The sequence below is a fragment of the Paenibacillus sp. FSL H3-0333 genome, assembly GCF_038002805.1.
In the GTDB taxonomy this organism is placed as follows: Bacteria; Bacillota; Bacilli; order Paenibacillales; family Paenibacillaceae; genus Paenibacillus_AQ; species Paenibacillus_AQ silagei.
On sequence record NZ_JBBODG010000001.1, the window covers coordinates 3,401,784 to 3,632,469 of the forward strand.

218 protein-coding genes and 1 tRNA gene (2 of these 219 only partly in view) are annotated in these 230,686 nt (G+C 48.0%); 171 read left to right on the forward strand and 48 right to left on the reverse strand.

What is annotated here, in order from left to right; translation table 11 throughout:
* Positions 1-250, forward strand: the end of a protein-coding gene (locus MHH78_RS14880; protein ID WP_341167834.1) for a CPBP family intramembrane glutamic endopeptidase. The gene continues 509 nt to the left of window position 1, outside the view; 250 of the gene's 759 nt are visible here — the last part of the coding sequence; its start codon lies beyond the left edge, outside the window; its stop codon occupies positions 248-250.
* A 203-nt stretch (positions 251-453) separates the two neighbouring features.
* Here the strand turns inward: MHH78_RS14880 and MHH78_RS14885 are convergent, their stop codons facing one another.
* The 4 genes from MHH78_RS14885 to MHH78_RS14900 all read right to left on the reverse strand — a co-directional run bounded on the left by MHH78_RS14885 (position 454) and on the right by MHH78_RS14900 (position 3,876).
* A complete protein-coding gene (locus MHH78_RS14885; RefSeq protein WP_143803883.1) occupies positions 454-729 on the reverse strand; it encodes a hypothetical protein in 276 nt (91 codons plus the stop codon).
* Between the two features lie 502 nt (positions 730-1,231).
* The gene (locus MHH78_RS14890; RefSeq protein WP_341167835.1) at positions 1,232-2,179 is read right to left on the reverse strand and encodes a serine hydrolase domain-containing protein; all 948 of its coding nucleotides are present in this window, start codon (positions 2,177-2,179) and stop codon (positions 1,232-1,234) included.
* Positions 2,180-2,385: 206 nt separating this feature from the next.
* Complete coding sequence (locus MHH78_RS14895; RefSeq protein WP_341167836.1) at positions 2,386-3,381, reverse strand: anti sigma factor C-terminal domain-containing protein; 996 nt, start codon at positions 3,379-3,381, stop codon at positions 2,386-2,388.
* The gene (locus tag MHH78_RS14900; RefSeq protein WP_076084879.1) at positions 3,382-3,876 is read right to left on the reverse strand and encodes an RNA polymerase sigma factor; all 495 of its coding nucleotides are present in this window, start codon (positions 3,874-3,876) and stop codon (positions 3,382-3,384) included.
* A 162-nt stretch (positions 3,877-4,038) separates the two neighbouring features.
* On the opposite strand from MHH78_RS14900, the gene MHH78_RS14905 reads away from it, so the two are divergent.
* From MHH78_RS14905 to MHH78_RS14920, 4 genes are all read left to right on the forward strand, one after another.
* Positions 4,039-4,581 carry a GNAT family N-acetyltransferase gene (locus MHH78_RS14905; protein WP_341167837.1) on the forward strand — a complete coding sequence of 181 codons (543 nt, stop codon included), beginning with the start codon at positions 4,039-4,041 and terminating at the stop codon, positions 4,579-4,581.
* A gap of 107 nt (positions 4,582-4,688) precedes the next feature.
* On the forward strand, positions 4,689-5,243 hold the full coding sequence (locus MHH78_RS14910; RefSeq protein ID WP_341167838.1) for a hypothetical protein: 555 nt from the start codon (positions 4,689-4,691) through the stop codon (positions 5,241-5,243).
* Between the two features lie 182 nt (positions 5,244-5,425).
* Positions 5,426-6,106, forward strand: a complete 681-nt coding sequence (locus MHH78_RS14915; protein ID WP_341167839.1) for a hypothetical protein — start codon at positions 5,426-5,428, stop codon at positions 6,104-6,106.
* 656 nt (positions 6,107-6,762) lie between these two features.
* A complete protein-coding gene (locus MHH78_RS14920) occupies positions 6,763-12,726 on the forward strand; it encodes an S-layer homology domain-containing protein (RefSeq protein ID WP_341167840.1) in 5,964 nt (1,987 codons plus the stop codon).
* Between the two features lie 502 nt (positions 12,727-13,228).
* Here MHH78_RS14920 and MHH78_RS14925 read toward each other — a convergent pair.
* From MHH78_RS14925 to MHH78_RS14945, 5 genes are all read right to left on the reverse strand, one after another.
* Positions 13,229-15,070, reverse strand: a complete 1,842-nt coding sequence (locus MHH78_RS14925; RefSeq protein WP_341167841.1) for an ABC transporter ATP-binding protein — start codon at positions 15,068-15,070, stop codon at positions 13,229-13,231.
* A complete protein-coding gene (locus MHH78_RS14930) occupies positions 15,067-16,908 on the reverse strand; it encodes an ABC transporter ATP-binding protein (RefSeq protein ID WP_341167842.1) in 1,842 nt (613 codons plus the stop codon). The genes MHH78_RS14925 and MHH78_RS14930 overlap by 4 nt, the downstream gene beginning before the upstream one ends.
* A gap of 29 nt (positions 16,909-16,937) precedes the next feature.
* Positions 16,938-18,044 (reverse strand): ArsR family transcriptional regulator, encoded by a 1,107-nt coding sequence (locus MHH78_RS14935; RefSeq protein ID WP_341167843.1) that lies wholly within the window; start codon positions 18,042-18,044, stop codon positions 16,938-16,940.
* A gap of 277 nt (positions 18,045-18,321) precedes the next feature.
* Positions 18,322-18,834 (reverse strand): helix-turn-helix domain-containing protein, encoded by a 513-nt coding sequence (locus MHH78_RS14940; protein WP_341167844.1) that lies wholly within the window; start codon positions 18,832-18,834, stop codon positions 18,322-18,324.
* A 78-nt stretch (positions 18,835-18,912) separates the two neighbouring features.
* A complete protein-coding gene (locus MHH78_RS14945) occupies positions 18,913-19,149 on the reverse strand; it encodes a DUF6199 family natural product biosynthesis protein (protein ID WP_076081715.1) in 237 nt (78 codons plus the stop codon).
* A gap of 155 nt (positions 19,150-19,304) precedes the next feature.
* On the opposite strand from MHH78_RS14945, the gene MHH78_RS14950 reads away from it, so the two are divergent.
* From MHH78_RS14950 to MHH78_RS14990, 9 genes are all read left to right on the forward strand, one after another.
* Positions 19,305-20,417 (forward strand): isochorismatase family protein, encoded by a 1,113-nt coding sequence (locus MHH78_RS14950; RefSeq protein WP_341167845.1) that lies wholly within the window; start codon positions 19,305-19,307, stop codon positions 20,415-20,417.
* 249 nt (positions 20,418-20,666) lie between these two features.
* Positions 20,667-21,356: a response regulator transcription factor gene (locus tag MHH78_RS14955; protein WP_036733129.1), complete on the forward strand. Its 690-nt coding sequence runs from the start codon at positions 20,667-20,669 to the stop codon at positions 21,354-21,356.
* The gene (locus tag MHH78_RS14960; protein WP_341167846.1) at positions 21,353-22,357 is read left to right on the forward strand and encodes a sensor histidine kinase; all 1,005 of its coding nucleotides are present in this window, start codon (positions 21,353-21,355) and stop codon (positions 22,355-22,357) included. The genes MHH78_RS14955 and MHH78_RS14960 overlap by 4 nt, the downstream gene beginning before the upstream one ends.
* 98 nt (positions 22,358-22,455) lie before the next feature.
* A complete protein-coding gene (locus MHH78_RS14965) occupies positions 22,456-23,211 on the forward strand; it encodes an ABC transporter ATP-binding protein (RefSeq protein WP_036733135.1) in 756 nt (251 codons plus the stop codon).
* Positions 23,208-25,151 (forward strand): ABC transporter permease, encoded by a 1,944-nt coding sequence (locus MHH78_RS14970; RefSeq protein WP_341167847.1) that lies wholly within the window; start codon positions 23,208-23,210, stop codon positions 25,149-25,151. The genes MHH78_RS14965 and MHH78_RS14970 overlap by 4 nt, the downstream gene beginning before the upstream one ends.
* A 153-nt stretch (positions 25,152-25,304) precedes the next feature.
* Positions 25,305-26,234, forward strand: a complete 930-nt coding sequence (locus tag MHH78_RS14975) for an Rpn family recombination-promoting nuclease/putative transposase (RefSeq protein WP_341167848.1) — start codon at positions 25,305-25,307, stop codon at positions 26,232-26,234.
* A gap of 42 nt (positions 26,235-26,276) precedes the next feature.
* Positions 26,277-27,002 carry an MOSC domain-containing protein gene (locus MHH78_RS14980; protein WP_076081711.1) on the forward strand — a complete coding sequence of 242 codons (726 nt, stop codon included), beginning with the start codon at positions 26,277-26,279 and terminating at the stop codon, positions 27,000-27,002.
* Positions 27,003-27,022: 20 nt separating this feature from the next.
* On the forward strand, positions 27,023-27,961 hold the full coding sequence (locus tag MHH78_RS14985; protein WP_076081710.1) for an ArsR/SmtB family transcription factor: 939 nt from the start codon (positions 27,023-27,025) through the stop codon (positions 27,959-27,961).
* Positions 27,962-28,120: 159 nt separating this feature from the next.
* Positions 28,121-29,878: a glycoside hydrolase family 2 protein gene (locus tag MHH78_RS14990; protein ID WP_341167849.1), complete on the forward strand. Its 1,758-nt coding sequence runs from the start codon at positions 28,121-28,123 to the stop codon at positions 29,876-29,878.
* Between the two features lie 24 nt (positions 29,879-29,902).
* Here MHH78_RS14990 and MHH78_RS14995 read toward each other — a convergent pair whose 3' ends face one another.
* Entirely contained in the window at positions 29,903-30,700 is a 798-nt protein-coding gene (locus MHH78_RS14995) for a lipase family protein (RefSeq protein WP_341167850.1), read from the reverse strand.
* Positions 30,701-30,868: 168 nt separating this feature from the next.
* Between MHH78_RS14995 and MHH78_RS15000 the strand changes: the two genes are divergently transcribed.
* The gene (locus MHH78_RS15000) at positions 30,869-31,744 is read left to right on the forward strand and encodes an alpha/beta fold hydrolase (protein ID WP_341167851.1); all 876 of its coding nucleotides are present in this window, start codon (positions 30,869-30,871) and stop codon (positions 31,742-31,744) included.
* An 88-nt stretch (positions 31,745-31,832) separates the two neighbouring features.
* Here the strand turns inward: MHH78_RS15000 and MHH78_RS15005 are convergent, their stop codons facing one another.
* A complete protein-coding gene (locus MHH78_RS15005) occupies positions 31,833-33,713 on the reverse strand; it encodes an LTA synthase family protein (protein WP_341167852.1) in 1,881 nt (626 codons plus the stop codon).
* Positions 33,714-33,891: 178 nt separating this feature from the next.
* Between MHH78_RS15005 and MHH78_RS15010 the strand changes: the two genes are divergently transcribed.
* The 11 genes from MHH78_RS15010 (at position 33,892) to MHH78_RS15060 (ending at position 41,267) form a co-directional block, all read left to right on the forward strand.
* Positions 33,892-34,149, forward strand: a complete 258-nt coding sequence (locus MHH78_RS15010) for a hypothetical protein (protein ID WP_341167853.1) — start codon at positions 33,892-33,894, stop codon at positions 34,147-34,149.
* Entirely contained in the window at positions 34,146-35,282 is a 1,137-nt protein-coding gene (locus MHH78_RS15015) for an SGNH/GDSL hydrolase family protein (protein WP_341167854.1), read from the forward strand. The genes MHH78_RS15010 and MHH78_RS15015 overlap by 4 nt, the downstream gene beginning before the upstream one ends.
* 127 nt (positions 35,283-35,409) lie before the next feature.
* The gene (locus MHH78_RS15020) at positions 35,410-35,943 is read left to right on the forward strand and encodes a TetR/AcrR family transcriptional regulator (protein WP_341167855.1); all 534 of its coding nucleotides are present in this window, start codon (positions 35,410-35,412) and stop codon (positions 35,941-35,943) included.
* A 13-nt stretch (positions 35,944-35,956) separates the two neighbouring features.
* Positions 35,957-36,280, forward strand: a complete 324-nt coding sequence (locus MHH78_RS15025; RefSeq protein ID WP_036733186.1) for a DMT family transporter — start codon at positions 35,957-35,959, stop codon at positions 36,278-36,280.
* 2 nt (positions 36,281-36,282) lie between these two features.
* A complete protein-coding gene (locus tag MHH78_RS15030; RefSeq protein ID WP_341167856.1) occupies positions 36,283-36,639 on the forward strand; it encodes a DMT family transporter in 357 nt (118 codons plus the stop codon).
* Positions 36,640-36,717: 78 nt separating this feature from the next.
* Positions 36,718-37,461: an N-acetylmuramoyl-L-alanine amidase family protein gene (locus MHH78_RS15035; protein ID WP_341167857.1), complete on the forward strand. Its 744-nt coding sequence runs from the start codon at positions 36,718-36,720 to the stop codon at positions 37,459-37,461.
* 38 nt (positions 37,462-37,499) lie between these two features.
* Complete coding sequence (locus MHH78_RS15040) at positions 37,500-38,030, forward strand: DNA topology modulation protein (protein ID WP_341167858.1); 531 nt, start codon at positions 37,500-37,502, stop codon at positions 38,028-38,030.
* Positions 38,031-38,115: 85 nt separating this feature from the next.
* Complete coding sequence (locus MHH78_RS15045) at positions 38,116-38,997, forward strand: AraC family transcriptional regulator (protein WP_076081698.1); 882 nt, start codon at positions 38,116-38,118, stop codon at positions 38,995-38,997.
* A 107-nt stretch (positions 38,998-39,104) separates the two neighbouring features.
* The gene (locus tag MHH78_RS15050; protein WP_341167859.1) at positions 39,105-39,725 is read left to right on the forward strand and encodes an immunity protein Imm33 domain-containing protein; all 621 of its coding nucleotides are present in this window, start codon (positions 39,105-39,107) and stop codon (positions 39,723-39,725) included.
* A 115-nt stretch (positions 39,726-39,840) separates the two neighbouring features.
* On the forward strand, positions 39,841-40,683 hold the full coding sequence (locus tag MHH78_RS15055; RefSeq protein ID WP_341167860.1) for a GNAT family N-acetyltransferase: 843 nt from the start codon (positions 39,841-39,843) through the stop codon (positions 40,681-40,683).
* Between the two features lie 152 nt (positions 40,684-40,835).
* Positions 40,836-41,267, forward strand: coding sequence for a hypothetical protein (locus MHH78_RS15060; protein WP_341167861.1), 432 nt, complete (start codon positions 40,836-40,838; stop codon positions 41,265-41,267).
* Positions 41,268-41,352: 85 nt separating this feature from the next.
* Here MHH78_RS15060 and MHH78_RS15065 read toward each other — a convergent pair whose 3' ends face one another.
* Together MHH78_RS15065 and MHH78_RS15070 are read right to left on the reverse strand one after the other, a co-directional pair.
* Positions 41,353-41,700, reverse strand: coding sequence for a DUF4260 domain-containing protein (locus MHH78_RS15065; protein WP_341167862.1), 348 nt, complete (start codon positions 41,698-41,700; stop codon positions 41,353-41,355).
* A gap of 13 nt (positions 41,701-41,713) precedes the next feature.
* Positions 41,714-42,325 (reverse strand): TetR/AcrR family transcriptional regulator, encoded by a 612-nt coding sequence (locus MHH78_RS15070; RefSeq protein ID WP_340827326.1) that lies wholly within the window; start codon positions 42,323-42,325, stop codon positions 41,714-41,716.
* A 318-nt stretch (positions 42,326-42,643) separates the two neighbouring features.
* On the opposite strand from MHH78_RS15070, the gene MHH78_RS15075 reads away from it, so the two are divergent.
* Together MHH78_RS15075 and MHH78_RS15080 are read left to right on the forward strand one after the other, a co-directional pair.
* Entirely contained in the window at positions 42,644-43,666 is a 1,023-nt protein-coding gene (locus tag MHH78_RS15075) for an ATP-binding cassette domain-containing protein (protein ID WP_051478741.1), read from the forward strand.
* Positions 43,663-44,475 carry an ABC transporter permease gene (locus tag MHH78_RS15080; RefSeq protein WP_036733200.1) on the forward strand — a complete coding sequence of 271 codons (813 nt, stop codon included), beginning with the start codon at positions 43,663-43,665 and terminating at the stop codon, positions 44,473-44,475. Before MHH78_RS15075 ends, MHH78_RS15080 begins: the two co-directional genes overlap by 4 nt.
* Before the next feature lie 92 nt (positions 44,476-44,567).
* On the opposite strand, the gene MHH78_RS15085 is transcribed toward MHH78_RS15080, so the two are convergent.
* Positions 44,568-45,098, reverse strand: coding sequence for a GNAT family N-acetyltransferase (locus MHH78_RS15085; RefSeq protein ID WP_341167863.1), 531 nt, complete (start codon positions 45,096-45,098; stop codon positions 44,568-44,570).
* Between the two features lie 377 nt (positions 45,099-45,475).
* On the reverse strand, positions 45,476-45,697 hold the full coding sequence (locus MHH78_RS15090; protein ID WP_341167864.1) for a hypothetical protein: 222 nt from the start codon (positions 45,695-45,697) through the stop codon (positions 45,476-45,478).
* A 372-nt stretch (positions 45,698-46,069) separates the two neighbouring features.
* Here MHH78_RS15090 and MHH78_RS15095 point away from each other — a divergent pair, with 372 nt between their 5' ends.
* The 4 genes from MHH78_RS15095 to MHH78_RS15110 all read left to right on the forward strand — a co-directional run bounded on the left by MHH78_RS15095 (position 46,070) and on the right by MHH78_RS15110 (position 50,379).
* Positions 46,070-47,626, forward strand: coding sequence for an ABC-F family ATP-binding cassette domain-containing protein (locus MHH78_RS15095; protein WP_036733209.1), 1,557 nt, complete (start codon positions 46,070-46,072; stop codon positions 47,624-47,626).
* Between the two features lie 116 nt (positions 47,627-47,742).
* On the forward strand, positions 47,743-48,867 hold the full coding sequence (locus MHH78_RS15100) for a PTS transporter subunit EIIC (RefSeq protein WP_341167865.1): 1,125 nt from the start codon (positions 47,743-47,745) through the stop codon (positions 48,865-48,867).
* A gap of 16 nt (positions 48,868-48,883) precedes the next feature.
* Positions 48,884-49,807, forward strand: coding sequence for a DUF7638 domain-containing protein (locus MHH78_RS15105; RefSeq protein WP_341167866.1), 924 nt, complete (start codon positions 48,884-48,886; stop codon positions 49,805-49,807).
* A gap of 74 nt (positions 49,808-49,881) precedes the next feature.
* Positions 49,882-50,379, forward strand: coding sequence for a YcxB family protein (locus tag MHH78_RS15110; protein WP_076086062.1), 498 nt, complete (start codon positions 49,882-49,884; stop codon positions 50,377-50,379).
* 67 nt (positions 50,380-50,446) lie between these two features.
* On the opposite strand, the gene MHH78_RS15115 is transcribed toward MHH78_RS15110, so the two are convergent.
* On the reverse strand, positions 50,447-50,818 hold the full coding sequence (locus tag MHH78_RS15115) for an iron chaperone (RefSeq protein WP_341167867.1): 372 nt from the start codon (positions 50,816-50,818) through the stop codon (positions 50,447-50,449).
* A gap of 213 nt (positions 50,819-51,031) precedes the next feature.
* On the opposite strand from MHH78_RS15115, the gene MHH78_RS15120 reads away from it, so the two are divergent.
* The 5 genes from MHH78_RS15120 (at position 51,032) to MHH78_RS15140 (ending at position 54,019) form a co-directional block, all read left to right on the forward strand.
* Positions 51,032-51,496: a hypothetical protein gene (locus MHH78_RS15120; RefSeq protein WP_341167868.1), complete on the forward strand. Its 465-nt coding sequence runs from the start codon at positions 51,032-51,034 to the stop codon at positions 51,494-51,496.
* A gap of 36 nt (positions 51,497-51,532) precedes the next feature.
* Positions 51,533-51,925 (forward strand): VOC family protein, encoded by a 393-nt coding sequence (locus tag MHH78_RS15125; RefSeq protein WP_341167869.1) that lies wholly within the window; start codon positions 51,533-51,535, stop codon positions 51,923-51,925.
* Positions 51,926-51,966: 41 nt separating this feature from the next.
* On the forward strand, positions 51,967-52,599 hold the full coding sequence (locus MHH78_RS15130; protein WP_341167870.1) for a pyridoxamine 5'-phosphate oxidase family protein: 633 nt from the start codon (positions 51,967-51,969) through the stop codon (positions 52,597-52,599).
* Between the two features lie 21 nt (positions 52,600-52,620).
* Positions 52,621-53,235, forward strand: coding sequence for a class I SAM-dependent methyltransferase (locus MHH78_RS15135; RefSeq protein WP_341167871.1), 615 nt, complete (start codon positions 52,621-52,623; stop codon positions 53,233-53,235).
* 403 nt (positions 53,236-53,638) lie between these two features.
* A complete protein-coding gene (locus MHH78_RS15140) occupies positions 53,639-54,019 on the forward strand; it encodes a hypothetical protein (RefSeq protein WP_076086080.1) in 381 nt (126 codons plus the stop codon).
* Between the two features lie 52 nt (positions 54,020-54,071).
* Here MHH78_RS15140 and MHH78_RS15145 read toward each other — a convergent pair whose 3' ends face one another.
* Positions 54,072-55,205, reverse strand: a complete 1,134-nt coding sequence (locus MHH78_RS15145) for an amidase domain-containing protein (protein WP_083685787.1) — start codon at positions 55,203-55,205, stop codon at positions 54,072-54,074.
* 529 nt (positions 55,206-55,734) lie between these two features.
* Between MHH78_RS15145 and MHH78_RS15150 the strand changes: the two genes are divergently transcribed.
* A complete protein-coding gene (locus MHH78_RS15150; RefSeq protein ID WP_341167872.1) occupies positions 55,735-56,352 on the forward strand; it encodes an HAD family hydrolase in 618 nt (205 codons plus the stop codon).
* Between the two features lie 147 nt (positions 56,353-56,499).
* Here MHH78_RS15150 and MHH78_RS15155 read toward each other — a convergent pair whose 3' ends face one another.
* Positions 56,500-57,264, reverse strand: coding sequence for an SDR family NAD(P)-dependent oxidoreductase (locus MHH78_RS15155; protein ID WP_341167873.1), 765 nt, complete (start codon positions 57,262-57,264; stop codon positions 56,500-56,502).
* Positions 57,265-57,277: 13 nt separating this feature from the next.
* On the reverse strand, positions 57,278-58,063 hold the full coding sequence (locus MHH78_RS15160; RefSeq protein WP_341167874.1) for an acetoacetate decarboxylase family protein: 786 nt from the start codon (positions 58,061-58,063) through the stop codon (positions 57,278-57,280).
* Between the two features lie 133 nt (positions 58,064-58,196).
* Between MHH78_RS15160 and MHH78_RS15165 the strand changes: the two genes are divergently transcribed.
* Positions 58,197-59,783, forward strand: coding sequence for a PucR family transcriptional regulator (locus MHH78_RS15165; RefSeq protein ID WP_341167875.1), 1,587 nt, complete (start codon positions 58,197-58,199; stop codon positions 59,781-59,783).
* Positions 59,784-59,827: 44 nt separating this feature from the next.
* On the opposite strand, the gene MHH78_RS15170 is transcribed toward MHH78_RS15165, so the two are convergent.
* Positions 59,828-60,358 carry a GNAT family N-acetyltransferase gene (locus MHH78_RS15170; protein WP_076086092.1) on the reverse strand — a complete coding sequence of 177 codons (531 nt, stop codon included), beginning with the start codon at positions 60,356-60,358 and terminating at the stop codon, positions 59,828-59,830.
* A gap of 139 nt (positions 60,359-60,497) precedes the next feature.
* Here MHH78_RS15170 and MHH78_RS15175 point away from each other — a divergent pair, with 139 nt between their 5' ends.
* Both MHH78_RS15175 and MHH78_RS15180 read left to right on the forward strand, forming a co-directional pair.
* Positions 60,498-61,412: a hypothetical protein gene (locus MHH78_RS15175; protein ID WP_341167876.1), complete on the forward strand. Its 915-nt coding sequence runs from the start codon at positions 60,498-60,500 to the stop codon at positions 61,410-61,412.
* A 218-nt stretch (positions 61,413-61,630) separates the two neighbouring features.
* The gene (locus MHH78_RS15180) at positions 61,631-61,990 is read left to right on the forward strand and encodes a hypothetical protein (RefSeq protein ID WP_341167877.1); all 360 of its coding nucleotides are present in this window, start codon (positions 61,631-61,633) and stop codon (positions 61,988-61,990) included.
* Between the two features lie 113 nt (positions 61,991-62,103).
* Here MHH78_RS15180 and MHH78_RS15185 read toward each other — a convergent pair whose 3' ends face one another.
* Entirely contained in the window at positions 62,104-62,232 is a 129-nt protein-coding gene (locus MHH78_RS15185; RefSeq protein WP_235192101.1) for a hypothetical protein, read from the reverse strand.
* 29 nt (positions 62,233-62,261) lie between these two features.
* Positions 62,262-62,621, reverse strand: a complete 360-nt coding sequence (locus MHH78_RS15190; RefSeq protein WP_076086101.1) for a sigma-70 family RNA polymerase sigma factor — start codon at positions 62,619-62,621, stop codon at positions 62,262-62,264.
* A gap of 258 nt (positions 62,622-62,879) precedes the next feature.
* Here MHH78_RS15190 and MHH78_RS15195 point away from each other — a divergent pair, with 258 nt between their 5' ends.
* The 25 genes from MHH78_RS15195 to MHH78_RS15315 all read left to right on the forward strand — a co-directional run bounded on the left by MHH78_RS15195 (position 62,880) and on the right by MHH78_RS15315 (position 102,150).
* On the forward strand, positions 62,880-63,284 hold the full coding sequence (locus MHH78_RS15195) for a hypothetical protein (protein WP_076086104.1): 405 nt from the start codon (positions 62,880-62,882) through the stop codon (positions 63,282-63,284).
* 91 nt (positions 63,285-63,375) lie between these two features.
* Positions 63,376-70,641, forward strand: a complete 7,266-nt coding sequence (locus MHH78_RS15200; RefSeq protein ID WP_341167878.1) for an HYR domain-containing protein — start codon at positions 63,376-63,378, stop codon at positions 70,639-70,641.
* Between the two features lie 109 nt (positions 70,642-70,750).
* Positions 70,751-71,017: a hypothetical protein gene (locus MHH78_RS15205; protein ID WP_036700963.1), complete on the forward strand. Its 267-nt coding sequence runs from the start codon at positions 70,751-70,753 to the stop codon at positions 71,015-71,017.
* A gap of 25 nt (positions 71,018-71,042) precedes the next feature.
* Positions 71,043-71,840, forward strand: coding sequence for a DUF1906 domain-containing protein (locus MHH78_RS15210; RefSeq protein WP_341167879.1), 798 nt, complete (start codon positions 71,043-71,045; stop codon positions 71,838-71,840).
* A gap of 159 nt (positions 71,841-71,999) precedes the next feature.
* Positions 72,000-76,073: an HNH endonuclease gene (locus MHH78_RS15215; RefSeq protein WP_341167880.1), complete on the forward strand. Its 4,074-nt coding sequence runs from the start codon at positions 72,000-72,002 to the stop codon at positions 76,071-76,073.
* An 80-nt stretch (positions 76,074-76,153) separates the two neighbouring features.
* Positions 76,154-76,450 carry a hypothetical protein gene (locus tag MHH78_RS15220; protein ID WP_076086847.1) on the forward strand — a complete coding sequence of 99 codons (297 nt, stop codon included), beginning with the start codon at positions 76,154-76,156 and terminating at the stop codon, positions 76,448-76,450.
* A gap of 299 nt (positions 76,451-76,749) precedes the next feature.
* A complete protein-coding gene (locus tag MHH78_RS15225) occupies positions 76,750-79,200 on the forward strand; it encodes an ATP-binding protein (RefSeq protein ID WP_341167881.1) in 2,451 nt (816 codons plus the stop codon).
* 2 nt (positions 79,201-79,202) lie between these two features.
* Positions 79,203-79,775, forward strand: coding sequence for a DUF4255 domain-containing protein (locus MHH78_RS15230; RefSeq protein WP_341167882.1), 573 nt, complete (start codon positions 79,203-79,205; stop codon positions 79,773-79,775).
* 215 nt (positions 79,776-79,990) lie between these two features.
* On the forward strand, positions 79,991-81,529 hold the full coding sequence (locus MHH78_RS15235; RefSeq protein ID WP_341167883.1) for a phage tail sheath family protein: 1,539 nt from the start codon (positions 79,991-79,993) through the stop codon (positions 81,527-81,529).
* A gap of 23 nt (positions 81,530-81,552) precedes the next feature.
* Complete coding sequence (locus tag MHH78_RS15240; protein ID WP_019910188.1) at positions 81,553-81,996, forward strand: phage tail protein; 444 nt, start codon at positions 81,553-81,555, stop codon at positions 81,994-81,996.
* Between the two features lie 145 nt (positions 81,997-82,141).
* Positions 82,142-82,510, forward strand: a complete 369-nt coding sequence (locus MHH78_RS15245; protein ID WP_036701224.1) for a hypothetical protein — start codon at positions 82,142-82,144, stop codon at positions 82,508-82,510.
* Complete coding sequence (locus tag MHH78_RS15250) at positions 82,507-82,692, forward strand: DUF6760 family protein (RefSeq protein WP_076083189.1); 186 nt, start codon at positions 82,507-82,509, stop codon at positions 82,690-82,692. The genes MHH78_RS15245 and MHH78_RS15250 overlap by 4 nt, the downstream gene beginning before the upstream one ends.
* 11 nt (positions 82,693-82,703) lie before the next feature.
* On the forward strand, positions 82,704-83,180 hold the full coding sequence (locus MHH78_RS15255) for a phage tail protein (RefSeq protein WP_036733355.1): 477 nt from the start codon (positions 82,704-82,706) through the stop codon (positions 83,178-83,180).
* Positions 83,180-84,733 (forward strand): hypothetical protein, encoded by a 1,554-nt coding sequence (locus tag MHH78_RS15260; protein ID WP_341167884.1) that lies wholly within the window; start codon positions 83,180-83,182, stop codon positions 84,731-84,733. Before MHH78_RS15255 ends, MHH78_RS15260 begins: the two co-directional genes overlap by 1 nt.
* On the forward strand, positions 84,733-85,344 hold the full coding sequence (locus tag MHH78_RS15265) for a CIS tube protein (RefSeq protein ID WP_036733360.1): 612 nt from the start codon (positions 84,733-84,735) through the stop codon (positions 85,342-85,344). The genes MHH78_RS15260 and MHH78_RS15265 overlap by 1 nt, the downstream gene beginning before the upstream one ends.
* Positions 85,345-85,356: 12 nt before the next feature.
* Entirely contained in the window at positions 85,357-86,400 is a 1,044-nt protein-coding gene (locus MHH78_RS15270; RefSeq protein WP_341167885.1) for a phage late control D family protein, read from the forward strand.
* Positions 86,397-87,116 (forward strand): phage baseplate assembly protein V, encoded by a 720-nt coding sequence (locus MHH78_RS15275; protein ID WP_076083198.1) that lies wholly within the window; start codon positions 86,397-86,399, stop codon positions 87,114-87,116. The genes MHH78_RS15270 and MHH78_RS15275 overlap by 4 nt, the downstream gene beginning before the upstream one ends.
* A gap of 16 nt (positions 87,117-87,132) precedes the next feature.
* On the forward strand, positions 87,133-87,528 hold the full coding sequence (locus tag MHH78_RS15280; RefSeq protein ID WP_076083201.1) for a PAAR domain-containing protein: 396 nt from the start codon (positions 87,133-87,135) through the stop codon (positions 87,526-87,528).
* A 3-nt stretch (positions 87,529-87,531) separates the two neighbouring features.
* Positions 87,532-87,927, forward strand: coding sequence for a GPW/gp25 family protein (locus tag MHH78_RS15285; protein ID WP_036733369.1), 396 nt, complete (start codon positions 87,532-87,534; stop codon positions 87,925-87,927).
* A complete protein-coding gene (locus MHH78_RS15290) occupies positions 87,927-91,580 on the forward strand; it encodes a putative baseplate assembly protein (protein WP_341167886.1) in 3,654 nt (1,217 codons plus the stop codon). Before MHH78_RS15285 ends, MHH78_RS15290 begins: the two co-directional genes overlap by 1 nt.
* A 22-nt stretch (positions 91,581-91,602) precedes the next feature.
* On the forward strand, positions 91,603-92,475 hold the full coding sequence (locus tag MHH78_RS15295; RefSeq protein WP_340951953.1) for a hypothetical protein: 873 nt from the start codon (positions 91,603-91,605) through the stop codon (positions 92,473-92,475).
* On the forward strand, positions 92,472-93,221 hold the full coding sequence (locus tag MHH78_RS15300) for a phage tail protein (RefSeq protein WP_341167887.1): 750 nt from the start codon (positions 92,472-92,474) through the stop codon (positions 93,219-93,221). The genes MHH78_RS15295 and MHH78_RS15300 overlap by 4 nt, the downstream gene beginning before the upstream one ends.
* A gap of 28 nt (positions 93,222-93,249) precedes the next feature.
* The gene (locus tag MHH78_RS15305; RefSeq protein WP_341167888.1) at positions 93,250-96,090 is read left to right on the forward strand and encodes a tail fiber domain-containing protein; all 2,841 of its coding nucleotides are present in this window, start codon (positions 93,250-93,252) and stop codon (positions 96,088-96,090) included.
* Positions 96,091-96,109: 19 nt separating this feature from the next.
* The gene (locus MHH78_RS15310; RefSeq protein WP_036733381.1) at positions 96,110-96,292 is read left to right on the forward strand and encodes a hypothetical protein; all 183 of its coding nucleotides are present in this window, start codon (positions 96,110-96,112) and stop codon (positions 96,290-96,292) included.
* Between the two features lie 38 nt (positions 96,293-96,330).
* Positions 96,331-102,150 (forward strand): tail fiber domain-containing protein, encoded by a 5,820-nt coding sequence (locus tag MHH78_RS15315; RefSeq protein WP_341167889.1) that lies wholly within the window; start codon positions 96,331-96,333, stop codon positions 102,148-102,150.
* A 122-nt stretch (positions 102,151-102,272) separates the two neighbouring features.
* On the opposite strand, the gene MHH78_RS15320 is transcribed toward MHH78_RS15315, so the two are convergent.
* Positions 102,273-103,244, reverse strand: coding sequence for a helix-turn-helix transcriptional regulator (locus tag MHH78_RS15320; RefSeq protein ID WP_341167890.1), 972 nt, complete (start codon positions 103,242-103,244; stop codon positions 102,273-102,275).
* Between the two features lie 147 nt (positions 103,245-103,391).
* Here MHH78_RS15320 and MHH78_RS15325 point away from each other — a divergent pair, with 147 nt between their 5' ends.
* The 5 genes from MHH78_RS15325 (at position 103,392) to MHH78_RS15345 (ending at position 108,435) form a co-directional block, all read left to right on the forward strand.
* Positions 103,392-103,877 carry a copper amine oxidase N-terminal domain-containing protein gene (locus tag MHH78_RS15325; RefSeq protein ID WP_340951971.1) on the forward strand — a complete coding sequence of 162 codons (486 nt, stop codon included), beginning with the start codon at positions 103,392-103,394 and terminating at the stop codon, positions 103,875-103,877.
* 231 nt (positions 103,878-104,108) lie between these two features.
* Complete coding sequence (gene murQ / locus MHH78_RS15330; RefSeq protein ID WP_341167891.1) at positions 104,109-104,996, forward strand: N-acetylmuramic acid 6-phosphate etherase; 888 nt, start codon at positions 104,109-104,111, stop codon at positions 104,994-104,996.
* A 26-nt stretch (positions 104,997-105,022) separates the two neighbouring features.
* Entirely contained in the window at positions 105,023-106,441 is a 1,419-nt protein-coding gene (locus MHH78_RS15335; protein WP_341167892.1) for a PTS transporter subunit EIIC, read from the forward strand.
* Positions 106,442-106,460: 19 nt separating this feature from the next.
* Positions 106,461-107,522, forward strand: a complete 1,062-nt coding sequence (locus MHH78_RS15340) for a DUF871 domain-containing protein (protein ID WP_341167893.1) — start codon at positions 106,461-106,463, stop codon at positions 107,520-107,522.
* Positions 107,523-107,583: 61 nt separating this feature from the next.
* Positions 107,584-108,435: a MurR/RpiR family transcriptional regulator gene (locus MHH78_RS15345; RefSeq protein WP_173132956.1), complete on the forward strand. Its 852-nt coding sequence runs from the start codon at positions 107,584-107,586 to the stop codon at positions 108,433-108,435.
* A gap of 73 nt (positions 108,436-108,508) precedes the next feature.
* On the opposite strand, the gene MHH78_RS15350 is transcribed toward MHH78_RS15345, so the two are convergent.
* A complete protein-coding gene (locus MHH78_RS15350; protein ID WP_341167894.1) occupies positions 108,509-109,348 on the reverse strand; it encodes an Rpn family recombination-promoting nuclease/putative transposase in 840 nt (279 codons plus the stop codon).
* 37 nt (positions 109,349-109,385) lie between these two features.
* The gene (locus tag MHH78_RS15355) at positions 109,386-110,297 is read right to left on the reverse strand and encodes a LysR family transcriptional regulator (RefSeq protein ID WP_076083340.1); all 912 of its coding nucleotides are present in this window, start codon (positions 110,295-110,297) and stop codon (positions 109,386-109,388) included.
* A 130-nt stretch (positions 110,298-110,427) separates the two neighbouring features.
* Between MHH78_RS15355 and MHH78_RS15360 the strand changes: the two genes are divergently transcribed.
* The 6 genes from MHH78_RS15360 to MHH78_RS15385 all read left to right on the forward strand — a co-directional run bounded on the left by MHH78_RS15360 (position 110,428) and on the right by MHH78_RS15385 (position 118,156).
* Positions 110,428-111,603, forward strand: a complete 1,176-nt coding sequence (locus tag MHH78_RS15360) for an MFS transporter (protein ID WP_341167895.1) — start codon at positions 110,428-110,430, stop codon at positions 111,601-111,603.
* A 174-nt stretch (positions 111,604-111,777) separates the two neighbouring features.
* Positions 111,778-112,353 carry a hypothetical protein gene (locus MHH78_RS15365; RefSeq protein ID WP_341167896.1) on the forward strand — a complete coding sequence of 192 codons (576 nt, stop codon included), beginning with the start codon at positions 111,778-111,780 and terminating at the stop codon, positions 112,351-112,353.
* Between the two features lie 476 nt (positions 112,354-112,829).
* A complete protein-coding gene (locus MHH78_RS15370) occupies positions 112,830-115,133 on the forward strand; it encodes a glycosyl hydrolase (protein ID WP_341167897.1) in 2,304 nt (767 codons plus the stop codon).
* 577 nt (positions 115,134-115,710) lie between these two features.
* The gene (locus tag MHH78_RS15375; RefSeq protein WP_341167898.1) at positions 115,711-116,937 is read left to right on the forward strand and encodes a glycoside hydrolase family 5 protein; all 1,227 of its coding nucleotides are present in this window, start codon (positions 115,711-115,713) and stop codon (positions 116,935-116,937) included.
* Between the two features lie 229 nt (positions 116,938-117,166).
* Positions 117,167-117,784, forward strand: coding sequence for a CPBP family intramembrane glutamic endopeptidase (locus MHH78_RS15380; RefSeq protein ID WP_076083289.1), 618 nt, complete (start codon positions 117,167-117,169; stop codon positions 117,782-117,784).
* 60 nt (positions 117,785-117,844) lie between these two features.
* Positions 117,845-118,156, forward strand: coding sequence for a DUF6756 family protein (locus MHH78_RS15385; protein WP_341167899.1), 312 nt, complete (start codon positions 117,845-117,847; stop codon positions 118,154-118,156).
* A 214-nt stretch (positions 118,157-118,370) separates the two neighbouring features.
* Here the strand turns inward: MHH78_RS15385 and MHH78_RS15390 are convergent, their stop codons facing one another.
* Positions 118,371-119,702, reverse strand: coding sequence for a hypothetical protein (locus MHH78_RS15390; RefSeq protein WP_341167900.1), 1,332 nt, complete (start codon positions 119,700-119,702; stop codon positions 118,371-118,373).
* Between the two features lie 172 nt (positions 119,703-119,874).
* On the opposite strand from MHH78_RS15390, the gene MHH78_RS15395 reads away from it, so the two are divergent.
* Positions 119,875-120,171 carry a hypothetical protein gene (locus tag MHH78_RS15395; RefSeq protein ID WP_341167901.1) on the forward strand — a complete coding sequence of 99 codons (297 nt, stop codon included), beginning with the start codon at positions 119,875-119,877 and terminating at the stop codon, positions 120,169-120,171.
* Positions 120,172-120,272: 101 nt separating this feature from the next.
* Complete coding sequence (locus MHH78_RS15400) at positions 120,273-120,620, forward strand: hypothetical protein (protein WP_341167902.1); 348 nt, start codon at positions 120,273-120,275, stop codon at positions 120,618-120,620.
* A gap of 89 nt (positions 120,621-120,709) precedes the next feature.
* Here MHH78_RS15400 and MHH78_RS15405 read toward each other — a convergent pair whose 3' ends face one another.
* The gene (locus tag MHH78_RS15405; RefSeq protein WP_341167903.1) at positions 120,710-121,615 is read right to left on the reverse strand and encodes a serine protease; all 906 of its coding nucleotides are present in this window, start codon (positions 121,613-121,615) and stop codon (positions 120,710-120,712) included.
* A 253-nt stretch (positions 121,616-121,868) separates the two neighbouring features.
* Positions 121,869-122,222: a hypothetical protein gene (locus MHH78_RS15410; protein ID WP_341167904.1), complete on the reverse strand. Its 354-nt coding sequence runs from the start codon at positions 122,220-122,222 to the stop codon at positions 121,869-121,871.
* Between the two features lie 291 nt (positions 122,223-122,513).
* Between MHH78_RS15410 and MHH78_RS15415 the strand changes: the two genes are divergently transcribed.
* Positions 122,514-123,416: an AraC family transcriptional regulator gene (locus MHH78_RS15415; RefSeq protein ID WP_341167905.1), complete on the forward strand. Its 903-nt coding sequence runs from the start codon at positions 122,514-122,516 to the stop codon at positions 123,414-123,416.
* A 112-nt stretch (positions 123,417-123,528) separates the two neighbouring features.
* Positions 123,529-124,257 carry an SDR family oxidoreductase gene (locus MHH78_RS15420; RefSeq protein ID WP_341167906.1) on the forward strand — a complete coding sequence of 243 codons (729 nt, stop codon included), beginning with the start codon at positions 123,529-123,531 and terminating at the stop codon, positions 124,255-124,257.
* Positions 124,258-124,319: 62 nt separating this feature from the next.
* On the opposite strand, the gene MHH78_RS15425 is transcribed toward MHH78_RS15420, so the two are convergent.
* The gene (locus MHH78_RS15425) at positions 124,320-125,315 is read right to left on the reverse strand and encodes a MerR family transcriptional regulator (protein WP_341167907.1); all 996 of its coding nucleotides are present in this window, start codon (positions 125,313-125,315) and stop codon (positions 124,320-124,322) included.
* Between the two features lie 78 nt (positions 125,316-125,393).
* On the opposite strand from MHH78_RS15425, the gene MHH78_RS15430 reads away from it, so the two are divergent.
* The 3 genes from MHH78_RS15430 to MHH78_RS15440 all read left to right on the forward strand — a co-directional run bounded on the left by MHH78_RS15430 (position 125,394) and on the right by MHH78_RS15440 (position 127,640).
* Complete coding sequence (locus MHH78_RS15430; protein ID WP_341167908.1) at positions 125,394-126,680, forward strand: amidohydrolase; 1,287 nt, start codon at positions 125,394-125,396, stop codon at positions 126,678-126,680.
* Between the two features lie 275 nt (positions 126,681-126,955).
* Positions 126,956-127,225, forward strand: coding sequence for a DUF6809 family protein (locus MHH78_RS15435; protein ID WP_341167909.1), 270 nt, complete (start codon positions 126,956-126,958; stop codon positions 127,223-127,225).
* 22 nt (positions 127,226-127,247) lie between these two features.
* Positions 127,248-127,640, forward strand: a complete 393-nt coding sequence (locus MHH78_RS15440; RefSeq protein WP_341167910.1) for a VOC family protein — start codon at positions 127,248-127,250, stop codon at positions 127,638-127,640.
* 2 nt (positions 127,641-127,642) lie between these two features.
* Here the strand turns inward: MHH78_RS15440 and MHH78_RS15445 are convergent, their stop codons facing one another.
* The 3 genes from MHH78_RS15445 to MHH78_RS15455 all read right to left on the reverse strand — a co-directional run bounded on the left by MHH78_RS15445 (position 127,643) and on the right by MHH78_RS15455 (position 130,306).
* Complete coding sequence (locus tag MHH78_RS15445) at positions 127,643-127,996, reverse strand: VOC family protein (protein WP_341167911.1); 354 nt, start codon at positions 127,994-127,996, stop codon at positions 127,643-127,645.
* Between the two features lie 32 nt (positions 127,997-128,028).
* Complete coding sequence (locus tag MHH78_RS15450; protein ID WP_036733455.1) at positions 128,029-128,349, reverse strand: MazG nucleotide pyrophosphohydrolase domain-containing protein; 321 nt, start codon at positions 128,347-128,349, stop codon at positions 128,029-128,031.
* A 106-nt stretch (positions 128,350-128,455) separates the two neighbouring features.
* On the reverse strand, positions 128,456-130,306 hold the full coding sequence (locus MHH78_RS15455; RefSeq protein ID WP_341167912.1) for a hypothetical protein: 1,851 nt from the start codon (positions 130,304-130,306) through the stop codon (positions 128,456-128,458).
* Between the two features lie 241 nt (positions 130,307-130,547).
* On the opposite strand from MHH78_RS15455, the gene MHH78_RS15460 reads away from it, so the two are divergent.
* The 4 genes from MHH78_RS15460 (at position 130,548) to MHH78_RS15475 (ending at position 134,704) form a co-directional block, all read left to right on the forward strand.
* Entirely contained in the window at positions 130,548-132,026 is a 1,479-nt protein-coding gene (locus MHH78_RS15460) for a serine hydrolase domain-containing protein (RefSeq protein ID WP_341167913.1), read from the forward strand.
* 54 nt (positions 132,027-132,080) lie between these two features.
* The gene (locus MHH78_RS15465; protein WP_341167914.1) at positions 132,081-132,776 is read left to right on the forward strand and encodes a metallophosphoesterase family protein; all 696 of its coding nucleotides are present in this window, start codon (positions 132,081-132,083) and stop codon (positions 132,774-132,776) included.
* A gap of 204 nt (positions 132,777-132,980) precedes the next feature.
* Complete coding sequence (locus MHH78_RS15470) at positions 132,981-133,673, forward strand: SAM-dependent methyltransferase (RefSeq protein ID WP_341167915.1); 693 nt, start codon at positions 132,981-132,983, stop codon at positions 133,671-133,673.
* Between the two features lie 104 nt (positions 133,674-133,777).
* Complete coding sequence (locus MHH78_RS15475) at positions 133,778-134,704, forward strand: hypothetical protein (protein ID WP_341167916.1); 927 nt, start codon at positions 133,778-133,780, stop codon at positions 134,702-134,704.
* 298 nt (positions 134,705-135,002) lie between these two features.
* On the opposite strand, the gene MHH78_RS15480 is transcribed toward MHH78_RS15475, so the two are convergent.
* From MHH78_RS15480 to MHH78_RS15490, 3 genes are all read right to left on the reverse strand, one after another.
* Positions 135,003-135,698, reverse strand: a complete 696-nt coding sequence (locus MHH78_RS15480; protein ID WP_341167917.1) for a CPBP family intramembrane glutamic endopeptidase — start codon at positions 135,696-135,698, stop codon at positions 135,003-135,005.
* Between the two features lie 83 nt (positions 135,699-135,781).
* Positions 135,782-136,549 carry a MerR family transcriptional regulator gene (locus MHH78_RS15485; RefSeq protein ID WP_341167918.1) on the reverse strand — a complete coding sequence of 256 codons (768 nt, stop codon included), beginning with the start codon at positions 136,547-136,549 and terminating at the stop codon, positions 135,782-135,784.
* Positions 136,550-136,629: 80 nt separating this feature from the next.
* Positions 136,630-137,370, reverse strand: coding sequence for an SDR family NAD(P)-dependent oxidoreductase (locus MHH78_RS15490; protein ID WP_341167919.1), 741 nt, complete (start codon positions 137,368-137,370; stop codon positions 136,630-136,632).
* 124 nt (positions 137,371-137,494) lie between these two features.
* On the opposite strand from MHH78_RS15490, the gene MHH78_RS15495 reads away from it, so the two are divergent.
* Both MHH78_RS15495 and MHH78_RS15500 read left to right on the forward strand, forming a co-directional pair.
* Positions 137,495-138,400: a LysR family transcriptional regulator gene (locus MHH78_RS15495; RefSeq protein ID WP_341167920.1), complete on the forward strand. Its 906-nt coding sequence runs from the start codon at positions 137,495-137,497 to the stop codon at positions 138,398-138,400.
* Between the two features lie 541 nt (positions 138,401-138,941).
* Entirely contained in the window at positions 138,942-139,802 is an 861-nt protein-coding gene (locus tag MHH78_RS15500; protein ID WP_341167921.1) for a DUF1648 domain-containing protein, read from the forward strand.
* Between the two features lie 119 nt (positions 139,803-139,921).
* On the opposite strand, the gene MHH78_RS15505 is transcribed toward MHH78_RS15500, so the two are convergent.
* Positions 139,922-140,269, reverse strand: a complete 348-nt coding sequence (locus tag MHH78_RS15505) for a GyrI-like domain-containing protein (protein ID WP_341167922.1) — start codon at positions 140,267-140,269, stop codon at positions 139,922-139,924.
* Positions 140,270-140,344: 75 nt separating this feature from the next.
* On the opposite strand from MHH78_RS15505, the gene MHH78_RS15510 reads away from it, so the two are divergent.
* From MHH78_RS15510 to MHH78_RS15555, 10 genes are all read left to right on the forward strand, one after another.
* Complete coding sequence (locus MHH78_RS15510; protein ID WP_341167923.1) at positions 140,345-141,265, forward strand: helix-turn-helix transcriptional regulator; 921 nt, start codon at positions 140,345-140,347, stop codon at positions 141,263-141,265.
* A 93-nt stretch (positions 141,266-141,358) separates the two neighbouring features.
* On the forward strand, positions 141,359-142,006 hold the full coding sequence (locus MHH78_RS15515; protein ID WP_341167924.1) for a hypothetical protein: 648 nt from the start codon (positions 141,359-141,361) through the stop codon (positions 142,004-142,006).
* Positions 142,007-142,106: 100 nt separating this feature from the next.
* A complete protein-coding gene (locus MHH78_RS15520; protein ID WP_341167925.1) occupies positions 142,107-142,823 on the forward strand; it encodes a HEAT repeat domain-containing protein in 717 nt (238 codons plus the stop codon).
* Positions 142,824-143,018: 195 nt separating this feature from the next.
* A complete protein-coding gene (locus MHH78_RS15525; protein ID WP_341167926.1) occupies positions 143,019-144,413 on the forward strand; it encodes an ADP-ribosylglycohydrolase family protein in 1,395 nt (464 codons plus the stop codon).
* Between the two features lie 36 nt (positions 144,414-144,449).
* Positions 144,450-145,196 carry a GNAT family N-acetyltransferase gene (locus MHH78_RS15530; RefSeq protein ID WP_341167927.1) on the forward strand — a complete coding sequence of 249 codons (747 nt, stop codon included), beginning with the start codon at positions 144,450-144,452 and terminating at the stop codon, positions 145,194-145,196.
* Between the two features lie 331 nt (positions 145,197-145,527).
* Entirely contained in the window at positions 145,528-146,757 is a 1,230-nt protein-coding gene (locus tag MHH78_RS15535) for a hypothetical protein (RefSeq protein WP_341167928.1), read from the forward strand.
* A 21-nt stretch (positions 146,758-146,778) separates the two neighbouring features.
* Positions 146,779-147,372 (forward strand): hypothetical protein, encoded by a 594-nt coding sequence (locus tag MHH78_RS15540; RefSeq protein ID WP_341167929.1) that lies wholly within the window; start codon positions 146,779-146,781, stop codon positions 147,370-147,372.
* Positions 147,373-147,392: 20 nt separating this feature from the next.
* The gene (locus tag MHH78_RS15545; RefSeq protein ID WP_341167930.1) at positions 147,393-150,272 is read left to right on the forward strand and encodes an ATP-binding protein; all 2,880 of its coding nucleotides are present in this window, start codon (positions 147,393-147,395) and stop codon (positions 150,270-150,272) included.
* A 2-nt stretch (positions 150,273-150,274) separates the two neighbouring features.
* Positions 150,275-152,149: a serine/threonine-protein kinase gene (locus MHH78_RS15550; protein WP_341167931.1), complete on the forward strand. Its 1,875-nt coding sequence runs from the start codon at positions 150,275-150,277 to the stop codon at positions 152,147-152,149.
* 146 nt (positions 152,150-152,295) lie between these two features.
* Positions 152,296-154,401, forward strand: a complete 2,106-nt coding sequence (locus MHH78_RS15555) for a thioredoxin domain-containing protein (RefSeq protein WP_341167932.1) — start codon at positions 152,296-152,298, stop codon at positions 154,399-154,401.
* Positions 154,402-154,449: 48 nt separating this feature from the next.
* On the opposite strand, the gene MHH78_RS15560 is transcribed toward MHH78_RS15555, so the two are convergent.
* The gene (locus tag MHH78_RS15560) at positions 154,450-155,238 is read right to left on the reverse strand and encodes a PaaX family transcriptional regulator C-terminal domain-containing protein (protein WP_341167933.1); all 789 of its coding nucleotides are present in this window, start codon (positions 155,236-155,238) and stop codon (positions 154,450-154,452) included.
* Between the two features lie 204 nt (positions 155,239-155,442).
* On the opposite strand from MHH78_RS15560, the gene MHH78_RS15565 reads away from it, so the two are divergent.
* Complete coding sequence (locus MHH78_RS15565) at positions 155,443-156,132, forward strand: metal-dependent hydrolase (RefSeq protein WP_209869408.1); 690 nt, start codon at positions 155,443-155,445, stop codon at positions 156,130-156,132.
* Positions 156,133-156,233: 101 nt separating this feature from the next.
* On the opposite strand, the gene MHH78_RS15570 is transcribed toward MHH78_RS15565, so the two are convergent.
* The gene (locus MHH78_RS15570) at positions 156,234-157,043 is read right to left on the reverse strand and encodes an alpha/beta fold hydrolase (RefSeq protein ID WP_341167934.1); all 810 of its coding nucleotides are present in this window, start codon (positions 157,041-157,043) and stop codon (positions 156,234-156,236) included.
* A 143-nt stretch (positions 157,044-157,186) separates the two neighbouring features.
* Between MHH78_RS15570 and MHH78_RS15575 the strand changes: the two genes are divergently transcribed.
* Entirely contained in the window at positions 157,187-158,056 is an 870-nt protein-coding gene (locus MHH78_RS15575; RefSeq protein ID WP_341167935.1) for a phosphotransferase family protein, read from the forward strand.
* A gap of 195 nt (positions 158,057-158,251) precedes the next feature.
* Here MHH78_RS15575 and MHH78_RS15580 read toward each other — a convergent pair whose 3' ends face one another.
* On the reverse strand, positions 158,252-158,482 hold the full coding sequence (locus MHH78_RS15580) for a hypothetical protein (RefSeq protein WP_339249076.1): 231 nt from the start codon (positions 158,480-158,482) through the stop codon (positions 158,252-158,254).
* Positions 158,483-158,633: 151 nt separating this feature from the next.
* On the opposite strand from MHH78_RS15580, the gene MHH78_RS15585 reads away from it, so the two are divergent.
* From MHH78_RS15585 to MHH78_RS15595, 3 genes are all read left to right on the forward strand, one after another.
* Positions 158,634-159,473 (forward strand): DegV family protein, encoded by an 840-nt coding sequence (locus MHH78_RS15585; RefSeq protein ID WP_341167936.1) that lies wholly within the window; start codon positions 158,634-158,636, stop codon positions 159,471-159,473.
* 178 nt (positions 159,474-159,651) lie between these two features.
* Complete coding sequence (locus MHH78_RS15590) at positions 159,652-160,020, forward strand: hypothetical protein (protein WP_341167937.1); 369 nt, start codon at positions 159,652-159,654, stop codon at positions 160,018-160,020.
* Between the two features lie 201 nt (positions 160,021-160,221).
* Positions 160,222-162,477, forward strand: a complete 2,256-nt coding sequence (locus MHH78_RS15595) for an AraC family transcriptional regulator (protein ID WP_341167938.1) — start codon at positions 160,222-160,224, stop codon at positions 162,475-162,477.
* Between the two features lie 132 nt (positions 162,478-162,609).
* On the opposite strand, the gene MHH78_RS15600 is transcribed toward MHH78_RS15595, so the two are convergent.
* On the reverse strand, positions 162,610-163,494 hold the full coding sequence (locus MHH78_RS15600; RefSeq protein WP_341167939.1) for a carbohydrate ABC transporter permease: 885 nt from the start codon (positions 163,492-163,494) through the stop codon (positions 162,610-162,612).
* A 380-nt stretch (positions 163,495-163,874) separates the two neighbouring features.
* Here MHH78_RS15600 and MHH78_RS15605 point away from each other — a divergent pair, with 380 nt between their 5' ends.
* The 3 genes from MHH78_RS15605 to MHH78_RS15615 are packed head-to-tail and all read left to right on the forward strand — an operon-like array spanning position 163,875 to position 167,282.
* A complete protein-coding gene (locus MHH78_RS15605; RefSeq protein WP_445668096.1) occupies positions 163,875-164,732 on the forward strand; it encodes an ABC transporter permease in 858 nt (285 codons plus the stop codon).
* A gap of 40 nt (positions 164,733-164,772) precedes the next feature.
* Entirely contained in the window at positions 164,773-166,275 is a 1,503-nt protein-coding gene (locus tag MHH78_RS15610) for an extracellular solute-binding protein (RefSeq protein WP_340952097.1), read from the forward strand.
* Between the two features lie 47 nt (positions 166,276-166,322).
* Positions 166,323-167,282 (forward strand): pectinesterase family protein, encoded by a 960-nt coding sequence (locus tag MHH78_RS15615; protein WP_341167940.1) that lies wholly within the window; start codon positions 166,323-166,325, stop codon positions 167,280-167,282.
* Positions 167,283-167,386: 104 nt separating this feature from the next.
* On the opposite strand, the gene MHH78_RS15620 is transcribed toward MHH78_RS15615, so the two are convergent.
* The 3 genes from MHH78_RS15620 to MHH78_RS15630 all read right to left on the reverse strand — a co-directional run bounded on the left by MHH78_RS15620 (position 167,387) and on the right by MHH78_RS15630 (position 168,879).
* A complete protein-coding gene (locus MHH78_RS15620) occupies positions 167,387-167,653 on the reverse strand; it encodes a YxcD family protein (protein WP_340940036.1) in 267 nt (88 codons plus the stop codon).
* 20 nt (positions 167,654-167,673) lie between these two features.
* Positions 167,674-168,108 carry a hypothetical protein gene (locus MHH78_RS15625; RefSeq protein ID WP_200869617.1) on the reverse strand — a complete coding sequence of 145 codons (435 nt, stop codon included), beginning with the start codon at positions 168,106-168,108 and terminating at the stop codon, positions 167,674-167,676.
* Positions 168,109-168,315: 207 nt separating this feature from the next.
* On the reverse strand, positions 168,316-168,879 hold the full coding sequence (locus MHH78_RS15630) for a beta-class carbonic anhydrase (RefSeq protein WP_036733547.1): 564 nt from the start codon (positions 168,877-168,879) through the stop codon (positions 168,316-168,318).
* A gap of 231 nt (positions 168,880-169,110) precedes the next feature.
* On the opposite strand from MHH78_RS15630, the gene MHH78_RS15635 reads away from it, so the two are divergent.
* The 9 genes from MHH78_RS15635 to MHH78_RS15675 all read left to right on the forward strand — a co-directional run bounded on the left by MHH78_RS15635 (position 169,111) and on the right by MHH78_RS15675 (position 176,658).
* Complete coding sequence (locus MHH78_RS15635; RefSeq protein ID WP_209869382.1) at positions 169,111-170,628, forward strand: carboxypeptidase M32; 1,518 nt, start codon at positions 169,111-169,113, stop codon at positions 170,626-170,628.
* 142 nt (positions 170,629-170,770) lie between these two features.
* Positions 170,771-171,418 (forward strand): PAQR family membrane homeostasis protein TrhA, encoded by a 648-nt coding sequence (gene trhA, locus MHH78_RS15640; RefSeq protein ID WP_036733553.1) that lies wholly within the window; start codon positions 170,771-170,773, stop codon positions 171,416-171,418.
* A 170-nt stretch (positions 171,419-171,588) separates the two neighbouring features.
* Positions 171,589-171,945, forward strand: a complete 357-nt coding sequence (locus MHH78_RS15645) for a putative DNA-binding protein (RefSeq protein ID WP_036733556.1) — start codon at positions 171,589-171,591, stop codon at positions 171,943-171,945.
* A 21-nt stretch (positions 171,946-171,966) separates the two neighbouring features.
* Positions 171,967-173,358, forward strand: coding sequence for a signal recognition particle protein (gene ffh / locus MHH78_RS15650; protein WP_036701200.1), 1,392 nt, complete (start codon positions 171,967-171,969; stop codon positions 173,356-173,358).
* A gap of 351 nt (positions 173,359-173,709) precedes the next feature.
* Positions 173,710-173,982, forward strand: a complete 273-nt coding sequence (rpsP, locus tag MHH78_RS15655) for a 30S ribosomal protein S16 (protein WP_036701203.1) — start codon at positions 173,710-173,712, stop codon at positions 173,980-173,982.
* A 22-nt stretch (positions 173,983-174,004) separates the two neighbouring features.
* Positions 174,005-174,235, forward strand: a complete 231-nt coding sequence (locus MHH78_RS15660; RefSeq protein WP_020432321.1) for a KH domain-containing protein — start codon at positions 174,005-174,007, stop codon at positions 174,233-174,235.
* A 104-nt stretch (positions 174,236-174,339) separates the two neighbouring features.
* Positions 174,340-174,864 carry a ribosome maturation factor RimM gene (rimM, locus tag MHH78_RS15665; protein WP_076078589.1) on the forward strand — a complete coding sequence of 175 codons (525 nt, stop codon included), beginning with the start codon at positions 174,340-174,342 and terminating at the stop codon, positions 174,862-174,864.
* Positions 174,864-175,664, forward strand: a complete 801-nt coding sequence (gene trmD / locus MHH78_RS15670) for a tRNA (guanosine(37)-N1)-methyltransferase TrmD (protein WP_340944511.1) — start codon at positions 174,864-174,866, stop codon at positions 175,662-175,664. The genes rimM and trmD overlap by 1 nt, the downstream gene beginning before the upstream one ends.
* Positions 175,665-176,584: 920 nt before the next feature.
* Positions 176,585-176,658, forward strand: a tRNA-Pro gene (locus MHH78_RS15675).
* 102 nt (positions 176,659-176,760) lie between these two features.
* Here the strand turns inward: MHH78_RS15675 and MHH78_RS15680 are convergent.
* Positions 176,761-176,955, reverse strand: a complete 195-nt coding sequence (locus tag MHH78_RS15680; protein ID WP_340940043.1) for a hypothetical protein — start codon at positions 176,953-176,955, stop codon at positions 176,761-176,763.
* A 228-nt stretch (positions 176,956-177,183) separates the two neighbouring features.
* Here MHH78_RS15680 and MHH78_RS15685 point away from each other — a divergent pair, with 228 nt between their 5' ends.
* Complete coding sequence (locus MHH78_RS15685) at positions 177,184-177,441, forward strand: hypothetical protein (protein WP_076078592.1); 258 nt, start codon at positions 177,184-177,186, stop codon at positions 177,439-177,441.
* A gap of 74 nt (positions 177,442-177,515) precedes the next feature.
* On the opposite strand, the gene MHH78_RS15690 is transcribed toward MHH78_RS15685, so the two are convergent.
* A complete protein-coding gene (locus tag MHH78_RS15690; RefSeq protein ID WP_341167941.1) occupies positions 177,516-178,463 on the reverse strand; it encodes a hypothetical protein in 948 nt (315 codons plus the stop codon).
* A gap of 189 nt (positions 178,464-178,652) precedes the next feature.
* On the opposite strand from MHH78_RS15690, the gene MHH78_RS15695 reads away from it, so the two are divergent.
* The 12 genes from MHH78_RS15695 (at position 178,653) to MHH78_RS15750 (ending at position 188,333) form a co-directional block, all read left to right on the forward strand.
* Positions 178,653-179,036: a hypothetical protein gene (locus MHH78_RS15695; RefSeq protein ID WP_341167942.1), complete on the forward strand. Its 384-nt coding sequence runs from the start codon at positions 178,653-178,655 to the stop codon at positions 179,034-179,036.
* A 146-nt stretch (positions 179,037-179,182) separates the two neighbouring features.
* Positions 179,183-179,527 (forward strand): 50S ribosomal protein L19, encoded by a 345-nt coding sequence (gene rplS / locus MHH78_RS15700; protein WP_036701215.1) that lies wholly within the window; start codon positions 179,183-179,185, stop codon positions 179,525-179,527.
* A gap of 256 nt (positions 179,528-179,783) precedes the next feature.
* On the forward strand, positions 179,784-180,404 hold the full coding sequence (gene lepB / locus MHH78_RS15705) for a signal peptidase I (RefSeq protein ID WP_036733573.1): 621 nt from the start codon (positions 179,784-179,786) through the stop codon (positions 180,402-180,404).
* Positions 180,405-180,442: 38 nt separating this feature from the next.
* Positions 180,443-181,306: a ribosome biogenesis GTPase YlqF gene (gene ylqF / locus MHH78_RS15710; protein WP_036733575.1), complete on the forward strand. Its 864-nt coding sequence runs from the start codon at positions 180,443-180,445 to the stop codon at positions 181,304-181,306.
* A 252-nt stretch (positions 181,307-181,558) separates the two neighbouring features.
* Positions 181,559-182,689 (forward strand): IS4 family transposase, encoded by a 1,131-nt coding sequence (locus MHH78_RS15715; RefSeq protein ID WP_341167943.1) that lies wholly within the window; start codon positions 181,559-181,561, stop codon positions 182,687-182,689.
* A gap of 238 nt (positions 182,690-182,927) precedes the next feature.
* Positions 182,928-183,545 carry a ribonuclease HII gene (locus MHH78_RS15720; RefSeq protein ID WP_081751445.1) on the forward strand — a complete coding sequence of 206 codons (618 nt, stop codon included), beginning with the start codon at positions 182,928-182,930 and terminating at the stop codon, positions 183,543-183,545.
* A gap of 167 nt (positions 183,546-183,712) precedes the next feature.
* Positions 183,713-185,956 carry a hypothetical protein gene (locus tag MHH78_RS15725; protein ID WP_341167944.1) on the forward strand — a complete coding sequence of 748 codons (2,244 nt, stop codon included), beginning with the start codon at positions 183,713-183,715 and terminating at the stop codon, positions 185,954-185,956.
* Positions 185,953-186,255 (forward strand): EscU/YscU/HrcU family type III secretion system export apparatus switch protein, encoded by a 303-nt coding sequence (locus MHH78_RS15730; protein WP_036724639.1) that lies wholly within the window; start codon positions 185,953-185,955, stop codon positions 186,253-186,255. The genes MHH78_RS15725 and MHH78_RS15730 overlap by 4 nt, the downstream gene beginning before the upstream one ends.
* Entirely contained in the window at positions 186,252-186,638 is a 387-nt protein-coding gene (locus tag MHH78_RS15735) for a YraN family protein (RefSeq protein WP_036724640.1), read from the forward strand. Before MHH78_RS15730 ends, MHH78_RS15735 begins: the two co-directional genes overlap by 4 nt.
* 268 nt (positions 186,639-186,906) lie before the next feature.
* Positions 186,907-187,188: a hypothetical protein gene (locus tag MHH78_RS15740; protein ID WP_083677976.1), complete on the forward strand. Its 282-nt coding sequence runs from the start codon at positions 186,907-186,909 to the stop codon at positions 187,186-187,188.
* A 34-nt stretch (positions 187,189-187,222) separates the two neighbouring features.
* Positions 187,223-187,732: a phosphoesterase gene (locus MHH78_RS15745; RefSeq protein WP_341167945.1), complete on the forward strand. Its 510-nt coding sequence runs from the start codon at positions 187,223-187,225 to the stop codon at positions 187,730-187,732.
* A gap of 355 nt (positions 187,733-188,087) precedes the next feature.
* Entirely contained in the window at positions 188,088-188,333 is a 246-nt protein-coding gene (locus MHH78_RS15750) for a hypothetical protein (protein WP_341167946.1), read from the forward strand.
* 228 nt (positions 188,334-188,561) lie between these two features.
* On the opposite strand, the gene MHH78_RS15755 is transcribed toward MHH78_RS15750, so the two are convergent.
* Positions 188,562-188,834: a helix-turn-helix domain-containing protein gene (locus MHH78_RS15755; protein ID WP_341167947.1), complete on the reverse strand. Its 273-nt coding sequence runs from the start codon at positions 188,832-188,834 to the stop codon at positions 188,562-188,564.
* A gap of 193 nt (positions 188,835-189,027) precedes the next feature.
* On the opposite strand from MHH78_RS15755, the gene MHH78_RS15760 reads away from it, so the two are divergent.
* Complete coding sequence (locus MHH78_RS15760; protein ID WP_341167948.1) at positions 189,028-189,441, forward strand: hypothetical protein; 414 nt, start codon at positions 189,028-189,030, stop codon at positions 189,439-189,441.
* A gap of 329 nt (positions 189,442-189,770) precedes the next feature.
* Positions 189,771-191,150: a hypothetical protein gene (locus tag MHH78_RS15765; RefSeq protein WP_341167949.1), complete on the forward strand. Its 1,380-nt coding sequence runs from the start codon at positions 189,771-189,773 to the stop codon at positions 191,148-191,150.
* A 325-nt stretch (positions 191,151-191,475) separates the two neighbouring features.
* On the opposite strand, the gene MHH78_RS15770 is transcribed toward MHH78_RS15765, so the two are convergent.
* A complete protein-coding gene (locus tag MHH78_RS15770) occupies positions 191,476-191,688 on the reverse strand; it encodes a helix-turn-helix domain-containing protein (RefSeq protein WP_341167950.1) in 213 nt (70 codons plus the stop codon).
* A 936-nt stretch (positions 191,689-192,624) separates the two neighbouring features.
* Here MHH78_RS15770 and MHH78_RS15775 point away from each other — a divergent pair.
* The 33 genes from MHH78_RS15775 (at position 192,625) to MHH78_RS15935 (ending at position 225,674) form a co-directional block, all read left to right on the forward strand.
* A complete protein-coding gene (locus tag MHH78_RS15775; RefSeq protein ID WP_341167951.1) occupies positions 192,625-193,563 on the forward strand; it encodes a hypothetical protein in 939 nt (312 codons plus the stop codon).
* The gene (locus tag MHH78_RS15780) at positions 193,550-194,920 is read left to right on the forward strand and encodes an AlbA family DNA-binding domain-containing protein (protein ID WP_341167952.1); all 1,371 of its coding nucleotides are present in this window, start codon (positions 193,550-193,552) and stop codon (positions 194,918-194,920) included. The genes MHH78_RS15775 and MHH78_RS15780 overlap by 14 nt, the downstream gene beginning before the upstream one ends.
* Positions 194,921-196,383: 1,463 nt before the next feature.
* Positions 196,384-197,784 carry a hypothetical protein gene (locus MHH78_RS15785; RefSeq protein ID WP_341167953.1) on the forward strand — a complete coding sequence of 467 codons (1,401 nt, stop codon included), beginning with the start codon at positions 196,384-196,386 and terminating at the stop codon, positions 197,782-197,784.
* A 574-nt stretch (positions 197,785-198,358) separates the two neighbouring features.
* On the forward strand, positions 198,359-201,046 hold the full coding sequence (locus MHH78_RS15790) for a hypothetical protein (RefSeq protein WP_341167954.1): 2,688 nt from the start codon (positions 198,359-198,361) through the stop codon (positions 201,044-201,046).
* Between the two features lie 473 nt (positions 201,047-201,519).
* Positions 201,520-201,744 carry a hypothetical protein gene (locus tag MHH78_RS15795; RefSeq protein ID WP_341167955.1) on the forward strand — a complete coding sequence of 75 codons (225 nt, stop codon included), beginning with the start codon at positions 201,520-201,522 and terminating at the stop codon, positions 201,742-201,744.
* Positions 201,745-201,766: 22 nt separating this feature from the next.
* On the forward strand, positions 201,767-202,153 hold the full coding sequence (locus MHH78_RS15800) for a terminase small subunit (protein ID WP_341167956.1): 387 nt from the start codon (positions 201,767-201,769) through the stop codon (positions 202,151-202,153).
* Positions 202,143-203,402, forward strand: a complete 1,260-nt coding sequence (locus tag MHH78_RS15805) for a PBSX family phage terminase large subunit (RefSeq protein ID WP_341167957.1) — start codon at positions 202,143-202,145, stop codon at positions 203,400-203,402. The genes MHH78_RS15800 and MHH78_RS15805 overlap by 11 nt, the downstream gene beginning before the upstream one ends.
* Before the next feature lie 13 nt (positions 203,403-203,415).
* On the forward strand, positions 203,416-204,852 hold the full coding sequence (locus MHH78_RS15810; protein ID WP_341167958.1) for a phage portal protein: 1,437 nt from the start codon (positions 203,416-203,418) through the stop codon (positions 204,850-204,852).
* Between the two features lie 11 nt (positions 204,853-204,863).
* Complete coding sequence (locus tag MHH78_RS15815) at positions 204,864-206,411, forward strand: minor capsid protein (RefSeq protein ID WP_341167959.1); 1,548 nt, start codon at positions 204,864-204,866, stop codon at positions 206,409-206,411.
* A gap of 2 nt (positions 206,412-206,413) precedes the next feature.
* Positions 206,414-206,725: a hypothetical protein gene (locus MHH78_RS15820; protein WP_341167960.1), complete on the forward strand. Its 312-nt coding sequence runs from the start codon at positions 206,414-206,416 to the stop codon at positions 206,723-206,725.
* A 168-nt stretch (positions 206,726-206,893) separates the two neighbouring features.
* Positions 206,894-207,448 carry a DUF4355 domain-containing protein gene (locus MHH78_RS15825; protein ID WP_341167961.1) on the forward strand — a complete coding sequence of 185 codons (555 nt, stop codon included), beginning with the start codon at positions 206,894-206,896 and terminating at the stop codon, positions 207,446-207,448.
* A 32-nt stretch (positions 207,449-207,480) separates the two neighbouring features.
* A complete protein-coding gene (locus MHH78_RS15830; protein ID WP_341167962.1) occupies positions 207,481-208,398 on the forward strand; it encodes a hypothetical protein in 918 nt (305 codons plus the stop codon).
* A 2-nt stretch (positions 208,399-208,400) separates the two neighbouring features.
* Positions 208,401-208,553, forward strand: coding sequence for a hypothetical protein (locus MHH78_RS15835; protein WP_341167963.1), 153 nt, complete (start codon positions 208,401-208,403; stop codon positions 208,551-208,553).
* A gap of 11 nt (positions 208,554-208,564) precedes the next feature.
* Positions 208,565-208,876: a phage head-tail connector protein gene (locus MHH78_RS15840; RefSeq protein WP_341167964.1), complete on the forward strand. Its 312-nt coding sequence runs from the start codon at positions 208,565-208,567 to the stop codon at positions 208,874-208,876.
* Positions 208,873-209,202: a hypothetical protein gene (locus MHH78_RS15845; protein ID WP_341167965.1), complete on the forward strand. Its 330-nt coding sequence runs from the start codon at positions 208,873-208,875 to the stop codon at positions 209,200-209,202. The genes MHH78_RS15840 and MHH78_RS15845 overlap by 4 nt, the downstream gene beginning before the upstream one ends.
* Positions 209,192-209,635, forward strand: a complete 444-nt coding sequence (locus MHH78_RS15850) for an HK97-gp10 family putative phage morphogenesis protein (RefSeq protein WP_341167966.1) — start codon at positions 209,192-209,194, stop codon at positions 209,633-209,635. The genes MHH78_RS15845 and MHH78_RS15850 overlap by 11 nt, the downstream gene beginning before the upstream one ends.
* Positions 209,635-209,985, forward strand: a complete 351-nt coding sequence (locus MHH78_RS15855) for a hypothetical protein (RefSeq protein ID WP_341167967.1) — start codon at positions 209,635-209,637, stop codon at positions 209,983-209,985. Before MHH78_RS15850 ends, MHH78_RS15855 begins: the two co-directional genes overlap by 1 nt.
* 16 nt (positions 209,986-210,001) lie before the next feature.
* Positions 210,002-210,418, forward strand: coding sequence for a phage tail tube protein (locus MHH78_RS15860; RefSeq protein WP_341167968.1), 417 nt, complete (start codon positions 210,002-210,004; stop codon positions 210,416-210,418).
* 72 nt (positions 210,419-210,490) lie between these two features.
* Positions 210,491-210,682, forward strand: coding sequence for a YqaE/Pmp3 family membrane protein (locus MHH78_RS15865; RefSeq protein WP_341167969.1), 192 nt, complete (start codon positions 210,491-210,493; stop codon positions 210,680-210,682).
* 116 nt (positions 210,683-210,798) lie between these two features.
* On the forward strand, positions 210,799-211,158 hold the full coding sequence (locus MHH78_RS15870) for a DUF6096 family protein (protein ID WP_341167970.1): 360 nt from the start codon (positions 210,799-210,801) through the stop codon (positions 211,156-211,158).
* An 86-nt stretch (positions 211,159-211,244) separates the two neighbouring features.
* Positions 211,245-211,583, forward strand: a complete 339-nt coding sequence (locus MHH78_RS15875) for a hypothetical protein (RefSeq protein ID WP_341167971.1) — start codon at positions 211,245-211,247, stop codon at positions 211,581-211,583.
* Entirely contained in the window at positions 211,567-214,830 is a 3,264-nt protein-coding gene (locus MHH78_RS15880; RefSeq protein ID WP_341167972.1) for a phage tail protein, read from the forward strand. Before MHH78_RS15875 ends, MHH78_RS15880 begins: the two co-directional genes overlap by 17 nt.
* A 10-nt stretch (positions 214,831-214,840) precedes the next feature.
* Positions 214,841-215,185 carry a DUF6711 family protein gene (locus MHH78_RS15885; protein WP_341167973.1) on the forward strand — a complete coding sequence of 115 codons (345 nt, stop codon included), beginning with the start codon at positions 214,841-214,843 and terminating at the stop codon, positions 215,183-215,185.
* Positions 215,186-215,202: 17 nt separating this feature from the next.
* Positions 215,203-217,065: a hypothetical protein gene (locus MHH78_RS15890; protein WP_341167974.1), complete on the forward strand. Its 1,863-nt coding sequence runs from the start codon at positions 215,203-215,205 to the stop codon at positions 217,063-217,065.
* Positions 217,065-218,468 carry a hypothetical protein gene (locus tag MHH78_RS15895; RefSeq protein WP_341167975.1) on the forward strand — a complete coding sequence of 468 codons (1,404 nt, stop codon included), beginning with the start codon at positions 217,065-217,067 and terminating at the stop codon, positions 218,466-218,468. Before MHH78_RS15890 ends, MHH78_RS15895 begins: the two co-directional genes overlap by 1 nt.
* Before the next feature lie 12 nt (positions 218,469-218,480).
* Complete coding sequence (locus tag MHH78_RS15900) at positions 218,481-219,938, forward strand: hypothetical protein (protein WP_341167976.1); 1,458 nt, start codon at positions 218,481-218,483, stop codon at positions 219,936-219,938.
* A gap of 26 nt (positions 219,939-219,964) precedes the next feature.
* Positions 219,965-220,378: a hypothetical protein gene (locus tag MHH78_RS15905; RefSeq protein ID WP_341167977.1), complete on the forward strand. Its 414-nt coding sequence runs from the start codon at positions 219,965-219,967 to the stop codon at positions 220,376-220,378.
* Entirely contained in the window at positions 220,379-221,014 is a 636-nt protein-coding gene (locus tag MHH78_RS15910; protein WP_341167978.1) for a C1q-like domain-containing protein, read from the forward strand. It abuts the gene before it with no gap.
* Between the two features lie 144 nt (positions 221,015-221,158).
* On the forward strand, positions 221,159-221,578 hold the full coding sequence (locus MHH78_RS15915) for a phage holin family protein (RefSeq protein ID WP_341167979.1): 420 nt from the start codon (positions 221,159-221,161) through the stop codon (positions 221,576-221,578).
* A gap of 8 nt (positions 221,579-221,586) precedes the next feature.
* Positions 221,587-221,943: a M15 family metallopeptidase gene (locus MHH78_RS15920; RefSeq protein ID WP_341167980.1), complete on the forward strand. Its 357-nt coding sequence runs from the start codon at positions 221,587-221,589 to the stop codon at positions 221,941-221,943.
* 80 nt (positions 221,944-222,023) lie between these two features.
* Entirely contained in the window at positions 222,024-222,221 is a 198-nt protein-coding gene (locus tag MHH78_RS15925; RefSeq protein WP_341167981.1) for a hypothetical protein, read from the forward strand.
* A 131-nt stretch (positions 222,222-222,352) separates the two neighbouring features.
* Entirely contained in the window at positions 222,353-224,026 is a 1,674-nt protein-coding gene (locus tag MHH78_RS15930; protein WP_341167982.1) for a recombinase family protein, read from the forward strand.
* Positions 224,027-224,054: 28 nt separating this feature from the next.
* Complete coding sequence (locus tag MHH78_RS15935; protein ID WP_341167983.1) at positions 224,055-225,674, forward strand: YifB family Mg chelatase-like AAA ATPase; 1,620 nt, start codon at positions 224,055-224,057, stop codon at positions 225,672-225,674.
* Positions 225,675-225,778: 104 nt separating this feature from the next.
* Here the strand turns inward: MHH78_RS15935 and MHH78_RS15940 are convergent, their stop codons facing one another.
* A complete protein-coding gene (locus tag MHH78_RS15940) occupies positions 225,779-226,207 on the reverse strand; it encodes an organic hydroperoxide resistance protein (protein ID WP_341167984.1) in 429 nt (142 codons plus the stop codon).
* A gap of 148 nt (positions 226,208-226,355) precedes the next feature.
* Between MHH78_RS15940 and MHH78_RS15945 the strand changes: the two genes are divergently transcribed.
* From MHH78_RS15945 to MHH78_RS33945, 6 genes are all read left to right on the forward strand, one after another.
* Complete coding sequence (locus MHH78_RS15945) at positions 226,356-226,826, forward strand: MarR family winged helix-turn-helix transcriptional regulator (protein ID WP_036724645.1); 471 nt, start codon at positions 226,356-226,358, stop codon at positions 226,824-226,826.
* A gap of 240 nt (positions 226,827-227,066) precedes the next feature.
* Entirely contained in the window at positions 227,067-227,228 is a 162-nt protein-coding gene (locus tag MHH78_RS15950; protein WP_341167985.1) for a hypothetical protein, read from the forward strand.
* A 12-nt stretch (positions 227,229-227,240) separates the two neighbouring features.
* Positions 227,241-228,398 (forward strand): ADP-forming succinate--CoA ligase subunit beta, encoded by a 1,158-nt coding sequence (gene sucC, locus MHH78_RS15955; protein WP_036724647.1) that lies wholly within the window; start codon positions 227,241-227,243, stop codon positions 228,396-228,398.
* Positions 228,399-228,433: 35 nt separating this feature from the next.
* Positions 228,434-229,363 (forward strand): succinate--CoA ligase subunit alpha, encoded by a 930-nt coding sequence (sucD, locus tag MHH78_RS15960; RefSeq protein ID WP_036692470.1) that lies wholly within the window; start codon positions 228,434-228,436, stop codon positions 229,361-229,363.
* Positions 229,364-229,614: 251 nt separating this feature from the next.
* Positions 229,615-230,370, forward strand: a complete 756-nt coding sequence (locus MHH78_RS15965) for a DNA-processing protein DprA (protein ID WP_445668047.1) — start codon at positions 229,615-229,617, stop codon at positions 230,368-230,370.
* Positions 230,297-230,686 carry the 5' portion of a DNA-processing protein DprA gene (locus MHH78_RS33945; RefSeq protein WP_445668048.1) on the forward strand. 69 nt of this gene lie beyond the right edge of the window, so only the first 390 of its 459 coding nucleotides appear in the window; its start codon is at positions 230,297-230,299; its stop codon lies beyond the right edge, outside the window. The genes MHH78_RS15965 and MHH78_RS33945 overlap by 74 nt, the downstream gene beginning before the upstream one ends.

Below are 230,686 nucleotides of genomic sequence, written 5' to 3' on the forward strand. Positions count from 1 at the left end.
TACGATTCTCCAGGTTATCAATGCGCTGCTGCTGGGCTGTGTGCTCGCCTTGCTGATGGAGACAGGCCGGAATATTGTTCCGCTGATCGCGTTCCATTTTATATACGATGCACTGGCCATGGTCAGCAATGAGAATCTGGAGCATGAGGTACTCATCGTCTCCATTCTTAATATTCTGTATCTCCTTTATGGAATTTATCTGCTCGTGGTATTCAGCCGCAAGCATAGAGATCATAGTCTCACCCTGTAGACACACCGGCCAGTCCGGGGAAGGAATTCCTCAGGTTGGCCATTCATTTTCATATGAAATGATAGCGCATACATGAGAATGAGCAGCTAACGGGAGCAAATAATCCGTAAACGGAGCAATGTTTAGAGATGGGCATTTTATTTGCAATCCTACTGGAATATCGCAGATTCTGCGGGGATATGCAGGTTTTTGAAAGTTTAAATTTAAGCGTTTCTCAGGTATAATGTAGACATCACCACAGGAACCACAGCATCAAGAGCACCAAGCATTACAAGTGGTACCGCAGGTGATGGTCTCATTCCTAAATTTAGCAATGAATGAAGGAAAGGAGAGAGCCCCGATGTACTAGCGTTAGCGAAGCATGCCGGAATCGGCTGCTGATGAAGAAGGTGGATGATAACATCTTCTGGCAGATCGTGGGTATGCGGGAACCCAAGAAGCAAATCTTTTTTGGAAGAAGAACGAAGCTTATCATTCAAGCAGGAGAAGTCTCTTGCGGAAGAAAGAGCGTGATTCCAATGAAAAAGGTTAGCGAAGCGTACAACTGCGATTCCTCACAGTAGGGAAAACGTCCGTGAAAACGTTTTTCGTGAAATCGTGTACGCGGGAATCCACCCCATATGCAGGACATGGAGCAACACTCCGGAATGGAGCGAACGGGCAACACGGAAGCATGAAGTGAACATGAAATTGAGAACAATCACCATGTCAGGGATATGGCTTTTGTTACTTGGAGGAAATGATTGAATTGAATAGCGTTATCAACACATGAATCCCCGGGCCTTAAGCAATCAGGCAGCGGGGATTTGTGCGTCTGTACATAATAAGCTCTTTCTCTCTTGGCCAGGGGGAAGGGGCTTTTTCCTTTTATTTCTCGCTGAAACGGTACCGTCCTTTAAAAGAACGGCAATGCCTTTCCACTCTTTTTCAACCTGTTGTGTCCGCTGCTATGGTATGCTGCCAGTAAGCTAAGGAGCCAGCTTAAATAGATCCCAGTACAGGCACGATATAGTCACGGAACACATCCACCGGAGGATTATTCTTTCCGCGCTTGTTATCCTGGGTCAGCACAGTGACCAGATGAAGCTCCGGCACTACATATATGAATTGTCCGGCATACCCGCGGGCGTAATAGTAGTCGACCAGACTGGATTCTCCGGCTGCTGAGCTACAGGACAGGGCATCTGTCCACCAGTGCCAGCCGTAGCCGCCGTGGCGGGGAGGCTCCGTGTGCATGACAGGCTGTACCGAACGTGCAGCCCATCTGCCGGAGATGATCTGCGAGTCTTTCCATACTCCCTGCTGCAAATAGAGCTGTCCAAAATTAAGCAGGTCTGCCGGACGCAGCTTCAGCCCGAAGCCGCCGGTATGGATGCCCTGGGGGTCCGATTCCCAGTCATAGTCCCGGATGCCGAGCGGTCCGAAGAGCACCTGTTCGGCATAGCTTGCCGTGCTCAGTCCTGTGGCTTGTACCAGAATCGAAGACAGCAATTGCGAGATTCCTGAATTGTATTCCATCCGGGTGCCCGGCTCATCCGCCAGCGGTTGCTCCAGCACATAATTCACCCAGTGTGGGGTGCGGGTCATCTTCGGGAAGGAGTTGGCCCCGCCGAACTCCGTCCAGCGAAAGCCGGCGGACATGGTCAGCAGCTGTTCGAGCGTAATGTTCGGCTTCCGTGCATCTTTATCGCGCAGCACCTGCGGGAAGAAGCTGCTGAGCGGAGCCGAAGGGCCGGGCAGCACCCCCTGGTCCATAGCGATGCAGATCAGCGCGGAGAGGATGCTCTTGGTGCAGGAGTTGATCTTCGCCAGCTCGGAGGCTGTGCGCTGATCTCTATAATGCTCGAAGATCAGCCTGCCTTGCTGCTGAATCAGACAGCTCCGCAGATTCAGCGGCGCAAGCGCGGCTGATAGGGTGGACAGGTTCATAGGGATTATCCTTTCTATTATACGTAAATAGGCACGGCCACCGCGTGAATGATGTGCGTGCGGTTCTTATGCGGTTCTAATGAAGCATCAGCTCAATCTTGGTGAGCATCAAGGTCCTCCACAGATACAGTACACATTATCTCAATCAACTATACAGATGTCCAATTCATGCTGCACCTAGACTGAAGATCTCTATTAGCCGAAGGTTAGTTAGGAAGTGATATTGCATCTGAGACCACACCGAAGGTTGATCCTTGGATATAAGCCTGATTCTGCAGAGCTTCCAGCTGCTTAGCAGTACCGGTTACGACTACACCAATAATCGTAATATCATCCGGTTCCAGAATATCATTATCCCCGGCAAGGCTCTCATGTACCTGATCCGCTTCCCATGTGAAGTTTTTGCCCTGCTTCCGCAGCTGTTCGACACTGTTAATGAAGGAGTTCACACCGCCATAGGGGGCAAACTGCTCTCCGTGAAATCCGTAGATGATCATCGAATCGGCTGCGATGGTCTGGCGCGTTTCTTTCAGGTATTTTTTATAAGAGGGAGTATATGCATCCGTCCAGAACCAGACAGGCTGCAGCCCGGCAGGCAGAAGCTTCTGCGTCTCCTCCAGCGTGTAGGCATGGTCAAAAGACAAGGCCAGCTCCACCAATGTATCATCTCCGAGCTGCTTCAGCAGACTTATGCTGTCCTCATACGAATCATACTGGATCTCAGGATGATAAAAGACCATTTCCCGGTCACCGGTAGCAGAGTTGTAGCGGGGGTATGAGGAGGAAGAACGCAGCTTTTCCGGCGGCGAAATCGCTCCAAATGCGCCATATCTTCCGGTGGAGCGGCCCCATAAATTATAGGATTCCTCGACGGTCTCCCAAATATAAGGTTGGTTGCCCAGCCATTTGTAAGTCTGATTGTACGTTTCACCTCCAAAGCTATCCAATTTCAACGACTGGTTGCTGAGATGAACATTAGGGGCGCTGATCTCGTTTTTCCAGAGAATTTCAGCTTGAACCTTGCTGCCCTGATTCAGTCTTAAGTGGTAGAGGCCATACCAAATAACGGCAAGTATAACCGGGGTCACAACCATAATGATTCCAATGGTTTTCAGGGTGGAGCGGAGTCTGGCTTTTCTGATGAGCTGCTGAGTCTGTTTCCCTCCGAGAATAAACGGGTCCTGCTCCTGATTCTGTTCCATTTAAATACCCTCCTTATAATGTTTGATGAATTGGTTTTTGGCGCGTGTGACATGAGTCTTGAGCGTGTTCTCATTCATACCGTACAGGGACGAGAGATCCTTGTAAGTAAGGTTCAGCTCATATTTGAGAATCAGCAGCTCCTGATGTTGCTCAGAGAGTAAAGCAAGGGTGTCGCGGATATTCTGTGCGGTTTCCCGCCTCAGCAGCTGGATCTCCGGCAGATGGGTCAAGGAAAGAAGCTTAATATCGTCAACATCAACCGTAGGATGGCGTTTGTCTTTTCGCTTAAGGTCATAGAACTGATTCGTCGCGACACGGAACATCCAGCCCATAACCTGCTTGGAGCCAATTCCGTCCTGATAGACCAGATATTTATAACAGGTGTCCTGAACGATATCTTCAGCGTCCTCGCGGGCAAGCCCGCGTTTCCTCAAATACCGGTATAGCAAAGTACCGGCTTGCTGCAGAAAGTGATGAATGGTGTCTTCGGCCATGTCTTGCCCCCTTCCCCTATACAACGCCAAGCTTCGTGAAAAGTTTACAGCAGCCGGAACATCTGTATTCCTTAATTATAAATGTTCAATACCGGCAACAGCTTCAGCAGTTCAGTTAATATAATATAAGTATGTGAAATATTAGCTGAACGGAGGGATTCTATGATTCAGGATCATGAACTGCAGATTCGCCCAATAGCTGAAGGGGATCTGCCCAGGCTGTGGGAGCTTGTTTATAAAGAGGAAGCGCCAGAATGGAAAAAATGGGATGCGCCGTATTTTGAACATAAGTGTATCTCCTGGGAAGAGTATTACGGGAAGCGAGCCGAAATTATTGGCTGTGTGAACAATTGGGTAATAGAAGTAGAGGGCGTTGTTATAGGTGATGTAAGCTACTACTGGGAGCATGAGCCGTCATACTGGCTGGAAATGGGGATTGTCATCTATGATCCTGCCTATTGGAGCAGCGGTTATGGCACTAGAGCTCTCAAGCTGTGGATCGGTCATTTATTCACTACCCTTCCGCTAGTCCGTGTCGGCTACACCACCTGGTCCGGGAATGAGCGAATGATGAAAGCAGGAATGAAGCTGGGTATGACGATGGAGGCCAGGCTTAGAAAATGCCGATATTATAACGGAATATACTATGATTCTATCCGAATAGGCCTGCTTAGAGAGGAGTGGGAGGATATGTGGAGAGAGTAAATATGAATGTTTGTGAAAAAAGACACAAATTCGTGAAAATTATCACGTTGTATTCATAAAATTTTAATATATAATAAAGTTAACTTAAAGAAACAGGGGGAATTAAAATGAAATTATTTAAAGTATTAGTAGTAGCAGGGGTATCGGTAGCTTTGTTGTCGGGTTGTGGATCGGATAAAAACAATGCAGAAAAAGGGGCGGCAGCGACAACTGCACCAGCAACAGAACAGGTAGATGCAAAAACATCCGCTTCGATCGTGAACCAGGCTGATTCTTTCATTAATGCAGTAAGCGACAAGGGAACCTGGATCGTTGCTGTGCTGAATGATCTGACAGTGGATAAGGATGTAGTGGTAGCAGGCCAGTTCCATGACAAGAACGATGCCAGCAAGGAGATTTACCGCAAGCTGGCCCTGTACGCACAGGATGCAGACCACAAAGTTACAGCTACTTACACCCTTACAGCACCAAAAGTAACTGTACAGAGCGAGAACTTCCGCGTTCAAGGCGGTACGATCAAAGGTGATGTATATGTAGAAGCTAACGGCTTCAACCTGTATAAGGATGCTACAATCGACGGCAACCTGTACTTCTCCAGCGAAGATGTGAAGGCAACGGCTGTGCTTGAAGGTAAAGTTACCGGAGCTACTGAAGTAAAATAAAATAAGTATATTGGAATCCATTCAATACTATAATGAAATACAGCCTGTAGACAGGGTCCCGTAGGGGCTTGCGCTACAGGCTTTTTATATGTTATGGGGGGATTTTGTAATCTGGACCGAAATCATCTATAGTTAAATGGAAGCAGTTGTAAGCGCAAACAATCGGGACGGGAGATGCTCTCATGAAAACTACACGGAGATGGGGGATGGCTGCGGGAGTTATTCTGGCTTCTGTAGCGGTACTCTATTTATTGTTATATATGTATGAAAGACCCGGCGGGTGGTCGGACCAGCGGATGTCCCGCTCATTGGGAATGAAGCAGTCGCTCCAGATTCCCCTGGGCTCAAGTCCGGAGGAGGCCGTGCGGTTATTCCGTGAGTCTGATTCCATGACGGTGGTACATGAGGAGACTGTTGGCAGGGGGAAGCTTGTTTTTCTGACCCGTTCGGGCGATCAGGACCGCAGCAATCTTCAAGTCGAATATGTCCGCAAAACCTGGATCGGCTGGAAGTGGGTCTGGGGGGCGGGCTACGGGATGGACGGAGACCCTACCGTGTCGGCAATGAATTATATGAGGCTGCCTGAGCTGGAGCAAATCTCCACTCCGTTTCCTATGGTATTCGGAGAGGTGCTGGACCCATCCATTCAGCAGATTATCGTTCAGCAAAAGCAGACCGGGACCGATAAGTCCGAGGCAAAGCTGATTCAGACGGCGCAGGGCCGGACAATTTGGTTTGCTTTTCAAGCGGCGACGGCGGGCGTTCCGTTCGAAATCGAAGGACTGGATCAGGCGGGGAAGATTATTGTTACCAAGGTTATTACAGATATCCGGGGCAGCGGGACAATGGATTCAAGCAAGTGAACCATTCATGTATAGGATTGGCGTAGAGTGATTAGTCCTGGTATTTATGATAGGGAAGAATGACGAAGACTCCGGATCTGCATTTATGCGGACTGCCGGAGTTTTTGTCTGTAAAAATCATCATCAGCAGATGTGACAAAAATAAATGACAAAAATATAATTCGAATCATTTTCTAGTGTTTTAGCGCATATTTCATAGGGTGATATGAGATTTTGGTATAAAAAACCACCATTTTGTCGAAAATGTTCAGATTTTGTTCACATGCCCTTATTAACATGATTGGAGGCACAACTCTGTGTGCCAGGATAGCTTAGGTCCGGGAACTGGCGCCCGTTGAATGCAGGGATTGAACGTCAGTTTTCTCCCCTTGAGCAGTCTGACAGACTGTCAGCAGTTCTTACATGGCAAGCCAAAGGAGGGATTCAGAGAGCGATCTTGGAGTGCTGGTAGTGAAGAGGACAGCACTGTTGTTGACGGAAGATAGCATAGCTTGCATATGGATTCAGAAATTTGCAGATTTCGAATGGCCAGACTTGTATTTCTATTACAAAGAGTTCTGTTTGGAACTCGAGATGGTGATTTACCAAAAGGAACCGTCTGCCTTTTAGCTCCTCGAGTTGTAGACAAGGACTATAGAAGGGGCGGAAAGTTAACAATGGAATCTCATGCAAAACGAAAAGGCTGGTGGAGCAGGCCGGCAAAAGCCTTGCTGTCGCTGACACTGGTGGCCAGCGGTTTCTCGGCGGCAGGTGCACCGTCGAAGGCAGAAGCGGCCAGCGGTACTCCGGGCGGGAGCATTCAGGAGCCGGTCTTATGGCTGAAGGCCAATGATGGGGCGGCAGCTGCAAATGGAGGATTGACAGGCTGGCAGGATCGTTCTCCTAACCCTGTGGCGTTCACGCTCGACCTTCCTAATGGGGCAAAAGTTCCGCAGTACAATGAAAGCGGAGTAAATTTTAATCCGAGTGTGAAGTTTGCCAATCCTTTAAGCGCATATCATTATAATTCGTCGGCGAAGCTGCTGGGTGACAAAGCGATCACATTCCGCTCTGGGTACACGGTGTACAAATGGCCGGAGGATGGAAGTGCAGGGGCTCTCGTTGGCAGCTCAGACCAGAAGCCCTCTAACGGTGTAATTGTGATGGGCGGCTACGGTAATAGCGTAAGTACAGGTCCGGGTGAAGCAAATGTATACTCTTATGTCGCTTCGACGATACGGGACAGGCACCAGCTTGTAAATTATCAAATAGGAGCACCGGGCCATACCGCCAGTATTGACGGGAAGAATACAACTGTTACAAGGAGTGTTTTTCCAGCCTTCTCCTTTACCCCGTCTATTGGAGCTACAAATGCGTCCGCTCAGTATAACTGGTCCGGACTTAATGCGGAAGTAGCCGAAATTATTTTATATGACACGATCACAAGTGCTGATGCAGCGAAGATTGAAACGTATCTGGCTGTAAAATACGGCATCACCTTAGACCATGACTACATTGGTACGGATGGTACTCTTCTGTGGAGCAAGACGGCCAACGCGGCGTATCATCACAATGTGGCGGGCCTTGGCAAAGACATTCTGGAGAAGCTGGACCAGAAGCAGAGCCGAAGCATTAATAAAGACACACAGGTGGCGATCGGTCTGGGCGGGCTTGCTGAAGCCAACAGCGGAAATACGGCCTTGCTTGCGGACGGGCAATACCTGATCTGGGGAGATAACGGCAAGCTGCTTAAGTTCACTGAGCAGCGTGGCTCGACGGATTGGTATCAGGCCCAGCGGATCTGGAAGGTTCAGAATAATGGAGATGTGAGAGAGGTGGAGATCGCTATCCCTGCTGCGGCTGCACCGGAAAAGGTAAAGCTGTTGGTGAGTGACAGCGACACCGATTTCTCACAAGCTACTGAGTATGCTCTAAATCCGATCCAGCTTGGCAATGCAGCTCATTATGCTGTCAAATTGACGTTGAAGGATGGACAATACTTCACTTTTGCAGCAGAGGCTCCTGAGCTTCAGTATGCACTGCTGGAACAAATTGCGGAGGATGGGCATGAGATCGTGCTGGCCTTCGACCAGGAGATGACCACGGGCAATTTGGCAGGCTTCAGTGTTCAGATTGGAGGCACAGCCGTGCCTATAGGCAGCCTCACCTACAGAGTGGACTCTGCCGATTCCAAGAAGCTGATTTTGACACTGCCTGAGGGAACGGATGTTAAAGGGAAAACGGTTAACGTAGCCTATGATGGCACGGGTTCGCTCAAGAGCACTTACGGAGCTCCTGCTAAGCCGTTTACGGTGAGTCCAAGGGATCAATTCATTGATTCACTTAAGATCACCCAGCCTGCGGGAAGTCCGGTCAATGTACCTAAACCTGAGATTACAGGAGAGGCTGAAGAGGGTTCTGCGGTAGCAATTGTAATCAGGGATAAAGATGGACAGATCGTAACTGGCGCAGGCGGAAATGCTGTCGTTGAAGCGGACGGGACATGGTCGTTCACCCCGGGCAGCGACTTACACGATGGGGAGTACACCGTTGAGGCGACAGCAATCAAAGGTGTGAAATCTGCAGTTGCCACCAAGGGGATTACGGTTAATCTTCCGGTGCCCGCAATTGAGATCACAGCTCCGGGCGGAGAGACGGTAACCGATCCCAAGCCGGAGTTCCAGGGAACGACAGATCCTGGGGCTACAGTAACGGCAGTCATCAAAGATGAGGACGGTAAAACCATCGGGACTCCCGCAGTTACTGTGAAAGCGGATGGCACATGGAGCTTTAAGCCGGAAGCGGCACTGCCGTATGGCAAATACATGGTAGAAGTGACTTCGGCCAAAAACGGAAAAACCAACATGGCCTCCAAAACAATTACTCTGGTGGATAAGAGCAAGCTTCAAGCGGAAGTGGATTTGTCTTCCACATTGGATGAGGAAGACTACACACCTGGAAGCTGGACGAATTACGAGTCCAAGCTGACCACCGCGCAAGCGGTGCTTGTGAGTGCGACGGCCACGCAGGCCGAAGTGGACACGGCACTGGCGGAGCTGACCGCAGCGCGTGAAGCGCTCGTGCTGAAGCCAGTGGTGGATAAGAGCAAGCTGCAAGCGGAAGTGGATCTGTCTTCCACGCTGGATGAGGAAGACTACACACCTGGAAGCTGGACGAGTTACGAGTCCAAGCTGACTACCGCGCAAGCGGTGCTTGTGAGTGCGACGGCCACGCAGGCCGAAGTGGACACGGCACTGGCGGAGCTGACGGCAGCGCGTGAAGCACTGGTGCTGAAGCCAGTGGTGGACAAGAGCAAGCTGCAAGCGGAAGTGGATTTGTCTTCTACGTTGGATGAGGAAGACTACACACCTGGAAGCTGGACGAGTTACGAGTCCAAGCTGACTACCGCGCAAGCGGTGCTTACGAGTTCCACGGCTACACAAGCGGAAGTGGACACGGCACTGGCAGAACTGACCGCAGCGCGCGAAGCGCTCGTGCTGAAGCCAGTGGTGGATAAGAGCAAGCTGCAAGCGGAAGTGGATCTGTCTTCCACGCTGGATGAGGAAGACTACACACCTGGAAGCTGGACGGACTACGCGTCCAAGCTGACCACCGCGCAGGCAGTGCTGGGCAGTCCGACGGCTACGCAAGCCGAAGTGGACACGGCACTGGCGGAGCTGACCGCAGCGCGTGAAGCGCTGGTGCTGAAACCAGTGGTGGATAAGAGTAAGCTTCAAGCGGAAGTGGATGTGTCTTCCACATTGGATGAGGAAGACTACACCACTGGAAGCTGGACGAGTTACGCGTCCAAGCTGACGACTGCGCAAGCGGTGCTGGGTAACGCGACGGCCACGCAGGCGGAAGTAGACACGGCGCTGGCGGAGCTAACTGCAGCGCGTGAAGCACTGGTGCTGAAGCCAGTGGTGGACAAGAGCAAGCTTCAAGCGGAAGTGAATTTGTATTCCACGCTGGTTGAGGAAGACTACACACCTGGAAGCTGGACGAGCTACGAGTCCAAACTGACGACTGCGCAAGCGGTGCTTACGAGTTCCACGGCTACACAAGCGGAAGTGGACACGGCACTGGCGGAGCTGACCGCAGCGCGCGAAGCGCTCGTGCTGAAGCCAGTGGTGGATAAGAGCAAGCTGCAAGCGGAAGTGGATTTGTCTTCTACGTTGGATGAGGAAGACTACACACCTGGAAGCTGGACGAGTTACGAGTCCAAGCTGACTACCGCGCAAGCGGTGCTTACGAGTTCCACGGCTACACAAGCGGAAGTGGACACGGCACTGGCAGAACTGACTGCAGCGCGCGAAGCGCTGGTGCTGAAGCCAGTGGTGGATAAGAGCAAGCTGCAAGCGGAAGTGAACTTGTCTTCCACATTGGATGAGGAAGACTACACACCTGGAAGCTGGACGAGTTACGCGTCCAAGCTGACCACCGCGCAGGCAGTGCTGGGCAGTCCGACGGCTACGCAAGCCGAAGTGGACACAGCACTGACGGAGCTGACCGCAGCGCGTGAAGCGCTGGTGCTGAAGCAAGTGGTGGATAAGAGCAAGCTGCAAGCGGAAGTGGACTTGTCTTCCACATTGGAAGAGGAAGATTACACACCTGGAAGCTGGACGGATTATGCGTCCAAGCTGACTACCGCGCAGGCGGTGCTGGGCAGTCCGACGGCTACGCAAGCCGAAGTGGACACGGCACTGGCAGAGCTAAGCGCAGCGCGTGAAGCGCTGGTGCTGAAACCAGTGGTGCCAGTGGTGGATAAGAGCAAGCTGCAAGCAGAAGTGGACTTGTCCGCTATTCTGGACAAGGAGACCTACACGTCAGCAAGCTGGACGAGCTACGAGTCCATACTGACCGACGCGCAAGCAGTACTGGCAAGTGCTACTGCCACGCAGGCCGAAGTGGACGCAGCACTGGAAGCATTGCAGGCGGCTTACCGGGCATTGGTTCCGAAGAGCGGTCTGGCAAGCATTACGCCATCTGCAGGTGTGATTCAACCCAATGTGACGGCGAGTGTGTACGAATACAGTCTTAATGTGGAGTACAATGTCTCCGAGCTTCAACTGACATTGGCAGCCGCTCATCCGGACGCGGCCATTACGGTTAACGGCCAGGCTGCCGGGACAGGGCAAGCAAGTGCTGCGGTGACACTGAATGTAGGCGATAATACCGTAACCATCGTAGTTCGGGAAACGGACGGCAGCGAAAAAACGTACACGGTTACCGTGAGACGCCAATCCGCACCTTTTGAGCCTACTGAGCCTTCCCAGACGCCTTATGTCCCTTCTAACACACCTACTCCGGCCCTGCCGGTAATAGAGAGAATAACAGTAGATGTTGAGGCCATAGGCTATGGAATTGTTGTCAAAACAGAAATCGAAAGAACGAAAAACAACGATGGCAGCAAGAGCGATAAAGTGACGTTTACAACGGCCAAAGCTCTTGAAGCGGTTGAAAAGACCTTGGCTGCCCATTCGCCAAGCGTACGTATTGTTATTCCGGACAAACAGGATATCGTAAAAGATGTCCGTGTGGAGTTGCCGGATGCGGCAGTGAAGGCTGTACAAGAAGCTGGTCTAAACCTGGAAATCTATACTGACAACGGCATGATTACCATTCCGAATGCCTCGCTCAGCGGCCTGAACCCGAATCTGTATTTCCACCTGATTCCTGTCAAACAGGAAAGCGAGCGCAAGCAGGTAGAAGAACGGGCTAGAACAGAGGAGATTGTCCGGAAGGCACTGAACAACGGCAACGTCTACGTGGTGGATCGTCCAATTACGATTGAGACCAATATGACCAGCCGCCCGGTAACAATCACCCTGCCGCTCGACAGCAGTCATGTACCGGCAGAGGCAAGTGCAAGGGAAGCTTATCTGTCGAAGCTTGCTGTGTTCATTGAGCACAGTGACGGAGAACGGGAATTGGTGAAGCCCGCAGTTGTAACGTATGGAGACAACAAGCTGGGCCTGACCTTCACCATCGGGAAGTTCAGCACCTTCACCATTCTTAATCTGGATAACGGGGGTGCCGAAAGCCACCAAGCTTATATGGTGGGCATGCCGGACGGAACGTTTAAGCCGGAGAACGCGATGACCCGGGCGCAGGTAGCCATGATTCTGTACCGGGTGCTGGAGCTGCAGGGTACAGGGACAGCAGCCCGTTATTCGGATGTAGCAGGCAGCCACTGGGCCGCAGAAGCCATTCGTCAGGTTACTGCTGCCGGACTTATGAAGGGCATGACCGATGGAAGCTTCAGACCGGAGCAGAGCATTACCAGAGCGGAAATGGCAGTTGTCATTGCACGCTGGAAATCACTCACGGGCACAGGGAAACACAGCTATAACGACGCTCTTGGTCATTGGGCAGAGCAAGCAATCGGTCGGACGAAAGACGCTGGTTATATGGAAGGGATGCTGGATGGCAGCTTCCAGCCGAACAAAGCCTTGACCCGTGCTGAGGGAGTTACTGTGTTTAACCGTATCTTGGAAAGAGGACCGCTATACGGTGAGAGCATACCAGTATGGACGGATGTGCCGACGAGCCACTGGGCGTTCCATCAGATCGAGGAAGCTTCTCAGGATCATAGCTATACAAGCCGGCCGGAAGGCGGCGAGATGATTATCAAGCAGTAAGCTCATAAAGGAAGGGCTGTCCAAGTCATGAAGATGACGAGGGCTGCCCTCAATGTCATTAAGATAATTAAAGATAAGTTTGGAATTAAAAACGGAATCCAAAACGGTGTGGGGAAAAACCCATGCCGTTTTGTTTTTGGTATAAGGAAGAAAAAGCGGATGGAAGATCCACTTCAAAAAATGTTCATGCGAACAGATTGGTAATGAAGGTTTCATAAGCGCCACTGGGCAGGAGGAAACGAACTGCCCGAAAGGAAATCGGGTAAAATAGGTTCTCTTGCATGGCCAGAAAATCGATTCCAGCAATTCCTTATAGAGGCTGTTACCGCCCATGAAGATCAGGATCAGCATGACCGTTTCAAAGGGGAGTTTTTTCGTTCGGTTCAGCGAATTAGCATAAGTATCCGTTACCAAGATCATTACAGATGTCCGGAGGAGCGGGTCGATTATGTCCCGGGTAAATAGATAAATTTCCAAAGGAGGAATGTTGATAGACTTCGAGTCATTCTGCAGTAAGAGATTCTGTTAGTAGTGCCGAACCCATGGTCCCGGCCTCTGTAGAGCTGAATTGTTTATGGTAGAGGCTAGCATAGAGTCCGTTGTGCTCCAGAAGTGCATCATGTGTCCCTTCTTCGGCGATGGTCCCCTGGTCAAGAACTATAATCCGTGAGGCATCCCGTACCGTTGACAATCGGTGGGCTATCACGAGGGTGGTCCTGTCTGTCATTAGCCGTTCGAGTGATTGCTGCACCAGCCGTTCGGACTCATTATCAAGTGCTGATGTGGCTTCATCCAGCAGCAGGAGCGGTGCATTACGCAGGAATGCTCTGGCGATGGCCAGGCGTTGCCTTTGACCACCGGATAAGGAGGAGCCATGTTCACCAATCATCGTGTCATAGCCTTCCGGCAGTCGCATGATAAATTCATCTGCACCTGCCAAACGGGCGGCTTCTCGTATCTCCCCGTCACTTGCCTCAACCACGCTGAATGCAATATTCTCCCGGATACTGCCGGCGAATAAGTAGGGATTCTGCGGTACATAGGAGATCATCCGGCGGGCCTCTTCCAACTGACCGTTTACGGCATTACCGCACACGCTGATACTACCGGCTTGCGGTTCGTACAGTCCGCAGCATAAGCGCACTAGGGTTGTTTTACCCGAGCCGCTTGGTCCGACAATAGCGACGGTCTCGCCATGCTTTAGCTGGAGATTAATCTCTGATAAGCCGGCCCTCTCCTTGGACTGCGACCCAGCGAAGCTATAGCACAGCCCTTGTATACTTAATACACTCTCCTCAGCAATGGCAACTTCTCCAGGGGAAGAGAAGCGGTTACTGTATGTAGAGACTTCACCTTCCAGAGTAGCATCAAGAATTTCAAATACACGATCAGCTGCACCGAGTGATTCTTGTACCCCGCCCCAGGTCTGCGACATTTCGACGAACGGCCATTGAACTCGTCCCATCAGGAGGATGAAGGCAAGCACTTCACCTGCTGTGGTCTCTCCCCGCATCGCTGATCTTGCAATAAGTACAGCACAGCTGATCATTACAGCGTTGTTGATGAAAGCGGAAGAATGCCAGAGCAGGGCATTCAGCAGGGTTCTTTGCTTTTGAAGCTGGTTCAGCTTTCCGCGTTCAGTGGCATACCTGCTGAGCAGCATATTCTCCAGTGAAAATGAACGGACGACCTTCATCCCTTGGGTAGTCTCCTGCAGAATTCCCCGTAACAGGGCTTCCTGGGCATAGATCTGCGTGAACAGCTTGCGCAGTTTGCGGTCAAAGAAACGTCCTGACAGAAAGACCACGGGTCCCGTGCCAAGTGCAAGCAGTGCGAGCCATACATCCATATTGGCTAAGTACAGAAATGCTACCAAGCAGAGCAATAGATTATAACCCAGATCGTAAACCAGACTACTGATCATTCCCATGGCTGCACCCACATCCTTAGTATTACGAGAGGTCAGATCGCCGGAGTGCATAGCTTCCAGCTGGCTGTAAGGCAGCCGATGACTGGTATCAAAAAGCTTTGCCCGGAAATCCCAGGACATACGGCTGTGAACGGTGAAGCGGAGGTAATGCTGCAGCATAAGACAGATGATAGTCACTAGACAAGCCAGGGAACAAATTACGGTTATCCTTGTCAAGGACAGCATATCGGTATTGTTAATAGTATCAATGAAAACCTGCTGAATCGTGGCAAACCCGACATCCAGGGCAAGCTTGGCTGTGAGCAATACCACAGCTGTCAGAAATCCGAGCCGGTATGGCTTGACATAAGGGAATAGCCGCTTGAGCGCTTCCCGAAGCCGGATTCGGCTAGTTAAAGATGAATTATCATTCATTTTTGTAATCCTCCTCCGGCAATCGCCTCTGTCTGGACACCTGCCTGGGCCATGGCTTGGTACTTGCCTTGCATGGCCATCAGCTCCCCATGGGTTCCTTGTTCAGCAATCGCTCCTGCTTCCATGAAGTAAATATGATCCGCATGCCTGATGGTTGACAGCCGATGGGCAATCACCACCGTGGTCCGGTTCATCATCAGCACCTGCAAAGCCTGCTGAACAACCTCCTCATTATGGCTGTCAAGGGCAGCGGTAGGCTCATCAAGCAGCAACAGCCCTGGTTCACGGACGAAGGCCCGGGCAATGGATAGCCGCTGACGTTCACCCCCTGATAAAGTAAGCCCTCTTTCACCGATAGTCGTCTCATATTGCAGGGGGGTTCCCATAATGAACTTGTGGATACCCGCATTATTGGCAGCAGAGATAACCTCTTCACGTGACGCTTCGGGTCGCCCCCAGGCAATATTCTCGTATAGTGTACCGGAGAATAGATAAGGCTCCTGGGATACGTAGGCGATATGTCTGCGCCAGCTATGCGGTGGAATCGTATGTAAAGGCATGCCGCCATGATGAATGCTCCCTCCATCAGGCACATAAGCTGCAAGCATTAGCTGAAGAATGGTGCTCTTGCCGCTGCCGCTGGCACCTGCAAAGGCAGTTACCTTTCCGGGCTCAATCCGCAGATGGATGCCGGATAATACATTGTGTTGTCCGTACCCGAAGGTGACATTACGGAATATAAGGGGCAACTGACCGGCTACAGGCTGATTATCTTCAGTCCATGCTTCAGGGTGCTGGTCTGCAGCGTCTGTATTAGCCGGCCTCTCGCCTTCTAAGGGCAGATCCATAATCTCAAATAAACGTTTACCTTGTGCCAGTGAAGCTTGTAATTCAGTCCATAGATTGGCAAGCTTGGATATCGGGTTAGAAATTTGCTCAAAACAGATAAGAAAAGCGGCAACGGCCCCTACATCAAGCCGGCCTCCGACTACCAGGTAGCCACCATAAGAGAGGACATAGAGCAATCCGCCGAGGGTAACAGCCAGAGGCATATTGTAGCCTACGGCTTCAACTCGTGATACTGACAAGTGAACGGTGTTAAATTGTCGGACTCTATGGTTGAACTGCCCTAGCAGGCGGGAAGCAAGGGAGAAGGCACGCACGACCTCAGCGCCCTGTATCGAATCCTGAACGAATGCCTGTTGTTCGCTCTCGATACTCTGGCGCTGCTCATTCATCTTGCGAAGCCGGAAGGTAAAGGGAAGCATGACCAGCGGGACCAGCGAACAGATGAGTATAGTACCCAAGGTTAGAACAAACTGCAGAGACAGAAGATAAGTCAGCAGAAATGCGATTTGCAATAGATTGCTGATCAGTTCGATGGTCTTCCTGTTCATTCCTTGCTGGGCGGCTGGTACAGAATCGTTCATCCGGCTGATCAGATCGGCGGAATGATAACGGTCTAGCTCTTTCATCTGAACGTTCATCAATCTTGTCAGCAGTGAGACCTGAAGCCTGGAGGTGGATTTGATCTCCAGCAGTCCTGAGAGATATGTATTCAGAAAGTGGACTCCAGCATCAATAACTATAATGACAACGGCAAGAGTCATCGCGGCTGCAAGACCGGAAGTGTCATGGTGTGTAGCCGCATTAATAATACGCCGTAGAGTTTCAGCAAAACCTATGTTTGTAAGTGAGATGATGGCTGCAAAAAAACAAAGGATGATATACCAGCCAGTATAAGGCTTGCCTAGCTTCAGCAAACGGATAAAGATATTTTGGGCAGCGGCGGGCTGTTTATCTAGTGGTACTGCTCCGGTATTAGTGGTCCGATCCAAGGGGAACCCCTCCAGTTAATAATTGGGTCTTAATCCAGCATGACTTTTGTTGTTAAGGCAAGCAGATTGCGCAAAGTATCGGTTCTGAGCACATAATACAGGCGGTGATCTACCCGTTCGATGTCCAAAAGATCCAGGAAAAACAGGAAGTTGGCATGATAATTCACAGCTGCAGGTGTGATGCCAAGCGCAGTTGCGATTTCCTTACCATAGTGCGGCCGCTGTTTGAGCAGAAGAAGGAGATCCAGGCGTCGTTTATCCGAGAAGGCCTTGAGGAACAGCTCGGTCTTCTCCCGGTCGGCAACGGGTCCGTATACGCGGTCATTGTGTACGCCGAAGATGACCCAGCCTATCTGCCCGGTTTCCGTATGGAAATTGTAGAAGCTGTTGTTCACCTGTGAAACAAAGCTGACATGGAAGGTGGCAGGAAAGTCAAAGATTGCAGGCTCATTCTTATGAAGTTCACGAATAAAAACCTCCGGGTTACTACGGAACTGTGTCTCATAACGGAGTGAGGCCTGTTCAGAAATTGCTTGAATCCGGTCTTTCCATTGAATGAAAACATCCTGATGGAACTGACGCAGGAGCTGTATGTAACGCAGCTTGGTTTCTTGCGGACGCGCAAGGCATTCAAGCAGCGGACCATGGGCTTCTACCACCTCAGGCTGAGGTTGCGTGTCCGAAGCAAGTTCTAAGAGTTTATTGAGATCCTTTTTGACCACCTCCCAATCGTTGCCCTTCAGCAATGCCTCCAAATTATCGTGGTAGACGCCATATACCATCTCTGAAACGATATGCTCAGCGGGGCTATCCTCCAGTCGGTTGATCCATTCTTCGGCAGTCTGCGCTTCTGGATAGGAACAGGCGGATTCATATAGCGGGAAATCCAGAGCATTATGAAAAAAGTTGTGACGGAAAAAAAACATCAGCTCACGAGTGAAATGAGGTGACAATAACTTTCGGGCATCTTCAAAATAAGTCCCCAGCAGCTCATCAATTTCGATTTTATATTCCGCTGCCAGATCTGCCAGCTGATCCTCACAGGCCAACATTCCCATGGAAACAATAAACTCAATCGCCTCGTTGTACGCAAAACGGATATTTTTCAGTAGTGTCTCTTGCAAAGAATAGTTCATTTGTTCCTCCCGATTATATTTTATTTTTAAAAGAATTGAATATTAATTATTTGTAAGTAACATTCAATATTTACTTAATGTTAAAATAAGCTAAAAACTGGAGTTTGTAAAGTAGGAATTAGATGAGTTTCATTCAGCTAACGGGTGGAACGCCAAAAAACTGCCTCACCGGAAGTCCTACACAGGACTGGGATGAGTCAGTTCGACCGCCGAGTTGCGGCTTTGGAAGAGTTTTAATGAGGAGACAGGGAACAGTTATGTCAACTGCGACATATACTCATAAGCTGTAATTGCGGAAGACGCTTTTAAAATGCCGGTTCAGATGGGTCAGGTCCGTGAAGCCGAATTCGGCCACAGCGGCATAGATATCCTTATTCTTCTCGATGAACTGTCCGGCATGCTCGACCTTGCAGTTCAGGAAGAATTGATAGGGTGAGGTTCCGGTATGGGCTTTGAACTCGCGGATGAACTGGTATTTGGACCGGTTGAACTCCCGCGCAAGGTCGCCGAGCTTCAGTACGTGGTCCAGGCTGAAGTACATCATTTCTTTGGCTTTGGCGACAAAAGCATTGTCAATCCGCTGCGCGGTCTGTATTTCCGTATGGGACAAGAGGCTAACCAGCTGAATAAGCATTTCGCTGCCCAGTGACTCGTCGGCCCCGCTCTGGACAGCGTGACTGAGAGTACAGATACTCTGCGCCAGCTCCCTGTCATATACGATAGGAGCGGTGAAACGCAATTCCTGTTTGCCCAGAATTTCTGCCATCCGGGCAGGCTTGATATACAGCATGAGGTAGTCAATGCCGGAAACCGATCACCGTAATGACTATGACGAAGATGAAGGAAGCTGCTCCGTTATAAGGGAGTGCTACAACAGGTTCAATATCCCCATTACCATAACGAAGGATCCGATCCATAGGGCAACTGCCCCTCTGAAGCGCATGGAGCTGATATAGGCGTCACTGGGCTCCCCGTCGCCCTTCGTTTTCCAGCTCTCACTCGCCTGCCAGGTGAAGGTGGGATTCCGGCGGACATATAGTCCAAACGCATTGATTCCGATTCCGAACAGCAATATGATAATTCCATCAAAAGTTCCGATGATCATCAGCTCCCCTGTATGTTCAAAATTTCAGCCGTTAATAACTAATACGTCACTTGGCTTAGGAAAGTTTTATAATAAGCAAAAATGAATGACTGAACTAGCGAGTGAAGCGCATTGTTTATACTATATAGATTGAACTTGAATATACGGAGGGACAAATGAACATCAGCAATCTTTTTTTTCATATCCATTACTGCAACTTCAGAAGATTCAAGGATACACGGACCTATTCGAAGCGGATTGCCCGGACCCTTGATCATCATGAGCTGATCCTGGTCATTGGGGGACGGGGCAGTGTGATTGTGGACCATAAGAAGCATCCGTTCAGGGCAGGAATGCTGTTCTATATCCGCCCCGGTGTATTTCATTCGATAGAGTTCGATCTGGAGGACCCGATCTGCTTCCTGGCTGTACATTTCAGTTATGCACAGGTCCGGCTGATGGAGGGACAGTGGTCACTGGGAGAACAGCCGGAGACGCTCCCGCTGCACACCGCGCAGGATCTGAAGGATTATTATCAGATTGAAGAGAGCTTCAGCAGACTGGTTGAAGGCTGGAATGCCAAGCTGCCCGGATATGAATTTGCCGCGAAGACAACACTGCAGCAGCTCCTGATTGCCATTTACCAGAACAACAAGCGGAGTCATCAGAATTTCTCCACCTCCCTGAAGGTTGAGAAGCTCATCGGGTACATGCAGGAGCATGTCTGCACTACTGTAACCTTGCCGGAGCTGGCCGGGCTGGTACAACTGTGCATCGCCGCAAGCGGCCGTCAGGCTGCTCCTTATACAGCTGATCAGGTGATAGGGAATGCGGTAAAGCTGGTGGATGCTTTTACACAGAAAGGCGCCTTTGTGGTGCTTGTCAGGGTATCCAGCCTGGATGGCAGGGATATGGTCAGAGCTGTGACCGATTCCGTAGCAGCACCGGTGAATTATCCTGAAGGCTGGGATCAGATTGTACCGGATCTTGCCGGATTCAAGAATACGTACACGGTTACGAAACGGCAATGGGGAGCCTTCTTCGGCACCGATCTGGACCTGCAGCTGAGACGCCGCGGCATTCAGAGCCTGGTACTCTGCGGCATCTCCACCAGCATTGGCGTGGATAATACAGCCAGAGAAGCCTATCAGCTGGGCTATCAGCAAGTATTCGCAGAGGACGCGATGACAGCAGGCACAAGGGAAGAGCATGATTATGTCTGCCGGACGATCTTCCCGCGAATAGGCCGTATCCGGACTAGCGAAGTAATCGCAGCAGGAATGAAATAAGCCATAAGGTACAGCTTCCATAATAAGCCGGGCTTTGCAGTATTCAGGATGAACTCTTGAGCTGCCTGCCCGGTTTCCTCGTTGTACATCTTCAACTTAACGGATTGCGGCGGTTTGAGGTACACTTAAGATAAATCGAAGCTCCCTGCGGTTCCGGACCAGGAAAGATGGGACATGTCCCAACCTTTGTCAATTCAGCGATGTGAAGTATAATAGTCCGATAGTATTTCTTCTGAAGGAGAGTCCTTTGTGTTCAAAATAATGCTAATCGAAGATGATATCACCCTGTTCGGGGAGATCAGGGAGAGGCTTGCCCAATGGTCCTATGAGGTGTACGGGATTACAAATTTCGGTAAGGTACTGCAGGAGTTCTCGGAGGTAAAGCCCGACCTGGTAGTGATTGATATCCAGCTGCCGCAGTTCGACGGCTTCCACTGGTGCCGGATTCTGCGCAGCCACTCCAAGGTGCCGATTATTTTCCTCTCCTCCAGGGACCATCCTAGCGATATGGTGATGTCGATGCAGCTTGGGGCCGATGATTTCATTCAGAAGCCGTTCCATTTCGAGGTGCTGATTGCCAAGATTCAGGCTACCCTACGCCGGGTCTATAATTACGCCAAGGAAGGCACGGAGCTGAAGACCTGGCGCGGAGCGGCGATTGAGTTCGTGAAGAATACGGTCACGGGCAGCGGGGGAGCGGCTCTGCTGACCAAGAATGAGATGATGATTCTCAAAATCCTGCTGGAGCGCAAGAACAGTATTGTGGAACGTGAGGAGATCATCACCAGCCTGTGGGACAACGAGCATTTTGTCAGCGATAATACGCTGACTGTGAACGTGAACCGGCTGCGCAAGAAGCTGGAGCCGCTCGGTCTGGATGCCTACATAGAGACTAAGGTGGGGCAAGGGTATATGGCGACTGAAGAGGCGGCAGAATGATAAGGAAATACATCACCGAGAAGCGGAGCTGGCTGCTCCTGCTGGCCGCCCTCCAGCTGATTATTATCTTCGTGGCCTTTATTGACTCTGCCATACCGCTGCTGCCGATCCTGTACATTGTACTCCTCAATACGCTGCTCTGCCTGGCCTTCGTCTTTCTGCGCTATTCCCGGGAGACCCGGTTCTATAAGAGCCTTGCCTCCTGGGATCAGATCTATGAGCTGCAGGCGGTCCTCGATCCCGGTAGTCCGATGGAGCGGCTTGTCCATGAGGCGGTAAGCGCCCAGACGGACCGCTACAAGCGCGAATCCTTCATGAATGTCCAGCTGCTGGAATCGGAGAAGGACGAGCTGCTGGCCTGGATACATGAGGTCAAGACCCCGCTGACTGCCATGCAGCTCATGATAGAGCGCCTGCCGGACGAGACCCTGCAAAGACAGATGATGTACGAATGGCTGCGGATTCACCATCTGCTCGACCAGCAGCTGCATCAGAAGCGGATTCCCTTCATCCGTAATGATCTGTTCATTGAAAAGGTCAGTCTTGCCCCTATCCTTAATAAGGAGATCCGGGCACTGAAATCCTGGTGCATCTCCAAACGCATCGGGTTCGACGTAGAGCTTGAGGCCGATACCGTGCTGACAGACGGCAAATGGCTGGCCTTCATGCTCAGACAGCTCCTGACTAATGCCGTGAAATACAGCGAAGCCTCCGATATCCTCATCCGGAGCCGAGAAGAGGGTGGCCATGTCGTGCTTGTCATTGAAGACAGCGGACAGGGGATAGATCCCAGGGATCTGCCGCGCATCTATGATAGGGGCTTCACCTCATCGCGCTTTCGCCAGGAGGGGGCAGCCACCGGCATGGGGCTATATCTGACCCGGCAGGTTGCGGAGCCGCTGCAGATCAGACTTCACGCTGCTTCCGTGCTTGGGCAGGGGAGTGTGTTTACACTAACTTTTCCAAGGGAGAATGACTTTCAGCGGCTAACAGGCATGTGACAATAGTGTCACATGCCTGTTCCATTTGTTCGGCGAAGCGCAGGAAAATGATCATCCACCCGCTTATGATAGAGCTATAGAAAAGGAGTGGGGAACATATGCTTATCATGCAAGCAAACAAAATCTATAAAACCTATGGCAACAAATTCAATAAACAGGAAGTCCTGAGCGGTATTGATCTTCAGGTGGACAAGGGCGAGTTCGTCGGAATCATGGGTCCGTCCGGGTCCGGCAAAACGACGCTTCTGAACGTATTGTCCTCCATTGACCGGGTAAGCAAGGGCACGATCGAAATTGAGGGCAAGGAATTCACCGGGATGAAGGAGAAGCAGCTCGCCGAGTTCCGCAAGCATCATCTCGGGTTCATTTTCCAGGATTATAACCTGCTCGACACCTTGACGGTCAAGGAGAACATCATGCTGCCGCTATCGATTACAGGCATGTCCAAGAAGGAGGCGCACCAGAAATTCGACCAGGTAGCGGGCGAGCTGGGAATCTATGAGCTGAAGGATAAATATCCGGCGGAAATCTCAGGCGGGCAGAAGCAGCGTACGTCTGCGGCACGGGCGTTCGTGCATGATCCGAGTATTATTTTTGCCGATGAGCCGACGGGAGCCTTGGATTCCAAATCTGCGTCCGATCTGCTGAACAAGCTGGCTGCCATGAACAGCAAGCGTGAAGCTACCATTGTCATGGTTACGCATGATGCCGTGGCCGCCAGCTACTGCAGCCGCGTGGTGTTCATCCGGGACGGGCAAATCTACACCCAGCTGAACAAGGGGGAGGAATCGCGGCAATCCTTCTTGGGTGATATTATCAGCACCCAGGGCGTACTTGGTGGTGTCACGCAATGAGTCTGAATTATATTATCCTGCGGAACCTCAAAAAGAATATTAAGAACTATTATCTCTACGTTTTTGCTCTTATTTTCAGTGTGGCCCTGTATTTCTCCTTCGTGACGCTGCAGTTCGACCCGGCCATGCACGAGGTCAGCGGTTCAATCAAAGGCGGGGCAGCCATTGGCGCGTCCTCAGTGCTGCTGGTTGCGATTGTGGCCATCTTCCTGCTGTATGCGAACACCATCTTCATCAAGCGCCGCAGTAAGGAGATCGGGCTGTTTCAGCTGATTGGGCTGACCAAGAGCAGAATCTTCGTGCTGTTGAGCGCCGAGAATCTAATTCTATATTTCGGATCGATGTTCGCGGGGATCGGTGCAGGGTTCGTGATGTCACGGCTGATCCTGATGATTCTGTTCAAAATCCTGGAGGTCGAACAGCTGGCGGCCTTGCGCTTTTCCCCTGAGGCTTTGCAGCGGACGGTGCTGGTTTTTGCCGCCGTGTACGTGCTGATCATGATTATGAATTACACCTTCATCCGGGCCCAGAGCATTCTATCGCTATTCAAGGCTACGGCCACTTCCCAGACGCGCATTCAGAGAATGTCGCTGTGGGAGGTTGTGATCGGCGTGCTCGGGATGATCAGTATCTGTGGAGGATACTATATCTCCGGGGAGCTGTTCAGCGGCAAATTCACGGGCATGGGCGGATTGATGTATGCGATGATTGCTATCCTCGCACTGGTGATTATCGGGACGTATCTGTTCTACAAAGGCTCGGTCAGCTTCCTCTTCAATCTCATCCGCCGCAGGAAGAAGGGGTACCTGTCCATTCGGGAGGTATTATCGCTCTCTTCCATTATGTTCCGGATGAAATCGAATGCCCTGCTGCTGACGGTCATCACCACGGTATCCGCGCTGGCGATCGGCCTGCTCTCTCTGAGCTATATCTCATATTATTCGGTGGAGTCCTCCGCGCGCGAGAGCTCGCCGCATGATTACGGCTTCCTTCAGAAGGCGGATGAGGCGGGATTCCGGGAGGCGCTCGACAAGGCCGGCATAGGTTATACCACTCTGGAGATTCCAACGGTGCAGGTAGAGGTGGATCTTAAGGAGGTCCTGGATACTAAAAATTTCCCCAACAATGACACCAGTCTATTGGCTACCGTGATTAGTGAGAGCAGTCTGAAAAACATGGATTTGCAGCCGGGTGAGGTACGGATTATGGGGTATACGACTACGAAGCAAACCATGCATCAGCTCAAGAACAAGGGGGAACTCGACTTCTCCACCAAGGATGGTGTTATGAAGCAGCAGCTCGCAGGATTGTCAGAGGAGACTGTTCTGCCGTATTATTTTGGCGGAGGTGTTCTGGGGGTGTTCGTGGTGGATGATTCAGTGTTCCAGGAATTGCTTCAGCATAAAGATCCGGATGAGCAAAAAAGAGTGAGCGGCGAAGGAATCTATTACGGTATCAATCTTACCGGGTCCTCGCAGCCCAAGCAGGCTTATGAGATTTATAAGCAGCAGAAGCCGGAGCTGCAAAGCTTCTCGCAATATGAATTTGAGTTCAACCAGCGGACCAATATGGGCCTCATTATGTTCATTGTCGGCTTCCTGGGCCTGACGTTCCTGATCACCTCCGGCTGTATTCTCTATTTCAAGCAGATGGATGAGAGCGAGGAGGAGCGGGAGGGATATACGATCCTGCGCAAGCTGGGCTTCACCCAAGGGGATCTCCTGCGCGGCATCCAGTTCAAGCAGCTGTTCAATTTCGGTATTCCGCTGATTGTCGGGCTGTGCCACAGTTACTTTGCGGTGAAATCCGGCTGGTTCTTCTTCGGGACCGAAATGCTGACCCCGATGTTCGTCGTTATGGGAGTCTATACCGTGCTGTATTCGATCTTCGGCATCCTGTCCGTTCTGTATTACAAGCGGGTAATCCGGGAGTCGCTGTAAAGATATGTAATGAAGAGGATAGCCTTGGGGCTGTCCTTTTTCTTTTTAGAGGATTATACTACTGCTGATTTCATCCAAAAGTGTTAAGCTCTTGCCTTACGCAAAACAGGCAGCGATAATGGTATAATAAGACTGAAACGGAGGCTGGACTGGATGGAGCTGCTTGATCCCCGAAATGACTTTTTGTTTAAACGCATTTTTGGAAGTGAAGAGAACCGTGATGTGCTGTTGGCTTTTCTGAACCGAACCTTTGCTGAAGCGGGCAAGCCCCCGCTAAGTGATATTATTCTTCTGAATCCATACACTGACAAGGACTCACCCCGGGATAAGCAGTCCATTCTCGACATTCGGGCCAAGACGACTGAGGGCGAAATTATCAATGTAGAGATGCAGTTGTTCAACAAATATGACACGGAGAAACGGACTCTCTATTATTGGAGCAAACAGTATTCGACTCAGTTGCAGGAGAGCCAGCCGTATAACCAGTTAAAGCGATGCGTGACGATCAACATTATAAACTTTGCTCTGTTGCCGAATACTCTATACCATAACGTCTTTCACTTGCGGGAGGACCGCACGGGAATTCCTTTGCTTGACGACATTGAGATTCACTTCCTGGAGTTGCCGAAGCTGGATGAGCAAGCGGTCTCTCTGGAACAAGGCGGACTGGTGAATTGGCTGTTATTCCTTAAGGGCGTAGACCAAACCAAATGGGAGGTGCTTACGATGAACGAACCTGTGCTGAAAAAAGCCATGAACACGTTGGAGTTTTTGAGTCAGAACGAGGAAGCCCGTAGACAATACGAAGCACGTCAGCGCTATTTACATGACGAGGCGTCGATGTATGAAGCGGCTAAGGTGGCCGAGGCCAAGGGATGGGCTGAAGGTGAGGCTAAGGGGAAGGCCGAGGGAATGGCAAAGGGTAAAGCAGAGGGTAAAGCAGAGGGTAAAGCAGAGGGTAAGGCAGACGCTCAAAAAGAAACCGCTCATAAGCTGCTTGCTCTAGGTATAGAGCTATCTGTTATTGCCGAGGCAACAGGGCTTTCTCTAGAAGAGATTCAGAAGTTAAAGCCGCTACAGTAAGAGTAGCAGAGCTATCAGAGTATAGACAGAAGAGGTGGGGGCGTGTCAGTTACAGTTGGGGAGATTAAATCGATTAACCGTTATCCGGTAAAATCCTTTGCGGGGGAGGCACTGGAGGCTTGTAAGGTTGTATCTTACGGAGTGGAGGGGGACCGGTATTGTTCCTTTTATGATATGACCAAAAAAGACTGGTCCCAGTATATCACTGCCCGGAAGATTCCGAAGATGATGTCCTATAAGGCGGAGTATACGGGGGAAGATATCCGTGTAACGGCTGCGGATGGCCGGGTGTTCGGCTGGGACCAGGAGCTGCTGGACGAAATACAGAGTTTGACCTCTACCGAAATTACGATGTCTGCGTTCAAGGCACCACACCCGGAGGAGCAGTACCCGGAGCTATTATCGGTAGATGGGGCAAGTATTCTGCTGGTGACCGATAAAAGCTTGAAGAAGCTGGAGGCGATGTGGGGCAAGCCAATTGACCAGCGCCGCTTCCGCGGCAACTTTCTCGTGGAAGTGAGCGAGGACTCGCTCGGGGAGGAAGAGTGGCTCGGCCGCCGTCTGTCGATAGGCAGTACAGTGCTGCAAGTGGATAGCTATTGCGAGCGCTGCGTAATGATTACGACAGACCCGGATACCCTGGAACGGGACAGTTCGCTGCTGAAGCAAGTATATAAAGAGCTTAAGCAGCAGTTCGGCGTCTATGCCTCTGTAATCCGCACGGGAGAAGTTCGGCTGGGCGATCAGGTTCATATGCTGGATAACTAAGCTGGACAGGGGTGAACGATATGCTGGAGTTGTCCATGGAGCATGCGGATGAGCTGGTGAAGGTGACACATGCGCTCTCTACGGAGCTAAGACTCAGAATGCTGGCGCTGCTTAACACCCGGAGAATGAATGTAGCGGAGCTGGCTGAAGCGCTGGAAATTCCGGTATCTACGGCAGCCTCCAACGTGAAGGTGCTGGAGCAGGCAGGGCTGATTGAGACGGAACTGCTGCCTGCTTCACGCGGGGCGATGAAGGTATGCAGCCGGATCTATGATGATATTAAGATCACGATCAATGCTCCACAGCGCCGCCTGCAAGCCGGTCAAGGCGAATATTGCTATGAGATATCCATGCCGATCGGCAATTTCACAGCATGCGAAGTGGCGCCTACCTGCGGTATGGTCAGTGAGAATGGTCCGATTATTTCGGAGGATTCACCGGCGGGATTTTTTCATCCGGACCGGGTGCAAGCCCAGCTGCTCTGGCTGCGCAAAGGTTATCTCGAATACCGCTATCCGCTGGAAATTCCGCAAGGAGCGGTGCTTCACCGGATTCAATTCTCCATGGAGATCTGCTCGGAGGCACCGAATTACGAGAATGACTGGCCTTCGGATATCACACTGTGGATTAACCAGGTGGAGGTGGGGACCTGGACCTCGCCCGGCGACTTCGGCGGCAGACGCGGGAAGCTGAATCCCTCGTGGTGGATTGATACGGGAACCCAGTTCGGCGCACTCAAGACCTGGAGCGTAGATAATACCCGCAGCACTATCGACCATCAGGAGCTATCTGCTGTTAATCTGGAGCAGTTGGGCCTCACCGGCCAGAACCACGTGGATCTGCGGCTGGGCGTGAAGGAGAATGCGGTCTTCAAGGGCGGCATGAACCTGTTCGGCAAAAAATTCGGCGATTATGAGCAGGATCTGGTGATGAAGATTTTTTATAGTGTAAAGGCCTAGAAGGAACATGAGATGAGCTTATTGTGAAGAACCTGCTGCTTACGGCGGGTTCTTTTTTATGAGTATTGTGCATTGACATTTCAGCGGATTCTGCAATAATTAATACATATTTATTGTATTAAAACAAAAATATTGTTATTAAGGAGTGTGCGCATTATAATGACAACCCGGCACTATATCAAGGATTATCCGCGGCCGCAGTTCGTCCGTGACGCCTGGCAGAGCCTGAACGGGGAATGGGATTTCCGGTATGACGATGACAATACGGGGGAGCGGGAGAGATGGCATGAGGAGCTGCACGGCGATCTGAAGATTCAGGTTCCGTTCACGTATGAGACGGTGGCGAGTGGAATCGGCGAGACTACGTTCCATCCGTATGTATGGTATGAGCGGGAGGTACAACTACCTGACACCTTGGGCAACAAGCGGGTGCTGCTGAATTTCCAGGCGGTGGATCATATCGCGAAGGTGTGGGTGAACGGCAGCTATGCCGGGGGGCACCAAGGCGGGTACGCGGCTTTTACACTGGATATCACAGATTATCTGAACACAGGTGCCGGAGCGCTGAACCGTCTGACCGTCAAGGCAGAGGATAGCCAGAGCTGCACACAGCCCCGGGGCAAGCAGCGCTGGGTGGATGACAATTTCGAGTGCTTCTATGTGCAGACCACGGGAATCTGGCAGAGTGTGTGGCTGGAGTATGTATCCCCTTCGTATCTTAAGTCTGTCAAAATCACTCCGGATCTCGATAACCGCTCGGTCCGCTTCGAATACGAGGCTCAGGTGGCAGCCCCGAATCTCCGACTGGAGACCCGGATCAGCACGCAGGAGAAGACCTTCAAGCAGGTCTCGCTGCATATCGACCGGTCTTGGCAGCAGCTGGATGTAGAGCTGACCCATGAAGCGAATGGCCCGTGGAAGCTCCAGTCCTGGTCGCCCGCTTCGCCGGTGCTGTATGAGGTGGAGTTCGTTCTGTACGAAGGGGACAAGGTGATCGACCAGGTCTACTCCTACTTCGGACTCCGCAAAATCTCTATCGAACAAGGCAAGGTGCTGCTCAACAATACGCCAGTGTACCAGAAGCTGATTCTGGACCAGGGCTATTGGCCGGACAGCCATTTGACCCCGCCTTCGGAGGAGGCGCTAATTGCCGATATTGACGCAATTCTCGCGATGGGCTACAACGGTGTCCGCAAGCATATGAAGATTGAAGATGCGCGCTTCCTGTACTGGTGTGATGTGAAGGGGCTGCTGGTCTGGTCGGAGATGGCGGCCACCTATGAGTTCAATGATGAGGCCGTGGAGCAGTTCACGAAGGAATGGACCGAGATTGTCCGGCAGCAATATAATCATCCCTCGGTGATTACCTGGGTGCCTTTTAACGAATCCTGGGGCATTCCGCAGATCTACACGAACAAGCGTCAGCAGCAGTTCACTGAGGGCATCTATCATCTTACTAAGGCGATGGACCCGGATCGTCCGGTGATTGTCAATGACGGCTGGGAGCATACGATCAGCGATATTATTACCCTGCATGATTATGAAGAGAGCGGAGCTGTGTTACTGGAACGTTATGCAGACTCCGGCAGTGTGCTTGGCGGCAGCTCCTCGTTCAATAACTGGAAATACGCGATGGCCCAGGGCTACGAATACCGGGGTCAGCCTGTCATAGTCAGTGAATTCGGGGGCATTGCCTTCAACACCGGCGAGGGGTGGGGCTATGGGGAGCAGGTCAGCAGCACGGAAGCCTTCATTGAACGGTTCCGCAGCATCACGCAGGCGATCAAGGATACACCTTACATCTGCGGTTATTGCTACACTCAGGTTACGGATGTGCAGCAGGAAGTGAACGGACTGTTGAACGCGGACCGGACCCCGAAGATTCCGATGGACGAGATTCGTAAGATCAATCGGTAGAAGGGTCTATCCGCAGAGCGGAGATCAGGTGATCAGCTCCGGGACCGGACAGAACCCAGGATTCGCGGTGCACAGAGCTGTGGTGAAGTCGGGCCGTGTCTTCCTCAGCACAGCGAAATAACTACGGATGACATGATTCAGCTCAGGACTGCCATTCTGGAAGGATAGGGACTTAAGGGTCTGGACATGGGTGTAATAGTATTTGGTCTTCTGCTTAGGCAGCTTGTAGACGGTTGGCGGAACATACGTAGTGACGTCAAAAAGATTGGCATAGCGGTAGCTGCTGCGCACATACCGGCTGAAGGCCTTGGCAAAATCCGGATCCCCGACACGCGGAGAACCGTAGGTATACAGCCGCGGGGCGGTCAAGGCAGAATTGGCAGCAACATCCAGCGCACACAGAGTGGCCAGTGCCCCGCCAAGGCTATGGCCTGTTACATATAGCGTCTTTTCTGGAGACAGAGTGCCAAGCACGGAGAGAATGGCATCCCGAGCGGATGCATAGATATCGGTGAACCCCCGATGGGTCATGCAGGGTTCCTGGATGTATTTAAATTTCTTTTGCGCGGCATTCATGTTCGAGAGCCAGTCATTGGTGGAGATGCTTCCGCGCCAGGCAATAATGATCTCCTGCGGTGATTCCAGAATGAAGCCGAACAGCTCCCACACATTCCCCATCGATTTCGCCTGGAAGCTGTGCACGGCCGAGAAGTCCGCCGGTACCACGAACGCACCCTCTGCATTGGCAAATTGGGTATAGGTCTGTCCGCAGACAGCCGCCAGAAAAATCGCCCATTCCGCCTCACCTGTCATGGTACTCATTCTGCATCCCGCCTTTCTTTATATCTGTGTATGATGGGAAGGCGGGATTGGTGCCTATTCGTATGGTGACAGCATAGATGGACCGCGTATATAATTAATCCATTGTCTGCCAAATACATATAAGGTAAAGCAAACGTAAGGGATTGCGGGAATGGAGGAGGAAATGAAATGATTGAGGAACGTATCTCAATAGGAGAGATAAGCATTAACGCCAGGTATTCATTGAAAGACAAGCCTGTCATCCTGTTGCTTCATTTCAGCGGCGGAAACCTGCATATGTGGGATGGAGTTCTCCCGCAACTGGAGCAGGATTACAGCATCCTTGCACCGGATCTCCGGGGGCATGGCCGGTCGGACAAGCCGGAGACTGGCTATCATATTGACGAGATGGCAGAGGATATGTATCAGTTGCTGAGGCATTTGCAGGTGGACAAGTGCCATGTAGTAGGAAGCTCCATGGGGGCGCAGGTAGCGGTCAGTCTGGCAGCAGCTCATCCTGAGCTTGTAGCGTCCCTGGTGTGCGAAGGTGCGCTGAATAACGAATTTGGCGAATATGGTATATTTGACGGCACGGCGGAAGCCGTGGAGCAGAGGAAAGTGCAGCTTCGGGCAGAACTGGAGGAATGGAAGGAACCGTGCTATGACAGCGTTGAATCGTATGTAGCCCAGCAGCGGGCTGAGCTGACTGCGGAGGGCCTGTGGAATGAATATTTCTGTGCGTTCTATACGCATAGCCTGGAGCAGCATCCAGACGGCAAGTATACCTATTGTTATCCGAACCGTGTCAGAATTGAATACATAGTGAAGTATTGGGAGCTGTCTTTTGAACACTATTATCAGACAATACAATGCCCGGTCCTGTTCCTGCCCAGCGAAGCGGAATGGAACGATGAACGGGTCCGCAGCAGTCTGAATGACTTCGCAGAGCGGCTGGACAGCTACGAAATTGCGCGGATTCCGGATTCGCTTCATGCGTATGTCTGGATGCAGCTTCCGCTTCAGGCGGGTCAGGCTGTGCGGGATTTTCTGGACAAGCAGCTCTAACCCTACCAAGCATATAAAGAAGCCCGGTTCAGAGACAGGACTCCGAACCGGGCTTTGCTGTGTGAAGGGTGGTGCCTATTTTCAGTTTTTATTCGCCCTCCGGCGGATCTTCAACTACCCGGTCAGGCAGCTGAGTAACATAGCTGTCGGACATGCGGAGCAGCTCCAGCGCCCGGGTGAACTCATCTTCTGTCGATTGCAGCAGATCGGTTCCGTCACCGGACAGGGTGTAATGCTGGCCGTCCTCGAACCCGCTGCCTGACAGGAACAGCTCTTCATTATTAACGAAGGAACCCGTAGGCAGATAATAGCGCTGCGGCAGCAGGTTATACGCGGTCTGGTTAAGCAGATCCTGTCCGAAGTGGATATGATAGTCCAGCGGGACACCGAGCAGATTGGCAACGGTCGGCAGAATATCCACCTGGCCGCCTAACTGCTCCTTCAGTGCCGGCGTGGTAACGCCGGTGGCTGAGATGATCAGCGGTATATTAATCAGATCACGCTCATTATATTCATGGTCCAGAATCTCCTCCAGCAGGACCTTGTCGGCCTCTTTTAGCGAGAATATAGGAAGGCCCCGGTGATCGCCGTAAAGGACCACTATGCTGTTATCCCACACACCACTGCTCTTAAGCTCATCAATAAATTGGCCCAGCGCATAATCCGCATAGTTCTCAGCCCGGATATAGTCACCGACCAGCGTCCCTTCGTACCGTTCCGGCAAGGTCATCTTGTATTTGCTCTCCGGGATCGAGAACGGATTATGTGCCGACATCGAGATGACATGGGCATAGAAGGGCTGTTCACGCTGATCCATCCGTGCAAGCTCCGCAGAGGTCTTTTGGTATAGAACTTCATCCGATGAGCCGTAGAAGACGGCATCCTCTTCACCGAAGTAGGTTTTGTCGTAATATTGATTGAAGCCCAGCGCCTTATACAGCTCCCCGCGGTTCCAGAACTCTACATTATTAGTATGAAAAGTCGCGGTATCGTACCCCTGTGCCTCCAGCAGCTTCGGCAGACTCGGCAGCTCCTTCGGAGCATACTTATCGGTGGCCGGACCGTCCGGCGGCACATAATAGGAAGTGTTGACGATGAATTCGGCATCTGATGTATTGCCCTGGCCTACCTGCTGAAAGAACCTGGGGAAATAGTAGCTCCCGCCAGCCAGCCTATTCAGGTTCGGCGTGATTTCGGTTCCGTCCACCGACAGATTGATCAGGAAGTTCTGAAGCGACTCCATCTGCAGGATGATCAGATTCTTACCCTTGGCAGCCCCGAACAAGACCGGATTAGCCTTCTGCTGAATGCCCTTTGTCCTATCGATGCCAGCCTGGGAGATTTGCGCAGGGTCCATAGGCTCCTCTGCGGGTTCACGCAGCAGGGCGTAGGCTTCATAATTGAGAATGCCCATTTGCTCTGCCTTGACATTCTCATTCATACTGGCTTTATTGGGGAAGATATTCATCATGCACAGCGTAAGCGAGATGCAGAACAGGATAGCCACTGCCTTGCGGTTGCTGGGCCGGGACATGGAATGCTTCCAGGCCAGCGCTTTCTTTCGTCTGAGCATGATCAGGCTGATAATAATGATGTCTACGAAGATAAGCATATATTGCGGATGCACGACGGCGAATATACTTTTTTTGACGGCGCCTACCTGTTTGACCTGTCCGAAGACCTGTGACGTAGCAATCATACCAAAATGATTATGATAGACGATGAGAGAGAAGAACAGTACAGTAATGAGCAGATTGACGAGCAGATAGATCGCGACCTTGTGCTTGGTGGCGAACCATTCGATGAGGCAGAACAGCAGCAGCACGAACGGGATTTCCTTAAGCCAGGTGGTCCAGGTTGGACCGTCCTCGAATAAGTAATACCAGGCGAAATAACTCTTCACCAGCATGATCAGCGAGAAGAACAGAATCGACCTTTTTCGAAGCGAACGTGATTCCTTGTAAGGCATTGCGTATGCGCATCCTTTTCTATATAATCCATTAATTCTATTACAGGGCCGAGTTCAAAATCAACCGGTATTTAAGGGCAGTTTGGTGAAAAATAAAGGTGAAAGTTCGCCGCATATACGTTATTCTCTAAGAAGCATCCGGGAAGTTGAACCGTTGATAAACGAAGCAGGAGGAACAATGATGACCAAAGAATTCTCGCGCCAATATACAGACAGTGTGAAGCAGGAACTATTGAACAGACTCGGCCTGAAGCAGGTGTATTTCAAGGGACAGCAGGGTGAGGACCTGTTATATGAAGCAACGGGCTTTGACCGTGGTACCTCGCATAAGTTCTGTGTCAGAACGCGGAAGGGCACCGTCGACGAATGGGTAGGCGGGAAGTGGATGAAGGTCCGCAGCTTCTCGATTGCCGCCAAACAGGAGGGATTTGAATGAGCAGCAGTTCCCATTTGCAGTTACAGGTACAGCCTTTGACAGAGATCAAGCATCTGAAGATTCATGGCAGAACGACTGGAGCGCTTAACCCCCTGACGTTATTCTGGACGGGCAGTGCGATAGAGGTGAACCTCCGGGCCTCCGAGCTGTGGCTTGAAGTGGAATCCGGTTACGATCATCACGAATCCTGGATCAGTGTGCTGATCAACTCCGTTCCCGTCAGCAGACAGATGGTGAATGCCGGAAGGCACTGGATCTGCGTATTCAGAGGGATGAACCCTGAGACTGTGAAGAATATCCGGATTGTAAAAGAGGTCCAGGCGATGAGCGGCGACCCCGGCGCCTATCTTCAGTTCTATGCGGTCCGCACAGACGGCAGCTTCCTGCCTGTTGAAGCGAAGCCGTACCGGCTGGAGTTTATCGGTGACAGTATTACCTCAGGTGAGGGCGTCATTGGTGCCAAGAGCGAAGAGGACTGGATTCCCGCCTGGTTCAGCGGCGTTCATAATTATACAGCGATCACTGCCGAGGCCGTGCAGGCCGAATTCCGGGTGATCTCACAGAGCGGATGGGGTGTGCTCTCCAGCTGGGACAACAATCCGGGGGGCAATATTCCTGACATTTATGAGCAGGTCTGCGGTCTGCTGACCGGCCCGCATAATGAAGCGCTTGGAGCGCATAAGATGAATGATTTTGCGGCCTGGCAGCCGGATGTGGTGGTAGTCAACCTGGGTACCAATGATGACGGCGCGTTCAACTCCCCCGAATGGCTAGATGAGAGTACCGGACGTATCTATAAGCAGCGGCTGAATGAAGACGGAAGCTATCATGAGGAGGATCTGGCCGCCTTCGAGGCCGCAGTCACGAGGTTCCTGGCGAAGCTGAGAGGCTATAACCCCGTGGCGCATCTTCTCTGGGTGTATGGAATGCTTGGCCTCTCCCTGATGCCGGCGATCTACCGTGCGGTGGATGAATACATGAAGTCTACGGGCGACAAGAACGTGTCGGTGTTCCAGCTGCCGAATGTGACGAATGAAACGATGGGAGCACGGACCCATCCGGGCCTGCCGGCGCACGAGCAGACTGCCGGGGAGTTAAGCGGCTATATCCGGGGACTTTTGTCAGGGTCTTAACTGTAACGGCATATCCATTGAACAGTATAAGTTGCGGGAGCGCTCATCAGGTGATGGGCGCTTTGTGCTGCAATCTGCTTGACGAACAAACCGTCTGGACGGTATAGTAAATGACGAGGTGATGATTGTGAACAGTAATTCCAAACGCAGTCTGATTCTGGCTGCAGCTTCAACGATTGTTAGGAATAGCGGAATTGAGAAGCTTACACTTGAAGCGGTGGCTGCTGAAGCAGGAGTGAGCAAGGGCGGTCTGCTGCACCATTTTCCGAATAAGGACGCATTAATCTACAGTATGGTTTCGGGCATCACAAATGATTTTGTTGCGGATGTCCAGAAGAGGGCGGCCCAGGATACTCGGGAGCAAGGGAAGTGGAGCCGTGCTTATTTACAGTCTACCGTAGAAGCCGATCAGGATGGGCAGGACATGAATGTTGCGCTTAACGCAGCGCTTTTTACAAACGGTGAATTGCTGGATGAATTAAGGAAGCATTATACCGTCTGGCAAGAGAACATCGAGAATGACGGGCTGGATCCGGTAATAGGCTCCATTGTCCGGCTGGCTGTAGACGGCCTGTGGTTATCGGAGGTATTCGGGATCGGCGAGATCAGCGATGATATGCGTAATAAGGTCATCCGGAAATTAAATGAAATGATCCATTAAGGAGGTAGTCCCATTGAATGCTTATGTTTTACTATCCTTAGCCATTGTGAGTGAGGTCTTCGGCAGCTCTATGCTTAAGGCATCCAACGGGTTCAAAAAGCTCCTTCCCTCCATTGCGGTGGTCGCTGGCATGGGCCTGGCGTTCTTCAATCTGTCACTGGCGCTGAAAGAAATCCCTCTCGGGACAGCTTATGCCATCTGGTCTGGCGTGGGAACGGCGTTAACCGCATTGGTTGGCGTGCTGGTCTATAAGGAACGTCTGAATGTGCGGAAAATAGCAGGCTTAATCCTCATCATTGGCGGTGTGGTTCTGCTGAAGCTGTCAACGGGGGTGTAGAGATGAGAGGTTACTTAGCGCTAAGCATCGCTATTATTTCAGAAATCTTCGGTACGACTATGCTTAAGTTCTCCGATGGATTCAGCAGTGTGCTGCCGTCGATCGGAGTAGTGCTTGGAATGGGCCTGGCCTTTTACTGCTTATCAATCAGTCTTCGCACCATACCTCTGAGCCTGGCTTATGCTATCTGGTCTGGCGTGGGGACAGCGCTGACAGCACTGATCGGCATCCTGATCTGGAATGATCCGTTCAATCTGCTCACCGGCATTAGTCTGCTGATTATTATCGGGGGTCTGGTGCTGCTGAATTCACCGGATAAGGCTGGCGGGGAAAACGCCCCTGAAGCTACGGAGAATTAGGTCTTGCTTATCAAGCCTCCGGTATGCTGAAATGGAAGTAGGCAACGTGCAGGAAGTGAGCGAGAAGGAGCAACCCGAATGAGGAAAATGTACCTGATAGCCGCCATATGGCTCAGCCTATTACTGCTGGCGGCATGTAGCGATGGCACCGGCAGCGGTTCTGGCGGGAGGATTGCCGATACCAGCCTAAGTGCAGGTCCGGCTGAGGATGCAGTGCTCCATGTGCATGCTGCCAGATCGGATCAACCGCAGAGCAGCAGCCAGCCCTACCTGGGCAAGGTCTATAAGGTTGTGGTAGATCCGGGACACGGCGGTGAAGATCCCGGGGCAGTCTCCGTCAGTGGACGCCTGGAGAAGGATTTCAATCTTAGCCTGTCAGAGAAAATCGCAGCCCAGGTGGAGCAGGACCCGCAGCTTGAGATCCTGCTTACCCGGACCGGGGATGCTTTTATCTCCTCACAAGAGCTGTTCCGGCCCCAGTTCGCCAACAACCTGGCCGCAGACCTGTTCATCTCCATTCATGGCAATACCTATGAGGAGGCATCAGCATCGGGTACAGAAACCTTTTATTATCATGAAGAATCCTTGGCTTGGGCCGAGACTATACATAAGCATGTCATTCAAGCTACCGGTCTCAAAGACCGCGGCGTGAAGAAAGGGAATTACTTCGTTCTGCGCGATACGGTAATGCCGTCGGTGCTGCTGGAACTGGGCTATTTAACGAATCCCGGTGACGAGGCGAAGATGTGGACCTCCGGGTTCCAGGAGAGCGTGTCCTCTGCTGTTGTAGATGGGATAAGAGAGTATTTGGGGCTGGAGTGATGGATCACCACGATGTCAAAATGCACAAGGAGAAGCTTATGAACCGGATCTTAATTCTCGGATCAGGAGGATCAGGCAAGTCTACCCTGGCCCGTCAGCTTGGCGGCCTTCTTCATCTGCCGGTCGTACATCTGGATGCCCATTTCTGGAACCCGGACTGGGTTCCTAAGCCAAATGAAGAGTGGGACGAACTGGTGCGGCAATACACCGACCAGGAGCAATGGATTATAGATGGTAATTATTCAAGGACCATGGAGCTAAGGATTAAGCGTGCCGATGTCATTATTTTTCTGGATTTACCCCGGATATTGTGTATGTATCGGATTGTGAAGCGTCGTCTTATGTACCATAACCAGACTAGACCGGATATGAACGAAGGCTGCCCGGAGAAGCTCGATTGGACTTTTGTGAAATGGGTCTGGAACTATAAGGCACGAAGCCGTGCTGTCACCCTGGAGAGACTCAAGCAGACCGGAGCTCACCAGCAAGTGCTGATCGTAAATACAAGGCGGCAGGTCAAGGAATTAGTCAAGAGCTTCGCGGATGCAGGCATTCATAGCATTGCTTAGGAGGACCCGTTAATATGGTGCAGGAACTGTCGGATGCATTCCCTGCGTAGCTGTTACTCTGATGGGGAGGAAAGGGAGGGACACGATGAACCTGCTGGAAGATATGAATGCTGCACTCTTCTACATTGAAGAGCATCTGGACGACGAGATCGATGTAAAAGTAGCTGCGGGCTACGCGTTATGCTCGGAGTATCATTTTACACGGATGTTCTCCTTCCTGGCCGGTATCCCGCTCTCGGAATATATCCGTCGCAGGCGTCTTACGCTGGCTGCCTTCAAGCTGCAGGGGAGCCAGCACCGGATTATTGATGTTGCTCTGGAGTATGGATACACTTCGCCGGATGCATTCACAAAAGCCTTTCAGCAGCTTCATGGCGTAACGCCTTCAGAAGCAAGAACGGCAGGGACACCCCTGAAGGCCTTTCCTCGAATGACTTTTCAGTTAACCATCAGAGGAGGCAGTGAAATGAATTACCGTATTGAGGAGAAAGAGAGTTTCCGGATCGTTGGACTCAAGAAAAGGGTAGCTATCCAGTTCAGCGGGGTGAACCCGGAGATTGCTGCCATGTGGCAGAATCTGAGCATGGAGATGATAGGGGAGCTGAAGGGGCTGTCGGATATGGTCCCGTCAGGACTGATCAGCGCATCCGTGAATTTCTCGGAAGGACGGATGGATGAACGCGGGGAGCTGGATCATTATATTGGAGTGGCTACCACGCAGGAATGCCCGACGTCCTACGCCAAGCTGGAGGTTCAAGCGTCTGCATGGGCCGTGTTCGAAGTGGCGGGTCCCTTTCCGGGCACGCTCCAGAATGTCTGGGGCCGGATCTACTCCGAATGGTTCCCCTCTTCCAATTACGAGCAGGTCGAAGGGCCGGAGCTTCTGTGGAACGAAAGCAAGGATACCCACTCGCCAACTTTTAAAAGTGAAATATGGATTCCGGTGCGGGAAGCAGTGCGCCGTTAACGGTGCAGGTATTCAGCCAGAGCGGACAGGGCTTCCAGTCAGAATGAATAGTGCCTCCTACAATCGGGTAATGGTAGTCTAGTATAACTAACTAGGAGGCATACTTCATGGAGTGGACTTTGGAAGATGTGGAAGAGACGAGCCGGTTGCATCCGGAGTCGTTCTTTATTCCTGCAAGACAGGAACGGGAGACACAGGGTACGGGGAGAATGGTGCGGCTGCACTTCATGTTGACCCAACCGGCTGAAGGGCAGCCACGGGCTGAACGGATGTGGGTGGAGATCACCGGGAGAGATCCGGTTACCGGGCGGTACACGGGGCTATTGACCAATACACCGGGGGTTATCCAGTCGCTCCAGCTCGGAGATCCGGTGGAGTTCGAACCCAGACATATCGCCCAGACGATTCTTAGAGAAGGAGATCCGGCATGGGTCGAAGCTGGGGAGAAGGCGGGTATGGTCACCAGGCAATGCCTGACGCCAGGCAACGGTGTGCGCTGGATGTACCGGGAGGCCCCTACCCGTGAGGAGGACAGCGGCTGGCGGCTGTTCACCGGAGAAGAAGATAACCCTTATCTGAGCGACCCGAAGAATACGGCCATCATGAATGTGTATGATCTGATCGACCGGGACCCGAGCTTGCTGGAGCCTTTTAAAGGAGCTGTGGGTACAGCGTTTGAACGGAGCGGACCGGGTGCCGCGTGGGTAGAAGTGAAGAATTGGCGGTAGGCATGATATACTAGGCTGGCGGACACAGGTAACTGTGGCCCCGGCCTTTTTTACTAGGAGAAGGGGAGAAGGGCAGATATACATAACAGGTAATTAACTGAGAGGAAGGATTAGATTGATTGAATTACAGTCTAGTGAGTATAGTAGAATCAAGCATCTTCTAGCGCATAGAGAAGGAGAATTCATCTTTGTATTTGTTCATGGGGTTATAGATCTTAATCAGCCAGGCAGAATATTTGTGAATAAGTTAGATCAGCCGACTGCAGGGCTTGTCGCAAGCCGAGGCGGAAAATACTATCTGTTCGGGCAGGAAGATGACGAGCAGTTCAATCGAAGCATACTTGATTTCTTAGCCAATCCGGCCAATCACGCGAATTTCTATGATTTGTACTTTTCCTCCAGTCAATGGCTTGCGGTGCTTAAAGAACCTTTGAAAGACAACACAGTGGAGCTCAGTAGAACACATTATAAGATGAACAGTAACGCTAAAGCTCCTGCTGACATTCAGGAGGATTCTGGAGAATTTGTTTTAATTAGAATTGATGAGCAGTTGTTTGGACGCTACATTCAGGAGATGGACGATAGTTACCGATTACTGTGGACTTCGGCTGAGACCTATCTGGACAGGGCATTTGGTTATTGTTATTTGAATGAGAGCGGATTTGTAAGCGCTTGTAACACTTTTTATGTGGGTGGCGGCTATATTGAACCGGATATCATCACGCACAAGGAATACCGTAATCAAGGGTTGGCGTTCAGACAGTGTCAAGAATTCATAGCGCTTGGCCGTCAGCGGCAGCTAACAACATATTGGGATTGTGATACCGGCAATACTGGCTCCAATCATCTGGCCGCTAAGTTAGGTCTGGTGAAGGTTGGCGAAGTTCCTATTCTGTGGTGGCATGAGAGTAAGGAAGTCATTGCGAAATATTTAGCCGCCTACAACTATAATACCTAAGATTGGATGCTGTACTTTTGTAAAATTCACTTGTGGAGGGGACCGAACTGAAGCACATATATTACTTACTGCTGGTCGTACTGCTCATAGCTGGCTGTAACACGAATAAGGAGACACAACCTACCCCTGAGCGGCCGGAGGTATTGGGAGACATGCCTGAAGATATGCCTGAAGATTTCGACTTTCTCGTCCGGTACGGGTATGGAGAGGTCTCCAAGAATGAGATTAACACTTATCAGGATACCGTGGTAAAAGATCTGATCGTGAACGGAACGGCTACGGCGAATATTACACTGACCGGAGAGGAAATGCGCAGCATCTATGAGCGGATGAGAGGGATCAGCATCATGAGTAAGATGCAGCTTGTGCCCGCCAAGCAGAGCTGTTCGGTGGTCCCTTACCAGGAAGACAGCTGGAGGATCACTGTAAACGGATTCACACGGAATTGGTCCTGGTCCGGCGAGAATTGTGAGCTTACGGAAGATGCAGAGAAGCTGCTGGAGCTGCGGAACTTCATCGCGGACATCGTAGCGGGTAAGGAGGCGTACCAGGAATTGCCCGAAGCTGAAGGCGGCTATGACTAAGCAAACAGAATATAGAGCATATACCTGCAAGCTTACTCCGCAAGTCCGATCCCGGGGGACCTGGGCTTGCGAAAGTTCCGCTCTCTTACAGCCTTTGGATATGTGTTTCTTTGAAGTCCGTTTCATATTTCAACCCATAGCCGACCATTCGGTCCATACCAATATGCGCAGTCCAGATGAAGCCAATCATGATAAGCACATCAATGGAGTAAGCCAGGCCCGGCAGTAACAACAGCAGTGGTATAGGGAACGTATGGGCTAGATTATATACATATGCTCCCACCTTTTTATTAAACGCATACCCTAACATGAATATATCGGGAAACAGCAACAGTAACAGGAAGAGTCCCCAGCTGTATCCGCTGGATAAGTAAAAATAAGCGCTAAGAGCCAGAACAACAAAGCCTTCAATTCTAATTAGTATTTGATTCATCTTCTCACTCTCCTTATTGTTGGTCTGCAGAGCGAATTCCGTCAAGCATCCATCCGATTCCCCGTGACACGGTGGCCAGTGAGAGCGGCTCGGATGATATGGAGACAGGAGCTTGAAGAGTCAATCCGTCGAAGACAGCCTGAAAGAGAGAGGCCAGCATATCTTTCTCAGGCTGCTCCAATGGCAGCTCCATGCGATCAATGATTTCTAGAATGCCTAACCTCATTTCCTTGTAAAGTTCCTGCACTTGCCTGGCGAGCTTTTCGTTGCTCACACTCTCTGTCCAAAGGCTGATCAACAAGGTGAACCACTCCGGGTTTTCTTTTCGAAATTCAACCACATGGAGCAATCCCTGGTGAAGCAGCTCTGCAGGAGATACGTTCAAATCCAGCCTCGTGAAGGCTTCCTTCATTCCTTTGTTAATCATCCACTCCCGGACCACTTCGACCAGCAGCGTTTCTTTTGTACTGAAGTGGTACCCGATTAACCCTTGAGCCACACCAGCCTTGGCTGCAATGTCCTTCATGGTTGCCTTGGTATAACCCACCTGCCCGAATAATGTGAATGCCGCTTGCAGAATGGAGCTTCTACGCTCATCCTTATAGGGTGGTTGTGTTGAATTCATTGCGGGTTCCCTCCAATACTGTTTGAATGAACAGTCAATTAATATAGACCCATCATAATACTGTTTGTTCGAACAGTCAACGAACATTTTTTATGCGGCACACTAATATCGCTTTTGCTAAAGCCGAAAGCGGTTACTAATAAGGAATACACAGTGTACGACTGCAAGCGTACTCCGCAAGTCCGATCCCAAAGGATCGGATTTTTGGTTTAATGGGATAGGGAAACAGCAACCGGACAGAGTAGAAGGAGGTTTAAATTCAGTTTAAATATGTCGGTTACTATCCTTTTAGAATCAGCAATCAAGGAGGAATAAAGCATGAAGCAGACACAATCAGCAGGGCAGGGCGGCAGCTATGCCATTGAGGCGCAAGGATTGGTCAAAATCTACGGGAGCAACCGGGCCGTGGATGGTGTAGATCTCAAAGTAGGCACAGGAATGATCTATGGGGTGCTGGGTCCCAATGGTGCCGGGAAGACAACCGTAATTCGCATGCTGGCGACCCTACTTCGGCCTGACGCAGGTTCGGCGCGTATCTTCGGACATGATGTGGCAAAAGAACCGCAGATCGTGCGTCAGTTAATCGGAGTGACGGGTCAATATGCGTCAGTGGATGAGTCGCTTAGCGCGACTGAGAATCTGATCATCTTCTCCAGGCTGCATGGCCTGGGGCGTGCGGAGTCTCGCAGCAAGGCCTCTGACCTGCTGGAGGAATTCGGCTTGACGGAAGCAGCGAAGCGCCCTTTGAAGAATTTCTCCGGCGGGATGCGCCGGCGGCTGGATCTGGCGGCCAGTCTAATTGCGCAGCCTCCGCTCATTTTCTTGGATGAGCCGACAACGGGGCTTGATCCCCGGACGCGCAATCAGATGTGGGAGACGATCCGCAAGCTGGTGAATACGGGATCAACGGTCCTGCTGACGACCCAATATCTTGAAGAAGCGGATCAACTGGCGGACCGGATTGCCGTGATTGATACCGGTAAGGTGGTAGCAGAGGGAACAGTTGATGAACTCAAGAGCTCGGTTGGCAACTCCTCGCTTCACCTGAAGGTGGTCCATCCGCAGCAGTTACTGAAGGCGCGGCAGATTGTGGAGCAGGTGCTTCAGGTACGCTCTAACCTGTCGGCAGAAGCAGCCAAAATTATCGCACCGATGGGGAACGTGGACCGGGTAACCGATCTCTTGATCGCACTTCGTGAAGCAAGCATACCGCTGCTTGAGATGAGTGTGCAGAAGCCAACGCTGGATGAAGTATTCCTGACCCTAACCGGTCATGGCGTCAAGGAAGATGCGGGGCTTGTCCCGGATAGTACACAGAAGAAGGAGGGAGTATTAGCATGAGTACTTTAATTAAGCCGGGTGTAGACCGTAATTTGAAAAACCATACCAGCTTTGGCCAAGTGGTACGTAATTCCTTTACGATGGCCTACAGAGGACTGCTCAAGATCCGGCGTACACCGGAGCAATTGTTTGACGTCACGTTTCAGCCGATTATTTTCACCTTGATGTTCACGTATATTTTCGGCGGGGCGATTGCCGGGGATGTGGCAAGTTATCTGCCGGTAATTATTCCAGGAATCTTGGTACAAACCGTAATCACGACCTCGGTCGTTACCGGTGTCCAGCTACGGGAGGATATGGAAAAAGGGGTGTTCGACCGCTTCAAATCGCTGCCGATTGCCCGGATTGCCCCTCTCGCAGGGGCACTGTTAGCAGATACTATACGTTACACGATTGCTACGGTACTCACCTTCGTAATGGGCTACATTATGGGCTTGCGGCCGGAAGGCGGCATCGGAGGGGTTGCCCTGGCGGCGGTTCTGGTCATCGGATGCTCCTGGGCCATCAGCTGGATCTTTGCCTTTTTCGGTGTGATCGCCCGCACGGCTTCCAGTGTACAGGGGATTTCAATGATCGTGTTATTCCCGCTAACCTTCCTCTCGAATGCCTTCGTGCCGGTTGATACGATGCCGAAATGGCTTCAGTGGTTCGTGAATAACAATCCGATCTCGCATCTGGTCACTGCTGTCCGTGAACTGGTCAACCATGGAACGGTAGGCAGTGATCTGGTCTACTCCCTGATCGGAGCCGCTGTGATTGTGGCGGTCTTCGCTCCGATTACCGTACGTGCGTATATGCGCCGGACATAAGTCTGGTTCAGTAAGACGTCAACGAATGCAGGGATGCATCTGTTGGCGTTTTTTTGTATGCGAAAAACCGAACACAACATGACCAGTCAGGCTCAGGAACTTTGAGTCCATTCCGTTAGGGATAGCTCATAGTCAACAAAAGTCTGTAATTCCCCATGCTGATCTGCCCAGGCATTCTTTCGTACCGCTATTTTACGGAAGCCGAGTTTCTCATACACATGCTGTGCTCTGGTGTTCTTAAGATTCGTATCCAGTATGATCTTGTGAAACCCCTGTGTTTCAAACAAATAACGGACCAACATACCTAAACATTCTGTGCCTGCCCCTTTGTTTTGTTGATTGTAATCACAGATTTTAATCCCCATCTCCGCCACATGTCCAGAAACCGCACTGTAGCTCATTTCACCTGCGGGAGTACCATCAATTTCAAGAATCAGACGTCCTTTCCGTTCAGAGTCTGTCCCGGTCTGCAATTGGGTTAACACCTCTTGTTCAGTGATTCCTAAGCCCTCAGGAAATCCGGCATGCGCCATGACATCTCCGTCGTTCCACCAGTTGCATAACAGCTCTGCATCGGCCACAGTTGCATCCCGGATAACCAAGTTTCCTTGTTCCATATACATTTTGTACACCTCCATGACTCCAGATCAGCATAGCTTCATCGTAACATGCCATGATTTCCACGAGAATGGAGAGTATTATTTTATACAAATTGTATTAGGTTTAAGAGTATTAGCAGCGATAGATTCAGCAGCAGCCCCAGTACAGATAATTTGTTTCTCTTAAGAATTCCAAGCACACTGATGCAAACAGCAAAGAGCAGAAGGAAGAATACCAGATACAGGGAAATGTCGGCGTAGAGGGCCAAGACCTTCGACCCTTTGTCATTTAAGAGAGCACCGTCATACAGGTTCTTGTACCTACGGTTAGCATAAATTAATACACTGGTGATAAAAACTGAGGATAATAACACAGGAATAGCAGTTAGACCTCTTGTTTTTTACTCATATCTACCTGCTGTAATGGACCATACCCCATAGATGGCAAATCCCGCAATCAGGCAGATCAAGTACATCTGATAGAACATCAGCCCTTCCTCCCGGTCCCCGGTTCCGCCCCCATCTGGTCCTGAAGCATATAACAATAAGTTTGTTATGACCAGCATGAAATTTAGGAGTGCGTATTTAATGGCGCTGATTCCTATTCCTGTAATCTCCCGCATCCTTACCTCCGCATAATGATGTGATTCTCATGTGTCGTCTTTTTGTTCTACAGTCACAACTATACTATTCAAAAATAAAATCTGGAGATATCTCTCTAACCAATATAATACAAAAGATAAGTAGGTAGTAAGGTTTTCTTCCGCATTTACAGAATCCGCAAACTGATTCCAGAGAGCTGTAACTGCAGGACATTGAGCTTGTAGAGTATAAGCATATAAAGGGACCGGAGGTATACGATTTTCCGCCAAATTACCTGGATATGTTGAGAAAGATGTAATTGAAGCCGCTTTTTTCATAAACCTTCTGGAGTTGTGGCGCGTTAGCCTTTATAATATGACGAGAATATAGAATAAAGGAAAAGGTGTAACTTCATGAGCATATTAAATGTAGAAAAGCTAAGTCACGGCTTCGGGGACCGGGCCATCTTCACGGATGTCTCCTTCCGCCTGCTGAAGGGTGAGCATATCGGTCTGATCGGCGCCAACGGTGAAGGTAAATCGACCTTCATGAATATCATTACCGGTAAGCTGCAGCCGGACGAAGGCAAGGTGGAATGGGCGAAACGGATGCGTGCCGGTTATCTGGATCAGCATGCGGTGCTTCAGCAAGGGCAATCCATCCGGGATGTGCTGCGCGGGGCCTTCCAATATCTGTTCGATATGGAACAGGAGATGAACGACATGTACGGCAAGATGGGGGATGTGACCCCTGAGGAGCTGGAGCAGCTGCTGGAGGATGTCGGAACGATTCAGGACATGCTGACCAGCCAGGACTTCTATATGATTGATGCCAAAATCGATGAAACCGCGCGGGGACTCGGTCTGACCGACATCGGTCTGGACAAGGATGTCAACGACCTCAGCGGCGGTCAGCGGACCAAGGTGCTGCTGGCGAAGCTGCTGCTGGAGAAGCCGGACATTCTGCTGCTCGATGAGCCTACGAACTATCTGGATGAACAGCATATCAACTGGCTGAAGCGTTATCTGCTGGATTATGAGAATGCCTTCATTCTGATCTCGCATGACATTCCGTTCCTGAATAGCGTGATCAACCTGATCTACCATATGGAGAACCAGTCGCTGTCGCGTTATGTGGGCGATTATGAGTATTTCCAGCAGGTGTACGAAGCGAAGAAGTCGCAGCTGGAATCCGCGTTCAAGCGCCAGCAGCAGGAGATTGCCGATCTGAAGGACTTCGTGGCCCGCAACAAGGCCAGCGTAGCGACCCGCAATATGGCGATGTCCCGTCAGAAGAAGCTGGATAAGATGGAGGTCATCGAGATTGCCAAGGAGAAGCCGAAGCCGCAGTTCAACTTCAAGCAGGGGCGGACCTCCGGCAAAATGGTTTTTGAGACCAAGGATCTGGTAATCGGGTATGATTCCCCATTGTCGCGTCCGCTGGACCTCAGCATGGAGCGCGGGCAGAAGATCGCCCTCGTCGGTGCGAACGGTATCGGTAAAACCACGCTGCTGCGCAGCATTCTCGGCCAGATCCAGCCTATCTCGGGCACAGCCCGGCTTGGCGATCTGCTGGAGATCGGGTATTTCGAGCAGGAAATGAAGGAATCGAATTACAACACCTGTATCGAGGAGATCTGGAACGAATTCCCGTCTTACTCCCAATTCGAGATTCGTGCAGCGCTAGCGAAGTGCGGCCTGACCACCAAGCATATTGAGAGTAAAATCGCTGTCCTGAGCGGTGGCGAGAAGGCCAAGGTACGTCTGTGCAAGCTGATTAACCGGGAGAGCAATCTGCTGGTACTCGATGAGCCTACTAACCATCTCGATGTCGATGCGAAGGAAGAATTGCAACGTGCGCTCAAAGCGTATAAGGGTAGCATTCTGCTGATCTCGCATGAGCCTGAATTCTACCGTGATATCGTAACCGATACCTGGAACTGCGAATCATGGACGACCAAAGTCTTCTAGAGAACCGAGCCGGCAATAACGCCGGTGTTGAGCTTGACCCGTAGGAGGGTACTTTGCGAAAAGTGACTCTTGCGGGTCATTCGTATTAAAGTGGAGTAAGAATGCAGGGGGATCATATGAACGTAGTGAATGAGGAGACAGTCGTGAAGCCATCCAAACGCAGTCTGGTCAATATCATTATTGACGGCATTTCTGGTATTTTTCTTCCCATAGTTAATATATTGAGCGCGGCAGGAATCATGAAAGGGCTTCTGGCTGGTGCAGTGGCGCTGGAGCTTCTAAGCAAGACGGAAGGCACCTATACGGTGCTGAATGCCATGGCGGACAGCCTGTTCCATTACCTTCCGCTGCTGCTGGCGTTTACGGCAGCCCGTAAATTCGGGGCCAATCCTTTTACGGCGGTCGTTATAGGCGGGGTTATGCTATATCCCAGTCTGACTACACTATTTGCGAACAACGAAGTCATTGAGTTTATGGGCATGAGCATCAAGCCAGTGAATTATCCTGCAAGCGCTATTCCTATCATCCTGGCGGTAGGTCTGCTGGTCTATGTTGAGCGATTCTGTGTCAAAATATTGCCGGAGGTCATCCGCGGCTTCTTCACTCCGCTGATCTCCGTGATCGTGGTATCGTCGGTGACGCTGCTGGTATTCGGACCGATGGGGGCGCTGGCCGGTGACGCCCTGGCAGACGGGTACCGTACAGTGTATAATCTCAGTTCAGTCGGCGCCGGAATGGTGCTGGGGGCGATCATTCAGCCGATGGTCATCTTCGGCCTGCACTGGAGTCTGGTGCCGCTGGCGATCAACAACATCAGCACGGGTGGATCAGACACGATCCTCGCGCTGATGGGTCCCGCTGCATTTGCCCAAGCGGGAGCAGCGCTGGCAGTATTCATCAAAGCCAAAGACAAGCAGTTCCGCACCTTAAGCCTGTCGGCATCGATATCGGCCTTGTTCGGTGTCACCGAGCCTGCAATGTTCGGGGTCAATCTGCCGCTGCGTAAGCCGATGATTATTGTCTGCATTGCAGGCTCGATTGGCGGCGGGATGGTCGGGATGTTCGGCTCGTCTGCGATTTCGTTCGCTTTTCCGGGGCTGGCTACGCTGCCTGCTTATCTGGGGGAAGGGTTCGGCGGCTTCCTGATCGCATGTACCACCGGGTTCCTGATAGCCCTGATTGCAACGTTGTGCGTGAAGCTTGGACCGGAGCCAGTCGTCGAACCACTTGCCAAATCCTAGCTAAGGGGGATTACACATGAGAAAGATTAGAAGAACCAAGACGGTGGAAGGGACTTCCATTCCCGGAATCATCCATAACGGAGGAAGTTACTTCTATATTAATGTAGATGTGTACGAAGACGGCATGGTCAACTGCTGGGAGCTTACAGATCTTAAGGGCTTATCCGGCAAAATAAATTCAGGCTGGTTAACGCCGGCAGTCCCCTCCGGGAAGCAGCTGTCCATTCATGGACTGGGTGCGTATACGGTAGAGTCGGCAATGTGGACTTACAACGCTGCAAGCTATTACCAGCATATTCAGGAAACAGTGAGCCTGCTGAACCCGGACCATACGAATATCTATGAGATTTCGGACCGGGAGCAGGAGCAGAGTGAAGCGCGCCGGATTGCGCATTCACCTTCCTCTACGGAATTCTATGTCAACAGCGAAATGTTCTACCAGACGACGGAGGGCAAAAGTGTCCATCTGTTCATGAAGAATAGCGGCGCAGTATACCTGGTCGATGTTGTGATATACAAGGACGGAAAGGTAGCGGTCTATAACCTGCCTGCTGACGCAGAATATACGCTGGAGCAGCTGGACGCGCTTGTTGCAGATAAGACCTTCTTCACGACAATGGATACTCCTGTAACGGTACATATTCTGCAATTGGGCGAGGTTACATTAGGCGAAGCCCTATACTCTGCCGATGCACAGGAGAAGCTCAAAGAGCTGCATAACCTCCACAAGCAGCTGAACGGCGAGCAAACGGCGCATGAAGCGTGCCGGGCTGCCTATTATGCTTATCTGGAGAATCCGGGTGAATACTACCGGGAGCAGCTTCGAATCAAATATGAGCTTGTGCCGGAGCATGAACGGATGTATCTGGGCGATATGGATACGAAGGATTGGGATTACCAGCGAATCCTGTATCATCCCGAAGAGACACGCGAAGTGTGAACGGGGCAGGATTTTCTACGCGTTGGATGCTATACTACTATAAGTGATGAAGTGAAGAGATAGAGGGTGGCAGGATGGAGACAATCAGCTTTCATTATGGACGGCATATTTCCAAGGTGGCGCGGGCATTATATTTCCACTCGTGGAAATCTATACTATCGATTGGCGTTCAAGCGGTATTTATAGCGGTGTGCATGATTCTGTATACTCAGAACCAGTCGGTCATTTTGCTCGGCATATCGATTACGCTGGTTCTGACTATGGGAATGTCAATCGTGATGCGAACCTTGCTTTTACCGAAGATATTGTCGGCAGATACAAGGTACAATAAGGAATTTGAATATCTTTTCGATGCAGAGGGGATCAATTTCAGTCCGGAGAAGGACGCGTCCGTCATGACCTGGGGCTCTTTCACCCGGGTATGGGAGAACCAGAGCTACTATCTGCTGTTCTATGGGCCACAGGAATATTGGTTCGTTGCGAAGCAATCGTTCGAGGATGCCGCACAGGAGCATAAATTCAGAGCGTATGTGTCAGATCACCGCAAGATTGTCAGTGGCGTGATTTGGTGACAAAAAAGAAGGACATGCTACCCGCGCATGTCCTTTTCTGTATCCGGGAGCGGATGATTAGCCGCAGCTATACCCGCCAAAAGCTTGTGCAATCCGCCTTGTCGGCAATATTGTACTCGATCAACTGTCTCAGCAGGCCGTAATCTACCGGATTCGTCCATTTCATGCGGATCAGCAGCTTGGTGTGATCTACTCCGCCTTGCTTCAGGACCTCTTCGAAATGATCCATGCCTGCTTTTTCCGGGGCGACAGCCATATGCCCTTTGGCTACACTGAAGCCGATAATGTATGTTCCGTGATCGGTGAACATCGGCTGGTTCCAGCCAATTCTCGGTTCGAGCTGCGGGAACTCCTGCAACACCCAGGCGAGTACTTCCTCCACCGTTGCCTGATGGACCGGATTATCGATCTTAGCCAGATACTCTGCAAACACATCCATGGTGCGTCCTCCTGATCTATGTCAGCCCTTATGCCCTCCATAATATCTTGTAGCCGCAGGATAGTCAAAAATTTTATTGAATAAATTTGATTAACCATCACAATGGGAGGTGTTGAATGATGAAGGAGTAGGGCTCCCTTCCTCATTCCAGCATTTCCCTGTATGATAGAAGAAGCTTGTTGTTCTTCAGGATAAATGAGAAGGGGGATAGAGATGGAGAAGAGGATTGGGTTCAAGGGCAAACGTCCTGCTGAATTGCCGGCGACTATAAGCGTGCTGGCTCTTATGGTATTCTGGATATGCTATTTCCTTCGCTTTGACCGAACTACTCCGCTGAAGTATCTTTTGGTCTATCTCGTCGTCGGAATCGCAATCGCCGTTGCAGGAATTATGATCTATCGTCTACTGACCTTCAACCGGGCGTTCAACATAGAGATAAGGCCGGAAGCCCTGCAGATCAAGAATAGAGAGATTGAAGCCTCTGCTATTAAGCGGATTTTCATCAAAGGCGACTTCATACCCGTAATCGCAGTAAAGCCCAGAGCCAATCTGCTGGTTACTTATAAGTACTGTTTTCGCTTCGCCGAGCAGGAAGATCAAGGGATACGGGCGCTAACGGAATGGGCGGAGCGGCATCAGATCGAAGTGGTACATAAGAAGTTTGTGAGATGGTTGTAGTTAACTAAGGGATGGAGAATAGGAGGAACTAATCAAATGAAAGTCTCCGGATTCAGTCACATCACACTCCAGGTACGCGATCTTCAGGCTTCATTGGAATTCTATCATGGTATTCTGGGGATGAACGTTAGACATCATGGCCGAATAGATGCCTATTTGGAGTGGGGGAACGCTTGGGTGTGTCTGCTTGAACGAACGGTTACGAAGGAGCCTATAGGCGGATACGCCGGGATGGATCATGTAGCTTTTTATATCGCAGAGGATGATTTCAAGGAAGCTGTCGGCATCCTGCAGAAGCATCACGTTGAGATCGTCAGAGGACCTGTTCAGCGGGGAACCGGCTGGTCGGTGAATTTCCTGGACCCGGATGGAATTCAGCTGGAGCTGCATACTTCCACTCTGGATGAACGGATGCAGGTCTGGCGTTAGGCACAGTACAGTTAACATAATAATCAGAAGCGGGGTGCGGGATGAATAAACCTTTTCATGACATGCTGACATCGGAAAATGAGCTTAGAGAGCTTCTGGGCTACCCGAGTGAAGTGGTGAAGCGCAAATCGATCCATCAGCTGGATCATCACTGCCGTGATTATATAGCGATGTCCCCTCTATTATTTCTGTCCACAGCAGATGAACACGGCTCATGCGATGTCTCTCCGCGCGGGGATGCGCCCGGTTCGGTGCTGGTGCTGGATGAAGGGCATCTGGTCATTCCTGAACGTCCGGGGAACCGCAGATTGGACTCTTTGCTGAATATCCTGGCTAATCCGCATATCGGTCTGATTTTTATTATCCCGGGGCTTGAAGAGACCCTGCGGGTTAACGGGCAAGCCTATATCATTAAGGATGAGCCTATTCTGGATCGGATGAGAGCCAGAGGCAAGCGGCCTGCGCTGGGGATCGGGGTGAAGGTAGAGGAATGCTATATGCACTGTGCCAAGGCCTTCAAAAGATCGCAGGTCTGGAACCCCGGCACCTGGCCTGCTGAAGCCACTCTCCCGTCTGCTCCGGCCATCATCGCCGCTCATGTGAATGCAGCGGAGTTCACGGAGGAAGTGGTGCGGCGCGGGATAGAGGAGAGCTACGAGAAGCGGCTGTATTGAGAAGGGGAGTGAACGGCGGGGATGGATACAGAGAGGCTGATACGGATTTTTGACAGGCAGGCCACGGACTATGACCGTAAAAGAGATGATCCGAAGCAGCGGCGCTGGCGCCAGAAGCTAATCGGTTCTGCGAAGGGTGAGGTACTGGAGCTTGCCGTCGGAGCAGGGGCGAACTTCCCGTTCTATCCTCAAGGCGTCAAGATCACGGCTGTGGACTTCAGTGAAGCCATGGTTGAGAAGGCCAGACGTGCCGCCGGACAGTACCGCCTGGAAGCCGATTGTATATGTGCAGATATCGAAGACATGAGCTTTGCCGCGCATTCGTTCGATACCATTGTCTCCACGCTGTCCTTATGCAGCTATAAGAACCCGCTGAACCTGCTGGTGAAGCTGAACCGCTGGTGTAAGCCGGACGGCACCATCCTGCTCCTGGAGCATGGAATTGGTTCTAACATCGTGGTCACTACACTGCAACGGGCGCTGAATCCGCTCCTGTACCGCATCTATGGATGCCATCAGACCCGGGATATTCTCGGACTGGTCCGGGAGTCGGGGATGCAGATCACTAGAGTGGAGAGCTATTCGCTGAATATGGTGCATTTGATCTGGGCGGGGCCAGAGGAACAACAACTATGATCTGAAAGGTAAGAGATCACGTACCTGGATACGAGGGCAAGACCGTAGGCATTCGTAAGATATTTGAGGTTCGGGCCGGGCGCAGCTCCATAGAACATAAAGAACAATATCCGGAAGTTCGCGTTACTTATGATACGTTTATTGCTGTTCAAGCTATCAACGGAATTATTGATTTCCCGAGAAAATGGGCGTTGCTGGAGGTCAAACAGAAATACACTGATGAGCCGCTAAATTTCAACTCAGACGCTTTTAAACTGGCTTTGGAGCGTTGAGGGTTTCTTATTGACCCCGATGTAGACTGGAACGTTCTTTCTGCACAAATCGAATTTTTTGGTAACTAAGTGATGCCCGCTTCCGTTTAAAAATAAGATGAAAACAATTTTTTAAGGGGGAAGGGGAACGGATGAAGAAGAAATGGAAGATCATTTTATTTAGCTTTATTGGGGCTATTGTCCTTTTAGTCGTGTTAGGAGCATTATACGTCAATAACGTTGGATATAATAATGTGAAACATATGTATCGTTTAGAATCAACCGGTAAATCTGTTATTCGGATAGATAGCGATATGCCTGGCCGAGAGCGCTACCTCACGAAAGAAGAGGGTGATCCACAGGAACTGTTAAAGTCACGCATGGAACGAGAAGGGTGGGGATATACTCAACAGGAGGGATCGGGTTATTTTTTTATTAAAGACGGTAGGGAAGAAATAGTCACTATGCAGCAATGGAATCATTTTTATATTATATATAGTTTAAATGCTGGAATTGCGAACCTTGAGGACTAGACAAGAAAACAACGCCCCTACTTTGTAAAGGGGGCGTTGTTTTACGTTGTGCTTAGTTACCAGTGTTACTAGCTTTGTCCATTTCGTATCCATATACTGTATAGCCAGCGCTAAACCAATCTTGGAGTGTGCTAGTTTCCTTTTTGTCAGTTGTGTGTTGGGTTAAGAATTTATTATTATTGTTGTTGCCTGTATTTTTTGTGATTATAGCAGTGTGATCGACATGTCCATCAGCTCCAAAGTCCGCATTTACGGCATCACCTGTTTGTAGAGCGGTCACACTTGATGCAACGCCAGCTCTTTGACTCCAATGTTTATAGAAATTTTGCGCTCCTCCCCACGTGTGAGTAGGCATAAGAGGTCCGAACCTCCAAGCATCATCAGCAGTTACGTGGGAACCTGTTCTAAATTTCATCCCTCCTGCATAAATCGCTTGGGATACAAAGTTAGTGCAATCATTCCATTGCGACCAACAAGATGAATTCGCTACATTACAGCCTGCTTTTTCAGCATAATATGTTGAATACGTGGGATTTCTTTTGTTCCACCAACTATAAGCATAGTCACGGGCTGCTATGTTGTCATATCCGTTTGCGGAAACGGCTAGTGGACTAACCTCGTCTGTTGCGAAAGAATCAAAGTTTGTTTCGCTACTAGTTGTTGTTTCGTTATTGGCTGTAGATGGAGCAGTAGAAGGAGCATCTGAAGGAATCGGTAAAAGACCATTTAATTTAGTAAGTTCTGCATTGGAGAGTGTTACGTTGTTTTTAAGCTTATTTTGATATGTTTTCAATTGTACATTAAGTTCATAGTTTTCATACCAATCAATAAATTTTACATATTCAACTATCTTTTTCATGTCCTCTGCAGAGAATAATTCAAAAGAAGTTCCTAACGAGAGTACATATTTTTGATATTCCACATTGTCTAAGTCTGTTTTGATAGCGATACCATCTTTATTCAACTGGTTTTCAACCAAGTTGATAGCATCTTTGTGTTCAATAAGAGCTTTTTCCTTCACCTCTGCTGACTTTCCAGGAAGCACATTATAAAACTGGATATCACTAGCTTTAATTTGAATATCAGCATTCTTCTCTGAATTAGTCTCTGCGGAAACAGCACTTCCCATTAAGCTGAAGCCTAGAGCGAACGTTCCGACAATCAACCAAGTCTTCTTGAAGTTCAATTTGCCACTCTCCCATTGTCATATTTTGTAATGCCGTTTATAGTTATAAACGCCAAAAAAGGGAAAAAGTTCCTTGGAATTTTAAATTTTTTTTAAACAATATTTTTTTGAGATATTCGTCCTAAGCAGGCGTAGGCTGAAGGTATCGCTGAAGCAAGGAAAAAAGGGAAGCACCTGGGGCGGCCGCAAATAAACTTGAACACTCTTACTTTTGGACAAAGAAGATAATGGATACCAATTATGAGAGCTGGAAGAGTAACGATTTTTCGGCTGTAGAATTTATGAATAGACTTGGTATAAGAAGAACACTTTTTACAAATTAATGAGGGAATTTGATGAAGTCTAAATTATGCGTAAGGAAGTGTAGTGCGTTAGATTTACAGTATATCGGTGAAAATAGTAGCTCTGGCCATTACAAGAGAAGAGAATGATACCATTGCTTGGTTATCGGGACTTGATCGGAGTACAATTGATAGTATTCTGAGCTTTATTAAGTCTGAGTAAAAGTAAAATGTGAGGGGAATGCGAAATGGATAGTATTATTTTTGATCTGGACGGTACGTTATGGGACCCGACGGAGACCGTAGTGGCAGGATGGAATCATGTGATTGGCAGCTATAAGGGAGCTGCAAATGAAGTAACTATAGAAGATTTACAGGGAATTATGGGGCTGCCGGTGCCGGAGGTTGGCCGAAGGCTGTTCCCTGATGCAGATGATGAGATCCGGCAGAAGATTATGGATGAATGTTGTGATATGGAGTGTCTCGTTCTGTCGCAACAAGGCGGAGGGTTGTATGCTCGGGTGGAAGAGGTGCTTCAGGCATTATCGGCTAAATATAAGCTGTTCCTCGTAAGCAACTGCCAGGCGGGGTACATTGAGGCCTTTTATGCGTATCATGGGTTGCAGAAGTATTTCACAGACTACGAGAATCCGGGGAGAACCGGACTGTCCAAGGGAGAGAATATTAAGCTGGTCATGGACAGAAATCATCTGATGAGTCCTGTCTATGTAGGCGATACAGAAGGGGATAGGAAGGCGGCCAGGTTCGCGGGGATTCCTTTTGTATATGCAAGATACGGCTTCGGTGAAGTGAGCAGTCATGATTATGTGATTGACCGGCTGGATGGGCTGCTGGAATTGTTCTGAAGCGGCCCTTGGATAAAGGAGGATCTCTTCCTGCAAAAGCTGGAGTTGTCTTACAGCCATTTCATGGCTATGAAGACAACTCCTTATTCAATTCCGGCGATAATGCGGCGGATACGCAGAGGATAGCGTACCAGTGGTACGGTTGGCTCAGACGGCTGTCCAGCCCCCGTCCACATACAGCGTCTGGCCTGTCGTGTAGCTGGAAGCATCCGAGGCGAAGTAGAGGACAGCGCCGTTCAATTCATCGGGGTTGCCGGGCCGGCCCATGGGGCATAGCGAATTATACTGCTCCAGAAATTGGTCCTGGTAGAGTGCGCGGGTCATCCGGCTGGGGAACAGGCTGGGTCCGATCGCATTCACTGTGATTCCGTAAGGAGCAAGGGTCGCGCCCATGCCGCGGGTCAGATTCACGACTGCGCCTTTGGAGGCATTATAGGCATGCAGGGCGGCCTGCTTGCTGCCCTTCACACCGCAGATGGAAGCAAGGTTAATAATGCGGCCCGCCTTGCGTTCCTTCATGGCCGGGATCACAGCTTTCGACATGAGATAAATACTCTTCACATTGGTATCCATCACCCGGTCCCATTCCGCTTCCGCCAGTTCCTCGACAGAGCCTGTGGATGCAACTCCGGCATTATTCACCAGGATATCTATCCGTCCGAAATGCTCCAGAATGCTTGCTACCGCCGATTCAATCTCCGTGCCTCGGGTTACGTCACATTGGAGCGGAAGCGCCCGGCAGCCCTGGGCTTCAATCTGTTGCCGCGCCGGTTCCAGCTCGTCCACTCTTACATCCAGCAGGGCAACATCCGCCCCTTGCCCGGCCAGAGCTTGAGCCAATTCCCCCCCTATTCCCCCGGCTGCGCCCGTCACCACCGTCACTTTTCCGCTCAAATCAAATGGATTTCTCACCGGCGCACCTCCATTAATTCCACCAATCCCAGCGCAAGTTGGAGTAGGGAAGGAACTGTTCAGGATCTACAGCCGTCAGGACCTCACCGCGTTCAAGGACGGTATTGCTGACCGTGTAGATTCCGCCCAGCATACGGACGACTTCCAGCTCGGCCCAGGGGTCATGCGGAGAGTCATGCAGGTGAATCTCTACTTCTGCCGCCGTGCGCACACTGATATCCATTGAGGCTGTCTGCCGGATCAGCAGCGGTCCAAGATCGAATCCGCGTCCATCTGGAGACTTGGAATACTTCATATTGAAGACAGGCAGTCCGTCACCATAATGCTCAGAAATGATGCGCTGTCCGTCTACGGCATTCATTTTACCGCTAAGTGCAGCCTCTACGTGGAAGAATTCAGTGCCCCGCCGTGAGACGCTGCCTGCTATATGGTGATCCTCCTTCTGGAGACTGATGTCGGCCATCTTCTTGGGGAAGCCGTAAATCTCACGCCCCAGGCCCATCGCGATATCATCGCTGATCGGCATGGACAGGCAGTAGGTGCCCGGTTGCCCGTTGTACGATGCCAGAACGAAGACCGCAGCTTCACGGTAAGGCTCGCAGAAGCTGGTGCGGGGATAGTTGGCTACAAAAGCATGCACAAGCGGCCTTGGACCCGGCGTAAGCGGGGCGGGCAGAATTCTGCGGATTACTTCGGGCGAAGTCTCCCAATAGACAGTTAGTGTCTCGGCATTATAGAAAGTCGTAGGTGTATTGATTCTTTTGGTAATCTCATTCACATCTTTTACGAAGCTGCTCATCTGAATCTCCTCCTGTGATATAGGGTCACGAATAATGTAACATGACTATTCCAGTGATTATATATATGGAAAATATAAAAATAAATGGGAATTTTGTGCGTGGCGCACTATAATAATCAAGGGGGTGAGAGCGATGAGTGTTACCTTTGAACAGATTAGCAGACATTTTACGGAGCAAGCCGTACATATCCAGTGGAACAAAGCATTAACGACAGCGTATTCAGATACGATGCTGATTACGAGGAACCTGACGCATTTTGCACCTGAATATATCTATGTGGGCTACCGGTCCGGATTACCGGATCACGCAGAAGGGGTGGAGCAGGCCAGTCTGATGCTAATTAATGACATTGTGGAGCCAGCTTCAGGTCAGCGTCAGCAGATGTATAGCAGACAGAACTGTATGGAATTCGGAGCGGAGGAAGATGTATTCGAGCTCTATAATCAGACCCGGGGGCTGTTCCTGGAAGAGGTTGAACGGGAGCAGGCTAAGGGCCGAATGCTTGAGGCCTGTGTCGCCGGCAAAGGACTGGATGCAATCGTCTGTGCGGCGGCAGAGCTGATGGGCAATCCGGTAATTATCATCGATGTAAGCTATAAGGTTCTGGCTTCTTCGGATTGTAGCGGGGTTACCGATCTCATCTGGAGCGATAATCTGCACAAAGGCTACTGCTCCTATGATTTCATAGCTGCCGTTCACCAACTGAAGAGTGTGCAGACCGGTATAGAGTCGCTGGAGGCTTACGAAGTGGAATGCAACGGAAGCCAGGTGACCAAGCTGGTTGCCAAGATTAGGATCGGCAGCAAGCCTGTCGGGAATGTGATTGTGCTGGGCGATACACGCCCGATTGAACAGAAGGATCATGAACTGGCGGGTTTTACGGCCGGGCTGGTGGCAGCGGAGCTGGCGAAGAACAGCTTTTACCGGAATTCGAGCCAGGCGGAATATGAAGAGCTGATCTATGGATTACTGGAGAATGAGGAGAACGGACCGGTACTTATTCAGGAGAGCCTGCGGAGCGGAGTGCGTCTGCCTAAGGGCAGATTGTCTATTCTGGTGCTGGAGCTTACGGGGTATGAGGCTTCCGCTTCCGGCAAACACACTGGTTATTTAAGGGATCAGCTGCACCTGTATTTCGGGGAAGAGCGCCTGATTTTTTACCATGAATATATGGTGGGGGTCAGTGAGGGTGATACTGCATCGTCCAGGTCAAGAGAGTATGATCCAAGCTTGCGGGAATTTCTCGTCAGCCATCAGCTCCGTCTGGGGATCAGCCGGGAATTCACCGACCTTACAGACTGCCGCAAATATTATCTGCAGGCGCTCAAGGCACTGGAGATCGGGCGGATCGTCTGGCCTGCGGAACCGCGCATCTTGTATGCTGATGTGCAGCTGTATGATCTGTTGTCCCCGCATGCGCAGCATGATTCCCGGGATGTCACCCATCCGGCGCTTACGGTCCTGCGTGTATTCGATGAGAAGCATCATGCCGACTTGTATCATACCCTCTATTGCTATTTGAAGAACAACCAGCAGCTGCAAAAAACCGCCGACGCACTATTCGTCCACCGCAACACCCTGCGGTACCGTTTACGCCAGATCGACGAACTGATTCAGCTTGATTTGCGCCAGATCGATCAGGTACTGAGGCTATATATGTCCTATCAAATGACAGATTATCTGGAAAAGCTCCATGGGGGAGGGAGCCCTTCTCGTTGAAACGGTACCGTCCTTTAAAAGGACGGCAAATCCGTTTCCACTTGTTATTTGGCAGCAGCTGCGTTCTCCCGCATTAGCTTCATACACACCTGAGGCTCTTCCTCCACTTCCCTGCAAGGCGCACACACCTCAAACCCAAACTTTCGCACAGTTGCCATCGAAGCAGCGTTATGCGGATGAGTCAGGATATAGATGCAATCCACATCAAGCTGTGTGAAGCACGTGTCGAGAAGTACGGGCAGGGCCTCCGACATATAACCTTGCCCCCAATAGTCCTTCCAGATGTCATAACCGATCTCTACCTGCTTCCGCTCAGCGTCCCAATAATGATAGCCGCAGGTGCCAATGAAGGAACCGGTCTCCCGGTCAAACATCCCATAGCGGTGATGGCCTTTGCCTTCAGGCTGGGCGTAATGTTCAATGATTTCAATGGCTTCAGTATAATCGCAGGGCGGCTCACTGAAGTATCTGCACATGTCCGGGTCCGAGAATTGTCGGTAGACCGCGTCGATGTCGGACTGATTCAGTAAGCGGAAGTGGAGACGGCTGGTTGTAAAAGGTTCGGATAAGTTCATTGATGATTCTCCTATTCATGGACAATATTTCATACTATTATTATGCGATCATATAATCGGGTTGTCTATGACCGTGAACCCGGTTGTTAATGTATGGTAAAATATAAGCACTACGTCTATTTATTGAAGGGGTGTGCCTATGAGGCCGAAGAGATTAACCAAAAACCTGGCAGCCGTACTTGCTTCTGCAATGTTGTTCACAGGTACCGGAATTACCGTTCTTGGCGCTTTCCCGCAGAAGATCGAGGCAGCGGCGGTGAAGCCTACTACAGCCTTCGCTTTATTCGAACAGAGGTTGCAAAAGCCTTCGTCCCTTGGCCTGGCCCAAGCTACGCTGGTTAACCGGATCGGCCAGATGACGCAGCTCGAAGCGAATCTGGCAGTACTGCATCTGGAGAATGCACTAAAGGCTTACCTTCCTACGGCAACCAAACGTATGAATGCGCCTGTCGTTCAACTGAATATCAAGAACATATATACGACCGGGATGCCAATGGCGCTCGCACGCTCCAAGGTGAGACAGGCCGAGGTCCGTGTGGTCCTCCAAGACCTGGAGGGGATGGGCTACAAGCTGGTGCAGGATGGCGGATTCGTGCCCGCCCTTCCTTATAAGAACTTCAAAGTCTTCAAACCTTATGTCAGTAAGGATCTGCAGGTCTATATCGACCTGATGGCGACAGAGTCGGAGCAGCCGGTGGCGGCTGGTGAAAGGTTGATGGTGGACTGGTACCAGGTCATAGAGCGGGCCGTGCAATACGAGGATTTTGTGCAGACGTATAAGACCTCTAACCGTGCTGCGGCGATGACAGAAGCGCTAGTGCGGGCCAAGCGGATTGTGTTCAACGGCACGCCCAAGACACCGCTGTTCGACAAGAAGACACAGGTCATTCTTGAAAAGGCAGCCATCGCTTATGAGAATACACTGTCGGAGGCAGGCCCCGAGAGAATCGAGGGCAGCAGGCTGCTGACGGAGCTGGATGATTTCCTGCTGCTTGTAGAGAAGAACGGGGATCAGCGAACGCAGGCCGTTATTGATTATCTAAATGCTTTATGAGTCTGAAGTAGGGATGGGTGTAATACAGTGAAGAAACCGGGCTATTCTCGAAGCAGCCCGGTTCTTTTGCGTGCATATTGGGGGCGGGAAGACCCGCAAAGCATATCTTCCTATAGGCCGAAAGCGTCATAAATCACAGAAAAGGAAAACGATTACAATTATAATGTAAGCGTTATCTAATGATCGTGTTCATTTATACGCAAAGGGAGGAAGACGGCTTGAGTACCCACAAGATTTCCTTTAACATGCTTGTCTTTATCGGTTTTAGCCTTCAGTATGCATTGATGCATCTCTTATCTGCAGGTGAGGTGATTGTGATTTCATCCGCTGAGCTTATCCTTTATATGGTGCTTACCTTTGCCGGGCTCGGCAGATTCTTTCGGCGCAGAAGGCGGCTTCTGAACGAGAGGGGCTGCGGAAGCACCGGACTTTTTTTCAGCGTGTTATGGACGGTGTCACTCTGCTCCCAGTTCCGTAAGGAGAACTACCCGGATGCGCTGACCATTATTAATTCGCTAGGCGTGTCAGCGGCTGGACTGATTCTGATTACTGAGATTATTGTGTTATTTAAGGTATGAGTGACGGTTACGATACTAGAGGGAATCTATTCGGGTGGCTCCGAATGAATTCCCTCTTTTTCTGCTGCTTTCCTATACCCTTATGTACGAAGCAAATACTGTTGTTTTTGATTTTACAAATCCTGATAAACAATATTTATGAGTTCAATCTTTAAGGTCTGAATGGCTTCTTCCCGCGGCAGCATAATGAACCGGGATAAATATTCGATGTCCACCGAGAACAGGCTTAGGATATCCTCCATGGACGCTTTATCTCCGCTTTGTGCTTTTTTTACGGTCTCGATGAATGGATAAGATTTTCCTTCAGGACTTCCAGTCCCTTGCGTTTCCATTTGCTAACCCCCTGTTGAGTCATTTGCAGCTCGGCTGCTACTTCTTGTTCGGCCATTCCTTCTATGACTGTTCTTTTGATAATATACCTGCATTTTGCCCATGGTAGCATATCCAGAAGCTCATCAACGAACAACTCAGAAACGACCATACTTTCAAAGCTGTTGTCGTAGCATTCATTATCGTAGAGCGGATTACTTTCCTTTATCAGCTGAATGCGAGTCTTGTACTGGATTCTCCATGCTGAGCGTTTTAATAATTTCCTGCAGGTTTCAACTAATTCGTCATCACAGGTAACCATGAATTTTCCTCCCCATGTTCAGTAGTACCTTCATTCCAGGGTCCAGCGGAGCCTGTTCCCCCAGGCCTGACCTAACCAATCGCTGATCCTCTCATATAACAAGTAAAATATTCCATAGATTCCACAACTGACAAAAACAAAAATTTACAAGAATACTATTTTTCTTGCGAAAGTTGTAATAATTATTTCTGGATTACCTAGTATTACGAGAATACAAGACAATAGATTGTCGAAATTCCCATTTAGGAGGCGATGGCGATGAGTGACTATGTAACACCTGAGATGATGAGCACCCTGATGACCGCGCTGATTATTCCGCTGCTGGGGCTGCTGGCGAGGTCTGTAATTGCTTATATCAAGCGGGAAATTGCCGGGCTTGAGCAGAGAATCGAGAATGAGGCAGTGAACAGCCTGCTTCAGCGGGCGGGGGATGCTGTTGAATCCGCCGTAATCGCCGTCAATCAGACGTTCGTGGAGACGCTCAAGCAACAAGGCAGTTTCGACACGGAGGCGATGAGGAAATCTTTTCTGCTGGCTAAAGAGAAGGCGATAGCGATCCTGGGAGAAACCGCACGGAAGGAGCTGAGTCTTGTGATCGGCGACCTCGAAGCCTGGCTCGAAACGAAAATCGAAGTTTGTGTGAACCGGAATAAACAGTTGTAAAAACACGTCCGGGTTTCCCTTTGATTAGTAAAGGAGGTCCAGGCTTCACCATGATCACTGTGCTCATTACTAAAAAGTTAGGGGATGTATGATGAAACATTCGAAAAGGAAATGCAAGCTTGTTCAGCAAGGACGGTTGGGCATAATCAGCAGATGGCTGTGTCTCTCGCTTCTCATTCTGATGCTGGCGCCAGGCGCTGTGTTCGGGTCAGGAATATTAGCCCGTAACATTGTTCCGGGGCCTGAAGCGGACACTGCCTCTGCAGCAGTGTATGAGGCAGAGCCGCCAGTACCGGAGCCGCAGATTCAACGGGGGGCAACAGTTAAGGATTCGGTCTATCGCTCCGTGTATCAATCGGTGTATGAGATAGATCCTACCTTGGGAGTCATCCTAAATCATGGAGCCTATCAGATGAGTCTGATGGCGCTCAGTAATGTCGAGGGGTCGATGAGCGCGGTATCGCCGCTGCTGCAGCAGATCCGGTTGTCGCAGGCCTCGGGTGTGGTTCCAGGGGGGCGCGGCTTTATGCTTCCGCAGGTGGTAGCGGTCAAGGATCTGGCGGGTAATCCGCTGCCGGGTATTCCCGTCACCTTCACCGTCTCGGAGGACAGTACAATTACTGCGGTCATGCGCGGGCTTAACAGTACTGGAATTACAGTGGTGTCGGATGCAAACGGATATGCATCTGCGGCTAACAACTATACAGGTTATATTGGTGAAGGCTATCAGGTCTATTCGAAGGGAACCGGGGTCATTAAGACCATGGAGGTAAAAGCTACCGTTCCCGGTCTTCAGCCGGTCACCTTCAAGGTAGAGGTCGGTGCCGTAGGCTCTAACCTGATCGACACGACCCCGCCTTCCATTAAGGCCACGGCGGTGACGGATAACGGTGCGCCTTATATTGCCGGGACCTGGACCAGTCAATCCGTGACTGTACATTATACGGCAGAGGATACGTTGTCAGCGATCAAATCACTGACTCCGGATCAGAAATTCACCGCTGAAGGAGCAGGTCAGACGGCAACGGGCAAGGCTGTTGACAGTGCGGCTACCAGTGATGAGGATAAGAACCATTATTCCATCGCAACCTTCGGTCCCATCCATATTGATAAAAGCGCTCCGGTTACAGAAGTAGCTGTAACAGGCGCTGAACCAGGCAGCTGGAGCCGGGGAAAGGTTGCGCTGCATTTTACCGCTGAAGATGCATATTCCGGTGTGGACGCTGTGTATTACAAGCTGGGTGAGAATGCAGCAGTGAGAACTGCCGGCTCCAGCGCGGCGCTGGAGCTGGAACAGGAAGGAGCGACTACCGTCAGCTACTGGGCTGTGGACAGAACCGGGAATGCAGAAGCTCCCCGGACAGTAGTGGTACAAATTGACAAGAGCGGTCCGCTGATCGCCAGTATTCTCAGTCCTGAAGCGAATGAGAAGGGCTGGAACAGCTCAGATGTTACGGTCTCTCTTACCGCTTCAGATGCCCATTCCGGAGTGAGGGAGATCCATTATAGACTCGGAGCTGATGGCGAAGAACAGAGTGTGGCAGGCAGCTCGGCTGCTTTTGACGTCCCGGTGGAGGGAATTATCCCTCTGGAGTTCTGGGCCGTTGACCATGCAGGCAACGTGACCGCTGTACAGAAGACCGAAGTGAAGATTGATAAGACGGTCCCGGTCATTACTGTTCCGGCGAATATTACGATGGAAGCGAAGGCAGTACGTACCTCTGCCGATATTGGACAAGCCTCCGTTCAGGATATCTCGGTCCCGGATGTTCTCCTGACAAATGATGCACCTGCAGACTATCCGATCGGGACAACTACCGTAAAATGGACAGCGGTGGACCCGGTAGGACTGACCTCCTCACAGGTGCAGAGAATTACTGTAAAAGATACGACAAAGCCGGTACTAACCGTGCAGGGAGATATGGTTGTGGAAGCTACAGCGGTTAAAACGCCGCTTGTGGTCACCGGAGCGTCGGCTACGGATATCTTCCCGGTTATTGTGGTGAATGACGCGCCGAAGGAATTCCCTATTGGTCCGACTACCGTCACCTGGACGGCAACCGATGCCAACAGCAATGTAACTACAGCAACACAGAAGGTCACCATTGTAGACAGAACAAAGCCGTTATTGACGGTTCCGGCCGACATTACAAAAGAAGCTGTAGGCCGAAGAACTGTGGTAGATCCGGGGAAGGCCACGGCCACAGATATTTTCAAGGTGAATATTACGAATAATGCGCCTGAGGATTACCCGGTGGGCGTAACCAAGGTGAGCTGGACGGCCAAGGATGAGAATGGGAATATCTCTACAGCAGATCAGCTGATCCGTATTACCGATACCACCAAGCCTGTACTGACAATACCGAAGGATATTACCGTAGAAGCTACGGCTAGACGGACGAAGGTGAATATTGGGCAAGCCGAAGCCAGCGATCTGTTCGATGTGCTGTTAACCAAGGATGCCCCGGCGGATTATCCGGTGGGTGTAACCATGGTTACCTGGACCGCCACAGATGAACATGGCAACGTCACCGAGAAAGTGCAGAAGATTACAGTTACAGATACAACGCCTCCACAGCTAACTGTGCCTGGAGACATCACCGCCGAGGCAACCGGCATTAAGACTCCAATGGAGCTGGGGGAAGCGTCTGCCAAGGATATTTTCAGTGTTACAGTAACCAATAACGCCCCGGAACGCTTCATCTTCGGGACAACAGTCGTTACCTGGACGGCTACAGATGAGAATGGCAACACCACCAAGACAACGCAGACCGTGAAGATCGTAGACACGACGAAGCCGCTGGTTACACTGCCAGGCGGTATAACGGCAGAAGCCACTGGAGTAAAAACGAAGGTAGACATCGGCCAGCCGGTGGTTACAGAAATTTTTGCTGTGACAGTCAAGAATGATGCTCCGGCGGAATTCCCGCTCGGAACTACCAAAGTAACATGGACGATTACGGACGAGCATGGCAATGCAACTAAAGGTACGCAAGAGGTCAAGATCGTAGATACGACCAAACCGGTCATTACAGCACCGGAGGATCTAACGGTAGAGGCTACGGCGGTCAGATCCAAGGTCGCTCTGGGTGAGCCGGTGGTCTTCGATCTGTTCGAGACTGAGATCATTAACGATGCTCCGGTTGATTTCCCGGTCGGCACCACGCTGGTTACCTGGATGGCCAGTGATCCAAGCGGCAATGTGGCAATCGCGAAGCAGAAGGTGAAGGTTGAAGATACTACTGCGCCTAAGCTGTCTATCCCGGCAGATGTTAAGGTTGAGGCTACGGGGATTAGAACTCCAGTAATGATTGGAGAGGCCACAGCCACGGATATTTTCCCGGTCACTGTAACCAGCAATGCTCCCGAGAATTATGCAGTAGGCATTACTGAGGTAATCTGGACGGCTAAGGATGCCAACGGTCTGGTAACCACCGGCAAGCAAAAGGTGACCGTAGTAGATACCACGCTGCCCATCCTGACGATTCCGCAGGATATCAGTGTGGAGGCTACCGCAGTAAATACTCCGGTTCAAATCGGCAAGGCTACGGCTACGGATCTGTTCCCGGTCACGGTGGTCAGCAATGCTCCGGCCAGCTACCCGCTCGGCAAGACCATTGTCACCTGGAAGGCGACTGATGCGAACGGCAATTTCAGTACCGGAACGCAGACGATTACGATAACAGATACCACTGCACCAGCCATCGCTGAAATTCCGGACTACATTGCAGAGGCCACCGGACAGACGATGCAGATTAAGCTGCCGGTGCCTGCGGTCACCGATATCTTCGGGGTTGCCGCAGTGAGCAGCAATGCTCCGGCTTCCTATCCGCTTGGCGTGACTGAAGTCACCTGGACAGCGAAGGATGTGAACGGCAACGTATCCACGCGCAAGCAAAAGGTTACTATCTTGGACACCACGAAGCCTGTACTTACTGTACCGGAAGATCTGACGGTAGAAGCGGCGGCGGTGGAGACTTTGGTGGAGATCGGTCAAGCGTCTGCCACGGATATCTTCAAGGTGACGGTGAAAAATAATGCCCCGGAAGCATATGCGCTGGGCGTAACAGAAGTGATCTGGACGGCAACTGATGCGAACGGCAATGTGACTACGAAGGTGCAGAAGATCAAGGTCGTGGACACGACGAAACCGGCGCTTACCGTGCCGGAGGATCAGACAGTGGAGGCAATGGCTGTTGAGACTCCAGTGGAGATCGGTCAAGCGTCTGCCACGGATATCTTCAAGGTGACGGTGAAGAATAATGCCCCGGAAGCTTATGCGCTGGGCGTAACAGAAGTGATCTGGACGGCAACGGATGCGAACGGCAACGTGACTACGAAGGTGCAGAAGATCAAGGTCGTGGACACGACGAAACCGGCGCTTACCGTGCCGGAGGATCAGACAGTGGAAGCAACAGCTGTTGAGACTCCAGTGGAGATCGGTCAAGCATCTGCCATGGATATCTTCAAGTTGACGGTGAAGAATAATGCCCCGGAAGCTTATGCGCTGGGCGTAACAGAAGTGATTTGGACGGCAACCGATGCGAATGGCAACGTGACAACGAAGGTGCAGAAGATTAAGGTTGTGGACACCACGAAGCCGGCAGTAACTGTGCCAGAGGATCTGACAGTAGAAGCAACAGCTGTAGAGACTCCGGTGCAGATCGGTCAAGCAGCGGCCACGGATATTTTCAAGGTGACGATGAAGAATAATGCCCCGGAAGCGTATCCGCTGGGCGTAACAGAAGTGATCTGGACGGCAACCGATGCGAACGGCAACGTGACAACGAAGGTGCAGAAGATTAAGGTCGTGGACACGACGAAACCGGCGCTAACAGTGCCGGAGGATCAGACAGTGGAAGCAACGGCTGTTGAGACTCCGGTGCAGATCGGTCAAGCAGCGGCTACGGATATTTTCAAGGTGACGGTGACATCGGATGCTCCGGCTGCTTATCCGCTGGGAACAACGACAGTTACCTGGAAGGCCAAAGATATCAATGGTAACGAGGTAACCGGGGTACAGCGGATTACCGTAGTAGATACGACACAGCCTTTGCTGAAATTCGAAGGACCACTGCAGCTGACCAAGGAAGCAACGGCTCTGGAAACCCCGGTAGAACTGGAAGTGCCAGCGGCGCTGGATTTCTTCCCGGTCACTCTAACCACAGATGCTCCGGGAGAGCATGGCGCGATCACTTCTGAGAAGACCCTAACCGCAAATTTCCCTATCGGAACTACGATTGTAAAATGGACAGCAATAGACAGCAGCGGAAATTCCGCAGTGGGCATCGTGAAGGTGACTATTGTGGATACGGTCAAACCTGCTCTTAAGCTTCCGGCTGATATTACTCTAGAAGCATCCGCCCTAAAGACGCCGGTAGAGATCGGCGTGGCCACAGGGATGGATATTTTCAAAGTCACAATAACCAGCAATGCGCCTGAGAACTACGCGCTGGGAGTGACCGAAGTGGTCTGGACCGCTACGGATGCGAACGGCAATGTTAGCACAGGCGTGCAGAAGATCACGGTGGTGGATACGACGAAGCCTGTGTTGAAGCTTCCGGCTGACAAGACGGTAGAAGCATCAGCCCTGAAAACTCCGGTGGAGATCGGCGTAGCAACAGGGACGGACATTTTCAAAGTAACAATAACCAGTAATGCGCCTGAGAGCTATGCGCTAGGAACAACTGAGGTCACTTGGACCGCTACGGATGCGAACGGAAATGTTAGCACAGGCGTGCAGAAGATCACGGTGGTGGATACGACGAAGCCGGTGCTGAAGCTTCCGGCTGACAAGACGGTGGAAGCAACGGCGCTGAAAACTCCGGTGGAGATCGGCGTAGCAACTGGGACGGATATTTTCAAAGTAACGGTAACCAGCGACGCCCCTGAGAGCTATGCGCTCGGAACCACAGATGTCAATTGGACCGCTACAGATGCGAACGGCAATGTCAGCACAGGTGTGCAGAAAATCACGGTGGTGGATACGACGAAGCCGGTGCTGAAGCTTCCGGCTGACAAGACGGTGGAAGCAACGGCGCTGAAAACGCCAGTGGAGATCGGCGTGGCAACAGGGACAGATATTTTCAAAGTCACAATAACCAGCAACGCCCCTGAGAGCTATGCGCTGGGAGTGACCGAAGTGGTCTGGACCGCTACAGATGCGAACGGGAATGTCAGCACGGGCGTGCAGAAGATTACGGTGGTGGATACCACGAAGCCGGTGTTGAAGCTTCCGGCTGACAAGACGGTGGAAGCAACGGCGCTGAAAACTCCGGTGGAGATCGGAGTGGCAACGGGGACGGACATTTTCAAAGTAACAATAACCAGTAATGCGCCTGAGAGCTATGCGCTGGGAGTGACCGAAGTGGTCTGGACCGCTACGGATGCGAACGGCAATGTCAGCACAGGCGTGCAGAAGATTACGGTGGTGGATACCACGAAGCCGGTGTTGAAGCTTTCGGCTGACAAGACGGTGGAAGCAACGGCGCTGAAAACTCCAGTGGAGATCGGCGTGGCAACAGGGACGGATATTTTCAAAGTCACAATAACCAGTAATGCGCCTGAGAGCTATGGGCTGGGAACCACAGATGTCACTTGGACCGCTACAGATGCGAATGGCAATGTCAGCACGGGCGTGCAGAAGATTACGGTGGTGGATACGACGAAGCCAGTGCTGAAAGCTCCGGCAGATGTTGCTGCTCCGGCAACCGGAACCAAGACGCTTGTGAACCTGGGCCAAGCTACAGCGAGCGATATCTTCGGAGTTGTGCTGAAGAATGATGCTCCGGCTGACGGCTTCCCGTTAGGAATAACAGTGGTCACCTGGACGGCCACGGATGTTAACGGTAATGTATCGACGGCGGTGCAGAATGTAACTGTTACTCAGACGTTCAAGGTTCAATCGTATAATGCGAGCAGAAGCAGCGTGACGAATACGATTTTTCCGCGAATATCCTTTGAGAATACCAGTAAGTCTACCTTACAGCTCTCCAGCATCAAGCTCAGATATTATTACACCGTCGATGGAGAGAGATTCCAGAGTTTCTATACGGATTATGCCAGAGTATCCGGCTCGAATACCAGGGTGATTCAGTCCTATGTTACGGGAAGCTTCCAGAAGACAGCAGGCAAAACCGGCAGTGATTATTATCTGGAAATCGGCTTCACCAACGGTGCCGGAAGTCTGAAGCCGGGAGAAACTGTAGAAATTCAGTGCAGGTTCTGGAAATCGGATTTCTCTAATTATAATCAGACCAATGATTATTCCTTCAATGGACAGGCAACGGGCTTTACAGATACCAGCAAAATTACGGCCTACTCCTCCGGCAATCTGATTGCAGGGATGGAACCGTAATCGGCTAAGTAAGCATTGCACGGCTTCCAGGCTGCTGCCGGGTCAGTGGTTGCAGCTTGGGGCTATTCATTAACGGGAGATCAGCCAGCTCCATTAGCGGGGGTACGATATGCCAGACGACATGAATGAAATCCTTCAACGGTTGACCCGGGTAGAGACCAAGCTTGACATCATGAACAGTGCAAGGGATATTGCGCTTGAGGCCATGCAGAGCAGCAAATCGGCGCATTTACGGATGGATGAGATGCGGGATGAGCTGTCCAGATTGAAGCTCAGGCAAGGGGAGAATCAGCGCTGGCTGGTGGGCACGATCATTAGCAGCGTGGGGATGTGTATTGCCGCAGCGGGACTTTTGATGAAAATATTAATCGGGTAGCAGACAGGAAGAAGGAGATGGGGGAATGGCCAAAGGCTTTGATTGCGCAGCACCGCTAACACGTACACTGGCTAAGAAATTCAAGGAGGATGGTTACGAATTCGTATGCCGTTACCTCGTGCCCTCCGGCTGGAAAAGGTTAACCCAGGCGGAGGCGGTTGCCATCAGCGCTTCGGGGCTGCAAATTGTCTCTGTGTATGAAACGACCGCCAGCCGTGCGCTGGGAGGCCGTGCAGCCGGTCTGACAGACGGGGCGATTGCCGCACAGACGGCCCTTGCGGTTGGACAACCTGCCGGGAGCCGGATCTACTTCGCCGTTGATTTCGATGCCTCTGCAAAACAGATGGATACGGTGATAGAGTATATTACGGCAGCAGGAGAAGCCGCCCGGAATTACCAGTCGGGTGTCTACGGGAGCGTGACCGTTATTGAAGCTGCAATGGCCGCTAAGGCCTGCACCGGCTTTTGGCAGACGTATGCCTGGAGTAAAGGCCGAAAAGCGGAGGGTATCCACATTTATCAATACGACAACGGCCCCAAGGGATTGGGTCAGCCGGTTCACGGGGTGAATGTGGACCTCAACCAGTCCAGCGGAGAGGCGGGCTGGTGGAGCACACAGTCTGCTGCGGTTCCTGCACCAGGCAATGTAAACGGGGAGGGAAAAGACTATATGATGAAGAAAGAGGATGCGGGCAAGATCATTGCTTTTCTTCAAGCGGCTTATATGGCTGCAGGTAATGCAGAGTCTGGAAAAGAATTTCACCGTCTGGCGAATGAGCTGCGCAAAGCCTCGGGCCAAGCGGCAGACCCGAACAATCGGTAATCCGCAGCAAGGGATACAGGCTGCCTTAGGGCGGCCTTTTTGACGTATTAATATACATAATTAATTGAAAAAATGGATTTATTTATAACTCCGGCTGTAAAAAGCGCTATGGATTTTACTTTATCTATAGGATCGATTTTTTACAGAGGGGGGAATCCATTGCAGACCCAAGCAACCGTAAGTAAGGAGAAAGATAAAGCATCCGGCGGCCATAAACCTTACAGCAATCCGCAGGTATTCATTCGTCCGGCAGCCGCGAAACAACCGGACCCGGTAGAGATTATCCGGCGTGTCCGCCAGAATCCGGCTTCCTTAAGCCGTGAAGACAAGCTGGCGCTCCAGCGCACACTCGGCAACCGGGCCGTGGTTCAATTGTTATCGAGCCTGAAGGAGGATGGGAAGAAGAAAGAGCAGGCAGATCATGGAACCCAGGCGGCTGGACCAAGTAAGAGCGCGGCCGCAGAAGCCCAGATGGAAGAGCATACGGATTCACCGGAAGCGGTGCAAGCAGAAGCAGAGCAAGCCAGCGCTCCGGCTGAAGCCAAGATGCAGAGCAAGGAGGAGCCCGAGGGCCAGGCAGCAAGCGCTGCTGCGTCTGTCACACAAACTAAGCCTGCTAGTGGGGGCAGTTCTTCAGGTCCCGTAGCCGTCAAAAAGACACCAGCGCCTGCCCGGGCAAAGGGGAGGGCTGAGGCCGCTGCAGAGGGGCAAGCTGAAGCGGCAGAACGAGAGGACGACGCTCGGTCTGCAGAAGAAGCCGGCGAAGAGCCGTCTGCGGAGCCGTTGAATCCCGGGAAGGCGGAGGAGTCCGCAGCAGCCCAGGGAGAGGAGGCGCCGGAGCCAGCCAAGAAGTCCGCCGCCTCCAAAGGAGCAGATGCACCGAAGAAAGCCGCCAAGGAGCCATCGCTTGGAGCAGCACTCGGTGCGTTAGCGGGAGATGGGAAGGAGAAGCCGGCGAAGGGCAAGACGGTGAAGATCAGCGGTGAAGATCCGGGGCAGATTCTGGATCAGCTGACACAGGTTCAGCCCACAGAGCTGGGGGATGCCTATGCCCAGGCGGTGAATGTATCCTCCGGTGCCTTCACGAAGCAGACGCAGAAGACCAAGCAAGGGCTGCCTGCTGTTCCGGTACCGACCGGCTTGAAAGGGAAGCCCTTGCAGGCCCGGAAGAAACCGGCAGCGCTGAAGCACACTGTGAAGGAAGGCTTCAAAAGCGAGCGTACCGGCGCGGCTGTTAGTGCAGGCAAGCTGGATAAAATGAACATTAGTTCATCCGGTTCCGGGGGCAATCCGGAGGCGATGTTAAGCGAGATCCGCTCCGCAGCCGCCCAGCCGCCGGGAATCAGCATGACCGGGGAGGCAGATCCCTCCCAGCTGGAGGGTTTTCATCAGGAGGCCTCCCAGCAGGTGAGCACAGCCAAGCAGGCGGAGATGGGCCAGATCAAGCAGCCGTTCGGGGAGAATGAGATCTATCCCGAGCCGGATGGCACCGTGGTGAAGGCTGCTGCAGGGCTGAAAGGCGGGCAGGCACCCGGGGCCAAAAAACTGCCTGCGCTGGCACTGCCTGCAGATATGACTGCCGGACTGAACCGTAGTCTGGCTCCAGAGATGAAGAAGCAGCTTGGTACCAAGCAGGCGGAATATAAGAAGGAACAAGCCAAATTCGACAGTAAAGTGCTGAGCTCCAAAGCTGACAGCCAGGCGCAAATCCGGCAGGCCGAGACCGAGGCGAAGAACAAGCAGATCAGCCAGCAGACTGGAGCCAAAGCAGAAGTCACCCAATTGCAGGGCGAGTGGAAAAAGGAGCTGGATGCTGCCGAGACGGACTATACCAAACAGGCCGGGTCAGCCGCCCAGCAGAAGAAGCAGGAGATCAACAGCGTCCGCACAGACAAAGAGCGGGAAGCTCAGAAGAAGCAGTCTGAAGCGGAGCGGGAAGCGACGCAGGCCTACAGTAAAGCTAAGAAGGAAGCAGACGGCAAGCATGAACAGGAGAAGGCCAAGGAAGAGAAGAAGGGCGGCTTCCTCGGCTGGGTGAAGGATAAGCTGGAAGCTGTCGTCGAAGTCGTTAAGAAAGCAGTCAACTTCATTTTTGAGGGTCTCCGCAAAGCAGTTAAGTTTATTTTTGACAAAGCGAAGCAGGCTGTGCTGGGCATCATTGAACTGGGCCGCAAGCTGATTACAACCCTGATCAAGGGACTGGGTGTGCTGCTTAAAAAGCTGGTGTCCGTTGTATTTGCTAAGTTCCCCGGCATTGCGGCCAAGATATGCAGCAAGATTGACGGAGTTGTCAATAAGGCCATTAAAGCGGTCAACCAGCTGGCCCAGAAGCTCAAGACCAAGGTCACTCAGGTGATGGACTTCCTGGCTGCTAAAGTGGATCAGGCGCTGGCAGCAGTGCAGAACTTCTATTCCAAGCTGATCTCAACGCTCGGCAATCTGCTGATTGCAACTTTCCTGGATGTGCTCGTCCGTATAGGAGCGCTCGGGAAGGCAGCGAAGCGTTCATTCAGCCATCTGGAAGGGAAGATGTGGGAGTATCTGCTCGGAGTAGATATCTCCAAGCCAATGGGGGCTGGAGCAGCAGAAGGCGGAGCTGCAGAACAGGCAGAGGGCGCGGGTCCGGCAGCGGATGAGAAGTTGACCGCTGAAGATATTGAGATGGAATCGGTGGAGCAGGGTGAAATGGACCCGGCGCTGATACAGGAAGCCAATCTCAAGGACGGGGAAACGAAGGAGATGTCCGGCAGCCGTGACCCGGCAACAATGGACAGCATTATGGCGGAATTCGACACCGGAGCAGCCAAGCAGAGCCTTGGCGGCAAAATCGCAGACGGTGCGAAGCTGCGCGCAGGCAATGCGAAAATGTTGTTTGACCAAATTAAATCATTTGTAATAAAATGGATGAAGGCCCATGGATTACAGCTGCTTGCAGGCATAGCTGGAGTATTAGTTGTTGTGGGTGCTGCTTTTGCCATCAGTGGCGGTGCCATTACTGTTCTTATTCCCCCTATTATTAATATTATCACTGTTGCGATGCAGGCTCAGGCAATTGTTTCTATTGCGCAAGCCTTAGCGCAAGCCGCCGGCTACATCGGCACCTACCTGAGCCAGGGCTGGCAGAAGATGATCGAACCTGCCGCGATTGCGCTCGCTACTGCACTGGCGATGGGACTGGTTGAGCTGGCGATGGCGGGTGGCTTCAAAGCTGTCGGAGCCAACCTCAAGAAAGCCGGACAAGCTGTCAAGAAGGGCGTCGGAGCGGCAGCCAGCGGGGTGAAGAACGTTGTAGGCGCAGGAGCCAAAGGCATCAAGAGCCTGCTGAAATCCGGAGCCAAGCTGGCCTCCAGGAGCGGCAGCATGATTATACGTAATGGTAAAGTCGTGATCAAGAGCCTGCAAAAAGGGCTTATGAAGGGGGCCAAAAATCTCCGGGGCCTGCTGGACCGGATTCTGCAAAAGTTCAAGTTCAAGAAGTTTAAGCTGGTGCGCAAGGGTAAGCATATCCGTCTGTATGGCGAGGTTAATCCTTGGGTGTTGCTGATTGACGGGACTATGCAGGACATAGAGGAGCAGGATTTCAATCAAAAGTTCCTGAAATTAAAGCAAGAGGGTAAGAAGCCGGTTAAGCTTAGTGATGCGGAATATAGCAAACTCAGTAAGCTAGAAGATACAGAGCTAAAAAAAATCTCTATGAATGCAGATGGGGATAAAGATAAGATTGATTTTGATAGCTTTGAGGACCCGAGTGATGTTATTAACCAAAGGGCGAAGAAAGCAGGACTTGATTTATCACCGAAGTCTAGCCCTTATAAGCAATTGGGATATAGGACAAAGAAAAAATTCAATAAAAAGGTTGATAATAGAACGATAACTAAAGAAGAGTGGAAAAGACTTCAATGGAATAAAAGACTCGATTCAAGAAGGGATGAAGGGGTGCAAAAATTCTGGGATCAGGAAAGAGCAAGAATTAGGAATGGTGAGCAAACAACTCGTGAATGGTCGCAAGAACAAATAAATGATATTTTAAATGATAAAGCACCCACTTTTAATGGGAAAACTATTACAGGACATCATGCTTATTCAGTCTCTAAGAATCCCCATCTAGCAGACAAAGGAGAGATTATATATCCGGCAACGTTTAAAGAACATTTAAAACGTTGGCATGGAAATTCATATCGTAAGAGTTTACCTGGTAAACCAATGAATCCGCAATTCCCAGAGGAATTTTAGAATAAAATATATATTTGAGGTGAGGTATTTTGTCCACATATTCTTTATTACTGGATTCAAATATAAGCGGTAAATTGTTAATGACAACAAAAAAACATGTGAATTTATCCCTTCATGAAATTAAATTTAACAGCATGAATCATATACCGATAATGATTGTAAATCGTAGAAACAAAGAGGAACTGGAGTTAATGAAAAATTTAGTCCAGGTATTATCAACACATCAATCAAAATTTAGGATTCTTAAACAAACTGAAGACGGGGTAGAAGAGTTACCACTTGAAATGTTCATGAATAGCTTTGAACTATCACGCCAAATTGCACAAGAGAGAGAACGATTGGATGCAATATTGCTAAAAGAGGACGATGAAGTTTAATAATATAATCTTTTTGTGGTAATGTTTTTAAGTGTATATTAATAACGTGAAGGGGCTACCAAGTGCCGAATGACCCCATCATTTTTTCAACCGTTAAATCAATCAGGTCAATTATGGTCAGATACTACCATGATTGACCTGTTTTTTGTTATCTTCATTTTCTTGGCTTTTTTAATATAACTGAAAAATCCAAGCTGATAAAAAAACTAACCATTTCCCCCTCCCCCCAGTTGTAATCCCCCACCCAAAACTTACTTTATATATGAACAAGAAAATATAGAGTGAGGACAGAACTGCCGATGAAATTCAAAAAATGGGCTAGAAGCTATCGAAAGGAAACAGCGGAGGCTTCTGATGATGTGGAACGGGTGGAAGCTACCGAGCTTGGCACAGGAGCTGCTTATGTTGCTGCTCTTGCTTCCGCTCATGAACCAGCAGTTCCTGAAGCAAATTCCGAAGCAGCAGCTCCCCGAGAGGAGAGCGGCGAACCCGCTCCGCCCTACAGCTCGAACCAAGAGCATCTCGCAGAAGAGCTGCAACTGCTGGAGCTCCGACTCAAGCTCAGGTACCTTGAAGGACCGCAGCCGCACGCAGAGCTGGAGCTTGTGGACGAGGAGATCCGCAGTTTGCTGGATGTCCAGCCGGAAGATGAGCGTTACATCAATCTCTTAACAGCGGAAATAGCTCATCTGGAACGGAAGATCGCTGCCAGACTGAGGACTAATTTCCACCCATCAGCAGGTCAGTCACCCAGTCCAGCTCTCCGCCTTACGTGCACAGAAATGGCTTCTGCACTTAGCCTGCCGGGGCTGGAGGTAACCAGTCCCGCTCCCAGGCTCATGTTCCCGGAGGTGGCTTCAGCACTTAACCTGTCGGGGCTGGAGGTAAGCATCCTGGTCGCTTGTCTGGCGCCTGAGCTGGACGGCAAGTATGGACGAATCTATGCCTACCTGCAGAATGATATGTCGGACAAACGCCCTTCGGTGGGTTGGGTCCTGGATGTATTCGCCGGGGCAGAGGAGGAGCGGCAGGCGGCCCGTCTGCTGTTCGATGCGAATGCGCCGCTGATGAAGCTGCTGCTGGAGCGAAGAGGGGAGTACGGCGACAGCCGCATTCCGCTAATCGCCCGGCCGCTGAAGCTGGAGGATTGGGCGGTGAATCTGCTGCTCGGCTATGAGGTGCTGGATGAGCGCCTGACGAAGGCAGCGAATCTTAGCACGGTGCCCCTTCCGCAGCAGTCCCGTTTCCCTGCTGAGCTGGAGCAGAAGCTGCTGCGGTTCGTGAAGCATTACAGCAGCAGCGGGGCCGGCAGCTCCGGTAGCTCTGGCAGCGTGCTATACGTTAGCGGGCCGGATGAGGCCGTGAAGCTCGGAGGTATCCGCGAGGTTTGCGGAACCCTGGGACTCTCTGTGCTGGTTGCCGATCTGGAGAAGCTGCTGCGCCCTGAGGCTGATTTCAGCGAAATGCTGAGGCTGCTTGGACGGCATGCGCTGCTGATGAAGACGGCCCTCTGCTTCACCGGCTTCGACAGCCTGGTGACAGAGGATGACCGCTACAGCCTGCAGATCCGGCTCCTTATGGAGATGCTGGCAGCCTGCGCACCGCTGACATTCATCCTTGGAGAAGCGCAGTGGGGGATCAGCTTCACCGGAATTCCGCTGAATTTCATGCAGATGGACTTGCCCTTTCCGGATGCGGCGGCCCGCAAGGCCGCTTGGACTGCCTTCGGCCAGGAGTATAAGCTGTCTCCGCAGATGGAACTGGATGAAGTCAGCGGCAGCTTCCGCTTCACGGCAAGCCAGATCCGGGCCGCACTGAACGGCGGTGAGAACATCGCCGTCTGGAACGGCTCCAGGGAGAGGGGGATCAGCACGAAGGATCTATACCAAGCCTGTTACTTCCAGTCCAGCCGCAGAATCCAGGCACTGGCCTCGAAAGTCCAAGCCATGTATACCTGGGATATGCTGGTGCTTCCCGAAGAGCAGCTGAATCAGCTGAAGGAAATCTGCCGTCAGGTGAAATACCGTGCGCTCGTCTATGGGGAGTGGGGCTTTGCGGGACGGCTGTCGCTCGGAAGAGGGCTGAACATCCTGTTCTCGGGGCCGCCGGGCTCCGGGAAGACAATGGCCGCTGAGGTGATTGCGACTGAGCTGAGTCTGGAAATCTACAAGATCGATGTCTCGCAGATTGTGAGCAAGTATATCGGGGAGACCGAGAAGAATCTGTCGCGGATTTTTGATGAGGCGGAGACCTCGAACGCCATTCTCTTCTTCGATGAAGCGGATGCCTTGTTCGGCAAGCGCTCTGAGGTCAAGGATGCGCATGACCGGTATGCGAATGTGGAGATCAGCTACCTGCTGCAGAAGATGGAGGAGTACACGGGAATTGTGATTCTGGCGACCAACCTGAATCAGAATCTGGACGATGCTTTTGCCCGCAGGCTGCATTTCAAGCTGGAATTCCCGTTCCCGGAGGAGCAGCAGCGCGGCCGGATCTGGCAGGGAATGTTCCCGGCGGGAGCGCCGCTTGATGCCGGCCTGGATTACGATTTCATGGCGGAGAAGTTCATTCTGGCTGGAGGCAACATCAAGAACATTGCCTTGAATGCAGCCTTTTATGCGGCTCATGAGGGCTGTTCGATCGGGATGAAACAGATCATGCTGGCGGCCAAGCGGGAGTATCTGAAGCTGGGCAGAACCTTTTTGCAATCGGATTATGCGCCCTATCACACACTGATCGAGGTGAAATAAGCATGGCCGTGGATACAGGTACGGTAATAAGAGATGTCAGCACCAGCCTGAAGGCGCTACTGAAGGCGCATGTGCCTGAGCTGAACGATGACAGCTTCATCAGCTTCGGCTCTCCGAGTGACATTGACAGCTCAACGATGAAGCTCTCAATGTGTTTGTATTATCTGAGCCATAGCCCAAGTATGCGCAACAGTGAGAAGGAAGCGACCGGCGGCAAGAATGAGTTCATGTATCCGCCGGCTTATCTGGATTTGTACTATCTGCTCACACCTTATGCCAAGGACAGGGAGACTGAGCAGCTGATCCTGGGCCGGATCTTTCAGCTGTTCCATGAGCATCCGGTGCTTAGCGGCAGCGATCTGCGGGGGAACCTGGCCGAATGCGGCAATGAGAAAATCCGGATCTCCTATAACAATCTGACGATTCAGGATATCAAGCAGCTGTGGGAAGTGTTCCCCGGGAAGCCGGCTAAGGTGAGCCTGTCCTATCTGGTGTCGCCGGTACGGCTGCCTGCGGATAAGACGATCCTGATCCCGCGGGTTGAGGTGAAAGAGCTGGGCGTTCATCCCCTGTAGTCAGGCTGGCAGAGACTGCTTCTGTGAAGGGAGTGATTCATGGAGGGAATGACATGCAAGGCACCCGTACAAGCGGATATTCCGCAGACAAAGGCAGCTGTGCCTAACCGGATTGTGTAAGCTGACCAACCTTAAGTTTATGCTTCCTTAGCCAGTTTTGCCGAAGGTTTCTCTCAGAAGCAGAAGCTAATTAAACTTTTTTAGGAGGGTAAGAGATGGCAAATTATTTATCGCCAGGCGTGTATGTGGAGGAAGTCTCAAGCGGGGTCAAGCCGATTGCCGGTGTGGGCACCTCTGTCGGGGCCTTCGTCGGAATAGCAGAAAAAGGGGTCATCGGCAAAGCGGTACTGGTCACCAACTGGAGCCAGTTCGTCAATGAGTTCGGCCAGTTTATCCCCAATGGCTATCTGGCTTATGCCGTGTATAACTTTTTTGCGGAAGGAGGCACCTCCTGCTATGTAGTGAGAGCCGCATCCACCGACATCCGGCCGGCTTCGCTTGCGGTTCGCGATACCGATAATCTGGATTTGTTCAAGGTAGTTGCACGTTCGGAAGGGGAGTGGGGCAACCGCATTTCGGTCAAGATCGGTCCGTCCTCCAACAAGCAGCAATTCGGCTTCAAAATGATTGTGCAGTATTTGCTGGACAGTGATTTCAATAATGAATACAGCGGAGAAGACGAAGAGGGCAAAATCGTCGAAATCTTCGACAACATGCTGCTGATCAATTTTGAAGAAAAGGTGAATCAGGTATCCGCCTTCGTCAGTGTGAAGCCGCTGGTGGACCTGACCATTCTGGAGAATATGGAGAAAACGCCGGCGTTCAATGAAACAGCCCTGTCCCTCAGCGGCGGTGTGAACGGGATGTCCCCGATTGATTTCCTGGGGGATGCGGTCAAGCGGGCCGGTATCCACGCGTTCGATACGATTGACGGCATCAACATTGTAGCAGCTCCAGACCTTGCAGATATGGCGTACAGCCGGGGCACCATCCTGGATATGCTGAACTACTGCAAGCTGAGAAAAGACTGCATCTTCATTGTAGATCCTCCGCATGGCTTAAGCCCGCTGGAGGTCAAGGATTTCAAGGAGGGGGCGGGCGATTATTCGGGCAATTCATTCAATACGTCCTACGGCGCCCTGTACTATCCTTGGGTCTATATCAACGATCCGCTGACCGGGAAGCAGAAGCTTGTGCCGCCGTCCGGGGCGATTGCAGGAACTTATGCCTATGTCGATGCTGTACGCGGTGTCCACAAAGCACCGGCCGGCACCACCGACGGCTATCTGGATTCTGTAGTCGGGATTGAGAAGATCATTACCAAGGCGGAGCAGGAGCTGCTGAATCCCGGCGGCATCAACGTGATCCGCTCCTTGCCGGAAGGCATCTGTGTCTGGGGAGCCAGAACGCTGTCCGCCGATTCGGAATGGAGTTACGTCAACGTCCGGCGGCTGATGATGTACATTGAAGAATCGCTGGATGAGGGCAGCCAGTGGGTCGTGTTTGAACCGAATGATCCAAGCCTCTGGGGCAAGGTCAAACGCAATCTTACGGCCTTCCTGACCCGGGTATGGAGAGACGGTGCGCTCTACGGAACCACGCAGGAAGAGGCCTTCTTCGTCAAAGTGGACGAGGAGAACAACCCGCCTGCCGTGCGGGATGCCGGCCAGCTGATTATCGAAGTGGGTGTAGCCCCGGTCAAACCGGCTGAATTCGTAGTCATCCGGGTCAGCCAGAAGACCTTATCCAAATAAGAGATTGAGAGGAGATTTATCCTATGGCAACCGGCAAAAGATTAGACCCTTACCGCAATTACCGCTTCCGCGTTGTAATTGACGGCATTCAGACCGCAGCCTTCGCAGACGCAACGATACCGGATACATCCACAGAGGCTGTGGACTACCGGGAGGGCATCGATGCCCCGCATGCACGCAAGCTGTCGGGCTTGACCAAATTCGGGAATATCACTTTGAAAAAAGGTCTGACCGACTCCCTGGAGCTCTACAACTGGCGCAAGTCGATTGAGGATAAAGGCGCGCTGAAGAACCGCAAGAGCTTGTCGATCATCCTGGTGGATGAAGAAGGCAATGACAAGGCGCAGTGGGATATCCTCGAAGCCTGGCCGATCAAGTATGATGTCAGCGCCCTTAGCGCCAAAGGCAACGAGGTCTCTGTCGAGTCGATGGAGCTGGTGCATGAAGGGGTACGCAGAGTGAAATAGCTTCCCGCCCTTCGTCATCGTCACTGTGGATGTGATGCGATACGCCAAAACATAAGCTGGACGGTATGGACATCATATTCATGGCTGGGATGCCGGAAGGAAGCGAAGACATGAGGATGGTCTAGAGGAGGAAGTGAGGGAGATCATGGAACTATTACAAACTGAATTCAGCTTCACCCTGCCCAAAGGGTACGTGGATGAAGCGGGCACGCTGCATAAGCAGGGGACCATGCGTCTGGCTACCGCAGCCGATGAGATTACACCGCTACGGGATTCCAGGGTTCAGCAGAACCCTGCGTATCTGACAGTCATTCTGCTCTCCAGAGTGGTCACCGGACTGGGCGGGCTGGGCATGATTACACCGAGAGTCATCGAAGAATTGTATACCTCGGATTTCGCTTATCTGCAGGATCTGTATAACCGGATTAACCAGAACGGAAGTAATGCGGTTCATGCGCAGTGCCCCAAATGCGAGCAGCGCTTCGAGCTTGAACTGGAACCGCCGGGGGAATAGTCGGCTACCCCCTTGACCGCCTCTACGAGGAGGTAGCCTTTCTGACCTACTATCTGCACTGGGACTATACGGCGGTGCTGAACCTGGAGCACGCTGAACGGGACCGCTGGTGCAGTGAAGTCAGCCGGATCAACCAGAAGCTGAGTGGCGGGGAAGAGAAGAAGAACTTCTTTGAGGCTTAGGAGAGGATAACATGAAGGCAAATATGCTAAATATCGGCGCGAAAAGTAGCTGGGTGCCCGGGTACCGGGAAGATCCCTTTCTTGCTTATAACTTCATCGTGGAAATTGACGGGATATCCGTGGCCGGATTCTCTGAGGTCTCAGGCCTTAGCGTGGAGACACAGGTGGAGCGCAAAACCTTCGGCGGCGAGAATCATAAGGAATTTGTGTTCCTGGGACCGACCAAATACTCGGATCTGACGCTGAAAAACGGGGTTACGAATGATGAATATCTGTGGAACTGGTATCAAAATGTGGTCAATGGGGTCATCCGGCGACGCAGCGGGTCCATCTGTCTCTTGGATCATTCCGGCACGCCCAAGGTGTGGTGGAACTTCATCGAAGCCTGCCCCATCAAATGGGAAGGGCCGGCGTTCAACGCCAGCAGCAGCGCGGTAGCCGTCGAGAGCCTGGTTCTGACTCACAACGGGCTGTACAGGTACCGGTAATGAGCCGGAGCATTCGGAGCGCGGCGGCTCCTGCGAATCAGAAGCAGACCGAGTTCATTCAGTCGATTCTGGCAAAATACGGCTTGACCCGTTGGCGGAGCAAGCTGAATAGCCTAATCCTGCGGTACAATCCGCTATATGCTGCGGAACCGGAGACATTGCAGCGTACGGACCTGGTGACCAACCATATCCATCAGACATTCTATTATCCGGTAGTACCAGAGAAGGTACAGCCGGGACCGGCAAGCCGCATCCTGTTGGTGACTCAAAGCGGCATCAGGCCTGGACTAAGCGCTCCATCTGTTTCTCCTGGTCAAGCTGAGAATCTGCGGAGCGGGCTTCATTCAGCAGCCGGACGATTTGATTCGGTACAGGTGCTGCAAGAGAGAGTCTGGCAGCATAGAAGCAATCAACATCAGGTAACAACGGAGTATCACATACAAAATACAGCACTTCATCCGGCTGAACCTGTAGCTGCTCATCCAGCCGGAGCAAGACAGGTGCAAGTCTCTGCGCCGTCCGGGTCGTCTGTTCTGAAGCCGCAGCCTTTAGGCGTTACAGCCGAAAGAAGCGGTGGAGACCGGCAAAACAGAGGCGAACTGCTGGCTTCATCTGTCCTTCCAGGGCAGCAGGACAGGGTGACAGGTAGACCGGCACATACAGTCCATCACCAGCAGCAGCTGGTGCAGGTGATGCAGCTGCTGCGGACTTATGGCGTTAAGCAAGAAAGGGAGACCGGAGCGGAAGCGCAGCCCTTGTGGCAGAAGTCTGGGCATTCTGTACGGGCAAAATCATTGAAGCATGAACGGGAGACCGTCCCAGGCTCAGTCGGGACCGCTGTGGAAGCACAGCTTAAGACTCCCACCCTCAGCTTCAAGCCCGATAATCTGCTGCTTCCGCATTCCAGCGTAAATACCAGTCTTCAGCTCGGCTTAGGTCAGCAGCTGACGGCAACGCTTGAACAGCTGGAGAGCAGGCAGGAGCTTCTGAGCCCGCTGCTCGCAGCCGTTAGTACGGTTCATCAGAGGCAGCCGATGAAGTCATTGCAGCTGGCGCAGCCTCAGATCCTGCTGCCGCTTGGGGACGAGTCAGGTGCACCAGCTGCGGCCAGGCGGGCGGCTTCCGCGCGAATGGCCGCAGCCGGAGGCCGGTCAGCTCCAAGAGGGCCTGGGCCTGCGGCTCCGGTGGAGGCTGACCTGATCTACGCTGCGGACCGGACAGAGCTTCCGTCCGCCCCGCAGCGAAGGTCGCCGGGCAGCCAGCTTCTGAAGGCTGGCCCTGCTTATGAACCGGACCTTCAGCCTTCCGCCAGCCATAGCCGCCTGGTGCTGCGGAAGCCTGAAGCGCCCCGCGCGGCTCTGCCGGAGCCCATGCAGCAGCAGCTGGAGCGTGTGCTGCAGGAACAGGCGGCCCAGGCTCCGGCGCAGACCTTCACCAAGGCCGTTCCGCCGCCGGCCATGAATGCAGCAGAGCTGAATCAGCTGGCTGAGCGGGTATATCAGGTGCTGGAGAAGAGAATGGCAATACGCAAGGATCGGAGGGGGCTAAGATAATGGCGGAGAAAGCGAAGATCATTCCTCTGGATTTGCCCGTGGGTGCCATTGAGGTGATGTTTAACCCCAATGAGTACACCGTTTCTTTTGAAGGCAAATATACCGGGGAGAAGAACAATAAGCAGTTCCAGATCACAGAGACACCGGAGTTCAAGGTCTCCTTGTTCTACGATACCTATGAGCAGCGCAAGGATGTCCGCAAGAAAACCCGGCAGCTGACCTCGCTGCTTGATCCCAAGGTCAGCGGCAAAAGCACGAAAAAACCGCCGGTCTGCATGTTCGTCTGGGGCGGCTTCACCTACCGCGGCCTGCTGAGCAAGATTGAGCAGAAGTTCACCATGTTCATGGATAACGGCACGCCTGTCCGCTCGCTGCTGGATGTGACCTTCATCACGGATGAGCCGGACAAGTCGGTGGAGGACAGCCAGGGCCTGAATGCCTGCCGGAAGCTGTGGGTGGTCAAAAGCGGGGACCGGCTCGATCTCATTGCGAATGAGGCGCTGAAGGAGCCGCTGGCCTGGCGCAGAATTGCCGAGCTGAACAGGATCGTCAATCCGGTTGGCTTTCCTGGCAAAAACGATATCGGGAGAACTCTGGTTATCCCGGATTAAGGCGGGGATTGCATGGGCACCAGTGTAGCGAATTACAAAATTGAGCTGAACGGAAGCAAGCTGTCCGCTGAACTGACAGCGGCGGTGGAAGGCGTCACGCTGGAGGATGAGCTTAATCTGCCGGCGGTATTTTCCATCCAGATGAATATGGTGAATGCCGGAAGCGGCATGTGGCGGGGAACGGATCTGACGAGCCTTAAGCCGGGCGACCAGCTGAAGCTCTCCCTTGGACTCGACCAGCCGGAGCCGATGATCAGCGGGGAGATTACCTCGCTGGATCTGAACTTCGCGGAGCATTCGGTGCTGGATATCCGCGGATATGATCTGCTGCACAGGCTGCGTATGGGGACGAGGAGCAAGGCTTTTCTGAAGAAGAAGGATAGTGACATTGCTGCGGAAATCGCCAAGGAGCATGGACTGACCCCTGTGGTCGAGGATACCGGAACGGTGTATCCCTACCTCTTCCAGAATAATCAGAGCAACTACGAATTTCTGTTGGAGCGGGCAGCCCTGCTCGATTATGAGCTGTTCGCGGCAGACAAGAAGCTGCATTTCGTCAAGTCGCGGTCTGTGAAGGCCCCGGTGCTGCCGGAGATGAGCTTCAAGAAGGATTTTGAACGGCTGAATCTGGAACTTAGGGCTCTTACCCGGGGTAGTAAAGTGACGCTTAAGGGCTGGGATGTGAAGGAGAAGAAGGAGCTTGAGGCCATCGCTAAGAGCGGGGAAGAGACGACCAGAATGGGCGGGAAGGAAGGCGGCTTCTCGATCAGCACCGCAGCGGTCGGGGAATCACCGATTGTCATTATGGCCGAGAATCTGCTGGATATGAACGAAGCCAAGGTGCTGGCTGCCGCCGCTTACAACAGCCGTCTGCGCGAATTCATTGCCGGGGAAGGCATGTGCTGGGGGAACCCGAAGCTCCGGGCGGGGCAGACTGTGAAGCTGATGGGTTTGGGCGAGCGCTTCAGCGGCATTTATTACATTGTTGCTACAGTTCACAAGATCGACAGCAAGGGCTATATCACGACGTTCAAGGTGAAGAGGACTGGCCTATGAGTGAAGGACCCGGAATTAGCAATTTTATGGACAGCATCATGAATGAGGGACGGATCTTCGGTGTAATGGTGGGGATTGTCATCAATAATGACTCGGCGAACCATGCGGATAAGCCTGGGCCCGGACGGGTGAAGGTGAAGATCCCGCTGATGGGGATGCCGGAATCCAACTGGGCGCGAATGGCGTCCTGGATGGCCGGGAAGGAGCGGGGAGCCTTTTGCCTGCCGGAGGTGGAGGATGAGGTGCTGGTAGCCTTTGAGAACGGGGATGTCAACCGCCCTTATATCATTGGCTCCTTGTGGAATGGACAAGACCTGCCGCCGGAGACCAACAAGGACGGCAAGAATAATATCCGCCTGTTCAAATCCCGCAGCGGGCATGTTCTGCAGTTCGCCGACACCAAGGGGGAAGAGAGCATCACGCTTACCTCCGCCAAGGGCCACGTAATCAAGCTGGATGACAAGGGCGGCGCGGAGCAGATCCGGATTAGCGACAAATCAGGCAAGAACCGGATCATCCTGGATACCAAGGCTAACAAGGTATCGGTATCCGCCGGTGCGGATATTGAAATCTCGGCGGGAGGTAAGCTGTCCCTGTCCGCCAAATCCATTGAAATGAAATCATCGGCGGGTACCGCTATCGAAGCTTCGGCGGGAATGGAGGTCAAAGCCGCCGCCAGTATGACGATCAAAGGGGCTACGGTCAACATCAATTAGAGAGGGGGCTTCATTCATGGGACAGCCTGCAGCGAAAAAAGGCGACCGGATTCTGGCGACGGATACACATATCGTGATGCTTCCAGCCGGATCGGCTCTCGTTCCGACACCCTTGCCCCATCCCTTCACGGGAATCCTGGACGGTGCGCTGAGCACGAATGTCAAGATTATGGGGCAGCCGGCAGCCACCATGGATTCTACGGCCACGAATACGCCGGCCCATGTTCCGCAGGGAGGCCCGTTTCAGAAGCCTCCAACCAATAAGGGGACCATCAGCGCCGGAAGCACAACGGTATTTATCAACGGGAAAAAGGCTGCCAGAAACGGTGATCCGGCGCTGACCTGCAATGATCCGGCCGACCTACCGGCAGGGAAAGTGTCTGCTACGGGAACGGTCTTAATAGGAGGCTGAGAGATGGAAGTTGTAGATTTTTTGGGACGGGGCTGGACGTATCCGCTCGCTGTCCAGCGGGGCAGTCTCCGATCCTCCGGTGGAGAAGACTCCATCCGGGAATCGATCATTCTGATTCTGTCAACGGCCCGCGGCGAGCGGGTCATGCGGCCGGATTTCGGCTGCAGACTGAATGAGCTGGTGTTCTCGCCCAATACCATGAGCACCGCAACCTTGCTGCGAAGCTTCATTGAAGAAGCCTTGCAGAACTGGGAGCCGCGCATTGAAGTGGACGACATTACGGTCACCCCGCGCTCAGACCGCTCCGAGCTTGAGGTGTCCATTGACTATTCGATCAGGGCCAGCAACAGCAAATATAATCTGGTCTATCCATTCTTCCTTGAAAGCGTGGGGAAATAATGCCAAAGCAAATACCTATTATTGATAATCGGGATCAGGAACACCTGGTTCCCGAGCTACGACGTTTAATCTACCAATACTGCAGCCGGGAATGGACGGATGTGCCGGAGCTTGAGGCAGACAAGAAGGAAGATGCGCTGGTCCATATCTTCACCGGGATGATGGGCAAAGTGATCAGCCGGCTGAATCAGGCGCCTGCGAAGAACTTCACCTCCTTCCTGAATCTGATCGGCATTCATCCTACTCCGCCCCGTGCTGCCAAAGTTCCGCTGCTCTTCCGGCTGAAGCCGGATTCGGGCAGCTATAACACGGTTCCGGCCGGAACCCGGGTATCCGCCCAGCCGGAGCAGGGGGCGGAGGTGGTTTTTGAGACAGACAAGGATCTGACCGTCATTATGGCACAGCCGGTCCGGGCGGCGAGTCTCGATCCGGAGGAGGACCAGTGGAGCAATCAGGATGATCTGGTTGCCGGGGGACCTGCCGGCAGACCTGCCCGGCTGTTCAGGGGCGATTCGACAGTAGTCCACAGATTGTATCTGGGGCATACAGAGCTGTTAGGATTCCAGGAAGCGGGCAGCAGCTTATCGGTCTATTTCAACAAGCCTGATGCAGCTGCGCTGAGCAAGGCCGCGCCGGGGCAGGACAGAACCGGGGATCTGCTGAACCATATCGACTGGTTCTGTTTCGATGAAGAAGGGAATTCTGTGCAGCTGTATCCTTCCTCTATAGCCGAAGCGGAAGAGGAAGAGAATGCTCTGTGGAGGGCAGTGGTCCGGTTCGACCGGCTGACTGGCGTGCATACGAAGACGCTGGCGGGGTACGGATCGTCAGGGACGCTACGGGAATGGCCGGGCAAATGGATCTTCGCCGAGCTGAAGAAGCCTATAACCGCCGGAGTGCTAATGCCAGATATCGAAGATATCCGCCTGGAGCTTAACGTGGTTAGTCCGCAGCCGCTACCGCCGGATGTGACGGTGAATAACGGAAACCTGCTGGATATGGGCAAGGATTATTATCCGCTGGGGGACAAGCCCAGAATCAACGATACGTTCTATATCGCCTGCGGGGAGGCCTTCTCGAAGCCGGGTGCCCGGATTACGCTGAGGGTGGAGCTGTCGGAGCCGGAGATCAGCAAGCAGCCGGACACACCGTATGTGAGACTCGGCTGGGAATATTGGAACGGGCAGGAATGGCTTGCGATCACCGGTCTTGAGGAGAGAACGGACGAAGGCGGTGCAGCTTATGGCGGTGCTGCCCTCCGTGCGGTGAGCAGCCTTACTGCCAGCGGAACGCTGAGCTTCGTCTGTCCGGGTATCCAGAAGCTGACGCTGGGCGGTGAAGAGCAGTACTGGGTCCGGGCCCGCATCACCGGCGGGAATTACGGCGAGGATGCAAAATACGAATATCAGGATGAAGAGGTCAAGCTTGGGGAGGGAAGCATCAATGTAGCCAAGCTCAAGGTGACCCAGGCGACTTACGCGCCGCCCTCCATCCGTAAGCTCAGTATTGCCTACAGCTACACGCTGGAGGCGCACCCGCAGACCGTACTCACAGAGAATAACTTCAGCTTCGCCGACAGGTCGGCGGCCTGCCGGAACGAAGGCGAGTATTTCAAGCCCTTCTATCCGTGCGCTGAGACGGAGCCGACCTTCTATCTGGGCTTTGACCGTGATATCAGCGATCTGCCCGTGTCCCTCTTCTTCCCGCTAACCGGTGAACAGCTGGGACGTCCGGTGGTTGCGTGGGAGTATTGGGACGGCAGAAGATGGCTGACACTCAGCGTGAATGATGAGATTAGAGGCTTCACCCGCAGGGAGATTCTACAGTTTGCCGTGCCGGGAGATATTGCGAAGCGGCCGCTGTTCGGTACGGAGCAGTACTGGATACGTGCCCGGCTGGATGAAGGCCGGTTCGAGATTGTCCCGCAGGTGGATGCCATTCTCGCTAACGCGGTCTGGGCCCGCAATTCCAATACCGTTGCAGGAGAGCTTCTGGGCTCCAGCAATGGTGAGGAGAATCAGATCGTTCAGTTGTCCAAAATACCCGTGCTGCCCGGTCAGCTTCTCAAGGTCCGGGAAGCCACCGGTCAGGGGGCATGGATACCGTGGGAGGAAGTAGATACATTCTCCGTATCCTCTTCAGATTCAAGGCACTATATGCTGGACAGAAGCACCGGAATGATCATGTTCGGGGATGGACGGAGCGGAATGATTCCGCCTATGGGCACTGACAACATCCTATGTGACTACAAGCATGGCGGCGGGGCGTCCGGGAATGTTGCCGCAGGCTCGGTATCGCGCATATGGGACAGCTACAGCTGGCTGGATTCCGTAACGAATCCGGTGGCAGCGGACGGCGGCTTTGATCAGGAGGAAGCAGAGAAGGCCGAGCTTCGCGGGCCGCATACGCTGAAGAGCTGGAACAGGGGCGTAACCGCTGAGGACATGGAATGGCTGGTGCGTGAAGCGATGCCCCAGATTGCCAAGGTGAAATGTCTCAGTGCTATGAACCGGGAGCTGGAATTCACCCCGGGTAGGGCTACCCTGATCGTGGTACCGGAGACAGACGATCCGAGGCCGGTGCCGAGCCAGGAATTGCGCGGTGAGATTGAAGCCTATCTGTGCGAACGGATCTCGGCCCCCCTGAACACCGCCGAGCCGGGGATTGAGGTCATTGGCCCGGACTATGTCCGCACGGCTGTGGAAGCAACCGTAGTATTTACCTCTCCAGACCAGCGGAAGGTAGCAGAGGGCAGGATCATCGATAACCTGAAGCAGTTCTTTCATCCGCTTAAGGGCGCAGACGGGAACACGGGCTGGGAGCTGGGACAGAACCTGTATGTCTCCGAGGTCTATGCCGTGATTAAGCAGACGCCGGGAGTTGACTATGTATCGGATGTGCTCGTCAAGGCTTCCGTGCAATGCTTCACGCTGAAGCTGGAGCCGCTTGAGAACGGGCCGTATAAGCCCCAGGCCGCCTATCCGAAATACAGCCTGGTCCGCTCTGAGGACAACGCGCTTCAATTTGCCCTTGCCGAGCCGGTGGAGGCCGGGGATGAAGTGAAATCGCTGGTGATCAGAGGATTCAAGGAGAACGGAATCATCAGGCTCCGCTACAGATCCCGGAAGCCGGTGGAGCTAATTGTTCTCTCCATTGACGGTGATATGCTCGAATGCCAGACCCTTGACGAAGAACCGCTTGCCGAGAGCTATCCTGAGGGCAGCGATCTGGAATTTGAACTCACGGATGATCTGACGGTCCGGACGTATATCCTCAATAGGCTGGATTCGGGGTCGGTAACCTTTGTGGTGAAGACCGCCGTATTCGAGGAGAAGGATATCGTCTTCCTGAGCCGGACGGATGAATACATCAACACTACACCGCTCAAGATCCGCACCATCGGCAGCGGCAATATTCATCTGGAAGAGGATGAGCTGATCTGCGGCGGGCTGCATCTGGTGAACAAGCCGGAGGAGCATCCTTTTCCGTATCTTATGGATAAGCGTGCAGACCTGATTCATGATCTGACCGCAACCACGGCAGCGTGCGGGCTGGAGGATATCCGCATGGAAGAGCGGAGGTATCTGATGGGGCTGTCCGGCATACCGGATACCGTGGCACGGTGTCCGTATTGTAATGCCTTGGAGCCGTAACTACAGAAAGGAGGAAGAACCTATGCCGCTTCCAGTATTGAAGCTCGATGATCTTGGCTTTGACCAGCTTGTGGCTGACGCCACTGCGCTGATTCCGCTCTACGATCCGGAATGGACGAACTATAATCCCTCCGATCCCGGGATTACGCTGGTGGAGCTGTTCGCCTATTTCACGGAGATGGTCCTCTACAGGCTTGACCAGGTGACCGATGAGAGCAAGCAGCAATTCCTCAAGCTGCTGGGTATCACCCTGGAGGACGGAGAGGCATTGGCCAGCGGAATATCCCGCGGAGCGAAGCAGTTCTCCGAATGTTATAGGGCTGTGACGGCAGAAGATTACCAGCTGCTGGCGAGGCAGAGCCTGCTGGATATCCCGGGGATTCGGAGTACGTATCCCGACCTTGCGGTCCGAACGCTCTGTCTGATTAATACGGATATGGAGAACGGCACCGGGCGGAATAAAGAAGCCTTCGGGCATGTGTCGGTGGTTCTGGTGCTCCAGACTGCGAATCAGCAGGATCTGCGCAGAGACATGACGGAGATCAAGCAGCAGGTTAAGGCCTTCCTGGAGAAGAGCAAGCTGCTGACGACCCGTGTCCATGTCGTGGAGCCTGATTACCGGGACGTTGTGATCGAAATGACGGTTGCCGCCGGGAATCAGAGCATCGGGAGTATCGTGAACGATAGTATTGTACAGTTCCTGGACCCGGTTAACGGGGGAGAGCACGGACAGGGCTGGCTTCCTGGGAGGAAGCTGTACGCCTCGGATCTGTATCATCTGGTAGAGGGAATCGCCGGTATTGATCATGTCACCAGCGTGACTCTGGACTCGCCCGACCTGCTGCCATTCCAGTTATTTAAGCTGAAGGACCTAAAGATTGAGGTGGAAGCATGAGCAAGACAGACGGGTACAGTTATGTGGAGTATCTCCCCCGGGTGTTCCAGCAGAAATCGGGGGAGTCCGATGAACAGTTTTTTCTGGGACGGTTCCTGAAGGCCTTCGAAGCCATGCTCTCCGGCAATACGGGGACGGCCGGCGCGGAATCTGTGGGAATGGAGGCCTTGCTGGACGGATTGCATCAATACTTCGATCCGCAGACGGCTCCCTCACAGTTTCTGCCCTGGCTTGCAGGCTGGGTGGGCCTCCAGTTGGCCGAAGGCGTAGAGTATGACGGTGAGGAGGATAACCTGGAGCGCACGCTTGCCCCTACGCAGATTCTTCCGCTTGCGGACACACGCAGCACCGTTAACCGCAAGCTGATCAGCAGCATCGTCCAGCTCTACAAGAAACGCGGAACCCTGGGCGGTCTGGCCGAATATTTGCAGGTTCACGCCGGTGAAGAGGCGGCCATCCGTATCTATAGCTACGAGGAGCCTGTCCGTCTCGGTAATGCCCGGCGTATAGGCATCAATACGATGGTTGGGGCGGCCGAGCCGAGCTACTTCTCCGTCCATATCATCCTCCCGGCGTACAGCCGGAGCCTGCTGCAGCAGAAGGTGCGGAATCTGCAGGAGGTGATCCGGAAGGAGCGGCCCTTTTACACCAATTCCAGCTTGAATATTGAAGTCCCGTCTATGCGTCTGGGGGTCTATGGGCGTGTGGGGATGGAGACCTTAGTCGGGGGTATGACAGAGCAATAGAGATTATAGACCGGGAGGCAAGCGAATCATGGGAAAAGAATTAAGAAGAATGAGCTACTTTGACGGGCTCTTCCTGAACGCTGAGGATTATAAGCTCGATCAGGAGTTTCACCTGCGCCTGCAGCGGCTGCATAACCGTTATCTGCATACCTGGGGGATTGTCTGCGGGCTCAAGGTACTGCCCTCGGCAAAGCCGGGGGAATCCATGAAGGTGAGCATTGCGGAGGGGTTGGCCCTGAATCTGGTGCTGGTCAAGAACGGCGACAAGTATGAGAGCATCAGCCAGGAAATCCTGATCTATGAAGGGCATCCGGATAATCCGGTCAACCTCTCCGAGTATAACGCCAATGAGAATATCTACATCTGGGTCAGCTACGAAGAGGTGGGGGCCGAACGCAGCATTGAGCGTGGTCAAGGGGAACAGATCCATATCTGGGAGCGGGGAAAAATCAGTCACGGAACCACTAAGCCTGAGGGTACCGATACGATCCTTCTGGCCCGGGTGGTTCCCCGCACAGAAGGGGCAGGCATTACCATCGACAGTACATGTATTTACGATTACGACAGTGATGCGGCCCGGACGCCCTTAAGAACCTATGCCGGTGCCGCCGGCAAGAAGCTGGTCACGGAGAAGCTGGTGATCCCGGTTCAGAGTGAAGACAGCATGGACAGTGCAGGGCTGAATGAAGCCGTTCTGGCAGCGATGCCGTCTATGACTACACTGCAGGCCGGTAAAGTGCTGGAGATTAGAGCTCCCGAGACCCGCTTCACCGGGGCTATGAGTGTGGCCGGAGCGCTGACGATTGAGGGCGAGCTGATTCTGAAGAGCAAGGACAAGGCCCAGAGCGAGATGCGGATTATGAACAGCTTCGTTGAGGTGAACAGCCCCAACACGGATGATCCGAACTATGTATTTCCCGGTGCGCGTGATGGCGGCCTGGAAGTATACCGGGGCGACGGGGGCAAGCATGATGCACGGATTGTCTGGGTGGAGGAGGATAAATGCTTCAAGGCCGGGCTCGGCAACGATCTTAAGACCATTGCCTACGGCAATGAGTGGGATAGCCTGATCAAATCTGAATTCGCTGATCTGCTGCATCGGCACAGTAAGCTGTCTTCATCAGCAGGCCAAAGCTTCGGCTTCACCGGGGCGGGCAAGCTGTACAGTGATGCTGATCTTGCCCTGCAGGACGACAGAATCCTGCTGCTGAAAGGAACGAACCCGGACACGGTTGACCATTCGCATGGTCTGGGCTGGTTCGGAGCCGGGAAGCCCTTCGCTGCGGCAGAGGTGGATGGTCCGGTAGTATTCGGCGGCAGCGGCGGGGCCCTCGGAACCCGGACGGTTAACGCCGACGGCTCCCGCACAGACAAGCAGGCGCTCTCCTGGAATAAGAACGGCTATGTCGGCATCGGCCCGCAGAAGGTACTGGAGGATTCGCTGGATGTCGAGGGCAGCGTACGCCTGCTCAGCGGCCGGAACCCGCTCCGCTTCACCTCCGCTTGGACGGGCTTTCCCGACAAGCAGATGAACGGTGCGGAGATCTGTAACGATACTACAGATTACAAGGCGCTGATGATTGTCGGCAACAACTCTGCCGGGCAGAAGCGAAAGGTCGCCATCTGGGACCGGCTGGATGTGAACGGATTTCTGTATGTGAACGGGACAATGCAGGCCTCCCAGGAGATTATTCCAAGCACGGGGAACGGGGCGCACAGCGGTATTATATTCCCGGCTAATCCGGGCGGAGGCGGGTCGGATCAGGCGTGGATCAAGTACTATCCCCGTACAGGTGAGGATTGCACGCTGGAGATCGGCACCTCCAATGACAGGAGTGACCATATCTCCCTGATAGCATCCGGCAACGTGGGCATCGGAACGCTGGAGCCTGCCGATAAGCTGGATGTGGCAGGGGAACTGCGTATCCTGAGCGGCCAGAATCCGGTCCGCTTCACCTCTGGCTGGACAGGCTTCACGGGTCAATCGCCCAACCATGCCGAGATCAGTAACGATACTACGAACTACAATTCATTGATGATCGCGGGAAACGGGAAATCAGGAGTCCGCAGAGTCTCCATCTGGGATAACCTGGATGTGAATGGCTCCCTGCAGGTGAAGGGGGGCGCCTATATTGGCGGCGACCTTGAGATCAAAGGCAGTATCAAGACAGAGGTGTTCAACTTCGCCGGCAAATTCAAAAAGCTGGATGTAGCTGAGGAATTCGCCGCCATTGTCCGCTGCGCTGATTTCTACATCGGTTATCCCGGACGCCGAGGGACTCCCGGCCGGGCGCTGGTCGACAATGGCAGCCATCTGGTGCTCAACTACGGCAACGACTGGTCCTATGCTTCTGTCCATAGCAGCCTGGAAGTGAGAAATGCCCTGATCCCCAGCGCAGGCAGTGGCAATAACGGGATTATCTTCCCGTCCGATCCCGGCGGCGGCAGCGGCGACTCGGCCTGGATCAAGTACTATCCGACCAGCGGGGAGAACTGCGTGCTGGACATCGGAGTCTCTAATGATGCCGGTGACCGCATCTATCTTCATGCCAGCGGCGGGGTCTATGCCAACGGCAGCATGTACTGGTGGTCTTCGCGCGAGCTGAAGGACAATATTGCGGATATTCCGGTCAAGGAAGCGAAGCAGCTGCTGGACGGGCTGAACCCGGTCTCTTTTAAATACAAAGGAGGCACCAAGCCGAAGACCCTCGGCTTCATTGCGGAGGAAGTACCGGCCGTTCTGGCCGATCCGGAGCAGCGGGCGATCAGCGGGATGGATATCATTGCTGTGCTGACCAGCGTGATGAAGGATCAGCAGAAAGCGATCACAAGAATGCAAAAACAAATCGACACCCTGCAGGGTGCCTAAACCTTAGGAGGATGAACTCATGAAAGAACAATTAGAAGCACGCATGAACGAACTGAAGGCAGAGCTTGAAACCGGGCGGCAGATGATCCAGGAGCTGGACGAGAAGCGTACCAATCTGGGATATACCTTAACACGCATCAGCGGGGCAATCCAGGTGCTTGAGGAGCTGGCTGCCGCAGAAGAGGAGTCCGTTCAGGCCTAAGCAAGCTGTAACTATGAAGAGCCGGGAGGAGTGGGATTGTGCCAAAGGATATGAAACGCATGAATTATTTCAACGGGCTGCTGCTGAAGGAAGAGGATCTGACGCTGGATCAGAATTACCATAAGCGTGTGCGGCAGCTGCACAACCGTCATTTTCATGATTGGGGAGTCGTGGATGGCCTTAAGGTCACCATGCGGGACGGGATAACCGTTGAGATCGCTCCGGGCTTTGCCCTCAACCGTGTCACCGACCCGGAGCACAATGAGGAGATCAGCCAGGAAATTATGGTCAGTGACGCTCACCCGGATCGGGTGATTAATCTCTCCGGGTACAGCACTTCGGATCAGATCTATATTTCTATCAGCTATAAGGAAAAGCTGACGGATACAGATCTGCTCAAGGGCGGAGGCAACCCCATCCATGTGCTGGAGCAGGCGAACATTGATATAAGCTCCCGGAAGCCCGCAGATGTACACCAGAATATCCTGCTGGCCCGTGTGAATCTGAAGCATTCCCAGGATGGGTCCTTAACGATCGGCGGGATCTATGAGACGGATGTAGACGGGTCTCAGCTGGTGACCAGGGCGGCAGGCGGGACGGTACTTAAGGCAGATCAGATCATTATTGGCAAAGAGAAGAAGCCCGAGACGCCCTTCCTTAGCAATTCGGAGGAACTGGACGGTGAGGCAGGGAGCCGGCTCAATGTTCACGCTGCGCTGACGGAGTTCACTGGCGATATCAAGGCGGGAGCCATCAGCACTTATGGAGCGGTGGATATAGACGGCACGCTATCAGTAACCTCGGGCAGCGCAGCGGTGTTCAAGGTGAATGAGTCCGGCGATCTGGAGGTCTCCGGCGCGTCGACTATGGAGGGGCCCCTCTCCGCGAAGCAAGGGATTGAAGTCAGCGGAGGAATGGCGGTGCTGGACGTTCCCCAGGTTATCATCGGCGGAAGCAAGGTTACCCTGAATCAGAATGCCGCTGAAGAAGACCGGATGGGCCTTGAGATCCTGCGTAAGGATCATTCCAGTGCCAAGCTGCAATGGGATGAGAAGAATGAGAGCTGGATGATCGGAACCGAAGCGCTGGAGGGTGACAAGGCCAGCGGCATGTTCAAGGTTGCTTACGGAGCAGACTGGGAGCAGCTGCATCACGGCGCGAATGCGGACAGCCTGCATAGCCACAGCCAGCTGAATACTGCAGACGGCAAGCCGGCACTTCGTACGGACAATACAGGTACGGTCCTGGTTGACCGGGGGATGAGTGTGTCCGGCAAGCTTGTATCCCGGGAGGACGGTCTGGAGGTCTTCCGGGGAGCCACGCTGCCGAATGCCAAAATTGCCTGGAATGAAGAGGCGAAATCCTGGCAGACCGGCACAGCCAATGGGGATATGACCAATATCCCTGACGGGAAGCAGTGGGATGAGCTTACAAGCGGCAGCAGCAATGCGGATGCCCTGCATACCCACAGTCAGTTCCATAATGAGGACAAGAGCCTGCTTGCCCTGGAGATCGGTGCTGACGGCAATGTGAATGTCCCTCATGATCTGATGGTTGGCGAGACCCTCACGGTGAACAAGCTGATCGTCAGGGAAGAGGAGGTCGTGATCCGCAAAGTGGAGCAGGAGGTGGCAGACAGCTTCCTGACAGTGAATAAAGGGGAGAATCATGCTGTTCTAGGCAGCAAAGCAGGGCTGGATGTCTACCGGGGCAGCCAGAATCCCGCTGCGCGCGTGGAATGGAATGAAGCCGAACGCAAGTGGAGAATCGGGATTGAAGGCAGCATGTCCGACATTCCGTACGGGACCAAGTGGGACTCGCTGACGAACGGGACTGTGGCGGATGCGTCCCACAAGCACAGCACACTGAGCACACCGTCGGGCGGAACGGTTCTGTCGGCTGACGGGCAGGGAAAGCTGTCGGCATCCGGGAACATGGAGCTTGGCGGCAACCTGCTGGCCAAAGGCAGCGCCACTCTGAAATCCGACCTGAATGTGGGAGGATCGGCCACGATTGAAGGCAATCTGACGGTCAAGGGCACCACTACCTTCGTCAAAAAGGAAGATTTGGTGGTGGTCAGCAACCGGATTGAACTCAATAAATTCGAGGGGAACAGTTCCTCCCTGAAGCAGAGCAGTATTGAGGTCTACCGGGGCAAGCTGAACCCGAGCGCCAAGCTGCTCTGGGACGAGACGGATGGCAGATGGAAGCTGGGATTGGGCGACGAGCTGTCCAATATTGCTTACGGGAGCAATTGGGACGCGTTGACCGGAGGCGTTAGCTCAGATGCTGATGGCCTGCACCGGCACAATTCCCTGAGCGATAGCGCGGGTAACACGGCTGTCCAGGTAACCGCAGATGGTGATATTGAAATGATCAATGATGCTGAGGTGCAGGGCACCCTTACTGTCAATAACGGGGCGGAAGTCAGCGGTGGTCTGGCGGTGACGGGCCTGGTTAAGGTAGATGGCAATCTAATCGTCAAAGGCACCACGACAACGCTTAACCGTGAGGATCTGGTCGTCACCAATAACGTCATTGAGATCAACAAATTCGCAGGGGATACCCCGCCAGCCACTGAGAGCGGTATTGAAGTGTTCCGGGGAGAAGCGCAGCCGCCTGCCAGAATGTTCTGGAACGAAAGCGAGCGGAAGTGGAAGGTGGGTATCGGGAATTCTCTGGAGAATGTCGCTAGCGGCAGCTCCTGGGACAAGCTGACACAGATGGCGAGTGCAGATGCTCTGCATCTCCATAGTCAGCTGTACAACCCGAAGAGCGACATCCTGGCACTCAGCGCCAGCGCCGAAGGGGATGTGAATGTTCACCATGACCTGACGGTGGGCGGTCATCTGACGGTAGCCGGAGATCTGGAAATCCGGGGAGCCTCCGCCAGAATCGCCTCAGATCAGCTGGACATCGGCAGTCCCTGGATTACTGTCAACAAGGATGCCGGTACGGTCAAGTCGCTTGCAGGTGGCGGACTTGAGGTCTATCGCGGCGCGGATGAGAATCCGGCTAAGCTTGCCTGGGATGAGGTCAAGTCCCAGTGGCAGCTTGCAACACCTACAGACAGTGCGGCATTGGTAGTGGATACATCAGGCAATGTCCAGGCCTCCGGCGCAGTGAAGGCTGCGGGTGCCGCGATTACAGGAGCAGTGACTGCCGCCAGCGCGGCAATTGCCGGAACAGTGACGGTTGGAGACGGCATCGAGGTGCAGCAGGGAACCGAGACCAACGCGCAGATCAAGTGGGCCAAGGACCGCTGGAAGCTGGGTACTGCCGGCAGAACGGTACTCAGCCTGACCCGCAGCGGCAAGATGGGAGTGGGTACGGATAATCCTACCGAGGTGCTGGATGTGGCAGGCAAGGCGGTCTTCCGGACAGAGACAGAGGTCTCTGGAGCGGCTTCCTTCTCAGGTAAGCTGACCGCTCATAGTGATGCTGTATTTGAAGGGTCAGCTTCTTTTAACAAAGGGATTGATGCAGCTGGTGCTGTGATTAGTAAGGATGCAGTTATCTCCGGGAATGTTACTGCCGGAGGGTTTGAAGCTCCGCGCGGCTTGAACAAAGACGGAATTCTTCAGCCGAATGCCCGGATCTACTGGAATAATGAGCAGAATGCCTGGTTCTATGGCGATGGGGTCACCTTCTCTGAATTCGGAACAGGGAAGGGCGGCCAGAACAAGCTGTTCAATTCTCTCGGTAACACGATCGCCCTGTTCTCGGATGCGAAGGGGTATGTCGGCATCGGAACCACGGTTCCGCTGGCGCTGCTGGATGTTAGAGCAACTGGCGGAGACAGCTTGTTCAGTGTAACCAAAAACGGAGAGGTCGGCATCGGAACCTTAAGCCCTGACCCTAAGTCCAAGCTTGATGTTCAAGGGAATACAGTAATCCGCGGGGAGCTTAGCGCAGTCAGCGCCGCCATATCCAAAGATCTGACCGTGAACGGCAATCTGACGGTGAATGGCGACATTGTGACGATCAATGCGGCTACCCTTGAGGTAGAAGACAACATCATAAGAGTCAACAAATATGCTCCTCAGAAGACTCCGATTGTTCAAAATGCCGGTCTGGAGGTATTCCGCGGCGGGACCGCTCTTCCAGCCCAGCTGCTGTGGGATGAGACCGCCGATGAGTGGCTGGCCGGAGTCTCAGATACCCTGAAGGCCATAGAGTTCAAGGGCCATACCCACCCCGAGTATGCTTCACTGTCGGGGGCGATCACTGTTGACGAAGGCAATGTCGGGATTGGCACAGATGCCCGGGCTGCGAAGCTGGAGGTCAAAGGGAATGCCGTTGTCAGCGGAGGCTTCACTGCACAGGACGCTACCGTCACCGGAAGCTTCACTGCACAGGACGCCACCGTCACCGGAAGTCTTACGCTAGGCCATGGGATTGCAGTGGACAGGGGAACGGATCAGAAGGCACAGCTGCTCTGGGATGAAGCCCAGGATGTCTGGACGGCGGGTATTGCAGGAAGCATGAAGCAGCTCTCTTACAGCGGCCATACGCACGAGGAGCTGTCGGAGCTGACCGGAGTGCTGAAGATCGCCTCCGGAAATGTCGGAATCGGCACCGCAGCGCCAACAGCCAAGCTTGAGGTGATCGGCAATGCGGCTGTGTCCGGCCGTTTAACCGTTGCTGACGCGACAGTCAGCGGAACGTTAACGTCTAAGCGCGCCAACGTCAGCGGCGTATTAACGGCTACGGATGCCGAGGTAAGCGGAACGTTCTCCGCGAAGGACGCTGCAGTTACGGGCAACCTGACTCTTAGCCAGGGGATCGATGTGGGCAGGGGCACAGGCGCCAAGGCGCAGATCGTATGGAACGAAGCACTGGCTGAATGGCAGCTGGGACTTGCGGGCAGCCTGAAGCAGCTCGCTTACAGCGGTCATACGCATCAGGAGCTTACGGATCTGAACGCTGTGGTGAAGGTGGCTTCCGGTAATATCGGGATAGGCACCGCCGCACCAGCCGCCAAGCTGGATGTGAACGGCAATGCCCTAGTATCCGGGAAGTTAACGGTCACGGACGCCGTTGTGAACGGTTCGTTAACCGCTAAGGACGCAATGCTGAGTGGCACAGCCGAGGTGAAGGAGGCTACGGTCAGCGGAACGTTGAATGCAAAGAAAGCTGTAATCAACACCTTATTAACGGCTGCAGATGCCGAAGTGACAGGATCGTTCACTGCTAAGGACGTCACAGTCAGCGGCGCGCTGTCAGTGAAGGACCTGACCCTCAGCGATACACTGAACGTGAAGGATGCCATGATCAGCGGAAGCCTGATGGTCACCCAGGGGATCGAGCTTGCCCGCGGCAAGGATAAGAAGGCACAGATTCTCTGGGATGCTGGCGCAAATGTATGGCAGGCGGGCATTGAGGGGAGTATGCTGAATCTGGTCACCCAGGATTCCGTCTATGATGAGCTGGTCCAGGTTGCAGGTGCATTAACGGTAGATTCCAGCAGCAATATCGGAATTGGCAAAGCTCCGGCCGATGATTACAAGCTGGATGTGGACGGCAATGTGAGGGCAACGAATTTCGCGCAGACCTCCTCCCGGACCTACAAGGAGAACATCGCCAGCCTGCCGGTGAAGAAGGCGCTGGAGCTGCTGAACAAGCTGAAGCCGGTGACCTTCAACTACAAGACAGAGAACGGCAAGAAGCAGAATATCGGCTTCATTGCCGAGGATGTGCCGCAGATTTTCTCCACTGCCGATCATAAGTCTGTAGTGCTGATGGACATCATCGGCGTACTGACCACGGTAGTCCAGAAGCAGCAGAAGGAAGCTCAAGACATGCGCAAGCAGGTCAATGAACTTAAGGTTCAGGTCACGGCCTTGGCAGGCGCTTAATTGCAATAAATCCTCAGTGTATAAGGTGAAAAAGCAGCTCCTGCAGCGAATATGCCGCAGGAGCTGCTTTAGGTTACCAGGGGCCTCTTAAGGGAGCTTTGAATTACGGCTGCCAGTAAAGTTCAATCCGCATCGTTCATGTAATGTCTGCTGATCGCACAGGCCAATTCCTGGATCTGCTCCTTCAGCTCCACCGGCTCTATAATACGAATGGAAGTACCGAAGCTTAACAGATACTTGGGCAGGTACTTGTTCATAGACGGAACATCGAGCAGGAACCGGGCCTCCCGGTCGGTCCGTTCCGTCAAGTAGTGACGCAGATGCCAATTGCTGCACAGCTTGTTCAGCGTATCAGGCTCCCCTTCGATGCGGATCACGACTAGAAGGGCGTTTTCCTCATGTTCCGGCTCCAGCTGGCTGCGGAAATAGGCAGATACCGAGAAGGGCTCCGGCTTAGGGAAGCAGGCTTCCGTTAATGCAAGATTGACAATACGGTCCACACGATAGGTCCGCATGGCCTGTGCCCGGTGACAGAATCCAACCATATACCATTCCGAACGGTCGTAAGCCAGACCATACGGATCGACTTCGCGCTCTTCATCCTGTGCAGCATTCTCTTTCCGGTAGGTGAGGTGAATGGTCTGTCCCGCCTTCACAGCCAGCTCCAGCTCCCGCAGCAAAGGGACGACAGACGGCGGACGGGACGGGGCAATGACATCGAGGCCGCTGGTTAGCAGCGACAAGTCATGGCGCTGTTCTTTGTGCAATCCATTCTCCACCTTCTTGAGGGCGCTCTCCAGCTCCTTCGCATATGGATAACCTGCGCCTACCGCGAATTTATAAGCATCTACCAGTGCCCTCAGCTCTAGCGTGTTGAAGAACAGGGGCGTCTCACTGAAGCTCTCCAGAATATGGACTCCGCCGTCATGTCCGGATTCGGCAACCACCGGGACGCCGCTGGCGCCAAGCGCGTCGATATACCGGTACACGGTACGGACGCTGATCTCCAGACTGTCTGCAATCTGTGCGGCAGTGAGTTTTTTGCCGGACCGCAGCATCCATAGCATAGCCAGCATATTATCCCATTTTGCCATTTGAAGCTCTCTCCCAGGTCCGCTTTTCATCCAACTGATGAATTGCGGGCTTTTTTTTCTCAGTCTACCATGTAATATTCTGCTGTTCCATCCGCTTTATGCTATGATGTGGAATATGGTATTTTCTGAGAGAGGAGGGGGCACTATATGATCACTTTTAAAAAAATCATGCAGATTATTGGTCTTAGCGTTCTGGTCACGGGTGTTGCTCATTCCCCGGCCCCGGCTGCCGCAGCTTCCGGTTCCACCCAATCCGCCCAATTACCCGCGATTCATATCTATCTGAATAACTCGCCGATCACTACCTCCGCAGGGGGAGCCACACTGATGAATGGTACCGTGATGCTCTCACTGGACAAGCTATATGTCAGCGGGGCTACAATTAGTTATGATGAACATACGAGGATGATCACCATTAACAACCTGTTCACGACAGGCAGCATGAAGATCGGCAGCCGGATTGCCACTGTGAACGGGAAGCAGATCACCTATTCCGCTGCCTTCCAGCAGGTGAATATGCAGCTATACATACCTTTGCGGTTCGTTAATGATGCCATTGGCGGCACAATGGACTGGAATGCCAATAAACGTGAAGCGTTCATCAGCTATCCTCTACAAGGAATTCGGAATTGATCCGTTGGATATCGGTTAGGCGGGGTTTGATGGAGGCGTAAAGGGGAAAATATAGAAGAAGGATACATGAACAAGCTCCTGTGTGCATCGCAGGGGTTTGTTTTTGTATGTGTTCAACTTCTTATTGATATTTAATTTCAATAAAATAATAATTATGTTGAAATAATATTTCAGTAATGGTATTCTGCATTTAGAGAGCGATTTCATAAACGGAAAAGGATGATGGAAATCATGTTAGAGCATTTGACAACGGAGACCCGCAATAAGAAGACCATGAACCTGGATGAGTTAACACCGCTTGAGCTTCTGGAAGTGATGAATGAAGAAGATCACAAGGTCGCACAAGCTGTGAAACAAGTCATTCCGCAGATTGCCGAAGCCGTGGAAGTGATTACAATGGCGATCAGACAAGGTGGACGCTTAATTTATATGGGGGCTGGAACAAGCGGGCGTATCGGCCTGCTGGATGCTGTTGAATGTCCGCCAACCTTTGGAACAGCACCTGAGGAGGTCATCGGGCTAATTGCCGGGGGGGAGAGAGCTTTTATCAAAGCCGTCGAAGGTGCGGAGGACAATGAACAATTAGGGGTGCAGGATCTACAGAATATTAAGCTGACAGCCAAAGATGTTGTCGTCGGCATTGCCGCCAGCGGACGCACACCCTATGTGATCGGCGGATTAGAATATGCGAATTCTATTGGAACACCCACTGTAGCTGTGAGCTGCAACAAAGATTCAGCGATTGGCAGAATTGCCGGGATTGCGATTGAAGTCGTAAACGGACCGGAAGTGTTAACCGGGTCAACACGTTTGAAGGCGGGGAGTTCGCAGAAATTAATCTGCAATATGCTTTCCACCGCTTCGATGATTCGTACGGGCAAAGTATATGGAAATTTAATGGTGGATGTACAGCTGACCAATGAAAAGCTTGTAGAACGTGCCAAACGGATTGTGATGGATGCGACAGAGTGTGACGCAGAAACGGCAGAGCGTGTTCTGAAGCAGGCAGATCAGAAGCCGAAGATTGCCATTGTGATGATCCTTGCGGGGCTAACTAAGGAAGAAGCTGTGCAGCGGCTGGAAGCATCACAAGGCTTCGTCCGTCAGGCGATTCAATAATACGATAAGAAGAAGGGGGCTACAACATGAGTAAATATCATGATTTAGCGGTCAACATATTAGGGGCCATCGGCGGCCGTGCAAATGTATCCGAGTACACCCATTGCATGACTCGTCTTCGTGTAACCGTTGTGGACCGCAGCCGGATCGCTGAAGCGGACTTGAAGCAAATCGACGGGGTTCTGGGAGTAGTAGATGATGAAACCTATCAAGTCATTCTCGGACCGGGAATCGTAACCAAAGTCGCTGAAGAATTCGGTAAAGTGCTTGAAGAAAGTGCTTCAGCGGGCGAAAGTACAATTTCGGCTGAACAATTACAGGCCAAAGGCGCACAAATGAAAGCGCAGCTAAAAAAGAAGAATGATACGCCGTTCAAAAACTTTTTGCGGAAGATCGGAAATATATTCATCCCGCTTATCCCTGCATTCGTTGGAGCCGGATTAATTGCCGGTATTGGCTCCATTCTGACGAACAATATGACAGCGGGTAATTTAGACACAGCAACCTGGCAGCAATATGTGACGATCTTAAATGTTATCAAAAATGCGATTTTCAGTTACCTGGTGATTTATGTCGGTATTAACGCTGCCAAAGAATTCGGAGCTACGCCTGCTCTCGGGGGAGTAATCGGCGGGGTAACGCTGTTAACAGGAGTAACAGCGGACCTGACCATTACTAATATATTTACGGGTACACCTCTGACACCGGGTCAAGGCGGGGTTATTGGCGTTCTCATCGCTGTATGGATTCTGTCCATCGTGGAGAGATATTTGCGTAAAGTGATTCCTGATGCGGTTGATATTATCGTTACCCCTACAATTGCCTTGCTGGCCGTAGGACTGATTACAATCTTTTTCATCATGCCGTTCGCCGGATTCATCTCCGGTAATCTAATCGGAGCGATTAACTGGACGTTAGAAGTGGGCGGAGCATTCTCAGGCTTTGTATTAGGAACAGCGTTCCTGCCGCTTGTGATGTTAGGGCTGCATCAGGTATTGACGCCGATTCACATTGAGATGATCAATGATTCAGGGATGACGCTGCTGCTTCCGATGCTGGCTATGGCCGGGGCAGGCCAGGTTGGGGCTTCCATCGCCTTATGGATTCGCTGCAAGAAGAATAAATCATTGACGAACATGATTAAAGGCGCTCTTCCTGTGGGGATTCTGGGAATCGGCGAGCCCTTGATTTACGGGGTTACTTTACCGCTGGGTCGTCCGTTTGTTACAGCTTGTATTGGCGGCGGGATTGGTGGTGCGGTCATCGGTTTATTTGGCAACGTTGGAGCCATTGCTATTGGTCCTTCCGGGGTTGCGTTAATTCCCTTGATTGCGAATGGATTATGGCTGAAATACGTCATAGGCTTAATTGCAGCATACGCTGGCGGATTCATTGCCACTTATCTGTTCGGTACACCCAAAGAGGCTATGGCAGAACAGGATTAAGCGACTCTGAGATATTGAGGTGATTCCAGTGCTCGGAATTTCAATTTTTGCGGCGGACCGCACGTTAGAAGACAATGTGAAGTATATGGAACACATGAAGGCTGCAGGCTGTACCGAAATATTCACCTCTCTTCATATGCCGGAGGATGAGTTCGGAGCATTGAAGGAGAAGCTGCTGGAGATCGCAAAGGCTGCCCGGCAGTTAGGAATGGACCTGATGGCGGATATTTCCGGAAAAGCATTGGAGAAATTTTCATTTCCCTTTCTGTTGGATGCTGGTGTTACAGGTTTGCGGATGGATTTTGGATTTAGCGCCGATGAAATTGCAGCCTACTCACAACAACTGAAAATTGCCTTAAATGCCAGCACCTTAACCCCAGAGTTCTTGGCTGACTTAAAAGAGCATCATATTTGTCTTGAGAACATTGAAGCCTGGCATAATTATTATCCCCGCCCGGAGACAGGTCTGGATAAAGAATCGTTCATAGCGAAGAACAGGTGGCTGCAAGCCGAAGGGATTACGACGATGGCCTTTATTCCGGGAGACGGGCTGAAGAGAAAACCGTTATTTCAAAGTCTGCCTACCTTAGAGAAGCACCGGAATCAAGCTTCTTTTCTGGCCTACCTGGAATTAGAGCAAGATTGTGCCGTGGACAAAATTTTCGTTGGCGATTTAACCCTCTCAGAAGGGTCTCAGATTCAATTTCAGCGTTATGAGGAAGGGGTTATTCCTTTGCGGGTAACCCAAGAATTACCTTATGCCTTATGGGAGAAGGTTCACCGGAACCGCCTTGACGCTGCCCGTGATGTGATTCGCTCTGAAAGTGCACGGTCAGATCAGGAACGTTATGGAATAAGCCCAAGTATTGCGCCTATGCATACGAACGAGCGGCCCAGAGGAACGATTACCGTAGATAATTATTTGTATGGCCGTTATGAGCATGAGCTACAGATCACACTAAGAGATCTGCCGGCACATGAAGCGGTTAATGTGATTGGTCATGTGATAGAAGAGGACCTTCCTCTATTAGACTACGTCAGACAAGGCGGAAGACGCTTTAGCTTCACAGCTGCTACTTAATGATTACTCCCTTCTATTTTGTTACAATAAGGAGAATAGACTGAGGAGAGGAGTTTAGAACTTGGCAGCAGGAAGTATGATTTCTCAAATTGAACTGGTCTTAAATGAACTGCCGGAATCGGAAAAAAAAGTAGCGGAGTACATTCTTGCCAATGCTAAAGAAGTGATGCATATGAGCATACATGAGTTAGCGGCTAAAGCGGAGGCGAGCAGTGCGGCGGTTGTCCGTTTTTGCCGGTCGCTGGGCATCGAGGGCTTCCCCGCGCTCAAAATCCGCTTATCCGCTGAAGTAGAGAACACGAGTTATGTCGGCTACTTTGATGTTGAATCTAATGAGACGGTGCATTCTATCATTGATAAAATGTTGTCCAATACCATATTGACCTTTCAGAATACGGCCAGTCAACTGGACGCGCATTCGATTGAGCAGGCCGTGAGCCTGTTACAGCAGGCAGAGGTTATTTATGTGTATGGGATAGGGGCGTCTTTCATTATTGCAGAGGATGCGGCACAGAAATGGCTCCGGCTCGGCAAAAATGTATATGCTATTTCTGACCGTCATTTATTGGCGGCAGCTATGGCTACGAAATCAGAGAATGCTGTCTTCTGGGGGATTTCGTATAGCGGGGAAACGGGCGAGGTCATTCAATTAACCAAACGGGCCAAGGAGCATGGGATCAAAACAATCAGCCTTACCCGTCCTGGAAATAACAAGCTTTCCCAGCTGGCGGATGTTTCTTTATTTACATCACGTGCCCCGGAAGCCACACTTCGCAGTGCGGCAACCAGCTCAAGATTCGCCCAATTATTTGTGCTTGATATTGTCTTTAGCGTATATGCTTCTGCCCAGCATGATTTAACTGTGGAGCAGCTGGCGAAGACAAGGCAGATGATTGAAGTTTTGAATGATTAATGTTGAACCAGATGAATACCTCTATGAAATAGCAAATAGAAAGGGAGTGTCCGCCATAGGATGCTCCCATATTTTATTTTCTCAACGCATTGATCTCCTGCTCTGTTAATCCAGTGGCCTTAACAATGGTCATTATGTCCAGATTCAAGTCAAGCATATTCTTCGCTACTTCCTTTATACCTTCCTTTATGCCTTCTTTCATACCTGCCAATTTAGCACTTCCCAGCATAGAGGCCTCATCATGCAAATACTTCTGTCTCGCTTCATACAATCGTCTGGCCTCTGAATCCTGACTCAGATATTGCAAGGTATCCATCGCCTTCTCCAGTCCCGGCTCATTCATCTTCAGCACCTCCCAGTGTGATGTATCGGCACCCTTCAGGAACAATAGCCAATTGATTAGTCCACCTCCAGATGGAACACTACGTTCATCTAGCTTCGGTAATTCCAAGAAATGAACCTCGATGTCGTCAATCAAGGATATCCCTGTCCGGTCTTCCCGCAGATGAAATACGTTATGATATTGCTCATTTTTCAAGAACGAATAATTCAAAATATTGATCGTTACGCATTTCTTCAACTCTGGATACTTCTCTCCCTCACTCAGTTGACTCGCATAACGTTTGCTCCAATAAAAAAGCGTTCTTTTCTCTATGTCGTACTTATTAAACAGCTGCATCTCTATATCAATCAGTTTACCTTCTGAAGTCCTGGCATAAACATCAAAGATGGATTGTTTATCCAATGGATCGTCTTTATCCGTATATGGATTCATTAAAATAATCTCAGTCAACGGCGGCTCGCCAGCTTCGGTGAAAATGCGGTTAAGAAATGCCAACAGTACATCCTTGTTGTTCTCGCTGCCAAATATCCGTTTGAATACAAAATCCACACGCGGGTCCAGTAATTCCATCGGCCATCAACTCCATTCAATATTATTATATCATTTTTCAAGGGTTCTGAGCCCCGTCCTCAAGCCGGAGATTGTCGATCAGGAACCGGCGCAGGCTGTTGATGAAGGTATGGGTGGCATGGCTGATGTAGCGGTCGGCCCGGTAGATCAGTCTGAGGTTGCGGCAGGGGGCGGTATTCAGGATCGGAATGGAGCAAAGTCCGCTGTTCTCCATGCCCTCAAGCAGTCCGCGCGGTTGTATGGTGCCGCCAATCCCGGCCTTGACCAGCTGAAGCAGCGAGGTGGCTGATCCGGTCTCCATGATCGGCTCCAGTCCGAAGCCTGCCTCCCGGCAGGTATTCTCCACCAGCTCTCTGCCGATGTAGGTGCGCGGGTACATTACAAGCTGGATCTGCTCAAGTGATGACAGCTCAATGTGGCTCATGGCGGCATAAGGATGATCCTCGCGGACAATCAGATGATAAGGCTCCCAGCCCAGGTCCACTTGAGTCAGCATGGAATCACGCGGACCCGGAAGGCAGATGCCGATGTCCAGCTTGTTCTCCAGCACCTCCTGCTGAATAAGCGTTGAAGCGAAGACCTGGAGCCGGATATTCGGAAAATCGGAATGAAATTTAACCAGCATCGGAGTTAGGCGGTAGTCCAGGTCAGAGGGCAGCACCCCAAGCCGGATCATGCCGCGGTTGTCGGAGCGCAGCTCATTAATCGCTGCCTTGGCATTCTGCTCATTCTGAATCATCCGGGCTGCGTAGTCCTTTAGGAGGGCCCCCGCTTCGGTAAGAGCGATTTTTTTGCCGATCCGGTCGAACAGGGGCATGCCTATTTCACCTTCCAGTACTTTAATCTGCTGGCTTAGTGTCGGTTGGCTGATGCCCAGCCTCTCAGCAGCACGTGTGAAATGCAGTTCTTCGCAGACGGCCATGAAATAGTGCAGGTGGCGGGTTTCCATGAAATTCACTTCTTTCAGGATAAGATCATAGTCAATTGCTATTATAATAATACAAACAATAGTATTGATCAATATATGACATCGCCGTATACTCAGGCTAAATACAAAATACTGATATGGAGTGATGGAAATGCCTTTCTTACTATTATTCGTTGCCTTGCTGGCAGCCTCATTAAATATGCGTCCGGTAATCACTTCGGTCTCACCGCTGCTGGGTAACATTCAGAGTGATCTGGGGATGAACAGCCTGCAGGCCAGTCTGATGACAACACTGCCAGTCCTGTGTATGGGGATATTCGCACCCCTTGCCGTGAGCATCAGCCGGCGCTTCGGTCTGGAGCGCACGATCTTCGGGGCTATGGTGCTGATCGGGGCGGCGACAGCCGCACGCGGGTTCCTGTCTTCATCCGCCGGTCTCATTCTGACGGCGCTGGCAGCAGGCGTAGGGATCGGAATTGCCGGACCGCTGCTGTCCGGCTTCATTAAGCGTTATTTTCCCGGCCGCTCGGCTATGGTCAGTGTGTATTCCGCCTCAATGGTGATGGGTGCTTCACTCGCAGCCGGGCTGGCTGTTCCGGTCTATACCTGGCTGGACAATTCCTGGCAGCTGTCCCTGGCGGTATGGGCAGTCTTGTCGCTCGCCGCTCTCCCTGTCTGGTGGAGGATTGCCGCGCGGTCCAAGCCGCTGAAGGAGCAGACTGCACATGCCCGGCTGCCCTTGGCGAACAAGCGGGCCTGGCTGCTCACTGTGTTCTTCGGACTGATGGCTAGTATCTTCTATTCGCTGACGGCCTGGCTGGCGCCGGTGGCAGCATCCATGGGGTATAGCAAGCATGCAGCGGGCAATCTGCTCACACTGTTCACCTTGATACAGATTCCGGTAAGTATCCTCGTGCCCATCCTTGTGGCCAGATTCCAGCGGCGCACGTTATGGCTTGTGCTGTGCAGTCTATTTGAGCTAAGCGGACTGCTGCTCCTTCTAGGCTCAGCCTCACCGCTGCTTAGCGCAGTGCTGCTCGGCATTGGCGCTGGCGGATTATTCCCGCTGGCTCTAATGCTGCCGCTCTTAATGACGGAGCGGGCGGAAGAGGCCAGCTCCTGGTCGTCGCTTAATCAGGGGGGCGGGTATTTTCTCGGAGCTTTGGGACCGCTCGCGGTTGGCCGTATCTACGATGCCTCGGGTTCATTCCAGCCCGCGCTGATCGGCATGGCTGTGGTCACTGTACTTATGATCGCGGTACAACTGATGATAGGCAGAAGCTCCCGCGAGGGCAACGCTTTAAGGAAGAGTACGGCTTCGAGCTGAATGCCGACGGCCTGAAGTTCCAGAATGCCAAGTAACTGTCCACCGGAAGCTGAGTGTTAAAGAACAGAAAATGAAACGTTAACGCACTTCTTGAGATATGTAGGGGAGTGCGTTATTTGTTATAATGGGAACGGGTTACCAGAGTACAAGCCAGGTGAAGAGGAGGACATGAATATGAATATGAATGTGGATGTGGATAGGGTGGAAGAGCCGGCCGTTCAGCTTATCGGCATGCTGGGCCAGCCGTATGACCCCAAGAGGGTCCAAGCCGTGCTTAAGCCCTATGGCGTTAAGCGAATGCCTGCGGCGAAGAGCTATTTCAACGATACCATGATCTCGTGCGCCAAAGCATCTCTAAGGATGGATCTCTACCGTATACCCAAAATCAATGAGCTGACCGGACTACAGTATACGAAGCCCGATGAATGGATCATCGGCGCTATTCACTTCCTTCCCCCTGGTTCGGGCAAGCAGAACGAAGTGCCTTATCCCGTCATTTTACCTGAGGACATTACGATGAACTCTTCGCCTGAGGAAGCGATCGCGGCCTATGGCCCTCCGCAGCTGGACGAAGAATGTGAATGGCCCGGATTTTCCGGCCGCATTATCGCCTGGCGGGGCGAGGGAATAAACATCGCATTAGAATACGAGTATAGCAGAGAAGGTAGAGTGCTACGAACCTATATCGCCTGCCTAATCGGCTGCATCGGCGCTTGGCGGAGCGATAACCCGGAGGTTTTTGCACCATGAGCAGGGGAGGGCTGAATCTGGTAGGACAAGCTTTCGTTAGAATCGCGGAGAGCTGCCGGAGAGCTGCCCTCCCTGCAACCGACACACTAGAGAACATAGCAGTTGGATAAAGAGCACTTGTTTCGGCCGAACCGCTCCCTTTTCAAGAAGCAGTTGGAAAAAAGGCACTTAGTTCCACGTATTCTATGAAATCCGTTGACTCTGGACAAATTAAGTGTAGGTTATCCAACTGCTACCCCCAAGTACGCCATGGACGCTTGATTAGTTGTGCTTTTTCCACTATATTCCCTCCCCATTCTCTCACCGCACGATGAACTTAACCTTCCATTCCTCCTGCAATTCATACCGTTGAGCACACTTGCTGATTTGTATTTACAAATTATGGGATACATGCTATCTTTGCTATGAAAGCGCAACCATGATCTGATAGGTTAACCAAGGTTTTACCATTTTGTTCATGGGGAGGAAGGAAGAAAATGAAGAAATGGCTCAAAAGAACAGGAACCATGCTGCTCGCTTGCACACTGCTGCTTGGAGGCTTGACGGCACCGCCGCGTACCGCCCACGCTGACCCTGCACTGATCACCATCGAAAGCGAGGATGCCCAGCTCACCCCGGATCTGCAAGTGACGACCCAGATTTACGGAACGCCGAAGCCCGGCTATTCGGGAAGCGGTTTTGTCTGGATGCAGAACTCGGGTACGCTAACCTATACTGTAACTGTCCCGGCAACCGGCATGTATACGATCTCGACCCGTTATATGCAGGAGCTGAGCCCGGATGGCAGACAGCAGGCATTAATCGTTAACGGTGCTGCCAAGGGTTCGTATATGCTGCCCTACACCACTACGTGGAAGGATTTCAACTTCGGCTATCACAAGCTGAATCAAGGCAGCAATACCATTCAGGTCAAAGCAGGCTGGGGATTCGCTTATTTCGACGCCTTAACGGTGGATCATGCGAACCTGGACCCCCTGATTGTGCAGCCCGTTCTCTCTGACGCTCAGGCCACGCCCGAAACGCAGCTCCTGATGAATTATTTGACGGAGGTGTACGGGAAGCACATGCTCTCGGGCCAGCAGGAGATCTACGGCGGAGGGAATGACGGCAACTCCGAGCTGGAATTCGACTGGATTCACAACCTGACCGGCAAATATCCGGCAGTCCGCGGGTTCGACCTCATGAACTATAATCCGCTGTATGGCTGGGAGGACGGCACTACCGCCCGCATGATCGACTGGGTGAATAACAAGGGCGGGATTGCGACCAATAGCTGGCATCTTACCGTTCCCCGTAACTTCACCGCCTATCAGCTTGGGGAGTTTGTCGATTGGAAGGAAGCCACCTACAAGCCGACCGAGACCAATTTCAATACCGCTAATGCTGTGATTCCAGGGACCAAAGAGTACCAGTACTTGCAACTGGCCATTCAGGATCTGGCAGAGCAACTGCAGATTCTGCAGGACAACAATGTTCCCGTAATCTTCCGTCCTTACCATGAGGCAGAAGGCAACGGCGGGTTGAACGGGGAAGGCGCGTGGTTCTGGTGGGCTTCGGCAGGTGCGGAGGTGTACAAGCAGCTCTGGGATCAGCTCTATACCGAGCTTACGGAGACCTACGGCCTGCACAATCTGATCTGGACCTATAACAGTTATGTGTACAGCACTTCTCCGGCCTGGTATCCAGGGGATGATCAGGTGGATATTGTCGGCTACGATAAATACAACACCATCTACAACCGCTATGACGGACTGTCCGGCGTGCCGAATGAGGATGCAATTAGCTCGACCTTTTATCAGCTGGTGGATCTCACTGGCGGTAAGAAGATGGTAGCCATGACCGAGAACGACACCGTTCCCAGTGTGCAGAATCTGACCGATGAAAAAGCGGGCTGGCTCTACTTCCTGCCGTGGTACGGAGAGCATCTGATGAGTACGGCCTTCAATTATCCGGCTACACTGACCACCCTGTACCAGAGTGATTATGTCATAACTCTGGATGAGCTGCCTGATCTGAACGGAAACCAGCCGAATCCAAGTGCGGTGATCTCACCCGTAAATGCTGATTTTGACTTAGGAGATAATTTTGCCCAGGACATTACCGTAGCCCTTACCCTGAACGGGCATCAGCTGACAGGCCTGAAGAATGGGACTTACATGCTTCAGTCCGGCCAGGATTATACGGCAACCGGTTCTGCTGTTGTTCTGGATAAAGCATATCTAAGCACTCTGGCGGCCGGTGTACAGAAGATCACTTTTCAATTCAGCGGAGGGAGCAATGCGGTTCTCACGATTAATGTTACGGACAGTAATATTCCCGCACCGTCAGGTGAGCTGACCATCCAGGCCTACAACGGCAGCACCGGTGCTTCGACCAATGGAATTGCACCCAAGTTCAAAGTAATCAACACCGGGAATGCACCGGTCCAGCTCAGCGATGTGAAGCTCCGGTATTACTACACGATTGACGGCGAGCAGCAGCAGAGCTTCTGGACCGACTGGGCCAGCATCGGAAATGCCAACGTTACCGGGACCTTCGTGAAGCTGGACACCCCGGCCGCCAGTGCCGATTATGCTCTGGAGATTGGCTTCACCAGCGCTGCGGGCACCCTGAACCCCGGCCAGAGCGCCGAGCTCCAGACCCGCTTCTCTAAACAAGACTGGTCCAATTACAATCAGGCCAACGACTACTCCTTCCGCTCCGCCGGTACCCAGTTCGCCGATCACGAGCAGGTTACTGGGTATGTGAACGGGCAACTGGTATGGGGGATGGAGCCTTAAGCGCCCTCCAACGCAGTTGTTGACCCATTCTCCGCTAATTAATGAAATTAGGTTATTTGGCGGGGAGTACATTATACCGGAGGTGTTATTCTGAAAAGAAGGTATAGGTCAACAATAATACTGCTAGCGTTAAACGTACTTTTTATGTTTGCGGTCGATATTTCGACTATTAAGTATAGACTTGGAAAAGGGACATCAGGTAATGGGAATCCCGGAATAGTAGTGTTGATCCTTAGCCTGATATTGCTTGCGATTTTCCTCATTCACTTGGTTTTAAAATCTATTGAATATTTAAGAAAGCTGCCCCCAACAATCGCAACGATAGTCATTCCAGCTCTTTCGCTTGTCTCTTTAGTTCTCATGATATTTGGTGAACTAAACACAATTAGTGCATTAGAACAAAACTTAAACGGCTTCACAAATGATAAAGATTCCGTAGTCTTTCGTTTCGGCTGGATTAATCAGTATACCAATACTCTGTTTTATAATGGATACATTTTGATGTTCGGGATTTCCATAGCGATGCTTCTGTCTTGCCTTATAGTTAGAATTCAATCTAAGGAACGGAGGTACTAATATGTTAACCAAAATCAAAAAATGTGGAGTCTACAGCCTAGCACTAGTATTACTAGCTTCCACCTTGCTCGGCAGCTCGGGTTCCCATGCATCTGCGGAAGAGGCGTCAGCCGCGCTGACCTCGGACTTCAGATCGTTGCAGGCTTCGCAGATCGTCAGCGAAATGGGGGCCGGATGGAATCTGGGTAACTCGCTCGAAGCTTCGGTGAACGGGATCCCCAGTGAGACCGCCTGGAATAACCCGACCATTACGCCGCAGTTGATCCAGAAGGTCAAGGCAGCAGGTTTCAAAACGATCCGCATCCCGGTCTCCTACCTGAATTATATCGGGAGCGCCCCCGGCTATACGATTAACTCAGCATGGCTGGACCGTGTCAAAGCAGTCGTAGATTACGCCTACAATGAAGGACTGTATGTCGTCATTAATATTCACGGGGACGGTTTCAATTCCGTTCAAGGCAGCTGGCTATTGGTCAACAGCGGCAACCAGACGGCCATTAAGCAGAAGTACCAGAAGGTCTGGCAGCAGATCGCGAATAAGTTCGCTAATTATGGGGAGCGGCTTATTTTGGAGTCGATGAACGAGGTATTTGACGGCAACTACAACAATCCGAATCTAGCTTACTATGCCAACTTGAATGCTTACAATCAGATCTTCGTGGATACGGTCAGACAGACAGGCGGCAACAATAGTGCCAGATGGCTGCTGATTCCGGGCTGGAATACGAACATCGACTATACGGCGGGCAATTACGGGTTCGTACTCCCAACCGACACCTACAGATCCTCTACCATCCCAGCTTCTGAGCGAAGAATCATGATCTCGGCCCATTACTATTCCCCTTGGGATTTTGCCGGTGAGGAATCGGGGAATATCACGCAGTGGGGAGCAACAGCGACGAACCCTGCCAAGAAATCCATCTGGGGACAGGAGGATTACCTGAACTCGCAGCTCCAATCCATGTACAATAAATTCACGACTCAGGGCTATCCGGTGGTGATCGGAGAATTCGGTTCCATTGACAAATCATCCTACGATTCAAGCAATAATATCTACCGCGCCGCCTATGCCAAAGCCGTAACCGCAACCGCCAAGAAGTACAAGGCCGTGCCCGTCTATTGGGACAATGGCTATAACGGCCAGCACGGCTTCGCCCTGTTCAACCGTTATAACAACATTGTCACCCAGCAAGGCATTATCAATGCCATTATGCAAGGGATGCAATAAGCTGTTCAGCGTGAAGCGGGGATAACATGATCTGCAAAAAGATGAAGGAGGCTCCTGTGGCGATCACGGGAGCTTTTTGTGCTGAAGAAGAAGATTAGTCTTGAAGATCTTACCCTCTGTGCGGCGCGTAACAGGCTCATTCTTGTGGTAATAATGTCTGTTATGTTATCTTTGCTTTTGAAGATTGTAACTTACATAGTCATTCAAGAAGAGGAGAAGAGAGGAAGTCATGGATCATTCAACCTACACCCCGCAACAAGCCAAAAAGGAATTCAAGCCGAAAGACGCTGTTCTGGTCTTCCTCGCTTTCGCCCTGATCAGTGCTGCCGTTATCTTTGCCCTTGTCATCTACGATGTCCTGACCCTGCAAGACCTGTTATCTTTTGATAATCCGCTGCAATTGGCGCTGTACGTTGTCCTTCCATTCATCAGTCTGATGTTGTTCGGTATCATCCTGACCCTGCTTACGCCTGCCAGCTACATTGACGAGACGAACAAGAGCTATCAGAACTATTCGCTCGCTGCGATTGTATGCTTTACATTGGCAGGGGCTTTATTTGAGGAGCTTCTGTTCCGGGGAATTATACAAAATGTATTGAATCTCTACCTTCCCCAGCCCTGGCTCGCCATCGGAATCACCACGGTGCTGTTTGTGGGAATGCATGTCCAGTACTACAGCAAGCCGCTAATGCTGCTGAACATCACCATCCCAAGTCTGGTCTTCGGCTGGATCTATGTGCAGACGCATAATTTGCTGGTCCCGATCCTTGTCCATTTTCTGATGAATCTGGGGATTACGCTGCTGTTCAAATATAAGGTGATTCAGATGAGAGGGGAGAAGGGATAACAGAATGGAGGTCAAAGTACTAGTGAAGTCCATCCGAGCAGCTGGAAATAAGGTGCAAATGTGGATTCCCTATCTGTCCGGGCAGAGATTTGCGCCAGCTTCGTGGACAAGGATTACTCCAAACTAAGAGACATCATCCAAGATGAATTCATCTGGTTCATTGCCGAGGACCGGTATGATAAGCTGTGGCTCTATGAGGGGAAGACGGCGACGATTCTCCAGGTGATCCCTGAGTTATGCCGCCTCAATGAATATTACCTGATCTCCAAAAAGCTTCATTGGCTACTCTGCGAAGATCACCATGACATGCTCCACCTGAGCGGCCAGCCGATCATTGATCGATGGATGAGATATGAAAGCTCTAACCCTTAGGGGATAGAGCTTTTTGGTTTGTGTGGTTTACTAAGATAAAAGGTATTTGTCTGGGGAAACTCAGCCGGCTTAATCAGTTCCTTGTAGGGAATCCTCGAAGAGTGTAGGCACAAAAAGATTTTTTTATAATTTATAATAGAGTTCAGTGATTGAAGCCAATGTATAAAATGAAAGGAAGATAGGCGAGTCTCAAACACAATAAAAGGTACTCTATTTAACGTTTAAACCAATTTATGATTTTTAAAATCATTTGAATAAGAGAAAGAAGTAATATAAATACACCAAATAATAGTATTGTATAATATAATAGCTGCGATAAAAAAAATGAAACGTTCGGATTTAATTGAATCAATACAGTTAAAAGAATAATCATTGAAAAAAGTATTCCACCCAAGATTCTACTCTTATTGGCCAAACTGGATTTTTTGAAATGGCGAATGGAGATAACTTGCCAAATAAAAAAAGCGATACTTCCAAATAAAATAAATACATGTAGTACCTGTTCATTAGGTATTATCAAGTTTTTTTCTAATTGATTTGAAATACAAAATGATATTATAGGAGACTTATAAATCAGCAATACTGATAAAAATATATATCCTACGCCTACAAATGAATACTTAATAATAAAGCCCTTTGCACGAACACTCCACAAAAGTTTTAGACACTTTACAAATAGAAGAACCCGATATTTCCCCCTAATTATTTTACTTATAAGGATGTCTAGTCCGTACTTTGATGTATAATCGTCCCATAATTCTTTCATATCATTGCTGTGTTCATTAAGTAGTAATTTAAAAAGTTCGATGCCTTTATCGATGACAGTAATCATGCTATAAATAAAAGCTAAAAGAAGTAGAATACTACTTATATGAATTTTATCTGTAAAGGGTTGCTCTAAGTTTATTTTTAATTGAAATGCACTGAAAATTAATACACCTAGTAAAATAATAAACCATAAAACAAATTGTCTACGAACTCTTGTCAGATTATCTAAGGTACCATAACTATACAAAAGAACTGTAGTAATAAATGATATTGAAAAGGTGCTAGCGAAAAGTACACTGTAAGTATTTTTTCCAGAAGGGTGAAATATAAACGAAGCTGGTACAGTCAGTATGATTCCAAGAACGAATGTTACACTTAGAAGAAAAGATATAGTTTTTATAAAACTCTGCTTTGGTTTAGCAGCTATAAACATTCCGTAGAAAACACATATGCTCCAAGGTAGACTAAAAGCTTGATCCTTTCCGTTTAACAAAACTATACAAGAGAAGAACACAAATAAAATTAAGGGAACTGAGGGTAGAAGAATATTAGTGGGAAGATTATGAGTTTTTGTTATTGTAATTGTTAATGCAAACATTGGAATAGATAAAAAAACTCCAGTAATAATAGAAAAGAAAACGTTATACAGCGTATTAATAATAATAATCAATAAATGATTTAGATTACTAGAATCAGAAGAAAGTTTCTTTAGTAAGCTATCAAAAAATGATGAAGTTAGAAATAGATAGTGTTCAAAATATTGTAAGGTTAGTTGCATAAATATCTCCTTGTTACTAAAGATTTTACTCAGCTAATTTTATGAATTTATGGATCAAATCTATTTTATCTTTTTTCAAAACTAATTAATATTAATGATGTTATATACAAAGTGCAAAATTCAGCTATTAATATTCTTTTGATTATATTCTTAGTAAATAAGAGGTTACCCCATGAATGACATTAGACACGCACAAGCTCTAATAACCTGGCATCGAGACCCCAGCAAATTTTCAAGAAATGAATGGATACGCGATATCGTTGTTAATTATGGGGAGATCATTGAAAGGGTCATGCATGGGGATACCTGGACTGTACTGGTCAGGATCACAAGTCAAGTGGAGGGTATCTGGGATACGTATGCGGATGTTGCTTTTATTGTGGATGCAGCGCCTTGGCATTTGTGGGTACCAGGTTACAGCTTCAATCTGTGGGCAGGAAAGGACGTTGCCACCGTTCACATTCTATGATGCCATTTTCATATACTTTACTCATACTTGTTCCACAGAATTCCCGCAATCGCCTGTTAAGATGAAGATACTTTCAAGGAAGAGGTGATTGAAATGATCAAATGGACAAGAAGAGTAAAGTAGTGAGTGTAGTGGGCGGCTCAACGAGCGCATTCGCAGCAACGGCCCCTGTTGTAAAATCAGTGAAAGAGGTGAAGGTGACTGCACCAGCGGTGAAATCTGCCACCCCAGCCAAGGTAACTCCTGTGAAAGGTTCCACTCCTGCCAAAGCAGTAACCTCTATGAAGAGTACAGCAACAACTAAGAGTCCGGTCAAGGCTACAACACCAACCAAGCACAAAGCAGCAGTAAAGACAGTAGCCGCACATGCCAAACACAAAACGGTAATCAAAGCTGTGACACCTTCCAAATCGGTCGGCAAGATCATCGTGACACCAAAAAAGAAATAATGCATCCATTGCAGTCTTCCGCAGCCACATACTTATAAACACAGAAGGCGGGGCTCGTGAAGAGTCCCGCTTTTGATCTATGCATCTAACTAACTCTGACCTCCGTCAGCAGCGTGTCCAAAAATGGCTTCAGACAAATGGTTGTTCTCTATGAACTGTAAAATAAGCTTCGAACTGGTGGCAAAGGACCGGGGTTCACCAAGGATGGTGGAGGAGATTACGCCTACTATTTTATCGCTCGAATCTATGACTGCACTGCCGCTATTTCCGGGCCAGGTCTGCACATTGAATTCCATGGAGTGCGTGTACACATCGGGTGTTGACGCATTTTTCGATTTCCGGATAACGGCCACATCATCGGCGGTGAATGTTCCGTAGAGCGGTGTCCAGGTGTACCTCTTGGTATTACCGGTGTCTGAGTTTCCTATTGGCTTAGTAGGGTGCCCTATGACTGTCACCTTTTCATTGGCTTTTGGCTCAAGGTTGAATTTCTTGAAATAGCTGTCTTGATAGGGCTTAGGGATTTTGTTAGCGTCAATCTTCAGCAGGGAGAGGTCTTCCTTCACATCTGTAGCAACTAGTGAGCCAAGCAGATACCCGTCCGATTTTTGCGCATAAAAGGTGATTTGGAATCGTAATTTCTTTCCATTATAGCTGGCGGGAGCCACGTGATTATTAGTGACAATGTATCCGCCGGGTAACATGAAGCCTGCACCAATGCCAATCTTTGTCTTGGTCCCTTGACCGGACAGTACATACTTTTCTATCATCACGACGCGTGTCAGATTTTTGTAATTACGATACGCTTTGTCTTGCTGCTCCTTGGATAATGCCGGGTTACTGTTATAAGGACTAACCGTAATGCCGGATTTGGTGACAGTCATGGATGTAATGGACACCTTGCTGACGGCAAAAGCAGCAGCTATATGCATGCCCAATGTTAGAACCGCAACAGCCAGTATGCTTGAGAGGAATCTGCTAACCCACCGAGTCATAATCACTCCCCCTTTAGTTTTATACTATTGAGGAGTGAGACATGTTGTGACGGTCAGTATGCGGATATCTAAGATTGCATACGAAAAAGACGAAACACGATTTTGACTCCAATCGCATTTCGCCTCTTAAGAAAAGGGGATAAATTATACTCTTCCAGCTTCCGTAGCAATAAATATTGATGGGATAAAAATCATTAAATAGAGTCCTGTGGGGAAAAGATTGGGTAATAAAAGATTGTTCCACCTTAGAATACTAACCTTCTGGCATTTGCCAACCTGTTTCCTCATCCCAAACAGCATCCGTATCATCTAGATGCACATGCCAATCCCCACTAGAAATACTTCTTCTAATATCCGTCAAACAGGCCAACCAATAATACAGCGCATTCAATGTATCTTCAAAATCATTTGAAAGGGGCAGCTTTGTCGAACCTGCAAAGATCACCGTTGGTTCATCCTGATCATAGTCATAAACATAAAATGTTTCTCCAATATCCTTCAATTCAAAACCCGCATTGTATTTATCAATGATGGCCCTGATCTCCTGCTCCTCACTGCCCGTAAGGTTATGATTTCTCGTACAAGTGTAATAAACAGAAACTCCCATGCTTTATTTCTCCCCTTTTGTGCTGGTTAGTGATAACAATACATACCCACATTTTCACAGTCTAATCCTTTATTTTCATTCTATTTTAGCACTTGCTCGTTTGGAGCTAAATGAACAAGTCGTTTGAGCTTTTTAGCAAAGTATTCTCGCCGGGTTCCAGTTATACTAAAAGGATAAGTGTTGAAACGTAAGCGCAGACTGGCATAACCGAAAGGATGATCAAGAAATGGAAACTAGAGCAATCGCAGGTACAAGTAGGGCGGGACGTCCATGACTATGAGATCAAGCAAAATGGTCAAGGTGCCTAATGAACTGGTAAAGTTTCCGAATAAAAAAGGGAGCTTGAAGCTGGATGGGATGTCCGTTATCGAACTCTGCTTTTACACGCAAGGCATAAAAGGAACCTTTTTTTTGCAGGATCATCTTCTGCTAATCATCAAGTCGGGTGTCTATACAGTTCGCTTCGGTGATCAAGAATATACGATGCGGAGCAACGAAATGATGTTTATTCATAAATCAATGGGAGTCGAATACGAGAAAGCGGGTGAACCCGATTCCGATTACATCCTCGACTATATGATGTTTTTCCTGAACGAGAAGATAGTAGATGAATTCCTCAAATTCGCCGGTTTAAAACCGGTTTGTCCCGTGAATGATGTTGTTCCGATAACAGTCTTTCCGATCAATGACCGCATTGAAAGCTATATCGAGTCGTTACAACCCTATTTCGAGCACCCTAACGAAGTCAAAGAAGGACTGGTTCGTGTGAAACTGATGGAATTGCTGTTTCACATAGCAGATTCGAATGATCGTTTGTTGCATCAAATGATCCAACCCATAAGCAAGGACAGTGGCAGCATCACAAAGATCATGGAGGAGAACTTCATGAATCCCGTTTCCCTTAACGACCTGGCCTATTTGTCCGGCAGAAGCCTGGCGACGTTCAAAAGGGATTTTCAAGCAATATACAACACCTCCCCGCTCAAATGGGTTCGCAATCGAAGACTGGATAAAGCCAAGGAACTGTTAGCGGAAACAGCGTTACCTGTTACGGATATCTGTTTTTCAACCGGATTCGAAAATATCGCTCACTTTTCCAAAGTATTCAAGGCAAGATTCGGACTTCCACCGTCAGAGTTTAGACGGCAGCTGAGGTTGAAGAAGGATGACTATAGGGGCTTGAAAATGAGCTAAATAGACAAATAGAATGAGCTTGTAGGCAAAGAAATGTATTCGTCTCCCTGATATTCTTATCTCATGCGGTAAACGCAGCCGTATTAAAACAAGAACGTAGGGAGGCAATTTTATGAATAAATCTAAGATCGTATTAATTACAGGTGGAAACAAAGGTATCGGTTTTGAGACAGCAAGACAATTGGGAAATATGGGGTACGAGATTTTAATAGGAGCAAGAAGCGAAAATAAAGGACATGAGGCCGTAACGTTATTGGAAAAGGAGAAAATTAAAGCTAAAACAGTGGTTCTTGATGTCACGAACCCCAGCTCCGTTCTCTCCGCAGCAGAATGGATTGAGCAAGAGTATGGATTGCTTGATATCTTGATTAATAATGCAGGCGTGTTTTTCGAAGAAAACACCTCTCCCGTTGAACTGGAATTGTCTGTTCTCAAGAGTACCTATGAGACAAACGTTTTCGGTGTATTTTCTGTCACTAAAGCAATGCTTCCATTGCTCAGAAATTCTTCTGCCGGAAGAATCGTTAATCTTTCCAGCGCATTAGGTTCCTTAACCTTGAATTCTGACTCAACGTCGGAATTTTATAAGGCGAATTCACTCGCCTACAATAGTTCTAAAACGGCTGTAAATGCTTTAACCGTTTCCTTTGCTAAAGAATTAAGTGATTCTCCTATTAAAATCAACTCCGTTTGCCCTGGATTTACAGCTACTGATTTAAATGGTAATAGTGGCTATCGTTCAGTCGAACAAGCAGCTTCCGTTGTAGTGGAGCTTGCCACAATAGCTAGTGATGGTCCAACTGGCGGCTTTTTTGATGAGCATGGAGTTGTGGCTTGGTAAAAAGGGGCGTTGTTGTAAATCACACACAATACGGTGAACCTTGACGCAGGGGTAAGGTTTTTTTACCGAATAGGTACTGCTAAAACAACATGTAACAATCGATTTACTTTAAGGTGTTTAGTGATGCATCCGCTATCCTCTAATAAATCAATGAGCTTGGGGAGCAGAAGAGAATCCTCATCACCTTCATGCGCTGTGCTTCCTTCCCTGTCAATCATCAAATCCGCGATGCAGATCCTTCCGTGAGGTTTTAATACCCTGCGCATCTCCTGAATAGCGAGCAGCATTTGGCCGCTCGTCAGATGATGCAGGGCAAAGCTTGAAACAATAAAATCAAATTTCCCGTCAAGGTACGGAAGTGCCAGGAAATTGCCAAGCTTGGTCTCCATCTCTGGAAATTTGAGCTGGCACTTCTTTAACATTTCGTTGGACTGATCCACTCCAGCCATCACCGCGCCTTCATGGATCAGTCGGCCGGCTAAATTTCCCGTACCCGTTCCGATGTCCAATCCCCGTTCCCCACGGATTGCCGAGACCCATTGCACGACGAGCCGCAGCGCCTCATCATAGTCCCCATATTTCCGTGTGTCCTCTTGAACCAACTGATCGTGAACGCCGGCTAAGCGGTCATACCCCCACTTATCCTTCCATGTCCGTTGTTCTCTCAGTCTTCTCGAACCCTCCGCCAGAATGTAAATGTCGTCAAGCGGAAGGGTATGGTCATTCTTGAGGGTTTCAATCATTTGGTCTGTTGTCTCGATAATCTGCTGCATTTCGACCCACTTGGTGAACATGACGGATCGCTGGAGTTCCAACAAATATCGTAATTGACTGTTTCCTTTGGCTTCAATATCCAATAGTGCAGTCCGAATCTCACTAACCGGCATTCCTGATTCCCTGAGTGCAATGATCGTCTGCAAGCGCCAAATATCTTCTTCGTCAAACCTCCGATACTGATTGTCAGCTTGTTTGGAAGGAGCAATGAGACCTTTGGCTTCGTAAAACCGAATCGCGCGCTGCGATATTTTCAGCATATCAGCGACTTCTTTTATTTTCATGTGCTAGACCCCTTTATGTTCTTGACCCTCACTTAACGTCAAGGTTTAGTATAAACCCTAGAAAAGGAGGCTGTCACGATGAAGACGTTAATCAAAGGCGCGACCATCTTAACCATGGGAAACGAGGAACCCTATATCGGGGATATTCTCATCGACGGGGACCGCATAGCGGACATTCAGTCCATTATATCTACTGGGGCAGATGTGATCATTCATGGCGGGGGTATGGCTGCAATGCCCGGGCTGATCAACGCCCACCAACACTCGTCTATGAGCTTATTGCGGGGATTTTCCGACGATTTGAAGCTTATGGATTGGTTGAACCAGAAAATGCTCCCTGCTGAAGCACGCATGACTCCAGAGGATATTTATTGGGGAGCAAAGCTCGCGATGGCGGAAATGATTAAATCGGGTACGACAACCTTCGCCGACATGTACATTCACATGAATGAAATCGCGGCAGCGGTAGAAGAGGCCGGTATGCGGGCTTCTTTAACACGGGGGCTCACCTTCCTCGAAAATGACGGAGGGCGGCGAATGTCCGAGGCGCTTGATCTCGTTCGTCACTGGAGCGGTGCAGCGGAAGGCAGAATCACGACCATGCTAGGTCCGCATTCCCCTTACACTGTTCCTCCGCAGCCATTTAGAGAGCTTATCGAATTAGCGGAGCAGGAGGACATACCGTTACATACTCATTTAGCCGAAACGAAAGAGGAAGTCATTCAGATTCGGGAAAAGTATAATCAGACCCCAACCGAATATTTGTATCACCTCGGTCTGTTTGAACAGGCGCATGTGCTCCTCGCACATAGCGTGCATCTAAATCGCCGTGATATCGGTTATCTGAAGAGTATGCGGGGCGGCGTGTCCCATAATCCAGTAAGCAATCTCAAGCTTGGCTGCGGCATAGCGCCGATCAAGGATATGGCTGACCAAGGGATTACAATTGGTTTAGGCACGGATGGGGCGGGCAGCGCCACCACATTAGATATGTTCGAGGAGATCCGGGCAGCAACATGGCTGCAAAAGTTGGATTACGAGGACCCCACGAAGCTTCCCGCAATGGATGCTCTTCGCATGGCGACGGCTGGAAGTGCGGAATTGCTCCGCATCGCCCATGAGGTGGGCACGCTCGAAATCGGTAAGAAGGCAGATATCATCTTGATTGATATGAGAAAACCCCACTTGCAGCCGGTGCACAACCTCCATTCACTGCTCGCATATTGCGCTAACGGAGCGGATGTGGACACCACCATCGTTAACGGAAAAGTGTTGATGCAAGGCCGTCAACTGCTTACTATTGATGAAGACGAGTTATTGGATCAAGTATCGCTGCGGTCTAAGCGTATCGTTGAAGGCATCTAATTCCTAATTACTAGAAACGCGGGCAGCTAATGTCCGCGTTTTTCGTTGATTTTGTTGCGTTAGACTGTCCGTTTGCTTAACGAAGCGTCCTCGCTAGTCTAGTACTTTATTTTCTTTAACATCGGCATATGGGCTTGTTTTTGTAGAGGTTGTGATTCTATGCGAATACTGCATAAAAAACAATATATACCCACTTTATCAGTTAAACTTGATTTGGTAGGGATCACTATTGTTCACAAGTATACGGATCACATTCAAAGGGAGGCCTGATAATCATGATTTTGGAGGATTTGTATTATGGGAGTTTGCGTCCCAATGAGCGGATGAAGCCAAACGATCCAGAATCGCGAAGGATTAATCAGCGGATTATTGATTCATTACAGATGCTTAAAGAGAGGCTACCCCAAGAGGATTTTGATCAGGTCGAGGAATTGCTGGAGCTACATAGTGAATCCTGCTCGCTGCATTCGGCATTATCTTTTATCCAAGGCTACAAAGTAGGTGCATTAATGATGATTGAGGTTTTTGGTGGGGAGAGAAGTTAAATAAGATAAGGAGGTTTACCCCATGAAACTAGGAGCAACCTTATACATTAAGAATACCACTGAAGCTGTAGCATTTTACTCAGAAGCCTTTGGACTTACCCTGGGCTATCATGAGATATTCCCGGATGGAACATTTATGCACGCATCATTACTTAGAGATGGACAAGAAATATTTGCTGTCAGCGAATCACACAATGATAACTTGGTTAATATCATGCTCTCATCATCACTAGAGGGATCACGTCCAACGATGAGTTATGGGATTAACTTTGAGCGTGAAGCAGAAGTGAAAGGGGCATACGAACTGTTAGCGAAAGACGGCACAGTGCTATTGCCGTTAGGCTCCCTTCCATGGAGCTCCTGCTGTGCAGAAGTCGTCGATAAGTACGGTGTGTACTGGTATATCGCTGTATAGATCTAGCCTTCAAGCTCCCTCTGCTCAATGAAGCTTACTGTATTCCCGTCAGGATCAAGGAACCAGAAAGAATAGGCGCCCCACGGTTTGCGCTCAGGTGGAGAGGTTATTTCGATGCCGGGGATGGCTTGCATTAGGCGGTTATATTCAGCCAAGACATCATGGACAAAGAACATTAGAGACATATTCTTGTCATAGACCACATTCACTTGGCCTGGATTGTAGACCGCAAGCTGAGCATTGTCGAATCCGTAATGCTGCCCTTCAACAACCGGAGATTCCTTGAGCACGATTTCATAAAAAGCAGCGAGGCGCGGCGCATTGTCAGTGAGGATACAGACTCCACAAAGCTTCATATGTATACCTTCTTCCTATTTTTGCATTTATTTTAATTTTCTGAATAGCGTGCCTGAAGCTTTTGCTTATGCGATATCAAGATATCTTCAAGCGATATATCATATTTATTGGCGATGACAATGAGATTTCCTAGAACATCTCCAAGTTCTTCTGTTAATTCAGCTTTATTCTCTTGAAATGTGCCTGCAACCTCATCAGGACGATCCCTGCCAATCTCTAACGCACGAATTGCGCGGGCGACTTCCCCAGTTTCTTCAGCAAGAAATCCAATACGGACAAATATATCTAAGTCCGACCAGTTACGATTCTTGTAATATTCCCTAACCCATTGTTGAAATTCAGTGATATCCATGTTTCCCTCCGGTATAAGAAGATTGATAGACTCTAAAACTCGAATATAATAATACCATAACTACGCTCATTGTAATTTGCTTTCGGTGTTAGCTGTTACCATTCAACTAATTCGTCCGCCCAAAGAAAAACGAATACCGATCTGCCTTGCCCAGCTCAGTAGTCTCTGTACGATCAATAAGCTGTATTGCTTTCAATAGAGACCCGACTTGTTCGTGCATCAGATTCACATCGAATTTATCCATTTCTCTGTCAACGCTATCTACCAGGAGATAATCTGGCATGGGGATCAGTCCAATCATTGGAATCCCGGCATTGAACAGGGGCTGACTTTCACCGAATTGAAACTTATTATGTCCGCGTAAGATAACGGTCCGGGTGTTACTTCTATCTTCAACGGCTTTCTTCCAAATGGCTTCCATGATTTCATTTCCCGCATAGGCGAATTCAGTGCTTATTTCTCCAGTCGGTCCATATTCACCGGAAGCATTGTCCTTCCATTCTAAGCTGCCCAGATGCTCTACAGTGAGTCCTGCTACGGCTTTCAGGTGCCCATTGTTACCATCCCACAGCTCAGGGTGAGCCTGCATCCAGGTTGAGGTTGCCTGCGATGTCCCTTTGAATTCGGGCAATCTGAAATGTCCTGTTACGAAGGTGAAGATCATAGTACGTTCTGGTTGCTCCTGCAGCTTCAGGTAACGAATCATGGAGAGCATTCCAATCGCACCGTCTTCTTCTACCACATTTACACCATCGGTATGCGTATTTATAATGACAGATTCCTTTTTATTCTTTCCTTCAATTTTCACATAAAAAGATTCGGTCGGCGCATGTTCCTGTGTTTCTGCCTCCAAAATCACTGTGCCCGCCTTATGTTCCTTAGCTGCGTTGATTACCTTCTGCCCAGCTGTTTTATTGACCCAAACGGCTGGAATTCCGAAATAATGCTCGGTGAAGGGGAGGTATTGCTTTTCAGCCTTTTCATCTGAAACGCCATCCAAGACGATAATGACTGCTTTCACGCCCTGTTCCTTGGCTTCCTCCAATTTAGCGTGCTTCAAAGCCGTGGTAAGGACTAGATCTCCCTCATCTGAAGGAATACCGCCCGGCGCTTGAAAGGTATCGCGTATGTTCATAACCAGTGCCATGGGGAAATTCTTAAGGTTCTTGATTTCAACGACCGCAATGTTGCCCTTGGCTTCCTCATATTCACCAGGTTTGGTGTAGACAAGCTCTCCGGCTACTCCATTGCTATCGGTCTCACCAGAGTAAGGAAACGCTGAGGATACATGAATTTCCTCGTTATCTATGGTCACTGAGCTGTTCTTCTCTTCCCAGCGGTCAAAAGTATACTTATCACGGTACACAGTAAGGCCCATATCCGTCACCTGCTGCTGTAACCATGCAATGAATTGATTGTGACCTTCAGAACCCGTTGTACGGCTGCCAAAGGAATTCATTTTTTCAATATTGTCCAACATGGTGGTTGAAGAATCAAGCTGGCCATTGTTGATTTCAGCAGTTAATTCAGCTGGCAGAGTAACGGAACCCGTAATAGGCTGAGCATATATATTAACGATCCAAACCACACTGGCTACTAAAGCGACAATACCGTACAGCACTCTCCGAATCACTAGAAAAACCTTCCCGCTCTTACGCACTTCACCAGCCCAAAACACATTCCATACCCCTGCTGCTATCAGCAGTAGAATAGCAAGTGCGAATATCCAAAACTCCTTAGTGGCCAAGAATAAAATCTGGGTTACCAGGGAAATTGTATAGACCCAAAACAGTTTACCTCTTCTTTTGAGGAGAAAAGTATAAATACCTAATTGTGCCAATAGAACGATTATTGCTAGTACAGCGAACAACATTTCTTTCCCGATAAATACAGAAGCACCAAGCGCTAGAATCAGGAATAGAATCCCCGACAGTTCTCCTTTTAATTGACTTCTCATAATATACCTCTTTCGTTAAAAGCATATTTGCCCGTTTTTTAAGTCTACCATTAACTATATTTCACTATAAGGGTTGAAGTATACTTCAAGGTCAAGGCAGGGAGAGAAATTAAATATGGCAGTAGCGTTTTATTCAGAAGCTTTGGGATTTACCCTCGTTGTGCAGGGAACGGCTGCGTCAATACGTCTTACTAGTTAAGTACATCTTGAACCAGACGACAGATCTTGAAGGAGCTTAATAATGAAGAAGACAACGCGAAGAAAAGAATTGCTGCTAAAAGGCATTGCGATGCTGCTGATCGTGATCCTTGCAACGGCTGCATGTTGGCATGAGATTGGAACTCTTTTGGCTTCAGGGAAGGTTGACAGTGAGTCCGCTATGGTGCAGAGCATCATGGACAAGACAGCCACCCCAGGTATAGCGATCCTGTCCGCCAAAGGAGGCAAAAGCGAATTCAAAACCTACGGCTACGCCGATAAGGCGCAGGAGCAGGAAGTCACAGCGGAGTCGCTGTTTGAGCTAGGCTCAACGACCAAGGCATTCACGGCTCTGGCAGTGATTATGCTGCAGAACCAGGGGGTCTTGGCTTTTACCGACGATGTCTCGAATTACCTGCCAGAGTTTGCTCCGACCTATAAAGGTGAAAAGGCTAAAATCACAATTAACCAGCTACTCGCACATACCAGCGGAATACCGTCCTGGAGCATCCGCCTGATCCCTGAAGGTTCAGATAAGGAGAAGCTTGCAGCAACCATACATAAGATGTCCAGCCTTGCGCTGGATACCCAGCCGGGCAGTGCCTATCAGTACGCAACGGTGAATTACGATATTCTGGCAGCGATTATTGAACGGGTGACAGGGATGAGCTATCAGGATTATGTGACCCAGCAGATCCTGAAGCCGTTGGGGATGAACGACAGCTATTTCTCGACAGGACAGGAATGGAAGCCGGAGAAGCTTGCACAGGGGTATCGGTTGTTTTTTGGCAAAAGTATGGCCTACGATGCTCCCAGATACTACGGAAATATAGCCGCAGGGTATCTGGTGACTAATCTGAACGATTTGCAGCACTGGGTCAACGCCCAACTGGGAAGCAGCGCGATCCCGGATAATCTGCAGAAGGCCATTCAACAATCACATGAGCCGGACCTCCGTACAACGGGGCATGAAGCTGAGAACCAATTCTATGCCTTCGGCTGGAGCCAAGACCGGGAGACGAGGGTGATCCGTCATAGTGGAAGCAACCCGAATTATTCTTCCCAGGCGATCATCGATCCAGAACGTAAGGAGGGGGTGTTCGTACTGGCTAATCTGAACTCTACCGCACCTACGCTGATTGCCCAGAATATCTATGACCAGATGCACGAACAGCCGATGAAGACTTTCAAGTATGACGACACCTATATCCTAATGGACGGGGTAGCTTCGTTGTTAGTTGTGTTCACTGTGATTGGGATTGCTTTTAAGCTCATCCGGCTGGCAGGAGGGAGAAGCGATTTTGCCACAGAGAAGGGAATCCGCCGCCAAAAGATCAAGGCCCGTGTTACCCTGCTAATCAGAGCGCTGTTGTTACTATTGGTACTAGGCTGGCCTCTATTGGTAAACTATAATTACACTATGATTAGTGTATGGATGTCCTATTCCGTATTGCTGTGGATGGGGCTGGCTTCGATTAGCTGCATATTGTCCATGATTCTGGCAGGCAGATATCGACGTTGAATGGAGTCTCCAGTTGCTTAGCGAACATTGATTCATATGAAAGGAGCAGATCCCATGATCTATGTCACTGGTGACATTCACGGTTCGATCAGCGTGGCCAGCCGCTTTAACTCCAGAAACTTTTCTGAAGGCAGGGCGCTGACGAAGCAGGATTACGTTATTATCGTCGGCGATTTCGGCTTGTTGTGGGCAGATGATAAGGAAGACCGCTTTTGGCTAAAATGGCTTACAGAGAAACCGTGGACCACCCTGTTCATTGACGGGAATCACGAGAACTTTGATCTGCTGGAGTCCTATCCAGTCTCCGAATGGAATGGCGGTCAGGTGCATCACATTACTCCTAGTATCATTCACCTGATGCGCGGCCAAGTCTTTGAGATCGAAGGGAAGACGTTCTTCACTTTCGGTGGAGCGGCTTCTCATGATAAGGAGTACAGGAAGGTAGGCGTATCCTGGTGGGAACGCGAAATGCCAAGCCCGGAAGAGTACCAGGAAGGCATTCGCAATCTGGACAAGAACCAGTGGAGAGTAGACTATGTATTGACCCACACGTGCTCATATGATGCTCTTCAGTGGATCAAAGAGCGCTATCGTACGAATGTGGAAGCAAATCCCATGCATACGTATTTCAACGAAATTAAGTTCAGACTGGACTATGGGAAATGGTTCTTCGGGCATTATCATCATAATGCGGAGCTGCCGGATGACCAGGTGCTGTTGTATGAGGATAGGGTGAGACTAGAAATATGATTCTGAACCTCATCTATTGTAAAGTCGCCGCTTAATCCTTGAAGACTAGATGAGATGACTCCATTTTTTTCGATTAAAAGGGAGTTATACTTTTTTTGCTTCTCCATCCGCAATAGTTAGATATAACAGCTTTACTAAAAAACAATTTGTAGTTATGCTTATGATTGAGTTGAGAATAGATGAGAAGAGGAAAGGTGAGCTGAGATGAGTAAAGAGGTTAAATTGGATTTAAGCCGTATCGTTTTTATTGGAAGGACATTTGATGAATACATGTCCATGTTTAAGTTAACAAAAGCGGAATTGAAGGGACGGTCCATTCTGGATTGCCCCGCTGGAGCATGTTCGTTCACGGCCTATGCGAATAAACTAGGTGCCGACGTAACGGCAACGGATATCGCTTATTTTCATGACTATGAGGATCTTTACACAAAAGGTATGAACGACTTGGAACACGCCATGACCAAAATGGAAAGTGCCCAAATGAACTACGTATGGGATTATTTCAAATCCGTTGAAGAACTAAAACAACATAGAGACTGCGCATTAACTGATTGTGCACTTGATATGAAAAACTATCCCGAGCGTTATATTGCATCGGCACTGCCTTCGCTCCCGTTTAAGAATAAGCAATTTGATATGACACTGTCTGCACACTTTTTGTTTATGTATTCAGATAGGCTTGATTTTGATTTCCATAGGCAAGCGATCCAAGAGCTACTTCGGGTAACCAAACAGGAAATTCGGATTTTTCCTTTAGTCGGCCTTACAGGAGAGAGATATCGTCAACTGGATGAGCTGCTCACCTTTTTACATCAACAGGGTTGTTCAACTGAGGAAATAACGGTCGGATACGAGTTTCAAAAGGGAGCAAACAGCATGTTGAAAATCACTCTTTAGATAGCTTCGCCATACTTCCGCCATGTTCTGGTTCCATCTACTCTGACATAATACGGTAATAGAACAGAGGATGGTTTTACACCAGCTCTTAAGGAGGAATTGGCATGTTTCATAAAACAGTGACGCTGCAGCCTTTTGCAGATATTTCGATGTATACTAAAGGGTTCAAGATCGTCTCGGCTCAATTAGGTGGAGATGGCTGCGTATATGTCCTGCTGATTAACCAGATCCCGGAACGGAAACGAGGAATGTTCGTCCAACCGGCTTTGAAGCAACCGCATACTTACAAGGTTTTGATGGTAGAAAGTCAACATTATATCGATGAGATTACATTTCCGGATCAGCATTTCAATTATCATTATGTTCAGCCGCTCCGCAGACATCTGCTGCTGGTTGGAGCACGCTGCTCGTATTATGGTGCAGGTAAATATGATCTGAACGCCAAAGTGTGTGACTATACAGGACGTACCGTCCGTGAGTTCCTGCTTGGAGATGGGATTCAGAATGTTCAAGTGACAGAGAAAGGCACCATCTGGACCAGTTATTTTGACGAAGGCGTGTTCGGGAATAACGGGTGGGATCATCCAGTCGGTGCACAAGGTCTGGTGGCCTGGGATGAGCATGGCAACAAATTATACGAAGATCATGTGTCGGATATTGCCGATTGTTACGCTTTGAATGTTGTCCGTGAAGAGCAAGTCTGGTTTTATTATTATACGGACTTCTTGCTCGGCTGCATCTCAGGCGGACCCAATCAACCCAAGGTTACGTTTGTGAATCCTGAGATTTCCGGTTCGGCCGGGTTCTGCACGGATGGTTATCACTTCCTATTCGACGGCGGTTACGGCAAACACGGAGAATATTATCTCAAGAAACTTGAACAATCAAGCTTGACCAAAGGGCATAAGGTACAGTTCCTTAATGAAAAATCCGAGCCGCTTGTACCCGTGACGCAAGATTTTCGGGAAGACCGCGTGCTGTTCTGTGCAGATGATACGTTGTATCAGGTTTCGATTCAAGAATTGCTCTGACGATAGAAGTACAACCAATGTAGAGCAATAACCCAGGACAAAGGAGATACAACATGCTGCCATCCCTTGCATTTCTTAAACATCAATTGGAGGGGATTCTACGCAATAAATTTGCACAGGGACACCAAACCTCCGGTTATTTAGCCAGATTGGAGCAACAGCCGGCTCTCTGCTCGGGGTTTATTTCGGTTCGGATAGCTTGGATCGTTCCTCCATTTCACCAGTTGTTGTAAACAATGACCCAATCCAAGGTACCAGCCTCATCCCAAAGCAAATCAAACTATGGATGCCCTATTCCTTATTGTTGTGGATGGGGCCGTTCCCATGGATACCATATGATGTGAAATAACATATGGACTACAATAGCTGCAATAATTCCATACTGCCAGAACAGGTAGCCGCATATTATGGAAACCCACAGATTCCCAATGACCATTGAGCCAATTAACATAGGTGAAGGAATACAACCCTTTGCAAGGTTACCAGGCAAATGAGCCAATCCAAATAATATACCGGTTGTGACGATGGAAATCCAGAATGCAGCCGTTAGGGAAGGCGTTAGCCTTAGAACACCCCACATCGTTAAGCTCAGTAAGCCCCAGCGAAAAATAATCTCTTCGGTAATTCCGCCGGACGTCATTCGCGCTGCAAGTCCAAGTTGTTGCCTAGCTAGCTCGGAGGCTATGATGGAGACCGTATCTATTCTCGGTCGAATGAATGAATAATAGCTTACAACCCATACCAACGCGCAAATGATTCCCGCGACGATGCCGATCCCCACTTGTTGAACCAAATTGGTTAAGTCCAATTCCCCGCGGCTGAGCCCTTCCAGGAACGGGTCAGTAAGCCCAATCTTGTTACCGAAATAAATCCCTGCTGTAGCGGCTAAAGTGACGATGACAAGGGTTTGTAAGGCGATGAGGATAAACAAGGTATGCCTGGATAACCTGTTATCAGGTTTATCAACAAGATCATTGGTTGTAAATTGACTCATTAACCATATGCCAGGTAGGCAAAGTGAGATTAAGATCAATGCTAATAGGAAAGAATGCACAACGTCACTCCTCTAAATATAGTTTACGTTATTCCGGGAAGTCCGAATTTGCTCACATAGTGTGCCAGCGCCTCATCCAGCCAGGCTATCTCCTGTTTGTCAAACGGCATATCTATCAACTGATTTAATTGCTCATGCTGCTCCTCCGGAATTTGGACAAAGTTTGCAATTGCCTTCTCATCCAGAAAGCCCAGTATCCGTTGGACATAGAATCCCAGCATTTCCTCTGCTTCAGCAGCATCCGGCGCTCCTGCTGACAAACGCTTAACCGCTTGGGCAAAGGCAAGCACTTCTCGATCCAGTTCCGCTGTGGCATCTGAGGAGATATCGAACAAGGCATTTGCCGTTTGCTCCGATACATGCTCGGCGACCCAGCTTCGCTGCTTATCCTCATTTAGCATGTTGCGAATCAGCAAGAACAGCATGTCATGCTCCAGTTCCCCTTCACGTTGCAGGATAGCCGTCATTCTGGCGAGGATTTCCAGCGACTTATCCAGTTCAGCGCGGGCTGCTTCCAGAGCTTGCTGCTGCATTCTCAATGTTTCCGCCAGACTCATCTCGGATTCGCCATGATGAATGAACCTGCGAATACGCTCCAGAGAAAAACCGAGCGACTTCAATCCGATAATTCTCTGCAAGGTGATCAGATCCGCCGAACCATAGACCCTGTGACCGCTTGCCCGGCGATGCGGACGCAATAGTCCTACCTCATCATAATAATGAAGCGTCCGTACCGGAATACCGCTTAATTCAGCAAACTTTCCGACAGTATACGTTGTATTGTCCATCATCCTCTCCCCCCTCATAACCATTATAAATCCTACAGTAACTGTAGGTGCAAGCGGTCGGAATAGCCAATCCGCATGAGCCTCTACAACGTTTGACCGCTATCTACAGTAATGATTTGCCCTGTCATTGCTTCTTGCTCTAAGGCTGCACAGATCATGGAGGCAATATCTTCGGGTGCCGAAATACGCTTCAGCAGAAGATTTGGCGCTAACCTCTGCATTTGTTCTTCTCTTCCGGACCACCATCTGGTTGCGACGGCTCCTGGTACGATGCAGTTGACCCGAATATCAGGCGCTAAAGCCCGCGCTAGTGATTTTGTTAAGCCATGAACGGCGGCCTTGGATACGGCATAGGGAAGAGAAGAACCTAATCCGGTTTGTCCGGCGATACTGCCTACATTTACAATGGCCCCTTGTTTATTTTTCTTCATGTATGGTGCGACCGCCCGCGCGCAGTGAAACATACCTTTAACATTCACAGCGAATAATTCATCCCATATTTCTCCGGTAACTTCCTCCAGACTATCCATCGGAATATGACTTGTAATACTGGCATTGTTGACGAGCAAATCCACGGTTCCGAATTGCTGAACAATGGTTTCGATCATGCTCCGGACTTCCTTGTCCTTGGATACGTCTGCTTGTACCCCTATCGCATGGCAGCCCTCTTCGTTGATCAATCGCACGGTTTCTTCTGCTTCGGCTTGCGAACGGGAATAGTTAACGACAACGGTTGCCCCCCGGCTCGCCAGCATGAGACTTGTGAATCTGCCAATCCCTGTGCCGCCCCCCGTGACAAGAACTACTTTGTGATATATCTGCATTATGGTTACACTCCTAAATGTTGTAATTTGATCTTTTACATTGTAAATGATGCAGTCATATTTGTATAATTGAACAAAATGAAAGGTTTGTTCAATTCTTTTGAATTATAGAGGAGCGTGCACAATGGATTTTAAGACGTTAAAAACGTTCCAACTGATCGTAAAATACGGCAGTTTTGCCCGTGCGGCTAGAGAAATGAACTATGTTCAATCTACCGTTACGATGCAAATACAAAAGCTTGAATTGGATTTAGGCGTTCAGTTGATCGAACGGGGACATGGTAAGGAGTTCCGGCTGACAGAGGCCGGGAGGTTATTTCATGACCAAAGCATGCAAATTGTAAAGAGTATGGAGCAAATTCAAAACAGCTTGTCGAATCTGCAACTGGGGGAGACGGGCCATATTCGCATCGGCGTCACAGAGCCAACAGGGAGCTATAGGCTGCCCGGTATTTTAAAGGAGTTCATGCCTATGTATCCGAACATCCGGATTTCTCTGGAATATGCGAACACTTCGGCACTGGCCGAGAGAGTCCTCAGCGGAGATCTTGATTTCTCATTGTGTTCGACCCCGGATGTAGGGATAGGGAACGATCTTTATTTTGACCCCTTGTTTCAGGAGGAATTTGTGGCGTTAGTCCCTGAAGACCATCCGCTAGCACTGAAAGAGATTCTCGCACCAGAAGATATTCAAGGGTATCGTCTGCTTATCACAGCTGCAACCTGTCCATATCGCAGAAGGCTAGAGATGGTTATGCAGGAAACGGGAAATCAGGCGCTTGATACGATGGAGATCGGGAGTATGACGGCTTTGAAGTTTTTTGTCGAGAAAGGTTTAGGCATCGCACTAATTCCGAAGATTATAGCGGAGCCCGCTGTTGCGGGAACAACCATACGGCTACTCAGCGGGAACCTAATATATATGACTTTCGGAATCCTGTGCAAAGCATCGGCCTACCCCTTGAAATTAGCCAGTCAAAAGCTATATCAATATCTCAAGCTGCGTCTGAATGAACAATCTAATTTATAAGGGAACCTGATTCTACAGGAGGTACCTTTTTCTCCAAAATATAGTCGATGCTTACGTAGAAGAAACTCTCTTTGCATGTGACAGATAACCTATAATATGGTAGAGTTATTGAATTAAATCTGGAATGAAAGGGAGGGTTTTTAGTACTGTCATATTGATAATGTTAAGAAATTGAAGGTGGCATCCATAATGAAAGTTAAGATCCTATTTATATTATTGACAGTTTGATTAACAGATGCCATAGAAGCAACAGTAAAATCGGGTTACGGATATATCTATAGCTTAACTAATGATCAAATGATGAAGGCGATCAATGAAGGGAAACAAGATCCTGCTTATATCGGTGAAGACTTCAAATTGCCTGTATTATCATCGACCAGCAACGGCGGTACATTTGAATACATGGGCGTATTTATTAATACACCTTACAACCCGCTTATTTGAAAGTATATGAAAAAAGTAATCCGGAAAAGTATGCTGAGTATAAGATCGTTTTCGAGGATTATGTGAAATAATATCCATGTAGAATGAGGTGAACGATATGACGATACTGCCTGTTATAATATTTATCCTAGTGTTTGTACCTTCCATTGTACTCATCGTGAGTATGCCGTATTTAACAAAAGAAACGATTAGTTTCGGAGTCACCGTCAGTGCCGTACACTTCCACAGTGAGCCGCTGCGCCAGATGCGGAGGTCATATGCCAGGATTAGTGCTATTTTACATATCATCTTATTTATTGTTGGCATTCTATGCCTAATCTACAGTGATGAACATTCAAAGCAAGTCAGTTGGATCATTATCACCTATTCACTCGCCATGCTCGTAATCTCGCTGGTTATTAACTTTAGGTATTATTTGAAAATGAAAAGCGTACTGCCTACGCTATCTGCTGCTCCCGAATCTTCGATCATGGAACCTGGATTGCGGAAAGGAAATGTTGGCCTGCCCAGTCATTGGTTCCTCATTCATGCTGTTATTATTGTGGTTAGTATTGTAACAGTGCTGCGCAACTATGATCTGATTCCTGACCAGCTTCCGGTCCATTTCAACGGCAGTTGGACCGTAGACCGCTATGTAGATAAATCTTATAGTATCGTGTTTATACCTACGATCATGCAGGTGTTAGGAATCCTTCTGTTCATATATGAATATTGGAAAATGCACAGAGGGAAGCAGCAGGTTAAAGAAGACGTAACTTACCGCCGTGCCTGGTCCAATTTTATGATTACAGCAAGCTTCTTGTTCGTTATCCTTTTATCCGTCGTGCAGCTAAATATGATGTCTCTGCTTAACATTAATTTTGTTATCCCCGTTGTCCTAAGCATAATAGCCTTTATCATCCTATACGCCTGCACCTTAACGTTCTGGAATGGTCAGCTCGAAAGCCGCAACACCTAATTAATGGTGAGCGCTGGATCAGCCACGCCTCAAATTCTGAGTGCTGCTGATCCAACGCGCTACAACGCAACGAAGCTGCTTTTACCTACAGCCTAACGTTATTTCCTCTAGCTTAATTCTCAATCCGCCTTCCGCTTTGTCACCGGCACCCATACTTCAACTTCGGCATCCATTGGGTTGCCATTGGTTAGTACCTCCGCGATCGGGTGTCCGGTATACACATACTCATAGTTATCGTTCAGGATACTACCGAATGCCTCATCCTCCAGCCGGTCAAACGCAAGGCGCGACAATCCGCCCTGACCGGACAACACCAGATACTCTCCTCCCGGAAAAAGCACTTCAACCGCAGTATCCGGCTGGGGTCTGGGCGACTGAACGCCTGCAATATACAGGATCTTTCCATCCTCCTGGGCAATCGCGGCGAAGCCGTAGGGGCTTTCGGACAGAGGACGCAGGGAGGCCATGAAGCCGTTCTCCAGCATAATCTACCAACTGTGACACCTGTATGGCATACTTGATTAGAGGTGGTCATGATGAAAATGGATCGCTTGATTGCGCTCATTATGATCCTGCTGGAGCATGAGCAGATTAGTGCGCGCGAGTTAGCGGAGCGTCTCGAGGTCAGCAGAAGAACGATTTACCGCGATATTGATACGCTGAACAGATCCGGCCTGCCGATCTATACGCTTATGGGGGCGTGGGGCGGTGTCGGACTGATGAAGTCCTACAAAGTCGGCAAAACCTTATTCACCCCGCAAGAAATCCAGAACCTGCAAAATGGGATGCAGAGCTACAAGCAGCTTTTTGGGAGACGGGAAATGGTGTATGCAGCGGAGAAGCTGAATGCTCTCTACCCGGACAATGCTGAGGGCCAGCCGAATGCGCCGTTCGTCATGGATCTGTCCTTGAATCGGGGGAATGAATCGCTGCGCAGCCTGTTCGGGATGATCGAGACGGCGATGAATGAGCACGCTGTGCTGGCTTTTGCGTATACGGATGCGTGGGGACAGAGCAGTGAACGGTGGGTGGAGCCGTATCAGGTGGTTTTCAAGGAGAGTAGCTGGTACTTGCAGGCTTATTGTCTGGATAAGCAGGACTACCGCATCTTCAAGCTGGCCAGAATGAGCGGTCTCCAGGTAACGAAGGAGCAGTTCGTTCCAAAAGCGTTCACCCCTCTCCCCATGGACGGAGGAGATTGGTTAAGCCAGGACTGGGTGGAGGTTACGATTCGGCTGGACCGCTCCGTCATGGATCGGGTAATCGAACGGTTCGGTGCCGACCATATCCTGCGGGTGGATAAACACCACTGCTGGGCCAAGTATCCCATTATTGCAAATGAATATGGCTACGACCGGCTGCTTGCTTTTGGAGATAAATGTGAAGTGCTGGGTCCGCCCGAGATACGGAATGGGTTCAAGGCATATGTGCGGGGGATTATGAGGAAGTATGAGGGGGATTAGCAGTGTAGATTGGTGAGCGTGGCGGGATGAGATTTTTACACATGAAGGTGAATTAAGTTGAACTGGAGGATGCGGATGATGGGGGATGCCGGGATGGCAGAGAAGAAGGTTGGAGCGAGCGATTATCTGTCTTTAGCATTGTATGCGTTTGCAGGGTTTGGTCTTGAAGTGGTATTGTTGATGATATTACCATCCGTCTTGGGGGTGAAAAGTTCTGATTATACGCTCCTTCATCAATGTATCCACTGGGGAATTACCTGCTTGTTGTGGGGGAGTATGGCCGTATTTCTGATCAGGCTCTCCAAGCGGAAACACGATTTTGACATCATGAGGTTGAACGCTACACCGGACTCCCGGGGATGGTTGCTCGCGATTGTGGTTTCAGTGATCGCCATTGCATCGACAACTATAGTATGGGAAGGCATTAAGCCGGTTCAGGAATACAAGGATGCGGTGAGGTTCATTTTTCAGAATGTTTATTACTTGTTTGAAGCTGCGCTAATCTTGCTGACGATTGCGTTTGGTCAAAAGTTCGGTGAAGTGCTTTTCAAAAGAGACGGTCTGCCCTACGGCGGGACGTTCCTCGCACTCACTTGGGGCCTCATCCACATTCTGCTCCAGGGCGGACCGACGGGTGCTTATGCATTCTTTATGTCACTACTTTACGGAACGATATACATATTGTTGAGAAAGAATGTGCGGTATTCGTATCTGGTGATTGCGGTTGTGTTTATTTTGTGAGGCGGGATTGGGGAGGGGCTAGGGTGAATGAAATGAAGTATTCTATTTGGATTGAAAGTGACACTAGGTTGTGAAAAACTATTTTATGAGGAGTAGTCGCATGTTTACAGATCTTATTCACAGACTTGGCCTTTCATTGCCTGTTGCATTAGTTGAGGAGTTGGAGCTGCACAAGGAGAAACAAAAGGATCAAAACTACTTTTTGAGATTAATGGAAGCTGACGAAATTGTTGAATTAGTTGATTATATGTCCAAAATAGAGGCTTATCGGGATATGATTCCTTTGTGGAGTGACGATCATTCAAACTATATTGGCTTGTACGTACAAGGCGCATGCAAATACAGGATATGTTATATCGATCATGAGGAAACGGATGTATCTCCGGCCTTCAGAAGTATACGTTCATTTATAACGAAAATCGAAGAATATCCTGATCTGGATTGGCGTGATTTGAATAAAGACTATCCAGCAGAATTTGAAGTTAGTCAAACTGAAATGAATGAAGACCTCGCTTGTATTGACGAGTTGAATCGAATGATAAGCTCTGACCAACTTATAAGCGATGATATTCGCTGTCAGTATATTTTTTCGATTATGGCATTAACGCCAAAAGGAAATCTTAATTCCATCATAAAATATCTAGACGATGAAGATATGTTTGTTCAAGAAAGAGCATGTGAGATTATTGGATTTCATACTTATATACCAGCTAAGGAAAAGCTGGTGAAGATCTCCAAAAACGGAATGCATAATGGGAAAATAGCAGCCAAAAGAGCATTAGAAAGGATAAGGGAAGACCGAAAAAATGAAATTTAAAAGTTCTGAATTGCTCTGTAAATCGACTCGAACTACTAGGAAATAGAATACACAAAAGTGATTTTTAAATGAGATAAGAACTAGAATTATTGAATTTATTAAGGAGATTCAAGCAATAAACAGTGAACTATTGAAATCTGTTTATTTTTCTAAGTTGCTGGGGTTTTGTGACAATCAGAATAAAGGAGATACAACATGCTGCCATCACTAACGTTTCTGAAACATCAATTAGAGGGAGTTCTGCGTAATAAATTTGCACAGGGGCATCAAACCTCCGGTTTTTTGGCCCGGTTGGAACAGCTTCCGGCAAGCTATGATGCTTATCTGGAATTCGCCCATAGCTTGGCTGACATTCCAATGCGGGACAATTGGCCCTACTATGAGCCGGATGAGTTGGAGGAGATATGGCGGGAATGCGACCCGGATAGACCTTTAGGCCAGATCGGAGTCTTGAATCTGAAGGACAGCGCCAAGCGTGTAGAGGCAGGCTTCCTCGCTTCAGTCTGTGGTTCAATGCTGGGCAAGCCGATTGAGGTCAATCCCAGTTTGTCGGAGTTACGTCAAGCGTTAACCGCTGTAGGGGAATGGCCGCTGAATGATTATATTTCTGAAAAAGCTCTCCATGCGTTGGATCGTCGTCACTGGTCCTGGTTTGAAACGGCGCGGGGGCGGATTCGCTATGTGGCACCTGATGATGATATCAACTACACCTTAATGGGAATGATGGCGTTAGAGCAATTCGGCGAAGGTTTTACGAAAAGGAACCTAAGAGATTTATGGATAAATCATCTCCCGATAAGTACAACATGGGGGCCGGAGAGGGCCATCCTGGTTCGTTCGGGGATTAGCTATTTGGAGCATGACCGGGAATTATTCAATCATTCGGAAATAGAGGCTTGGCCCGACTTCCTGGTGCAAGATACAGAATTATGCGGGGCGGCGATTCGTGCAGATGCTTACGGCTATGCATGCCCTGGTCAACCTGCGCTTGCGGCCGAGCTGGCTTGGCGTGATGCCAGTTTTACACATCGCCGGACGGGGATTTATGCCACGATGTTCATTGCCGCTGCAATTGCTGCCGCACATGTGCTGCGCGATCGGCTTGAAATCATAAGAACTGCACTGCAATTCGTCCCTAGAAGGAGCCGATTCTATGAGATTACTGCGGATTGTCTTCAGATCGTAGCGAATGCAGATAACTGGCTGGAAGCTTATCAGGGCATTCATCAGAAGTACGCGAATCATTCCCACTGTCAGGTGTACCAGGAAATCGGCACCTTGATCAATACATTTCGCTTCGCAGAGAATGCTGGTGACGGGATATGCAAACAGGTCATGCAAGGCAACGATACCGACAGCTTCGGAGCAACAGCAGGCTCGCTGCTTGGTGTGTATTTCGGCCCGGACAGCTTGGATACGAGATGGCTTGAGCCTTTCCAGGACCGGATTCATACAGGCTTATCTTATTTTCATAAGCAACAACTCTCCCGCTTGGCTGAGCGCATAGGACGTTTGCCAGAGCTGTTGCATACCGGTCAGCAACGGATCCAACCTAGCGAGCTCTATGTGAATGAGAATTTGGGGATTTGAATTGATTTGGAGGGTAGGGGAGAGGATCAGGAGTATATGGAAAATATTGTACGGCAGGTTATTCATGAATGGAATCCATACAGCTTATTACCAGAAGCACCTATAGATGAGTTTGATTCTGAAATTGAAAAAGTCGTCCAATCCTTAACAGTTGCTTCTACAGTCGAAGAACTGGCAAGAAGCATACAAAAAATATTCTCTTCCAGTTTTGGTGAACTCTTTGGGTATGAGAATTGCTTTCATGTGGCTAAAAAGATATGGGAGCATTCGCTTGAAGATATGAAGATGCCTGCAAATATTGAAATTGTTACTTTAACTCACGCAAACGCATATCATTCAAGAAGTTTATTCTGTGGCTATAACAACTCTTCGTCTAATGGTGTAGACACAAAGGCAACTTCAATCGAGGAGCTGGAGCAGAGTGGTCAGGTCATAAAAAGGATTCTGGATGCTGATCTAGCAATTTGCTATTTGGCCAAATTTGAGTCACATTATGCGGGATTTATTATCTGCACCTGGGGGATTTCAGTTTCGACTGGGCACCGGGTATTACGAATAGATGGATTATATGTAGCATCTGAATTTAGAAATAAAGGAATTGCAAAAACATTAATGAATCAGGTCGTTGATTTGGCAAATGAAAAAAAGGCAACCCGTATACAGCTTGAGACCTATGCGGATAATATTCCGGCCAGCAGCTTATATGTAAGTTTTGGTTTTGAAAAAATTCATGGCAAAGAAGTGTATATGCTTTTTTGCAAGTGGACAGATACTGCTTTGTAATGTGCGGGAATGCACATAAGGTTATCTTTTATATTTATCCGGTATTGAATTGAAGCAATGGTGCCAACGAACAAAAAGCTCATGGGGTCCGCCACTGGAGCGAGTTGTGTATAATCGGGAAGGGAATCGGGGGGATTTGACGGTTTTTTATAGGTAGAAATTAATTGAAGCAAATATAAGAAAACAATTAACCCTCTGAAAAAAATTAGAGGGTTTTGCATGGAGGAATTTAGTTTTTTTGGCATGGTAGTGGAAAACTTTGTCGAATTATTATTTTTAAAGATTATTCTCAAGTATAACTCATATAGAACATTAAGTAGGGAGAATTAGTATGAACAAATTAAGTACTTCAAATTCAGAGAAGGACTACAATCTACCCCATACGGATATTATTAAAGCAAAAGAAATAGAAAAATATCATGAATTATTTCGACTATTTATAACTCGTGATAAAGAAAAAATAACACTGTGCTTAGCCGCTGTTAGGACTTTAGCTAGAGAAACAGATGGAATATTCTCTAAAGAAGAAATGGATCAAGTATTAGGTTATCTGAATACTGATACTCGCAACCAAGTCATAAAAACAATTGTTAAATATGGGTGGATCATTAGCAATGGAGTAAGATATCAATTTCCTGAAAGAACACGTTATATGTTAATGTTCTTATTCACGGTATTTGTTGGAGAAGTAGATAGTTTTAATCGTGAAATTGCTCTTTCTTTGGCCGTTAACGATTTGGATGAGATTGTCGGAGTTGACGAAGAAACATCCGCAGAAAGCTTGCAAATAGCTTTTGGTACATTGAGAAGAATTAAAACTGAATTTATTAATTGTCTGGAGCAACGCTCACCAGTGGAAGGGAGAAATTTACTTATCAAAGGTAAAGACTTTCATGAAACTATAGGGAATATAGAGGATAGATTAAAAAAAATAAATAGGAACTCTTATCATTATACTCAAACCACAGAAGTAAGAGGGATTTTGGCAGAAATAATGAGATTAAGTCAAGAGTTACATGAATTCATCCAGCAAGATATACAGGCTAATGCTCGTTCTTTTGGGCAATATTTAACTCCAGAACAGGTAGAAGAATTTCTTCATGAAGCTCCGTTAGATTTATTAGCAGGATTAATTCAAAAGAACTATTCTTCCCCGCGTAAACCAAGTTTTTTAAGCCGTGAAGAATTAAACCGAAAAGCTGTGAACTACTTAGAGAACAAATCTGAAAAACAGGAACTATCTCCACCACCACCTATAACTGAAATTGTAGAAAGACGTTATGAAGAAACAAACTTTGAAGGTGCTAGTAATTTGTTTCATAAAGAAATAATGTCTAAATTAATGTCGGATTCCGTAATTCCATTACATGATGTCGTAATAAAAAATAATTATGGTGAAACTGTATTTCGCACCGGTTTATTAACTACTTTGAAAAATGATTTAAGTGGCACCAGTGAGGACTTGTTTGATATAAATTTGAAAGATTACATACTTGAAATTAATGAAGGATTTATAAAAAATATAACGGAAGGAGATATTAGACTTAATAATAAACCTTAAGTTTAGAGAGGAGAAAATTGAATGACTATTATTGATATAGAAGATGAAGCTAAAGCAATCTGTACGCGTTTATATTACGGTTGGGTTGATAAGCAAGAACTACCGAGTTTGGCAAATGATTCTTTATTGTATAGAACAGTTCAAGATAAACTTGCTTGGATAGGTTTTGATCTTATCGATCGACCAGAATGTCCATGGTATGTAATAAGAGTTAAACAGGAATATGATAGTTTTACACAATTCAGGAAACGAAACCAATCATTAAAGGGCTCTCATTTAGCTTTAATTCTTATATTGTATGCTAAATTGCTTCTCCCAAAAAGAGTAGGGCAAGTGAATATAAGTCAAACACTTGATATCTCATTTGAAGAAATATATGAAAAGTTTCGGTATAAATTTGCTCGTTCGCTCAAAATACCAACTTCTAAACAAAGAATGGAAAATATTCTTAGTTTACTAGTTAATCAAGGATATTTGATTAAAAAACGGGCTGAAAATGTTTACTTGGCTGGGCCATCAATGTTTATGTTACATGATGATTTATTATCGGATTTAGCAAAGGCTAGTTTAGAAACATTATTCGGATTCAATGGAAATAATGATAAAACTATATAATAATTACTGGGGGAACTGCCTTGATAACGATAAAAGAATTTAATACAGCATATTGGGGCCGCATTGGAACAGTTGCTACTCCTTATCAATTTCATAATAAAGTAAACGCTTTTGTTGGTGCTTCTGGGAGCGGTAAAACTACTTTGATGGATGCGCTTCGAATTGCGCTAGGAGATGCCAAATTTGAATATAATCGTGCAATGGACCATTATATAAATAAAAATTCAAATTGGTCTGTTGTTCAAGTTTCATTTTGGAATAGTGAGGTTCAAGGAAGACCATTTCTAGCTTTAGGATTTACTGAACCTGTAGTTACTGTTTGTGTAAGGCTAGATCGTTCTTCAGGGGACTGTAAACGTGAGTATTATATGTTCGATGGTTCTTTTTATGATATTACTAACTTAGGACAAAATCCTAAAGCGTATCTATTGAATAAAGTTAAGTACGGAGAATATTTACAAAAATTAGACACTATAGGATTGACATATTCGTTTAGGAAATTAATGTTAATGAAGCCTGAGGATGTACAAAATGTTGTTGGAATGGATTCGAATCGTTTATTTCAACTTATATTTGACATTAAAGGACAGAAGAGTATACAGGCAGATCATGATTTTACTTCAGAAAAATTAAAAGAAGTAAAAAACTTAGAACTTCAAAGTTTTGAGGATTTATCTAATGCAAAAAAAATGCTTAATGAATTTGAAAGCCAAAAGATTAAATTTGAAGAAAATGAAACTCGTAAAATTAATTTTGAAAAAATGAAATTGTTATTTTTGAAAAAAAAGTATTGGAATAATAAAAATGAGCTTGAGCGGCAACAAAAACTAATGATTGAAGAAGAGTTGAAACTAAAAAATTTAGAGACTAGTAAAGTTGATTTGAATGAAAGAATACTATCTCTGCAAAATAGACTATTACAAGAGAAACAAGAGGAACTGAAAATAAAAGACACAATAAATTCTGCATATGAAAATGTTAGGATTAAAGAAAGTGAAAATGGAAGTTTAGAGCATTCTCTCAAAAAACTTTCTTCTGAAATTGAGCATACAGAATGTATAGCATTGGAGGATATGGGTTTATTAAAAGAAAAGCTTGTTGCGGTCGAAGTTAGTTTGCAGAGTGTGAATTTCAATTATAAAACGCTTGAGAAAAATATAAAGGAATTAGTAAACGAGCTTGAACCACTAAAAAAAGGTGATAGTGCATTTCCTAGATGGGTCATACAATTTAAGCATGCATTAGAACATGAAAAAGTGCCCTACTTAATTTTAGCAGATAATATTTCAATAAAACCTGATTTTATAAAATGGATTTCTGCAATTGAAGCATATTTAGGACGTGAAAGATATAGAATAGTGACTTCAGAGGAATTCCATCTTCAAGCTAAAAAAATTCAAGAGGAAAGTGAGTATGGGGCTCGTGTCTCTAACCACCGATCTAGCAAGCAGTTAATAAAAAACCGAAAATCACACGGAAATTTTATTGCTTTAAGAAATGCAATTGAAGTAACAAATGAGAGTGAGATTGGTGGATATTTAGATTATTTAAATGATATTTACTTGGTTGAAAGTGTGGAAGAAGGACATCAACTCTCACAAGAAGGGTATAAAAGCCTAACTCAAAAAGGGTTGCTTCAAGACCAAGATGGTGGGTTGTTTTTAAAAGCTAGAGAAATGGTTTGTGGACATTTTGCTAGAGAAAAATACAAAAAGTTGATCGAAGAGGAACTCGAGAGTTTATCTATTAAATTAATATCTGTACAAAATGAAAAAATAGAACTTGAGCAACAGGAAAAAAAAATTTCCGAGCGGATCGATGATCAGGTACGTTTATTTAAGTTACCTCAATTGCTAAATGAAAATGAAATTTTAATAAAAGATCTTGCTAAAATTAAAATAGAATTGGAATCAGCCAATAAAAATTATCAAGAAGCAAATGAACTTAGAGATGGGATATTACATTTAATTAAGGAATTAGAAAAAGAACTCGTTCAAAAAGTGTCGGAAAAGGTAGCTCTTAAAAAAGAAATTATTGATGTAGGTGGATCAATAAATGGATATAGAGGGAGTATTGGGGTTTGTAAAAATATTCTAAGTAAGTCGATTGTTGATTTGCAAGATTTAGATTTCGATGATCATGCAATATCTTTCATTGATATTGAGATAATTCAAGATAATATTTTTTTGAGAGATGATGGGACTGAATGGAATTTTGAAGAATTAGAGAAAACTGTAAAGATTATTACTGAAGATATAGAAGATTTTGAAAAAAACAATAAAATCGATCAGGGAATTATTGCGATGGTTGAACCACAAAGAAGGAGAGTGGATTCTTTAAACAAAACTTATGATTTAGCTAAAGAAGATCGCGAAAAGTGGGAGACACAATTAGCATTAGCAGAAATAGCTTTGAAAAATCACGTTCAAGAAACAATGTCTCAGTATATAGATGAGTTTAAGTCAATGGCTGAATTATTAGGTGCAAAAGGCGAAGGGAAATTCCAGCAAGAAGGGCCAAGTTATTTGAACTGGAAAATTCAAATGAAGATAGGATTTGATGGGAAAGAGTTAGTAGATTATGATGATCCTGAGTTTTCATCAGGCCAACGTGCAGCAATTAGTATTATGTTACTTCTTGCTGCAGTTAGTAATCAAAAAGAAGGAACCCAAAATAGTCTTATGTTTCTGGATGAGCCTACTTCACGTGTAGATGATGCTCGAGCAAATGAAATCGGAACTATACTGCAAAAATCAAATATTCAATATTTTATTACACATCAAGTATCTGAGAGCTTAAAGTCAATTGACTGGATTAACCATGCATTTGTTACATCAAAACTTAGGTCTGGACAGAAATTTGCGGATAATCCTATTTTCGAATCAAGAAGGGAGAATTAAGGATGGACAAGAGTAAATTGAATCTTTTTTTTGCAATTGATGAAAATCATCCGGGCATACAAACAGAAAAAACTTTTAAGGAATATCCTTTTCCTGTGAAAATGATGGCATTTGGTCGTTTTTTTAATGGAATAGATGAGACTCTTAACAAGCCGCATGGTAAAAAAATATTAATGGAAAATATAGTGAAGATTCTTTCTAAAGGTCAGAAACAATATAAATCTTTTATTAATAATATTTTGAAAAAATTCACGTGGCCTGAATTAAGCGATGCTTTAGAAATTCTTTTAGTGGATGGTATAATACAAGTTACTTTTAAGAACCAACGTCCGAGGAAAGGTAATGAGTGGATGCCATCTTTTATTCATCTTGACCCCAGAGCAATTGATTTCCTTTCAAAGAACAAGCCTGATATTACATTTGAGCTTGGTTTGATAAGGAGTTTAGCAAACCAGTTATTATCTAATTCATCTGCTGCTATAAGATCAACCATTATTGGTTTTCTTGAAAATGGAGCTATTACAGATGATTTAGGCACACCTATTGCTGATCTTACATCATTAGAAAAATTTAAATCAATTATTTTGGGTATTTCATATTATTTTAATTTTAAAGAGAGAGGAGAGACAGTTCCATTACGCTATATATCAATTCAAATTTGGCGTCAGCCTAAAGTATTAGCTAAATATAAAAATGAAATCGCACTTTTATCATCTATTACATTGGAAGAGTTGGATTTGATTCTCCTTCCAGACATCAACAATAGTTTGAATTATTCTTTAGTAGCTATTTCATCGATAGAGGAATTAAACCAAGAACTTATTCAATTATCAAAGTTGATAGAGTATGAAAAAAAAGAGAGTTTAGTATTAAGAAGTTTAGAAGAGATAGAAAGATGTAAAGACTCTCTCATGGAACAAATAGGAAGTTTATTTGATGATTCTACATTGCTTCAAGAATTTTTAGTATTATATAACACTTTGAAAAAGGAACTTGAAGAAAGAGAATTTTTAAATTTAAAGCTAATAACCATAAAAGAAATTAAACAGACACTTAGTACCATAAAAAATTACTTACTAAGGATAGATATTATAAAATTTAAATTTGAGTTGATTGTTTTGGAAATAATAGGTGGAGGAGCATTTTCACGAGTTTTTAAAGTATTTGATCCCCAATTAAATGAATTTCTAGCTTGTAAAGTGCTTTTTCCAAGAAGCTATTTTATACAGGTGTATGGTAACGACGGAGATGAGTACATACAACGTTTTAAAAGGGAAGTTCGATTGCTAACTAAAGAATTGAAGCACAAAAATATCGTTAATGTAGATACAATTCATATGGAGAGTTCACCTTTCTGGTTCACTATGCCATTAGCTACATGTTCATTGCATGATTGGATGAAAAACAACCGTGATGCATTGGAGGAAGAAAGGATTGAAATATTCAAACAAATAATATCAGGAGTAAAATATCTACATGGAAAAGGGAAATTTCATCGAGATTTAGCGCCGAAAAATATTTTGCTTTATCAGACAGAGAGCGAATTAAATGTGAGGATCGCTGATTTCGGGTTAGCAAAAGATCCCGAATCTCTTTCGCTTTTCACTGGTAAATCAAAGCGTGATTATGGACATGAAGATTATACTGATCCTGAACAATTAAATAGTCTGGCTGATTCTTCAAATTTATCAGATATTTATTCACTTGGAGCATTACTATATAACTTGCTAAGTAACAAGCCCCCTAAAAAGAGAAAGTACGTCAGAGTAAAATGCCAAAAAGTAATAACGAAGGCAATGGATATAAGGAAGAGTCGATATCAATCGGTATCAGAATTTGAAGAGGATTTGTCTGAATTCTACCCCGTATTTATGTAACTTTCATAATGAATTCATTTGGGCTCATAAATAGTGAAATACTTGCTAAATTCCTTTTTTGTAGCTCTGAGCCCTCCCCCACCAAATTGGTTAAACTATCCCTAGACAACACTTTACCCAAATCATCCGAAATGAGGGGACGCCCCGTGACAACTCACAAATCATCCAATAGATTAGCGAACGAAAAATCGCCCTACCTGCTCCAACACGCCCACAACCCTGTGGATTGGTATCCATGGGGGGAGGAGGCTTTTGCCAAGGCGCAGGCGGAGAACAAGCCGATCTTCTTATCTGTTGGATATAGCACCTGCCACTGGTGCCACGTAATGGAACGAGAATCCTTCGAGGACGCCGAAGTCGCCCAGCTCCTCAACAATCACTACGTAGCGATCAAAGTAGATCGCGAGGAGCGGCCGGATATTGATGCGCTGTATATGTCGGTGTGTCAGGCGCTGACGGGGAGCGGGGGGTGGCCGCTGACGGTGCTGCTGACGCCGGAGAAGAAGCCGTTCTATGCCGGAACCTATTTCCCGAAGCGGCAGATGTTCGGGCGGATCGGGCTGATGGATGTGCTGGAGCAGATTTATACGAAGTGGGAGCAGGATGGCGAGGCGCTGGATAAGCTGGGCGACGACCTGCTGGCCGAGCTGAAGTCACTCGATCGCAAAAACGCCTATTCTCCCGAAGCCGCAGACGGCGGTATCCCCGGCGATGAGCTGCTGCATGAGGCGTATGAGCTGTACCGGCGGCAGTTCGATGAGGAGTACGGCGGGTTCGGCAATGCCCCGAAGTTCCCTTCGCCGCATAATTTGTCTTTCCTGCTGGCGTATAGCCAGCTGCATGATCAGCCGGAAGCGCTGCGGATGGTGGAGCATACGCTGGAGTCGATGTACCGGGGCGGCATGTATGACCATGTGGGCTTCGGCTTCGCTCGTTATTCAACAGACCGGGAGTGGCTGGTGCCGCATTTTGAGAAAATGCTCTACGATAACGCCCTGCTGGCGAACGTCTATCTGGAAGCGTTCCAGCTTACCGGGAAGCCGCTGTATGCGGAGATTGCCGAGCAGATCTTCACGTATGTGCTGCGTGACATGACTTCGCCGGAAGGCGCGTTCTACTCTGCGGAGGATGCGGATTCGGAAGGCGTGGAAGGGAAGTTCTACGTTTTCTCCCGGGAAGAGATTGAGGAAGCGCTGGGGCTGGAGGATATGCATTCGTATTGCCATGTCTACGGGATTACGCCGGAGGGAAATTTCGAAGGAAAGAATATTCCGAATCTGCTCCAGGGACTGCCGGAAGAGATGGCGGAGCGTATGGGCATGAATCCGCTTGGGCTGCGGACCCGGATGGAGGAATGGCGTACGAAGCTGTTCGAGTACCGGGAGCAGCGCATTCATCCGCTTAAGGATGACAAGGTGCTGACCTCGTGGAACGGGCTGATGATTGCTGCGCTGGCCCTGGGAGCCAAAGCCCTCCAGAAGCCGGAATATGCCAAGGCCGCCGAACGTGCAGCGGACTTCATCTGGGACAAGCTGCGGCGTGAAGATGGACGGCTGCTGGCCCGTTACCGTGACGGGGAGTCGGCGATTCCCGCATATGTGGATGATTATGCATTCCTGATCTGGGGTCTCAGCGAATTATATGAAGCTACAGGTCAAGCGGTCTATCTGGAGCGGGCGCTGACGCTTAAGGAAGGGATGCTGGAGCTGTTCCTAGATACCGAAGGAGGCGGGTTCTTCTTCACCGGGCATGACGGGGAGAAGCTGCCGGTCCGCTCGAAGGAATTGTATGACGGGGCGATTCCGTCCGGGAATTCGGTGGCGGCGAAACTTTTGTGGAAGCTGTCGGTTATTACCCAGGATATGGAGTTAAAAGAGATTGCGGAGCGCACCGCTGCGGTGCTTGCTTCCGCTGCTTCGGAGTATCCGCCGGGGTATGCGATGTATTTGCAGGCCCATCTGGGGATGGTCTCTGGCGGCAGAGAATGGGTCCTCTCCGGCAAAAAAGAAGATCCCGCGCTGCACGCCATGCTCGCTCAGGTCCAGCAGACCTATCTGCCGGATGCGGCGCTCATCGTGAACTGGGAAGGGGACGGAGGAGAGATGCTCCGCCTGCTGCCGCATCTGGCTGATAAACCGGCCATCCGGGGCGAAGCGACCGCTTATGTCTGCCGTAACTTCGCCTGCCGGGCCCCGCTTACGAATAAGGAAGCGGTCCGGGAGCTGCTGGCTTCCGGCAGCCGTGAGGAGTAGTTCATATACGAAGAGCAGCCCGGAGTCCGGGCTGCTCTTTGCCATACCTTATTGGACGAAGGGCGCATAGGATGAATCCGCAGGTATCGCCTGAGCGGCTCTAACCATGTATTCACTCATGTCTGAGAGAACCCGTTTGCCCGGCCAATGGTCCGGCAGCAGCTCATCCGGGAGATAGGGGTCAGCCATGAACAATCCGCTTAACTCCTCTCCCATTTGCAAATATAGCAGGAAGAGCTGTAACGGCTGCCCCGCCTGAAGGGTATCCGCCAATCGCGGAGCGAATTCTTCCTTCAGCCAGACTGATTTCTTCTGGTATAAGGCTTCGATGTCGTCCAGCTGCCAGATGGCCTGCGCTTTGAGCGGTGTAATGGTGCCTTCCTGAAATTGGCCTTGGAGGATCGACACCTTGCCTTCCAGCTCCAGCTTCTGGATCTGGGCTGCGACTTCGTCCTGATAGTTCCATGGTGAGATGTACACACTGTTATATAAAAGCCCATAACCCAGCTGCCCGAGTGCTGTGCGGAACAGATCGCGCTTCTTGCGTTCGGATTCGGGAACCTCCAGCATCACCACATCCCAGGTATGATCCCACTGCTCCTGATAACGGGCAGGCTTGCTGTTAATCGCCTTAATGTAGGCGAGGCCCTCGGCAGTGACGTTATACCAGGAGCGTGCCGGGGAAGCGATATAGCCCTCTTTTTTCAAGCGGGACAGGGCATTGCGGATATAGGTGGAGGTGTACCCCCTCTGCTCATAGATCTCGACAAACTGCTGGGCGCCCATCTGCTTCACCTTAGATAACAAAAACAGCATTGTTTTTTCAACGGACAGCAACTTCTTCACACCTCTCTTGACAGCTGGCAGGAATAGATATATCATAAAAAACAACGAACGTAATTATTTATGTTATATTCGTCAATCACACTGCTGGATTTGGATTTAGAACAACTTGGTGTCATTGTATCGTAAACCTTGGGTTTTTGCACGATTCATTCCTTAGTACCTATTGAAATTAATCAAGAAGAGGAGAGGATATCCATGAAAATTACCTACCACGGCCATTCCTGTGTTCAAATTGAGGTGAATGGCAAATCGCTGATCATCGACCCATTCATTAGCGGTAACTCTGCGGCGGTGACGAAGGTAGAGGATATTAAGACAGATGCTGTTCTGCTGACTCATGCCCATATGGATCATATCCTGGACGCTCTGCCGATTGCCGAGCAGAATCAGGCGGTGGTTGTAGCCAACGTGGAACTGGCGGGCCATCTGGGGGGCCAGGGAGCGAAAAAGACCATCGGGATGAACATTGGAGGGACGGTGGACCTTGGTTTTGCCAAGGCGACGATGATTCATGCCTTCCACACCTCAAGCATCACGCTGGAGGATGGACAGAGGATCTATGGCGGAACCCCGGCGGGCTTCATTATTGAGGCGGACGGACACACGGTGCTGCATGCAGGGGATACAGGGCTGTTCGGTGACTTGAAAATGTTCGGGGAGCTGTATGAGATCGACCTCGCGATCCTGCCAATCGGCGGACATTTCACCATGGGACCGGAGCATGCGCTTATCGCGGCGAAGTGGCTGGGCGCAAGACAGGTGCTTCCGGTTCACTATAATACCTTCCCGCCGATCAAGCAGGATGCCGGGGCCTTCGTTCAGGCGCTGGAGGAGGCGGGGATCAGAGGCTCGGCACTTGCATATGGTGAGACGCTGGAGCTGTAGAGCTTCTCATTCGCACACGCACCTACGCCTGCGAATCAACACAGGACTGCCCCATGAAGCTATTTCTTCTCGGGCAGTCCTGTTCTGGTTGTGCGGAAAATCTACCCGGCGAACCCCGCCAGCTCCCGGTTGAACCGTTCCCGCTCGTCATAGAATAATCCGTGGCCGCTGTTCTCAAAGGGAATAAGGACCGAATTCCTAATCCCTTGATGCTGCGCCTCTGCGAGCGGGAAGAAGCACACCTGATCATGAACCCCGTGCAGAATCAGCGTAGGCACCTGGATCCGGGGGAGATCATCGAACAACTCTTCGGCCAGCCAGGCGTTGGAGACTGCGATGGTGGACCAGCTTGCCGCCTCCAGCCCTAACAGGAAGAACCAGTCCGAGAACGGCTGTGATACCGGCTGATAGAAGAAAATATCGCCGAAATCCTTCAGCATCTTGGGCCGGTCCTTGTAGGTGGACTGGATAATCTGCTCTATAGCTTCTCTGGTCGTGCCATAAGGGAAGCCCGGCCGCTGAATCAGACTGGGGGCTGCCGAAGCGAATAAGGCCAGCTTGGAGACACCATATCCCTTGTGCCGGGCCATATACCGGATCGCTACAGCTCCGCCGGTAGAGTGCCCGCCGAGTGTAATATTGTGCAGTCCCAAGGCGCCGATTACACAGCGGATATCATCTGCGAGACGGTTGTAATCGTACCCGTCAAGCGGTTTGTCAGACCGGCCGAAGCCTCTCATATCCATTCCAATGCAGCGGTAACCCATGGGCACAAGCTGATTGTACTGGTATTCGAACATCTGGTGATTTGCTGGCCAGCCGTGAATGAAGAGTATTGTTTTGGTGCCAAGCGGGTTAAGATCATTCACATACACCTTCACATTCGGTTCTACTCTAATCCAATGTTCCATTTCGCATCCCTCAATTCACTGTTGATTGGTATAGTTGAAATATGTTATTCATTGGAATAGGGAAAATGCCTAGAATATGGTCTGAGGGATTCGCGGCAGCCTAATGAGCAGCAGATCGTTCTTTGGAGAGGGGAATCATAACTATGAATAAGATTCTGAGCGGTATCCGCTGGCAGGAGCAGAGTGCAGATAGTGAAGCGCTGCTGGCAAGGCTGGAAGAGGCGGTCGTTACCCCGATGAAGGGGGGACTGGAAGCGGAGGTGTGCAGAATTACACTGCCGGGTACGAAGCTTGTGCTGAAAATCTGGAACCGCGAGTCCCGGCCGGACATCTCGATCCAGTATCAAGTGCTGGAGCAGCTGTTCCGGCAGGGCTGCGCGGTCTCACAGCCGTATGCCTGGGGGCTAGACGCTGAGGGTCATCAGGTGCTGTTAACCAGCTTCGATGGTATGCCTGTTAAGAAGGTAAATGCGGATAGTCTTTCCGCCATAGCAGCCAATCTGCTCGATGTACATAAGCTGCACATTGATTCAGCCAGCGGCTTGAAGGTACCGGCTTATGATTTCGCAGATTACTTCTTCCCTGCCTGGGCGGAGCAGCCGGAGATCCGAACGCTGGCACAGGAGCTGGCGGAGCGGGCCAAGCTTACCGCACACCAGCTGATTCATGGTGATTATCATCTGGGCAATATTCTTGAGGCCGCAGGGGCATTTACCATCATAGACTGGACGAATGTTCAGCTTGGCGATCCAAGGTATGATATAGCGTGGTCTATTCTGCTCTTTAGAGTATATTTGTCGGAGCGGAATGCCAGCCTGTACCAGTCAGGCTTTGCCGCCAACAGCAGGTATAGCCCGGCAGAGCTGGAGCTGTTCGAGGCATTGGCTGCCCTACGCTGGCTTCAACTGCACCGGACTACGGGTGTCCCGATTCAGCGGAACACGCTGAAGGCGATCCGGGCGCTAATACGGGAGAACCGGTATATGCCGGATAGTCTGTCTGAATCCTTGTAGCGGGATCCCCCGCTTGGATATTACCAGTCCTAACAAGCTCACCGTTCTCCGACCGACTAGTGCAAGCAGAAACGGCTACGCCATCCTCTTGAGGACGGCGTAGCCGTTTGTGTCTCCATGATAACAAAGGTTGCGGGAAGCCCGCTAGCTGGGAGAAATGTGCTCTCATGGAATGCGAAGCATGCACCGGTTAAGCTACTTCTTATTTCGTTCCGGGTTCTGCGGCTTCACGCGGGCGGGCCGGGTGACCCAGTTGCTGCGGTTCATCGGCTTGACGGTATCAATCCGCTCGTTAATTACCTCGGCGCTGTGGTCCTCTGGCGCTGCGGTCTCTGCAGCAACCTCGGATTCTGCGGCAGCCGGTGCTTTCTTGGACAGGCCAGCACCGTTATGCTTGCCGCGGTTCCATACTCTATTCTTGCTCATCCTGGTACACTCCATTTCTGTTCCCTTATGCTTAAACCATATCACAAGTAACAATTAGCACAAAACATTGTTTTTGACAAGTTATAAAATGTACTATTGATTTCCTTAAAGGGTGTCTATAATAGTATAGAATTGAAAGGAGAGCATTCTGATGCCCATCAAGATAATTACGGATAGCGGTTCGGATCTACCCCCTGAATACACGAAGCAGTATGACATCTCCATTGTTCATTTGCCGGTCCATTTCGGCCATGAACTGATGCCGGATGATATGAATGCGAAGGATTTCTATGACAAAATGCATCAATCGAAGGAATTGCCGACTACCGCAAGCCCGAGTCCGCAGACCTTCCTGGACAGCTTCAACCAAGTGGAAGCAGGCACTGACATTCTGGTCATTTGCATGTCCTCCAATATTAGCAGTACTTATCAGACCGCAATGATTGCCAAGGAGATGTACGAGGAAGAAGGACATCCGAATGCGATTGAAATTATAGATTCCAAGCTGTTCTCCGGCGGCTTGACCCTGATTGTCGCTATGGCGGCCAAATGGTCACTTACCGCAGCAAGTCTGGCTGAGTTGAAGGACAGAGTGTTGAAGAAGGTCGAAGAGACAACAGCGTACTTCACACTGGACACCCTGGAGAATGTGATCAAGGGCGGACGGCTGAGCCGGATCTCCGGGGCTGTGGCTTCCGTGCTGAATATCAAGCTGCTGCTGAAGATCAGCGACGACGGCATCGTTGAAGTGGTCGAGAAGACGCGCGGATTGCCTAAGGCGCTGACCCATCTGCTGGCCAAGCTGGACCAGAAGCAGCATGATTATGAGCAGGCGGTAATCGCCATTGTTCATAGCAATTGTGAGACGCTGGCGCTGGAGATCAAGCGGCGTATTCTGGAGAAGCATCCCTTCAAGGAGGTTCTGCTGTCAACGATGGGACCCGTGATGGGAACCTATGCTGGGCAGGGCGGAATCGGAGTGGCTTTTTAAGCGTTCTGAACGCACAGCACTTTAAAATATTGATAACAGCCGTATACCGGACTTTCCGGTGTACGGCTGTTTGGTCTGCGTATGCGGATCGAATGAGCGCTGGGGAGCAGGCTAGGCACACCGGGCTGGGCAGGTGCATAGTATGAAGCAAATCCAATTACACGGAGGTCATACACTTATGTCGACAACTTCGTCCGGCCCGCAAACGCCGGTGATCTATCAGGCAGACCCTGCGGTGGTCCAGCATCTGAACGGGGTCCGCGATTCGCTTCACCAGTCCTGTAAGCCATATTTGAATCATCAAGTGCAGGTGCAGACCCTTGACGGTCAGATGCATGAGGGTACGATTGCCGGTATGGACAGCAAGCATATGTACCTGGCTGTAACCATAGCCACGGATATGGGCCGCGGATATTACAATCCGTACTACAAGCCTTATCCAGGTCCGGGGTATCCGGGCCCGGGCTACCCGTATCCCGGTACGGTGAACAGCAATGTGATTATGCCGCTGGTCTTGTTCGAGCTGCTGACGATTGCGTTACTCTAAGCAAGGCTCATAGCCTGGGTCATCATCGAAGCTACAGCCCCACGTTGTGGGGTTGTTTTGTATGATCTACTGCGCTCAAGGAGAGGGCTGAACGGCTTCAACGAGACCTTGGACCAATTGCACACGTGAAAATAATCATGGAACCGTATTCATGAAAGCGCTATAATTTAATAGAGTCTATCAAATCAAAGGGGAAACACAATGAGCAAAGGAAGAATGTTCTACGGCATCTTTATTCCTATATTAATCCTTGGCGTGGGACTGGTGGTCGGCTTCGGAAGCTATATCTACATCAGTACCATCGATTCAGTGGTCGAGCGGTTCTCCAGCAGCAAGCAGAGCTATATCGAGCAGATCAAGAACAATCTGGAGCATAAAATCCAAACGATAGAATACGCGTTCAACACCTATAGCACCACCAGCTCTTTTCAGGAGGTCGTGACCCATCCGATTACCGAGCAAGACTTCATCGCCTACCGGAATGTGAACTCACAGCTGAATTATATCGCCTCCATGGCGGCTGAAGGGACGGAATATTCGCTGATCAGTCTGGTGCAGAACTGGCAGATCCTGAATGAGAAGCTCAGCAATCTCAGCAGCGAGGAGGTCCGGCAGCTCCGGGAGCAGTATATTGAGAATCAGGAGCAGAGCCTCTTCTGGATGAAGACGGACAAAGGCATCCGGTTCGTGAATACACTGCCGGTGTTCTCCACTAAGAAGCAGGCGATTGCCTTATCCGACATTTCATTACATACCCTTAATGCCACGATAAGCAGCGGGGAAGACGCAGCCGTCTACATTTTGAACAAGCATGGTGAACTGATGTATGAATCTGATCCTGGTAATGTGCTGTTAGCCCCGGAGCAGTTCGGCCAGCTTGCCGGGACAATCAATTCCATGGAGGACAAGGGGACGGTCCAGCAGGAGATGTCCGGCCGCGACAGTCTCAAGCTTATCTATGCCAAGTCCTCGTATAATAACTGGATCTATCTGACCGTGCTGGATCAGGCGGAGATTACCCGCTCTCTGGAGATGACCAAGTTCGGGATCTCCGCGATGGGGCTGCTGTTGATTCTCCTGATCTGGGTGGTGGCTTATATGATCTCTCAATATTTCACCAAGCCGATTGAGCAGCTTAAGCGCAGTCTGCCCGTTATTCCGCAGGTGAACTCCAGGAATGAGCTGGAATATATCCGGCATTCAATTGATACGATTATCTCGGAGAAGGCTTCGCTTGAGAGTCTGATCGAATCGGAAATGCCCCGGCTGGAGACGCAGCTGATCCTTAATCTGTTCCGCAGCCGCGTCTCGGCGGAGGAGCTGGAGCAGAGTCTGCTCCGGTTCGGGTATAACCTGTCAGAGAAGCACCGTTATGCTGCGATGCTGATTCAGCTGGACAGTCTGGGCGGCCGGGAGGCCTCGGACAAGGATGTCCTGCTGCTTGCCGTCAATAAGATGGTGGAGGAACTTATTCCGGCACAGCAGCGATTACAGCCTATTATCCTGAACGATGATACCCAGGCTACGATTCTGACCTTCGCCGGGACCAGTGATGCGGGGATGAATAAGGAAGTGACGGATTATGCGGCAGCTCTGCTGAAGGCGGTACGCGATTATCTGAAGGTGTCGATCAGCATCGGCATCAGCAACTTTTACAGCAATCTGTTAGAGAGTAAGGAAGCCGGGGAGATGAGCAAGCAGGCACTGCATCAAAGGCTGAATCTGGGTAAGGAATCGATTATCTTCTATGAGGATATCTCCATGGTCGTCTCCGGTCCGGTGTCGCTGCATTATCCGGCAGAGCTGGAGACGCAATTGTTCAATGCCATCCGGCTGGGGGACAAGGAGCAGGTTACAGCTGCGCTCTATCCGTTCCTGGCGGAGCTGATGGGCAAGAACAAGAGCACCCTGAAATTCGAGGTCATGCTGGTGCGGCTCGTGAATAATCTGATCCAGCTGGAGCAGCATCTGGGGGTTAGCGTCCTGTTGACCCAGGATAACAATAAGCTGTATCACCGCCTGCTGGACATCCGCAATCCCGAAGAGATGGAGCGGATGCTGGTGCAGGAGGTTATTTACCCCATGATGTACAGCATGAAGGACAAGACCAGCCAGCAGTTCCGCTGTCTCTCGGATAAGATCACCGACATTGTGCACGCGGAATATGACCGTGAGCTTACGCTGGAGGGGATCGGCGAACGGCTTCATTACAATCCGAATTATCTAAGCAGCATCTTCAAAAAAGAGTACGGCACCGCCTTCAGCGAATACCTCATGAACTACCGCCTGGAGATGGCCAAACGGTGGCTGACAGAGACGGATATGACGATCAAGGAGATTGCCGAGCGGCTGCAGTACCATAATCCGCAGAATTTCATCCGCTCCTTCCGCAAGAAGGAGCAGGTTACGCCTGGCGCTTACCGGAAGCTGAAGCAGGGGGAGCAGCAGATATTTTAGCAGGAATAGGGGCTTGGTTCAGGAGAGAGCCTGGATCAGGGGGTCATGCAGAAACGGTACCGTCCTTGCTTCAAGGCGGTACCGTTTCTGTATATGCTCTAACCATTTGGATGGACGCTGAACGGCGGGCCGTCAGCCTTTGACTGCTCCGAGCAGGGCGCCCTTGGTGAAATGCTTCTGTACAAAAGGATAAGCGGCCAGCATCGGCACAGTGGCGATGACAATGACCGCCATTTTGATCGTCTGGGCTGGCGGCACAATGTCTACCGAGGTTCCCTCGGCCTGCATCCCGCTGGACACAATAACGATCTGGCGCAGCAGCACCTGGATCGGCCATTTTGCCGAATCATTCATATAGAGGATCGCGTTCATGTACGTATTCCAGTAAGCAACCGCATAGAACAGGGAGATGGTGGCGATGGAAGGCAGGGCCAGCGGCAGCATGATCCGCATGAAGATTCCGAAGTCATTGCTTCCGTCGATCTTGGCGGACTCCTCCAGACTGTCAGGCAGCGCCTGGAAGAAGTTGCGCATGATAATCATGTTGAAGGCATTGACGGCAACCGGGAAGATCAGGGACCCGTACGAGTTGATCAGGCCGACGCTTTTGACGACCAGGAAGGTGGGGATCATTCCGCCGCTGAACAGCATGGAGAAGACGACGATGAAATTAATGGTATTGCGGGCAGGCAGGTATCGCCTGGACAAGCCGTAGGCCATCAGCGCGGTAAGCAGCATACTGACTACGGTTCCTGCAACGGTGACACCCACGGATACCCCGAGTCCCCGGAAGATGGTAGGCGTTGAGAGAATGTAGTGGTACGCATCCAGGGAGAAGGTAGTCGGGAATAGGATGAACCGCTTGGCCATGACCTCCTGGGTGGTAGCGAAGGAGCTGGCGATGATATTGATGAAGGGCAATAAGCAGACAAGCGCAATCAGAATGAGTATGGCTGTATTAACGAAGGTGAAGATCCTTCCGCCGACCGATTCTTTTCTACGTGAGCTAGGGTTCATTCTGTGATCCTCCTCGGTTTTCAGTACCTCTTCACTGTAACAAGGAGCAGAAATTACGTATATAATCCGGGCATGAGGTATTCGCAGACTTGCCTTGTGCAGCCCGTCTCCGAAGAATAATCATTAGCCTAGGCGGGTAATCCTCAGAGGAGATCTGATCGTCCTTAACCCCGCAGCCACGCGGGTTCTGTAAACGCTATCACATAATGATTATATACGTAATGTAAGAAATTTCTTACGCTGAAACCGTAACAGGAACGAGCAAAGGAGGCTGACATGTGAAAGCAACAAGCATCACCGCAACACCAAATCTGACTATCGAAAAGGGGAAAGGCGCACGCGCTCTTACGGCTCTGAACAAATACAAGCTGCTGTATCTGATGATCCTGCCCGGGCTGCTGTATTTCATCATCTTCAAATATCTGCCGATGGGCGGGCTGATCATTGCGTTCCAGAATTATCAGCCGTTCCAGGGAATTACCGGGAGTGAGTGGGTCGGCCTGAAGCATTTCATCCGTCTATTTACGGAGCCTACGTTCATGCAGCTGCTGCGCAACACCTTGATTCTGTTTGCCATGAACATTGTGATCTTCTTCCCTCTGCCGATTATTGTAGCCTTGATGCTGAACGAGTTGAAGGGACGCTATCTCAAGAACTGGATTCAGACGATTATCTACATCCCGCACTTCATGTCCTGGGTCATTATTGTCTCTATTACGTATGTGTTCCTGACGGTGGATGGCGGGGTTATCAATGAGCTGATCGCCAGTCTCGGCGGCACCAAAATCAGCTTCCTCACCTCTTCGGAGTGGCTGCGGACGATCTATATCCTGCAGATTATCTGGAAGGAGCTGGGGTGGTCGACCATTATCTATCTGGCAGCTATTACTGTAGTAGACCCGCAGCTCTATGAAGCCTCAGAGATGGACGGGGCAAGCCGTCTGCGCAAGACCTGGCATGTTACACTGCCGGCGATCCGTCCCGTGATTATTACCCTGCTGATTCTCAAAATCGGCAGCACGCTGGATCTCGGCTTCGAACATATGTATCTGCTGCTGAATTCGCTGAACCGCAGTGTCGCTGAGATTTTCGATACCTATATCTATACGGCGGGCCTCAAGAACGGGCAATTAAGCTTCAGCACCACGATAGGCTTGTTCAAGGGCGTTGTCGGGTTAATTCTCGTGATGCTCTCCAATAAGCTGGCCAAAAGAATGGGCGAAGACGGCGTGTATTAAGGCTAAGGCTACCTATTTCATCTACCAAAGGAGAAGTGTTATGAACAAAAGATGGGTCACTCTAATTGCAATCGCTACAATGGCTACCACTATGCTCTCGGCATGCGGCGGAGACAAGGAAGAGAAGAAGAATGCCGCACCAGAGGATCTGAACTCGAAGCTGGAAGTAAGCTGGCTGAATATTCTGCACACGGCTTCGCCGCCGACCGATACGATCAAATCGCTGCTTGAGGAATATACCAACAGCAAAATCACCTTCAACTGGGTACCCGATGCTTCCAAGGAAGAGCGGATCACTACGGCGCTGGCCTCGGGGGAGCTTGCAGACATTGTCACCCTGACCATGATGACCAATTCATCGGTTAGAAGCTCACTGAAATCAGGACTGTTCTGGGATGTGGGCCCTTATCTCTCAGAGTTCAGTAATCTGGCGAAGATTGCTCCTGAGCTGAAGGAAGCGGCTTCGATTGAAGGCGTCCTCTACGGCGTTCCCTTCCAGAAGAATCTGGCGCGTTCCGGGCTGATCTTCCGCAAGGACTGGCTGGATAAGCTGGGTCTGCCGGTTCCGAAGACGCTGGATGAGGTGTATGAAGTGGCCAGAGCCTTCACAGAGGATGACCCGGATGGCAACGGTGTGAAGGACACGACAGGCTTCGGAGACAGATCAGAGCTGAAATACAGCAGCTTCAAAACACTAAGCTCCTATTTTGGCACGCCCAATGGCTGGAAGGTGGATGATAGCGGCAAGTTTATCCCTGAATTCGATACACCGGAATATATGGACACGATGAATTTCTCCAAAAAGCTCTATGAAAACGGATACCTGGCGCAGGATTTCGCAGTTACAGCCAAAACAGACCAGCAGCAGCAATTCGCGCAGGGTAAAACCGGGATCTATACCGGGATGGTGGACATCTCCAGTCTGAGAACACTGGCACAGGATCTGCAGCCGGGCATGGAGCTGGTGCCGGTGAACAAGATCTCTAATGGAGACGGGCAGTATCATATCTGGTCCGAGGGCAGTGGGATCGGCGGATTGATGGCTTTTCCGAAATCAGAAGTGAAGACCGAAGCAGAGCTCAAGCGGCTGCTGAAGTTCGTCAATGATCTGATCGATGAGAAGGCGTTCATGCTGATGACCGGCGGGATCGAAGGCACCCACTATGAATATGATGAGAACGGCGCCTTCAAGATTCTGAACACCGAGCTGTGGCAGGCGGATGTGCAGCCTTTCTCCTCCAGCAGACCTAGTGAGATTGCCTATACACTTAAGGATGCGAACCCTGAGAAGCAGCTGGCCAATGAGCTGATCCGCGAGAATGACAAGTTCGCCGTGCTTGATCCAACCGTTCCGCTGGATTCGGCAACCAATAATGAGCAGGGAACGGAATTGCAAAAGATCATCACAGATGCTACCTTCAAATATATCATGGGCCAATCGGATGAGGCGGCCTTCAAGAAAGCCGTACAGACCTGGAAGGATTCGGGCGGAACCAAGATCACCGAGGAATACGAAGCTGCATACAAACTGACACAGAAGTAAGCAAGCCTTAAGCGAAGGCCAGAGTCTGAGAGGGGATGGGAAAAAGGATGCTGGTGGGCAAGGAGGGCTTTTGCGATTACTCTACCATTCAGGCGGCAGTCGATGCCCTGGAAGGGCTGGACCCGGACACAGAGGCAACGCTCTACATTATGCCGGGAGTGTACAAGGAGGAGGTGCGGGTCTACCGCTCCTGTCTCCGTATCATCGGCATCGGACAAGTGGAGATCACGATGAACCGCTATGCCCGGGAGCTGGATGAGCAGGGGGAAGAGATCGGGACCTTTGCCACTCCGACCCTGTTCCTGGGCGGCAGGAAGCTGGTGCTGGAGAATCTGACCGTCTCCAATACAGCGGGACAAGGCAGCGAGGTAGGGCAGGCTGTGGCGGTGTACGCCCATTGTGATGAGACGGTATTCCGAAATTGTACGTTCAAAGGCCATCAGGACACGCTGTTCACCGGTCCGCTGCCGCCGGCCCCCAGAGAGCGTCTGCTGTTCGGCGGCGTTCCGCTGCGGCAGCATCATGCGCAGTACCGCCAGTTGTACCAGCACTGTTACATTGAGGGAACGGTAGATTATATCTTTGGCGGAGCAACGGCCTACTTCGAGCATTGTACGCTGCACAGTCTGCGGAGTAGCGGAGGCCATGCAGGCTACATCACGGCTGCCTCCACTCCTGAAGGGCAGGCCTACGGCTACGTGTTCAATCAATGTTATCTGAGCGCTGAGCCGGGAACAGCGCCGGTATTCCTGGGCCGGCCATGGCGGGAGCATGCCAAGACAGTCTTTGTGGATTGCCGGATGGGCCAGCATATCCACCCCCAAGGCTGGGCTCATTGGGGCGAGCCTGGGGGTGAGCAGACGGTCAGGTATGCGGAGTACACTTCTGAAGGAACAGCGGCGATTCTGCGGAAGCAGCGTGCGCCTTGGGCTGAGCTGCACGGAAGCGGCAGTGCGCGGGTCAGCAGGGACGATGTACTGGCTGGATTCCTGACAGCAGAAGAATAAGCTATCTTGTGATTATCAGGCAGTGATCATAACAGGCAGTCACAATAAAAGGGCTGACCCCGCTACCCGGGGTCAGCCCTTTATTCGATCAAGTCTTGCAATGCTTACGTGTTCACAACCGCTGTAATCTCTTCGTCCAGCGCAAGCCGTACATCTTCACGGTAAGCACGGATGCCGTATTCGCTGTGTACGTAGCGAAGGATGGATTCAATCATGTTGGACTCCACCAGATACTGGCTTCTTCCCTGTATCCAGACCTCTGCGGTGTAGCCGGTGTCCTCGTCCCAGCTGAGCTCAACCTGGACTTCCTCGACCCGTACAGCCTTGCGTTCCGCCATATGCAGGCAGATCGCATTGATAATCTCGTCCATGCTGAGAACGGTAACACCCACTAGTAGCGTCCGTCCCTTTCTTCCAGCCGGCGTCGTTCCTGTCTGCGCTTGAAGAAGGACATAATCAGCGTAATCACGAAGTAGATGGCCAGCATGTTAATCAGGAATCCGATGATATTTCCAAAAGCGCCCATTCCGGCGAACATTCCGCCGAAGAGGAAGCCGGCGATCCCGCCGATCATCAGGCCTTTCATCAGGCTGCCGCCGCTGAAGAAGCCGCGGTTCGCATTCGCTGCAGTTCCGTTGGTGTTGCTTTTAGTGCTATCGCTTTTTTTCACATTATCGGTGGTCGATTTCTTCGGGGTCGTTGTGAATCCCCGGCTTCCTGATTTAAAGCCCCCGCCGCGGCGGGCATCTGCGAAGTCAGGAACAGTGACAGCGAAGAACAGTGTGAAGGCCATGACGATCATCATTACACGTTTCATTGGTTTCATTGAGTACGAGAACCTCCTAGAAGTTTGGTATCCCCGGTTTACCCGGCTATTGCCCGGTAATACGCAGAGTAGGGGCTAAGGTTTCAATTTTAAAAATATAAAATTTATATGTTTATAAATGTTATCATTCGGCATTGGCCCGGACCCCCGGACACAAAAAAAACGCGGGTCCGGGACCCGCGCAAACAGCAGTATCAGAGAGTTGCCTTAGTCCGCGTATCCGTCCGAGACAAGCTCAAGCGCTCCGGTAGCCGGATCGATGATCATGCCGTGAATAGGTACGTTTGGGGGGAGTAAGGGATGGCGCTTAATCAGCTCCACAGTTTGAATTACCCCTTCCTCTACGTTGTCAAACCCGCGCAGCCATTTGGTCAGCTTAATCCCTGAATTCTCCAGGGTACTGAGTACTTCCTCGGACACGCCGCGTTCCTTGATGGAGTTAATCATATGGTCAGCATTCAGGGAAGCCATGCCGCATTCATAATGGCCGACGACAATCACTTCGTCCGCGTCCAGTTCGTATAGCGCAACCATTACGCTGCGCATAACGCTCCCGAACGGCTGGGAGATGATGGCTCCGGCATTTTTGATGATTTTGACATCACCGTTCTTGAAATTCATTGCTTTGGGCAGAAGCTCAACAAGCCGTGTGTCCATACAGGTGATGATCAGCATTTTTTTATCCGGGAAGCGGCTGGTCAGATAGCTCTCATATGCTTTTTCCTCTACAAAATGCTTGTTGAACTCTAAAATGTCTGTAACCTGACTCATAAGCCATGTGCCTCCTTAAGATTAAACTGTAATTCATTGTACTGCGTCTTGCCGCGAACATAAAGGGCTTCCTGTAATCAAATATTGCAAAATCTAAGCGGAGTCTGTCTCCGCGCCTGTGAGCTGTTAACTACTTCAAATTTGAAGAGATACAGCCCGAATTTGATTATAACTATTTAAAAAAGTATCATCAATAGGAGTAGATAAAAAAACAAGGCAGGTGCTCAAAACATGGAGAAGCAGATCCAAGAAGAATGGGATAAATTCAGCGAGCTATTATCTAAAATCAAAGGGTATTATGAAGCGATTGGACTTCTGGGCTGGGATCTGCGTACAGGCGCACCCCGTAAAGGTGTAGAGATCCGTTCTGCCACGCTGGGTATGCTGAGTGCAGAAGCATTCAGACTCCAGGTATCTGAGGAGATCGGAGTGTTCACAGCGTATTTCAGCCGCCCGGAAGTAGCGGAGCAGCTGGACAGCAATCAGAATAAGATTGTGAAGGATACCCGCAAGGAGTACCAGCGCAGCAAAAGCATTCCTTCCAAGACCTTCGAGGAATATTCGGTGCTCACCGCCCATGCGCAGACGATCTGGGAAGAGGCTAAGGATGATAATGATTTCGCCTCCTTCGAGCCTTATCTGACCAAGATTGTGGCCTTCAAACAAGAGTTCATTGATTATTGGGGTGTGCAAGGCTCGCGTTATGACACTTTGCTGGATATGTACGAGCCGGATTTGACCGTTGAGAAGGTGGATGCGATCTTCACCCGTCTGCGCAGCCGTCTTGTGCCGCTGGCCGAAGCGATCAATGCTTCGCCGAACAAGCCGGACACCGAATTCCTGAGCCAGATCTTCCCTAAGGAGCAGCAGGAGAAATTCGGCCTCTTCTTACTCGAACAGATGGGCTATGATTTCGAGGCAGGACGTCTGGATGAAAGTGTGCATCCGTTCGCTACAGGGCTGAACCCCGGCGATGTCCGCATAACCACGAACTATCTGCTGGACAATGTGACCAGCTCCATCTTCAGCTCGCTGCATGAGGGCGGACATGCCCTGTACGAGCAGAATTTCGGTGAAGAGCTGATCGGTACACCTCTGGCACAGGGGGCCTCCATGGGAATCCATGAATCCCAGTCCAGACTGTGGGAGAATATGATCGGCCGCAGCCGGGCCTTCTGGCAGCGTTATTACGGCGATCTGCAGCAGCATTTCCCGGAGCAGCTTGCGAACGTGGAGATGGAAGACTTTTACCGGGCAATCAACAGTGTAGGCAATTCCTTCATCCGGATCGAAGCTGATGAGCTGACATATAACCTGCATATCATTGTGCGCTATGAGATTGAGAAGCTGATTTTCAATGAAGGGCTTGAAGTCAAGGATCTGCCGGAGACCTGGAATGCGAAGTATCAGGAATACTTAGGGATTACACCGCCTACGGATGCGCTTGGCGTACTGCAGGACGTTCATTGGTCCGGAGGAGACTTCGGCTATTTCGCTTCCTATTCCCTGGGTAACATGTATGCGGCCCAAATGCTGAACACTCTGCGTAAGGAACTGCCGGAATTCGAGGAGCTGATTGCCACTGGTAACCTGCTGCCGATCAAAGAATGGCTTACTGACAAGGTATACCGCTACGGCCAGAGCCTGACCCCTTCGCAGATTATCGAGCAAGTCACAGGCGAACCGCTGAATCCCGATTATCTGGCGGATTATCTGGAAGCGAAGTATACCGAGCTCTACAAGCTATAAGACTTGAATTGCTGCAAAAGCAAATGATGACTTCTTAAGCGATTGAATGTTGCTGCAGCCTGCCCTGAGGCGTCCGTAAGCTGGAAGGACTTCGGAGAAATGGCTATAATAGAAGGAAACCGCAAACGGAAGGAATCGTGGTATGGCAAATACTCACACTTACAGCCGCAAGGAAGAAGTAGCAAATGCGGTTACACACGGGATCGGCGCTCTATTAAGTATTGCTGCGCTGGTTCTGCTGATCGTATATGCTGTTCAGAACGGCACAGCCTGGCATGTAGTCAGTTTCTCCATTTACGGCGCTACTATGCTGATCCTGTATTTTAATTCAACGATGGTGCATAGTCTCAGAGACGGCAAGGCGAAGGACTTCTTTGAATTCCTTGACCACGCTTCGATCTACTTATTCATTGCCGGAACGTACACCCCGTTTATGCTGGTGGCGATCCGCGGACCGCTGGGCTGGACGTTATTCGGTATCGCTTGGGGAGTGGCGGTATTCGGTGTTTTCTTTAAGGCTTTTTTCGTCAAAAAATTCCTGTTCATGTCCACCGTCTTCTACATTGCGATGGGCTGGATGATCGTAATCGCCTGGAGCCCTCTGTCCCAGGCCGTCGCCAGCGGCGGGATGACTCTGCTGATGATTGGCGGACTGCTGTACACTCTGGGCACCGTGTTTTATGTATGGCGCGGCTTCCCGTACCATCATGCGATCTGGCATTTATTCGTGCTTGCGGGAACCGTTCTGCACTTCTTCGTTGTATTGTTATACATTCTCCCTATTCATTAATGCGGGAGGCATAGTGCCGTACTGGTGCAGGATTTCAGGGCGGGAATGCCGGTTTTGGGCAAAGAAAAAGATGACAAGTAAAAAGACTTGACATCTTTCTTTGTTTTCGGTATCATAAGGGACGTTGTGAAGCTGTAAAGTGTTTTTCCTTGACGAAGGGAGTGCCCTTGATGAGTCAGGAGAATAGGCTCGAGAAAACCAACCGGATCAACCTGTTATTTGCTTTCTATGAACGGCTGCTTACTGACAAGCAACAGACGTTTCTCAAATATTATTTCCATGATGATTTCTCCCTGGGGGAGATCGCAGCGGAATTTGAAATTAGCCGCCAGGCTGTGTACGAGCATATCAAGCGGGCGGAGCAAGTGCTTGAGAATTATGAAGAGAAGCTTGGACTCCTGTCCAAGCATGAAGACCGCAATAAGTACTTAGAAGAACTGCGCAGATTCCCTGACAGTGGAATGCTGCCGGAGCAATATAAGCAGCAATTCATGGAAATCATGGACCGGCTGCAGAGGTTAGAGTAGGAAGAAGGGAGCGAGCCGCCTATGGCATTTGAAGGATTAACCGGAAGATTGCAGAATGTGTTCAGCAAACTGCGCGGCAAAGGGAAAGTATCCGAAGATGACGTAAACGAAGCGATGCGTGAAGTGCGGCTGGCCCTTCTGGAAGCCGATGTTAACTTCAAGGTCGTCAAGGACTTCGTGTCCAAGGTGAAAGAGAAGTCTGTTGGCACGGAAGTGATGGACAGCTTCACGCCAGGCATGGTCATCATCGATATTGTTAACAAGGAACTGACGGAGCTGATGGGCGGAAGCCAGGCGAAGCTGGCTAAGTCGAACAAGCCGCCGACAGTCATCATGATGACCGGTCTGCAGGGCGCAGGGAAGACGACCACTTCCGGTAAGCTGGCGAAGCTGCTGCAGAAGGGCAACCACCGCCCGCTGCTCGTAGCCGCCGACATCTACCGTCCGGCTGCGATCAAGCAATTGCAGGTGCTCGGAGAACAGATTAAGGTTCCTGTCTTCTCGCTGGGTGATCAGACGAGTCCGGTAGAGATTGCCAGACAAGGTGTTCAGCATGCGAAGGACAATAACCTGGATTATGTGATTATTGATACGGCAGGCCGCCTGCATATTGATGAAGAGCTGATGGAAGAGCTGAAGCAGATCCATAACGTTGTAACTCCGGATGAAGTGCTCCTGGTAGTCGATGCGATGACCGGTCAGGATGCCGTGAATGTGGCGGACAGCTTCAACAAGCAGCTGGAGCTTACCGGAGTAGTGCTTACGAAGCTTGACGGCGACACCCGTGGTGGTGCTGCATTATCCGTCAAGGCGGTCACCGGCTGCCCGATCAAATTCGCCGCTCTCGGCGAGAAGATCGATGCGCTGGAGCCGTTCCATCCGGAGCGGATGGCTTCGCGGATACTCGGCATGGGCGACATGCTGTCGCTGATCGAGAAGGCTCAGGCCAACATCGATACCGAGAAAGCCAAGGAAATGGAACGTAAGATGCGTAACGCAGAGTTCACGTTCGATGATTTCCTGGAGCAGATGGATCAAGTGAAGAAGCTTGGCCCGATCGATCAGATTCTTGACATGCTGCCTGGCATGAATAAGGCCAAGGGCATGAAGGACCTGAAGGTGGACGATAAGCAGATGGGCCGCGTTGAAGCCATTGTTCATTCCATGACCAAGGCCGAGAAAGCCCAGCCTGAGATTATCAACCACAACCGCCGCAAGCGTATTGCAGCGGGCAGCGGTACCAACGTCGCTGAGGTGAACCGGCTCATCAAGCAATTCGATGAGATGCGCAAGATGATGAAGCAGTTCTCCGGCATGATGGGCGGCGGAGGCGGTAAGGGCGGCAAGAAGAACGCCATGAAGCAGCTCAAGGGCCTTGCCGGTAAAGGCGGAATGAAGTTCCCTTTCCGTTGACCTTAATCTTTACGGTTTAAGGTTTACCCCTAGATCTGATATAGTACAACATCAGAAGATCGAGTAGTCTCTTGACCTTAATCTCTTGATCTTAATCTTTTGACCTTAATCTTTTGATCTTAATGTTTAAATTTCTTCCCCCCCGTTACCAGGGAACGCCGCCAGTCAAGCGTATCCCGCAGGGAGGAAAAGCGGTCTCCGCTCGAACTCATTCCAAGTCCCGCCAGTCTGAACGCCTACGCTAGTTGCACTTAGCGGGTGTCCAGAGGGCAGAGCCCTTGGGGCCCTCCCTTCGGGAAGGGAGGGTTTGGGAGGGATCGATAACGATATTCTTTTAAGGAGGTGAATTTCGTGGCAGTACGTATTCGTTTGAAAAGAATGGGAGCACATAAAGCGCCTTTCTACCGTGTAGTGGTTTCCGATTCCCGGTCTCCTCGTGACGGCCGTTTTATCGAGGAAATCGGTTATTATAATCCGATCGAAGTACCGGCAGTCGTTAAGATTGACGAAGAGAAGGCTCTTAAATGGCTTCAGACAGGTGCACAAGCATCTGATACCGTCCGCAACCTGCTTTCCAAAGCTGGCGTGATGAAGAAGTTCCATGAGTCAAAGCTTCAGAAATAATGACTGATTGCGAGGGTCCTCTATGGAAGAATTAGTTGGTGTTATTGCTAAGGCTTTAGTGGATCATCCGGAGGATGTGGCCGTACGGACCGTGGAGAAGGATCACCTGATTGTCTATGAGCTCTCCGTGCATCCTGATGATGTCGGTAAGGTCATCGGCAAGCAAGGGCGGATCGCCAAAGCGCTTCGTACCGTAGTCACATCTGCAGCAGTCAAAAGTGATAAACGCGTTACCGTGGATATTTTATCTTAAGGATGCGCACAAGGAGGGGCTAGGGATAGTATATCCCGGCTCCTTTTTGTTGAAAATATAAGAATTTATAGGCTGTACGCAATCAACGTGAAGGAGATGAACACATGACAGAAGAGTTAACCGTAGGCAGGCTGGTGAATACGCACGGCATTCGCGGGGAGATCAAAATCCTGTCGCATACCGATTTCCCGGAAGTGAGGTTCGCGGCCGGTAACAAGCTGCTGCTGATTCCCGCAGACGGAAGCCCGAAATTCGAGGTGACGATCGAATCGGCGAGAGAGCATAAAGGGATGTATATCGCCAAGCTTAAGGGGTATACGAACATTAATGAGGTTGAGAAATACAAAGGCAGCATGCTCAAGGTGCCTAGTGATAATCTGGTTGAGCTGCCGGAGAACGAGTATTACTTCCACCAGATCGTAGGCTGCGAGGTTTATACGGATGAAGATGCCAGCCAGCCGCTGGGAACGATTACGGAGATTCTGCAGCCCGGGGCCAATGATGTCTGGGTAGTGAAGCCGAAGAAGGGCCAGGATATTCTGATTCCGGTTATTAACGATGTAGTGCTGGACGTCAATATTGCAGCCAAAAAAATCACCGTGCACCTCATGGAAGGGCTGCTTCCATGATCCGCATCGATGTGCTGACGCTGTTCCCGGATATGTGTGAGGGCGTGTTCGGCACCAGCATTCTCGGTAAGGCCCGTGAGAAGGGCATTGCTTCACTGAATACAGTGAACTTCCGCGACTTCTCGGGCAACAAGCATAACAGCGTGGATGATACGCCTTACGGGGGAGGGGGAGGCATGGTGCTGAAGCCTGACCCGATCTTCGCAGCGGTGGAGCATGTGCTGGCTCAGAGTAACGCTGGCGGTGAGCAAGGGGACACAGACACTGAGAACACAGAGGCGGTGAAGCCGCGTATTATTCTGATGTGCCCCCAGGGCCGGACGTATAACCAGCAGATCGCCGAAGAGCTCGCACAGGAGCAGCATCTGATCTTCATCTGCGGTCATTATGAGGGCTATGACGAGCGAATCCGTGAGCATCTGGTGACGGACGAGCTGTCGATTGGCGACTATGTACTGACCGGCGGTGAGCTGCCCGCTCTGACAGTAATAGATTCGGTAGTGCGTCTGCAGCCGGGGGCACTGGGCAATGAGACCTCTGCCATCTCCGACTCCTTCAGCACCGGGCTGCTGGAGTACCCGCATTATACCCGCCCGGCAGAGTTCCGGGGCTGGAAGGTGCCGGACATGCTGCTCAGCGGACATCATGCCAATATCGAGGTCTGGCGGCGTGAGCAGGCGCTGCAGCGTACCCTCGAACGCAGACCGGATCTGCTGGAGACAGCGGAGCTGACAGTGAAGGACAAGCAGACGCTGAAGCGGCTGCAGGAGCAGACAAGCCTTAAGAAGAATGAACTGTAAATTTGGGCCTGAATAGAGTCATAGCTGGCGTCTTTCTAACGTATATTACGTAAGGGAGGCGTTTTTTGCTGTGTTCTGAGAACCGGGAACGGGAATTACGAACGAGAACGGATAGGCATAGAAGAAGTTTTGCCAGCGAAATAAATACGAGCAGATGTGCGTCAATACCCTTTTTCTAGGGTAATGAATAAAGGTGCCGCAAGTAGACATGCAGCTATAGACGCAGCTAGCTTAATTATCGAAAGGAATGACTGAAGTGACTACGAATACGCATGAATCATTCAAGCCAGCCGTGGACACTGTCCACAAGGAGGCGGAGCCGCTCCGCACGGTAAGTGATATTATTGATTTTTATAAGAATCGTAAATCGTAATCTTATAATCGAAGAAATGAATTAGACCTGGAAGCAGGTTCAATAGGCTCAGTAATACAGCAAATTCCACAAATAACCGCTGAAGACAGACGAACCCCAGGTTCGCTGGCTTCGGCGGTTATTTGTTTGCCGGGTGCGATGAGTACGGGCAAACAAAAAAAGACCGTCCGAAGACGGTCTCTCTACCCGAGGCGCTAGTTTGTAACTTTGATCCGTATCCCGCGCCACCAAGACTTAATCATTCAGCCGTTGGTCCGGGTAAGGGATACGTTCAGCATGTCATGCTTGATGTGAACGCACCTCCTTTCCTTGTGCCAAGAGTATAGCACAGCCTTTACGGAAAATCCATTAAATTTTATTTGGATATGAAAAAAATATTGAACTCAATAAAAATAGTGAACTCTATTTGAAACTGCTGAACTAGTGAGGTATATTTATAGTATAACGGTTAGTAACCGCTTACCGGCATATTATGCATGAGATGAACGTATGTTAATCGTAGGGATGCGGCAAACGTAAGTATGAAGTAATGGGTTGATTGCAATATCGGGGTATAGCGCAGCCTGGTAGCGCGCACCCTTGGGGTGGGTGAGGTCGCAGGTTCAAATCCTGTTACTCCGATTTTCCCGTTTTCGTGTAACGCAAAAAAACACTTCCGTCAGCGCATCACGCTCTGTAGGAAGTGTTTTTATTTAGGTGATAAGGCCCATGTGTGCGGTTAAGCTAAAACCTGCCCCTGTCTCCATCCCGGCGGGTAAGCATGATAACTCCCGTCACCAGTGAATACAAGGCAACAACCATAAGCAATACAATGGCCCAAGTATAATTGCGCACCGTGTAGGTGAGCGAAGCGAAAATGATAAACCAGGCGATCCGCAGTACTCCTTCATTAATAAAACGTCTGCCTGCTGTACTCATGATTCCTGCCTCCTTTTGGATTGTAGAAGATTGTTCACAACCGTAAGCGTTTAATTGATTTTGTTACTTTAATATTACCCCTTTTTACACAAAATTGATACACAATGTTCACAAGTTCTTCATTTCACAACTATTTTACATATAGACAATTGCTGCGTGACGATAGCCGTTACCGGCTTATCCCTCCCCTCATAAGATACAGAACCACGATTAAGGAGGAAACAGCAGATGGAAGCTTATTATAATTGTCTCCATTGCAAGGATAAGCGTGTACGCATTATGACTACTGACGGCAAACGCCATGAAGGAATTATTGTGGATGTGGACCGGAATAATGTGTATCTGAAAACAAAGGGCAATGGCAGAATGCAAACTTCGGCCTTTTATCCGGGCGGTGCAGGTAACTATTATGGCGGATACTATGGCTACGGCAGCCAGATCCTGACCTTAAGCCTGTTCACGCTTCTGGCAATTGCGTTAATCTGACGATAGCCTGATCAACAGAAAAGTGGGCTCCTGGAAGTCAGGAAGGCCCACTTTTTGCGTGACTATAGGATGATCTAATTAACAGATATGGCTCCGATCTGCGTGGTTAACGATACCAGCGGACCGCCGCCGTTATAATCCTTGGGTGTACCGTTGTCGGCGCCGGAGATGTGGCCGAGCTCACTGCGGGCTTTGACCGTACATGCGGTTGATGCTGACAGATCGGCGGAGATTCCTCCAATATCGCTCTTGGCCTGGAGGCTGCTGCCCTTTGTCATACTGGATACCCCAAGCTCAATACTCCCCGTATTTGACTGCACACTGGACTTGCCTGTGAACACGGTGTCTTGAAGGATGATGCTGCCGACATTGCTGTTAATCTCAAAAGTCCCCTCAAGCCCGCGGAGCTGGACTGTGCCTACATTATTATCAATCTCAAACCGGTCAACGGTCTCTGGAATTCCGATTACATAATTAATGCTGAAGTTGGAATCCCCATACTCATGCTGCGCCCATTCCCAGAGATTCCTCTTCGAATTGCCTTCACCATGAGCAGAGACGATTAGAGCGTCTCCTTTATGTTCAATAGAAATTTCAGTATGATCCAGCACACCGGATATCAGCTTGTGGCCTGTCTTCTCATGGACAATGACGGTGGCCTGGACAGTAATCTCGTCACCTGAAGCGGGCACTACTGCGACTTCCCCCACCGCATTATCTAGCTTAAGGACGGAAGCCGAAGCAATCGGCAGGGAGGTGGAGAACTCCCGGCTGACTCCGCTAGTATTCATCTGCTCTTCAATCATACCTGCTGTGTTCTGGATGGCGTCACCGACAGCAGCACTGGCATCGCTGAGACTCTGCTTCACGGCTTCTGCCGCCTCCTGCTTGAATCTGCCGGAGATCGTCTGCTCCAGTTGGTTATCTGCCGCTTCCTTGCCGGGAAGCTCCCGGCAGCCGGTAAGTGCAATAGAAAACACGGCCATGGCTGCAATAATTGCTGTACTGTGATGTTTCTTCATTATATAGGCCCTCCTAAAGGCATGATTATTTGCTTATGTATACTCAGTATTATATATTATGGGAAAACACTGGATAACAGCCTGGCGGCGGGTTGTTCTACTGGACTATAGTCCAGGAAGCTTAGCTACTACATTTTAGAGAGGCATTATGGTACACTGTCGTTAGATGAAGGACCGGAAGAATGAAATGTGACAGCTGGAGGGCCGGCACGGAAGCAGACCCAGGAGATGGTCTGTTTACTATTTGGACTGAACAAGTCAGAGGGGCGGATGAGCCAAATGCAGTATGCAGCATTCCTGATCGTTGTGTTGGTGGGTGCAGTTGTCTATACCGTGTACCGCAGCCGGATAAGCCAAGAACAGTCTGAAACGCCGAAGCAAGGGAAGGCCAGTAATGTGATTTCTATGGAAGGGCACCGTAAGGCCAAGCAGAATGCTGCGGAGCAGCAGTGCTCCTCCTGTAAGAAGAAGAACGGTAAGCTGATTTTTTATGCCCAGGATGACGGAAGTGTGGTCGGACTCTGCAAGGATTGTAAGGTGAAGGCGAAGAAACGGGATATGCTGCCGCTTTAAAGAATAAATATATGTTGCATGAGCCTGTCTTTTATGATAAAATTACTTCTGTTGTGTGGAATACGGTGGTCCTCTGCGGATAATGAGGGAGAGCAACGGCTCTCCGGAAGAGGCAAGAACACCTGTACGGAAGGAGGAAGTCCTTAATGAATATCCTACAAGCAATTACACAAGAGCAACTTCGTAAAGATATCCCGAGTTTTCGCCCGGGTGACACTTTGAAGGTGCATGTAAAAGTTATCGAAGGAACTCGTGAGCGTATCCAGCTGTTCGAAGGCGTTGTAATTAAACGTCGCGGCGGCGGTATCGGTGAGACTTTTACGGTTCGTAAAATCTCTTATGGTGTTGGTGTGGAAAGAACATTCCCAGTCAACTCCCCTAAACTCGAGAAAATCGAAGTGGCTCGCCGTGGTAAAGTGCGTCGTGCGAAGCTGTATTATCTTCGTGACCTGCGCGGTAAAGCTGCAAGAATTAAAGAAATTCGTCGCTAGAATAGTGACAAAGGAAAGGGGCTTGAATTCAAGCCCCTTTCGTTTATTTCTTGTGATTAAAGAATTGTGGATCCCCGCAAAGTACCTGAGTAAGCACGAAGTTAAAGCATCACTTTGTGGGGTTTTTAGACATATGTGCCTTAGGAACAGCTTCTCCGAAAAGGCCTCCTGAAGGAGTAATCGCGGGGGAGTTTTTGGCAGGAGCTTTTTTGTATTGTATAGTGGAGATAACAACTGATGGAGAGGACGGTGAACTATGCAGCAGGATTTGCAGCAAGGGCAAGGCGAAGTGATTGATTCTAACGGCCAGAGCCCCCGGAAGCCAAAGAATGAAGTCCTGGAATGGATTAAAGCGATAGCGATTGCATTGGTTCTGGTTATTCTAATACGCTGGCTTTTGTTCAAACCGTTTATCGTAGACGGCCCTTCCATGAAGCCTAACTTCCATACCGGAGAACGTGTGATTGTTAATGAAATTCTCTACGATATCCGCAAGCCGGAGCGCGGGGAAGTCATTGTGTTCCATGTGCCCTCTGAGGGCCGGGATTTCATTAAACGTGTCATTGGTGTGGCAGGCGATACAGTCACAGTTGAAGGGGATGTCGTTACAGTTAACGGAGAGCCTGTGAACGAGACGTATATCCAGAGCGCGATTGATGATGCGCATAATAACAACATCTTGTACAACAATAAGAACTTCCCGAATGAGCAGTTTACGGACAACAAGGTGCCGGAAGGCCATGTGTTCGTAATGGGGGATAACCGCTCTGACAGTACGGACAGCCGGATGATCGGTTATGTGCCGCTGGGGGATATTGTCGGCCGTGCAGACCTTATTTTCTGGCCGGTGAAGAATATCTCATTGATAAATCATTAATTATTTTAAGCTGACAGAAGTCAAAGGAGGTGACGGCATTGGCCATTCAATGGTTTCCTGGTCATATGACGAGGGCTAGACGGCAAATCGAGGATAAGCTGAAGCTAATTGATGTTGCAATAGAACTGCTTGATTCCCGTCTGCCGATCTCGAGCCGCAATCCGATGATTGACGATATTTTGCGGGACAAGCCAAGGCTGATTATTCTGAACAAAGCGGATCTGGCCGATCCGGAAGCTACACGCAAGTGGCTGGCTTACTTCAAGGCGCAGGGTCATGTTGCCTATCCGGTAGATGCTTCAACTGGCACCGGGATTAAAGAAATTCCGGAGCAGGTGAAGCTGCTGCTGAAGGATAAGATCGACCGGCAAATTGCCAAGGGTATGAATCCGCGTGCGATGCGGGCACTGATTGTGGGCATTCCCAACGTAGGCAAATCGACTCTCATTAACCGGATGGCTGGAAAAAATATTGCGATTACCGGTGACCGTCCGGGGGTTACCAAGGGCCAGCAATGGATTAAGACCGGCGGCAGTCTGGAACTACTGGATACGCCAGGGATTCTCTGGCCGAAATTCGAGGACCAGACGGTAGGCTATAAGCTGGCAGTAACCGGGGCCATTAAGGAAGAAATCCTGAATATTGAGGATATCGCTTATTATGCGGTGAAGTATCTGGTGAAGGATTACGGAAGCCGGTTCCAGGAACGCTTCGATATCAGTAAGCTGCCGGAGGACTTAGAGAACCCGGACGAAATCGTGGCCGTTATGGAAGCAGTCGGTCGTAAGCGCGGTTGTCTGATGAGCGGCGGCCGAGTGGATCTGGAGAAGGCTTCACGCGCGCTGCTGCATGAGCTTCGTGCAGGGAAGCTTGGACGTTTCACGCTGGAGACACCTGAATAGTAGAATACTGTATGGAATGGAAGAGCCATCCGTGAAAGTGGGGTGGCTCTTTTTTTGCGTGTAGGCGGGGAATGGGGCGGCGTAGCAGATGTGTTGTATGAAATGCAGGAATGTCCTCGTTTAGTCAGCTTGAGGGAAGAGAAATGCTGTTATTCATATAAGCGTGTTGATTTCCCAATAAAAGGGACAAAAAAGGCCGCCATTTCGGGTAATGGTAAGTACGACCAAACCAAACCGAAATGAGGCGACCTCATGAATAATAATACCCCATTCTTGGCCGTGTTCAAACAAGTATTAACTTCAGAAGAAGTCCAAAGGGTGACCGGGCAAACCAAGGACTACGAGGATACCGGAACCAAAATGACCGTGGGTGTGTTGTTCGATTACTTTATCCAAGCCTGCTACCACCAATGGGATGGCTTTCGTCAAAGTGCTCGGGTGGGCTCGAACTACGATTTGCCCAAGGTTCATTACTCCACCCTTTCGGGCAAAGCCGGTGAAGTGCCTTACGATATCTTCAAGCGTTTGTTTCAACTGCTCGTCCAGAAATGTAACCGGCAAACCCGTCGGCACCTAAATCTGCCTAAAGATCTTCTACTGATTGACTCTACGACGGTTACGGCGGCAAACTCCCGCATGTCTTGGGCTCCGTATAAAAAATTCAGAGGAGGCATCAAGCTGCATGTCGCTCTTTCGCATGGACAGCATTCACCCGTGAATGTGGTCGAATCGATTGCCAGGCGCAATGACGCTCCATTTGGAGAAATTTTGGCCGATAAGGACTACCTTTTAGTTCAGGATCGGGCGTATGGAAAGATCGGTCGATTGGATCAATATGTGCAGCAAGGTCAGTCCTTTGTGATTCGTCTGAAAGACAATCTCCATTTGGTGATGCCGCGAAAGCTTCAACGACCGGCGGAGGGAGACACCAAAATTGTACGCGATATCACCTGTTATATTGGTCAAGGCAATCACCAATCCGCCCACCGCCACCGCGTCGTTGAATTTGAAAATGACCGGGGCGAAGTCGTACGGGTCGTCACTGATTTGAGAAAAGAGTCCGCTCACGTGATTGCTGAAATGTACAAAGCACGCTGGGAGATTGAAGTCTTTTTCCGCTGGGTGAAACAGCATTTGAATGTCCCTTGTCTGTTTGGAAACACCGAAAATGCAGTGTATAGCCAATTGTTTGTGGCCCTTACCGCATATGTGCTTCTAAAATACATTTTTGATGAAATTCATCCGAAGGTACCGGTCTTTGCTAAGCTGACTCTTTGGGAATTTATGCAGTACTGGCGTATATTTAATCTTCCGCTGGAGTGGCAGGTTCAGCTTAATCAGCTCAGGCGTAAAGAACATTTAGGTATTTTTGTCATCCCATAATATGGGTAATCAACACGCATGTTATTCATACAACTTTTTTGGATTTGCGCAGTATTAATGAAGGGATTGTTGTATTCAGTGCAGAATTTTAAGATTCTGAGACTGGGATTGGATGGAAATGAGTGCAAGTTCGAAGTTCTTATGGAATTCGAATTCTGTCATATATTCGTAGGAAGATCATAGATGTAGCTTACTTTAATTTTAATGGGCAGGTGGAGAGACAGTGAGTGAGATCGATATGCTTGGGTATGAAAAAGAAGGCTGGGAACAATCCTTCCGTCACATCGCAGGTGTGGATGAAGTGGGGCGGGGCTGTTTGTTCGGAGATGTGGTGGCCGCAGCGGTAATTTTGCCGGCGGGGCTGATTATTGAGGGTGTGGATGACTCGAAGAAGCTGACGGCCAAAAAGCGGGATGCTCTGTATGAGACCATTATGGAGCAGGCGCTGGCGGTAAGCTTAGGGCATGTGGAGGCGGCGGTAATCGATGAAATTAACATTAAGCAGGCTTCGCGTCTGGCGATGCGCCTGGCGGTAGAAGGATTAAGCCAGCAGCCGGACTATATGCTGATTGATGCGGAGAAGGTGGACCTGCCCTTGCCGCAGCGTGCCATCATTAAAGGGGATGCCAACAGCCAGTCGATTGCTGCCGCCTCCATTGTAGCCAAGGTGACACGTGACCGGCTCTGTGAGGGCTTGTGGGAGGAATTATACCCGGATTACGGGATCAAAGTACATAAAGGATATGCTACCAAGCTGCACCGTGAACAGATCAAGGCACTGGGTGTAACTCCGATGCACCGGCGCAGCTTCATCGGCAATATTCTTGCCGAGCAGGAACAGTTGTCTTTATTCTAAAAATATAAGAATGTATGGTTTCACGTCTACATTATCCTTCTATTTCTCGCTGAAATGGTGCCGTCCTCTAAAAGGATGGCATAGCAGTTTCCACTTGGCGTATCATCCCGATAATCACAAATGAAGGCGAAATACCGATATAAATAGAAAGAAGGGAGGCGGACAACATGAACATCGGATCACTGGTTCGCGGTTTGCTTGGCGACAGCAAGGCGGGGGAGGCCAAATCTGTAGAGCTTAAGGAAGGTCAGGTTGTTCGCGGCGTTGTGCTAAGCGTATCCGATTCCGGAAAAGAAGCTGTGGTACAGATTCAGGGAACGCCGGTACGGGCTGAACTGGAAACACCGCTGGCAGCCGGTCAGACGCTGAACCTGCAGGTGGGTGCACCAGGAGAAGGCGGCTTGCCGGTGCTTAAGCCGGTCTCTCTGGGGGAGGCGGCTATGGTCTCGCCGCAGAGTATGGGCGAGGCACTGGAGTCGCTTGGACTTGCCAATTCCAAGGCGGGACGGGAGATTGTTCAAGCGATGCAGGCCGGAGGGCTGGCCTTCACCAAGGAGACTGCAGCGAAGCTGGACGCAGTCATGAATGCCAAACCTCCCGGTGTCCCTGCCTCAGAGTGGCTGGAGGCGGCTGTAATATCAGTGAAGCGCGGTTTGCCTGTAACGGCTGAGACGGTGAAGGGGCTGCAGCAGGCTGTATTCGGACCGAAGCTGCATGATCTGCTGGCGAAGCTGGAGACTGCGCTGAACGTCTGGGTGCAGCAAGGGGAAGACGGCGACGGATCAGGTCAAGCTGCGGGGAATAGCAGACCTGCGGGTGGGCTGCTGGCAGGTGGAGCAAATGCCGGTCTGGCTGGTAATACTCCAGCAGCCGGTGCTCTTCCGGGAGGAGCTGCCGGGGTGAATACTCAGGCAGGAGTAACCGGTAATGCGGGGACTTCGCAGGCTGCTGGCAGTGCCAATGGACAAGCTGCGTTAGTACCAACGGGAGATGCGGAGCCGGCAGGAAGCGGGAATGCGGTTGGAGCGCGAGAAGGTTCTGGGAATACGGCTGGATCGGGTGCTGTAGCGGGAACGCGTGGCGAAGGAGCGGGGAATGCGGCTGGAGCGCGCGGTGAAGGTGATGGTATTGTAGCTGGAGCGCGTGAAGGAGCAGGGAATCCGGCTGGAGCGCGCGAAGGAGCGGGGAACGCAGCTGGAGTGCGTGAAGGAGCGGGAAGCGCAGCTGGAGTGCGTGAAGGCGCGGGGAACGCAGCTGGAGCGCGTGAGGGTGCGGGAATCGCAGCTGGAGTGCGAGAAAGCGCAGGGAACGCGGCAGGAACGCGTGAAGGCGCGGGAATCGCAGCTGGAGCGCGCGAAGGCGCGGGGAACGCAGCTGGAGTGCGAGAAGGAGCGGGGAACGCGGCAGGAACGCGTGAAGGAGCGGGGAACGCAGCTGGAGTGCGAGAAAGCGCGGGGAACGCGGCAGGAACGCGTGAAGGAGCGGGGAACGCAGCTGGAGTGCGTGAGGGCGCGGGGAACGCAGCTGGAGTGCGAGAAAGCGCGGGGAACGCAGCTGGAGTGCGTGAGGGCGCGGGCGTTGCCGCGCAGGCGCAGAGCGCTGCGGGGCCGGCCCTGCTCGCGAAGCTGCAGGGCGTGCTCTCCGAGCTGCGCGGCACTCTGCCGCAGCTCGCCGAAGCGCCGCCCGCCTCCGGCGCGGCGGGCGGCAGTGCAACCCCTGCGGCAGCGCAGCCGCAGGGGGAACCCGCCGCCACCCAGGGGACAGACCCCTGGGTGGGGCGGATCTTGAAGCTGCTCGGTGCGGAGCACGAGCAGCAGATCCTGCGCGGCGGCGGGGCGCACACCGCGCAGGCAGCGTCCGGCGGCGCAGAAGATGCCGCCGGTACGCTCAAGGGCGTGCTGCTGCAGGTACTGGGCAGCAGCGAGGCCCCGCCCGCGGTGAAGGAAGCCGCGGGCCAGCTGGTGCAGCAGCTTACAGGCCAGCAGCTGCTGCTGAATACAGACCGCACCGCGCCGTTCGCGCAGGTGACGATGTTCCTGCCGCTGCACGGTCCGGATGGCCGGGAGACGGCCTCTGTCCAGATCCAGTCGCGGCGCGGCAGCAAAGGGGAGCTCGACGCGGCGAATTGCCGCTTGTGGTTCGATCTGGACATGAAGCAGCTCGGCCAGACGATGGTCGATGTGCAGGTGGTCGACCGCATCGTCAGCCTGAAGCTGCATAACGATGAACCTTGGGTACTGGAGCTGCTGGAGGGCCGCCGCGAGGAGATGAAGGCGGCGGTCGAAGGCATAGGCTATCAATTGTCCAGCCTGCGTACGGAAGCATTGCCGGAACGGAGCGTGGCCGCTGCTGCGGTGAAGCCATCCGATTATGCTCCGCAGGAGTACAAAGGAGTAGATTACCGCATATGAGTGAGTCTGAGCAGAAGGTTCCGCAGAATCTCAAGAAGGCAGTGGCGCTCAAATATATTCCGGGCCAGAGCGATGCGCCGGTGGTTGTCGCTAAGGGGCAAGGCTCGGTAGCGGACATCATCCTGCAAAAGGCAAAGGAAAACGGAGTAGCGGTGCAGGAGGATGCGGCGCTGGTAGAGGTGCTCTCGAAGCTCGATCTGGACCAGCAGATTCCGCCTCAGCTCTATCAGCTGGTGGCTGAGATTCTCAGCTATGTATACCAGAGTGACCGGACAGCTGGTGAACGGAGACAGAAGTGAGCCATAACGGAGACGGCAGAACCTACACCCGTCAGGAGAAAGGCGCTGCTGCCGAGCAGGCGGCCCGAATGTATCTGACTTCGCGGGGCTACCTCATCCGGGATTATAACTGGCGCTGCCGTAGCGGAGAGCTGGATATTATCGCGGAGTATGAAGGCGCTCTGGTCTTCATTGAGGTGCGCAGCCGGAGCGGCTCAGCCGTGCAGGGCACTGCGGAGGAGTCGGTCGATGCACGCAAAATCCGTCAGGTGAGAGAGACAGCCCGGGTCTACCTGCACATGCAGGGACTGCAGCCGGCTGCAATTGCTTTTGATGTGATTGCTGTACAGCTTCAGCCGGATTTAAGCATCGCCTCCCTGCGGCATCTCCGGGAAGTCTTTTAGCTGTCTCTGTTTTGCAAAAACCGGGTAAAATTTAACAATTATCCTTGACAGATGCCGGACTTCATGGGTCATTTCTCAAAAGAAGTGGGTAAACATTAGTGTAACTTTTAATGCCACCATGAGGAGGGCTGCCGGAATGAGGAATCAATCAATGAATATACAGGTAAGCTTTACTTGCCAAAATTGTGAGCATAATATAGTAGCGGAACTTGGCGCAGAGCCCTTATCCGTTGTATGCTGCAGTAATTGTAATAAGACATTTACCGTTATGCGGCCTGCAATAGCGGAAGAGATATTGATTGACTGGGAGAATGAAGCGTTATTCCACAAGATGCGTGCTGAGAAAACCCAAGACAGCAACAGCAGCCTCTTGTCACTGGTCATCAATGTGATTGAGCTGCTGACCTGGCGCGACAAGGGTAACGGGCAAGTGGAGGCCATTAAGGAAATGCGCAAATGGCTGATCGAACACGAGGAAGCTCCGCCGGTGGCGGAATTAATACAAATGGATGTGAACCGGCGCGGAGCCAAACGGAAGTGGAATGAATAAGCAATCCAGCACTTAGCGAAAGCGGGGAGCGATCTTGTCCAACGAATTTTTTACCTCAGATCATCATTTTGGCCACAAGCTGATCATTGATTTTGAATCGCGGCCTTTTGCCAGTGCGGAAGAGATGGACAAGGTGATGGTTGCGAACTGGAATGCAGTCGTAAGAGAGGAGGACACGATTTTTCATCTGGGGGACTTTTCTTTCAGGAATCAAGAGGATACCCGTAGCATTGTGTCTGCCCTGAACGGGTACAAAATACTGATTCTTGGCAATCATGACCGTGGACGCGGACGGGGCTGGTGGCTGGAAGCCGGATTTGATGAGGTCAGTGAGTATCCGCTGATATACAAGGAGTTTTTTCTGCTCTCGCATGAGCCGATGTATATGAACAAGCATATGCCTTACGTGAATGTGCACGGTCATATTCATGGACAGAAATATGAGGGCAATCATCACTTTAATATTTGTGTGGAGCACTGGAATTACACCCCGCTGTCCTTTGAACAGATAAGGGATTCGGTGGTAGCCAGTGAAGAAGGCTGAATAAAATGATTCTTTGGTCATAGGTGCATATTTATGCAAGACGATTAAAAGCTGATTTTTGTGCAGCACTATATGCGCAATAACCTTGCATGTTGTGTAGGGTTTTAGGTATACTGAGTGTAATTGAGCTTACGGAAAAAGAGGAAGCACCTTTTTTCCTGGAAACGAACGCCCGTTGCGGGTGTATTTCTGGAGAAGAGGTGCTTATTTGTGTACGGAAAAATGCATAGCGCATGCCTGTATGGTATTGAAGGTGTAATGATCGGAGTAGAGGTGGATCTGGCTAACGGCTTGCCGCAGACCCATATAAGAGAAAACATAACCCAAAAAATATTTTGAATAATGGAGGAATGTTATGTCTCTTATATCGCAAATTATGCATTCAGCATGGAAAACCCAAGCTGTAGAAGAAAATGATAAGTTTATTGAAGTTGTCGAGATTCTGATTAATTCTGAATTGTTTGAGCAACTTTTTCTCGAACCAGATGCACAATATTTTATTTATCTGGATCAAGAAATGAGTAAATGGAGATTGTGCGGTATTCTATTAGTGGAAGATATGAATATAAAAGAATGGGAAGTTGTTACTAAGAAGAATTAAAATAGTTCTGTGTCGGAATGAGATAATTCATAAGTTTTTTTCTATCTTAAATATTTAACAGCATCTTAGATATAAAAAATTAAGTAAAGGTCTACTTATAGACATGCATAGAAGCCCTTGGACACGCTCCCAGGGCTTTTTCTTTGTGTCGGTATAATTGAACTTCAGACCATTGGTCATTCGTTACAACGAGTTATGTAAGCTGTGAACAGTATTACAGTATGTACTCTATTCATTTGGTGGTTCATTGGTAATATGGTTAATTTGCTTTATCTCAAATAGGTCATTAGGAGTAATGTCGAAATATTTGCATAATTTTACTATTAGTGAAGCTGGAATACGTTTATTTTCCATGTCTTTGTTATGTAAAAGGTCAATAATTGTTGATCTTCTGTGGCCTATGTCATCTGAGAGTTTGTTGGTAGAGATGTTGTACTTTTCAAGTAGTTCGCCAAGCTTGCAATACAAAATAAAATCTTTCTCGTTACCTTCTTTGAACATTTAGATACCCCCAAATTTATTATTTAATGCTTGTTCGTTAAACGGACATGTGGTATATTGTCATTAGGGAGCTGTTCGTTAAACGAACAAGTTAATATTATCACCCATCAAGGAAAATGTACACTATTTCCTCAATTTAGTCATGCCCATGTATCCAAACCAACAAACTACAATAAAAAGGGAGATAACAACGATGAATGAACGAATTACTATTCGACAAGTTGCTTTAGCTTTAAACATTGACCCTAACGCATTTATTTTAATTGAGGAATTAGAAGCTGTATTACTTACACAAGATGATATTTACGAGTTCATGACAAAGGCTATTGGATTGGATTGTAAACAGAATATAGACAGGAAAGAGATAAGTTACATACTTAGCGATATGAGAAGAGACAAGATGCGTGAATATAAATTGTCGCTATCTGAATTTGTTGGCTGGTTTAAAGTTGATCCAGTTGGAGCGCTAACTCATTTACTGGTGGAGAAAATAGGTGAAATACATATGAGACGAATTGAAGAATATCAAGTAACACCTGAACAGATATATGAGCGGCATGCCAATAATAAGGAAATGTATCTGTTCGGCCTGTTACATCTAATGTAGTGGAAATACTACAAGGAGAGAAGGGATACAGTGAAGAGGTATAGAACGGGTAGGCTGTTAAATGGAACTCTTTATGTACGTACTAAAGGTGGTAACTGGATAGCATTATCAATATTGATATAAATGAATAACGTGTAACCGGGCTGTCACTTACTAAAGTGATGGTCTTTTTTTTGATAAAAATCGACAAAATATTCCTAGTACATGTGTTCTACTTGGAAAAATATGCTACAATAGTATTGAGTACATTGTCCTATAAATCCAAAATTTTAACTAAACTACAGGACTCATGTACAGCCACATATCTTAGTTATGTAAGGGGGATTTTAATGTTAGAAGTTAAGGTTAAGAAGAAACAAAGAAACCTATTATTAAAGAGTGAGGTTACAAAGGATTATCCCTGGCTAAGTGAATTACTTGTGGCAAATGAAAGTTTTGGTGTTGAACGTGTACCACAGGAGTTAAAGGATGAGTTTGCTAGTATTGTCCCATTTATTATTAAGCAAGGTTCAGAGGAATGGAAAGGAAATGAAGATGTATTATTCCCCGTTGAAGATATGGGAGAAGTTGCTAGGAAACGCTGTGGGTTATGTGGTACAAAAAATAGATACATCCATTATATAAAGAATAGACTTAACGGTAATACTTTAAATGTGGGTAAAGATTGTGTGGAAGAGTTTGCGGATATAGATTTCTTGCAACATGGTAAATCAAAAGCAGAATTGTATAAGAATGCTCGTAAGATTAGAAGAATGGCTGAGATCAACAAGAAGATAAATGGTATTGACCTAATAATAGAATCATGGAATAGAATTCCGAACAGATATGATATCATCATTCCCAACTCTATAGAGAAACCATTTATTGAATGCGGTGTTCTTGCGAAGAAGTATTATGAAGGCTATTTAGATGAGAAATATTCAGAAAGTATATTTAAAAAAGTTGAAGATCAAGTAAAGCTGTACTACTCATTCATTCAACAGATGGACGATTATCAAATAAACAATATCAAGGATAAATTTGTTGTTACACGAGCTATGATGAGATGGCTTGCAGATAAGGGATTTAATGAAGCAATTGCAAAAGTAAAGGATGAAGGTAAGATATCTCCTTCAACTATTCAACAGATGTATGAGCCAACTTTTATTAAAGGAATCAACAAAAACATAGTCAAGGTATTAGAGAAGTTGGAGATAGAAGTAACAAGAACAGATTATGAAAATGGTTATTATGTCATCAAACCAGATATTTATAATGGACAAATTATATTGCATTGTAAGTTTGATAAGGTTGTTTTTTTCTTCGGTGGACTCTTATTTAATGAAAAACCTTATGCGAATCTAGATATGAAAAACTTGATTAGAGTGTCCACTATTGCGGATGATAAATCAATTGAGAATTTAATAGATGTTTTGTCTCATAATAAGTTTAGTAGAATGCAAGTAAGCTTACATTATGATTCGTTTGAGCTAAATGAAGTCGATATTACCAATATAGTTACTGGTGAGGTAATGGTAACAAAGTTAAATGATTTTGTTAATCAGTCTAAACGTTTCATGTTACATGCTCCAGAGTCAGAATTGCAAAAGTTTGAAGAACACTTATTAAGCATGGATTTGAAGAAGTATACAAAAGAAGAGTTGAGACAAGCGAGAGAAGAAATAGGTTCAATTTCAAGCAGATTTGGTTCATTAAAAGATGATGATTGAGTTTGTATAAATTAAATTGTGCGCAATATATATCTTCTACTCCGCGATTAATGTTATTCGTGTCGATACCATAACTGTAATAGAAAAAGTCTTGATAGATAAGGCTTTTTCTTTTTTTGTTTTCATGTATATTCTACTCATAATTATGCATAAAATTGCTGTATAAGCGCTTACTTTCCTGCTACTGATCTATTTTCCACATATGTGTGGAATTCTGTACCCAAAACAGCTAGAAAGCCTTATAGAGCCTGTACGCTCACTGTATGGCCTACTCATACGCCTATCCTACATACCCATATACAAAGAAAGAAGCCCTCTACAGGCTTCATTTACTGTCACGCTCTCTCTGTTTAGGATTGTCTTGGTCCTTAAGTATGAGCCATGTTTTACCACGTTTATCAGCTACTATCGTACCATCACCACATAGGCGTTTAACATGGTCCTGAGACAAGCCCCAATACTCTGATGCTTCCTCTGTAGTCATAAGCTGGTCTAGGATTGTATTAAGTTGATTGTGCTTCTCCTGATTGTTATCCATTGTTATAAGCCCCTATCGTCTTCTACTGTACTGTGAGAACCGTACTAATCCAACAACACTAATCAATATGGTTAGTATGAGCAAGGTAACGCTAAGTGTATTCAATTCAATAGTAAAGAATAGTATCACCGCTGTCAGGATCAACAACAAATAAACAATCTGATTTGATTTAATTTTCAAGTGTTCAACTCCCTTCAAATGGATTTTATAATAGAAATAAATACATTATATGTTTAATATTTATATATCCATTGTATCATAAAGCCCGTTATCGGGCAATGAAGTCATTGCATATTGACAATGTTAAATGTGGTATAATGTATAATAAGACTAAAGGGAACCCGATTGGATTCCCCTTAGCCTGCTTTCCTAACGGTGCTTTGTACTTCTTGGCGGGAGTTCAGCACCGTTTTGTTCTGTCTTGCGTTGTTCTTCTTTCTCCTTCCGTCTAGCCCGTTTCTCGTTGGTTATGAAGACCAGCAAGGAGAGTAGGAATGAAAGTGAAGGCAGGACAATTGATGATATGGATTTGATTGTCTCTAGCATGTTTATCACCTCTCTTTCTATATTCTTATTATACACCCGATACCGTGCATAGTCAATATATATTATTATTTTTAGTTTAATAAGGTGAGATTATGTCTAACCTGTGACTAAATTCATGGAGATGGGGGGCTATTTTACATCCATTTCCATATTTATTTTATACTATAGGCACATAGCACATCCTTCTACACAGTATTGTTATCCGTATTGTCGATAGTAGGGGGGATACTTTAAATCCATATGCCTAATTCATCCTCACTATATACCCCTATCTGTTCCACTCCGCGACTATGAAATAATATTTTTTCTTCTATACTATATATAGTAATGTTTGAACTCTGACCTATCGCTAAAAGTGCTTAGATAATTATAGAAGGGGTGTCGATAAGTATGTCCATTCGTAAATATTTTTCTGAGTTTGGTCTTAATATGTTTAGTGAAGCCCTATTTATGATGCAGCAAGATCAATTGAAGACTTTTGATGGGGTTGAAAATCCAGTTCACATATATTTTATATGCACTAGACCTAGAATCTCATTGGATGTAAATACTCTTAAATTTCTAGAAGGTACGTCTGAGGGGGAGTTTCTTATACAAAGAGAATGGGGATTTGATAGAGTACCATTTAAAGTGCCTAGTTATTTAAGTAAAGTTGCTCGATTTGAATGTCCATATCCTCATACTACTTTAAAACTTTTCAACGAAAATAATGAAATTATTTCAAGCGCTAGCGTGGCATTATTAATGAGTATGTTTGATATGAGACATGAAGCATTAGATCTTGAAGTGAAATATATAGGTCAATCTTATGGAGTAGAAGGTGCAAGAACTGCTCCGAATAGACTATTGTCACACTCAACACTTCAAGAAATTTATTTTGATATTATAAGTAAGACTCCTGATAAGGAAGTGTGGTTCATATTAGTACAATTTAAACAAATCCTGATAACGAGTTTCGATGGTACGCAAGAAAAATACGGAACAACAAATGAAGAAGATGATGAACATATGTATACTGTGATTAATACTCCAATTACCAAACAGCAAGAGATAAATTTTACAGAAGCAGCTCTAATAAGATACTTTCAACCTGAATACAATGATAAATTCAAATACAATTTTCCAAATCCAGCACATAGTACTTATGCAGAGTGCTATGATTTAGATTTGAATTCTATATATTTTGAGGTTCATACCGAAGATTTATACAGTAGACTATTCACTAAGACTGTTGGCCCAGAATGGATACATTTTGGTAAATTTACTATGCATTCTTCAGAAGAAAGAAGAGATATGATGAATTGGGGTACTCAGAATGATGTTAAATAAAGAATCATTCTACAGGATACTAGATGAAGGTAGAGAAGACAATGCTTGGGATTTTAAATTAGAAATAACCATCTCTGAAAAGAAGAAATTTTATGAACTGTTAAAGGATATATTAGCTTTCGCAAATAGTGAAGGGGGACATTTGTTACTTGGCGTTGAGGATAGGACGCATAATCTTTTAGGTGTTACGGTGGAAATTGATGAAGCAGAGTTGGTTCAAAAAATTGAGACTTCTTTAGGCTACTCAATTGATTGTAGGATTTTATACTTTAATGATAATGAAGATGAGACTAAAAGGCTTGGCATACTAAAAATTAATGGTTTAAACAAAATTTGTGTATCACCCAAGACATTCTCATCTGAAAAAGGTGTTATTGTTGAACAAGATGCTATTTATGTAAGAAGAGGGACAAGAAGTATTAAAGCTAACCAAGACCAACTGAATGATCTTGTAAGACGCTTACAAATTGCCTCTTCATACGAGTTTTCAGAAGAAGAAATAAGAGTAATAGAAAAAAATAAAAACTCAAGTTATCTGGAATTGAAGCAGTTTGATGATTATCTAAAAGGTGAGTTTGAGTTTACTGCTTCAAGTTTTGGCGATAAAATAAGCCAATTATGTTTTGATAATTTAAAGAATAATCGTCTTGAAGTTGGCAAATGGATCGGATTTGAAGAAAATAAAATAAACGAATACTTTAATGGAATTGCATATCCAACACTTGAACATGTATTACGAGCAGCTAAATATTTTGAGGTGCCTGTTAGTTTCTTTTTTAAACCAACTCAATATAGTCGATTGCCTATTTGGGAAAGTCCCATTGTAAATTATTGTCTCATTGACAAAGTAACTTCTAAACGAAATTTACTTTTTAATAATAACTGGGGAAGATTCTTTTCGACAGTTCTTTGGGATTTGGCGGAAAATGTATGTTTATTTGTCAAATGGATCGAATCTGACTATGAGGAATTCCTTCAAAATGAGGATAATGTTTTTTATTTATCAAACTCAGATGAATTATACAAGTATACCAACGGAATGTCACCCGCAGAAATAAACGAATTCAAAGATTTTTTAAGCACTCAACATTATAAGGTTATACAATATGGAACATTTAATAAAGAAACGTTATCTAGACTTCCAAAGGAACAATTTCTTTTTAGACTTATTGGCCTCGGGGAAGATTTAGTATGTAGATTAGTAAATGAAAGTATTAAAAGTATTGAAGTCAATAAATCAGATATTGAAGTCAAATATCATTTTATCGAGGAAATAAAAAATCGTCAGTATTTAGGAAGAGATTATAATTTAGATCAAATGAGATTGGATATAGACGATCCAAGTCAGGAGAAATAAGATATTTCTTAATCAATTCATAGGCGTTGGTACGTACCAAACCTCATACGACTAATCTGTCAATCGAGAATGTTCATGTTTTCAATAAGGACTTTTTTGTCTACATTGGAATTCTACGTTTTGTAGAAATAGAAATACGAAGTCGTCTTCGCTTATGGTGAATCGCCATATTAAAATGACTTCTGACAAGTTTTGGTCAAATGTTCTAACCTCTTGATTCAGGGGGTCTCAAATTTGCCGACATCCGCAAATATCGGATAAGACAGATCAGTGCTTTCGCCACAAGTGGAGAATAAATTAACCGTCCGTCCAATGGTCGGGGGCTTCTATTATCAAATCGTGAATTTCAGGGTTCGTGATTATGCCAAAACGGAAATCCTATTCTACCAAAAAGGGATAATAGAAAGGGGGTCCCAAGTTAGGACATCCTTGAAAGTTGGAGTGCATTTTGGTCCTCTAAACAGGGTATGTTAAACTTACGTCATCTGGACCATCGTGTTTCAAGATAGTTGAAGCAGAAGGTTATGGACAGATTTGTCCAATACCCTTTATCGAGAAATCTCGGAAAAGTATGTGCATTATGATTGGCCTTTAACTCGAATTCGAGAAAAAGTATGTGCATTATGATTAGCCTTTATCGGGGTTCCCCGAATAAGTAACGGAGCAGCAAATTTACTGCACCTTTATTAGGGTTCCCCAAATAAGTCGGGTAAGCTGTGGTTCCGAATTTGGAAGTACAAAAGTAACGACCTCTATCCACGACCTAACTATCCTCGTGGAGAATTCATCCACGACCTAACGGACTCTCTAATAAACTAAAAATAATCATATACAAATATATTTTTAAATGATATTCTATATCTACAGTCAGGAGGTGAATAATGCTTGGATTGTTAAGGATGTCAATGAAGTGATCTATAAGCCAAATATAATGATACTTTTATTATTTAATGTACCCCCTTTTGCCTAGTGGTAGCGGGAACGGAGGATTAGAATGAATATTGAGTTTTTCTATTGTTATAACCCTGCATTAAAAACGTACATAATCAAAAATGGAATTAAATACAATGGAATTGGCATCAATCCTAACTCCAATAAGAAATATTGGATGTTTCAACAGACAGATCACTTATCAGAGTGTATAGAGAACTACAAGTCAAAAAATGTATAGATTATATACAATGGTCAAAAAATGTATAGTTTTATACAAGTGAAGGTCAAAAAATGTATAGATTTAATACATAGTATGGTCAAAAAATGTATAAAAAGTATACCGAAATTGGGGTGCTTTAACAAAGATACCTTATAACAAAGATACCTAACAACAAAGAAGCTCGTTAGTTAAGTATTCGCTTACGCTATTGTTTAAAGATAAAGTTCAAAACCTTAAAAACAAAACCCATCTTGAACAATGTGACAATGGGTATCTAAAACTAATTAATATGGAGACTGGAGAATGTTAGATGAACGAATCTTACATTATTATTTACAATGAGTTTTTAAATAATGGTGATTATAAATTAAGTAACCGAGAATTATACGTTTATTGTCTGTTGTACACTTACAGATCACATTTTTACAATGAAACAACTACCACCATTGGCATTATTGCTGAAGATAAGTTAATGAATGAGGATACTAATCAGGCCAGAAATAACACTCTTGTTAAGAAGACTTTGCTATCTTTAGTTGATAAGAAAGTAATTATATTGAACTACAATAACAAAATATCAGCAAATTCAAAGCTAACAGTTAAATTTCCTCATTTACAAGGTGGGTATGAACAGTTCAATTTATCGTTATGGAACATGGTTAATCACATTGATGAATTGATTGTGCTGATATATCTAAAGAGATACAAGGGATTTGAGAAATCAAAAGATCATTGGAGTAGCTTAATAGGTTATTCTTCTAAAAATACAGGAGTTCATCTTATTAGTAAGATGGAATTGGATAATAAGATTTATCATGTTGAAGGCGACAAATATATTGATTCACAAGGAAGGGTAAAACAGCATCCTACTAAATGGTACATTGGACAGAAACTAGAACCAGAAGTTATGCCTGATACTGAAACAGATCCATTTAATTCTGATTCTGTAGTTGAAGGGGAATCTGACAATATTCCTCTAGACATTGACGAAGATAAGGGAGTTATAAGATGGGGACATTGGAAATCCGGAAACTTGGATGATTCAGATTATGATTTATATGTTTCTCAAAGAGACAATGAAGAATTTTTAGCTGTTGCAGATAAGAAAATCAGTATGATCAGCAAAAACAGAACAAATGATAAAGTTGTTTATGCTGTGAACAAGGGCATAAAAGAGGCTGAGGAACGATTATCAAAGAGAAAATACGAAGATTTGAAAAATGAAAGATTTGACAGAGAACAGAGTGAAATTAAAATTCTCAGTGACAGTAACCATACGCTTATTCGAAGAGACGAACAAATTTTACCCTTTGATCCTAATGACATTCGTGATAATGATATGTTATTAAGAATAGGGGATAAAGATGGACGATATTCAGGTACATATGAAGAGTGCATTGTTGAAAAGCGACTCAACAATCTGGTTAGATATTATGATAATGATGGACACCTATTCATGTCTGAGAAATCATTAGCCAGAACAAAGGATTATGTAATCGGTCTCTTGAGTAATCATAAGTACTCAGAAGCAATGGAAATTATTATTTCAGAATATAGAAACAATTTATTCTTACAATGTAACGCTGGGAAGCGTGAGGATGAGGTTTGGGAGGGGGATTATATCCAAACATGTACAGGTGATGAAGAAAATATTGATTTGACTAAACGAAGATTAGAAATGAAGAGGAAGTTAAGAGAAGTACAGACATAATTACGCTGATATTGCTTGCGCTATGTATATGTCACGCTCCCACATCAATTCTAAGCTTCATTTTCCTTATTGATTTATGTATAATCTGAACCTTTGTTCCTATCAGAGTATATTTGTAGGGTAAGCAGCAAGTCAGGAAATTCATAACAATTTATAAAAGAAATATAACAATATAATTTATTTATGTAGTAGGGGGATGCTAATGAGTAGATTTGTTCAAGTTGTTGGTTTATGTTTTGAGCATAGTTGTGGATTCACCTTAAACGAGGTATATGAATTACACACTTGTAACGACGAGGAATATGCATATGATGATTGTGGAAGAGAGAACTATAGCATAACGAATTGTGTAAAGACTGAACCAGTGGATTCAATGCAACTTTCATTATAGTTTATGTACATTAACATCCACACACAGCTAATAGGATACTTTGTACCAATGTTACAGGTGAGGTCTGGATAATAAGAGTATTCATATGAATTAAAGCTTAGAATTGATTCTAGAAGGTATAGGAGCGGGAGGATGAAAAAATATTAAATTAACTAAAAAATAATAAAATATCGGAGGAATTACATGCATATCGTACAACCACCAGTCTATATTCCATCTGTCGAAGCAAGTGCAATTTACAACCATAACCATAGAAGCAAATCTCTCCATGTAAAATATGTTGGCATGATACCATCCTCGTTGGAACTAGAGGCATTGATTAGGAATGGACTTAAAGTGATTACTAACAACAGAGGTAAGCGCAGATCTAATGACTTGATAAACGTAGAGTTTAAAACAAAAGTTAGAAATAGTACTGATATTGTTAATACATTAAACAACAAGATTGCTGACACTCAAAAGCAGATTGCGAAACTTGAAACAATGGATTTAAACAAAAAAAGAGATAGAAAGCGTATTGAGGATAAATTGATCAAGAAAAGAGACTATATTAATCATTTGGAACAAAATATAGACCTTGCTACTCATGAAGAATATGAAGAAATTGGACTTGAAAAACTGAGAGATGTGTTATACGAATATGGTTTCTATATCAAATACATTGACTACAATACAGGAGAAATCTTAGAGGAAATAGAGTATGTAGTTTATAAACGCAGCACTGCAAAGTCTAGAACAGGCAAAGTGCTATATATCAGAAAATCACTTTACGACTCAATGATTATGTGGTCACGTATGGGGTTGGAGTTTAGGAATGGAAGCGAAGAGGATTATGTATCTTTGCTGGCGTATGAATCACTCGTAGGAAGCAGCATTAGCAGTATGGTCAAAATTAAGCCAGAGAATATACTTGTTATTGAGGACGCTGTGAGTGCATTTAATCTCGATGTTAATATCATTTCTAAGGATGAAGACAGCCTTGTTAGTAAAGAGGGCAATACAACAATTAAGCAGATACTGTGGGATGGTCAGTCCTTATTAGATGAATCATATTACTATGACACTAAATCAATGATGCTATTGCGGAATCACTTTTTCAAGTCAGCCTGTTTTCGTTCTGGTGTGCAGCGATATCTTAAGGATCAAGCAGCAGAGCTGTGTTTTGATTTCAATACTTGGAAATTATCTGATATGTGGGGAAATGTAATCTTTGCAAAAGATGTGCATATGATCACGACTCCAAGCAGCCTCAAATTTTTGAAGTTTGCTGATAAAATTGGCACAAGTGCAGAAATGTGGGATTACTGGTGCGATCTTATTAAATCTGAAGGTTCATTATTTGGAGTAGTAAAAGGTGAGAAAGCTAGTAGATTAGGTGCTGATGAGGATGGAAAACCGATTCAGCAAATGAGTTATCAATACATCAACAGTTTACCATGTACCAATGAAGAACTAGGCGATTTAGTAAAATATGAACTTAACTACGTTATGAGTCTCAAAAATGATTTAAATGCTTTTTTACGCTATGCAGAAGAGACATCTGATATAACTAACAGTAACCAAATGATGGTTTCGCTTTATAATCACAACCCTAAGTTTGCAGGGACTAGTATGTTCCGGAAGTGGAAAGCAACTGAAATTAGTGATTATGTAGCAAGGGTTAAGATGGGGAAGGTTAAAATTCGCAATGCTGATTATGCTGTGTTACTGGGCAACCCTTGTGAAATGCTTGATGCTGCCATTGGTAAGTATAAAGAGAGTCAGACGGAACTTAAGGGGAATGAAGTATACACTAAGATGTTTGAACCTGGAGAATATATTTGTGGTTTTCGGAGTCCACATACTTCACCAGCTAACGTGCTATATGCAGAAAATACTGATTCTAAAAAAATCAGAGAGTACTTTCCAGACCTTAGCAAAAACATAGTAATTGTAAATAGCATTGGGTTTCCAATTTGTCAAATCTTATCAGGGAGCGATTTTGATTCAGATTCTTTGTTGATCACCAACAATCCTACACTTGTTAAACTGGCAAGAGATTGCAAAGACAATTATAAAGTATGCTATAACACAATTGGTACTGATACTAAACGCTATATAGTGGATAACAAAAATATGGCTAAGATTGATAGCCATCTAGCAAATAGTCAACTGTATATTGGTCAGGTGACCAATGTAGCACAGTTGTTAATGAGCAATGCTTGGGATGCAGTAAGGACAGGTAAGGATTCCACACAAATGTGGAAACAGTTAGAGTGCATGACTGTTTTATCTGGCTTATGCATTGATCTAGCCAAACGTATGCCTGATTTAGATGTTAAACTACAAATCTCTAATGCTAAAAAGGTTGAAAACATGATGCCTTATAAGCCCTACTGGTGGATGGTACGTAATAAAGAAGCCGCCAAAACAGGTAATAAAAAAGTCAAAGAAATGAAGCAGAATGAAAAAGTATCGTTTAGTTGTCCTATGGATTATCTTTATAATGCATTTACAGGGTTAGATTATGCTGAATCAAATTCTGAAACAGTAGAGATAAAGGATTTACTACTCCGCGCTGAAGCAGGTAAGGCAGATAATAAGCAGATGCATGCTATTGAAGATATCATTAATGAATATAGCAACAACATTAAACACACTCACTATAGAAACGTAAGCAATGAAGAAAAGAAAGAATTATTACAGCAGCGCAATCTATTAGCTGAAGAAGCTATAGCATCATTAAGTAAACGTAGAATTAATAAAAATACGATGTATGCTCTAGTGAATAGTATTCTAAATAGTGAGGTTGATAACGCAAAAGTTCGTTCTCTAAACCTGCTTTTTAAAACTAAAAATAATGATTTTATTATATTGTTTAAGAAAAAGTAAGTTTTTTATTCATGAAATAGGCGGAAAATCCTTATATATCAAGGGATTTTTTATTAAACTAAAGATTTGTATATGGAGAGAGAAAACTGTATGCAAAGGATATCCGAACAGGTTGCTTCACAAACAGCATAGCTAAGTAGTGACAGTTATCTCTCTGTATATTTTTAATTTGACATACTATATTATTTGGATTAAAGCAAAATCAAGTAAACTTTTCAAATGTCTGCTAAAAGTATATACATATAAGTAAATAAATGTAAAATATTATTGATTATCATATCATGGAGTTTATTATTTTTCTTAAATCAAAGGAGAGTAAATATTGACTGATAAAGTATACATAATGAAATGCGGCAAAGAGTTCAGACGTTACGTTATTGATGCTAAAGGGATTATTACATTTGTTGATGAATTCGATGAATGGCGCTGACTCCAGTTGGCGTCTTTTATTTTTCTGTGGGAGGAATCAGTAAATGAATTTATATGAAGTGTTTAACGGGTATACTGGAGGCTCTGCAATCAGATGCATTGTAATTGCTGAGAATAAAATTACGGCTTATGCATTGGCAAGTAAAAAGTTCAAGGAAGATGCTGAAATTTATTCATACAACAAAAAGCCTAGTAGATACTGGGAAAAATTAGAGGTTAATTTATTGACCAATATTAATGGACAGTTTGCAATAGTTTTAGAAGATTAGCAAATGAAGGAGGTTGTTTCGTATGGCATTGACAGCCAAACAGCAACGATTTATAGACGAATATATGATTGACTTCAATGCCACACAAGCAGCTATTCGTGCGGGTTACAGCAAAAAGACAGCATATAGTATTGGCAATGAAAACTTGAGCAAACCTGAAATAGCAGGTGCTATAAAATTGAGACAAGATGAAATAGGTAAGAAGAATGATATCACTGCTGAATGGATCGTTGAACAAATGAAGGAAGTATATAACCTTGCCATTGAATCAAAAAAGCTATCTGATGCTAATAAATCCCTTGAAATGTTAGGACGCACTAAAGGAATATTCAATGATAAGCTTAATCTTTCTGGTGGCCTAAATAACGAGGTTGAAATTACAATAGGCGTTGATAAGTATGATACTTAAAATTGATCCCGAATTATTTAATCCTGTTTATCTTAAACATCAAATAGGCAATCTTAATAGCACACAGATTTACTTTGGAGGTTCATCTAGTGGTAAATCCTATTCCCTTGCTCAACGTGTAATATTAGACGTTTTAAAAGGACGTAATTATCTAATAGTGCGACAAACAGCAGGTAGTATTAAACGTTCTTGTTTTAATGAAATAACTAAAGCAATTGGTGCGCTAAGAATGAGTGATTACTTCGATATCAATAAATCTGATTTTGTTATCACGTGCAATATCAATAATAAGCAAATTTTGTTTAGTGGTTTGGATGATACAGAAAAGATTAAGTCAATCACTCCTATAGATGGTGTGTTAACTGATGTATGGGTCGAGGAAGCAACAGAGGCAGAATATAAAGCAGTCAAACAACTGGAGAAGCGCCTAAGAGGTAAGAGTAAGTTTGTGAAGCGTATAACTCTCAGCTTCAATCCGGTAGACCAAAACCATTGGATATACAAAGAATACTTTGATATATGGGAAGATGATAAACAATATGTTGAACGTGATGGCGTTAGCATATTAAAGACTACATACAAAGATAATAAATTCTTAACTGATGATGATGTGTACCGTTTAGAGAATGAAAAGGATGAATGGTATCACAATGTATATACCCTTGGTAATTGGGGGGTACTTGGTGACGTTATATTTAGGAATTGGCGAGTTGAGAATTTGTCTGAACTTAAGAAGTCATTTGATAAGATTAGGCATGGCCTAGACTTTGGATTTGCTGATGATCCGAATGCATTAGTAGATGTGCATTATGATAAGTCCAGAAAGAAACTGTATATATTCGGTGAAGAGTACGCAAATGATCTAACCAATGTAGAACTAATTAACCTTATTCGTCCACATGTTGGCAATCGGGTTATTACCTGTGACAGTGCAGAACCTAAAACGATCAAAGAGTTGAATAACAATAGGATTAGGGCAATATCAGCTAAGAAAGGTCCAGGATCGATTGAGGCTGGTATTAGATTCTTAAGAGGATTAGAGATTATTGTAGATGTCAATTGCGTGAATATTAAAAATGAATTGTCTAAGTATAAATGGAAAGAGGATAAAGGCGGTAATAGTCTTCCTGTGCCTTTAGATAAAGATAACCATTTAATAGATGCATTGCGCTATGCAATAGAGGATGAAATAGGCGGTGGTACACCTACCGTTCAGATATTTGATAAAAGAAAACTGGGGCTTAGATAAAGAGGGGTGAATTATGGCAATTATACGTAACAGGAGTTTAATTCCTGATGTAGATAATATCGATCCTGTACTATTGCAATATTGTATTCAGGAGCACATTCAAGGCAATGAACGATTGAATAAACTGGATCAATATTATAGAGGCAAACATGCCATTTTAGAAAGAAATAATGGTGTAGCTTTAAATATGCCCAATAATAAACTGGTAATCAATCACGCTAAACTGATTAGTGAGAATGCTACAAGTTATATGCTAGGTAACCCCATTCAATACAATGGGGACAGTAATCTAGAAGTTGTCAAAGATATATTCAAAAAGAATGATGTCGTTTCTCATGACATGGAAATGGGAAAAGATTTAAGTGTATTTGGTGAAGCAAGAGAGTTATATTATCTATCTGCTGATGCAAATGGCAATGTAATTCCCAAAGTTACTTGCATTGACCCAAGAGAATCTTTCCTTGTTGTAGATGATACAGTAGACTATAAATCAATTTTTGGATGTAGGTATTACTCTGTTCGTGACATACAGAATGTAATCCAGTATCACATTGTTGAAATTTATACAGATACTAAAGTGCATACATATGAATGTAAAGATATCAATAGCGCAAGTTTCAAATTGATAGAAACAACGAACCAATACTTTAAAGGAGTTCCACTTGTTGAGTACTGGAATAATGAATATCGTACAGGTGACTTTGAAGATGTGATTAGTCTAATCGATGGATACAATGCACTGCAATCTGACCGAGTAAATAGTCAGGAACAATTTGCCGATGCTATTTTAAAAGTTAAAGGATTTAACTTTGGTAGTAATGATGAAGAAGTATCTGAAAGTGTCAAATTGCTTAAACAGTATAAAATTATGAGTCTTCAAGGTGATGATGCCGATGCAGATTGGCTAATTAAGCAAAATGATGAATCAAAAATCGAAGTATTGCGCAAAAGTATTGCAAATGATATTCATCAAATGAGTGGTATCCCTAATCTAACAGATGAAAACTTTGCAGGTAACAGCTCTGGTGTAGCTATGGAGTTTAAGCTATTAGGGCTAGAATGGAAAGTTGCAGAAAAAGCTAGATACTTTACTCAGGGATTACGTGAACGTCTACAATTGTTTAGTAACTTTCTTGAGATTAAAGCGAAACAAGCATTTGATGTGTCTAAAGTTGAGATTGTTATCAACCGTTCACTACCTGCTAACTTACAAGAAATTGCCGATCTAATTGATAAATTGGCTGATAAGGTTAGTGATGAAACTTTGTTATCTCTCCTTCCTTTTGTTACTGACCCTAAAGCAGAAATCGCACGTGTCAAAAAACAGAAAGATGAAGCAGTAAAACGGCAACAGGTTGCTATGAGTATGCCTTTTGATGTGAACAATTCTGATAAAGAAGAAGAGGAAGACACTGACCCAAATAAAGAAACTGATAAGCAGACAGCGTAGGTGATGGCTAGATGAATAATCCATCTGCCGCATATTGGAAGTTACGTGCCAGTCAACGTATGGCATCATATCACCGTAGTGGTGATAAAACTGTTAATATAGTGTCTAACGCTTACGATAAAGCTGCAAGTGACATTAGACTTGAGATGGATAAGATATTTAAGACTTATGCAACTAATGGCAAGGTTGATCCTAAGATAGCCAAGAAGATACTTAATGAGAAGATTTCCGATAAAGAATGGAATCTTATTAAGCAGCAAATCAATACTATCAAAGACCCTGACATTAGAAGGCAGATGTTAATGAAACTGAACGCTCCTGCATATCGTGCTAGATTAACTAGACTCCAGGCATTGCACGAAGATGTGTATATTAAGTCTAAGGTTCTTGCCGATGTTGAGATTAAGCAAAGTAAATTAGGATATGTCAGAACTATTTATGATGCTTATTATAAGACAATGTATGATACACAACATGGTTTAGGTATTGGATTTAATTTTGCTCAAATGCCTAATTACACAATTCAAGAAATACTTATGAATCCGTGGAGTGGGCAACATTTTAGCGCTAGAGTATGGGGAAATACAGATGTTTTAGCTGCTAATCTAAATAACATATTAACTAGTGGCTTTATGTCTGGAGCATCCAGAAAACAAATGTCAGATCAACTTATGGCTGTTACTGATTCAGGCAAGTTTGCTGCTAATCGTTTAATTAGAACTGAATATACATATATGGCTAATCAGGCAGAACACGCTGCTTATAAAGCTGCTGATATTGAACAATATATGTTTGTTGCAACTCTTGATAAGAAAACATCTATACCATGTAGAAAGACAGACAGAAAAGTATTCAAAGTTAAGGATGGAGTACCAGGCAAGAATATGCCGCCTTTGCATACTTGGTGTCGTTCAACAACAATCGCATACTTTGGACAGGAAACTTTGGAAGGAATCCAAAGGCGCGCGCGCGATCCGGAGACTGGTAAGACTATGCTAGTGCCAGCAAACATGAGTTATGAGCAGTGGCAAAAAGAAATGGATAACAAGTATGATAATGGCTTGGATAACGGGAGTAAAGGACTAAAGGTTACTGATGCTGTCAGGGATCACGCAGCTAAAGGGGAGTTTACCAACCCTAAAAATCCGAAAAAACAGGCGGTCGGAAGGTTTAAAAACGGTGGGCATGGTCAAGATAACATTTTGCTTTTGGAACAGTTTGGAATACAGTATAATATTGTAAAAGAGTATTACAACGGCGTCCGAATCGGGAATGTTCCTGATCACAAAGAAAAGATAAAACAGACAGGCACGAAACAATCCTGGTTCCCTGTTACTTGGAAAGCTGCTGATATTCAAAAGGCCGGGGAGTATGTAGCCAATCTTAAAGATAAAAGCAGGTACACTCTTGAGCCTAAGTGGATCGATGATGAACTTATTGCGATATTTAAATATGCTAATTTTAAAGGTGTTACGGTAGGAATGGTCTATGATGTAAAACAGAAGAAAATTACAACGGTTTTCCCAGATGAAACTCAACGCTTATTAGGAGGTGGATGACGTTGGATGCTAAAGAGAAGATATCCTACAATTTAAAAATTATTGATGCCATGTTTCAGGACGGTGCATCTCCTCCGCTGGACGAATATTGGGATGAAATTGTCGATCTATTGAGTCAAAACTTGCATGAAACCAAGGATCTACTATTCAACTTGGAAGCTGGTGAAATTGAACGAATGAGCGGTTATTTTGAAGATGTTGCTGCTAATTTGCAGGACGTATCTTTCATTAAGCTGCTGAAAGAGCTGCAACAGAAGCATACGAATATTGATATAAGCCAGGGAATACAGTGGGCGCTTGACGCTCTCGAATAGCAGGCACTCACGCTTATGCGAGGGTGTTTTTTATTTGTTCAAAATCCTAATCGATTAGGACGTTCTTTATGTCCAAAACTTGCTGTAAGACATAAAACTCTGTTCATGGATAGCAATAAATTATAGCCGCAGGGCGTTGTACTGAATGTACTTAAGGAGACTAATAAAATGCCAGAAGATAATATTGTAGACCAAAATATTGACCCGAATCTAGACACTAACGCAGATCCAAATGCAAATAAAGAAGAACCTAAAACTTTTACTCAGGATGAATTGAATAAAGTTATTGGGGAGCGACTTAACAAAGAAAAAGCCAAATGGGAAAAGGATTATAGTGTGAAGCTTGAATCGGCTAAAACAGAGGCTGAGAAATTAGCTAAGATGAACGCCGAACAGAAAGCAGAATATGAACGGGAACAGCGAGAGAATCAGCTTAAAGAGCGTGAAACAGAGCTTATTAAGCGTGAACTTAAAGCTGTAGCGTTGGAACAATTGGCAGATAAGGGACTACCTAAACAACTTGCTGAGATTATCAGTTATGTGGATGCAGATGCTACCACTAAGAGTATTGAAACTGTTGAAGCTGCTTTTAGGGCTGCTGTTGAACAGGGAGTAAATGAAAGATTGCTTAACTCTAGTAAGACACCTACAAGTGGAGGAAATAATACTCCACAGACCCAAGCTGCGGCTACAATGGCAGCAATATTTAGTAAAAAATATTAATAAATTATACATATCGAGGAGATTGATTAATAATGGCTAACACAATCGCTTATGCAACACTATTTCAAAATGAATTGGATAAACAAATTGTACAACTTGCTACTTCGGGTTGGATGGAAGATAATGCAGGACAGGTAATCTACAATGGTGGATCTGAGATTAAAATTCCCAAACTTGCCCTGGATGGTCTAAAAGATTATAACCGTGCAACTGGATACGCTGCTGGAGCTGTTGATTTTAGTTATCAGACTAAGGAAATGACGCAAGACCGTGGTACAAGTTTCCATCTGGATGCAATGGATGTAAATGAAACTAACTTTGTATTGAATGCATCAACTGTGATGTCTGAATTCCAACGCACCAAGGTTGTGCCTGAAATTGATGCTTATCGTTACAGTACTATTGCTGCTGCTGCTGTAGCTGCGTCTCGTTCTGAGACCTATACTCTGGCAGAGGCTACAATTGTAGCTAAACTGTATAGCCATATCTTTAAATTGGCTGATGCTGGTGTTGATATGGCTAACATGGTAATTACTATGTCTTATCCTGCATATCAGACACTGACTACTAATTCTAGTATTCAAAAGAAACTTGATGTTGGTCAGTTTACTAAGGGTAATGTAACTACTGAAATCAAGTTCCTAGAAGGTATTCCACTCATTCCGGTATCTTCTGACCGTATGAAGACTGCATTTGTATTCAACGACGGTACAACTTCTGGTCAGACGGCAGGTGGATTTGTTCCTGCATCTGGTGCGAAGGATGTTAACTGGATTGTTACTGCTCGTACTACACCTATCGCTGTTAGTAAGACAGACGTACCACGCATCTTTGACCCAATGACAAATCAAGCGGCTAACGCTTGGAAGATTGACTATCGCAAATATCATGACTTGTTTATTCCTGATAACCAATTGGCTAAAGCAGTGTTCGTTGCTGTTGGAGCTTAATAATGTTTACTTTGCAGAAATTAAATGTGGTTAAGATTGTTGACACAGAAGAGAAGGTTGAAAAGTTTTTGCTTCAAGGTTTTACTCTTGTTGATGATAGCGAAGAAGAAACTGTAACAAAAACTAAACGGGGCGGCTCTAAGTCGTCCTCTTAAGAGGTGACTATATGAGTGTAATTGATAAAGTTAAAAGGTCACTTGGGATTCTTCTAACTGATGAGTCCCAGGATGATCTATTTAATATTCTTGTAGAGGATGCAACAGAAGACCTGCTATCATGGATCAACCGTGTTACTCTACCTACCACATTAGAGTCTGTTCTAAGACAGATTGTAATTATTCGGTATAACAAAATGGGAATCGAAGGCGAAACTGGTCATTCGGAAGGTGGCATTAGCCGTACATTTGAAGACTTATCCCCCAGTCTTAAATCAACAATTGCCAATCATCGTATACTCAAGGTGGCTGGACGCAGATGAGACTAAGACAAAGAGACTTGAAGCCATATATAGTAAAGAGTAGAACAACAATAACTGAACCAGATGGAACAACTTATGAAGACTGGGGAGATAATAGGATTATTCATGCCAATATTAATCCTGCTGGTGGAAAATTGATGGCTGAAATATATGGAGAGAGACTAGTCTATATGTTATCTGCTCAATTTCCAACAGAATCAGATATAAAAGAGTCCGATGCTATTTGTTATAAAAGTGATAATCCCAATTATAAAGTAATTGCACTTCGTCCTTGGAGTGGTCATATAAGTGGCGACCTAGAAAAGATGAACGCAAATGAAAACTGAGGGATTTGACGCTTTAATGAGAAGACTTAATAATATTGGTGGAGATGTAGAAGCATCTGCCGAAAAAGGAATGTTGGCTGCTGCTCTAAAAGCATCGGGTGAAGCTAAATTGTTGTGTCCTGTTGATGAAGGTATATTAAGAAATAGCATTCAGGCAGGTGTTGAAAAAGATAAAGGTAGAACAGTAGGATTTGTCAAGACAAATGTTTACTACGCTCCCTATGTTGAGTTCGGCACTGGTCAACGTGGTAAGGGATCTCCATCACCTCCCAAATGGGATGGAAGTTTAAACTATCGTGAAGACTGGGCAGGTATGCCAGCACAACCGTTCCTTTTTCCTGCAATAAATAATAATCGGCCTCAACTTGCTAAGATTGTTATGGATCAGGTTAAAAAAGATATCAAGAAACAACTGCTTGGTGGTGGTGAATAATGTATGATGTAAAGCCTATTGTAAGAACATTGCTATTGGAAATTTCTGGATTGGAGTCTGTTACTGATGCTTATCCTACTGCTACTGCTCAATATCCTTGTATTAGTTTCTATGAGATTGGCAACAACAATTACATGAATACGAATAATGTCTTTAGTGATATTAGTATTCAGATTGACGTTTGGTCCAAAGGATCAACAGGAGTAATAGCACAAAAAGTGGAAGAGAAGATGAACAGTATAGGATTTATAAGACAATTTGCTGCGGATGTTCCAGATACAAATATTAAACATAAAACAATGAGATATCACGGAATTATAGACAGTAGAGACAATTCCGTAAAACAATAAAAGGAGTTTGATTTTAATGAGCGAAGGTATTCTGAGTAAAGATACAAAACTTAGCTATTTGACAACTGGCACATCATATGTTGATTTGCTGGATTTGCAAGAAGTGCCAGAGGTAGGGGGAGACCCGGAACAAGTAGAGGTTACTACATTGGCTGATGCTACAAAGCGTTATATTCCGGGTATTCGAGACCTTGGATCACTTGCATTTACATTCTTGTACGATAATAGTACAAATGGTTCTTATCGCATCCTTTCCGGTCTACAGGCGGACGGGGATGTGCAGAAATTTAAAATTACATACCCTGATGGCACTTCACACGGATTCGCTGCATTCCCCTCTGTTAAAATGGGTGCAGCTAGTGTAAACGCCCCACTAACATTCACGCTAACCCTGACTCTAAATAGTGAAATTACTGTAACAAATCCTGCATAATATTTCTATTGCGAAATAGTAAGATATGGTACAATAGAACCAAATAAAGCTATTTTAAGGAGATCAGATATAATGCGATGGTTGCTCTGTTTTTTGCCCCCTCTAGCCGTACTTTCATGTGGTAAGCCGGGGTCATTTCTGTTAAATGTTATTTTAACCTTATGTGCATATTTTCCTGGCGTAATTCATGCTTTTATGATAGTAGGGGAGTATAAAGCAGACAAACGTACTGATCGAATTGTAAGAGCTATGAATAGACAGTAATTACATAAGTAATTATGATTAAAACCTCATAAAACTTAAACGAAGGCGCTCCTTAAATGGTGCGTCTTTTTTATTTAAATTGATGATAAAAATTTAAACTAAAAGGATGATTATTAATGCAATACGTACCATTTAAAACCAATGAAAATGAATATAAGCTCCGTTTGTCAGCTAAACATACAAGACCTCTTGAAACTGAACTTGGGAAGTCTATGCTTGCATATGTAAACGAGTTTGGAAATATGGGAGACGATATGAGCCTCTTTCCTGATGTAGATACCATTGTTACAATTCTTTATTATAGTTTACTTGCTAACCAACCAGATCTCAAACGTGATGATGTTTATGACATCTATGATGAATATGTTGATGCTGGTGGCGGTGTACTTGAATTTATTCAAGTGTTGATGAGTATTCTTGAAGTCAGCGGTTTTTTCAAGCAAGCTCCAACAACGGGAGCCAACAAAAAGAAGTAAATAATACTGACGCTGGAGAAAATGAAGAATTTCCTTATCTATATAAACTATATGAAGACTTGTATCCAACTGCATCTCAATGCGATATGGATACTTTTTTATATTGGGATATGACCTACAAAGAGATATTGGCTCATGTTAACGGTTATCAAGCTAGAGAAAAATCTAAGTTAATGAATCAAGCTTCACTCATACATAATCTTGGTTACTTGATGGCTTATAGTTTCCATTCTCCTAAAGCATATCCAAAACTGTATGAAGCATTCCCAGGATTGTTTGATGAAGTTGTACAGGAAAAGAAAAAGGAAAAGTTACCTGAGCAATGGGAAGTCAATAAAGCAAGAATGCAAGCAATTACAGATTTATATAACCCTATGTTCATAGCGAACCAGGAAAGGGGGGAAACAAATGGCGACATTAGATGAGTTGAAAATTCTCATAACAGCGGAAACTAAAGGTTTACGTGAAGGCGTGAACAGTGTTAAAAGAGAAGTTCAAGGCATGGAACAAAGCGTACAGAAGGCGACTAATGGAATAAATAAAGCTTTCAAGGCTATGGCTGCTGCAATTGCGGCGGCTGGTATAGTTGCATATGCAAAAAGCGCAATAAATGCAGCATCAGAATTAGAATCTGCAATGGCTGGTCTCACATCAATTGTGGTTGGTCATGGACAGTCAATGTCTAATGCTAATAAGTTTATTCAGTCATACATAAAGGACGGCTTAGTTCCCCTTACAAACGCTGTGACGGCATATAAAAACCTTGCATCGCGTGGATACACAGAGGAACAGATTCAAACTGTTATGACTAGATTAAAAGACTCTGCCGCATTCGGTAGGCAGGCATCATATACATTAGGCAAGGCTGTTGAAACGGCTACCGAGGGTTTGAAGAATGAAAACTCTATTCTAGTGGATAATGCTGGGGTCACTAAGAACGTTGCGAAAATGTGGTTAGATTATGCTAAAGCACATGGAATTGCTTACGCAGAAATGACTAAGCAGCAGAGAATAGAAGCAGAAGTACAAGGAATTATAGAAGAAACAAAGTTTCAGGTTGGTGATGCTGCCAAGGCAACGCAAACTTACTCAGGACGAATAGCAATGTTATCGGCAACAATGCAATCAATCAAAGTTAGTATAGGTCAGGCATTTATGCCTATTGCTAATGTAGTACTGCCATTGTTGCAAACACTTGCGAATGCTGTTGCAAAGGTTGCTTCATTCTTAGCCTCTTTCATGGCTGCTTTGTTTGGAGTATCAAAAGGACAGAAATCCGTTGCCGCTTCAGCCGATGGGGTAGCTGCTTCTCAAGTTAACGCTGGTCAAGCTGCAACTGATGCTGGTGACGCAGCTACTAAAGCAGGTAAAGACGCTGAAAAAGCTGGTAAAAAAGCTAAAGGCGCTTTAGCTTCTTTTGATGAAATCAATCAATTATCAATGCCTAGTGATTCTGGTTCTTCTGATAAAGATGCAGCAGGTGCAGGTGGAGGTATATCGACACCGTCAATTACTATGCCTGGAATTAATGATTATACTCCACCGCCAATTCCTGAAGAAATTCAGAAAATGGTTGATAAGGTTAAAGAGATATTTCAATCACTTGGAAATGAGATTGTTGGGATCGGGAGTATTATCGGTTCTGCATGGTCAGGAATTATTCCTGCATTACAACCATTTGCTAACATGAAAGACCCTATAATGAAGAGTGTATCGGGAATAGGCGATACATTTACCAAACTTAAAGATAATGTGCTGGTTCCATTCTTGAAATATGCTGTTCTCGACTTCATTCCCTCTTTAGTAATAGGATTTACTCAATCATTTGCGCCTGTAATTGCATCTCAAATAACATGGGCATTCGCTGAGTTTGATAAAACTTTCCGTAATCTAACTGACACAGTTTCTAGCTTATGGACTGATACATGGTTACCCAATTTAGAAATTATAAAGGGAGCGTTTTTAACCGCATTCCCTGAGATTGCTGGAGCTATTCAGAGTCTACTAGACAATACGCTTAATCCAATGGTTGATTTTATGCTTAATAGCTTTATTATCCCAGTTGTATCATCGTTAATGTCTACGTTTGTGCCTATATTTACAGATACCTTAGTTTTTGCTATTCAGACATTTGCTGATACAGCGGTTAATGCCGTATCTGAAATCAATAAGTTGTGGTCTGGTACACTACTGCCTTCCTTATCTTTGGTTGCAGATGCCTTTACTACAAACATTCCAATAATCGGAAGTACATTGCAAAGTTTATTGGATAGTTCCGTTAAACCGTTTGTTACATACATGTTGAATGATTTTATTATTCCCATTACTTCTGCGGTAGTAAGTACTTTAGCACCAATTTTTACAGATGTCTTAGTATTTGCTATTAATGAATTTTCAAAAACATTTCAAAATGCTGTTGTATACGCAAATGAATTAACCACAGGAACATGGATTCCCTCTATTGATTCCCTCAAAGATAGTTTCATAAAAAACTTTGGAAATATTGGTGAGTCAATTCAGAATTTGCTAGATCGAACAATAAAACCATTTGTTGATTATGCTATTAATGATTTTATCCTCCCCATTTCTGCTAAGATAACCGAGGTTCTTGTACCTATTCTGACAGACATTCTTGTTTTTGCTTTTGAAGAAATTGCAGATGTCTTTAAGGTATCTGTAGATATCATTAATGACGTATGGGACACGGTATTGCTTCCTATTTTTGATCTTTTGAAAGAAGTAGTAATGGATACTCTTTCAATAGTTCAAGAAGCATGGGATAAACACGGAAAAACTATTCTTGATGGTCTGAGTAAAGCAATTGACAGCATTCTAAAGATTATTCAACGACTTTGGGACGATGTATTAAAACCTATAATCATGCCATTCCTTGCAAAAGTTAAAGAATTATGGGATGGAACGTTCAAGGATATAGCCAAACAGATGATGGAATTTGTTATGAACCTTATCGAATTAGGGACAATGATTTATAACAAATTTATTAGCCCGTTGATTAATTATATCATTGACTCTTTGGCCCCTGCATTTGTAAAAGGATTTAACATTGCATTGAATATTGTCACAGATGTTATTAAATCTATCGGTGGAATAATCAAGGGCATCATGGAAGTATTTAATGGATTAATTACATTCTTGATGGGTGCATTTACTGGTGATTGGGGTAAGGCTTGGAATGGAGTCAAGGATATATTTAAGGGCGTGTTCGACAGTCTTTGGTCAATTGTCAAATTTCCTCTCAACCTCATCATTGACGGTGTAAACCAATTAATATCAGGTCTCAATAAAATTAATATTGATATCCCTGATTGGGTCCCAGGAATGGGTGGGAAATCTTTCGGTGTATCAATACCTTCTATTCCTCGTTTGGCAAGAGGAGGTATTATTGATACACCTACTATCGCTCAGATTGGTGAAGCAGGTCCAGAAGCCGTTGTACCACTTGAAAATACAAGTTTTGTTAATGATATTGCTTCTGCAATCGGAACAGCCGTAATGGGTGCAATGCAGATGTCTAACACAGGTAACAACAGCCAGTCTAGTCAAAGCGGAGATATTGTATTAACTGTAGATGGATCAGTATTTGCAAGATTAATGAATCCCTATATGAATTCTGAACAGGGACGGATTGGGACAAAACTAATAACTACATAGGGGTGGGTATATGTTAAAGATTGATGGAGTAGCAATACCTACTCCTTCTGATTATAATGTTGGAATTCAAAATATTGTGAAAGCAGAACGAAATGCACGTGGCAAGATGATTATTGAACTGATAACAGTAAAACGAAAAATAGAAATGTCATGGAAGTTTCTTACTAACTCTGACTTACAAAAAGTGCTTAATGCAGTAAGCCCAATACTATTCAGCGTAGAATATCAAGATCCTCAATCTGGTGGGATCAAGACAGGAACTTTTTATGCTGGGGATAGAAAAGCTGGGGCAATGAGTTATGTTAATGGCGTGATGAAGTGGGATGATATTAAATTCAATCTTATTGAACAGTAGAAGAAGGGAGGAACAAGATGATTAATGTTAGTAAAGCATATAGGGATGCTGTTTATGCACCAATGCGCAAAACAGCAGCAACAGTACAGTTTGATATCTTAGACAATACAGCATATGAGGATAACATAATTACAGCTTCTAATGGTGCAATAATTAGCAGACCTTGGCAACTAGATAACAAAATAAGAAACACAAGCAACAGATATGCAACTTTTGAAAAGGACTATTTTAAACTTGATGGAACATTTTGCATCCCTCCCAAATCTACTGAAGCAGATGAAAGTGAATTAGGATGGTGGAGTGAAGCGTTATCAGATAATTCAGGTAATTTTACATCACCTCAAATAATTAATTGTGAATTTGAAGAAGCACATAGTAGCTTGGGAATAAGTATTGTCTTTGATAAATTAACCAATGAATTTGCTTCTGATTTTGATATTGATATTTATTATTCTGATGAAAGAGCTATCAAACATGTGGAAGTTATAGGAAATACTAGTGCTATGTACGTATATGAGGTAGGACTTGATGAATATAAAAGAATTAAAATTACAATTAAGAAATGGTCTAAGCCTTTTAGAAGAGCAAGAGTAATTGAAATTGATTTTGGTGTTGTTAAATCATATGACAGTGACAAGTTAATTAAAGTGAATGTTGTTGAAGAAATGAATGTTGTTGGTGATACAGTACCATCAAATGAAATGAAATTTACTATAGATAACAGTTCAAAAGAGTTTAACATTCTAAATCCTAAAGGCGTTTACAAATATTTAACTAAAAATCAAGAAGTGAATATGTCCTTGGGGGTTGAGATAGCTCCAGATGTATTTGAATATATAGGCATTCATAAATTTTATTTAACGGACTGGCAATCTGATGAGGGGAGTTTAACAACTACTTTTACGGCTAGAGATATATTAAATAATCTGGAAACAATAACATATATTGGGGTAAATGAAACAAATCTTTATGACTTAGCAGAAGATATTATGATTCAGTCAGGTATTAAAAACTATGTTATTGATAATGCATTAAAAGATATTCCTACTAAAGGATTTAAAGAAAAGATAAGCGCGCGAGTAGCATTACAACATATTGGTTTGGCATCTCAGTCTGCCGTGTATCAAGATAGAAAAGGAATTTTAAATATTCAGCGATTCACCGTATTGGATGCTAGAACAAATTATTTGACTCACATAGGTGATGATGGTTTATATACAAGCCCTACAACCTTTATGGAAATTGACAATGATTATTCAATGAAATCCATAACATTTGACAATGTTTACAATGAACCTCAGATAAAACTTGATAAGTTAGTATCTGGATTAGAAATTGTGGTAAATACATATTCTGCTGACGAAAATAACAAAGAGGTTTTAAACACATCGTTAGAGGTTGAAGGGACAATGCTAATACAATTTGATTACCAGTATCCTATTATTTCATCAACTGCTAACCTGTCAATTGTGGGTGCAGAGGACTTTAGAGTGATTAGCTCACATGATATAGGTATTAAGTTAGAAATTATTGCATCTGGAACTGTAAATATCTCAGTTAATGGCACATCAATTTCAACCCTTAAAACTGTTTATACCCTGAATGACAATTCTGTTACTGAGGGGATTGAATTAAAAGTTGACAATCCTCTGATTGTTGATCCTGCTCAGGCTTTAGAAATTGGGAAATGGATTCTTCAAGAGAGTACTTTACGTGCTTTATATGATGTCAATTGGCGGCAGAATCCTTGTTTAGAGTGTGGAGACATTGTTCTCGTTGAAGATAGCTACGGTGCAAAAAAATTATCACGTATAATCAAACAAGAGTATACATTTGCAGGATATCTTAATGGAAAAACTTCTACGAAGGGAGGTATATAATGACTGATCAGTTATCTTGGGGTGTGAAATCTACAACAAACAAAAATTCTACAAAAACTCCTATAAGAGCAGAAGGAACTTTATCACTATGGCCTAAGAATTCTACAGATCAAAACAGCCCATACAATTTTGCAGTTATAGAAGGAGTACGTGGTGGAGTACCTTTTACAGAAGTATGGCTGATGGTAAATGCCTATTACGATTATGCCACTCATCGATTCAAACGTGTTAATACTATGAATTTTTCTTTTGGATGGCAGTGGATGGGTGGTGGAACGTATCCTGGAGAAGAAAACATAGGAGACTTTGTTAATCAGGGCATCAACTTGTGGAAAGCAAACGGAAAGGCTGCATATGCAGAAGGTGACCCAGCTCGCGACTTGACCGGAGAAGACATTGGCGCTTACGAGAATGGTGAGTGGAGAGAATTTGGTATCATGTTAGGATGGAATAATCACTTTATGCTCGATGCTTATGGCGGTATGACTATCGGAGGTGCTGGTTTCGAGATTGACGGATCAGGAACTTCACCGTTTAAACGAGTATCATTGGGTAAGTTCTCAGGAGGTTCTCGTGATGGAAAAGCGGTTAACGATTATGTTTATGCGTACAATGGTACATGTTGGAATACTCAACATGGTTTGTGGAACAAAGATGAAGATCAGTTAGACGGTTATTATTATGGGCTAGAGTCACCTATTAATTTTTATGATCAAGGTGAAACATTTAATCCTGGTTCAAATCGAGCCGACATGCAGCATACAAAGTTTGTTGTCAAAAAGTTGCCGGGTTACATGCGACCTCATGTTGAGAACTGGCAGAATTTATTGTCTATTAATCAAGATGGTTTAATGGAGTTGAATGGATTTGACACAATAGCAACTTTTAGTCGTGATGATAATCCTAATGGAGCAACAACGTTACTAATTCCATTTCCTGATTCAACTTGGAATAAAGACAATATGATCATAACTTCATTTATTGGCACAACGATTTATTACACAGAACATATGAAGAATAAGGGAATGACTTGGACTAATGAAGGGTTATTACTTAATCTTGATTTCGGGTACTATACAAATATCCATACTTCATTTAAAAAGATCAAGAAGAACATTATTAAAATAAACCCTTCGTCTGGTATCACCATCAATGACACTCCATTAAATAGCAGAAAAATTGTTAATGTCGATTTAATTCCTGGAAGTACCGACTTTAATATGAATTTTCCGGATTCCTCATGGACAAAAGAAAATACAATGGTTGTTGCAGTAATAGGTACTTTAGCAGATGGTAACAGAAGACAGTTAGCTGTTAACTGTACTATTACTCCATATGGAATGTACGGTGGCTTAGGAACTAATGAATACACAAGTGCAAAGGTAATACTTGAAAAATATTAAGGATGTGATTAGATGGCTTATACACCTAAAACATGGGTTAATAGACAGGTTGAAAGACCTAGAACATATAATTTAGAAAATAACTCTGATGGAACAATTACCTTGTTGCCAGCAGAAGGAGTTGTAATAGAAGAAGGTACACCCTTGGAAGCAAGCAGTATGAATACATTAGAGAATGGATTGACAGAAGTCAGTGAAACTGTTGGGAATGGTATTAGAGATTACATAAGACAACCAGCGTTTGCAACAACAGAAGGAGGCGCAACGGCGTACACTGTGACTCTCAATCCAGCACCTACAGCAATCCTTGATGGATTTGGCATTACTATTGTTCCCCATGTAACTAATGGCACTAATGCTACACTTAATATAAATGGATTGGGCGCTTTTCCTCTCAAAAAACAAAATGGTCAGCCTTATACTGCTGGTCGTATTGTTTCTGGTAAACCTTATTCATTTCGCAAAGTTGGAATGGATTTTTTAGCCGATAGCGCTGGAGGATCAGGCACAGCTCAACCAGCGCATGTATTAGCACCATACACTTTCACCAATGATGATAATGAAGAATATCCGGGAACTATGGTCACAATAACATCTGGGGAAGATCCAGCGCTCAGTGTTGGGCAATGGCCTAATGGCGATTTAGCCGTTTATCCTCGGCAAGGTTACCGTAAAGGAGGATCTGGAGCGGGAGAGATTAGAGTATCAACAGCACAATTACAGTCAGCAGACGCAGAATTTAGGGCTGATAGAATATTAGAAGGTAATAATATCTATGGAGTTTCTGGTTCTATTCTAAATAGGAGTGCTAGAAACGCTCATACACCAGGGAATACACATACTGTTTGGGTTGGTGATCGATTTTTTATTCAACCTCCCAATGGTTATTATGATGGTAGCACTTGGGTCACTGCTCCCGTTCCTGCAATGATTCCAAATAACATTCGATCTGGCGTTAATATGAACGGTGTAGTGGGAACAGTACGGGAATATTTTGGTGGAACTTTCCCTGTCAATTTTTCTGGTCCGGGAGCTGGTCAAAATGCGCAGGGTTACTATGAAATATTAAGATTACCTGCCGGATATTCATATTCCGCATTTGCTGGAAGTGTTCAATTAGGAATGTCAAGTACAAATATATATCAGTGGGCGGCTTTAGTTGTTCAAGATATTGCTGGACGGGAATTAATTATATCCTCTCTTCCTTACCAGCCAAGTTACTCAAGATATTCACAACGTAACGGATTTTTCGTTGATAGACCAAACCGTAGAATAAAAACGTGGTGGAACGGGTCTGGTTATGAGAATCAAGGCGGTTGGGAAGGAAACTCAGATATCGGTCCAGAAGGATCTGTAGCAAACCAGAACTTTGACTTTAACAATAGGCTAATATTTTACTTTAGAGTGGATGCCTCAATGGGGGGAGGATATACAACATGCTATTTTAATGGTCAGATGGTTTACAACTAAAAGTATAACATTGAATTAAAAAGAAGGTGCTCCTATTGTCGTGGCAAACACCAAAAACGAACTGGACAGCAAATGATTACTATAACTATACAGACTTAAATAGAGTTGAATCGAACTCTGTTTTTTTGGCTGATAGAATAGGTGAATATTTATCAAAAGTAATATCACTAGATGTAACAACAAACAGAACAATTTCACGAATTGAATTCAGTGACCAACTTAATCGAATTGAAAATAATATAGCCATACTTGCATCGAATTTTTATAAGCCTGTTGGATGGAAGGAAGTTAAAACAAACTGGTTAGCCAATCAAGCGTTTAGTTATGAGGATGCTAATCGGTATGAGCAAAATCTTAATCTTCTCTATAATACTTTGACAGACATATTAAATAATTTTAAGTATTTAGGAACATTCACATCAGGGGAGGCCGTATTATAAATGGCATATGATAAAACAGTATGGAAAGATAGGGTAGTACAGCGCCCAAGAACATACATTGAGTCTGCAAATGCAGACGGTAGTATTACACATATTCCTTCTGAGGGAAGTATTACAGAGGTAGGAACACCTGTAAATGCATCGAATTTGAATAAGATAGAGAATGAACTATATAGTCTAAGTACTCAGTTAAATGGTGTTGTTAATCCATGGGGAGATAATACAACTTCTTCTAGAAGTAGATGCGAGGCATCTGAATCAAATTCTATAAATTTATCTGGTTCCACATGGACAAAAATGCTGTTTAGACAAGAGAATTATGACGCATTTAATGAGTATGATCCATCAACATCCAGGTTCACGGCAAAAAGCAATGGAGTGTACTTAATATCTGTTTCAGTACCAATGACAGGAGTATCAGCTCAAAGAAGAGTGATGATGGATGTATACAGAAATGGAACACAGGTTTGGAGACTCCAAGACTTCTCAACTTCGATCATAAGTGACATGTCGTTAGTGGGTTCTACAAGCATGTATATGAATGCTGGGGACTACATTGAAATAATGTTATGTGTCAGTGGTCAAAGTAGTATAACAGAGCCAGGTGCAGCTCTTTTTGTTACAAGAATAGCATAAAAGGAGATTAAGAAATAAACATATCACCAGCATCTAATTATCTTTATAACAAGCTTGAAAAATCACAACAGATACCAAAAAAGGCGTTTTATTTTGCTCCAATACTTGTATTGGGGATTATTTGTATATTAGGGGATCATAGTAATGGAAAAATTACTTTCACTTAGAGAAATCAGTTTTTACGGAATATCATCTATTTTGGGTTCAATTGCAACATACTTTTTTGGAGGTTGGTCAACCCTCTTGCACTTTATGCTAATCTGCATGGCACTTGATTACATATCAGGTTGTTTTGCAAGTGTTATTGAAGGTAAAGGTTTAAGCAGTGCAGTAGGATTCAAAGGAATTACAAAAAAAGTATTTATGATTCTTACAATTTACCTTGCACACTATGCTGATATGGCTGTTGGTGTGGACTGGATTATGATTGGAACAACATGGTTTTGGATTGCCAATGAACTTGTGAGTCTAGCTGAAAATTATGCACGAATGGGATTGCCATTTCCAGAATCCTTAAAGAAACTCATTACCGTTGTCAAAGATCGAAGTAATCAATCTCAGTGAGGTGTGACATGACTAAGCAAGAAGTATTAGCAAAATCAGCAAGACAACTTGAAGGTTTGCATCCAGTAGTTAAACAAGCAGCAATTAAATTGATCAGCGATTGTTACGACAAAGGCATATACATACGCATTACACAAGGTTTGCGCACTATAGCAGAGCAGAACGCATTATATGCGCAAGCTAGAACAACCAAAGGCCCAATAGTTACTAATGCAAAAGGTGGATACTCTTGGCATAACTTTGGATATGCTATTGATTTTGTGCTGATTGAATCAGACTATGATATGAAGGCAGATAAAAATAATAACAAAGTTGCTGATTGGTTAGAGGTTACACAGGTAGCTAAAGCCATTGGTTTTGAATAGGGTGGTGATTGGACTAAATTTAAAGATTATCCACACTTCCAGATGACATTTGGCCTCACTCTTGCACAAGTACGTAATAGATGCAAAACCTACACCAGACACAATTAAATGATGTATCGGCTAAGTTAAAAGATGTATCAGAGCAGAAAGAGGATGATGATCAAGTGGATAAAGTTAAAATTGTACATACTAAAGACAACTCATTGCTTGATGGATTTATGAAAGACAATAAGAATTACATTTGTGTGAATGATTTAAAAGAAAAATGGCCTAATTAAGGCGACATGGGATAATATCAATAAGAAGTTATATGTTAGCTGAGATAAACAAATAAAGATACTTTCATGGGTTATGTTTTCGTGTTATTATGAAGACATAACCCATTTTTTCACTTTCAGGAGGAATTATTTTGATTAAAGTATGTGCATACGCGCGCGTAAGTACGAAAAAAGATGACCAAGAAAACAGCTTAGAGGCTCAAAAGGATTACTACTTAAGTTACGCAGATGATAAAGAAGGGATGGAACTCTACAATTTGTATCATGACTCAATCTCCGCTACTGGATGGAAAAAGAGAAAAGGGTTTATACAAATGCTTCATGACGCTGGCCTTGATGTAACTGTAACAGAAAGAGGGACAATGGTTCTTGAATTGAGCGACAGAGAACCGCTGTTTAATCGAATAGTTACCAAAGACATATCTAGATTTACACGTTCAGTGACTGATGAAGAAATATTCAGAAAGTTAAAAGACAAAGGAGTCTTTGTTGATTTCACAAATGTGGGACTAACAACTCAAAGGAAGGCGGATAATTTTACAATTCAAATAATGACTGCTGCTGCACAACAAGAAAGTGAAGATAGATCAAGAAAAGTGCTATTTGGGTTAGAAAGAAGTGCTGAAAAAGGACGTATTCGGACACGTGACAATTTCTATGGCTATAAATATCATGTAGATACAAAGACATTGACGATTAAAGAAAATGAAGCTGCGATAGTAAGATTAATATATCAGCTATATATAGACGGATTAGGACTCAGAAATATACTTAAACATTTTGAGAGACATAATATCAAAAGAGAAGGAATACCATTTTCTCAAACAACCGTTAATAGAATACTAAAGAATCCAGCATATAAAGGATTACTTGTTAGAAATAAAATGGAATCACCTCTTGTATTCAGTAGTAAGAAAACAGCTACTCAAAAACCAGAAGAGGAGTGGAAGGTTCATCAAGATGTTATTCCCGCTGTTGTTGACGCTGATATGTGGCAAAAGGCTCAGGACGCTAGAAAGACCAGGCTAAACCAAGATCGAAAAGGAGTAAAAACTCATTTTGGTAGGTACTCGGGTAAAATCGTTTGTGTACAGTGTGGAAAAATGTATGTCCAGAACAGAGATAAAAACGGTTGCTTATTTATGAATTGTGCAACTAAGAAAGCTCTAGGAAAAAGTTCATGTTCCGCGCGCAATATCAGGAATGATTTGATCGATAGCGCAGTTAATGAATTTATAGAAACGGGATTAGAAGATACAATATCAGAGTTTAAAAAGTCATATGTCTTAAGTCTAAACAAATTAAAAGATGAACTCAGAGGAATGATTGATAATCAAAAATTGGAGGACTCAGAAAAAATTAAAAAAAGTTTAGATGAACTATCTGCTAAAAAGGACAGACTTGGGGATCTTTATGTTATGGGGAACTTCAGCCTGGAAAAATTAGAAGAAATGTCTAAAGGTATTAATAGAGAGTTTGAACTTTTAAATAATAGCTATGAGCAAGCCACTCTAAGTAATGCTGAAATTAAAAATGAAATTGAAGAAGTGAATAGAACAATAAAAGAACTCAAAAGTTTTAGTGTGGAGAAAAATTTAGGAATGGATATAATAATGAGTATGGTTAGCTCTATCTCAGTTCAGGAGTTTAAAGGAATATCCAAGAGCGATAGGAAATCTAAAGGTGGAATAATTTTTAAATTTGAATTTAAGGTTTTTGAAAAATTAAATAAGATAGTGGATAAATATAAAATGATGGGTAAATTAGACACGGAAAATACTATTAGCATTATGAGAGAATACTGATGGACTTCATAGGTGAAATGTATGGGTTATGTTTTCATTAATACATATTATCGGCCTGCCGGATTCGGCAGTCAGGGAAGCGGTCGAGCGAGTACGGTCCGCCGTCAAGAATTGCGGTTACAGCTATCCCCAACAGCGGGTGACGATTAATCTGGCCCCGGCGGACCTGCGCAAGGAGGGCTCGGCGTTTGATCTGGCGATTGCCCTGGGGATACTGACGACCAGCGGCCAGCTTGTTATGCCGGAAGCCGGGCAGATGCTGCTGATTGGTGAGCTTGCGCTCGACGGAAGTCTGCGGCCGGTAAATGGGGTATTATCCATGGCCCAGGCTGCGCGGCAAGCCGGGATTCATGCTGTTCTGGTACCGCCCGGCAATGCGGCTGAAGCTGCGTTGATCGCAGGAATGAAGGTGTACACTGCCGGGCATTTGCGGGAGCTGCCTCAGCCTGGTCAGCTTCCTCCGCCGAATCCGATTGAACAGTCTGAAGCAGCCGGATCAGACTTGCCCTTGCCGCAGGCTGATTTGCCGTTTCCGGTATCTGTATCTGTGAGTGCTGAAGCGTCCTCCAGGAAGCGTCCGCCCGTTCTGGCGTTGTCCCTGGACCATTTGAGATATCATTCTGAGCCAGCGGAGAATATTCCCTCCCTGCTTGCGGTGAAGCAGCCGATGAATGAAGATTACAGCGATGTTATCGGCCAGAATCATGTGAAGCGTGCCCTTACGATTGCGGCAGCGGGAATGCACAATATTATTCTGATCGGCCCTCCAGGTACGGGGAAGACTATGCTGATTAAGCGGTTACCCGGAATTCTTCCCGATCTTAACGATCAAGAATCGCTTGAGGTGATGAAGATATTCAGTGCTGCCGGGAAGCTTAGGGACGGAGGGAGCGGGTTGCTGCGTGACCGCCCGTTTCGTTCACCGCATCATACCATCTCGGCAGCCGGATTGATCGGCGGTGGCGGAATTCCGAAGCCGGGGGAGGTTAGTCTCGCACACCGAGGTATTCTCTTCCTGGACGAGCTGCCCGAGTTCTCCCGGACTGTGCTTGAAGTGCTCCGCCAGCCGCTGGAGGATGGGATTGTAACCATCAGCCGGGCGCGGGCATCCTTCACCTTCCCTGCCCAGTTCCTGCTCGCTTGCTCTATGAATCCCTGTATGTGCGGATTTCTTGGTAGTGGCAACACGCATCAGCGGTGCAGCTGCAGTCCGGCCAAAATCGCCCAATACCGGCGCAAAATCTCGGGCCCGCTGCTGGACCGGATGGATATGCAGGTTGATGTGCCGCATCCAAGAGAAGGCGACAGGAGTGTACCTCCGGTCTCGACGGCACAGATGCGCTCTGAGGTTCTGCGGGCTCAGGCGATTCAGGCGGAGCGGTATAGCATCCTGCCGATCTCCTGGAACAGCGAGCTGTCCGGGGCGGCGCTTCGCCGTTATGCTGCGCTGCGGCCGGAAGAGGAGATGCTGCTGGATAGTATTCTCGAGAGTCTCGGGCTCAGCATGCGGGCGCATGACCGGATTATTAAGCTGGCCCGCACGATTGCCGATCTGGAAGCGGAGGAGGAGATTGGCGCTGCGCATCTGGCCGAAGCGGTCCAATACCGCAATCTGGACAGGCAGGTCATGGTGGAGGAGGAAGCCTGACACGCCAAAACCCCCGTCCGGGGCCGCCGGGCAGGGGAGGGCATGCTGAAACGGTATCGTCCTTTAAAAGGACGGCAATGCCGTTTCCACTTGTGAAGCTATTCTTACAGCACGTTCAATTCTACTTCGATGTTACCACGGGTAGCACGGGAGTAAGGACATGCGCCATGAGCTTCTTGTACCAGCCGTTCAGCGGTCTCACGGTCAACACCCTTGACCAGAACATCCATCTTCACGGCAATGCCGAAGCCGCCGTCTTCCACTTTACCGAAGCTGACGGTAGCCGTTACTTCAGAGCCTTCGATCTTTACCTTGCCCACACGTGCAACCATGTTCAGTGCGCTGTCGAAGCAAGCGGAATATCCGGCTGCGAACAGCTGCTCAGGATTCGTGCCTTCACCGCCGGCGCCGCCCATTTCGCGTGGTGTGCTGATCGCAAGATTCAGCTTAGGGCTGTCGGATTCAATAGAACCCTGTCTGCCGCCTACGGCTTTTACTGTTGTTTCGTACATTTTCTGTTGGATGGTCATCATATTAAATCGCTCCCGTTCGTTTTCAAATTGTATTGTACACAACTTAATTTAACACAATTAAAATAAAAGTCAATCTATTTCCCACTATTAACATGATATTATGGATGAATTGTGATAAACTAATGTCACAAAGGCAGGTGAAGAAGAAATGCAAAAAGAATCCACTACAACCCCTGAGCTTATGCTGGAGAACCAGCTCTGCTTTACGATTTATGCCTGTTCACGTGAATTTACGAAGCTATACCAGCCTCATCTGGATAAGATCGGATTAACGTATTCGCAGTATCTGGTTATGCTGGTCCTGTGGGAGAGACAGCAATGTACAGTCAAGGAGCTGGGTGAAGCTTTGTTCCTCGATTCAGGCACGCTGACTCCGCTGCTCAAGCGGCTGCAGGCTGCAGGACTAATTTTGCGTGAACGTTCTTTGCAGGATGAGCGGAAGGTGCTGATTTCATTAACACCCCAAGGCTTGGCGCTGCGGCAGGATGCTATGGGCATTCCCGGCAAAATGGCAGAAGGCACGATGCTCTCTCCGGTAGAGTTCATAGATTTGCTGGGACAGTTCAAAAATCTCCTGAACCGGGTGCACGAAGCTAACGTTAGCAATTCGAAATCGTAGTCTCGCTCCCATATAAGAGTATAGGTTTCACCGTCCTGAATAAGGGCGGTTAAGCCGTTTTACGCATGAATGTCAATGCAATCGTTCGCATTCCGGCATGAAACCGAGCGAAAATGTATGTATAAATAGTGAAAGTTTTTAAGGAAAGCGCTTATAAAACATGTTACAATATTCTGGGTTTCACATTCTGGCATATAGGTAATTATAGATATCACTATTGTGATAGGTTCTATATGCTACTTGCAGAGAACTGTACCGGTTGCAGCGTATGCTTCAGGTGTCGGCGCTCTGCTTGTACCGGGATATTGCCGGTTAACAACCGGTCTGGCCCCGGCTTTGGACAATCAAAACGGAATGCGGAATGACCGCAGGCTGCCTGCACAGGTCACCGCAACACTTTAGGAGGCTTCCGGAATGAATATCCACGAGTATCAGGGAAAAGAAGTACTTAAGAAGTATGGCGTAGCCGTACCGAACGGAAAAGTTGCTTATACAGTGGACGAAGCCGTAGAAGCTGCCGCAGCGCTGGGTACACCTGTGGTTGTAGTCAAAGCGCAGATTCATGCTGGCGGACGCGGCAAAGCCGGCGGCGTCAAGGTGGCGAAGAACAGTGATGAGGTTCGCGCGTATGCGTCCGAGATCCTCGGCAAGACACTGGTGACCCATCAGACGGGACCCGAAGGCAAGGTAGTAAAGCGGCTGCTGATTGAAGAGGGCTGTCAGATTGTCAAAGAATATTATATCGGTCTGGTTGTGGACCGCGCTTCCGGACGGGTCGTCATGATGGCATCCGAGGAGGGCGGTACGGAGATTGAAGAGGTGGCAGCTACACATCCCGAGAAGATTTTCAAGGAAATCGTTGATCCGGCGGTTGGGCTTCAGACCTTCCAGGCGCGTAAACTGGCTTACAGCATTGCCATTCCTCCCGAATTGGTGAACAAAGCGGTCAAGTTCATGCAAGCGCTATATCTGGCTTTTGTGGATAAAGATTGCTCAATTGCAGAGATCAACCCGCTGGTCGTTACTGCAGACGGTAATGTGATGGCGCTTGATGCCAAGCTTAACTTCGATTCCAACAGTTTGTTCCGCCACAAGGATATCCTGGAGCTGCGTGATCTGGACGAAGAGGATGCCAAAGAAATCGAAGCGTCCAAATTCGACCTTAGCTACATCGCACTTGACGGCAACATCGGCTGTATGGTGAACGGGGCGGGCCTGGCGATGGCGACTATGGATATCATTAAATATTATGGCGGCGAACCGGCCAACTTCCTGGATGTAGGGGGCGGTGCGACGACTGAGAAGGTAACGGAAGCTTTCAAAATCATCCTGTCCGATGACAAGGTGAACGGTATCTTTGTTAATATTTTTGGCGGCATTATGCGTTGTGATGTCATCGCTACCGGTGTAGTCGAAGCGGCAAGACAGCTTGGCTTAACCAAGCCGCTGGTCGTACGTCTTGAGGGCACGAATGTGGCACTGGGCAAGGAGATTCTCGCCGGCTCCGGACTGAATATCGTTGCTGCTGATTCCATGGCGGACGGTGCCCGCAAAATCGTTGCTCTTGTGTAATATTCGACAATAAAAGTGAGGATGTGACCTATCGCATGAGCATTCTTGTAGATAAAAATACGAAAGTCATTACCCAGGGAATTACCGGCGCTACGGGTTTATTTCATACAAAAGGCGCGCTGGACTACGGTACTCAGATGGTTGGCGGTGTAACACCGGGCAAGGGGGGCACTACGGTTCAGATTACCCTAGACAACGGTACCGAGAAGAGTCTGCCTGTCTTCGACACGGTTGTTGCCGCCAAAGCAGCCACTGGTGCAACTGCAAGTGTCATTTACGTTCCGCCTGCTTTTGCCGCAGATTCGATTATGGAAGCGGTGGATGCGGAGATGGACCTGGTCATTTGTATCACAGAAGGCATTCCGGTGCTGGATATGGTCAAAGTGTCCAGATACATGGAGGGCCGCTCCACAGTGCTGATCGGTCCCAACTGTCCGGGTGTCATCACGCCTGGAGAATGCAAAATCGGCATTATGCCGGGTTATATTCATAAGCCGGGATATGTCGGTGTAGTCTCCCGGAGCGGGACCTTGACCTATGAGGCTGTGCATCAGCTGACGGAGCGCGGAATCGGCCAATCCTCAGCGGTAGGCATCGGGGGCGACCCGGTGAAGGGCTCGGAGTTCATCGACATCCTGAAGCTTTTCAATGAAGATCCGGGTACCAAGGCTGTCATTATGATCGGTGAGATCGGCGGGACGGCAGAGGAAGAAGCTGCACTGTGGATCAAAGAGAACATGACCAAGCCGGTAGTGGGCTTCATCGGCGGGGTTACGGCACCTCCGGGCAAACGGATGGGTCACGCCGGGGCAATCATTTCAGGCGGTAAAGGGACGGCGAGCGAGAAGATCGCTGTGCTAGAGTCCTGCGGCATTAAGGTAGCGCCAACACCTGCTGAAATGGGCTCTACTCTCGTCAGCGTGCTTGAGGAACGCGGCATCCTGAATGCCTTCACGACCCATTAGAGCGCTTCTTACGCTAGTTCGAAATGTTTTGGGGTCCCCGCAAAGTACCTGAGTTATCATCGAAGCTAAATCTCCACTTTGTGGGGTTGTTTTGTCACAGCTTTTCCTGCCGAAGCAGGTATAATGAATGTTGAAGGTAAGCAACCTTTTGTCCCGGATGACGCGGATGAAAGGTTGCTTTTTTTTGGTTTAAGTCAATTCGGTTTAAGACAATAAGGAAGGCTGGCCCTTCCGCACGGGAGAGAATACATATGGAAATTCGGGAGCTGTTGTTCGGTCTGCATGAGATGGAAGGGATTGGCTGGAAAAGTATCGACAAGATCCGCCGGGCAGGTCTTTTGACGAATGCTGTCTTCTCCTGTTCTGCTGAGGAGTGGGAACGGGCTGGAATCAGCGGTGTAATATCCGCCCGGCTGGCGGCAGACTTCAATGAAGCATGGGTGCTGAAGCGCCGCTCTTTAATGGAAGAAAGCGGTGTAGCGGTGGTCACTATTCTGGATGATCACTACCCAGTACAGCTGAGGGAAACCCCTCAGCCGCCTTGGGTATTGTACTATCGTGGCCGTCTGGAGTTGGCTTCCCGTCCCTCTGTTGCTATGGTGGGGACCCGGGTGCCTACCGCTTATGGGCGCAGGGTGGGGGAGATGCTGGCGGGACAGCTAAGTGCAGCCGGTCTCACGGTTGTAAGCGGCCTGGCGAGGGGGATTGACAGTGTCTGTCATGAAGCGGCGTTAGGCGGAGCAGGAGGGACCATTGCGGTGGTGGCAACCGGCTTGGACAAGGTCTATCCTCCGGATAACCGTGAGCTGGAGCGGCAGATTTCGCGGGAAGGGCTGGTTCTTAGCGAATATCCTATCGGAACTCCGAGTCATCCCGGATTATTCCCGCAGCGCAACCGGATTATTCCCGCAGCGCAACCGGATTATCGCTGGCTTGTCGCTGGGAACACTGGTGGTGGAGGCAGACAGCCGCAGCGGGTCTCTGATCACCGCCGATGCTGCGCTTGAAGCAGGCCGGGATGTGTTTGCCGTGCCGGGGCCGCTGACCTCTCCCAAGAGCAGAGGGGCACTGGAGCTGATTAAGCAAGGTGCGAAGCTGGTCACCTGTGCCTCAGATATTGTGGAAGAATACGTCTCCAGCCTGCCTTCCAAGGGGGCTGCATCAGCTTCAGCAGGCGCAGTAGAGCGGGAGAGTCCAGCCGATCTGATGGAAAAGAAATTGACAAGTGAGGAGCTGCACCTTTACCATATACTGCATCAAGGCCCGTTTACACTCGATGAGCTGCTCACGTCAACGAGGTGGGATTTTGGACATTTGCATTCA

What these genes read in the sequence shown, in the direction of transcription:
- MHH78_RS15350 (WP_341167894.1), bottom strand. Translation starts at nt 109,348, where the DNA reads ATGGAATTACTGGACCCGCGTGTGGATTTTGTATTCAAACGGATATTT.
- MHH78_RS15195 (WP_076086104.1), top strand. Translation starts at nt 62,880, where the DNA reads ATGAGTGACTATGTAACACCTGAGATGATGAGCACCCTGATGACCGCG.
- lepB (WP_036733573.1), top strand. Translation starts at nt 179,784, where the DNA reads ATGCAGCAGGATTTGCAGCAAGGGCAAGGCGAAGTGATTGATTCTAAC.
- MHH78_RS15080 (WP_036733200.1), top strand. Translation starts at nt 43,663, where the DNA reads ATGAGTACTTTAATTAAGCCGGGTGTAGACCGTAATTTGAAAAACCAT.
- MHH78_RS15525 (WP_341167926.1), top strand. Translation starts at nt 143,019, where the DNA reads ATGCTGCCATCACTAACGTTTCTGAAACATCAATTAGAGGGAGTTCTG.
- MHH78_RS15150 (WP_341167872.1), top strand. Translation starts at nt 55,735, where the DNA reads ATGGATAGTATTATTTTTGATCTGGACGGTACGTTATGGGACCCGACG.
- MHH78_RS15205 (WP_036700963.1), top strand. Translation starts at nt 70,751, where the DNA reads ATGCCAGACGACATGAATGAAATCCTTCAACGGTTGACCCGGGTAGAG.
- MHH78_RS15050 (WP_341167859.1), top strand. Translation starts at nt 39,105, where the DNA reads ATGGAGTGGACTTTGGAAGATGTGGAAGAGACGAGCCGGTTGCATCCG.
- MHH78_RS15425 (WP_341167907.1), bottom strand. Translation starts at nt 125,315, where the DNA reads ATGAAAATAAAAGAAGTCGCTGATATGCTGAAAATATCGCAGCGCGCG.
- MHH78_RS15865 (WP_341167969.1), top strand. Translation starts at nt 210,491, where the DNA reads ATGCGATGGTTGCTCTGTTTTTTGCCCCCTCTAGCCGTACTTTCATGT.
- MHH78_RS15770 (WP_341167950.1), bottom strand. Translation starts at nt 191,688, where the DNA reads ATGGATAACAATCAGGAGAAGCACAATCAACTTAATACAATCCTAGAC.
- MHH78_RS15780 (WP_341167952.1), top strand. Translation starts at nt 193,550, where the DNA reads ATGATGTTAAATAAAGAATCATTCTACAGGATACTAGATGAAGGTAGA.
- MHH78_RS15300 (WP_341167887.1), top strand. Translation starts at nt 92,472, where the DNA reads ATGAGCAAGACAGACGGGTACAGTTATGTGGAGTATCTCCCCCGGGTG.
- MHH78_RS15370 (WP_341167897.1), top strand. Translation starts at nt 112,830, where the DNA reads ATGAAGAAATGGCTCAAAAGAACAGGAACCATGCTGCTCGCTTGCACA.
- MHH78_RS15000 (WP_341167851.1), top strand. Translation starts at nt 30,869, where the DNA reads ATGATTGAGGAACGTATCTCAATAGGAGAGATAAGCATTAACGCCAGG.
- MHH78_RS15255 (WP_036733355.1), top strand. Translation starts at nt 82,704, where the DNA reads ATGAAGGCAAATATGCTAAATATCGGCGCGAAAAGTAGCTGGGTGCCC.
- MHH78_RS15280 (WP_076083201.1), top strand. Translation starts at nt 87,133, where the DNA reads ATGGGACAGCCTGCAGCGAAAAAAGGCGACCGGATTCTGGCGACGGAT.
- MHH78_RS15065 (WP_341167862.1), bottom strand. Translation starts at nt 41,700, where the DNA reads ATGAATCAAATACTAATTAGAATTGAAGGCTTTGTTGTTCTGGCTCTT.
- MHH78_RS15030 (WP_341167856.1), top strand. Translation starts at nt 36,283, where the DNA reads ATGAGAGGTTACTTAGCGCTAAGCATCGCTATTATTTCAGAAATCTTC.
- MHH78_RS15430 (WP_341167908.1), top strand. Translation starts at nt 125,394, where the DNA reads ATGAAGACGTTAATCAAAGGCGCGACCATCTTAACCATGGGAAACGAG.
- MHH78_RS15740 (WP_083677976.1), top strand. Translation starts at nt 186,907, where the DNA reads ATGCGGCCTGCAATAGCGGAAGAGATATTGATTGACTGGGAGAATGAA.
- MHH78_RS15800 (WP_341167956.1), top strand. Translation starts at nt 201,767, where the DNA reads ATGGCATTGACAGCCAAACAGCAACGATTTATAGACGAATATATGATT.
- MHH78_RS15225 (WP_341167881.1), top strand. Translation starts at nt 76,750, where the DNA reads ATGAAATTCAAAAAATGGGCTAGAAGCTATCGAAAGGAAACAGCGGAG.
- MHH78_RS15355 (WP_076083340.1), bottom strand. Translation starts at nt 110,297, where the DNA reads ATGGAAACCCGCCACCTGCACTATTTCATGGCCGTCTGCGAAGAACTG.
- MHH78_RS15105 (WP_341167866.1), top strand. Translation starts at nt 48,884, where the DNA reads ATGAGAAAGATTAGAAGAACCAAGACGGTGGAAGGGACTTCCATTCCC.
- MHH78_RS15040 (WP_341167858.1), top strand. Translation starts at nt 37,500, where the DNA reads ATGAACCGGATCTTAATTCTCGGATCAGGAGGATCAGGCAAGTCTACC.
- MHH78_RS15100 (WP_341167865.1), top strand. Translation starts at nt 47,743, where the DNA reads ATGAACGTAGTGAATGAGGAGACAGTCGTGAAGCCATCCAAACGCAGT.
- MHH78_RS15010 (WP_341167853.1), top strand. Translation starts at nt 33,892, where the DNA reads ATGATGACCAAAGAATTCTCGCGCCAATATACAGACAGTGTGAAGCAG.
- MHH78_RS15920 (WP_341167980.1), top strand. Translation starts at nt 221,587, where the DNA reads ATGACTAAGCAAGAAGTATTAGCAAAATCAGCAAGACAACTTGAAGGT.
- MHH78_RS15540 (WP_341167929.1), top strand. Translation starts at nt 146,779, where the DNA reads ATGACTATTATTGATATAGAAGATGAAGCTAAAGCAATCTGTACGCGT.
- MHH78_RS15690 (WP_341167941.1), bottom strand. Translation starts at nt 178,463, where the DNA reads ATGAAGAAACATCACAGTACAGCAATTATTGCAGCCATGGCCGTGTTT.
- MHH78_RS15660 (WP_020432321.1), top strand. Translation starts at nt 174,005, where the DNA reads ATGGAAGAATTAGTTGGTGTTATTGCTAAGGCTTTAGTGGATCATCCG.
- MHH78_RS15140 (WP_076086080.1), top strand. Translation starts at nt 53,639, where the DNA reads ATGAAGAAGAAATGGAAGATCATTTTATTTAGCTTTATTGGGGCTATT.
- MHH78_RS15210 (WP_341167879.1), top strand. Translation starts at nt 71,043, where the DNA reads ATGGCCAAAGGCTTTGATTGCGCAGCACCGCTAACACGTACACTGGCT.
- MHH78_RS15295 (WP_340951953.1), top strand. Translation starts at nt 91,603, where the DNA reads ATGCCGCTTCCAGTATTGAAGCTCGATGATCTTGGCTTTGACCAGCTT.
- MHH78_RS14940 (WP_341167844.1), bottom strand. Translation starts at nt 18,834, where the DNA reads ATGCTGTATATCAAGCCTGCCCGGATGGCAGAAATTCTGGGCAAACAG.
- MHH78_RS15045 (WP_076081698.1), top strand. Translation starts at nt 38,116, where the DNA reads ATGAACCTGCTGGAAGATATGAATGCTGCACTCTTCTACATTGAAGAG.
- MHH78_RS15645 (WP_036733556.1), top strand. Translation starts at nt 171,589, where the DNA reads ATGAGTCAGGAGAATAGGCTCGAGAAAACCAACCGGATCAACCTGTTA.
- MHH78_RS15165 (WP_341167875.1), top strand. Translation starts at nt 58,197, where the DNA reads ATGAGTGTTACCTTTGAACAGATTAGCAGACATTTTACGGAGCAAGCC.
- MHH78_RS14925 (WP_341167841.1), bottom strand. Translation starts at nt 15,070, where the DNA reads ATGAATGATAATTCATCTTTAACTAGCCGAATCCGGCTTCGGGAAGCG.
- MHH78_RS14890 (WP_341167835.1), bottom strand. Translation starts at nt 2,179, where the DNA reads ATGAACCTGTCCACCCTATCAGCCGCGCTTGCGCCGCTGAATCTGCGG.
- MHH78_RS15760 (WP_341167948.1), top strand. Translation starts at nt 189,028, where the DNA reads ATGAATGAACGAATTACTATTCGACAAGTTGCTTTAGCTTTAAACATT.
- MHH78_RS15505 (WP_341167922.1), bottom strand. Translation starts at nt 140,269, where the DNA reads ATGGCCTCCCTGCGTCCTCTGTCCGAAAGCCCCTACGGCTTCGCCGCG.
- MHH78_RS15495 (WP_341167920.1), top strand. Translation starts at nt 137,495, where the DNA reads ATGGATTTTAAGACGTTAAAAACGTTCCAACTGATCGTAAAATACGGC.
- MHH78_RS15580 (WP_339249076.1), bottom strand. Translation starts at nt 158,482, where the DNA reads ATGAGCAAGAATAGAGTATGGAACCGCGGCAAGCATAACGGTGCTGGC.
- MHH78_RS15520 (WP_341167925.1), top strand. Translation starts at nt 142,107, where the DNA reads ATGTTTACAGATCTTATTCACAGACTTGGCCTTTCATTGCCTGTTGCA.
- MHH78_RS15120 (WP_341167868.1), top strand. Translation starts at nt 51,032, where the DNA reads ATGGAGAAGAGGATTGGGTTCAAGGGCAAACGTCCTGCTGAATTGCCG.
- MHH78_RS15085 (WP_341167863.1), bottom strand. Translation starts at nt 45,098, where the DNA reads ATGTATATGGAACAAGGAAACTTGGTTATCCGGGATGCAACTGTGGCC.
- MHH78_RS15600 (WP_341167939.1), bottom strand. Translation starts at nt 163,494, where the DNA reads ATGAACCCTAGCTCACGTAGAAAAGAATCGGTCGGCGGAAGGATCTTC.
- MHH78_RS15290 (WP_341167886.1), top strand. Translation starts at nt 87,927, where the DNA reads ATGCCAAAGCAAATACCTATTATTGATAATCGGGATCAGGAACACCTG.
- MHH78_RS15530 (WP_341167927.1), top strand. Translation starts at nt 144,450, where the DNA reads ATGGAAAATATTGTACGGCAGGTTATTCATGAATGGAATCCATACAGC.
- MHH78_RS15200 (WP_341167878.1), top strand. Translation starts at nt 63,376, where the DNA reads ATGAAACATTCGAAAAGGAAATGCAAGCTTGTTCAGCAAGGACGGTTG.
- MHH78_RS14960 (WP_341167846.1), top strand. Translation starts at nt 21,353, where the DNA reads ATGATAAGGAAATACATCACCGAGAAGCGGAGCTGGCTGCTCCTGCTG.
- MHH78_RS15110 (WP_076086062.1), top strand. Translation starts at nt 49,882, where the DNA reads ATGGAGACAATCAGCTTTCATTATGGACGGCATATTTCCAAGGTGGCG.
- MHH78_RS14910 (WP_341167838.1), top strand. Translation starts at nt 4,689, where the DNA reads ATGAAATTATTTAAAGTATTAGTAGTAGCAGGGGTATCGGTAGCTTTG.
- MHH78_RS15915 (WP_341167979.1), top strand. Translation starts at nt 221,159, where the DNA reads ATGGAAAAATTACTTTCACTTAGAGAAATCAGTTTTTACGGAATATCA.
- MHH78_RS15190 (WP_076086101.1), bottom strand. Translation starts at nt 62,621, where the DNA reads ATGGTTACCTGTGATGACGAATTAGTTGAAACCTGCAGGAAATTATTA.
- MHH78_RS15220 (WP_076086847.1), top strand. Translation starts at nt 76,154, where the DNA reads ATGACAACAAAAAAACATGTGAATTTATCCCTTCATGAAATTAAATTT.
- MHH78_RS15850 (WP_341167966.1), top strand. Translation starts at nt 209,192, where the DNA reads ATGAAAACTGAGGGATTTGACGCTTTAATGAGAAGACTTAATAATATT.
- MHH78_RS15475 (WP_341167916.1), top strand. Translation starts at nt 133,778, where the DNA reads ATGTTTCATAAAACAGTGACGCTGCAGCCTTTTGCAGATATTTCGATG.
- MHH78_RS15830 (WP_341167962.1), top strand. Translation starts at nt 207,481, where the DNA reads ATGGCTAACACAATCGCTTATGCAACACTATTTCAAAATGAATTGGAT.
- MHH78_RS15090 (WP_341167864.1), bottom strand. Translation starts at nt 45,697, where the DNA reads ATGCGGGAGATTACAGGAATAGGAATCAGCGCCATTAAATACGCACTC.
- MHH78_RS15270 (WP_341167885.1), top strand. Translation starts at nt 85,357, where the DNA reads ATGGGCACCAGTGTAGCGAATTACAAAATTGAGCTGAACGGAAGCAAG.
- MHH78_RS15635 (WP_209869382.1), top strand. Translation starts at nt 169,111, where the DNA reads ATGGAGAAGCAGATCCAAGAAGAATGGGATAAATTCAGCGAGCTATTA.
- MHH78_RS15230 (WP_341167882.1), top strand. Translation starts at nt 79,203, where the DNA reads ATGGCCGTGGATACAGGTACGGTAATAAGAGATGTCAGCACCAGCCTG.
- sucC (WP_036724647.1), top strand. Translation starts at nt 227,241, where the DNA reads ATGAATATCCACGAGTATCAGGGAAAAGAAGTACTTAAGAAGTATGGC.
- MHH78_RS14965 (WP_036733135.1), top strand. Translation starts at nt 22,456, where the DNA reads ATGCTTATCATGCAAGCAAACAAAATCTATAAAACCTATGGCAACAAA.
- MHH78_RS15885 (WP_341167973.1), top strand. Translation starts at nt 214,841, where the DNA reads ATGTTAAAGATTGATGGAGTAGCAATACCTACTCCTTCTGATTATAAT.
- MHH78_RS15175 (WP_341167876.1), top strand. Translation starts at nt 60,498, where the DNA reads ATGAGGCCGAAGAGATTAACCAAAAACCTGGCAGCCGTACTTGCTTCT.
- MHH78_RS15400 (WP_341167902.1), top strand. Translation starts at nt 120,273, where the DNA reads ATGGACAAGAAGAGTAAAGTAGTGAGTGTAGTGGGCGGCTCAACGAGC.
- rimM (WP_076078589.1), top strand. Translation starts at nt 174,340, where the DNA reads ATGACAGAAGAGTTAACCGTAGGCAGGCTGGTGAATACGCACGGCATT.
- MHH78_RS15450 (WP_036733455.1), bottom strand. Translation starts at nt 128,349, where the DNA reads ATGGATATCACTGAATTTCAACAATGGGTTAGGGAATATTACAAGAAT.
- MHH78_RS15945 (WP_036724645.1), top strand. Translation starts at nt 226,356, where the DNA reads ATGCAAAAAGAATCCACTACAACCCCTGAGCTTATGCTGGAGAACCAG.
- MHH78_RS15595 (WP_341167938.1), top strand. Translation starts at nt 160,222, where the DNA reads ATGAGCAAAGGAAGAATGTTCTACGGCATCTTTATTCCTATATTAATC.
- MHH78_RS15460 (WP_341167913.1), top strand. Translation starts at nt 130,548, where the DNA reads ATGAAGAAGACAACGCGAAGAAAAGAATTGCTGCTAAAAGGCATTGCG.
- MHH78_RS15490 (WP_341167919.1), bottom strand. Translation starts at nt 137,370, where the DNA reads ATGCAGATATATCACAAAGTAGTTCTTGTCACGGGGGGCGGCACAGGG.
- MHH78_RS15795 (WP_341167955.1), top strand. Translation starts at nt 201,520, where the DNA reads ATGAATTTATATGAAGTGTTTAACGGGTATACTGGAGGCTCTGCAATC.
- MHH78_RS15880 (WP_341167972.1), top strand. Translation starts at nt 211,567, where the DNA reads ATGGCGACATTAGATGAGTTGAAAATTCTCATAACAGCGGAAACTAAA.
- MHH78_RS15810 (WP_341167958.1), top strand. Translation starts at nt 203,416, where the DNA reads ATGGCAATTATACGTAACAGGAGTTTAATTCCTGATGTAGATAATATC.
- MHH78_RS15790 (WP_341167954.1), top strand. Translation starts at nt 198,359, where the DNA reads ATGCATATCGTACAACCACCAGTCTATATTCCATCTGTCGAAGCAAGT.
- MHH78_RS15620 (WP_340940036.1), bottom strand. Translation starts at nt 167,653, where the DNA reads ATGGACGAGATTATCAATGCGATCTGCCTGCATATGGCGGAACGCAAG.
- MHH78_RS15720 (WP_081751445.1), top strand. Translation starts at nt 182,928, where the DNA reads ATGCTTGGGTATGAAAAAGAAGGCTGGGAACAATCCTTCCGTCACATC.
- MHH78_RS15135 (WP_341167871.1), top strand. Translation starts at nt 52,621, where the DNA reads ATGGATACAGAGAGGCTGATACGGATTTTTGACAGGCAGGCCACGGAC.
- MHH78_RS15265 (WP_036733360.1), top strand. Translation starts at nt 84,733, where the DNA reads ATGGCGGAGAAAGCGAAGATCATTCCTCTGGATTTGCCCGTGGGTGCC.
- MHH78_RS14935 (WP_341167843.1), bottom strand. Translation starts at nt 18,044, where the DNA reads ATGAACTATTCTTTGCAAGAGACACTACTGAAAAATATCCGTTTTGCG.
- MHH78_RS15325 (WP_340951971.1), top strand. Translation starts at nt 103,392, where the DNA reads ATGATCACTTTTAAAAAAATCATGCAGATTATTGGTCTTAGCGTTCTG.
- MHH78_RS15375 (WP_341167898.1), top strand. Translation starts at nt 115,711, where the DNA reads ATGTTAACCAAAATCAAAAAATGTGGAGTCTACAGCCTAGCACTAGTA.
- rplS (WP_036701215.1), top strand. Translation starts at nt 179,183, where the DNA reads ATGAATATCCTACAAGCAATTACACAAGAGCAACTTCGTAAAGATATC.
- MHH78_RS15860 (WP_341167968.1), top strand. Translation starts at nt 210,002, where the DNA reads ATGAGCGAAGGTATTCTGAGTAAAGATACAAAACTTAGCTATTTGACA.
- sucD (WP_036692470.1), top strand. Translation starts at nt 228,434, where the DNA reads ATGAGCATTCTTGTAGATAAAAATACGAAAGTCATTACCCAGGGAATT.
- MHH78_RS15015 (WP_341167854.1), top strand. Translation starts at nt 34,146, where the DNA reads ATGAGCAGCAGTTCCCATTTGCAGTTACAGGTACAGCCTTTGACAGAG.
- MHH78_RS15365 (WP_341167896.1), top strand. Translation starts at nt 111,778, where the DNA reads ATGAATATGAATGTGGATGTGGATAGGGTGGAAGAGCCGGCCGTTCAG.
- MHH78_RS15260 (WP_341167884.1), top strand. Translation starts at nt 83,180, where the DNA reads ATGAGCCGGAGCATTCGGAGCGCGGCGGCTCCTGCGAATCAGAAGCAG.
- MHH78_RS14990 (WP_341167849.1), top strand. Translation starts at nt 28,121, where the DNA reads ATGACAACCCGGCACTATATCAAGGATTATCCGCGGCCGCAGTTCGTC.
- MHH78_RS15160 (WP_341167874.1), bottom strand. Translation starts at nt 58,063, where the DNA reads ATGAGCAGCTTCGTAAAAGATGTGAATGAGATTACCAAAAGAATCAAT.
- MHH78_RS15805 (WP_341167957.1), top strand. Translation starts at nt 202,143, where the DNA reads ATGATACTTAAAATTGATCCCGAATTATTTAATCCTGTTTATCTTAAA.
- MHH78_RS15910 (WP_341167978.1), top strand. Translation starts at nt 220,379, where the DNA reads ATGGCATATGATAAAACAGTATGGAAAGATAGGGTAGTACAGCGCCCA.
- MHH78_RS15360 (WP_341167895.1), top strand. Translation starts at nt 110,428, where the DNA reads ATGCCTTTCTTACTATTATTCGTTGCCTTGCTGGCAGCCTCATTAAAT.
- MHH78_RS15480 (WP_341167917.1), bottom strand. Translation starts at nt 135,698, where the DNA reads ATGAGTCAATTTACAACCAATGATCTTGTTGATAAACCTGATAACAGG.
- MHH78_RS15075 (WP_051478741.1), top strand. Translation starts at nt 42,644, where the DNA reads ATGAAGCAGACACAATCAGCAGGGCAGGGCGGCAGCTATGCCATTGAG.
- MHH78_RS15835 (WP_341167963.1), top strand. Translation starts at nt 208,401, where the DNA reads ATGTTTACTTTGCAGAAATTAAATGTGGTTAAGATTGTTGACACAGAA.
- MHH78_RS15070 (WP_340827326.1), bottom strand. Translation starts at nt 42,325, where the DNA reads ATGAATTCAACACAACCACCCTATAAGGATGAGCGTAGAAGCTCCATT.
- MHH78_RS15395 (WP_341167901.1), top strand. Translation starts at nt 119,875, where the DNA reads ATGAATGACATTAGACACGCACAAGCTCTAATAACCTGGCATCGAGAC.
- MHH78_RS15605 (WP_445668096.1), top strand. Translation starts at nt 163,875, where the DNA reads ATGATCCTGCCCGGGCTGCTGTATTTCATCATCTTCAAATATCTGCCG.
- MHH78_RS14985 (WP_076081710.1), top strand. Translation starts at nt 27,023, where the DNA reads ATGCTGGAGTTGTCCATGGAGCATGCGGATGAGCTGGTGAAGGTGACA.
- MHH78_RS15935 (WP_341167983.1), top strand. Translation starts at nt 224,055, where the DNA reads ATGTTTTCATTAATACATATTATCGGCCTGCCGGATTCGGCAGTCAGG.
- MHH78_RS15875 (WP_341167971.1), top strand. Translation starts at nt 211,245, where the DNA reads ATGGATACTTTTTTATATTGGGATATGACCTACAAAGAGATATTGGCT.
- MHH78_RS15570 (WP_341167934.1), bottom strand. Translation starts at nt 157,043, where the DNA reads ATGGAACATTGGATTAGAGTAGAACCGAATGTGAAGGTGTATGTGAAT.
- MHH78_RS15500 (WP_341167921.1), top strand. Translation starts at nt 138,942, where the DNA reads ATGACGATACTGCCTGTTATAATATTTATCCTAGTGTTTGTACCTTCC.
- MHH78_RS15610 (WP_340952097.1), top strand. Translation starts at nt 164,773, where the DNA reads ATGAACAAAAGATGGGTCACTCTAATTGCAATCGCTACAATGGCTACC.
- MHH78_RS15750 (WP_341167946.1), top strand. Translation starts at nt 188,088, where the DNA reads ATGTCTCTTATATCGCAAATTATGCATTCAGCATGGAAAACCCAAGCT.
- MHH78_RS15775 (WP_341167951.1), top strand. Translation starts at nt 192,625, where the DNA reads ATGTCCATTCGTAAATATTTTTCTGAGTTTGGTCTTAATATGTTTAGT.
- MHH78_RS15685 (WP_076078592.1), top strand. Translation starts at nt 177,184, where the DNA reads ATGGAAGCTTATTATAATTGTCTCCATTGCAAGGATAAGCGTGTACGC.
- MHH78_RS15415 (WP_341167905.1), top strand. Translation starts at nt 122,514, where the DNA reads ATGGTCAAGGTGCCTAATGAACTGGTAAAGTTTCCGAATAAAAAAGGG.
- MHH78_RS14900 (WP_076084879.1), bottom strand. Translation starts at nt 3,876, where the DNA reads ATGGCCGAAGACACCATTCATCACTTTCTGCAGCAAGCCGGTACTTTG.
- MHH78_RS15890 (WP_341167974.1), top strand. Translation starts at nt 215,203, where the DNA reads ATGATTAATGTTAGTAAAGCATATAGGGATGCTGTTTATGCACCAATG.
- MHH78_RS15515 (WP_341167924.1), top strand. Translation starts at nt 141,359, where the DNA reads ATGGCAGAGAAGAAGGTTGGAGCGAGCGATTATCTGTCTTTAGCATTG.
- MHH78_RS15725 (WP_341167944.1), top strand. Translation starts at nt 183,713, where the DNA reads ATGAACATCGGATCACTGGTTCGCGGTTTGCTTGGCGACAGCAAGGCG.
- MHH78_RS15240 (WP_019910188.1), top strand. Translation starts at nt 81,553, where the DNA reads ATGGCAACCGGCAAAAGATTAGACCCTTACCGCAATTACCGCTTCCGC.
- MHH78_RS15170 (WP_076086092.1), bottom strand. Translation starts at nt 60,358, where the DNA reads ATGAACTTATCCGAACCTTTTACAACCAGCCGTCTCCACTTCCGCTTA.
- murQ (WP_341167891.1), top strand. Translation starts at nt 104,109, where the DNA reads ATGTTAGAGCATTTGACAACGGAGACCCGCAATAAGAAGACCATGAAC.
- MHH78_RS15680 (WP_340940043.1), bottom strand. Translation starts at nt 176,955, where the DNA reads ATGAGTACAGCAGGCAGACGTTTTATTAATGAAGGAGTACTGCGGATC.
- MHH78_RS15005 (WP_341167852.1), bottom strand. Translation starts at nt 33,713, where the DNA reads ATGCCTTACAAGGAATCACGTTCGCTTCGAAAAAGGTCGATTCTGTTC.
- MHH78_RS15035 (WP_341167857.1), top strand. Translation starts at nt 36,718, where the DNA reads ATGAGGAAAATGTACCTGATAGCCGCCATATGGCTCAGCCTATTACTG.
- MHH78_RS15825 (WP_341167961.1), top strand. Translation starts at nt 206,894, where the DNA reads ATGCCAGAAGATAATATTGTAGACCAAAATATTGACCCGAATCTAGAC.
- MHH78_RS15855 (WP_341167967.1), top strand. Translation starts at nt 209,635, where the DNA reads ATGTATGATGTAAAGCCTATTGTAAGAACATTGCTATTGGAAATTTCT.
- MHH78_RS15550 (WP_341167931.1), top strand. Translation starts at nt 150,275, where the DNA reads ATGGACAAGAGTAAATTGAATCTTTTTTTTGCAATTGATGAAAATCAT.
- MHH78_RS15715 (WP_341167943.1), top strand. Translation starts at nt 181,559, where the DNA reads ATGAATAATAATACCCCATTCTTGGCCGTGTTCAAACAAGTATTAACT.
- MHH78_RS15965 (WP_445668047.1), top strand. Translation starts at nt 229,615, where the DNA reads ATGGAAATTCGGGAGCTGTTGTTCGGTCTGCATGAGATGGAAGGGATT.
- MHH78_RS15455 (WP_341167912.1), bottom strand. Translation starts at nt 130,306, where the DNA reads ATGAGAAGTCAATTAAAAGGAGAACTGTCGGGGATTCTATTCCTGATT.
- MHH78_RS15115 (WP_341167867.1), bottom strand. Translation starts at nt 50,818, where the DNA reads ATGGATGTGTTTGCAGAGTATCTGGCTAAGATCGATAATCCGGTCCAT.
- MHH78_RS15895 (WP_341167975.1), top strand. Translation starts at nt 217,065, where the DNA reads ATGACTGATCAGTTATCTTGGGGTGTGAAATCTACAACAAACAAAAAT.
- MHH78_RS15445 (WP_341167911.1), bottom strand. Translation starts at nt 127,996, where the DNA reads ATGAAGCTTTGTGGAGTCTGTATCCTCACTGACAATGCGCCGCGCCTC.
- MHH78_RS15435 (WP_341167909.1), top strand. Translation starts at nt 126,956, where the DNA reads ATGATTTTGGAGGATTTGTATTATGGGAGTTTGCGTCCCAATGAGCGG.
- MHH78_RS15380 (WP_076083289.1), top strand. Translation starts at nt 117,167, where the DNA reads ATGGATCATTCAACCTACACCCCGCAACAAGCCAAAAAGGAATTCAAG.
- MHH78_RS15845 (WP_341167965.1), top strand. Translation starts at nt 208,873, where the DNA reads ATGAGACTAAGACAAAGAGACTTGAAGCCATATATAGTAAAGAGTAGA.
- MHH78_RS15585 (WP_341167936.1), top strand. Translation starts at nt 158,634, where the DNA reads ATGCCCATCAAGATAATTACGGATAGCGGTTCGGATCTACCCCCTGAA.
- MHH78_RS15815 (WP_341167959.1), top strand. Translation starts at nt 204,864, where the DNA reads ATGAATAATCCATCTGCCGCATATTGGAAGTTACGTGCCAGTCAACGT.
- MHH78_RS15785 (WP_341167953.1), top strand. Translation starts at nt 196,384, where the DNA reads ATGAACGAATCTTACATTATTATTTACAATGAGTTTTTAAATAATGGT.
- MHH78_RS15310 (WP_036733381.1), top strand. Translation starts at nt 96,110, where the DNA reads ATGAAAGAACAATTAGAAGCACGCATGAACGAACTGAAGGCAGAGCTT.
- MHH78_RS15305 (WP_341167888.1), top strand. Translation starts at nt 93,250, where the DNA reads ATGGGAAAAGAATTAAGAAGAATGAGCTACTTTGACGGGCTCTTCCTG.
- MHH78_RS14995 (WP_341167850.1), bottom strand. Translation starts at nt 30,700, where the DNA reads ATGAGTACCATGACAGGTGAGGCGGAATGGGCGATTTTTCTGGCGGCT.
- MHH78_RS15590 (WP_341167937.1), top strand. Translation starts at nt 159,652, where the DNA reads ATGTCGACAACTTCGTCCGGCCCGCAAACGCCGGTGATCTATCAGGCA.
- MHH78_RS15900 (WP_341167976.1), top strand. Translation starts at nt 218,481, where the DNA reads ATGGCTTATACACCTAAAACATGGGTTAATAGACAGGTTGAAAGACCT.
- MHH78_RS15870 (WP_341167970.1), top strand. Translation starts at nt 210,799, where the DNA reads ATGCAATACGTACCATTTAAAACCAATGAAAATGAATATAAGCTCCGT.
- MHH78_RS15925 (WP_341167981.1), top strand. Translation starts at nt 222,024, where the DNA reads ATGCAAAACCTACACCAGACACAATTAAATGATGTATCGGCTAAGTTA.
- MHH78_RS15755 (WP_341167947.1), bottom strand. Translation starts at nt 188,834, where the DNA reads ATGTTCAAAGAAGGTAACGAGAAAGATTTTATTTTGTATTGCAAGCTT.
- MHH78_RS14970 (WP_341167847.1), top strand. Translation starts at nt 23,208, where the DNA reads ATGAGTCTGAATTATATTATCCTGCGGAACCTCAAAAAGAATATTAAG.
- MHH78_RS15420 (WP_341167906.1), top strand. Translation starts at nt 123,529, where the DNA reads ATGAATAAATCTAAGATCGTATTAATTACAGGTGGAAACAAAGGTATC.
- MHH78_RS14975 (WP_341167848.1), top strand. Translation starts at nt 25,305, where the DNA reads ATGGAGCTGCTTGATCCCCGAAATGACTTTTTGTTTAAACGCATTTTT.
- MHH78_RS15410 (WP_341167904.1), bottom strand. Translation starts at nt 122,222, where the DNA reads ATGGGAGTTTCTGTTTATTACACTTGTACGAGAAATCATAACCTTACG.
- MHH78_RS15730 (WP_036724639.1), top strand. Translation starts at nt 185,953, where the DNA reads ATGAGTGAGTCTGAGCAGAAGGTTCCGCAGAATCTCAAGAAGGCAGTG.
- MHH78_RS15485 (WP_341167918.1), bottom strand. Translation starts at nt 136,549, where the DNA reads ATGATGGACAATACAACGTATACTGTCGGAAAGTTTGCTGAATTAAGC.
- MHH78_RS15440 (WP_341167910.1), top strand. Translation starts at nt 127,248, where the DNA reads ATGAAACTAGGAGCAACCTTATACATTAAGAATACCACTGAAGCTGTA.
- MHH78_RS15285 (WP_036733369.1), top strand. Translation starts at nt 87,532, where the DNA reads ATGGAAGTTGTAGATTTTTTGGGACGGGGCTGGACGTATCCGCTCGCT.
- MHH78_RS15320 (WP_341167890.1), bottom strand. Translation starts at nt 103,244, where the DNA reads ATGGCAAAATGGGATAATATGCTGGCTATGCTATGGATGCTGCGGTCC.
- ffh (WP_036701200.1), top strand. Translation starts at nt 171,967, where the DNA reads ATGGCATTTGAAGGATTAACCGGAAGATTGCAGAATGTGTTCAGCAAA.
- MHH78_RS14915 (WP_341167839.1), top strand. Translation starts at nt 5,426, where the DNA reads ATGAAAACTACACGGAGATGGGGGATGGCTGCGGGAGTTATTCTGGCT.
- MHH78_RS15510 (WP_341167923.1), top strand. Translation starts at nt 140,345, where the DNA reads ATGGATCGCTTGATTGCGCTCATTATGATCCTGCTGGAGCATGAGCAG.
- MHH78_RS15405 (WP_341167903.1), bottom strand. Translation starts at nt 121,615, where the DNA reads ATGACTCGGTGGGTTAGCAGATTCCTCTCAAGCATACTGGCTGTTGCG.
- MHH78_RS15275 (WP_076083198.1), top strand. Translation starts at nt 86,397, where the DNA reads ATGAGTGAAGGACCCGGAATTAGCAATTTTATGGACAGCATCATGAAT.
- MHH78_RS15235 (WP_341167883.1), top strand. Translation starts at nt 79,991, where the DNA reads ATGGCAAATTATTTATCGCCAGGCGTGTATGTGGAGGAAGTCTCAAGC.
- MHH78_RS15335 (WP_341167892.1), top strand. Translation starts at nt 105,023, where the DNA reads ATGAGTAAATATCATGATTTAGCGGTCAACATATTAGGGGCCATCGGC.
- MHH78_RS15940 (WP_341167984.1), bottom strand. Translation starts at nt 226,207, where the DNA reads ATGATGACCATCCAACAGAAAATGTACGAAACAACAGTAAAAGCCGTA.
- MHH78_RS14920 (WP_341167840.1), top strand. Translation starts at nt 6,763, where the DNA reads ATGGAATCTCATGCAAAACGAAAAGGCTGGTGGAGCAGGCCGGCAAAA.
- MHH78_RS14905 (WP_341167837.1), top strand. Translation starts at nt 4,039, where the DNA reads ATGATTCAGGATCATGAACTGCAGATTCGCCCAATAGCTGAAGGGGAT.
- MHH78_RS15185 (WP_235192101.1), bottom strand. Translation starts at nt 62,232, where the DNA reads ATGGAGGATATCCTAAGCCTGTTCTCGGTGGACATCGAATATTTATCC.
- MHH78_RS15465 (WP_341167914.1), top strand. Translation starts at nt 132,081, where the DNA reads ATGATCTATGTCACTGGTGACATTCACGGTTCGATCAGCGTGGCCAGC.
- trhA (WP_036733553.1), top strand. Translation starts at nt 170,771, where the DNA reads ATGGCAAATACTCACACTTACAGCCGCAAGGAAGAAGTAGCAAATGCG.
- MHH78_RS15470 (WP_341167915.1), top strand. Translation starts at nt 132,981, where the DNA reads ATGAGTAAAGAGGTTAAATTGGATTTAAGCCGTATCGTTTTTATTGGA.
- MHH78_RS15535 (WP_341167928.1), top strand. Translation starts at nt 145,528, where the DNA reads ATGAACAAATTAAGTACTTCAAATTCAGAGAAGGACTACAATCTACCC.
- MHH78_RS15095 (WP_036733209.1), top strand. Translation starts at nt 46,070, where the DNA reads ATGAGCATATTAAATGTAGAAAAGCTAAGTCACGGCTTCGGGGACCGG.
- MHH78_RS14950 (WP_341167845.1), top strand. Translation starts at nt 19,305, where the DNA reads ATGAACATCAGCAATCTTTTTTTTCATATCCATTACTGCAACTTCAGA.
- MHH78_RS15125 (WP_341167869.1), top strand. Translation starts at nt 51,533, where the DNA reads ATGAAAGTCTCCGGATTCAGTCACATCACACTCCAGGTACGCGATCTT.
- MHH78_RS15130 (WP_341167870.1), top strand. Translation starts at nt 51,967, where the DNA reads ATGAATAAACCTTTTCATGACATGCTGACATCGGAAAATGAGCTTAGA.
- MHH78_RS15625 (WP_200869617.1), bottom strand. Translation starts at nt 168,108, where the DNA reads ATGAAACCAATGAAACGTGTAATGATGATCGTCATGGCCTTCACACTG.
- MHH78_RS15390 (WP_341167900.1), bottom strand. Translation starts at nt 119,702, where the DNA reads ATGCAACTAACCTTACAATATTTTGAACACTATCTATTTCTAACTTCA.
- MHH78_RS14945 (WP_076081715.1), bottom strand. Translation starts at nt 19,149, where the DNA reads ATGATCATCGGAACTTTTGATGGAATTATCATATTGCTGTTCGGAATC.
- MHH78_RS15840 (WP_341167964.1), top strand. Translation starts at nt 208,565, where the DNA reads ATGAGTGTAATTGATAAAGTTAAAAGGTCACTTGGGATTCTTCTAACT.
- MHH78_RS14895 (WP_341167836.1), bottom strand. Translation starts at nt 3,381, where the DNA reads ATGGAACAGAATCAGGAGCAGGACCCGTTTATTCTCGGAGGGAAACAG.
- MHH78_RS15565 (WP_209869408.1), top strand. Translation starts at nt 155,443, where the DNA reads ATGAAAATTACCTACCACGGCCATTCCTGTGTTCAAATTGAGGTGAAT.
- MHH78_RS15060 (WP_341167861.1), top strand. Translation starts at nt 40,836, where the DNA reads ATGCCTGAAGATATGCCTGAAGATTTCGACTTTCTCGTCCGGTACGGG.
- MHH78_RS15575 (WP_341167935.1), top strand. Translation starts at nt 157,187, where the DNA reads ATGAATAAGATTCTGAGCGGTATCCGCTGGCAGGAGCAGAGTGCAGAT.
- MHH78_RS15630 (WP_036733547.1), bottom strand. Translation starts at nt 168,879, where the DNA reads ATGAGTCAGGTTACAGACATTTTAGAGTTCAACAAGCATTTTGTAGAG.
- MHH78_RS15765 (WP_341167949.1), top strand. Translation starts at nt 189,771, where the DNA reads ATGTTAGAAGTTAAGGTTAAGAAGAAACAAAGAAACCTATTATTAAAG.
- MHH78_RS15245 (WP_036701224.1), top strand. Translation starts at nt 82,142, where the DNA reads ATGGAACTATTACAAACTGAATTCAGCTTCACCCTGCCCAAAGGGTAC.
- MHH78_RS15615 (WP_341167940.1), top strand. Translation starts at nt 166,323, where the DNA reads ATGCTGGTGGGCAAGGAGGGCTTTTGCGATTACTCTACCATTCAGGCG.